This is a genomic window from Paenibacillus sp. FSL P2-0136 (assembly GCF_037975325.1).
GTDB lineage: Bacteria > Bacillota > Bacilli > Paenibacillales > Paenibacillaceae > Paenibacillus_AQ > Paenibacillus_AQ silagei.
Window position 1 is genome coordinate 5014496 of sequence record NZ_CP150244.1, and the last position, 230686, is coordinate 5245181.

Consider the following 230686-nt stretch of genomic DNA (forward strand, 5'->3'; position numbering starts at 1 on the left):
CAGGGCAATTAAACTCTACATGCTTGCCTCCGAGCAGGTTCGTATAATAATCGCGGTTGTATATCGCACTGGGATTTGACGGATAGTGTGCGAAAGAAACCTCATTGCGATAGTCAGCGTATTGGTGGTCTCCCAGTTTATCGTAGCAGACACAGAGCTGCAGATTCGGGAGCCATGTACCGGCGGAATAAGCCTCCGTTCCCGGTTCACTGACCTTAGGGAGGGACGCTGCCATCTTGAACCAGTACACCGCCTGTTCATATTGTTGTAATTCCATGAAATAAAAGCCTATCTTACAGCAGGTTTCCGGACGCGGGAGATCATAGTCGAAAGTACGGCACATGGATAGCAGTTGCTCCTGTTTTTGCCCCAGCGCCGCATGGCTGTCTGCCAACCTCAAGCATGCCTGAATATTATCCTCGACCCAGCCTTCACCTTCTGACAAGAAGCGCTCATAGTTCTCCAGCGCCTCATGGTAGTAGCCATGATCGTATAGCTCATTAGAGTAATAGATCCGGTCTCTGGCGGTAAACGGCTTGCCCTTGGCTATCATTTTGCGGAAGATATCAAGGTTACGCTGCGTATATTCCTTGTCTTTCTTATGCGTAACGCATACGTCGCTCTCAAGCACAGGCGGGGTGACTTCAATATATTCATGAACAGCCCCGGTCCACCTGAACCCGCAATCGCGTCTGATCAGACGGTTGCGTCTGAAGCTGTAGAGCGATTTCCCATGTTCATCCGTTATGAGAATATAAGACATGGATACCGCATGATATTCGGAAGTCATTGTAGCCTTCAGAGTCTTGAACCGCTCCCGGTCGATCTCCTCAATGACATCATCTGCATCCAGCCACATGATATACTCACAGGCCGCTTGGGCGAATGCATAATTGCGGGCGGCTGCGAAATCATCGATCCACTCAAAATCATAGATTGTGGCGCCATATACGGCCGCAATCTCTTTGGTACGGTCTGTTGAGCCGGTGTCCACGATGACGATCTCATCCATAATATCCGCGACCGATGACAGGCATCGTCCCAAGCTCTTCTCTTCATTGCGTACAATCATACACAAGCTGATCGTCGGCAAGTCTTCTCCTCCTTCTTGCAGATTCTGAATATCCGGACTTACCGGATTTCTCATATATGTATATGCCGGCCCTGACGGATCATTCGGCCGGATTTGCCTGCATGAATTCCATTCCGGTTCATAAGCTAGTACAGACACCCCTGCAATGATCTTGTCACCCCGATTGAAGGAGGAGCATATGCATACGATTCCCCCCTCGCTCTACTATCGTTTATATCGTTACGGCACAGGCTGCAGGATTGCCTCGGACGGTGTGTTATCGTTACCGGAACAGACGGCAATCGGTACTAATGTGCTGGTGCGTGAGGGTTACCGTTGGGATATCCCCTCTCCCGCCAAGAATGGCTCACCCCGTATCGTGATCGGGGACCGTTGTGAATGCAGCCGGTTCCTGACGATCACGGCAACAGGTAGAGTAGAATTGAAGGCCGATGTGATCACAGGTCCGCATGTGTATATTAATGACGCCAGGCGAGATTGGGAGAAGGGAGGTAACCCTTCTGACACGTTAATAATCGGTGAAGGCTCATGGATCGGAGCGCACTCCTCTATTCTGGGCCCTGTGAAGATTGGCAAAGGCTGTGTAGTCGGTGCAGGCAGCGTAGTTCTTCGGGATGTGCCGGATTACTGTGTTGTTGCCGGCAACCCTGCTGAATTCCGCCGCATCTATGAGCCGTCTAGCGGAGAGTGGATCAGGGTAGATAGCGAGGCGGAGGCTCGTAGGGTATTGGACCACAGAAGCAGGGAACCTCTGCTATCCATTTGCATACCCGTACGTAATCAGGCTATAGAGCTAAGACGCTGTCTGGAGTCAATTTATGCACAGGTGGATGATGATGGATTAATCGAGGTCTGCGTTCTGGACGACGCTTCGTCCGAGGAGACCGCAGAGGTGGGGCACCACTATGGGCAACTGTACCGCAGCTTCCGGTATCACAGCGACCCAGATCTTGCAGCAGGAGGTTCTCTTGCAAGTCAGGCTGCGGATAGGGGGCGCGGGAAATTCATTATGCTGCATGAGCCGGGAGACTCCTTCATGCCTAACTCTCTTCTTCCTTTTCTGAACGTGCTGCATACTCATCCTGACTATGCGATCATCCTGATTCAGCCCGTGTTCATCCGCAGCACTCCACAGCCTGAACATCTGAAGGGACTATCTGAATTTGTCAGGCTTACAGCGTCCTCCTCGTCCCCTACTCTCCCTGTTGTTCTGAACCGAAAGGATTGGGAGCGCACTGCCGATTCGGTACAAGCCACAAATTTTCTGGACCCATGGGTATCCCGGCAACATGCATTATTGCAATTGAATCCGCAGTTCTGCCTGTGCCGGTATACCATGACCGAAGCCGGGCGGCACATCGGATCAGCTCCGTAATTACGGCTATTGCCAAAAAAAATGATCTTTGACCATTAACCGAATATATATAGACTATGAACAGGCAGAGATCTTAAGGCGTAAACTTCGGGTCCATGAAGTCCGGTAAATGACAGGGATGCCAGGTACTGAGGACAAAGGAGAGGATGTCAGCGACATGGATGAACGTAAAATTTGTTTTATCATGTGTGTGAATAATGAGGAATTAGCGGAACGCAGCCAGAAAAATCTTAAGCAATTACTCAAACCGGATGGATTCACCATAGATCTGCAAATCGTCAGGAATGCCTCCGGCCTGGCAGCGGGGTACGATCAGGCCATGCGCCAGTCAGATGCCAAGTATAAGGTGTATATTCATCAGGATGTCCATATTCTGAATCCCCAATTTCTTGAAGACATCGTCCGGCTGTTCTCCCGTTATCCGTCACTCGGCATGTTAGGAACCGTCGGCGCTAAGACGCTACCGTCTTCCGGTATATGGCAGGACGCATCACAGAAGTTCGGTAAAGTGATTGATAGCCATACAGGCGCACTTCAGCCTCTTGAATTGATGCAGCCAGCGGATGAATATGAAGCGGTGGAGACGCTCAGCGGACTGCTGATAGCAACACAGTACGACCTTCCATGGCGCAAGGATTTATTCACCGGCTCACACTTCTATGACGCTTCACACAGTCAGGAATTCATCAGCAGCGGCTATGAAGTAGGTGTTCCCAAGCAGCTTCTGCCCTGGTGTCTGCATAACTGCGGTATCCCGGACCGAACCACTGCTATGGAGAAGGCCCGGCACATTTTCCTTGAATATTACGGCTATGGCAAACATCACGGCCAGCACCGGTTCCACCGGCTCGGCAGCGGCTGCAGCATTCATCCATCCTGCGAATTGTCAGGTACGGCCGGAATTGCTCTGGGCAATGAAGTCAAGCTGCAGGCAGATTGCTCTCTTTCGCTCCCCTATAATAATATTGTCAGCGAACCGCGCATCCAGATTGGTGCCGGAAGCGAGATCGGACGCCGGTGCAGCCTGTCGGCAGTCCACCGGTTAATTATTGGCGCCCAGGTCGCCATATCACCTAATGTGCATATATCCGATCACAATCCTGCTTATGAGAATATTCATCTCCCCGTCATGAAGCAAGGGGTAAGCTCCTGGAGTCATACTGTGACCATTGGCTCCGGAAGCTGGATTGGAGCGAACACTATCATTGCCGGTCAGGTATCCATCGGTAAGGGCTGTGTCATAGGCGCGGGGTCAGTCGTTGTATCCGGCACGGTAATTCCTGACTACTGCGTAGCTGCGGGTACACCTGCCAGAGTAATCAAGCAATTTGATCCCGACTCCAGGAAGTGGCTGAAGACTAACGGATCGCCCAGGGAGGAAGCTGAGCGTCATGCAATAGAGACTGTTCCGCAACCGCTTATAAGTATTTGTATCCCTGCCTATAACTGCGAACAAGAGCTCGATCTTTGCCTGAAGAGTATTTACAGTCAGAATGCCAGACAGAAAGATTTCGAAGTCATCGTATCAGATGATGGCTCTACAGATCACACGGAAGAGCTGGTGCGGAAGTATCAGGCCAGCTATCCTAACCTTCACTACTACCGCAATGAACTTAATGAAGGAACTGACCGCAATACCCTGAAATGTGCAGGCTATGCCAAGGGCGAATTCATCAAGCTTCACAGCGGCGATGATTACTGGCTCCCCGGCTCGGTCGCAGCCTTGTATAACCTGATCGAACAGAACCGGAACTGTGGCCTGCTCTTCCTAGATATCCTTAGTAACACCGGAGTGATGAACCGGAGCTCGGGGATCAGCAAGTATGTTGAACAGGTCTCGATCTATAGTACATTTCTGTCAGGAATCATTATGCGCAGGAAGGAATTCGAACAGATTGCCACGCCTGAGCTTTTCATCGATTCGAATCTTATCCAGGTCTATCTGGAGCTCTCTATTCTAGAGATTACTCCAGATTATTGTGTGTATCACCGCAAGCTGCTGACCAGCAGCGACAAGATTGCAGGAGGTTACAGCTTCGCACAGACCTTCATTCAATCGTACCTGGGAATTCTTCATTACTTCCTGGACAACGGATTAGATGCAGCCGTATTGGCAGCCGAGAAGAAGCAAATCGCCCATACCTTCTTGCTCTGGTGGTACAACTACATGCTGGAGAAGAATCTTCAGCAGCTGCAGCCCGAAGATTTCCCGCAAATTTTTGTCGCAGCTTACCAGGATGAATCCTATTATCCGGAGCTGCATGAACGGCTGCACAAGATTCAGGTCAAGCATCTAAATATATGAGGCAATATAGCCGCCGGGCAGGCCGAAGCAGCAGGCTTGTCCGGTCCATTATAAGGAGGCGTCAGAGTATGGAAGGTATCAGCCCGGAATTTCAACAACGCTTCAGCACCTTCGGACCCGGCAGTCTGATCGTGCTTAAGACCGATATCAACTGTCCGGAGAAAGTCGCTATCGGCCGCAATGTGCTTATTCAGGAGAATAGCTGGTTCACGGTAGTTCATCCCGGTAAGGAAGAACCGCCGGCCATCTCGATTGGAGACGGCTGCAGCTGCAGCCGCAATCTGATCATTACCGCTGCGAACAGCGTGACTCTGGAAGATAATGTAATTGTCGGGCCGGATGTCTATATTGCCGACACTAACCATCAGTACCGCCAGATCGGCATTCCCATCCGCGACCAGTGGATCACCACTGCCAGCCATCAGGTGAGGATCGGTGCAGGCAGCGAGCTTGGTGCCCACTGCGTCGTTGTGGGTAACATAACGATTGGCAAGGGCTGCCGGGTTACACCTAACAGTGTGGTAACCCGGGATTTGCCGGATTACTGCATCGCGGCGGGCAATCCCGCCAGAGTGGTGAATGCCTATGATCCCGAAGCGGGAGTATGGCAGCTGCCCGGCGAGGGCTGATGTTGATCGTAGAATAAAAAGCACCTTATAGGGAGTACTTCAGGTTGGACGAGATTCTGATCCCCTGATAGTCAACGGACGGCTGGCTATTCATAGATTGCGTACTCTTCGGCTGCTGCCGTTCCACCGGCTTCTTCGGCTGCTGCCGTTCCGCCGTCTTCTTCGGCTGCTGCCGCTCCGACGCTTTCTTCGGCTGCTGCCACTCCGCTGCCTTCTTCGGCTGCTGCCACTCCGCTGCCTTCTTCGGCTGCTGCGGCTCCACTACCCTCTTTGGCTGCTGCGGCTGAATAGCAGGCTTCAGCTGTTGCCGCTGCTGCCGCTTGCGTTCGCTGGCTGCGCGCACTCCTACTGTCCGTCCTCGCTTCTTGTGGGACGTCCGCTTGCGCGTGGCCTGCGCGGAGCGCCGCTGGATGAACCGGACGGACTTACCCGTATTATAGAGATACTTGCCCCCGGATACATAGGCATCCGCAGGACGGATTGTCTGCTTGATAACGGTGGATACCTGCTCCCTATGCTCCGGTTCTTGCCTCTCAGCCTCCCGGCCTGTGGACTGAGCTCGTTCAAGCAGCCGTTCTGTCTCGCGCATGAACAGCGCCAGCTCGTCATCCGCATTGACCGAGAGCCGCAGACAGGCCTGCTTCAGCTGCTCCATCTGTCCCATTGTTTTATGAATCGCCTCTACCAATAGCTCATCCTCCGATTTCCGGGCTTCAGCCTTCATACCCATTTACCTCTCGCACCAGCCGTCTGCTGGTTTCCAGCGTCCGGCAGATCATGGCCTGATGCTGGGCCAGGGCCGTGATGATTCTGGCCACCGCCTCCTGCAGGGCGTCAAGCCCCCCCATCTCTAATTCTTCTTCCCAGCCGTATTCATCATCATACATATATTCCAGCTTGCGGATTTCAACTGCAATCAGAGCCGAGACCGCTTCTTCCTCCAGCGCCGCAGCCAGAATAATCGCTTTGATCAACCGTTCCCGCTGTAGCATCGCTTCATCCCCCCCGCTGCCTGCTTTGATTAGTTACTGTTATATATATGTGCTTTTGACTTGTCCCTATCACCATTTGTCCCAGGTATATCGGATTTGGCGGATTTCAGAGAATAACAGGAATAGGACAATCTGTGCCTGAAGTATACATAGCTATGACTAGATAATTAAGCGCAAAGCAACCTTTCACGTTTTGGAGGAGATCTGCATGTCAATGCCCCACATCCCCAATATAACTCCCGATATCTCGCTTACGCGGGAGGAAAGCATCTCTCTCCTGCTCACCTCTATCGCAATCAACGAGATGTCTTTGTCTCACATTATCAACGCAGAAGCAGAAGCGATGCAGGCCTTCGTGCTGTCTAATCCCGGAAATATGAACTTTGTCAACATGATCCAGTTGAATAATACAACCGCCAGATTGCTCGAAGAGATTACCAAGGGCCAGTGGCTTAGTCTCAGCAAGATGGACCGGATTCTGCGTTTGCTGAGTGACTCTGGTGCCTTGTCGGAGCGATTGCTGGAAGAAGAACTAACTACTGAAATTGAGGAAGATGAAGAATAGCGGGCAACCGTCATTCTTTCTCGCGGCTAGAAATGGACAAGCCCTGATCATGAAAGGAGCCGCTCGCAGAATTCTCCCAAGTTTGTGCAGCCTATTGCACCTTCCAGTGATTGAGATGATCCGCAATCCGGATCAGCTCATTGGCCAGGGAGGAGAGCGAGGCCACAAGCTGCTGCTGTCTGTCCGGCTCCGGGGCCTCGGTCATACGGTTTTCCGTTCGCTCTGGTACGGGAAGCTCTTGTTCACTTTTGCTGTACATCGGGAATCCCTCCTCGATCAGCAGGCGCACAATGGTGCTTAGATGGTAGCGTTCCATGCGCAGCTCACTGATCCTTTTTAGCAGTTTCAAAGTTTCATAGGGATAGAGTGTCTGATCTCCTTGCCGGGTCCCCGGTACGAAGTAAGAGAAATATTCCAGCCATCTCTTCACTGTGGTCGGAGGCAATTTCGATAAATTAATGATTTCCAGTTGGGTGTAATGGCGTACCATAACCTCACTCCTTTATTTTAGGTGGACTTATTTACTTTAATGGTATTCATGTGCCTCGCAATAAATGTGTAAAAATACCTATTTATCTAATTATCGTCCCGCAAAATAAATAGACAGGCCCGCTCCGGAGAACGTTGCCTGTCTATTATGCTGCCTTGGAAGCAGCAGATTACCTGCTTAAGAGACTTTAAATAATTCGCTGAAGGAATCACCCAGGAGTTCTTTATAATATTTCCGGTTATGCAGCATACTTGGGTGTGTAGGATAATAGAATAGTGCTGTCTCATTATGATAATTAGCCTTCATGTATTGACCCAGGCGGTCATAGCATACGCACAATTGCAGATGTGGCACCCAGGTGGTAGAGGTCATATCCTGAAGTCCCAGGGTAGATCTTCGCGGCAGCGTAATCGCCTGTTCGAACCAGTAGATCGCCCGCCCGAACTCTCCAGCTTCTACGAATTCACTTCCCAGGCGGCAGCAGAATTCGGAACGGGGGATATCATAGTTCAGGGTACGATACAACGCGCTCATTTTCCCGGACTTGTTGTTCAGATGCCCGTGGCATTCCGCCATCTTCAGGCAGGCCTGATAGTTATCCTCAACCCAGCCCTGGCCGGTCTGCAGGAACTTCTCGTAATATTCCAGCGCTTCTTCATGGATCGCATGATCTCGGAGCTCGTTCGCGAAGTAGTAGAGATCACGCGGCGAGAACTCCTCGCCCTTGGCCAGACGCCCGCGGTAGATTCGCAGGTTGCGGTCCGTATGAACCTTATCCTTCTTATGAGTAATACAGACATCGCTATCTATGGTATTGCCGGCAACCGCCAAATACTCATGCACCGGTCCGATCCACTGGAAGCCGCAGTCCCGGCGGACCAGCCGGTTGCGTCTCAGGCTTGAGGTTACTTTGCCCTCGCTGTCGAAGGCCAGATTGTAGGGCATAGTCACAGACTGGTACTGAGGAGATAATGTCTCCTTCAGCTTTTTGAAGCGCACCCGGTCAATTTCCTCAATGGTATCATCTGCATCCAGCCACAGAATATATTCCTTAGTCGCCTTGCTGAAGGCTTCGTTGCGTGCTGCCGCGAAATCGTCAATCCATTCAAAATCATAAATCACTGCACCATATTCCGCAGCAATCTCCTTAGTCCGGTCCGTGGAGCCTGTGTCGACAATGACGATTTCGTCCGCAATATCCTTCACACCATCCAGGCACCGGCCCAGGCCGTTCTCTTCATCGCGCACAATCATACATAGACTGATAGTAATCATTAGTGCCCTCCTATAGGTTCTGTGTCATATATTCGCGAATCTGCTGCTCGCTGATGTTCCGCATATCCTGCCCTGCATCCAGCGCTCTCTGCCATTCCACCGTCTTCTGCAGAGCCTGCTCAACACTCCAGCGGGAGCGCCAGCCCAGCAGGCGGCGGGCCTTGGTGCTGTCAAGCTGCAGTTCACCAGCCTCATGCAGCCCGGAGATACCGGCGATATCAATACCCGCTCCCTCTCCCCAGAGCGCTGCGAGCCGGACGGCCACCTTCTCGACACTGTGAACGCTCTGCTCCTCAGGGCCGAAATTCCAGGCGGCAGCATACTCCGCCCCCTCCTGCACCAGCTTCTCAGCCAGCAGCAAATAGCCGCTAAGCGGCTCAAGCACATGCTGCCAGGGTCGCGTCGCCGCCGGGCTGCGCAACAGCGGCCTCAAGCCAGCGGCGAATGACCGCAGGCAGTCCGGCACCAGCCGGTCCTGGGAATCATCGCCGCCCCCGATGACATTCCCCGCCCTGGCGGTAGCGACAGCCACGCCATGCTCGGCATAACGCGCCGGTTGGAAGTAGCTGTTGCGATAAGCCTGCGTCACCAGCTCGGAACACGCCTTGCTGGAAGAGTAAGGGTCATAGCCGCCCAGCGGATCGGTCTCGCGGTAACCCCAGATCCATTCACGGTTGTCATAGCACTTATCCGTCGTAACGTTAACGACTGCTTTGACAGGGATCCCGGAATCAACCGAGCTTGCGACCGCCTCCAGCAGATTCACTGTTCCCATCACATTCACCTCGAAGGTATCGGCCGGGAACTGGTAAGAGGTGCGGACCAGCGGCTGGGCAGCCAGATGGAATACCACCTCCGGGGCCGCTTCCCGCAGCGCTGCATCCAGGCGCTGCCGGTTCCGAACATCCCCCCAGACCGTATGGACCTCAGGCGCAGCTCCGATCAGCGGGAAGAGCTTATACTCATCCCGGTCCCAGGCATAACCGCTGACGCTTGCGCCCAGCATCGTCAGCCACCGGGTGAGCCAGCTTCCCTTGAAGCCGGTGTGTCCGGTTACGAAGACACGCCGCCCCTTCCAGAATCTCGCCGCTGTCAGTTCGTTCTCATCCACGGGAGTCCTCCCTCCCGCCACAGCTCCTCCAGATAACGCTTGTCGCGGAGTGTATCCATCGGCTGCCAGAACCCATTATGCTTGTAAGCCCTTAGCTCATCCCGCGCTGCCAGCTCCCGGAGCGGCTCCTGCTCCCAGACGGTGCTGTCACTTTCGATTAGAGAGAATACCTCGGGCTCTAGTACGAAGAAGCCGCCGTTCACCCAGCCTTCGTCCCCTTTGGGCTTCTCTACGAATCCGGTTACCTTGGTATCCTCTGCTAGGTCCAGCGCACCGAAACGCCCCGACGGCTGAACAGCAGTCACAGTCGCCAACTTCCCGTGAGAGCGATGGAAATCCAGTAACTGCTGTATATTAATATCCGCAACACCATCCCCATAGGTCAGCATGAACGGTTCATTTCCGATGTATTTCTGGACTTGCCGGATTCTTCCGCCAGTCATCGCTTCTTTGCCTGTGTCCGCGAGCGTTACCTTCCAGTTTCGCAGCTGACGGTTATGGCGGGTGATCTGGTTGCCATTACCGAAATCGAAAGAAATATCCGAGCTCTGGAGATAGAAGTCGGAGAAATATTGTTTAATGACATGCCCCAAATATCCCAGGCAAATGACAAAATCATCGAAGCCGTAAGCAGCATAATTCTCCATAATATGCACCAGCAGCGGCTTGTCGCCGATCTCAATCATCGGCTTGGGCTTCACATCGGTCTCTTCACTGATCCGGGTCCCGTAGCCCCCGGCCAGAATGACTACCTTCATCTTGTTACCTCCTTACCTTTCAGCAAGCCCAGCAATACCTCGGCAGTATAATCCAGCATCTCTGTCGAAAGTCCCGGATAGATTCCCACCCAGAACGTATCGTTCATGATCCTGTCCGTCTGAATGAGCGGCGCGGCGACACGGTGCGCCACACCGGAGTAGGCAGGCTGCTTGAGCAGATTCCCGGCGAACAAGAGCCGGGTGCCAACCCGCGCCTTCTCCAGCCTGCGCACGATTTCATTGCGCGTGAGGGGCGCATCCTCCCTCACGGTCAGCGGGAAGCCGAACCAGCTCGGATCACTGCGCGGCGTCGCCTGTGGAAGAATAAGCCATTCCTCCGCAGGCTTCAGCGCTGCCTTCAAATAGTCAAAGTTACGTCTGCGTGCAGCATGGAACCCTTCCAGCTTCTCCAGTTGGGAGACTCCGATGGCAGCCTGCATATCGGTAGCCTTCAGATTGTAGCCAATGTGGCTATACGTATATTTGTGGTCGTATCCGGCAGGCAGGTCTCCCTTAGTCCAGTCAAACCGCTTGCCGCAGGTATTGTCGGTTCCCGGCTGGCACCAGCAGTCCCTGCCCCAGTCACGGAGCGATTCGACAATTTTTTTGAGCCTGGCACCGGAGGTGAGTACCGCACCGCCCTCGCCCATGGTCAAATGATGGGCAGGGAAGAAGCTGACCGTGGCCAGATCGCCGAAGGAACCTGCCGGCCGGCCTTCATACAGTGATCCGACAGCATCGCAGGTATCCTCAATCAGCCACAGTCCATGCCGGTCCGTGAATGCCTTAACACTGGCCAGATCGAAGGGATTGCCCAGTGTGTGCGCCAGCATGACCGCTTTGGTACGGGGGCTGAGCGCGGCGTCCAGCTGAGCTGTATTTATATTGTAGGTGGGCAGCTCCACATCGACGAATACTGGAATAAGTCCATGCTGTATCAGCGGATTGACCGTGGTCGGAAATCCGGCGGCAACGGTGATCACCTCATCGCCCGGACGCAGCCGGCGTTCGCCGAGCAGCGGCGAGGTAAGTGCTGCGACAGCAAGCAGATTCGCACTCGAACCCGAGTTAACCAGCAGGGTATGCTTTCTCTCCATAATCTGGGAGAACCTGCGCTCGAACTCGCCAGTATATCTGCCCGCTGTCAGGTGGAAATCAAGTGAAGCATCCACCAGACTCATCAATTCTTCGCCATCGAACACCTTGCCGCTTACCGGCACGTAATCGCGTCCAGGTACGAAGGACCGGCCGGGCCAACGAATGTCGTAATATTCTCCTGTCAGCTTCAGAATTTGCTCACGTAAGGTTGCAGCTTCTGTGGGCAAAAGCTCCCCTCCTTTAACTAATGGTTTTCATTTAGTGGTTTTGTCGGACTTGGTACATCATTTATATGCAGACCGGAGGTTAAATACGATTAAGAATTCAATGGAATTTAAATTCCATTTTTGTTCAGTTCTTGTCTATGGGGGTTCACTATAATGGGGCTTGACTTGAAACGAACCGTTATGGAGGGATGCATACATGGGAAGACTCAGAGCCATCAATGAAAGAAAATGCACTATGGACAACTGCAACAGAAGACACTATGCGAAAGGGCTGTGCAAACAGCACTATTGGCCCGCCTGGAAAGCAGGACAAAAGAACGAGTCTGATTCTGACACTAGCCGCCAGGATCATTCACAGAAGTCCCTTCGAATCGTCACAGAATTTATTTAATTTTTTTAGAGGTTCTGACTCTGGTTTGTCGAATTCTTACTGAATGATGAATAAAAATTCCAAATATTACATGAAGCATCTGACATTAATCGTGATATATATGACTCTGCTATTGGGTATGCAACGGGCATGGCAGCAGATCTTTGCGTTGCCGGAGCAGCCCGGCGCGGCGGCGGGCGTACTTGATTTACGGGGCTGGACCTTCAAGCATGCCCATTCGCTTGCCCTTGACGGGACATGGGACTTCTATCCTAACCGTCTGGTAAGCGAAAGTGATATCCGCTCCGGCACTGCCGGAGATGCTGTCCCTGTTCAGGTACCCGGCAACTGGAAGGGGGCCATGTCCGGTTCCTCCCTGGGCTATGGTACCTATGCCCTGCATATTCTGGTCGATCAGCCGCTGGATGAGCCCTACAGCTTCTGGGTCCAGCAGATCCAGGCTTCTTCCCGGATCGAGATTAACGGCCGCCCCCTTCAGGCTATGGGTCAACCCGCAGCGCGCAAGGAGCTGTACTATCCCATGGCCGTTCCCTATGCCGTTCACTACCTCCCCCCGGAAGGGACGAAGGACATGCTTGTCCTGATCCAGACTGCCAATTATGAGCATGGGGAGAAGGCAGGCATTTCCTATTCCATCCGTTTCGGCGCCCAGTCTATGGTTCAGAAGGAGCGCTGGTACTCTACCTCTTTTCAGTTAGCTACGATCATCATCCTTCTTCTGCACGCGCTGTATGTCTGTATTCTGTACCTGCTTGACAAAGAACACCCGTCTCTGCTCTTATTTGCGCTTATGCTGATCATCATAGCCGTCTCCATCGCAGCGGATAATGACGTCCTGCTGTTCCTTGTGCTGCCGCTGAACTATACTTGGGGAATCAAGGTCAAGCTGCTGTCTTATGTATGGATGGTCTTTTTCATGCTGCTGCTTACCTACAAATTCTACAGTGCCCAGGCAGTCAGCCGGGCCTTCAAGGTGTACAGCTTGCTTCTTCTGCTCTATACACTTTGCCTTTGCTTCCTTCCGATTCATATCGTTCTGTCCAATGCCACTATTTATTTCAGCCTCCTGTATATGATCCCCCCCTGCTGGATGTTTGTGCTATTCGGAATTATGGTCTATAAGCAAAAAAAAGACGTCGGGTTCCTTACCTTCATCGGCTCTTCGATTGTATCCGGGGTGATCTGGGGAACCACGGTGAATAGTTACCGGAAGAATCTGCCGTTCTACTCCATAGATATTCTGGCTGCTATCGCTGGATTCTCTGCCTATGCCCTGAAACAGTATATCCGGCGGTCCAATGAGAACAGGCAGCTCTATGAACAGCTGCTGCAAGCGGACAAGCAGAAGGACCGGTTCCTGATGAATACCTCGCATGAGCTGAGGACACCGCTGCACGGCATGATGAGCATTGCCCAGTCGGAATACGACAAGAAGCGGGCAGCCTCCCCGGATGAAGAAGCCGGAGACCTGGAGCTACTGGTACGCATCGGGCGGCAAATGTCCCAGCTGTTGGATGATCTGCTCGATCTCACCCTGTTGCGGGAGAACCGGATGGTCCTTCATCCTGCCCCGCTGTCCGTCCATACCATCGCAGCCGGGGCTGCGGATATGCTCCGTTACTTAACGGACGGCAAGAACCTGACGCTTCATGTAAGCGTATCCGCATCGCTGCCGCGTGTATGGGCCGATGAGAAGCGGCTGATCCAGATTCTCTTCAACCTGATACATAATGCCGTGAAATGGACCGAGCAGGGAAGTATCCTTGTGACTGCCGAAGAAGCGGACGGGAAGCTGCTGATCAGCGTGGCTGACACAGGTGCGGGGATGGAGGAAGAAGCGCTCGCGCGTATCTTCCTTCCTTATGAACAGGCAGGCGGACAGGACCGTGGTGGCCTGGGTCTGGGCCTCGGCATTACCCGGCAGCTGGTGGAGCTGCACGGGGGAAGGCTGACCGTGGAGTCCAGGCTTGGGGAAGGCTCGGTCTTCCGCTTCACCCTGCAGCTGGCTGACGAAGCCTTTTTCACGGATGAGCAGTTCGGCAGGATGGAAGCAGTGGAAGCGCCGGGCGCTGCATACACCGGCCGGAGTGTCCATGTGCGCAATAAGGACGAAGAGCCATTCCTTGCGGGAGTGCCTCCGTCCCCCTCCGGCTTGGATACGGAGGGAGCCGAACTGAAGATACTGGCTGTTGACGATGACCCGGTTAATCTCCGGGTGCTCGCGACCATTTTGCATGAGGATATCTATCAGTTGACCTCTGTGTTAAGCGGGGAGGAAGCCCTGATTCGGCTGGAGGAGGAATCATGGGATCTGCTGATTACCGATGTGATGATGCCCGGCATGTCCGGCTATGAGCTTACCCGCCGGGTAAGGGAGCGTTATCCGGTGTCAGAGTTACCGGTGCTGCTGCTGACGGCACGTGCTATGCGTGAGGAGATCTACTACGGATTTCAGCAGGGGGCTAATGATTATGTGACTAAGCCGGTAGACAGCCTGGAATTGAAATACCGGGTTACCGGGCTGGCGCGGCTGAAGCAGACCGTCGCTCACAGCCTGCGGCTGGAGATGGCTTACCTCCAGGCGCAGATCCGCCCTCATTTCCTTTTCAATGCCCTGAACTCCATCGCCACGCTCAGTACCATTGATCTCTGCCAGATGCAGCAGCTGATTGAAGCCTTCTCCTCCTACCTGCGCTCAAGCTTCGACCTGATGAATACCGGTACACTGATTCATTTGAAGCAGGAGCTATCGTTAGTGGAGGCCTATTTATATATCGAGAAGGTGCGGTTCGGCGAACGGCTGGAGGTCAAGTGGGAACGGAATTATACCGGACTGCTGCGGGTTCCCCCGCTGATCTTGCAACCGCTGGTAGAGAATGCTGTCCGTCACGGGCTGCTCAGTCTTATAGAGGGAGGCCTACTTACTATCCGCATTGAAGAGGAGGAGGAGCATGTCCGGCTTGCGGTGCAAGACAATGGCAGAGGCATGGAGCAGGCGCACATTAACCGCCTGCTGATGAAGCATAAAGACAAGAGCTCCGGTATCGGGATATGGAATACGAACCGGAGGCTGATTGAACGCTATGGGCAAGGCTTGTCCATTCAGAGCCGTCCCGGCTTTGGAACCACCGTCTCCTTTATGATTCCGCTCCGGCGTATCGAGTGAACCATTCTCCATCCGCTATATCCTGTACAAGGAGGTGCTACAATGCTTAGGGTAGTGCTGATCGATGATGAACGACTCGCCCTGATTCAGCTGGAATCGACGCTCAGGGCGCTGGGATCGACCATTGTAACGGCAACCTATACCAACCCCCAGCTGGCTATGAGCGAAGCGGCCGGCTGGGAGGCAGATATTATCTTTCTTGATATTGATATGCCGGGGCTGAACGGCATGGAGGCTGCGAAGCAGCTGGAGGAGAGCTGTCCCGGCTCAGCCATTGTATTCGTCTCCGCCCATAACAGCTTCGCGCTGGAAGCCTTCGAGGTCAGCGCGCAGGATTATCTGCTCAAGCCGGTCTCCAGGGAACGGCTGAGCCGGACCCTCCAGCGAATCAGGAGCCGGAAGATCAACCAGCTTCACACGGACAAGCCGGACTCGCTGCTGATCCGCTGCTTCAATGCCATCCAGTTCGAACGGGGAGGTGTTCCTATCCGGGATTTCCGCTGGCGGACCTCCAAAGCCCAGGAACTGTTCGCCTTCCTGCTGTATCATCATGACCGGATTGTCGTCAAGGACAAGCTGGTCGAGCTGCTCTGGCCCGAGGCATCATTCAAACGTGCCTCCACTCATCTGTATACGGCCATCTACCAGATCAGGCAATCGCTGAAACGGGCCGACATCGGCCTTGTGATCAGCAATGCGAGCGTAGGCGAGGGGTATATGCTGGAGAGCGGCGACGCGCAGATTGATGCGGTGCTGTGGGAGGAAGGTGTCGTCTCCCTGGACCCGGTGGATGATTATAACGCCGCTGAGCATGAGGAGCTACTGAAACTCTATACCGGCGATTACCTGGGGGATTATGATTATCTGTGGGCCGAGAGCGAGCGCCAGCGGCTGCGCAACCTCTCCCTGCAGCACGCCACCGAGCTGGGCGACTATTATACCGCTAAGGATAATATCACCAAGGCCGTCAGCACCTATCAGCGGATTGTCGAGATGCATCCCTACCATGAACCAGGCTATCTGGCGCTCATGGACTTCTACAACCGGCTGGGCGAGCTAAGCTTCGTACAGGAACAGTATGAGAAGCTCCGCAGCTTTCTCTGGCGGGACCTGAAGCTCACTCCGTCCGCCAAGGTCGAGCGCTGGTATGCGAACTGGAAGCGGCTATATACCTGATCCTGAGCCCGGCAATGAATTACAGATTCCATATAAAAACGGTATGCCGCCCCCCGGTCAGGGGTTAGGCATACCGTTTCTTGTTGCACCCGCAGCTTCCATTATAGCGGCAGGACCTGCGCATGCGCGCTGTCCTATCCTTTCAGTGAAAAGAGGCGGGACATGTGAATCCGCTGACATAACCGGTGTACACAGGTTCTCGTGCAGTAGCTACCCATGTCAGGCGGACCCTCACTCTTTCATTGTACCCGTTAGGGAGATCTTAAAACGCCCCTGCGCGAGGTTTAGAAATTCATGTATACCACCTCGTAATCAGAAAAAGGCTCCATCCATTTCACAATCGTCTTCGGCAGCTTGCTGGTGCCGGGAACATTCGTATAGAACCGGACATAGGGGTCAGCGATGTCTTCCAGTTCGTCGCCTTCATCCGAGTCGAGTACGGCTGCCCAGTAATGGCCCTGCTTGTCATACATGATGATGGCTTCCGTAAGGGTGAACAGCCCTCTCACGCCGCCCTGCACCACTCTTGACCCCTTACCATCCAGATCCTTCGGCTCATCCAGCAGTTGCATACTGTACAGGAACAGATCATAATCTTCCCCTACCAGCTTACGGAAGGCTTTGTCCTCCGCTGCCGTCTTGAAGACGCCGGTGTCCTTCAGCGTGTAGACCTTCTCGTTCGGATCTCTTGTATATTCGCCGGTGTAGGTCACATTAGCCCCGGCAGAATACACCGGCGAAGGACTGGTTACGTACAGCTTGCCGTTCAGCAGATAGAAGAAGACCACCGAACCGTCCTCTTCCTTATAGACGGCCATCCGTTTGCGGACCACTGCCGTTTCGTTCTCCAGTTGACCGGAATGGGCACCTTCGTAGGCATCCATAGAGAAAACCAGCTTATCGCTCTTCACATTGCTGAATTCCACATAAGAGCCGTAGAAGGGCGAATTACTTGCCATATACCATTCTCCGCTCCAATCAGCAGCTGCAGGAGCCTTGAGACTGGTTGTGGCTGTGGCCGAGAGCGCCTCTACCGGCAGCTGGCGGGTTCCGTCGGGGCTACTCCATACCCCGGCGAAGCCGGTGCCGGGAATCCACCAGCCCTGGAAATGGCCGGTCTCCTTGCCTTTGGCGTCATACTCATACATATGGGCGATTTTGCCGTTGACATTGCCGGTGAGCCTGATCGTCTGTTTATATTTGTCATAATAATAACTGCCGGTCAGCTTGCCGCCGCTCTCCACCTTAATGGACATATGAATCGGCAGATTTCCGTTGATCGCGCCGGTCAGCGGCACCAGCCCGTTCGTAGCCGGACTCTGGGCGACTGAAGCGGCAGCGGCAACCGTCCCGGCGGGCGCAGCCTTCGCCTGTGCCGGAGCAGCCTCTGCCCCCGGCAGCAACAGGATGGCAGGCAGCAGCAACGCGGCAACCAGCAGGGTACTTATTTTACGGGTAATTCTCACTATAACCCCTCCCTTTCGCAACCATCTATAACAGCTATGTTACACTGTATGCCATCAATTACCCTTTTACAAGCAGGTAGAAAATAGCCCCGCTATATTAATTGCAATTATAATTTCACCAATCGCAGGCTGAGGATATGCCATACCCAAATTATGGTACAAGCAGTATAGGTACGCTTAATTGTAATTCATACAACTAAATCGTCTGATATGCCGCCAAATCTCCGTTTAGCTGTATTTCGTACAACTAAAAGGCCTCTATACCTGGATTTTCGCCCTTTCGGGCAAATTTAGTTGTATAGACTACAATTAGAAGAGGGAGGCCTTCCGTTTCACCGTTTTTAGTTGCACAGAATACATTTATCCCTGTTTTTTCGCTACAAATGCAGGTCTACTAGTGCCGCCAAATGTTCAACTAGCTGTATTACGTTACAATTAAACTGCCAGCAATACCTGGGGTTCTCACCTTTTAACGAAATGTATTTTCACGAGATACACTACCAACCTTAGGGTAATTCTATATACATATACCAAAATTCACGTAGGAGATGATCCGCTATGCCAGAACATAACTCTACAGGCCGGGAGCAGGACGAATCTATAATTAAGCTCAGCTTCGAGCCGGATGGACTGCTGCCTAATAATCCTCAGCTTCCTGCTGTGCTGTATAAAGGGGTTCTCCGGGACCACCCGGAAGACACCGAACAGGTCTTCAATAACAACGGCTGGCTGAATAGCTGGGTGAATGGCGTCTTCCCCTACCACCACTATCACAGCAACGCGCATGAGGTGCTGGGGGCGATCTCCGGCAGTGCCAAGCTCCAGCTTGGCGGAGATGCCGGATACACAGCCAACGTGGAAGCCGGTGACGTTGTGGTGCTGCCTGCCGGGACGGCACACAAGAAGCTCACGGCCACGCCGGACTTCCGTATTGCAGGCGCATATCCCGGGGGCATGGACTATAACACCCGCCAGGCGGGCCCGGATGACTTCGCTGCAGCGCTCCCCGAGATCCGCGAAGTCCCGCTGCCGGAGCGTGATCCTGTCTATGGCGAGGCGGGGCCGCTGCTGCGGCTGTGGAAGTAGCAGTAGTTCCTAGTGGGCTAGTGGGCCTTTCTCTTAAACAGCGGAGCGGGCGGAATGACCCGCGTAAAAGCGTAACGTTCACAGTGATTGGAACAACGTTCCATTTGCGTAGCGTCCATCCAAGCAAACACGTTCATCCTTCTCCAAACCAAGGATTCGATTTTGCAGTCCAGGGATTAACTAATGCGTTTGGCCCCCTGATCTGCTCATTCCCCTGGACAATACTATATAATGTTGTGTACAAATATCTGCTTAGGCATTGAGCCGGAAGTGAAAGGGGGCCTTTGGATGTATCGGGTAGCGATATGTGAGGATGAAGAACAGCAGCGGGAGCGGGTGAAGAGGATTCTGGTCGGGTTATCCGTCAAGACGGATACCGAATTTGAAATCGAGCTGTTTTCTTCGGGAGAAGACCTAATCTCCCACTATGAACGGGGCGGAGCCCCCTTCCATATCCTGATTCTGGATGTGGAGATGGGCGGCATGAACGGGATTCAGGCGGCGCGCCGCTTGAGAAGCCAGAAGCATTTTGACGAACAGATCATATTCCTGACCAGCTATCCAGAATATATGGTGGAGAGCTTCGACGTGATTACCTTCCAGTATCTGATCAAGCCGGTCGCCCCGCAGCTCCTGGAGGAGAAGATCCTTAAGCTGTGTGATTACTTCCAGGTCCAGGATAAGAAATTCATGGTCATCAAGTCCGGTTATGAGGAAGTCGTCTTGCGGCATGATGATATTATCGGGATTGAGGCGGCCAAGAGTCTAACGGTCAAGAGCAAACTGCATGTGATTACCACCACGGGAATCTATGAGACTAGAGGAATTATTGCTGAATACGCTTCAGCCTTACGGGACAGCCATTTTCTGCATATCCACCGTTCGATTATTATCAACCTGCTGCATGTCCACAAGTTCGCGGGCGGCTCCGTGCTGATGTCGGGCGGGCAGGAGTTCCCCATCGGCCGGTCCAAAATCAAAGAGGTTAAGGACTTCTACACCAAATTCATGATCATGAAGGGTAGCTCGTATGACTCACTATAATCTGACCCTTATCGTCTGTGTGCTGCTGGTGATGTGTTTTCAGACCCAGTTCTTCTTCGCCTCGGTATTTGACAAAGCTGCCAGGAAGCCCAACCGGATCATATACTTCCTGATCTACGGGGTACTCTGCTTCCTCTACCTGGTCACCCCGCTGTCCCCTCTATTCTCCTCCGGCGTAGCTTTGCTGATGATCTTCAGTATGGCGCAAGCCTATAAGGTGGAGGTGAAGACCCAGGCGATCTTTTCCCTGCTCTACGCTGTGCTGATGACAGTGGTCAGCTTTATCTCGCTGTATATTTTCTCAATGATAGATTCGGTGGACTATACCAGCATGAACTCGGGTGCGGGGATTGACCGGCCGGCCTTCATCAAGGGGCTGATCCTTAGCTGCATTATTATGTTCCCGGTGATTCAGATCATCCGGCTGATCTCCAAGCGGCGAAGCGTCTCCCTGCCCTACCGGTATTATGTGATGTTCCTGCTCGTCCCGCTCATCAGCACCTATCAGATCAATGTCCTCACCGAAGACTCGAAGAAGGATATCTATTATTTCATTGCGATTCTCGGCTTCCTGTTCCTGAATGTGATGATCGTCTATATCTTCGATACCATTACCGACAAGTTCCAGTTCATGCATGAGAACGCCCAGCTCCAGCACCAGATGAACTATCAGGACGCCAACTATGAGAAGACGGTCCACAGCTTCAAGTCGATCAAAAGAATTATCCACGACACCCATCAGCAGTTCCTCTACATTGAAGAGTGTATCCGGCGGGATGATCCGGCTGCGGCTCTCGAACATATCAAGCTTACGCTGAATAAAGTGGAGGATGCCTACCAGCGGGTCAACACCGGCCATCTGGCGGTGGATGCGCTGGTCACGAACACGCTGAATATCGGACAAGCGAACGGCATCCGCATTGATACCCGGCTTAAGCTGCTGCCCGGTGAGCTTCACATCGACCGTTATGACCTGTGCGTCGTGCTGGGCAACATGCTGGACAATGCCATTGAAGCCTCCAAAAAAGTACGGCTCGCCGAGGACCGCTACATTCTGATCCAGATGCACTCCAGTGAATCCGCGCTGTTCATCCGCATTATGAATCATACCGTCCCGGAGACTGCCCCCTTGCAGAGCCGGAAGCCGGACCCTGAATACCACGGCATCGGCCTGACCAATATCTCCAGAATCTGCGAGAAGTACGGCGGGAATATGACAATTGAAGCCGGGCATCGGGAATTCAACAATATGGTGGTCCTCCCCTTCTCACGCGAAGCTTCTATATAAAATGCACTTTAGGGATCGTTATTAACGTTTCAGGGTTATTCGGGCCACACTCCTCTCTTCTGCCTGTATGATAACTTCAGGAAGATTATCTAAGAGACACAAGAGGAGGAGTTCAAGATGAACAAGTTAACTTCAGTCGTACTGACGGCCATGCTGGTGATCCCCGCAGCCCAGGCGTCTGCGCAGGAGAAGGAGAGCCCAGTGCAGGAAACGGCCCGCCTGCTGGGCTCGAAGATCGTATCCGACTACGGGGTAAGCGGCATGCAGTATGCTATCAGGGATCAAGGTAAAATTACGGTGTCCGGCGGCTTCGGTCTGTCCGATAAGGCAGCCGGGACTCCCGTCACGAAGGATACCATGTTCGGCATCGGCTCCATCAGCAAAATGCATGTCTCCGCAGCCACAATGATGCTTGCCGAAGATAAGGTGATTGACATCGATCAGCCGCTGACTACGTATCTGCCGCAGTTCAAGATGGCCGATGAGCGCTACAAGAAGATCACGCCGCGCATGTTAATGAACCATTCCTCGGGCCTGTACGGCAGCCACTACGGGAACAGCATTCTGATGGACGATAGCGATACACAGAATCATGATGACCTGCTGACAAGGCTTCAGTCTGAGCGGCTCAAATCCGATCCCGGCGCATATTCCGTATATTGCAATGACGGCTTTCAGCTGCTGGAGCTGATGATTGAGCAGGTGACCGGCAGCAGCTATACAAAGTTCCTGGAACAGCACATGAGCAGCCCGCTGAAGCTAAGCTCTACCAAGACGCCGCTGGATACCTTCAACCGACAGCAGCTTGCCAAAACTTACTTCCCGGGCCTTAAGCCAGCATTGCCTGCCGAGAACGCTAATATCCTCGGAGCGGGTGGTCTCTATTCCACAGCCGAAGATCTGACCACATTCGCCGAGATGCTGAACGGAAAGCATCCGGACATTCTGTCAAAAGCCTCTGCTACAGCGATGCAGCAGCCTGAATACAAGAACGGGCTCTGGGTGCCTGAGGAGAGAAACAGCTTCAATTACGGTCTGGGCTGGGATGCCGTAGATCTGGCACCCTTCGGTGATTACGGAATCAAGGCCTTATCCAAAGGCGGAGATACCATCATGTATCACGCTGACCTGATTACCCTGCCGGAATCGGATATATCCATCGCAGTGCTCTCGTCAGGCGGAAGCTCAATCTATAACACTATTTTCGCCACCAATGTGCTGCTGGCTTACCTGAAGGATACCGGGAAGATTAATAAGATTCTGCCGGACGCCACCTTCACTCCTCCAGTCAAAGCGGCTATGCCTGCCGAGTTGGAAGCCTATTCGGGATTATACGGGACTGTCGGCGCAACCACTGCCATAGCCATTAAGGACGGAGCGCTCAACCTGCCTGAGCTGGAGGGCGGACTCATTCCAGCGCAGAAGTATATTTATACCGGCAAGGGACAGTTCACAAGCCCGGACGGCAGTGCAGCCGTGAGCTTCGATCAGCAGAAGAACGGCAAGACTTATCTGAAGCTGAACACCCACTTGACTATCCCCGGTGTCGGTCAAATGCTGATGGTTACTTACGAGTATCAGAAGCTGGACGCAAATCCGCTGAATGCTTCTACGAAGCAGGCCTGGGCGCAGAGGGACGGGAAGCATTACTACGCTGTAGATGAGAAAATCAATTCCTTCTTCTACCTCTCCCCTTCCATCTTGACGAAGACTATTGAAGTTGAACAAGGCTACGCCACCGGGACGCGGATTGTGGACGGGAACACCGCCGTCAATGCGGCTGAAATCCCGGTCATGAACGGCAGAGACGCCTTCGATCTGACCTTCTCCAAGCAGAACGGTGCAGAATATCTAACCATCGACGGCAATGCGTATATCAGCGGCGATGCGGTGAAGCCGATCTACGGAGGCCCGGCCTCAACCAGCACCGTTCCTGCGGGCGGCCAGAGCGTATGGTTCAAGATTGACAAGAAAGCTGCCGGCAAAACCATGACCGTGACAGCTCCTCCAAGCGGCGGATTCGTTGTCTATGATGCCGACGGGATGATCGTAAGCCACTCCAGAGTGAGCAAAGATCCTTCAGTCCGGTTGCCGCAGGGCGGAATGGCCGTCTTCGGCGGGCAGGCGGGCGATGTGTTTAAGATTGAGCTGAAATAACGCTTTCATATTTTCATCCAAAATTTCTCCCTTCTCCCAAACTTGCTTAATGGTATATAGGTGTGTTTTAATGTTATCAAATTGAATAATACTCTTATCCAGAGTTCGGTGGAGGGCTTCGCCCGATGATACCGCTGTGACCGGCATGCTATAAGCAGAACGGGCACAGCACTAGAGGCATCCCGGATGCCTTGCAAAGATGAGAGGGTGCTGACAGTTGATGAGACTGCCCCCTTTAATTAGGGGGCTTTTTGTTTGAGAAGGGAGAGAAATGCATGACAGAATGGATCACGGAATTTATACTCTTTTTCAAAGATTTGTCGTATGCAGGCATCGTTATCGCCTTGTCGTTTGAATTCGTACCTGCCGAAATCGTGCTGCCGCTTGCCGGCTATTGGGTGTATCTGGGGGACATGAAGCTCATTCTTACGATTCTGGCCGGAACTGTTGGAGGCACCTTCGGTCCGCTGACATTGTACGCGCTGGGCCGGTTCGGGGGCAGACCTGCGATTGCTAAGTACGGGAAGTATTTTTTCATCCGTCCGCATCATCTGGAGGCCTCCGACCGTTTCTTTGATAAATACGGCAGCGGTGTAGCCTTCTACGGGCGCTTCATCCCCGGTGTGAGAACACTGATCTCCATCCCTTGCGGGATTGCCAAGATGAATGTGTTCAAATTCAGTCTGTACACTTTCCTTGCAATGCTTCCGATCACTTCGATCTATGTCTATCTGGGCTACAAGCTGGGCTCACAATGGGAGCATGTGGATGAGATCGTCAAGCCTTACATTCTTCCGGCGGCAACCCTGTTCCTGCTCGGCTTCGGGCTGTACGTCTTTTCCAAGCGGTACCGGAGACGGCAGGCTTAATTGGATAATTAAGATGTACTTATGACATTAACGGCAAGCGAAGAAGCGGAGGGGAAATTTGGAACTGTAGGAGCGGTAGCGTCCGCCTTTGTCAGCGGATTTCAACCGCCGAAGAGCGGATTAAATCAAGAAATCTGCTGACAACAGCGGCCGGAAGTCCAAATGTTCACCGCAGTGACGATTACGCTTCCAGTCTAAAACTTAAGTACATTTTAATATAGCGCTTCAACTTTAGGAGGAAATTATGGAATCTGTGTTCGATTGGCTGAAATACCTGCTGCTAGGCCTTGTACAGGGAGTGACGGAGCCAATCCCTGTCTCTTCCAGCGGGCACTTGATCATCGTACAACGTCTGCTCGGTATGAAGCAGAATGGACTCTCTTTTGAAATTTTGACGAATACGGCCTCATTGATCGCTATCTGCTTTATTTTCCGTAAAGATATCAAAGACTTGATCATAGGGTTCTTCCGTTACCTGCAAACGCGTGAACCCAAGTACCGGTCAGAGTTCATGTTCTGCATCTACATTGTGATCGGGACGATTCCCGCAGCCGTTGCTGCCGTGTTCTTCAAGGATACGATCGAACGCGTCTTCACCTCTGTACATACCGTATCCATCAGCCTACTTATTACCGGGGTAGCCCTCTGGCTGATCCGCAACCTGCGCGGCCAGAAAAGAGACGGCAACCTCACCGTAAGAGACGCGATCATCGTTGGGCTGGCTCAGGCGGTAGCACTGATTCCCGGCATCAGCCGTTCCGGTTCTACTGTGATTGCCTCCATTGCCGTCGGCATGAAGCAGGAGACCGCCTTGAAGTTCTCGTTCATGCTCTACATCCCGATCAGCATCGGGGGGCTAATCATGGGCGCATCCGATATCGTGCATGACCCTAACCGCGCCGCGCTGGCGATGCCTTACCTGATCGCCTTCCTCACCACGCTGGTCGCCACCTACTATGCCATGCGCTGGTTCATCGGCATTATGGCTAAGGGGAATCTGATTTACTTCTCGTACTACTGCTTCGTAGTGGGCACGCTGCTGCTGATCTTCCTGTAACAGAAACAGGTCGGGGAGAGGAAGGAGCTGGAAAGGTACCTCCTTTCTGCTCCTTCCTCTCCCCGTTCTCACTTAACTGCTATCCTTACTATTCACTCCAAGGCAACAGACGGGGATGCTCGTCAAGGATGGATTGATATTGCTCCTTCCAGCCGTACTTGCCATCCGGGTCCAGTTGCATATAACGTATATACTTCTCCAGCCGAAATTCCTGCTTCGACCAACCGAGATGCTTAATCCGCAGGTTGCTCAATTGATGAGGCAATTCCCAAATATTCTCTGGCAACCGCCCGGAGTGTTGCGGGAGATCATTCCAGAGATAGGTAAAGTCTTGGCGGTAGCGGACCAGGAACGGCCGGTATCTCAGGTGGGCCCGCCAGTACTTATCCTCGCGGTAATGGTTGTCATCCCAGAAATCGTAGAGGCGGAAGCAGAATAAGTCGCAGTCTTCCGTTCTCAGCAGGGAGTCCACTTCTTCGGCAAAACCGGATTCAAACATCTCATCCCCATCCAGATTAAGAATCCATTCCGGTCCGGTCTCAACCACCGCTTCCCACTGCTGCTTGCGCAGCTCGGATTCATTGTTGAAGCGGGAGACCGGATTATGAATCAACTTAAGCGGAATTCCCCCCAGAACCTCCTTAACTAATTCAGCTGTCTCATCTGTGCTGCCATCATCGATAATAACGGCCTCGTCGATATATTTGCGTTGCTCTTCCAGAATCTGCCGCAGGAACCTTGAGGCTTCATTCTTGACGATCATCGTGAGAGTCAGCTTGGGTCGGCGTTGTGCCGCTGCCAGGGTGGTGGCATGCGCCGCATCAGCAGCTTGCAGCTTAATCAGATTAGCTTCTTCGCTCCGCTCTAACTCTTCATCATTCCGTTTCCCGCCATGCTTCCTTGACTCTGTCTCAGACGTTGCTAATGACTCCCGTACGAACTCCTCTACTTTATCAAGATCACTGTCTCTGTATATATGCAACGCTGGATAATGGGTATCTACAAAGAGAGGAATATCAAGTGCCGCTGCACGGATACAGAAATGACGATCCTCTCCCCAATAGGAGAGATTTCGGACCTTCTTGTAACTGACACCGGACTTGATGGCCTTGATGCTGATCAGAGTGCAGGCGCCAAGTCCTCCGACTTCATAGATCCCCGGTTCCCGCATTTTAAGCAGAAATGCATGCAGGCGGCGCTTGATCTCTTCAGGTGAGAGTTTTTCTCCCGGTAGTGCTTCCCATTGGTTATACTCGTCATGCATCCACACCTGCGGCTGTTCCAGCTTGCCCGGCTGCCACTGGGTCCAGAACACTTCAGCGATAATGTCCTTGGCTGAACTGATCAGCTGTTCCAGCGTACTTGGATGAAGAATAAGATCAGAATCAACCAGAAACAGATAATCATAGCCGAAAGCTTCCGCACGCCGGATCATCTGATTTTTGAACTCGGCCACCTTCCAGACAAGGCTGATACGCCAGGCATGAGCATTGTCATCGCGTATATAGTCATCATGGTAGCCAGAGGATTCCAGGAAGACTGTTCTCCCGCTTTGGGCGAACTGCTGCAGAAGTTCACTGGAAGCTGTATCCCCATTATCATCAATCAGATAGTAATGCAGCTCAATATTGTTAAGGTTGAGCCGCTGCAGCGACTTCAGAAAATGCTCCAGAATCTCAGGTTTCTGATGGATCGGGCTGCCAAGCAGCACTCGTTTTATCTTCTGATTCATATGAGCCCACTCCAGAGTAAAGTCATCATTAATACAACACTCCTTAGATTTGAACAAAAGTGATATAGCATAGTATATTAAGAGTAGTATCCAGATAAGCCTATTTTCCTGAAATAACAATCTTAGGACCAGCCGGGTAAATCGACAAACACCCCTTAGAACGAATTTGTTCTAAGGGGTGTTTGCTAGTGGGGATCTATTGTTGTCCCATCAGTATCTTCGCATAAGGCGAATCGATCGGGATCATGATGACCGGCTCATTCTTCAGCGTGGTCACATAACTCTGCAGCGTGCGGTAAAAGCTATAGAACTGGGGAGATTTTCCATAGGCCAAGTTATAGATCTTGGCGGCTTCTCCTTCACCTTCGGCGATGATCTTCTTGGAGTCGGCTTCGGCCTGGGCCATCAGCTCTCTGGAGGCGCGGTCCGCCTTGGAGGTGATCTTCCTGGACTCCTCATCCCCTTCGGACAGATAACGCGCAGCAATGGACTGGCGGTCCGAGATCATCCGGTTGTACACACTCTGCTTGTTCTCTTCCGGCAGGTCGGTACGCTTGATCCGTACGTCAATGACTTCTATGCCGTAGTTATCACGGGTCAACGCAGCTACTACGTCCTTAGTAATCTCATCATTAATATTGCCCCGTCCGGTGTCCTCACTAATAATATTCTCATAATTGACCTCCGACAGCTTGCGGCGTACCGAGTTATATACCGCTTCATCAATACGCTGCACCCCGCCGCTTACCGATTGAACGGTTCTCAGAAACTGTGAGGCGTTGGTAATTCTCCAGACGGTATAGTTATCGACCACAATCGGCTTCTGGTCCTTGGTCAGAATGCTGGTCGGCGAGCTCTCGTACGTCATCTGATACTTGGGAAGCTCCGAGACATTCTCGACAAAAGGAAGCTTGAACTTCAGCCCCGGCTCCTCCACCGCACGCATCGCTTCACCGAAACGGAGAACGACCTTATATTCCCCTTCCTTCACAATATACATAGAGCCGGCCAGCAAAATAATCAGGACGATAGATGATATCAATAGGATGATCGGGTTTCTTTTCACTTGGCATCTCCTCCTTGCGGTGCAGCTGAAGGTGCCGGATTCACAGCGGCAGGAGCAGAGGGGCTATCCTTGGTGCTGCGCATCAGCTCATTCAGCGGCAGATAGTTCACAGTGTCACTGTTAGAGTTCGTAATGAATATTTTGGCGTTAGGCAGGATCGTCTCCAGTGTCTCCAGGACCAGCCGGCTCTCGGTGACGCTCTGATTATTGGCATATTCGGCAAAAATCGCATTGAACCGCGCCACATCCCCCTGCGCATTCAGGATACGTGACTTCTTCTCACCTTCGGCCCGCTCTAAGAGCGCCTGAGCTTCACCGCGCGCCTTAGGAATGATATCGTTCTCATACTTCTTGGCGTTGTTGATCTTCGTATTCTTCTCTTCACGGGCGTTCGTCACCTCGCGGAAGGCTTCCTCCACCTGACCGCTTGGCGGCTCAATATCCTGGAACTTGATATCGATGATCTGAATGCCGGTGTTGTATTTCTTCTGCAGATCCACCAACAGCACGCGGACCTTATCCTGAATGACCGTCTTCCCGTCGGTAATCGCATAATCCAGCTTCTCGGAACCAATGACCGCACGGATCGAGGAGCTGGCCGAGTTACGCAGGAATTTGTCCGGGTCATCAATGTTATACAGGTAATCACGGATATTGCTGATTTTCCACTGGACTACAGCATCGGCAGAGACAATGTTCTCGTCGCCCGTAATCATCATCGCTTCATCATCTACCGGGACAGCTCCGTCAGCCTCCTGGCGGTATCCGATATGAATCCGCTGGGTCAGCTCGGCAGGCACAGTAATGACATCCTGGATGGGATAAGGCCATTTGAAATGGAGTCCGGCCGAGCTCTCATTCGTATACTTGCCGAAGGTCAGAATTGCTGCACGTTCCTGCTCCTGCACCGTATAAAATGAGGTGGAGCCGATATACAGCAATACAGCCGCAGCGGCTACCCCCACCCCTATCCTTTTGTACATGCCCGGCTTCAACTTCGGCAGCTTGAACCCTGGGATATTATCGCCATTCTGGTTCATGAAATTCAAGATGCATCGCTCCTTTTGGCGTATTTTAGTCGTATTAAAGGTTTATATACGTGAATAAATCAAAAAAGTCGCAACTAATTCAGCTTTGTTCAAGCTTTCTGCATTTTGCTGCGATTCTCGCGGATTCGGCTGGATAGTTACTAATTCATCCTGATAAGTGAGTCACGCTGGTGCGTCCTTTATGCGGCACCCGGGTAATCAGAGATGTGATCGGTTTTTCGACTACATTCCACTCACACAAAAACCCCCGGAAAAGCGCAAACCTGCGCCCTCTCCGGGGGTTCTACTATAGTGCTCTTAAATACTCGATTTATTACGGAAATAATTCTGCAGGAATTCCTTGGCGCGCTCGGACTTCGGATGATTGAACACCTCGTCCGGCGTCCCCTCCTCGACGATTTTACCTTTGTCCAAGAACAGCACCTTGTTGGCCACCTCATACACAAAGCTCATCTCATGGGACACGAGAATCATCGTCTGACCGGTAGACGCGGTCTTCTTGATCGTCTGCAGCACCTCGCCCACCAGCTCAGGGTCAAGCGCTGAGGTAGGCTCGTCCAGCAGCAGCAGCTTCGGATTCATCGCCAGCGCGCGGGCAATGCCTACCCGCTGCTGCTGGCCGCCAGACAGATGCTTCGGATAATAATGAGCACGCTCAGCAAGACCTACCTGCTCTAGCTGTTTCTGTGCAATCTGCGCGGCCTCGCGGTCGTTCATCCGCTTCACAATCTTCAGGCCTTCCTTGACATTATCCAGTGCCGTCCGATGCTGGAACAGATTGAACTGCTGGAAGACCATCGCTGTCTGCTTCCGCAGCTCCAGCCGCTGCTTGTTCGTGATCGTGCTGAAATCGACCTTGAAGCCTTCGAGATCCAGCATTCCCTGATCTGCCTGCTCCAGGCAGTTGAGCGAACGCAGGAAGGTGGACTTACCCGCACCGGACGAACCGATGATGGCTACAACATCTCCCTTGTTAATCTCGACGGAGAGATCGTCCAGAATCAGATTACCGTGAAATGACTTGGATAAATTGCTTACCTTTATCATCAGATCTCTCTCCTTCCCCAAGAGAACCAGCCGCGGTTCATGGCCCCGGCAGCGGAGTCCGGAATGGAGAATCTTTTCTCCAGGAATCTCAGAATCTGCTCAATCAGAATTGTCATGATCCAGTAGATGATCGCCAATGCGAGATACACCTCGAAGAACCGGAAGTTGCTGCCGGAGATAATTTTCCCCTTAGCCGTCATTTCGATTACACCTGCTACGAAGGCTAGGGAGGTTCCCTTGAGCAATCCGATCAATGCATTGCCCAGCGGCGGAATCGCCACCACCAGCGCCTGCGGAACGATGACTCTTCTGAGCACCTGAAGATACGTCATCCCCAGGGATTCAGCAGCCTCGATCTGGCCCTTGTTCACCGATTGCAGCGCCGCACGGATCGTCTCCGAGTTGTACGCCGCTTCATTGAACGCGAAGGTGACCAGCACGAAGATCATCGCCGGAATGGCATTGATATTATAATCCGTCCCATACTGCTGATTAATGAATTTGAGTAACAACGGAATTCCGTTATAAGTCAGGTATAGCTGCACAATGATCGGCGTTCCACGGATGAACGAGATGAAGACTGTGACCAGCTGGCTTAACACGGGAATTCGGCGCATACGGATAATGGCAAATAACAGAGCAAACACAAGGCCGACGATCATCGAGATGACCGTAATCTGCAGACTCACAGGAAGGACCTCTAACAGGCGAGGAATCGCTGAGAACACCGCGTTGATATCAAAAATCTCTCCCATACCGATTGACTTCCTTCCACGTTCAATTTACAGGGCGACAGCCTAACACGGTCTCACGATTAACCGTCTGCCCTCATAGATAATTTCAGTATGATACCGTTCGTTGCTTACCGCGTTCAGCCGCTCCACCAGGGAGGCCGCCGCTTCATCGGATGCCAGTACAGGCAAGCCACGCTTGGTCACTGTCTCATGGGTAAGCCTGAGATCAATCGGAATCAGCTCATAGCTGAACCGCTTGTCCTCCACACTCAGATCAAACATGACCAGGAAGTTCTCCGAGAACTTGCGGTCGCTGTAGAAGCCCTGCCAGTTCCCTTCGCTGTCCTTGGTTCTGTTCTTGTGCAGAGTAGAAGGAGCTTCATTCTCTGCATATCCGTAGGCGGTGAACATCTCTGGAGATACAATTGACTCCCCTGCCTCGAACTCCATGAACAGACTGCCTATGTTATAAAAAATAGGTTGACCCTTGTACACCTCTACCCCTCTGGTGAAGTGGGCGCCATGTCCGAAGACACAGCTCGCCCCGGCATCCACCGCCCCCCGCGCGAAGGTCTCGATGAACTCTGCGGGATAATCGGAGTACCAGTTCTCATTCTCCCCTTCATGCGTGTGCAGACTGACAAAAACATAGTCACTGCGCTCTGCGGCATCCTGGATGCTGCGGTAGATTTCCTGCTGATCCTGTTCATGCGCTGCTGTCTTGACGCGGGACTGTTCACCCTTCTCGAAGGTTAAATAGCCTTCAAAAAATGAACCGAATTCATAGTAATTCTCCGATTTACTCTTGAAGGTCTCAATCCGCTTGCCTTCCTCCATGCTGGAAGCGATGCCGATGCGTTCACTGATCTCCTTCAAGGTGCTGAAGTCCTGATCATTCACGACATACGTACGCGACCAGCGCAGCGGGTTGACCCCCGGACGGGCCGGAACGCCGTTCCCCGGATTCGAGGCAGCGAACACCTCGCTTCTCGTCACATCGATAGTGATGATGGCAATCCGGCCGTCTGCCGTATCGACGAACACCGGCTTGCGCGCTTCATGCAGGCTCATGCCCACTCCAAGCGGGGTCAGACCACGGGCTTCTGCCTCTTCGATCGTATCCACAAGACCCTGGGTTCCGTAGTCCCCCGTATGATTATTCGCAAAGCTCACATAACGGATATTGAGCTTCCCGAATTCGTCCAGCGCCTTGGGGCGCACACTGGTCTGGTAGCCGCGGCCTGCCGCCGGAGCGGTATTCAAGCGCGGGGTCACGAACTCTGCATTGGTAAAAGCTTCATCGGCCCCTTGCAGCAATGCCAGCAGCTCCGGGTCCATCGTCTTATCTAAATTACTGCTGGAGAATAAGGCATCTCCCGAGACTAGAAATTTCATGCGATCACCTTCCTCCGGTTACTCCATTAGTTCTTTTTTAGGCAAATAGTCGCCGCCAAGCTGCTCTTGGCTAATCTTCAGCAGGGTGCCGTCCGCATACATTTCCTTGATTCTCTTGTTGACGGTATCCAGCAGGGTGCTGTCCGCAGACTTGGAGAGCAGGATATAGGATCCTGGATCGCTATTCTCTGTAGAGAAAGCAACCACCTTCAGGTTGGTCAACCCATGCTCCTTGATTGCCTTCTCAGCAGAGACACGGGAAATGATGCGCACATCGTATTTGCCGGCTTCAATACCTTCGAACTGCTTCACGAAATTCTCGTCGGTGTAGATAATCTCTGCTTTTGCATCCGGGTTCGCTTCATTATAATTCTCCAGCAGTGTGGCACCGGAGTTGCCTACTTCTGTTACGGCTTTATAGCCCTTCAGGTCTTCTACCGCCTTAAGGGTATTATCGTCCTTGCGGACTACGAATACATTCGCATTCTCAATAATCGGGAGTGAGAAATTGTACTTGCCGCGTCTCTCGGGGTTGGAGCTGAAATTGTTCGCCCCCAGCTGGAAACGTCCATTGTCCAGACCGGTCAGAATCCCTTCGAATTCAATCGCTTGAACCTCTAGCTTATATTCCGGAAGGTCTTTGAAGATCGCCTTCATTACTTCCACATCGTAACCTGTCAACTGCCCGTCCTTCTCGTAGCTAAAAGGGTTACTGACCCCGCTCGTAGCAGCAATAATGGTCTTCGTACCTGCTCCAGCACCATTTGTCTCAGCTGAGCCTGCGTTATTCTTATTTCCATTACCGCAGCCTGCAAGGACCAACCCGAGCAACACAATCAAAACGCCTGGCACAAATTTCTTCTTCATTATAACTTCCCCCTCATCTAGTAAAAGCTCTCTCTCGTTGTCCTATGATGTCCAACTTATCATAGTCATTTAGTCTGGAATTATTATGTCACGGGGTATACACTGTGTCAAGGTGAACGGCCAAAGGATTGACGAATGCTGACGAACGAAGTCGATTGATGGCTGGGGTGTGCTTGGTTGGTTACCTAATATAGGTATCCCCCCAGCTGCTGGGGAGTATTCCCCTGGCTGCTAAGAAGACCGCACCACTCTCTTCCGGCGCGCCGGAACCTTGACGCCCTCCTTCTGAAGCTTGCTCCAGTTGCCGGGATTGGTCAGGTCCGGGATACGCTGCTCCAGAATAGCCTGATATTGAAGGGCCTTCTCTTCCAGATGGGCAACACGCTGCTTGGCCTCTTCCAGCTGAAGGAGCGCCGCTTCCCTGTATTCCATCATCATAGCAAAGCGCTGTTCAATCGTCGAATCCCCTTCGAGGCAGAGATCGACGTAGGTTTTGATGCTTTCAATGGGGAGGCCGGTCTGCTTGAGGCACCTAATCCCGTACAGCCAGTTGATCGATTCATCGTCGAACAGCCGGATGTTGTTCTTATCACGCTGAATGCTCGGCACCAGCCCTTTATCCGTATAATAACGCACAGCATGTTCAGTTAGTCCCGTCATGGAAGCCGCTTCTTTGACTGTATACATGTTAATCCTCCTTAAAAAAAGATAATTAAGCTCCGATATCTTCACGGAAACAACTGACTATCTGGAAAATCCACAATGTCCAGCAAATCCGGTATTTTTCAGTATACTCATCATACTTTAGGAACCGGCCCCATATGAATTAGAAGACAGAGCAGCGGGTACGAATCCAGATTTGAAGTATGGAAGGAGAATCAGCCTTGGCCTTATACATTCCGCTTGAATTCTCTGAGCGATTTGCGCATTTCGGAAGCAACACCTTTGTTCAGCAGGGAGGCATATTTGAGTCTCCAGAGCTAATTTCTATAGGAAACAACGTCTCTATTCAAGCTCCATATGCTATCCAGCCGAAAGATGTGAATCACGGAATTTCTGGCGATAGTCCAGTTATCTCTATAGGAGACGGTTGTCAAATCAACAGAAGTGTCCAGATCACAGCTCACCCCAGGATTATCTTAGAGCCAAATGTTCTGATCCATTCCAACGTTCTAATGGAAGGGGATATTACCATTGGAGAAGGCTCCTGGATCGGAGCAAACTGCCGCCTATCCGGGAATATACGTATTGGAGCTGGGAGCGTAGTTAAGGCAAACAGCATGGTTTTGGACAATGTTCCCGACTATTGCGTGGTTTCAGGTAATCCCGCATCAATTGTGCAGATTTATGAGACTTCCTCCGGGAGCTGGGTGGATGTGTCTGCTCATGATCAGGCCCAGGCTATTCTTACTGCCCGAAGCCGCCTTCCCCTGTTATCAATCTGTATCCCAACTTACAACCGCGCGCCTTATCTTGACGCTTGCCTCCAGTCGATTTATGCTCAGATCGGAAATAATGAGCTGATCGAAGTGGTAGTATCCGATAACGCCTCCACAGATGCCACGCCAGCGATCATAGACAAGTATATGGCCCTGTACTCCAATATGAAGTCAGTACGCAATGACACGAACATTGGCGGAGATCCTAATATTCTTCATGTATTACAGCTGGGGAGAGGGAAATTTGTAAAAATGCAAGGCGATGATGATTATTTTCTGCCCGGCAAGCTTATGCCCCTGCTTCATGTACTGCACAGCCATCCGGAATGTGGAGTCTTCCATATTAGTCTAATTAACGGAAATAGGCCTCCCCGCCTGGAATCCGGCATGAGTAATTTCCTGGCCGCAACCACCCTTTATGCGGCTTTTATCAGTTCTGTTGTTCTAAGACGTGAGGATTTGGAGAAGATCGAGAACCCGGCGCTATTCATGACCTCTAAATTCAATCAGTTATATCTTCAATATTCTATATTAAAGGATAACCCGAACTTCTGCATCATGTACGATAGTATCTTCGGTTATGGTGGTGCTTACAATCCTAAATACAGTTTTGCTGAAGTTTTTTTTAACGGGTATCCGTCTATCCTTAGCCATTTCTTGGGCACTGGTTTGACTGCTGAAGAAATTTCCAGAGAGAAAAAACAAACATTTTATCACTATACCATTCCATGGTTTCGGAATAATAAGGCAACTGTGACTACTGATGAGTTTGAAGAGATCTACAAAAAATACTATCAAGATGAACCCTATTATGAGGATGGCCTTGCCATCATGAAAGCAATACGCCAATCCTAATTTAGGAAGGAAGTTAATGGGTTATGTCGCACTCTTTAGAGCCTAAACCAGTTTCTAGTTTCTTTTACTGTGGCAAAAGCACAGATATCTCTCCCATCGGACAATTTCATCATCCCGAGTTCGTTCTCATTGGCGACAGGGTAACAATCAAAGATGATTACTGCATACAGTCCACATTACAAGATTCTTTGCCTGTACCCAAAATTATTATAGGAGATGATTGCAGATGTGAGCAAGGACTCACTCTTCAAGCCCTAAACCGTATTGAAATCAAGCCTCGTGTCACTATTGGCAGTAATGTTAGTATATCAGACGCAAGGCATGAGTATCGTCAGGTAGGATTGCCGGTCTTAGCACAAGGATGGATGGACAGCACTGGAGAAGTTATCATCGGAGAAGGCACACAAATAGGTGATGGAACTGTTATTGCAGGTAATATCCGAATAGGCAAGCACTGTGTAATCCAGCCTGGAAGTGTTGTTGAGCAAGATCTTCCGGATTACTGTGTGGCAGGCGGATCTCCGGCACAAATTCTGCAGCAGGAGACGGCTAAGCTCCAACCGCGAACTGCGGGCTTGAGTTCCGGCACACCGGAATCTACTCCGCTTCTCTCCATTTGCATTCCGACTTATAACCGCGCAATCTACCTTGATCTCTGTCTTTCTTGCATATTCAGTCAATTACAGAACGATAGCCGGGTAGAAGTAATTGTCTGTGACAATGCCTCCACCGACGCTACTCCACAAGTGATTGCACGTTATGCCAGCCGTTATCCTAGCCTCAAATCCTTCAGAAACAGCACGAACATAGGGGGCGACCGCAATATATATCTTGTAGCCCAACTGGCAAGGGGCAAGTTTATAAAATGGCAGGGTGATGATGATTATTTTGTGGAGGATTCAATCCCTTCTCTACTTGATGTCATCCATGATCATATGCAGTGCGGAATTATATATTTGAATGTGCATAACCATGATGGCCAGGTTTATACTGCAGAAGGTGCACCCGCCTATCTTCGAACCTCAGGTATTATGTGTACCTTTATTTCCGGCATCATTCTACGAAGGGAAGATTTTGAACAAATTGAAAAGCCCTTCCGTTATATCGATTTATCGCTAAATCAAGCTTATATGCAGTACGAAATATTAACCAGAAACCCTAGCTTTTGCGTGGTGAACCGGAGAATGTTTAATTTTTCCGGAAATCCTCCTTCAGGATACAATCTCGGGGAAGTCGTCTTCCGTAGTTATCAGACTATTTTGCATCATTTCATTGGTAAAGGATTAAGCGAGGTAGATGTGCAGCAAGAGAAACTAGCTGCTCTCTACAATTACATTCTCCCTTGGTACACAGGAATCATGCGTGATCACGCCCCTGTTTTTACCGATGACTTTGAGGACCTCTTTAGAGAATTTTATGGAGAAGAGTCCTATTTCGAAGATGTCCTGCTGCGAATTGCAAGTATAAAAGCTCTGGCACAAAGCTAAGGAGGGATTTAGTATGCATAAACCGGACACACTTCAGGCAAACCATCAGCCAGATTCACAGGAATCTCAGATGTCCAATTTAATGAATTATGCCAACTTTCTATATAACCAGAAAAATTATGAGAACGCCGCTGTGTTCTATGAAAAGTTTCTTTTGGAAGCAAAGACGTTGAATGAAGAAACCTATGAGGCCTATGGGAGACTCTCGGATTGTTACATTGCTGCTGGGGATATAAATAAAGCCTTGTTAGCAGCATTCCAATCCTTTGCTTATGGAATTCCCCATCCCGTGATCTGTTACAAAATCGGCACTGCATTCATGCAGAAAAGCCAATTGAATATGGCTATTTTCTGGTTTGATATGGCTACCCAAGAAACCATTGCACATGAACACATAAACTATGATGCCTCTTTTGCCAACTGGCTCCCCCATTTACAATTATGTGTCTGTTATGAATCGTCAGGCGAACACGAGAAAGCCTTTCACCATCATAAAATAGCCCAAAAATATAATCCCGATCATCCAAGTATAGTATACAATCAAAAGTATTTTGAATCTTTGTTCCGCAGAATCGAAGCTCCCTCTTCGAAGGCTCACCCCGAGGCTGAAGTATTGGGGGGACACGACACAAATTCCATAGATATCAACTCCGAAATACTGAATACTGAACAAAACGATGTAATTTTCACAGGAGAACGGGTTGTCATTAACGATGCCGTCAAAAAGAATCACGGAGATGTGCTGGAAGAACATTTGAACAGATACAAATTAGCCCAAAAGTTCGTCAAGGATAAAAGGGTGCTGGATGCTGCCTGTGGGGCAGGGTATGGGAGTAAAATGCTGCAGGTGGCCGGTGCAAGTCATGTCCTTGGCGTAGATATCGATGAAGCCAGCTTATCTAATGCGCGCAAAACATATGGTCATGATCAGATTGATTATGCTTACGGAAATGTCAACAAGCTTGAACTTGAAGACAATAGCTTTGATGTCGTTGTTTCCTTTGAGACCATTGAGCACATCGATGATGGCAGTGTATGGATTAAAGAATCCGCCAGACTTCTCAAGGATGACGGAATCTTTATTGTCTCTACACCTAACCGCAGCATAGCGAACCCTGCTGGCTACTTCGTGGAACAGCCAAGAAATCATTATCACAAATATGAATATACGATTACTGAGCTTGTGGGGGAGTTACTGAAAGAATATGATATCCTGGAGTTGTACGGTCAAACCTTCGTCTCCGATTATTCAGCCTTCCAAGCCCAAGTTGTCAGAAATGCGAGAGCAATGCCTCCTACAACCACGCCTTATGACAATCCCGTCATTAACGGATACGAGCTAATGGATCTCGGAAGAGTTAAGGATATGAATCCTTTGTATGTGGTGGTCGTGTGCAGAAAAAAACGCCCCGTTTCCTTAGAATAGACAGATTAAAGATGGGCACAAATACAGGACCGGCCACTGGGGCTGGTCCTGTATTTGTTTTTGTATTTATTTGATGATGTTACTGCTCCCTGAAAAATATAATAACCCCTGCTTGACTTCGTGTTACACGAAGGCGTTAGGCTCATCATATCACTAAATCATCCTTAGGAGGACAAGACCATGCAGACTGTAACCTTGAATAATGGAGTAAAAATGCCGATCCTCGGCTTTGGTGTCTATCAGATTCCAGATGCTGAAGAATGTGAGAATGCGGTGTATGAAGCACTGAGCGCAGGCTATCGCCTGATCGATACCGCCTCCGGTTACTTGAATGAAGAGGCGGTAGGCCGCGCCATCAAGCGCAGCGGCATACCGCGCGAAGAGCTGTTCATCACCACCAAGCTCTGGATTCAGGATGCCGGATACGAGAGCGCCAAGCTCTCCTTCGCCAAGTCCCTGAAGAAGCTGGGGCTGGACTACTTAGATCTGTACCTCATTCACCAGCCGTTCGGCGACTACTATGGAGCCTGGCGTGCAATGGAAGAGCTGTACCACGAAGGCAAAATCAGAGCGATCGGGGTCAGCAACTTCCTCCCGGACCGCCTGATGGACCTCATCGTCCATAACAAGGTCGTTCCTGCTGTCAATCAGGTGGAGACACATCCGTTCTTTCAGCAGACGGATAACGCTGCTTTTATGAAGGAACAAGGTGTACAGATTGAATCATGGGGACCGTTTGCCGAAGGGCGCTACAACCTGTTCAGCAATGAAGTGTTAACAGGGATTGCCGCTAAGCATAACAAATCCGTCGCCCAGGTTGTGCTGCGCTGGCTGATCCAGCGTGATATCGTGGCGATTCCGAAGTCCGTGCGCAAAGAGCGGATTGTGGAGAACTTTGATATTTTCAACTTTGAGCTGAGTGCAGACGATATGACTCAGATTGCCCTACTCGATACGGGCGAGAGCCTGTTCTTCTCCCACCGGGACCCGGAAATCGCCAAACGGCTGGGGAATTGGCGGGTTGAGCTGTAAGCCGGAGGCGAACTTGCAAGTGAATGTCGAAGAAAGGCCCATGCACAGTTGCATGGGCCTCTTTGTCTGCTAAGGATTCCGCACCCACCTCACCGCATCGGCCGCGACATATCCGGTCGTTCCATTATTACGGATGGTCACACTCCCGGAGGTGCCTGCCGTGAAGGAATAGGTGCCAATCAGATTCCAGGCTCCCCCGTTCGCAGTCTGGTCTATATTCAGCGTTGCCGTCCCTCCGGAATGAACGACTTCCAGCGGAATTGCAGTCGACCGGTTGAAATGCTGCGGCCACATCATATAGACGCTATAGGTAGCCGTAGCGGGCAGGTCGGGGGTAAAGGTTATACTTTTGCTGCCTTTGCCGCTGTTGTCATCATGCAGATAGTTGACACCGTACCGGTCAGTCTGCACCGCAGCGGTCTTCCAGCTTCCTGTCTTCAGCACTCCGGTGGTGTCATTATTGTCCACAATCACCTCTTCACCAGGCAGGGTCGGCGGCGTGCCGCTGCCCAGGTCAAAGGAAACCTTGAACGTCTTGCCCTTGGCCGCGCTGACATTCACCGTTAATCGGATGGTCGGGCTGAGCTGCGTTACAGTAACCCCGGAATCTGCTGTGTACCCGCTTGCTGAACGGTCCAGCTCCACCTCAATCACGCCCGTGCCCGCTTGGGTCGGATCACTGACAGACAGCTCCAAGGTATCTCCGGCTTCCCGGGTCATAACCGCCGCTTTCTTGTTAACGGTAATCAGATCGGCAGAGCTTGCCCCATCCTCCCAGAAATTCGCTCCGATGATGCCGAGCTTCGTTTCTTTTACCGCCTGGACACTGGATGAATTCGCAAGCACTTCAATGTCTGGAGCAACAGCATAAGCGGCTACTTGAGCGGCTGTCTTGCCCGGCAGCAGGACATATTGATATTCGCCGTTACTCGGATTGACACCATGATCCAGCCATAAGGTCATATAATTGCGGGTGATCGGCGTGGAAGGTGTGACCGGACGGGGGTTGATCTGCTTCCAGTTGCCTGTTCTGGCTTCTCTCTTAGCAGCAAGCGATACCGTCTGCGGAAAATAATATCCGGTATCCGCACCCGCCGTGCTGCCGGACAGATGTGCCCACTCCACCTGCTTCAGGGTCGATGCCCCGCCCAAAGTGGCAGGCTGCACTTCACCGTTCACAGTAAGCGTATTGCTGCCCGCCGTGTTCAGCTTCCGGTTCTCTACAATCGTCTCCACAGCAATATTATCCGTGCTGCTGATGCCTGCACCAAGAGCCACGATTTCATCGTCGAACATGAACCATGATTTTCTCGCGCTCAGGTCATGATCCCCGTACTTCAGCTCCATGCCAGAGACGCCGTACAGATTCTGCATATCGGTGCCGCCGGTCCACTGCCTCGTACTGGTGTGGCTGCCGGAAGAGGTCTGCGACAGCACCGTTGTTCCCGGCAGGCGGTAATTATCCACAGTGGGCCAGTAGCCATCGCTGTATTGTCCGAGATCACTGTTATATAAGCTGGTCATACCGGCTGAGGTATACCAGGCTTTGGCGTTCTCACTGTTGATCGCTTCATAGCTGCTGATCCGGCTGGAATACATCGCAAGGCCGAAGCTGTAGCCCGGCCGGTGCTGGACGGCCCGGTCCATCGCTGCGAACTGCTTGTAGACAAGAAGCTCTGCCGAAGGCACTACCGCCGGGTCACTATTAATACTTTTAGCCAGAGCAATAGCTGGAACGGGTGCATCTTCATAAAAAGACTTGAAGGTGTCTGAAAGCATCCAGCCTTTCAGCATCTGCTTAAAATCGCCTGCTTGCGCGGGTGGCGCAATTCGGGATAAGTTCAAAATGCCCTGCATCACCCGATGACCTGCATCGTGATCCTGGCTGTAGTTTCTAGAGATCTCCCTGCCGCGGACCATGTCCATGATAGCGCCCTTGTACATCACCGGCTGGTAAGCGTTATACACCCACTCCCATACATTGGACTGCTTGGGATCACTCACCTGCCAGGAAGAGCCGTGAAGCATCCCCATCAGATCACTGACGGCCAACAGCAAGTCAATGCCATAACCTCCGGTGTAGGGAATGTTGTTATGCTGAATGAATGAACCGTCCCGGTAGAAGCCGTCTCCGCTGAGCGTATAATTGAAGACGGAGGACAGTCCGTCGCGGGCGGCGGCGACCTTGGTGCCATCTTTGACCAGGATGCCCCGCTCGCCTACCACCATCGCCTTCCAGGTGCGGTTAGCTCCTGTCAGGGTAACAGCGGGCGAGAAGCGTTCCACGGCTGTCATATAATTCGTAACCTCTGCCGGGGTTAAGGAGTCATACAGCAGCACCGTTATATCGTTAAGCTGCAAGGGAATGCCGATTTGCCAATCCCACCAGTTGCTCGTTCCGCTGGCTGTCGGCGTTACCGCCTCGTGATATCGGGTGGTGTACATATAATCGAGTGCAGCCGCGATATCGCTCCCGAGCTGACTATTCTCATGCAGCGCCGTGCCGGTAGTGGCATACGCGAGCGCCATCGTCTTCAGCCGTTCATAGGTCACCCGGATATGAATCGAGTTCCCGATGCCCGGGTTATCGCTCCACAGATAGGTGCGGGCGGGCGAGGTATTCATTGTCTGCCAATAGCCGCTGGCTTCATTCCCTAGCTTGGTAAGGGCTGCGGCAATATCGGCGTCCGCCGTATTCAGGGAGGGCCCTCCTGTAAGCATTACCTTCCGGTTCTCCCGCATCCCGTCGAATTCATCCGCAGCACGGGCACGTTCGGCTACTCCTCCCAAGCCGCTGACCAGCAGCAGTAGCACTAACGCCATCAAACCGCTTTTCATGAGTAACCTTCTCATTAACGTTCCTCTCATTAGCAACCTTCTCATCCATAATCCCCCTTGTCGCCGTATTCAACCTTTGCACAAAACAGATAGTCTGGCTTTCCAGCACACGCAAGCTTGCTGTTGCTGCGCTCATCTTGCGGCTCCCCTTCATACAAGCTTGCTTCTCTGCACCAATGTTCCAGCATTCCCCACTCATAAATCCGTTCGTTGTAAAGCGCTTTCATTTAATATTATAGATAGAGCCCGGTAGTGAAAGAAACTACATGCATTCGAGAAAAGGTATGATATTTCGAGCGTTCCGGCAAAGATGCTCCTCATTCACGCCTGCCGCCCACTTTCGGTCTACTCAAAGGGATTTATCCCTCTGAATCTCCCAAAAAAGCCGCAAAACCTTGCGGCCTGCGGCGTACAGCTTGCGACATACCGCCTACAGCTTGCGGCGTGCGGCCAGCAGCTTGCGGTTACGGGTTACGGTTTATAGCCTACAGTTTACTGCCTACTCCTTGCGCTTTGCAGCCCGCGGGTTACAGCCTGCGGCTTACCAGCTTAGTACATTTCATAACTAAGCTGGTCGGCCAGCTCACCTTCATGGTCAAATGCTGCATAGATGCAGAGCTGACCGGCCGGTGTATCCCCGGCATCGTAGCCGATACGGAAGGAGTGGTCTTCGGCAAACGTCAAGTCGGCCAGCACCAGCTCATTCACATCTTCATCAGGATGAGCGTCCGCAATTAGCTGCAATACCCGGTCAAGCAGCCCCTCCAGCTCGGCCCACACCTTTTGAATCTGTGAAGTCAAGCCTCTCATTGCGACCTTGGTGGGAACTTCCGCTGTAACGGCAAGCTCACTCCCCCTGATTTGAAGCTGCGCCTTATAACAGGTAAAGGTAGTATCATATTGAAAAATCCCTACTCCCTCTACCCTATGATCCGGCTGCGTAATGAGGTTATTGGCAACATCCAGTTGTACAAGCTGCGAATGAAGATTCGTATCCAGTACCGTAAGTTTGTTCTCAGAGCAATACAGTTCGGTCAACTGCAGATTGTGACTGAGGTCCAGACTCGTGAGATGATTATTGAAGCATCGCAGACTCGTAAGTGAAGGATTGCCACTGGTGTCCAGACGGGTTAAATGATTATGGTTACAGCGAATTTCCGTCAGCTCTGTACAGCTTGCCATATCCAGCTCAATGATATAGTTGCTGCCGCAATCGACCCGCTCCAGCGCCGTATTGTCACTAAGCTTCAATTCATGCAGCGAGTTATAACTGCAATTCAGTACCTTGAGCCGGGGATTGCTGCTTAACTCCAAGTTGGACAACATATTCTCATGACACTCCACCGTCTCCAGCGCAGGATTCTGGCTAAGGTCCAGAGTACGGATATGATTCCTGCTACAGTCCAGTTCCTTCAAAAGCCGATTAGGCTGAGTATTCAGCTCAATCAGCCGGTTGCTCCGGCAGTTCACAGTAACGAGTTCCGCATTCTGGCTAAGGTCAAGCACGGTTAACTCATTATACGAACAATCCAGCTCCTGAAGCGCCGTAAATTGTTCGATTCCCTGTAGACTTGAGAGCTTGCAGCCCTCAAGCTTCAGCGTAGTCACCGTGTCAAGATCGCTCCTGAAGACGGATTCACGGCCACCGCAGAAGTGATCCCTTACGAACTGCAGGAAACGTTCATCTGCGAAATCATCGGTAATTGAAATCTGCATGGTACTCCCCCTCTAAAATCATTGGGATTATTCTACCATACTCCGCAGAGTCATTCACTTGAAGCGCATATTCATAGATTCGCCTCAGGTCCCCAGTTCCACCTGGAACGAGGCGCCCCCGGCACCGTCAGGGTCGAACACCAGTCTAACCTTTCTGGGGTTTCCAGGGGCCCCGGTGTCTCCAGAATCACTAGGTTCACCTGAATCACCTGCGTCACTTGGGTCACCCGGGCCACTAAGTTCACCAGATCCCCCCAGGTCAACCGTGATCCGCTCAGACTTGTGGATCACCCTAGTAACAGGCCGATCGAGTTCAAGCTCCACTTTGATTGGACGGCGCTGCAGTTGTGTCGGATCAGCTATAGCTAGACTCCAGCCTGCCGGATTCCTACGCAGCACAATAGAGGCTTGACCGCTGCAAGTAATCCCCCCGCTTCTATACCAGCCTGGCTGCCAGAAATGCACAGCTAGCAGCCCCGATTCCGAATCCTCCACCGCGTGCACCCGGTGATTCAATTCCACAATCCGTATACTTGAAGCCCCGGCGAACCCGGCCGTTGCTTCTTCACTCCAGCCGGGCAGCAGCACATAGGCATAGGTATCCCCCTGCGGCGCTGCTCCATGATCGAACCAGAGTGTCTGATAGAATCGCTCGATTACCGCAGAGGAACCGGCGTCGTTGATTGCCCTCCAGCTCCCTTGCCGGGCCTCGCGCAAGGCATGGACGCAGCAGCGTTCAGGCAAATAAATCCCCACATCCGCGCCCCCGGTACTTCCCGCCATATGAATCCACTTAGGCTGAAGGGTATCTGTGAGTCCCAGCGTCCGGCAAATCTCTGTTCCGTCTGCTGTAATCGTATGGTCTCCTGCCGGGTTCCATTGCCGGTTTTCTATAATCGTTTCCACTCTGGCGGAAGTACAGCTCTTAATATCCGAACCTAAGGCAACAATACGGTTACCGAACAAAAACCAGCTTTTGAGCGCGGTCAGTCCATCGGCTTCGTTAACAACATCCTGAAGCTCCATCGCAATGGCGCCGTATTGGTTATGAAGCACAGCCCCGCCAACATAAGCCCTGTTGCTTAATTGGCCCTGCCCGGCTCCATCCTCTTGCAATGTCTTCGTTACCGTGGTTCCAGGCAGGCGGTATGGATCAACGGTCGGCCAGTAGGCATCCGCATATTGCCCCAAGTCACTATTGTACAGGTGGCTCATGCCATACGCTGTATACCAGCCCTTCAGATGCTCTCTGTTGATAGATTCATAGGTGAAGGTCCGGCTGGAGAACATACTGATCGAGTAGGCAAAACCCGGACCTTGCAGCACCACCCTGTCCATATGGGCAAACAGCTTGCAGCAACTCGCTTCCGGAGCGGGCTGCACAAGTTCATCGTCCAGCAGCGCTCCAGTCTCAGCTGCGGTATCCGGCGGCGCTTCGGCGATGTACGATTTATACGTATCTGCCAACACCCACCCCTTCACCCTGGAGAGCAGCCGTGCCTGATCCGCCTCACCCAGTATGCGCGAGAAACGCAGGCAGGCCGTGATCACGGAATGTCCACTCTCATGATTCTGCGAATCCTCCCGTGAGACTTCTCTGCCGCTCACCATATCCAGCATAGATCCCCTGAACATAAGAGGCACGAATGAATCCTTAATCCACCCGGCCGTCAAACCCCGAGCTTCATCAGGCAATTCCCAGGGGGTACCGTGAAGCCATACCATCAGGCGGACCACATCATGCAGCAGTGAAACCCCATATCCCCCGGTGTAGGCATACTTGTCATGCTGAATAAAGGAGCCGTCTTCATAGAAGCCGTCCCCTTCACTGGCATTCCTGAACAGCGGAAGCAGCGCATTCCGGGCTGCAAGGAGCTTCTGCCAGTCGCCCCGGATAACGGCCGTCAGGGCAGCCGCCGTAGATTTCCAGACCAGATTCGCTCCCGTTGAAGGCGGAGCCTGAGCCACGAACCACTGCGCATGAAACGCCGGATCGCCCACATATTTGTCTACGGGAAGAAGCAGAGACTCTATGAACTCCTTATCCAGCAGTTCCTCCATGAGCAGAAGGGTCTCCACCAGCGCGATTGGCACGCCAATCTCCCAATACCACCAGTTGCCATAGGGCTGACAGGTTTCGTTGTATCTATGCTCAGACAGCCATTCTAATCCATAAATGATCCTTAGCCTTAATGAATAGTCCATATAATAGGTACATTTGGGAGACTTCAGCGCGATGGCCATCTCCTTCAAACGGAGAATGATCTGAAATACATCCGCCGCATTCTCCTGAAACGGGATATCCGCCCAAAGCAGCTCCTGATGATAAAGCATCTTATCCCGGGCATCGCGGACCCGTTTCAGCGATTCCGGACGAAGCGTATCTCCCACGAGATATTGCAGCCATTTGTTTTTTAAACTCTGCATGGACATTCTCTCCTTGAGCCTACTGCCCTACCTTGACAGTTGTTTGCCTTGCTCCCGCTCCGCGAGCGGAGAAGGTGGAATAAGGCTTCCCCACTCCCCGGGTTTAGCGCCCAGCTCCAGAACAAGCGTGCCTCCTCCGGCGATTTCTTCATGGCGGACCCATGCACGGTCCAGCTCCTGACCGTTGAGCGAAGCGGACAAAATATAACTTTTGCCGGACCCGCTGCCTGCTCCTTGTGTCTCAATCGTCAGAGGAACCGGATTCGCCTGTGCGCCCAGCAGCAGCGTCACCTTATTGAAAACCGGAGGAACGAGGAAATAGAGGTCCTGACCCATCAACGGATACAAGCCCATCGCTGAACAGATGTAAAAGGCACTCTGGCAGCCCATATCCTCGTTATCCCCCAACCCGTCACGCTCAGCCCGGAAGTATTGCTCCAGGCATTCCCGTACCCGGTCAGCCGCCCGGTCCGGCCTGCCCGCATAGATATATAGATAAGGAATATGCAGCATCGTTTCCTTGGAGTTATAGAAGCCCCCGTCAAAAAAATAATCTAAATGACGGACAAAGGCCTCCGCTCCCCCATGCCGTTCAACAAGTCCATGAAAATCATGCTGGGTGCTGAACGACCATTGCAGACTGGTGCCCTCGTAGAAATACGGATCATTCCATGAATCCGGCAGACAGGATTCCGGGTCAAATGACGTTACCCATTCCCCGCCGGACAGCCGGGGCGCAAAACACTTCAGATCCTCGCGCCACAGATTCCATAGCTTCTCCGAGCTTGTATAATAGTCCTCTGCCGTCTCCTCCTGCCCAAGCTCCTCGGCCAGACGGCCGATGCACCAGTCCTGATAAGCATATTCCATATGGCGTGACACACAGTTCTTCTTCACATCCGTGGACAAGTAGCCTAAGGAATGGTAATCCTGCAGATGACGGCCATAGAGCCAGGTATCCGGGGACTGCACCTCATTATTCTTACGCATCTGCTTGAGGGCCTTCGCGTAGTCGATGCCCTCAAGCTTCTTCAGCGCCGCTTCACAGAACAGAATATCGGCAGAGCTTCCGCCTTGAATCATGGCGCTATGCCCCATGATCCAGGCGTCCGGCAGCCAGCCGGTATGGTCCGCGATGTCCAGCAGACAATTCAGGATATCCGCTTCAAGCTGCGGGTCGAGCAGTGTAATCAACGAATTGGCATTCCGCACACTGTCCCAGAGCGCGTACAGGTCGGTATAATGCCGGACCCCTGATTCCCAGGCGAAGTTCTCATCATCTACTCCGAGGTCACTCGGCATACAGAACAGACGGGTCATCAGGGTATAGAACAGCCGGGTATGCTCCACGCTGCCCCCTTTCACTGTGACCCGGCTGAGCTTATCCTCCCAGATGTCGCTGGCCGCCTGGCGGATGTCATCGAATCCGGCGGACGCTTCCCGGTCTACACTGGCCCTGGCCTTGCCGACACTAACATATGAGATGCCAGTCTTCGCCACCAGGACTCTGCAATCGCCGAAGCTAAGGGAAGCCTTGCAGTTCGCGCCATCTACAGACGGCCCTTGGCGTACTCCGCCTGCATCCATCAGCATATGGCTCTGTATTGGCTGATCGAAGCGGATATAGAAGTACACGGAATAAGGGAATTCGTGTCCCCAGCCCCCGCGCAGGTCGCAGCGGCCTGCCAGCTCATATTCGGACAGAACTTCAATATATCCCCCGGTCGATACTCCGGTGGTCTTCCCCGGTTCATCCCCGCCCACCTGAATGACCGCTCCGGCATCAATCAGCAGACCCGCCAATTCATTCCCCGGATAGGTGTAACGGTGGACTCCGGTCCGCATCGTGCTGGTCAATTCAGCCTGGATGGCGGCAGGCAGCAGCTTCACGCTGTAATATCCGGCTTCGGCATGTTCATCCCCCTTCTCATAAGGGTCCAACTGAAACCTCGGCATTCCGGTATAGGGGGTGAAGCCGACATTGCCATAACGCCCGCCGCCCCCGGTTCCGCTGACATGCGTATGACTGAACCGGATAATCGGCCGCGAGCTGTCGTAACCGTGGGATAGCTGCGGCGGCAGGGTATCCGGTCCAAGCCTTACGATACTGTTCGGCAGATAAGGCCCGCACAGGCAGTTATTCTCCCCGTCCACGCCGATGAACGGATCGACATGGTCCACTCTTCTTTTACTCAAATCAGGTCCTCCTTCCTTGCCATGAATCTGTTCCCTCTACCAAAAGATTTCATTCTCGCCCTTGAGCTTCAGCAAGGCTTCCAGGAAGAAATAGTCGCCGTAAATGATCGGCACCTCGACTTCGGCACCAGCCGGGAAGCTGCCGGTTCCCTTGGTAATGAGCGCCTCTTCCGCCGGATCTTCCGGCGCGTAGTGGCGGAACAGCGATTCTGTAATGGCACTTCCGAGCTTCCGGTACCGGTCGGCTTCTTCGCCCTCCAGCAGGTAAGCTATCTCCAGCATTCCGCTGGCCGCGCAGGCAGCAGCCGTTGAATCTTTGGCCCATAGCTGATCGGTAGGCGCGCGGAAATCCCAGGGAGGCACCAGATCCTCCGGCAGCGCAGCAACGAAGTAATCCGCTGCCGCTCTAGCGGCATTCATGAACCGGATATCACCTGTATACCGGTACCCGATCGCGAATCCGTAGATCGCCCAGGCTGATCCGCGCGACCAGGCGGAATCCGGACTATACCCTTGTCCGCCCAGCGCCTCAATCCGCTCTCCCGTCTCGGGATCGAAGCGGACGATATGATGCACCGAGCCGTCCTCCCGGATGAATTCCCGCAGCGCCATCTCCGAATGGGCGACAGCGATGTGACGATACCGCGGGTCCTGTAGTTCCCCGCTGGCCCAGTACAGCAGTCCAAGGTTCATCATGCAGTCGATGATCGCCAGACCTTCACTGCCTTCATGCAGCCAGGCACGGATGAAATTCCCCTTGAGATTGAACCGGCTGGCCAGATGACTGGCAGCGATCAGCCCTCTTCTCCGGGACAGCATGTTACCGGTGAGCTTATAATCGGCAACCGCTGACAGACTCCAGAGGAAGCCGTTATCGTGATGGAGCTGTTCATATTCCTGAAGCGGCGTGTCCAGTTGCTCCTCGCAGCTCTCGGCAATGCGCCGGTATTCCTCATCGCCTGTGTTCCGGTAAGCCAGCCACAGAATGCCTGGCCAGAATCCGTTGGTCCAGCAATCGGGGTCACGCGCATCATATTGTCCTCCGTAGGTGGCATTCGGGAAGGTGGCTCCGATCCGGCTCCGTGTACGGCTTAATTTGTGCTGGGCATAGTCCCAGGCTTCGTTGATCCAAGTCTCCATAATCTCCAGGTCTTCCTTTCTCGTCTACAAATTAGAGGGCAGGACGCCCGGAAATAACGGACCTCCTGCCATCTTTTCCACTTGTCAGTTATTGCGCGGCTTTCCAGGCATCAATCTGGGTCTGCAGTTCAGTCTTGACCTTCTCAATGCCAGCTTTCTTCAATTTTTCATTGCGTTCCGCAAGCATTTTGGCAGGGTCAGGAATAGCACCCGTGCTTGCGGCCCGGTATTCACCGATGACCGAGGTAAGCTGGGTAATCTCGTTCTTCACCGGCGATTCGTCGAAGACGAAGCCCAACAATGGCGAACGTTTAGCCTCATCATTGAATTGCTTCCAGCTTGTATACAGATCATCCGGCTGGCCCGGCTTCAGATAATTGATCAGCTGATTGCCGACCACCCAGAACAGGGCAGAGCTGCCATACCCGGAATCGGCAATCGGCTCGATCCGGTTCTCGCTGATCTTCTTGTAATGGGTGCCTTCGATGCCGTTAACGAACAGGTTCACAGCATACGGATCAGTATGCAGCGCATTCAAGACCATCATAGCCCGCTCGGGGTCCTTGGAGGTGCGGGAGATGGAGAACATGGATCCGGCCGCAAGATCCGTAGTGACGATAGGCTCCTCAATTACCTTGGATACGAAATCATATTTATTGTCCGAGGCGATTTTCAACTCAATATCCGCGCCCGGCTTCCAGACCGCCTGCTGCATCCAGATCTTGCCCTGCTTGCGCAAGTCGCCGATCTCCGTCGTTGTAGTCGCCGCATCGCTGTTGATGTAGCCCTTCTCGTAATAACTGCGGTTCAGCTCATACTCCGCTTGGGCAATGGATGAAATCTCCGGATCAACGACTGACTTAATCTGGATGTTATCTGTATTTGTGTAGTCATAGAGGAATAAAGGAATCTTGTTCGGCGTCGGCCCGATGGCGCGGAAGTTCGAACGGGTCTCATACATCATCCCTTCGCCCGACTCCTTAATGAAGTCCAGGATCAGCCCCGGCTCCTTCTCCTTCAGCAGCTTGAACCAGGGTTCAAAGTCTGACATTGTCTTAATATCCTCAATCGGAATATTATATTTGTCGATGATATCCTTGCGGTACGTGTAGGCCTTGCCTTGGGTAATCTCTTTGTTGGTTGGAATGCCGTACAGCTTGCCTTTGTAGCGCGGAGCCTCCAGATAGATCGGATTCAGGTTCTCCGTAATCCCCTGCCCGTATTTGGCCAGCAGGTCATCGAGATCCAGGAACGCACCCTTGGCCACGTTGCCGAAGAAATTAAGCCAGGACGCGGTGAATACCAGGTCCATCGGTTCTCCGGCATTGAGCATCAGCTCGGTCTTCTGCTTGTATTCGCTGGAGGCAATCGGCTGCAGATCCACGGTGGCATTGAATTTCTCTTTGAAATATTCACTCAGCTTAGCTTCGACCAGTGCGTCATCCCGCTGCGGCGCACCGAAGTAGATGATCGAGACCTCGTAAGGCTTCAGTGCTTCCGCACCACCCGCAGGCTCCGCACTGCTCGTGCTGTTCGTAGCGGCCGCGCCGCTTGAAGCTGAAGGTTCGGCAGAACCCCCGTTGTTACCGCCTGAGCACGCTTGCAAGGATAACGCCAGAACCAGAAGAATCGCCGTGAATAGCGGTCTGCGCCCTTTTAACTTTGTCATATTAACCCTCCCCTAGATGATTATGCTTCTATATAGAACGGCAGGCAGCCTGTGCTGATGCCGGTTCCACCACGCTTTAGCCTTTTACTGCCCCGACCGTCAGGCCTTTGACAAAATACTTCTGAAAGAACGGATACGCAATCAGAATGGGTCCCATCCCGATCACCGCCATCGCCATCTGCAGGGATTCGTTCGGAAGATTCTTCATCATATTGGGATTCTGGGCAGCCAGCTCCACATTATTGCGCAGGTACTGCACATCGTTGAGGACACGCATCATCAGATACTGCAGCGGATACTTATCCTCGCTGGTTATATACAGCAGTGCATTGAACCAGTCGTTCCAATAGCCGATGGTGCTGAACAAGGCCATGGTCGCCAGGACCGGCAACGAGAGCGGCAGCACGATCCGCAGGAAGATTCTCAGCTCCCCCGCACCGTCAATTCTGGCCGATTCGATCACCGCCGGATGAATGGTCGTCTGGAAGAAGGTCCGCATAATAATGACGTTGAACGGCACAATCAGCATGGGCAGAATCAGCGCCATATACGAATCCTTGATATGCAGCGCTTGTGTATAGATCAGATATCTGCTGACCATTCCTCCATTGAACAGCATCGTGAAGAACAGGAAGAAGGTAAACACATTACGGAACGGATAATCCGCACGCGAGATGGGATAAGCATACATTGCCATGAGCAGCACGCTAAGCGCTGTACCTGTAATAGTGATGGTGAAACTCACGCGATATCCCGACACAATCGTCATCCAGTCCTTGAAGATCGACTCATAGGCAATGAAAGACCACTTATTCGGAATGAAGCTGTACCCCTGAGTCAGAATGGACTGCCCGTCTGTGAAGGAGACAATGATCACAAGCAGAACAGGCAAAAAGCAAAGGAGTGAGAGGATCACAAAGGCCAGATTTAAAAGTACATTTGACAATGCGGAGTTTCCGCCGATCGGGCTGCTGGTGTCATTCGCCATGATGATTCTCCTTTGATTAGAATAGTGCCTGTTCCCGGTCAATCCGTCTGACCATACTGTTGGTGGCAATGACCATAATGAAGCCCACCACCGATTGGACCAGCGCCGTTGCCGAGGACATCCCGATATCATTCAATTGCATCAGGGCGCGGTAGACATACGTATCCACGGTATCCGTTACAGGATACAAAGCCCCTGAATTCATGGGCACCTGGAAGAACAGTCCGAAGTCGGAGCTGAAGATGCTGCCCATGGACAGAATCGTCATAATAATGATGACCGGCCGGATAAAAGGGAGCGTGATATGCGTAATCTGCTTCCACTTGGAAGCCCCGTCAATCAGCGCCGCCTCGTAATATTCCGGATCGATTCCGGCAATCGCCGCGATATAGATCACTGCGCCGAAGCCCGCATGCTTCCAGGCGTTGACAAACACCAGAATGTAAGGCCAATATTCCTTCTCCGAGTACCAGAAGACAGGGTCTTGCCCGAAGGCCTTAAGCACTGTGGCATTGATGAAGCCGTGATCCGGCTGCAGGAAAGCGTATACGAGATAACTCACCACCACCATGGACAGGAAGTGCGGCAGGATGATGAAGCTCTGATACACCTTCGCCAGCAGCCGCCGCCGGATCTCATTGATGGCTACCGCAATCGATACCGACAGCACCAGGTTCATAATCATGAAGGTCAAGCTGTACAGAAGTGTGTTTCTTACAATTCTCCACATATCCCCCGAGGAGAACAGGAACTGGAAATTATCGAAGCCTACCCAGGGACTGCCCCAAATCCCGTCCAGATAATTCACATTCTTGAAGGCAATAAAGATGCCGAACATCGGCAGATAGCTGTGCGCCAGCAGGACAAGCACCGCTGGCAGCAGCATCAGCGTCAGCGCCTTGTACTTCCACATGGCATGGATAAAGCTTGAGAATCCGGTGGTTCTACTCATGTCCATTACTCCTTTCATGGACTCATTATAGAACCATCCTGCCACCGCTTCGATGATGGATTCCTGTAAAAACGTGATCTTTTATCACTCAGTTGCCGGCAGGTTCGGTCTTCGTCCGGCGCAGCGGCAAGGTAATGATCGCCCGTGTCCACCCCACCCCGGTTCGCTCATAGGTTAATCCGTAGGCCTCGCCGTAATGGAGCTGGATCCGCTGGTGCACGTTGCGGATGCCGTAGCCTCTTGCACTATGCTCTTCCCTCAGGATGGCGGCAAGCTCCTCCAGATCTACCGGCAGATGCCCGTTGTCCTCGACGACGAAGCGGAGTGTTCCTTCCGCTTGAACAGCAGATACCCGGATTCCTCCTTCTCCGTCCATCCCGCGTACGCCGTGAAGAATGGCATTCTCGATCAGCGGCTGGATAATGACCTTGGGCGTCTCATAGTCCCTCAAGGTATCATCAATCTGCCAACAGACCTCAAAGGTACCCGGATAACGTTTGGTTTGCAGCCGGGTGTACGCCTGGGCATGCTCCAGTTCTTCCCCGGCCGTAATCATGGTCCGGCCCCGGCTAAGTCCGATGCGCAGCAGCATGGACAAGTCCCTGACCATCTCTCCCACCTCGCCGTTTCCGCTATCCAGCGCATACCAGTAAATCGAGTCCAGGGTATTGTACAGATAATGGGGGGTAATCTGGGATTGGAGCATCAGCAGCTCATATTCCTTCTGCTTCAGCTTCATCCCGTAATTTTCTTCAATCGAATGATCCAGCCTGCGGGTCATTTTCACGAATGATCCCTGCAGAATGCCGAATTCATCATGCCGGAGCGGCTCCTCGGATAACGGCAGCTTGATGCCGGGCTCATAAATTTTCATCACAGAGACGAGCTTCACGACCGGCTTGACGACAAGTCTTACCAGATAGAGAACAAACATCAGGACAAAAGCCAGAAAAACAAAGGAGATGAGCACCAGCAGCTTTTGAAACCAGACTTGCTTGCCGGTAATGGATGCCAGCGGGATTTTGTACAGTAACCGGGTGTGGAATCTGGAGCTGTCCGAATACGCATAGAGCCACTCCTCCCCGCCTTCCTGGGCGAAGGTATAGCCGTAAGCGGCGTCCGGTTCGGTGCTCTTGCCGATCTCGGCCGCAGAAATGCTGCCTGACCCGGTGGACATCAGCAGCTCCCCGTTATCATTGAATAAGAAGGCGCCGGCCGCAGCAGGCAGCTCCACCGAGACCATATCCCGGGTCAGCATCACCTCAACCTTATGGACGACCAGCAGCCCGATCACCTCGTTATAATTCCGGGGGTTCAGAATACTGCGCATGAAGGAGACCGTCCGCTCGCCCGTCGCTGAAGGAATGACGCGCAGCGCCCCTGCCCCGCTGACATCCATCTGCTTGACCATCACGTCCGGCAATCCGCTGTTCACCTGGTCCAGATATTTGAACCCTTTGGTCTTGTGAGACAGATCGAACGGCGTATCCCTGCGCTCAATGTTCTTCATATATATCGCATATTCCGTGCCGCCGGTAGACCAGCTCTCCAGAATGTTGTCGGCCTGCTGGATTTCATTCAGGGTATCAATTCCCGTCCAGAAGCTGTACCCTGCCGGATTGCTGAAAAAATGATTATCCAGCAGCGTGATCGTCCGGTCATTGATCGCCGATATCGTTTTGTCCAGCGTGACATGATTCTGCTTCACCAGTTGCAGGGTTGTACTGCCGACCTCTTCCTTGATCGTGTGAAGCGCCACATACGCTGAAATCCAGCCCACCACCAGGAACGGGAGCACAATGCAGAGCAGGAAGGCAAGGATGACTTTATGTTTGAGCTTGAGTTTAAGTTTCAGCTTCAGCCCGGTCCCCTCCTCTGGCCTGTTTGCGGAATTCTGCCGGAGTGAGGCCCAGCACCCGCTTGAACATCCGGCTGAAGTGCTCCGGTGATTCGTACCCTACCGCATAGGCAACCTCATACCGTTTCTTGTCGGTAGCAATCATAAGGCGCTTGGCCTCCTCCATTCGCAGTGCGGTCACATAGTCCCAGAGGTTGGTTTTCATATCACGCTTGAAAATATAACCCAGATGGGCGGCGCTGAAATGCACCTCCTCGGAAATATCCTGGATCTTCAGCGCCGGATTCCGGTAATGGTTCTGGATGTAGCTTGTAATCCGTGAGATTACACTCGGGTCTCCGGCCGGGTCCTGCTGCGGCGGCTGTTGCGCGGAATCCGGTGGCTGCTGCCCTCTGCTGAGATGCTCCTGCATGGCGATATCGCCATAATAGAACACCTTTTGCCCGGGATGAATGCTGCTCCGCCCGGCAGCCGTATCCGCTTCTTCCAGCAGTCCCGGAAGCGTAGAGACACCCCCGCCAAGTGTGCTGAGTCCGATGATCGCCTCCGCATTCAAATGCTGCTTCAGGTTCATGGCGATCATCTGCCCGATCATCTGGATCTGGGAGTGCACTCTAACCTGGGGGTCACCCATATCTTCAGCGGACAACTGGATGATGCTGATGATCGAATGGCCGAAGCCGTTGAAGGTGATGCCATCCCATTCGGCTAACGTTTCGTTCATAATATTGAGAGCCGCATATTTCAGCAGCTTGCGGTCATGCAGCGTAACCTGCTGGCGGCTGAATCCGGCCTGGCTGTAATCTATACGGATGGAGATCACTCCGAAATAGGGCCCTTGCAGCAGGCCGCCCAATTCGCCGGTGATCTCTTCAATATCCTGCGGCGACAGATTCCGCTCGGTGACCAGCTCCATCAGCCACTCCTCGCGCCGGGAATGCTCCTGGATGTGCTTGTGCTCCCCCTGCGCGCTTTTCCCCGGAAGCTCCTTCTGGGTTAATGCTTTGCGGACTACCCGCAGCAGTTCCGTCCGCTCCACCGGCTTCACCAGATAATCCTTGGCTCCCAGCCGGAGCGATTTTTTGGCGAAATCAAACTTCTCATGGGCCGAAATGACAATCACCGGAACATTCCACTGCTCCATATAGATATTCTCCATTAATTCAATGCCACTCATCCGGCCCATCTGGATATCGGTCAGCACCAGATCGAAATGGTCCATCCGCAAGTAGTCAATCGCTTCAAAGCCATTGATGGCCGTCTCCACCTCCGTGATGTTCAACTCCGAAGTGAGCAGGAAGTTTCGGATCCCTGCACTCACTCTCGGCTCATCATCCACAACGAGAATTTTATACATGATGTCCCCCTCTTTCGATTGCCAATTCATCGCCAGGCAGCTTCAGGTTCTTCTGTGTACCACAGTACACTTGCAATAAATAAGCGTAGATGATCTATTTCCGCTTTTCTGTGATCTATTTCCGCATGTTGTGCTGCCAGCTTCTATTCGTCCCCCGTTTCATAGATATAGCCCCTCTACACCCCTAGTATAGATCACATATTTCCTGTAATTCATCATGGATAAGTGATAGTAACTCTTTTATGCTACCTTTGCAAGCGTTTTCATATAAAAGAAAGGAGAGCCGGGTTAACGATATTTCATTATGAGGAGGTTCTACGATGTTCATCCGAAGTCCATTCCCCCAGAGGTTTAACAAGTTCGTATCTGTAAGCCTCAGTCTGTTGTTAATTCTATGCAGTGTTGCTCTGTCCCCCCGGCCTGCCGCCGCTGCTGTCGCTCCCTTGCCGGGTCCCGCTCACCCTCTCTTGTACGATAATTTCGCCGGCGGAGGCGTGTTCAAGCAGAACTGGACCAACTGGTTCAATCAGAGCGGCGGCAGCGGAACCTTCACCAAGACCACCCAAGGCACCCGCACCATTGGAAAATTCACACAAACCCCAAGCTCCTCCTCCTCCTGGGCCAAGTTTCAGCCAATGAACGAGACCTTCGACCTCTCAGGCTACCGTTATATGAATCTGTCGCTGAACAATGCAGGGTATGCCCAGTCCCTCATTCGTGTCGTGATCAGCGACGGGATTACCAATTACAATCTGACCGGGGGTTATGTTCCCGCCACGGCTGCCTGGACCGATCTGCAGTTCGATCTCGATGCCTTGTCGCCCAAGATTCAGAAGAAGAAGGTGAAGCTGGAAATCTGGCTGCGACAAGGCGGCGGGACTTACGGCGAGATGCTGGTCGATGATATTGTGTTCACTACAGCATCCAGCGGGTCCGCTCCCCAGCTAAGCCCGGCAGGGATGACAGCCAATACGGACGGCAGCTACAACCAGAATACGGATTTTACCTTTGAAGCCGTCTATACCGATGCAGATAATGAAGCCCCCTTCGCTGTTCAGGTCATTATCGATGATACCGCCTATGTAATGCGTGAATCCGACCCAGCAGATGTAACCTATACGGACGGCAAAAAATATAGCTTCCTAACGAAGCTGCCGGCAGGCGCTCATACCTACTATTTTCGCACCACCGATACAACCTCCGATGAAGTCGCTACCAGTGTCCAGGCGCTGAGTGTTGTCCAGGTCTCCTCCGTAATTGATATTGCTGTGAGTCAGGCCGGATATAGCGCAGGTGATATCAAGAACGCGAAATTCATCTCGGACACCACGGTCACAGATGCCACTTATGAAATACTGGATGGAACTAACGTAGTCTACTCCGGCACGATGACCTATGAGGGTCTGCACTGGAACAAGCATGTCTACGCTATCGGCTTCACCCCGCTCACAGCTTCCGGGAACAATTATAGAGTACGGAGCAATCAGGTGTATTCTTATCCTTTTGAGATCGCTCCGAACCTGTGGGATCAATATAAGGATGAGATGACCGCCTTCTACCGGCTGCTGCGCGCCTCGGTCGCGACCAGCGATGCTTATCCTGCGGGGTACAGCAGTGTAGCGCCTTCAGCCAAGCTCTACCACGGGGCAGGCCATCTGGATGATGCGCAGTCTGCGGACGGCCTGACTCATTATGATCTGACCGGCAGCTGGTATGACGCTGGAGATTACGGCAAATACGGCGGCAACCAGTGGGTCGGCGCGGAGATCGCCCTGGCCTATATCCGTTATGCTGACCATAACAGTGTAAAGTATGATAACGACAGCAACGGGATTCCTGACCTGGTGGACGAAGCCGTCTTCGGCAGTGAATATCTGATCAAGTTCGCGGATCAGCTCGGCGGAGAGATGTACAATCTCAGGAATAACGCCTCATTCGTCCATCCTGAGAAATCCACCGACAATGTCTCCGGCACCGCCGATGACCGCAAGCTGACGGACCTGAGTGTCGGCGGCTCGGCCAAGTCAGCAGGTACGCTTGCCGCCACCGCACGCGCGATCCGTACAGCGATTGACGAAGGAGATATCGCATCCGCTCAACTTGCAGAGCTAACGGAATTCGCTGAACAATGTGAGAGCGCGGCGGTAATCTTTTATGAATATGTGGTTGCCCATCCTGACGGACCTATCGGCTCTTATTCCACGAGAGGCGGGATTCCCAATTCCAAGCTGCTGGCGGATGTTGAGCTCTACCTGCTGACCGGCGAAGCCAAATACAAGAATGCTGCCACCGCTACAATTAGCGCACTGACCCTGGGCGACATCTCCTCCACTAACTACTGGGATATGAGTCCGATGTCCATGGCTGAGTTCTATCCGGTTGCCGATGCCGCCACACAATCTCATATTCATAGCCTGCTGAAGGGGCAAGCGGATTACTTCCTCTCCATGACCGATGATACCCCGTACGGGGTGCTGAACCAGTTCAAAAACTTCGGGGTGAACGAGCCTCATGCCTCTTACCTGGGCGATCTGCTGCGGTACTATGAATTATTCGGTGATCCGGCAGCGCTGCAAGGGGTGCTGAAGGGGATGTACTGGGTGTTCGGAGAGAATCCGTGGAATATCAGCTGGGTCTCCGGCATCGGCACCCATCATGTGATGTTCCCGCATACCCGCTACAATGAGGAATCCAATACGCCGGGAGACACCGGGATTATTCTTCCGGGAGCGATGGTCAGCGGGCCTAATATGAAGGACCCCAAGAACAAGAGCAGCATAAGCCCGTGGTATCAGGACCGCTCCCTCTACCTGGATGATACGAACCAGTGGCGGTATAACGAGTTCAGCATCAGCATTCAGGCCGGATTACTCTACACTGTTATGGGCTTGAGCGCTACTCCGGGAACAGGTGCGGATGTTGCCTCTGTGCCGCCGGCCCTGCCGGTCCTCTCGCCTGTGATTGGAGAATGGGTGCGCGGCAATGTAACGGTATTCGCGCGTGCGGGCGAGGAGCTGAGTCAGGTCGAATATGCGGCTACCGGCTTGCCCTATCAGCCGATGACGGTCTCCGGTAACGTGTATTCCACAGTGAGTGGCGCGGTCTACGCTGCGGTCATTGATGAGAGCCAATCCTTGCCTTACACGAATAAAAGAGTCGATGTCCGCGCCAAAGACCCATCCGGCGGGTACACCTACAGCTCCACACATTACACTGTAGCTCCGGCGCTGCCGGACCCTTCCACTCCGCTGCTCTATGATGATTTCGGAGGCGGCGGCTTCTGGGGCGGTTCAGCGGCCAACACCACCTGGGTCAACTGGTATAATCAAAATGGCGGCACGGGAACGTTCACCAAGCTTACTGCCGACGGACGCTCTGCGGGCCAATTCGCCCAGACGCCGGCCAGTGTGAATTCTGCGGCCAAGTTCCAGCCTTGGAACGATGTGGTCGATCTGAGCGGCTATCAATATCTGAATATTACGCTGAAGAATCCTGCCTCTCCTGATCTCAGGACCCGGATTGAGCTCAGTGACGGCAAACGAACCTACAATCTGACCGGCGGCTGGTTCGAGGTTCCATCCACTTGGAGTGATCTGCAATTCGATCTCAATGCCCTGACACCTGCCATCGATAAACGGACGCTCAAGATGTCCATCTGGCTGAAACAAAACACCGTCACTCCAGGCCAAATGCTGGTTGACGAGATTAAAGCGACCAACAAAATCAGCGGAAGCGCACCCACCCTGACCGCAGGCGGCGTAAATCACACTACCGGCACCACACAGACGGACTATACCTTCACTGTCACTTATACGGATGCCGACAATCAGGCCCCGTTCGCTATGGAGTTGATTCTGGACGGCGTCGTCCGCACCATGCAGCCTGCCAATCCAAGTGACAATAATTATGTGGACGGCCGAATCTATCAATATACTACCAAGCTGTCCCCGGGCCAGCATTCCTATTATTTCCACACCACCGACACCTTCACCGATGCAGTAAGCACCGGGGTGCAGAGTGGTCCTGAGGTTAGTGAAGGACAGTAGGAGTTGCGGGGTTCCGCGGAATTAGCGGAGAGCTGTAGGATTAGCGATGAGTACAGATTTAGCGAAGAGCCGTAAGGATATCCCACGCTTCAGCGGGAGAAAATATGCGAGTTTGAAGGCAGAATAGAGAAAGGATATACTATATTCATGTACAGCGGTGCAGTCTGACAGCGAAGTTACCAGGGTGCATCGCTGTAACATCGGGGCTATCACAGCTATAACCCGCAGACTGTTGGCAGGATGTCGGAGATTGGGACGATAGCGGATGAACGGAGGGAGTTCTACTATGGGCGATAAAGATATCATGTGGCTGACTGTTGATGATCCGCTGGCGAAGTCTGTTGTGCAGGCAATTCGTACAGGCGATGTGCCGGGGTTGACTCAATTACTTGCCGGAAAACCGGGGCTGGCTACAGCCCGAATTGCCGGGACTGAAGAGGGACGTGCAAGTAATGAAGGGACCGGCAGCGGGGAGACTAGTGATACTGGGAATAGTAACAGGGGCTTGGGTAACGCTGAGACAGGCGGTGAGGACGTTAGTAACACTGGGGCTGGCGGCGGGAAAACTAGCGAGGCTGGAACTAGTAGCGTGAGCCTTGGTGTTGCTGATAGTGGAGACGCTGGGACAAACGGCGAGAATACTGGCGGAGGCAACGATTGCGGGGACGCTGGGACAAACGGCGATAACACTGACGGCGGTACTAATCGCGGAGACTCTGAGGCAAACGGCCACAACTCTGGCGACGGTACTACTCGCGGAGACGCTGGGGCAAACGGTAAGAACACTGGCGGCGGCACTGATCGCGGGATGTCCCGCACGCTCCTGCATATTGCTACCGACTGGCCGGGGCATTATCCCAACAATGCAGCGGTTGTTACCGCGCTGATTGAGGCAGGCGCGGAGGTAAATGCGCAGTTCAGCGGTCCGCACAGCGAGACGCCGCTGCACTGGGCAGCGAGCTGCGATGACGTCGAGGTACTGGACCTGCTGCTCGATGCCGGGGCCGACATCGAGGCATCGGGTGCGGTTATCGCTGGCGGGACCCCGCTGGACGATGCCGTGGCGTTCGCACAATGGCGGGCGGCGCAGCGGCTGGTGGAACGCGGTGCGCAGCCTGCACTCTGGCACGCGGCGGCACTCGGTCTGCTAGATGCGATGGAGGCACACTTCGCCGGACATCCGCTTCCGCGCCGCTACCCCTGGGGTGCAAGCTCCGCTTCAGCAGCACCGGACGAGATAAACGTAGCGTTCTGGTGCGCCTGCCACGGCGGACAACGCGCCGCCGCCGAATGCCTGTTCGCCCGGGGCGCCGAGTTGAACTGGCCTTCCCCATGGGACGGCCTCACTCCCCTGGACGCCGCGATGCGCAGCCATGCCACGGAACTGGCCGCATGGCTGGAGGGCCTGGGCGCTAAGTCTGCACAACAGTAAGTTGCACTGGGCGGAATCAGGTGCACTTATGCTCCTCATTTGCTCACCTACGTTTGAGCACAATGTATGCTGTTTTTCACATACATTCAGGCCATATGCCTGCGTACCAGCACAATGTATGCTGTTTTCCACATACATTCGGGCCATCACCTACGTTTGAGCACAATGTATGCTGTTTTTCACATACATTCGGGCCATATACCTGCGTACCAGCACAATGTATGCTGTTTTCCACATACATTCAGGCCATATACCTGCGTACCAGCACAATGAATGTATGCTGTTTTTCACATACATTCGGGCCATCACCTACGTTTGAGCACAATGTATGCTGTTTTCCACATACATTCGGGCCATATACCTGCTTACCAGCACAATGTATGCTGTTTTCCACATACATTCGGGCCATATGCCTGGTGCTCAATCCGCCAACTATTTTTGAAATCAGGTGTACTTATGCACCTCATGCCCGCCAACAGCCCGCTTCCCGCAACATCTGGAGCGCCAGAACCAAACAGGACCGGCCCAAGGCCGGTCCTGTCACTCATTATCAAGGTAGCTGCCCGTTGGGACAGTCCCCCCCAAATATCCCTTACTTTCCCCCATCCCCAGCCTGCGCCGACAGCTGGCTCACGATCTGATTGATCGGGTTCGTGAACAACGCATACAAGATCGCTGCATTCTCCTTCTTGCTCAGCGCGGCTTTGGACTTGTAATCCATAGCGCCCTTAGCATCCGGCTTGAAGTCTGGTCCATACAGGCCCAGAGCGACCGCCATCTTCACGGCCGGAACGGCCCATTTGTCTGTATTGCCGGATAGCTTCACGTTCTGGAACGCTTTATCCGGATATTGCTTATTATACATTCTCCAGATCATGACTGCCGCCTCCTGGCGGGAGATGACCCGGTCCGGCTGGAACTCTCCGCTGGCCGTTCCTTCAATCATTCCAATCTCAACAGCCTGCTGAATGTAAGCGGCATCGGGATGGCCCTGCAGATCCGGGAAGGCCAGCTTCTCAGTAGTGCTTCCCTTAAGTCCGCTGCTCTCCATCATCAGGCGAACATACTGGGCGCGCGTAATACCCGAGTCAGGCTGGAAGCTCAGCGTGGCATCGTTCGGCAGATACCCTAGCGACTGGAGCATCTGTACCGGAGTGGCATAAGGATGGCTCGCGGGAACATCGGCATAACCAACGCCATCCGGTCCCTTTTGCCCGTAGCTGAACGGATTGAGGTAAGGCTCCTTCAGATAAGCGCTTCCTCCGTCATCCTTCATGGTGAAGCCTGTAAATTTGCCGGTCAGCTCATCCGTGAACAGATTATCATCTACCTGAATCAGCTTGCGGGAACCCAGCAAAGCGTCATTAATCATTAGCGCACCATTCTGCACGGAGACTGTAGACACCAGACTCTTCATACGAAGATCCGCATAGTAGCCGGTGAATGCCTTCAGCGCTTCAGCGCTCATCGGCTTGTAGGCATCCAGCTTCACTGGTGCGGCATATTGCGGGAAGAATGTCTGGATAAAGGCCGGATAGAACAGCTCCCGCAGTGCACTTTGCTGATTATAGCCAATGAACACCCCAGTGTTCTGCTCGGGAATAAGGAACATATACGAACTGAAGCCGATCAAATCACCGGCCTTGGTGATAATCTTGGAGCTGCTGCCAGCTCCGGGAAGCTGGAACGGCGCTTCAAAGCCGTAGGTAGTGTTCGGCAGCAAAGGATGAATTGTGGAGCGGTATTCCTCCATAGACTTTACAGTGTCTTCCTTAAGAATACGGTTATTGTCAACGGCTCCCCCGTTCAGAAAAGCCGTCATGAACTTGGCAACATCATCGCCAGTAGACAACATGCCGCCATGCGGCATCACGGTTGGCGTCACGTTGTAGAGATCAACCTCTTTGCCCGTGGCGTCATAGGCTGTAGCAAGATTGTCCTTCAGCTTGCCTTCCAGCAGGAAACCGCTTGAATCCATCTTCAGCGGGGCGAAGACATGCTGCTGCATATAATCCTCATAAGGCATGCCGCTGGCCTTCTCCACCACCAGACCGAGCAGCAGTGAAGCGAAATTGTCATACATGTAGGAAGTGCCCGGCTCACGCACCACCGGAGGCATATGCTTCACCACATAATCCTCAATGGACACCTTGGTGGTGAAGTCCTGATTGATGTCTTCCGGCAGCGGGTCTTGAATGCGGAAGCCGGTGGTGTGGGTCAGCAGATCCCCCACAGTTACCGGAAACCCGAAGGGGTTGTCGAAGGCCATCGGACCGGTATAGACTTGAAAATCCGCTTTCAAATCTAGTTTGCCTTGCTCAAAGAGCTGCATGGCGGCAGTCGCAGTGAAGGTTTTGGATACCGAGGCCAGACGGAAGACTGTTTTGTCAGGGTCTACCTTACTTTTGGCATCCTTATCCGCGAATCCGAAGCCTTCTTCAATAACCGTCTTGCCATCCTTCACCACCACAACAACCGCACCGGATAGCTGCGCTTTCACCGCATCCGAACTGAAGAATTGCTTGAGGAAGGCCGCAGCATTCTCTGTTGTCAGCGGCTTGGCCGCTGCATTGGCAGCTGCCGGAGCGGTAGAAGCAGGGGGAACGGCGGCGGCCTGAACAGCCGGAGCCGTAAGTGTCAGAACCAGTGCAGCCGAAAGCACGGTCCTCGTCCAAAAGGCAGAGCGGCGGCGCAATATTGACAATTTCATTCACTTCACTCCATTTCCATAGTTTAATAGGCATAGTAGTTAATACGCCTTAACCTGGAGAATGGTTCATTTAATTCTGCAGCACCTCGTCCATCTTCTTCAGCTTTCTGTAAATCACCGACCTGTCCACACTTAATTTCTTGGCCGCCTCCGTCCCGTTTCCGGCACAATCCTGCAGCACTTTTTTGATATAATGGCCCTCCGCTACAGCAGTGAAATCCTTCAGACTTGCGAGCTGATGCTTATTCTTCTCAATGAAGTGGTCGAGAGAGAACCAGTCGCCAATCTGCTCCTCTTCCTGTATGCTCTGGCCCACATGCTCGGTTACCACCAGCCGCTCGATGTAATTCCTTAATTCTCTAACATTCCCATGCCAGGGCTGGTTCAGCATCTTATCGAATTCTTCGGCACTCAGCACATATTTCTTGCCGTACATCTCATTGAAGCTGGTGATGAAGTTGGAGATTAACCCTACCAGGTCCAGCTTCCGGTTACGCAGCGGCGGAATATGAATCGGAATCACATTAATCCGGTAATACAGATCTTCGCGGAACAGCCCCTTCTTGACCAGACTCCACAGATCCCGGTTGGTAGCTGCAATCACGCGGCAATGGACCGGAATATTGGTAATGCCGCCCACGCGCCTTACTTCATTATTTTCAAGCACCCGCAGTAATTTGGCCTGCATCTCCATCGGCAGATCGGCAATCTCATCGAGGAACAGCACGCCGCCATTCGCAATTTCGATCATACCGGCCTTGACCTCCGTCTGCCCCTCAAGCACACCCTTCTCGTACCCGAATAATTCGTATTCAAAAAGAGCCGGAGCAATCGCAGCACAGTTAATCGGAATGAACGGTCCCTTCCACTTCTCGCTCTTCAGATGGATATACTTGGCGATCACCTCTTTGCCCGTCCCGGATTCGCCGTAGATCAGCACCTTGCTGTCGTAAGAAGCAATCTGGTTGCAGACCTTGATAATCTGCTTCATCGCCAGACTCTCAGCCACGATGCCCTTCTTCTTCTCTGCCGCCATACCGCCTAACTGCTTATGGATCTGCTGGGCGACAGGCACATTTGCTTCATAATAGTTCTGCTCCTGGCTGAATTCGTTGGAGGTGGTAACGACCAGTTGTACCTCCCCGTCCTTATCCAGAATGGGAATCGCCGACGAGAAGACATGGAAGCCTCTGGAGGTATTGACGGTTTTGGATACCTTCTGCTTGGTCGCAATAGCCTCCATAGTAATAGAGTGAGCGTAATAGCCCGCCTTGACCAGATCCTGAACGTTCGCCTTAAGCAGCTCCTCCAGATGGATACCAATGGTTAGCGCGGTAAATTCATTGGAGATTAAGATATTCCCGTTCTGATCGGTAACAAATAATGTTGACGGATATTCTTCCACGAGTTCTTCGAAAGCGGGTTTACCTGTATTTTTATTTTTTTTGGTCACCTTCATCAGTCCTAACCCATGAGATTAACGCTTACATTCCACCTAGACAAAAAGCCAAACCGCATCATTATATAAATGATACCATTTGGCTAATGGTTAGCAAAACCTTAATTAGGCATGTGCTACAGCTTCAAAGCTTACTTTGCCCATCTTGTCCATGACTTCCTGCGCCTCAGCGAACATGGTGGTAATCATCTCTTCCACGGTGGTAATTTTGTTAACCATCCCGCAGATCTGTCCGGCCATCACGGACCCGGTATCGGTATCCCCTTCAAACACAGCTCTGCGCAGCGAGCCCAGGCTTAAGCTCTCCAGCTCCTCACGCGATGCCTTCTCATTCTCCATTCTGAGGAATTCGGCAATCATGCTGTTCTTGATGCTTCTTACCGGACCGCCAAGGCTGCGGCCAGTTACGGTTGTGCTAGTATCATCGGCGTTGATAACCGCCAGCTTGAAGTTCTCGTGTGTCGGGCATTCCACAGTCGCGAGGAACCGGGTTCCCACCTGAACACCCTGTGCTCCGAGGGCAAAAGCAGCGGCAATCCCGCGTCCATCGGCAATTCCGCCGGCCCCGATTACCGGAATCGATACCGCGCTGGCGACTTGCGGCAGCAAGGCCATAGTCGTTGTTTCACCTACATGTCCGCCCGCTTCAGTACCTTCAGCAACAATGGCGTCAACTCCGAGTGCTTCCATCTTCTTGGCGATTTTGACCGAAGGGACTACCGGAATCACGATAATGCCATGTTCCTTCAGAATCGGCATATAGGGAGCTGGTGTGCCTGCGCCTGTGGTTACAATCTTCACGCCTTCTTCAATAATAACCTGGATCAGCTCAGGGATATTGTTCATCATCAGCATCAGGTTGACGGCAAAAGGCTTGTCAGTGCTTGCTTTGGCCTTGCGGATCTCGTCACGGAGCCGGTCGGCGGTGAAGCCGCCGGAGCCGATAATGCCCAGCCCGCCCGCGTTGGACACAGCGCCTACCAGTGGAGACACAGCAATCTGAGCCATACCGCCCTGGAAAATCGGATATTTAATTCCTAACAGTTGTGTAATCGACATTATAATGACCTCCATATATTAATTAATGTTGTGAACATTTGAACGTCCGGCCTTTCCTTAAGCCGCCTTAGCCACTTCCGGCCCGGGCTTCTGCTTGTTCTCCATCGCTTTGTAGACGAAGGTTAAGGCGAAGCCGACCAGGGAGATGACCAGCGCGATGTAAAAAGCATTCGTGAAGTTGCCGTCATTGGCTGCTGCTACACTACCGGCAATTCTCGGTCCGAAGAAGGCGGCTCCCGAGTAGCCGATGAAGGTGACCCCGTAGTTCACGCCGTAATATTTCATGCCGAATTTCTCACCGACAATGGACGGGAAGATGCCCATCGTTCCGCCGAAGCATAGGCCGATGCCAGCAATGGCGACAGCAAATCCGGCTACAGAAGAGGATAGAGCAATCGTAAGCATCATCGCCGAAATGACGAGATAAATCATGAGCAGGCATTTCACGCGGCCGATTCTATCGGACACTGCGCCCCAGAACACACGGCCTAGACAGTTGCTCAGTGAGTACAAGCTGACATACAGCGCTGCGGCGGCGGCGGTTAAGCCGAACATTTTTTGACCGATTACCGATGCGTTCGCGGTTACCATCATACCAGACAGGGCACCGATCAGGAACAGGCAGGCAATCACATAGAATAATGGCTTCTTAATCATTTCATTCCAAGGTACATTCACAGAAGCCTTGGCTGCTCCGGTTACCGGAGGGGTCCAGCCTTCAGGAGCATAACCGGCCGGGGCGGGTTTGACGAGCAGGCCAAGCCCTAGAATAATCACCAGGAAAACCACACCGAGTGTAATTAAGGCAGACTGTACACCATTGCTGGTGATCAGCGCATTAGCGATAGGAGCGATAGCGATGGTGCCGCCGCCATATCCGGCTGTAACGATCCCCGCTGCCAGACCTCTTTTATCCGGAAAGAGCTTCACGCTGTTGCCAATGGTCGAGGAATACACAATTCCCTGGCCAATCCCGGTAATGACACCATAGGTGATATACAGCATCCAAGGTGCAGTAGCCAGGCCCGAGAGAATGAAGCCAATCCCGAACATCGCACCGCCGATGAAGACCGCCTTCCTCGCTCCCCCTTTATCCACCAGCTTACCGCCCAGGATCATCGGAATCGGGGAAATCGCTGCATTGATGGTAAAAGCAATCATAATATCCGGCATGCTCACGCTGAAAACCTTCGTTAATGGCAATGCGAAAATACTGAAAGCATAAATGGCGCCTACACAGATATTAATGATCGTTGAGGCAATCAAGATCCTCCAGCGGTTCAACTGTACGTTCATGGTATCATCCCTCTTTTAGTTGGTTTATAAGTTCAGCTTACGGTATTTACATTAACTACACTTCCTGCAGCACCCGGTTCTTATCGGCGATAATCGACTTCAGCATGCCCCAGTTCTCTTGGAACATAGCCGCGTCCATTTCCTTCAGGTCCGGTGAAATGACGGGCTTGAAGTCCATCTGATCCAGAATCTCTGTCTGCAGGTCGATGCCTGGCGCGATTTCGGTTAAGGTCATTTTACCGTTCAGCAGTTCAAAGACGGCGCGTTCCGTAACATACACAACCGGCTGCTTTACCTTGGCGGCATAGGATCCGCTGAAGGTGATCTGCTGTACCTTTGAGATGAATTTCTTGGCTTTGCCCTCTTGAATGATGTGCAGCTTGCCGTTCTCTACCTTAATCTGCAGCCCGCCCGCTGTAAAAGTACCCGCGAACACCAGCTTTTTCGCCGCCTGAGAGATATTGATGAATCCGCCGCAGCCCGCTACGCGTGTGCCGAATTTGCTGACATTCACATTCCCCGACTCATCTGTCTGGGCCAGGCCAAGTACGGACAGGTCAATACCGCCGCCGTCATAGAAGTCAAACTGTGCATCATGATCTACAATCGCCTCGGAGTTGTACGCATGGCCAAAGTCCTTCAGTCCTGCGGGAACTCCGCCGATCGAGCCTGCCTCTGTCGTCAGAATCAGCTGGTCGTCCACGCCCTCTTCAGCGGCAATGTTCGCTACATTCACCGGGATGCCGACTCCAAGATTTAGAATGGTATTCGGCTGAAGCTCTACGGCTGTGCGGCGGGAGATGATTTTGCGCTCATCCAGCGGCAGGATTTCAATCGACTCGACCGGCACTTTGACATGACCCGAGAACGCCGGATTATACTGCGTATTCTCGGTCTGGTAATGATTCTCCGGGGTGGACACGACGAGGTAATCTACCAGAATGCCCGGAACCTTCACATCCTTCGGATTCAAGGTGCCGTTCTTAGCCACCGTCTCTACCTGGGCGATCACGATACCGCCGGAATTGCGGACGGCCTGGGCGATCGGCAGAACCTCCATGTGCAGGCCTTCTTTTTCCAGCGTCAGATTGCCGTTCTCGTCCGCTACGGTGCCACGGATCAGGGCGATCTGAATCGGGAAGGTCTTGTAGAACAGCCACTCTTCACCTTCAAGTTCAATCACCTTCACAATGTCCTCCTTGGTAGACGGGGACATCTTGCCGCCCTCCACGCGGGGATCGACGAAGGTCTCCATACCCACCTTGGTAATCACACCCGGGCGCTTGGCGGCAATCTCGCGGTAGAGCTGGGTAATCACACCCTGAGGCAGGTTGTAGGCTTCGCATTTATCCTCTTCAATCAGCTTGGCCAATCCCGGGGAAGCGATCGCGATACCGCCAATCCAGCGTTTGATGAGGCCTTCATGGCCCAGGTGGCTCATGCCCTTGTCGCGGCGGTTGCCGACGGCACTGGCGTGCATCACGGTCAGATTCTTCGGGTGTCCGGTCTGTACGAAGCGCTCTTCAATGGCGATCCCCATCTCTTCTGCCCAGCAGGATAATCCAAATCCGCTTGCCGCTACCGTGTCTCCGTCCTTGATGAGTTCCGCTGCTTTGGCGGCTGAAATTACTTTTGTCATTTCATCTGCTCCTCTTTATGTGAATTATTTCACTACAGTTGTTAAAAAAAATAATGGCCCTTCTGTGTGTGTCTCTCTTCCTGCTGCGTGTCTCTATCATCCTGCTGTGTCTCTCATTATTGCTGCTCTGTGCTGCCTCGTTTTGTTTGTGAAATATTTCTCAAGGTCATCGTAATACAGAAAAAAGCACCGGTCAATAGGGCGGAAATGGCTTAAAATCAAGGTTTTTTTGTGTTGTAAATTTGCGACTGGCTCCGCTGGACCGTCTGAAATACCTGCCGTAATGTTCGTCAAAAATTCACAAGCTTGCCCGCATCGCCCCCTGCTCTACACCGAATTCCCCCTGAATCGGAAGACGGTCAAGCGTTGCAAAATATCCACACTATTTGCTTGCGCCCGGCTTGGGCGTTATCCAGACAACCCGCAGGCACCCTTCACCAAGCTGCAAATAGTGCAAACCCGTGAAGAACATAGTGCAGACCCGGGAATCTGGCAGAAAAAAATTTTATTTTATTTCTCAGCAGGCAGAATTCGCAGATTTGCAACAGTATATTAGGGCCAAATCAGCCTATATAGGGACAACGTTCGCTGGGTGGGATTGGAAGAGTTGTATAAATTCAACCTCCTATGCTATATTCGGTTCAACTACATATGGGAGAGAGAGGTAGCTCTATCATGGGGAATTCTTCTAAGAAAGAAACGATTGAGCGGGGAGACACTTCGCTGGGCATTGAACTGGGGTCCACCCGGATCAAGGCGGTGCTGATTGACCGGCATTACGAGGTTATAGCATCCGGTACCTATGAATGGGAGAATCAATTGATCGGAGGATACTGGACTTACGATCTGAAGGAAATGCTTCAGGGCGTGCAGGCAGCCTATGAGCAGTTGAAGCTGGAGGTTCAGGAGCGTTATAGCGTAACTCTGCAAAAAATCGGCTCCATCGGCTGCTCGGCCATGATGCAGGGGTATATTGTGCTGGACCAGTACGGCGAACTGCTGGTTCCCTTCCGTACCTGGCGCAATGCCACCACAAGCGCTGCTGCTGCGGAGCTAAGCGGGACATTCCAGTTCAAAATTCCAGAGCGCTGGAGTATCGCCCACTTGTATCAGGCTATTTTGAACGGTGAAGAGCATGTGGCCAGAATAGATTATCTTACGACGCTATCGGGTTACGTTCACTTGCTGCTGACGGGCCGCAGGGCTATCGGGATCGGGGATGCCTCCGGGATGTTCCCCATCGACGAAGTAACGAAGCAGTACAATGAAGAGATGGTGAAGCAGTTCACCACTCTAACTGCCGGCAGGGGTTATCCTTGGAAGCTGCAAGATATCCTGCCTACAGTGTATACGGCCGGTAAGCATGCAGGAAATCTCAGTGAAGCAGGTGCCCGGCTGATCGACCCGTCAGGCCGTTTGCAGGCCGGTATTCCGCTATGCCCGCCGGAGGGCGATGCCGGAACAGGTATGGTGGCTACAGGTAGTGTTAGGAAACGAACTGGCAATATTTCCGTAGGGACGTCGGTCTTTGCTATGTTTGTGCTGGAGCAGAATCTAAGTGCGGTCCACCCTGAGATTGATATCGTGAATACACCGGAAGGCAGCCCGGTTGCTATGGTTCTTGCCAACAACTGCTCCAGCGATCTGAATGCCTGGATCGGCTTGTTCCGTGAATTTCATGAAGCCATGGGGCTGAAGCCCGACATGAACCAGTTATTCAGCGTCCTGCTGAGCCAGGTGCTGGAAGCGGATGCGGATGGCGGCGGCTTGTTGAGCTACGGCTACTATTCAGGCGAGAATATCACCGGCTTTGCCCAAGGGCGTCCGCTGTTCGTCCGTTCGCCGCAGAGCCGCTTCACGCTGGCTAACTTCATGAGAGTTCATCTGTATGGCGCTTTCGCTGCGTTAAGACTCGGAATGGAGATTCTGACCGGGCAGGAACGGGTAACGATTGACCGTATTTCAGCGCACGGCGGATTGTTCCGCACCCCGCAGGTCGGCCAGCGGATCTGTGCCGCTGCACTGAATGTTCCGGTCTCAGTCTTGTCTACGGCTGGTGAAGGCGGAGCATGGGGAATAGCCATTCTGGCCTCTTATATGATACATAAGGAGCCGAACGAGAGCCTGGCGGATTACTTGACCTCTAAGGTGTTCTGTGACATGGAAGGACAGGAGGTAACGCCTGACCCTACTGATGTGGACGGCTTTGCTCTCTATATGGAGCGTTACACCAAGGGGCTGACCATCGAGCAGGCGGCGATAGATCATTTACTGGAGAACCGGAAGAGAGGAGAACTCGGATGAAAATAGATATGGGCAGGCTTACGGTATTGCTTACCTCCCTGCTGCTGATAGCCTCCGCCCCTTCGGCTTATGCTAAAGCGCCGGATGCCAAGGCACTGCTCAAGCAGAAGTTCCCGGGAGAAACGGTACGGTTGCTGAAGACCGCAGACCTGAATAACGATCAGAAGCCGGAGAGCTTCCTGCTCACGGAGTCGGGCAATTTGTATCTAGTCAACTCCAAGGGTGTAGCAGTACTAATTGATAAGCAGATTATGGAGTTCGAAGAGGATGAAGCGGATATGCAAATCTTCGCTGTCTCCCCTACGGAGAAGCATCTGGCAGTTACCGTGGATTATCTGCCCTCGAACACCCAGGTCTCGGTCTACCGCCTGAACTATGGCACTCTGACCAAGAAGCTTCAGTTCATGGGGGATCAAGGAGCCGAGATCGATAAGAAGGGACGCCTGCATCAATACTGGAAGGACTTCAAAGACGAGGGCGGCGGCTGGGACCTGGCCGAGGGGATCTTCACCTGGGATGCCAAGGCAGGGAAGTACAGAGCTACGGGCAATTACGTCTTGCAGTAGTATAAAAGGCAGCCATACTCCCGGTAGCGGAGATGGCTGCCTTTGATTTATGCCAGGCTTGCGGCATAACTGGTCTGGGCTAGGCCGAGCATCATTTGCATTTGACTCTGCGGGATCTGCCCAGCGGACTGAGAGGCGCTTATTCTGCCCAAAAGCCGCTTTTTACGCAGGTTACGGACTCCATGGCCCTTATTGGTGGTAATACCACCGATTAACATCACTTAGTGGACGAATAAGCGCATCTCAGTCCGATAAGCGGTGTAAAAGTAGGTTTTTCCTCAAAATAAGGGCTCTCCAGTCCGTTAGAAGCAGGCCGGAGGGGTCCGGGGGCCACCCGAGGTCAGAATCATTTCACGGAACGATTGTAACTCGCTCCATCCTCACCTCACAAATACACAAACGGCTCCCTCGCATCCACGAATGTAACCGGAACCCCGTCCACCAGCGGCGCCAGCCACTCGGCCATATACTTCATGCCCCATTCCTCGGAGCGCTCGTGACCGATCACGATCATCGCCTTGTTCATGCCCAGCATGGCGGCATCATTGATGTAAGCACATAAGGTCCACTCGGTAATGTCGCCGCAGACCATCACATCCAGACCCTTCTCCTGCATCAGCTCCATCGGCATCTGCTCCCGGCCGAGGCCCAGACTGCCGCCGCCGACAAGGATGCCGATACGGGAGCAGGGCGCTTCCGGGTTGCCGACGATCTGAATCACCTTCATCCCCAGACGCTGCTTCAGGAAGCCGGCCAGCTCACCCACGGTAGTCTCCTCGATCAGATATCCCCAGGCGTCCTTGTCGTCCAGCTTTTTATCTGCCCAATCCAGCTCCTTCAGCAGTCCGTCATAGATCCGGTCCGTATCCGCCAGATGCATATGGTCATGGAAGCGCCAGATCGTAATGCCGTGCTCCTCGATCAGCTTTTTTTTCGCCAGATATACCGGGTCCTGCTGCAGCCAATCCAGCGAATCTCTTCCGGTAAAATAAGTCGGCTCATGGGTAATGATCAGGTTGGCCCCAGCCGCAACGGCTTCCTTGATGACCTCCACCGTCGCCATAAACGTTGTGACAATCCCTGTGACCTCCATCTCTTCACTGCCGCTCGCCAGCACATCACAGGTCTGCTCCAGCCTCCGTCCCCCGCAGCAATCGAGCAGAATCCGGTCAATCACCTCTTGCACTTTCATACGCTCATCTCCTATCATATTTAGCCTTTGACAGCTCCGATAACCACGCCGCGGGTCAGGTACTTCTGCATGAACGGCAGGACGAACAGCACCGGCACAATGCCCAGCACCGCCATCGCCATCCGCACCGCTGTACTTGGCAGCGATACCGTGTCGGCTCCGAGTACATTCCCGGCTTGGCCGGAATTAAGGAACTGGATGTTGCTCATAAGCTGCATCAGCAGATTCTGAATACCGTACAATTGCGGCTTAGATACAAAATATAACGCATTGATCCAGTCATTCCAATAGGCCAGGCCCATAAACATCCCGACCGTTGCCATGACCGGCATGGACAGCGGAAGCATGATGCGGAAGAAGGTCCGCAGCTCCGAGGCACCGTCGATCTGAGCGGCTTCTATAATCTCCAGCGGCACATTATTCTTGAAGTAGTTACGGACCAGCAGGACGTTGAACCCGTTCGCCAGCAGGTTGGGCAGGATTAGCGCCCACAGCGTGTTTTTGATATGGAAGTACTGGGTCCACATGATGTATGAAGGCACAATCCCCCCGCTGAACAGCATGGTGAAGAAGACGACAAACGCCAGCGTATTATGATACTTGAAATCAGACCGGGACATCGGATAAGCAAGCATGCTTGTTATCAGCAGTCCAATCGCGGTTCCCAGGATCGTCACCAGAAAGGACACGCCATAGGCTCTAATGAAAATGTACGCCGAGGACTTAATATACCGGTACGCGTCTAGACTTAGATGCTCCGGGAAAAAGCTGTACCCGTTGCGGATCAGGGTCGTCTCATTGGTGAACGAAGCGATCACAATCAGCAGGAAGGGCAAAAAAGCAAAAACCGTCAGCAGGATCATCACGACCGCAGAAAACACCGTAAACGTTCGTTCTCCTCTTGTTTGGATCATCCGAATTTCCTCCTAGAACAAAGCGTTTTCTGGATTGACCTTCTTGACGATGGCATTGACCGTAAGCACAAGGGCAAAGCCGACCAGCGACTGATACAGACCGGCGGCTGCCGACATTCCAATATCATTGAGCTGCATCAAGGCGCGGTAGACATACGTATCAATCGTCTGGGTAGTGCTGTATAGTGCACCAGAGTTCATTGGAACCTGATAGAACAGGCCGAAGTCAGAGTTGAAAATCCGGCCCATCGACATCAGCACCAGCACAATAATGGTCGGCTTCAGCAGCGGCAGAGTAATCATGCGGATCTGCTTGAGCTTCCCGGCACCGTCGATTTTGGCCGACTCATAGATGCTCTTGTCAATGCCGGCAATCGAGGCAAAATAGACAATTGAGCCGTAGCCTGCCGTCTTCCAGATCTGAATGAGGACCAGCAGGTACGGCCAATATTTCGCCTCCGAATACCAGTTGATCTCCGGTATCCCCAGCGGCCGCAAAATCGAATGATTGACGAACCCGCTGTCGGCGTTCAGAAAGGCGAAGACGAGCAGCGAAAGCACGATCATCGAGATCAGGTTCGGCAGAATCAGTCCGGTCATGAACAGCTTCGAGTACAGCTTGTTCAGCAGCTCCGACATCAGAATGGCAATGATGATCGAAACTACGGTTCCCAGCGCGATAAACGTCAGATTGTACAGCAGGGTGTTGCGGGTCATAATCCAGGCATCACTGGTCTGGAACAGAAAGGTGAAGTTCTTGAAGCCGATCCAGTCGCTGCCGAAGATGCCTTTGGCATAATTGACATCCTTGAACGCGATGAACACCCCGAACATGGGGAAGTAGCTGTTAATGAGAAAATACAGCAGTCCCGGACCCGCGAGAATTAATAAAGGAAGTGTTTTTTTGAGTGGCTTGGATTTAGGTTTGGCAGTCATGCCGGATTCACCTCCATTGCCGGGGGGCAGAGCCTCCATTAGCGGCTCTACCCTCAGCAGGCTTATTCAAATTATTGTTTTTGCGCGGCAAGCCATTGATCCAGTTGTTGCTGCTTGCTGTCTATAATGTCCTGTGCACCCGCATCCTTCAGCGCACTGTTGAATTTCGCAATAATGCTCTCAGGATCTACCGATCCGCTGACCAGTGCCGGCAGGAATTGATTCACTACGTTGTTCACAGCACTCATCTGCGTCTTCACTTGACCCTGGTCGAAGATAAAGCCGAAATACGGCGATCTTTCGGTATCCTTATTCTCCTTCAGCTTCAGTTCCACATCCGACCAGTTGATTCCCTCCATCTGATACTGAAGCGATTCGGAGCCGACGATCCCGGAGCTGAGCATGGAGGTATAAGGTACCGTATTTGCGTCCATGCCCTCAGGGAATTTCACATGATGCTCATCTACCTTGATGTAATCCTCCCCTTCAATTCCGAACAGAATGGTGTTGATCAGCTCTTTGTCGGTGTAGAGCAGGTTCAGGAACTTCACAGCGGCTTCCGTCTCCTTCGAAGTACTAGAGACCATCCAGGTCACCGAGTTCACGGCACTTGTATCGAAATAGAACGGGGCGATGCGCTTGGTCTCAATGTTTTTGCCGACCTGTGCACTCAGCTGCTTGCCAACCTCCATGCCGCTGTAGCCGCCCAGGAAGGAGAAGCCACGCCCCGAGGATACCATCTCCATCGCTGTAATCGTAGTGGTTGCAGTATCCTTCTGCAGATACCCGGCCTCGAACCAGTCTCTCATCATCTGAATTCCGTTCTTGAAGACATCCGATTCATAGAAGTTAACGACCTTGCCGTTGTCACCGATCACGACACCGACTCCGGTGGTATCGGTCAGGTAATCCACCTTGCTCGCACCCTTCATCCAGTTCACAAGTCCGGTATCTGTCGGATTCACATTAATCGGGCCAAACGGAACTACATCCGGCAGCTTCTGCTTCACTGCGCCGAACACCGCAGGCAGATCCTCTACCGATTGGATGGAGTCTGCTGCTACGCCCGCCTCTGCGAGCATATCCGCGTTGTAGATGATATTGGTCGGCAGCGCCATCCCTTTATTCACAGGAATGCCGTAGATATGCCCGTCCATCGTGGTGGTTTTGAGAATATCCGGCCCGAAATCCTTGTCCAGAATGGCTGTCAGCTCTTTGCCGTGTTCGGTAAGCAGCTCTTCGAGCGGAGCCACCTGGCTCTTGGATACATAGTTGGAGAATTGTCCGAGGGTGGTGAAGATATCCATCTTCTCCCCGCTCTGGAGCGCAAGATTGACCTTCTGGGCATAATCTGCCGGGCCGAAGAGTCGGAAGTCCACCTTCACCCCGATTTTCTCCGTTGTGATGGCGTTGATCGCATTCGTCACCTTGCTCAGATCATCGGGAATCCGGTTGAAGGAGGGCAGTGCGAATACAATCTCAGCCACCTTGGCCTTCGCTTCCGTATCCCCGGAATTCTTGGACGATGTATTGGAATTGCCGCCGCAGGCGGAGAGCAGCGAACCGCAGATTACCATGGACAACAGCAGTGAACCTAACCCCTTTTTATTCTTCATGATCATGCCTCCTGTTCTATATTTACATTCTCATTGTACTTGCCCTGGAGGGGGGCGGGCTTTCAATAATACGGGCTGTTTTTATAAAAAAACGTACTCAGTAAGAAGCTCCGCTTCTCTCTTCGAAAAGCGGAGCTTCCTGCTATAGAGCGGATTTGTGCTTGGAACGGTAGGCTGCCGGGGTTTCGCCTGTCCATTTTTTGAAGACGGTGGAGAAATAGGAAAGGGTATCAAAGCCGGTATCCATGGCAATCTCCCCGATGCTCGCCGTGCTCTCCACCAGCCTCTGCTTCGCCGCTCTGATCCGGCAGTCGTTCAGGTACTCCTTCACGCTCTGGCCGGTCCCGTGCTTGAACACCTTGGCCAGATAATCCGCGGTCAGATATACGCTTGCGGCAACATCCTCCCGGCTGAGGTCCTGGGTATAGTGCTCCTGAATGAACCGTTTGGCCCGCTCGACCACCCCTTCGGACTGCAGCACCTCCTTAATGGAATCCAGCGTCTTATCCGTCAGCGTCTGCGCCCATTTCATGAAGTCGAACACGCTGCTCTCGGCATCCTGGGCCAATTGCTGGCTGAGCTCGCCCTCGAAGAGGCGGTGGGCTTGAATGTGGTGCCGCGCGAGCAGCGAATAGACCACCTGAAGCAGGTCCTCTCGTATCGAATGGAGCGTTGCCGCATCAAGCTTGTTCAGACTCGTCAGCAGCTCCAGTTCTTTCTTGAGCCGGTTCACAATCTGCGCCTTCTCCTTCTGGACGAACAGCAGGGTGAACAGCTCCGTATCCAGGGTGAAGCGCTCGGTCAGATCTACCTGGAAGGGCTTATTCGGCAAATGCAGCTTCCCCCGGAAAATAATATTCGCTTCGTCCGCCTGCTCCAGCTCCGTCTTAAGCTGCGCCAGGCGGGAGATCGCCGCAGGCTCACTGAAGTAACAGGTAGCCGTACATTTCAGATACTGTCTGGACAGCCGGATGATCTCTCCGGCGCTCACCTCCAGCTCCTGCATATCCGCCGGACTCTCCACAATGATCGCATTGTAGAATACTTTATCGACCTGATAGGCAATCATCCGGCCGATTCCCACCCGGCTGCTGAGAATTTCAGAGACCAGGTTCGAGAGGGCATAATGGAAGATGCTCTCATCCCATTCCCGTTCAATCTGGGAGCGGGGAACACTTACCAGCAGCAGCCTGTATTCTGCATGCACCGGGATGGACAGCTCCCGCTTCTGCACCTCACTCTGGATCAGCTGTGGCCGGGGAGAGATTGTCGCCGTCAGCACATCGCTCCAGAAGCTGCGTTCTATCAGATCCTGGTTCTTCAGCCACGCATGGCCCAGCTTGCTGTATTCGCCTAACATGATTTTGTTCTTCAGCGTATCCATCGACTTGCGCAGCGCCGCTTCCAGCTCCTGCTTGTCCAGCGGCTTGACCAGATACGAGTCTGCGTCATATGAGATCGCCTGGGAGGCGAAGGTGAAGCTCTCATGACAGGTCAGGAAGATGAATCCGCCTTCATATTGACGCTCTCTGGCCCATTTGATCAACTCAATGCCCGAGCCGCGCGGCATTTCAATATCGCAAATCATCAGATCCGGCTCGCCGTGCTCGAAGAGTTGCTTCGCATCCTGTATATTATGAGCGGTTAGCACTTCCGTAATTCCGAATTCCTCCCAGTTCACAATACCGCGCAACGCTTCAATTGTAGGAATATCATCGTCAATCAGCATACAACGCATATTATCCTCCCTCTAAGCCAGGCTGGCTCCATTCGAGTGGCTTCACAGGAATCCACAGCTCAACCCTCGCACCTGTAGTCTCGATATTCGACAGCTTAAGCAGATCTTCCCGTTTGTAGAGCAGTCTGAGGGTCTTGCGGATATTGGCAATGCCCACTCTGCCTCCGTCCTCCCCTGCCTCTTCGCGCTCCGGCTGATCCAGCCATTCAGAAGCGAAGCCCGCCCCGTTATCTTCAATGACAATGCTGACAAATGGACTATCGTCCCGCCGCTCCATCCGCACCCTGATGAAAATAGACAGCAGCTCCTGAACGAACATAGCATGCTTGAACGTATTCTCCACAAAGGTCTGAATCATGAATTGGGGAACCGGCACCTGCCGCGCTTCCTCCTGCATCTCGATCATGAAAAAAATCTGCTCAGGATAACGGATCTCCTGCATCCGGATATAATTCTCAGTGTGCCGGATCTCCTCCTCCATCGTCACTTCCATCAGCCCTCCTCTGAACATATACCGGAGATGCTCGGAGAGGCAGTGGATCAGGCGGCGGATCTCCTCGTTTTTATTCTGATAGGTTAGGCTGGTGATCGTTGAGATCGCATTCAGGAAAAAATGGGGCCGGATCTGCATCTGCAGATACTTGATCTCGGCGCGGCTGATTTCGATCTGTTCTTCATAGGACTGAATCTTCAGATCCTTGATCTCACTGACCATGGACTCCAGCGCATGGAACAGCTTCAGGAATTCCAGGGAATACGGGGTATTCTGCGGAATCTGGTATTCCAGCTGCCCCTGCTCGACCGCCTTCGCCGCCTTCACCAGCTCCAGAATCGGCCTCAGCACATCTCTCGTCAGGAATCTCAGCACCAGCGGTACCACGATGACCGAGAGAACCGCCAGCAGGGCGATCCCCCACTGAATCAGCTTCAGGCCTGAGAACAGACTGCCCTTGGCAACCATTTGAGTCATCTGCCCGAACTCGCCGATCGGTTCAGATACAATCAGGTAATCCCGCTGATACTGCCTGCTTAAGCTCTCAAGCGTCGTATCCCCTTCATTAAGAGAGATATTATTCGCTGCCAGGATCATTCCCTCCGAGTCACTCAGCACATAACGGTTCTTATCATTGCCTCCCCTATCAACCATAGCCAGCAGCGTGTCCGCTTTCACCAGCGTTCCGAAGCTGACCTCTGAATAAGTAATGTATTTGAACAAGTAGGACTCGCCGTGGATCTGGAAGACTTTCCATTCCCCGCTTGGTGCTGCCGGAGCCGTACTGAATTTATGCATATTGATAAAATCCACCAGAGCCAGCTTATCCTCCGATTGAATCCGGCGGTTGAACTGCTCCAGCACCAGCTCATCCGAGAGCCTGATGAACATGCCGTCGCTCGAATTATCGCCTGCTATTTTTGCCTGCAGGCTATTCTTGAGCTGCTGGACCTTGAAATACCGGCTGTTCTCATCCATCCCCGCCGAATTCACCGCAGTATCCACGTTATGGTCGAACACCTCAATGAGGTCCTTGGAGAAATTGTTGAAGTTATTATGAATATTGGCCTGATAGAGGGCCAGTGTATTACGCGAGCTGGTCAGTGCATTGCTCCGCACCACCTCCAGGGAGTAGATGTTACTCAGAACAAGGATGGACAGCAGGATCGCAAGAATCACTGTCATCTGCAACGCAAATTTGAACACGATACTGTTGGTTCGGATCATCCCCGCCTCTTCCTTTCCCCGGAATTCAGCACGCCCCTGAGCCGATACCTTCTTAGGCCGGACCCAGGGGCGTATAAGTATGCAATTTGCGATTGAGTACGTGAAAATTATTAGTATTGGGATAGCCGTGACTCCAGAGAAGTTTTGGACTTCCGGCCGCTGTTGTGTTTGAATTTCCTGAATTAAACCGCACTATGCGGTAGAAATTCAAACACAAAGGCGGACGCTACCGCTCCTACAGTTCCAAAATTCCCTTCCGCCACTTTTCCCAATTATTAATCAGCTCACAGGAGCAGCCGCCCAATCCAGCGCAGCTTCAATATGCTTATCCCAGTACACCCAGTTATGATCGCCAGGGCCTTCTTCATAGTAATGGGCGGCCTGCTCGCCTTCCAGGAACTGATGGAACCGGCGGTTCACATCCAGCAGCATATCCTCGGTTCCGCATGCCATATACAGCTCTGGCAGGGCAAGTCCCTGCGCCTTCACATCACGCACCAGCTGCTCAGGGTCTTTGTCGCTGCCAAGCAGCCTACTCAGATCGCCGAAGACGCTGGCATAGTAGGAATAACTGGCAATTCCGTCTTTATAGTCTGGGGAAATATTGGCAACTCTATACGGAATTAAGGCCGAGGATAAGGCGATGATCCGGCCGAAGCGCTCCGCGTATTTCAGGCCGTTGCGGATTGCCCCGTAGCCGCCCATGGATAAGCCGCCGATCCAGGTATCCTCTCTGGCTGCTGATAGCGGGAACAGCTTGCGGGTGAAGTCTACCAGCTCCCTGCCGATATACTCACCGTAATATTCTTCCCGGAGTTCATCGTTTACATAGAAGCGGTTCTCCCCGGCCGGCATGAATACTGCCACCTGATGCCTGTCTGCCAGCTCCCTGATCCTGGAGAAGTTCAGCCAGTCGTTCTGGCTGCCGGAGAAGCCGTGCAGCAGATAGAGCGATCTCAAGGGCTGGCCCGACCAAGCCGGCAATCCCCAGCCCTCCGGCAGATCCACCGGCAATATGGCCTGGATCGTGACCTCCCGCTTCAGACTTGCCGAGAACAGGCTGATTTGCATTGTAGCCATCATCATTCCCCCTTAATGAATTAGAATCAGACCCAGTATACCGCTTCTTGTCCCTGCTGATCTATATATTCGATAACAGTCTTATAATTCTGCAGGTTAATATGCAGCCGGCAATATGCTGTTCCCTGCTCCCACATCAGCCTGATTTCATCCGCCTCTGCCTCAAGCACCCGGAAGGTTCCATGGAAGGCGCTATATTCATTCCGGAAGCGGATCAGCTTCATCAGACGCTGCACGACCTCCCGCTCACTCTCCGTTTCAATTTCCTCTAGCGTATAGTTATGGCGGTTAATCTCCCGGCCTTCCCCCGTCAGGGCGACCTGCTCCAGATCATTTCGGCCAGCCAGCAAGCCTACATAATAGACCTGCGGAATACCCGGTGCGAAGAATTGAATCGCCCTTGCTGCCAGGTACGCATCGTCATCCTCATTCAGTGCGCTGTAATAGGTGCAGCGGATCTGATGGACATCGAAGCCATCCGGGGCCTTATGCTCCTCGGACAGAATCAGGCTCAGGTTCGCTCCGCGCTCCACGCAGAGATCCACCAGCTCCCGGGCTTCCTTGGTATCGATCAGATCATCCAGGTCGGGCTTCACCGGAACACCGTCATGACAGTCCAGCATCGTGAACTGCTTAGGCGAACGGGTCCGCAGATAGTCGTACAGCGCCGTATTGGATCTGCCGGTAAGCGCCTCAAGCACGCGGTAAGGCAGAATGAAATCATAGATCCAGCAGCCGTATTCCGATAGCTTGGTCTGGATACTGTGATGCGCATGTACCTCCGGCAGCAGCTCTATATCCAGCGAGTCGGCCATCTCTTTGATCCAGTCCAGGAATTCATAGATCTCCGGCTCCACATAGAAACAACTGGTGCCCAGCTTCTTGATCACGTACCCGACCGCATCCAGCCTGACAATCTTGACATTCTGCTCTTTGAAGTTCAGGAAGAACTGCCGCAGCAGGTCGCGGGTGAGCGGAGAATGGATATCCAGATCAATCTGCTCGGAAGGATCCGTTTTGCCAAAAGTGGTCCAGACCTTCTCTTCCACCCCTCCGGAGGTAGTGAACGTAGAATAAGGCAGCGGCCGCCGCAGGAACATCTTCTCGATATCCGTACGCACAGGCTCGCCATTCTCCCAGATCTTGTCCAGGGTGATGAACAGATCCGCATATTCCGAAGCCCGGCCATGCTCCAGGAAGTCCTGGAAATACGGCGATTGCCTGGAGATATGATTGACCATCAGATCCACCAGCACATCGAATTCTTCCCCGATGCTGCGGATGTCCTCCCAGCTGCCGAATTCCGGCTCGATCTCCAGATAAGTCAGCGGCGCAAAGCCGCGGTCCCCCGAAGAAGGAAAGGGCGGAAGGATGTGAATCCCCCCGGCAAACAGCCCGGCGAAGGGACCGCGCAGCACCTGATGGAGCTGCTTCAGGTCTCCGCCCAGGGAATCGGGATAGGTAATTAACTGTACTTGATTCTTCAGTGTCATCTTAAGAAGCCTCCTACAGGTTGAATTGTTGCTTAATGACCGCAAGCGCAGGCAGATCGACTACCGCACCGGTGAATTTCAGTTTGTACGCGCTGACAGCAGATCCAAGCTCCAGCGCTTCTGTGAGCGTATACCCTTTGATAATAGCTGTATAGAATCCGGACCAGAAGGCGTCTCCTGCTCCCGTCGTATCTTCAATCTGCGTCGCCTTGGTCGCAAAGGACATCGTTTCGCTGCCGGTGGAGACGAGTGCCCCGTCCTTGCCCAGCGTCAGAATGACCAGCTTCGCGCCAAGCGCAAGGAATCTGGCGATCTGCTCCTCCGGCGTGCCGGGACCGAACAGACGCTCAGCGTCATCCTCGGAAGGCTTGATGATATCCACCTTCGGGATGATGCTTTTGACATAGGCTACCCCGTCCTCCCCCTTCTGCCAGATCGAGGGATGATAGTTGGGATCGAAGCCGATCAGCACCTTATGCTTCCGCGCCGTCTGGATCACCCGCTCCACCGCCCTACGGGACGGGGTCCTGGAGATCGGCCAGCAGGAGAAGTGGACAATTCTGGAATGAATCAAGGCTTGCTCCAGCGCCTCATTGTACTCCAGCCGGTAATCCGCTGCACGGTAAAAGATCGGAACCGGCGTAGCCTGACTCTTGGTAATCACCACCATACTGGTAGAATCATCGACCTGCTGGATGCCGCTTGTTGCCATTCCGGCGCTCTGCAGCCGGTTGATCAGATAGTTGCCCAGGCTATCCCTGCCCACCGCCGAAGCCACATGCGACCGGATGCCCAGCTTCCCCGCATTAATGGCAATATTTGAAGGCGATCCGCCAAAATAACGGGTATATCCATCACCTACCGTATCCTCGCCGTACTCATTGGAGATCATATCCACGAGCAGCTCGCCCACTGTTAACACATCGTTCGCCTTATCTTCAAATGGTATTGTCTCTCCGAGTTTAAACACCCGCACTCCCCCTTGGTACTCCAGTATCCTTGTGTCATATCCATTCTATGGTCTCTGTGTACACAATACTTTCAAAAACCCGTCCTCTTTTTACAATTTAAGAGTTCAAGGCTCTTGCCAGGGCATGGATGTATCCCTCTCTGGCTCTGCGGCTGACTTCGGCTGCAGGGACAACATGCTCGAAGCCATGATAGCCCCCCGGGTAGAGATGAAATTCCACTTCTACACCGGCCTGTGCCAGCCGGGCCACATAGTCAATCGTCTCATCACGGAACGGGTCGAGCTGTCCGACGCAGATATAGGCGGGCGGAAGTCCCGCCAGTTGATCCGCACGGCCGGGTGCCGCATACGGGGAGGTGTCTGCGCCTCCGGCAGGGCCGCCCAGGTACATCTCCCACGCCACCAGGTTGTTCGCCCGGTTCCACACCGCCGGGTGTGTGACCTCATAACTCGAAGGTGTAATGTTGCGGTCATCCAGCATCGGATACAGCGGAAGCTGGAAGCAGAGGGCAGGACCGCCCTTGTCTCTCGCCATCAGGGCCAGAGCCGCTGCCAGACCGCCGCCTGCACTCGCTCCGCCCACGGCAATCCGGGCCAAATCGATGCTCAGCCCATTGTTGATATCGGCCAGCCACACAAGCGCTGCATAAGAGTCCTCAATGGCTGCCGGGTACGGATGCTCCGGCGCAAGGCGGTAATCGGGCGACACGACCACACAGTTGGCCGCGAGGACGAAGCTCTCGCATAACGCATCGTCACCGCTCGGCTGGCCCAGAATATAGCCGCCGCCATGGGTCCAGAGCAGGGCAGGCAGCTTATGTTCACTTCGCTGAGCCGGTTCATAAATTCTGACCCGAACTGGCCCGGAACCGGCAATCAGAACCCGTTCCGTAATGCGGACGCAGTCCGACTGTTCTGTAGGCAACGGGATATTATTCCGGGCTGCGGCCAGATCCTCCGGCAAATGCAGCGGCGGCAGGCCAGCGATCCCTTCCCGTAATTCCGGGGCTACGCGGTAAATGAAATCCATATATATTTCCTCCATATCGTTCGAATGTGAATGAATCCTGCGTGCTTCAAGTGGTCCCCTTCTCCGATAACCGGACGGGAAGAATCGTCTCCAGCGGAACCGGCTCGCCGGCAATCTGCTGAAGCAGATATTGAACAGCCAGCTCGCCCATCTTCTTGATCGGCTGGACGATAGTAGTCAGATCCTCCGCCTCCAAGGCAGCAATTCCGTCATAGCCTACGACCTTGACTTGACCGGGCACGGCTCTGCCCAGCCTTCTGCACTGCTTCAGCACCTGTAGCGCCAGCATATCGCTGCTCGCGAATACGCCGTCCAGCTCAGGGCGTTCCTCAAAAAGACTGCTGACCAGCTTCTCGTAATCCTTATACTTAAATCCGTTCAGATCGGTTTGCCGGACTGTATACTCCACATCTTGCCTCTTGACCTGCTCCAGGAAGGCGTCATGCCTTTGCTTGGCCAGCAGATTGAGGCGCAGATTCCCGCTGAGATAGGCGATGCTCCGGCATTTTTTGCGCAGCAGCAGCCGGGTGGCCAGCACTCCCCCCTGATAGTTATCCGAGGCAATGAACGGAATCGACTTAGAAATCTGCCGGTCCAGCGACACCAGCGGCAGGCTGATTGACTTATAATCGTTCACGCTCATCGTATGACTGCCCATGATAATGCCGTCAACCCGGCTGGCCCGCAGCAGATCGATGTATTCCTTTTCTTTTTTCTTGTGATGCAGGGAATTGCACAGCATAAGCTTATAGCCTTGTTCATAGGCATAGGCCTCAATATGCTTGGTTACCTCTCCGAAGAACGGATGGGAGATATCCGGCAGAATCAGGCCGATCATATTGGACTTCTTGCGCAGCAAGGAGCGTGCCACCTCACTCGGATGGTAATTCAGCTCCTCCATGGCATCGTTCACCTTTTGCTTCAGACTCTCACTGAGGTATCCCCGGTTATTCAGCACACGGGAGACGGTAGTGACGGAGACGCCGACCTTCTCGGCAACATCTTTGATGGTTACAGCCATCCGTACCTCCTGACCCGGGTCAGCCTTCTTCCTCTGTTCAGCAGAACAAGGCAAGGTTCTATGTTAACCGGTTGATATAATAGGGCAGCAGCAGCTTCAAAACTGTAAGAATGGCTTAATTGCAATCTGTACAGCTAAATCGCCGGATATACTGGCGAATCTCAGTTTAGCTGTATTCCGTGCAATTAAAATACCTCTATACCTGGATTTTCGCCCATTCCAGCAAATTTAGTTGTATGAAATACAGTTAGGAGAGGAATACCTTCCTTTTCACTGTTTTTAGTTGCACCGAATACACTTATCTCTGATTATGCGAAAAACCGAACCTAATAGGTTAGGTGATTTCCTCTTAATGATCCAATCCATAAATTTAAACCTGACGCTCTATTAAGGCAGACACTGGCAGAGAAACTGCCAGTCCTGAGTATCAGGTCGTGCCACGCTCCACAGCCGTTACCGGGAACGTGTTCACCATCGCCACCGCCTGGCCCTCGATCTGCCGGACCGCCAGCTCCATAATGGCTTCGCTCATCTCTTGAATCGGCTGCCGTACAGTGCTTAGACGCGGTGAGATCATAGAAGCCAGCTGCACATCATCATAGCCCACAATGCGCATCGCTGAAGGAATCTCCTTGCCGAGCAGGTTGCAGGCATGAATGACCTCGGCGGCAATCACATCACTGCTGGCAAATACGCCGTCGATCTCAGGATGCTCCTGGAGGTAGGCGGCAATGGCGGTGTCCCCTCCGGTATAGCTCCCCTCATTGACCTCCAGCTGCAAGTACAGCGGCGCAAGCCCGGCGCTCTTCAGCTCTTCTTCGTACCCCTGCCTTCTCAGGCCGGCCAGCATGAAGTGATGCTGGGGACCGTCGATCCCCCGCTGGATATAGACCGTGTGCCGGCAGCCCTGGCCGGTTAATAACCGGGCAGCCAGCCGGCCGCCCTCCAGATTATCCGAGGTGACCACGGGGATATCCTCCGAGATTACACGGTCGAAGGAGACGATCGGCAGGTCCAGGTGAAGATAATGCTGCACATCCAGCACGGCACTGCCCATGATGATGGCGTCAACCTGATTTTTTTTGAGCATCTCGATATAATCCACTTCCTTGGAGACGTTGCGGTTGGAATTGCAGAGCAGCAGCTTGTAGCCCTTAAGGTCTGCGTAATATTCGAGATAGGCGGTCAGCTCGGCAAAAAAAGGATGGGAAATCGCCGGGATGATCAGCCCGATCATATTGGATTTTTTGCGGAACAGGGCCCGGGCCATTTCATTCGGCTGATAGTTCATTTCCTTCATCACCCGGTAGACCTTCTCCTTCGTCTTGTCACTGATATACCCTCTATTGTTAAGGACTCTGGACACTGTATTCACAGAAAGTCCTGCCTGCTTCGCAACATCCTTCAGATTCGCCATAGAAACCACCTTGCTTTTTAGTTCCAATTATAGATGAATTTCGCATGGATTTCAGCTATTGAAGCGTAATCGTCACTGCGGTGTACATTGGGACTTCCCCGCTCCCCCTTACTTCAGCGCCCCTTCTGTGATCCCTTTGATGATCTGTTTTTGCAGGAACAGGTAGATGATCAGCACGGGAATGATCGTCATAATCAGCCCGGCCATCAGCGGCGCATAGTCCACAGAATAGGAGGAGAAGAAGGTATACGTGGACAGCGGCAGTGTCTTCTGATCCGGTGACAGCAGCACCAGGCTGGGCAGAAGATAGTCATTCCAGATCCAGAGCACATCGAGTACCAGCAGGGTGACGAACACCGGCTTCAGCAAGGGCAGCACAATACTGAAAAACGTCCGCAGCGTACTGCTCCCTTCGATAAACGCCGATTCTTCCAGCTCATAAGGAATCCCTTTGATAAAGCCGTGGAACGTGAAGACGCCAAACGGCACTCCGAAGCCGAGATACATGAACAAAAGCGTTAGCTTGGTATTCAGCAGCCCCATATTTCCGTACAGCATGACCATTGGAATCATCAGCACCTGGAAGGGCAGAGCCATGGAGGCCAGCATGAGGAAGAAGAGGATGGAATTCACCTTCCATTTGTAACGGACGAATAAGTACCCGGTCATCGCCGAGAAAATAATAATGATAGTAACGGAAATCCCCGTAATGATCAGCGAGTTCATGAACCCCTGCATAAAGTCCATATTGTCAAAAGCGCTGGCATAGTTCTTGAAATTAATCGTTGTCGGCAGCGACAGCGGGCTCTCGAAGAATTGCTGGGTGGTCTTGAAGGAGTTCATAATAATCAGCAGGAACGGTGTTAAAAAGGCCAACAGCAGCAGGTACAGGAATCCTGTCCGCAGGCCCGGGAGGATACGCCGGTTAGCATTCATTAAGATTCCACCTCCAGCTTCTTCAGCAGATAGGATTGCGTCAGGGCGATAATCGCGACGACAGCGAACAGAACGACTGCCTCTGCCTGGCCGACACCGTATTGATTGGACAGGAAGGCTTTTTGCACGATATGGTAGGTGGCCAGCTCCGTTGAATTGAACGGTCCGCCCTTGGTTAACGCCAGGTTGATGTCATACGTTAAGAAGGATCGGGACAGGGAGATGAAAATACAGATGACGATCGCAGGAACCGTCAGCGGCAGGATGATTCTACGGATCACTGAAGTCCGCCCCGCTCCGTCAATGCTCGCCGCCTCCAGTACATCATTCGGAACGCCTGTGAAGCCCGCGATATAAATGATCATCAGATACCCGACCAGCTGCCAGGCGGTCGCAATGATCAGCGCCCAGAATGCCGTCCCCGTATTCGTCAGCCATGAGGTCTGAAACAGCTCCCAGCCGTATTTAGCGCCAAGGTAAGGCAGCACCTGTGAGAAAAGCGTCTGCCACAGGTAGCCGAGTACGATCCCGCCGACCAGATTGGGTGTGAAGAACCCTGTCCGCAGCCATTGTTCCCCTCTCCCGCCTCTCGTCAGGGCGAGTGCGATGAAGAAAGCGAACACATTGGCAATCACCACGGTGAAGAAGACATACTTCAGTGTGAACCACAGCTGCTGAAGGAACACCTTATCCCGGAACACCTCCAGATAATTCGTGAAGCCGATCAGGCTGCTGTCGCCTGTCCGGACATCCCAGTTCGTGAAGGTCAAATATAAGCCGACGATGAACGGTATAATCACAACGGCGGCAAAAGCGAAGATAGAGGGACCTCCGAAGACCAGAAACGTCCCCGCATTCTTCAGTGATAGCTTTTTGTTCATAGTGCTGCCCCCTTTCCTCTTAACAGGCTGAACTGGAGAATTTTTTATGTTTTGGGATTAGCCGCGACTCCAGAGAAGTTTTGGACTTCCGGCCGCTGCCCTTCTGCAGATTTCTTGATTTTAAACCGTTGTTAATGGTTGAAATCCGCACCAAGCATATGCTTCCGATGCGAGCTTTCCTACGGAAAGCTTTCAGGCGGTCGCTATCGCTCCTTCAGTTCCAAAATTCCCCTCCGCCACTTTTCCCTTAACTTAAGTCTTCAAGTTCAATAAATAGAGATTCTCTATTTCCCTGCATACGATTTCCAGTAATCCTGAACCTCCTGCGCCAGCCCCTGGCGGTCGATATTGCCTACCAGATACTTCTGCATCGCAGCGCCGGTCTTGGCCCAATAATCCTGCGGCAGGTAATTGATGACACCGATGTTGATAATCTTCCCTTGCTTCACGTATTCGCTGACAGCGTTAGACATGACGTTCGTGCTCTTCGCCTTAAGATCCTTGTACGGCATGGACAGCCCCATATCGGTAATAATGGCCTTTTGCCCGTCCTCGCTGCTGACCATCCATTCGATGAACGCTTTAGCGGCTTCCTGCTGCTCAGGCGTTGACTTCGAATCATCGATGGCGAACAGCTTAGGCTCGCTGTAGGCGACTTGCGCGTTGCCGAAATCCTCTGGATTATTGCTAATAGGCAGCGGCAGGATACCGAAGTCGGCATCGCGGCCTTCCAGTGTTCCGATGACCGCCCAGCTCCAGTCTCCCATGAAGTAGAAGGCGGCAGCTCCCTTGGCGAAATCCGCGCTGTCGCGGTTATAATCGGCAACGAGCGGGTCACTCTTACGCGCGTTGTATTTTTTCAGCAGATCGAAGGTATCCATCAGTCCGGTGAACTGCGGATTCTCCGTCAGTTGAACCTGCCCGTTCTTCAGCTCCTCCACGAACTTCCGGTTGTCCTCCACCTTCTGCGACCGCAGGGAATACGTCAGTCCCAGATAGTGGGCGCCAAGCGACCAGTCTGCTCCGTGAAGCATGACCGGTGCTTTGCCGGAGGCTTCGATCTTCTTGAAAATCGCTTCGAGATCATCACGGGTCTTCACCGATGCAGGATCAAAAGCACCGCCGATACCCTCTTCTACCGCACGCTTGTTGTACAGCAGACCGTAGCCTTGGGCAGTCCAAGGAATACCCAGGAATTGTCCGTCCAGCAATGCGCCATCGATGGCTCCCGGATTGGTCAGCGCTTCATACTTCGCCTTCTCCGGCTCTAAATCCAGAAAATCATCCTTATATTGAAGTATGGTGCCTGCATCCAAGTTCACGATTGTCGCCGGATTGCCGGAGGCCAGCAGGGATTGGAACTTCTCAAGCTGCGCGCCGCCGATCGGTGTAGGAATCAGTTCAATCGTCACCTGCGGATTCTGCTCATGATACTTCTTGAACAGCTCCTCGAACACTGTGTTCACTTCTGCGGAGGTATTGAAGAACGTGAGCTTAACGTCCTTGGAGGCTTGCTCTGTTTGTTTTCCCTCATTCCCCTTGTCTTCCTTGCCAGCATTGGTTGCTGAATTCCCTTTGGAGCAGCCTGCCAGTAACCCGGTGACCACCGTCAGAGCGATAGCGAAGCTTGCAGCTTTTCTCAATTTCAACTGAATTCCCCCCATACTTATAATTGTTTTGAATGCGCATACATTTCGGATGCAATTTTATGATAACCGGTTAACATATTTATGTCAATCGGTTATCATATTTAAATTTTAGCTAATCAAGAGGAGTCAATATGGCTCTTGCAGCGGGAAAAAAGCATCGGGCCTATACGCCCACATGGCTGCTGATTGTATTCGGTTTTTCGCATACATTTCGCCCTCAGCCCCCGCAGCCGCCGATTGTATTCGGTTTTTGGTATACATCCGGCCCGCGCACCGCTTCCGGTCCAATTGTGGTCGGTTTTTCGATTACATTTAGTCCCCACGCCGCTTCCAGTCCAATTGTAATCGGTTTTTCGACCACATTCCGCCCACGCGTCTCCGCCGCGCCCAATGTAATCGGTTTTTCGACCACATCCGGCCCACGCACCTCCGCCGCGCCCAATGTGGTCGGTTTTTCGATTACATCCGGCCCACGCACCTCCCCCGCTCCAATTGTAATCGGTTTTTCGATTACATTCCGCCCCCCCCAGCGCTCGCCGCTGCCTATTGTGTTTGGTTCTAGCAGGCCAGCAGCAAAAAAGGCCCCAGCCCAAATTGAGCCGAAGCCTTTCCCCCTACAATTTCCCCCGGTAATCCTGCGGCGTCATGCCGAACTGCTCCTTGAACACTTTGATGAAATATTGGCTGTTGGCGTAGCCTAGCTGCTCGGAGATCTCATAGATCTTCAGCTCGGAGTTGCGGAGGCTGGCCACGGCCTGCTCCATCTTCCTATTCAGGATATACTCGCTGATGCTGATCCCGCTGACCTGCTTGAACAGTCTGGAGACATATGCCGGATGAAGCGAGACCGCGTCCGCAACGAATTGCTGGCTGGCCTCTGCCAGATTAGACGCGATACAGCTCTGCATCTCCTTGACGATGCCCATCCGGTTATTCTGTGTATCCCGTTCGAGCTTGCCCTGCAGGGTATCCACCAGCGCCTCACCCCAGCTGACCAGTTGGGACACGGAACGGAAGAGGGTCTTATCCAGCAGCTCCCGCCCGACCAGATCGGACAGCAGGCTATGATTCTTATGGGCAATATAGTGAAAGGAGCCGAGAATCATAGTACGGATCTCCTCAATATATTCTTCGTTATACGACGGCAGGTTGTTGCTGAATTCTCTCAACTGCTGCAGCCGTTCCTTATACCCCTGCCACTGGCCGGTCTCCAGCAGATGCATCAGTGTCGGGGAAGCATATAAGTCCTTGAGCGGCTGGACCGGCGAGCTCTTCTGCTTGTCCGTCAAGGAGATGAAATAGCCCTGGTCATTGCCCACTTGCTGTCTTAACGCCGACTGGGAATCCTCATACATGGCGCGGATATCCAGCGGGAATTCCCCCGGGTAGGACAGAATAACCGAGATTCCGCCATTCAGATATTCATTCACACTGCTGTGCAGCTGATGGGTATTATGGGTTAGCTGCTTGAGAATCTTGTCCGGGTCAACCGCCCCCGCTTCACTGCTCTTCACAATAAACACCAGGTTCTCGTAAGCATCCCGGCCATGCCACAGCTCGAAGCCCGGGCCCAGCAGCTCGCAGGCAATGTTCGTCACCGCGTATTCAAAGAGCAATTGGCTGTCCGGCCCGAAGTTCGTGAAATGCTCCTCCAGACGGATCAGAATCAGGAAGACCCGGTCGTTCAGCTGAAAATCAATCTGATATCCGCTAAGCTTGTCCTTCAGCCATTCCTGCGGATAGGATTTGCCCTGAATCAGCTCGGCCAGCAGCTTATCCTTCAGCGCCGGGAGATGCTCCCGGAAGGCCAGCATCGCCTGCTCATAAGATGCCGTCCGGTCGATTTCCTTCTTAATCGTCTTAATCGTGCTCTCCAGAGCAGCACGCAGCTTCTGGTGATCCAGCGGCTTAACAAGATACTCTGCCACCCCATACTGAAGGGCTTCCCTGGCATATTCGAACTCGGCGTAGCCGGTTAGCAGAATACACTTGATTCTCCGGTGGGTCTTCCGCACCTGCTTCACCAGCTCCAGCCCGCTCATCCCGGGCATGGCGATATCCGTAATGACTATATCAACCGGGTATTGCCCGATCATCTGCAACGCCTGGGCGCCGGAGTAGGCTTTATATACTTTTTCAATCCCGAAGTCCTGCCATGGAAAAGCAAGCTCCAGATCATCTACGACATATTGTTCATCATCTACCAGCAGAATTTGCAGAATGAGCTTCTCCCTCCTTTTCAATCCGAATCCGGTAACAGGTGCCTTCGGACAGCACGGAGTCTACGGATAACCCGGAGTCCTTGCCAAAATACAATCGCAGCCGCTGATTCACATTCCTTAGCCCCGTTCCGAGCTGTTCATTGCTGATAATATTATCCTCGATATGGCGGCGGACCGCGCCGAGCCGTTCTTCCGTCATGCCGATTCCGTTATCCTTCACGGTAATCAGAAGATACGAATCATCTTCCTCGGCGGCAACCGAGATGATGCCGGGCCTCAGGCCCGGTTCAATGCCATGCTTAATGCAGTTCTCCACGAGCGGCTGCAGAATCATCCTTGGCAACCGGTATCTGCCCGCCTCCGCTGTGACACCGAATTCGAAGGTGATCTCTCTTTTGCGCAGGTGGACCATGTGCAGATAATGCTCGACGAAATCCAGTTCATCCTGGAGCGTAGAATCCAGCTGTTCAATCTTATGAATGTACCGGCAGTAGGAAGCCAGATGCAGCGTCATCGCGGTGACCGCATGATAATCTTCGATGCTTGCTTTGCTCTGAATGAAATTCAGGCAGTTATAGAGAAAATGCGGATTAATCTGCGCCTGATACTGCTTCAGCTTCGCTTCCTTCACTTCAAGCTCGCCCAGCAGAACCTGCTCGATCAGTGTCTGGGTATTCTCCGCCATCCGGTTAAAGGAATTGCCCAGCACCTTGAACTCATTGACCTGCAGATCGACGGCACGGCTGGAAAAGTCGCCCCGGTCGAACCGGTCGATCGCCTTGCGCAGCATAATCACCGGCTTCTGCACCTGACGGCGAAGAAGCAGCGTGTAGAACATAATACCCACCAGCACCACCAGTACCGCATAGAGGAACAGCCGGTTATTGCGGTTAATCGGTTCGATATACTGGCGCTTGGGATAGGCGTCTATGAAATACAAATCCAGCATGTCCGACTTCATATAGTTAATCAGATACTCTGCACGATTCTCTGTAGCGGAGATGGTTCCCCTGTTCCCGTTAATCCCAGGACTGATCGACTGTAACAGCTCCTGCGGAAATGCTGCCCCCGGCTGAATAAAGGCCCGCTCAGAGGCATCGTACAGCAGCGGCATACCGGAGACATACTGATCCATCATTTTCACCAGATTATCCAGCGAAATCCTGACTTCAATTAACAGCGAGCTGATATGACTGCGCATGATATTGGAGTAATATCCCTTGCCTTCCTTATCCATGTGCAGCACCCAGCGGTTCCGCGCCTGCTCCGGGGGGCTGAAGGTGCTGAAGGAGAAGGAGGAATCAGAGGATACCGTCTCTTTCTCATCCTCATAGTACAGAATAACCGTATTCTTCCAGGAGGTAGAGGCGGTGTTCAGGGCGAGCTTATCGATGATGGTCAGCTTCATCTCATATTTGGAATATTGATCCCCGAACTTCAGAATATAAGGATATCCACGCACAGACTGGTCCTGTGACAAAGTAATGGTATTTGTCAGCACCTGTTCAAATTGCGTGGATAGCTGGGAGGTCATGAATTCAACCTCGTACATTTTATTTTTTCTCAGCTCATTCTGAATGTCCTTCACGTTCAGCCGGTAGATGAGCCAAAACGCACCTACGATAATCAGCAGCATCAGCATCAGAACAAACGACAGCCACTGAAAGATAGACAGACGATATTTCACATTGCCCTCCTCCAAATGAAAGGACGGCCTGGGGGCCGCCCTGATTCTCCGTATCTTTACTTCGATAGAGATTGATACCATTCATTGACCTCTGTGGTCACTTTATCACCGCCTGTAGTTTTCCATTTCTCTACAAAGGTATCGAATTCGTCTACCGGCGCTTTGTCATAAATAATTTTGTTCAGAATTTCCTTCTCCAGCTTCTCCAGCATATCTCCACGGGAGAGCTGAGTTTCAGTAGGCGTACCTGTGAACATCTCAGGCATTACACTGTCCTTCTGATCGACGATGATTTTGGCTGCTAAGATCTGCTCAGGAATACGCTCGGACAGATTCTTCTCATACTGGTTAGCAGGCTCAGCGCCGCCGGCCAGCTTGGCCAGTGTATTCATCATCAGGTTAGGAATAATGGCTCCATCGTAAGTCAGGGTATAACGGATCGCATCCACCCAGCCGCCTGGAATCTTATCCGTATCCTGCTCTTTCAGGACGGTTCCGTCTTCAGCGATATCATAATCGTAGCCTTTGGCGAAGCCGTTCACGAAGGTTGTACTGTCCGGGTTAGCCCAGTTATCAAACAGATAGTTCTGGTAGACGAAGAATGCGTCTTTATGCTCCATATCCTTGTTGATCAATACAGCACCTGAGGCGATCTTCGTGCCGTGTCTGCCTACCTTGCCATCCGGGCCTGCCGGAAGCGGATAAGCCTTATGCACTGCACCTGGAACGTTCTTCTGCAGATCCGGCAGCGGCCAGCCTGTCATCCAGTAAGGGCCGACAATGATACCGGCTTTGCCTGCTGTAAAAGCTTCTGTTGCTTTGTTCTCATCATACAGACCGGATTCGGAGGAGATATAGCCTTCTTTCATCCATTTCTGCATCGTTGCCAGGCCTTCCTTCATCTCCGGCTGGACAGAGCCGTAAGCGAGCTGGTTGTCCGCCGTCTTGTTCCACTGGTTAGGCATGGCGCCGAACATCCCGAAGACCCATCCGGCTTCCGACATCCATGTGTTCAGGTTGTTTTTGAAGCCCACAGCCAGTCCCGTTGTATCCTTCTTGCCGTTGCCGTCAGGGTCCTGGTTCGTGAACGCATCGAGCACGGTTTCCAGCTCAGCCAGATTCGTCGGAGCCTTAAGGTTCAGCTTCTTCAGCCAATCCTCACGGATATACATAACCGGGTCATTATTATAAGCGTTTTCCAGAATCGGGATCCCCATCCGCTTGCCGTCTCTCATGTAGGGATTCCATACGGTTGGCTCTTCGGCCATCGCTTTTTTGTAGATATCGGAAGCATATTTGTCGAACAATTCGCCTGCATCGGTGAACTGGCCGCTGTCAATCAGATCAGAGATCAGGGAAGGGCTTCCACGGAAAGAGATGATGTCCGGCATTTTTTCACCTGAGGTCAGCATCAGGCGCAGCTTGGTTTCATAGGCGTTGTTCTGGTCACTTACGGTCCAGAGATACTTGATATCAATGCCCAGCGTATCCTTGGCCCATTTGGTGTGCACGTTATTTTCAATATTTTCGCCATTCTTGAATTTCAGGCTGCTTGCGATGGGAAATACGGTTGAGATGGTTACCGGTTCTGTATATTTGCCATTCTCAAAGGGAGCCGAATACATAGCGTCTTCGCTTGCCGCCGGCTTGTTGTCCCCTTCCGCCTTCTTGTTGTCAGCATTTCCGCCGCATCCGGCCAGCAAGCTGCCCAGCATGACTGTGGATAACACTGCCGCCGCAGAGAATTTCATTTTCTTTATCATTTAATCTTGCACCCCTTTAATTAAAATTTAATCATATTAATTATATGAGTCAATCTTTTTCAGCTTTCAGCGCGTGCATCACCCCCTTTAATAGGAAGGACGGCTATTCCTTAACCGCCCCGAGGACAATTCCCTTCACGAAGAAACGCTGCAGGAATGGGTACACGATGAGGATCGGTGCCATCCCGATAAAGATCTGAGCGGCTTTGACCGTTCTTTGCGAGATATTCTCCAGATCCTCCGGCCGTACAGTCACCTTACTGAAGTCCTGCTGGACAATGACTGACTGCAGGAAGGTCGCCAGCGGATAGTTGCGGTGATCCGTCATATACAGCAGGCCGTCGAACCAGGAGTTCCAGTGACCGACAATCGTGAACAGCGACAGTGTAGCAATAGCCGGCATAGATACCGGGAGATACACGCTGAACAGTGTTCTGAAATGACCTGCGCCGTCGATGAAGGCGGCTTCTTCCATTTCTTTGGGCACGGCCCGGAAGAAGTTAAGCAGCAGAATGATATTCCATACCGAGACGGCTCCCGGCAGAATCAGCACCCATAAGGAGTTCATCAGGTGCAGCTTCTGAATCAGAATGTACATCGGTACCAGACCGCCGCTGAACAGCATGGTGAAGACCAGCAGCCAGATATACATGTTCCGGCGTCTGAACCGGGCGTTCTCTTTGGACAGCGCATAGGCAGCCAGAATGACTACCCCCATGCTGAACAGCGTTCCCAGCACCGTGCGCTGCAGCGTCACCCAGATGGACCGGGTGAAATTCTCATTGGCTACAGTCTTGGTGTAGGCGTCCACTGTGAAATCTACCGGCCACAGACCCACCAGATTGGCATTGGCTGCCGATTTCCCGCTGAATGATACAGCAAGAACGTGAATCAGAGGGACAACACACATAATTGAAACTGCGATCATCAGGATATAGTTGAACACGGTGAAAATGCGGTAAGGTTTTGTTTTATGATACATGCCCTATTAGCCTCCATTCTAGAAAATACGGTAGTTAGCAAATTTATACGAAAGGCGGTAAGCTGTTACGATCAAGACAAAGCTGACAACGGATTTGAACAATCCGACCGCTGTGGAGAAGCTGAACTTACCGTCAACAATTCCTAGTCTGTAGACAAATGTATCGATGATGTCCCCTTTATCGAAGACAAGCGCGTTATACAGGTTAAAGATCTGGTCAAAGCCTCCGTTAAGCACGTTACCCAGCGCCAGTGTTCCTACCACGATGGTAATCGGCAGCATGGCCGGCATCGTAATCGACCAGGTCTGCTGCCAGCGTCCTGCTCCGTCTACCTCAGCCGCTTCATAGAGTGCCGGGTTAATTCCCGCCAGGGAGGCCAGGAAGACGATGGTGTTGAAGCCGAACTCTTTCCAGACATCACTCACTACAACGACAAACCGGAACCAGTTCCCGTCACCCAGGAAGAAAATCGGCTGGATGCCGAATACACTGACCAGCACCTGGTTGATCAAGCCGCCGTCTCTGGCCAGCAGGTCGGAGAGAATACCGCCTAGGATCACCCATGAAAGGAAGTGGGGCATATAGACAATGGTTTGTACCATTTTTTTGAATGCCATCTTGCGGATCTCATTCAGCAGCAGTGCGAATAAGAAAGGAACGATCAGGTTGGCGATCATTTTCAGACCGGCAATAATCAGTGTGTTCCAGATGATCTGAACGTTCTCGGGAATACTGAACAGATATTCAAAATGCTCCAGCCCCACCCACTTGGAGGCGCTAAAGCCTAAGCCCGGCTTGTAATTCTTGAAGGCAATCGCAAGGCCCGTCATTGGAATATAGGCGAAGATCACGGTTAGGATCAAAGCCGGCAGAACCATCAGATCGAGACTAAGGTTCTTGGTCCATTTCGATTTTTTTCGGGGACTCCCCGCATTGACATCCAGTTTCTCGCCTTTTACGCTGGCTGGCGTAACCATGTTTTTCATGCTTCTGCTCCCCTTTGCTGGTCAACGTGTATCCGTTTACTTTGTTTATAAATTAATCATACCTAGCCGGACATGACAGATACATGATAAATACAAAGCATTGATAACAAAATGATAACCATGTTAAATTACTCCCATCACAAAAAGCAGCGGCCCCCTTACCTGGGAGAACCGCTGCTCGAATCAATGCTATAGACTTGCGGACACTACTCTACTAATTGAGACTGATTATCCGGTATACTACCAAGGCAGCCTGCTCCTTGGTCATCTGGGCCTTCGGCAGGAAGTTGCCGTTCTGTGCGCCTTGGATGACTCCGGCAGCCCGCAGCTTCTCTATTGCGCCTGAAGCTTCCGCGCTCAACTGGTTCAGATCCTTGAAGCTGTGAACAGCAGCGGAATCGTCCTTCAGTATGATTTGCTCTAGCTGGACGAGCCGGTTCAGCATGACCGCCATTTCCTGACGGCTGAGTGTAGCGTTAGGACTGTAGAGCCCATCTGCTCTACCTTTTACAATACCTAAGGCTCCTGTAATGTTAATAGCCTCGGCATATGGGGAATCCGTACTGACATCCTTGAAGCCTGGAGCGGCTGTTGCAGCCTGAAGGTCAAAAGCATCGACCAGCAGCTGGGCAAATTCCGCCCGGCTCATCAATACCCCCGTCTCATAGGAAGCCTCTGCTCCCAGAGGAAGTATTCCTTTTGCAGCCAGAGCTTCAACACTCTCGGCTGCCCATTTGCTGCTCTTGTGATCTGGCAGCTTCACCGTGGCAACCACATATTGTCCAAGCTCCTTGGTCTTGAAGGAGACATAGCCTGTAGCCGGATCATACTGACGATCCTTCACAACCACAAGCCGCCCATTCTCCAGCACCTGATATACCACAAGCTGGTGCGCCCGCTCGCCTGACTTAAGTTCATAAGGCAGCAGCAGGGTAAGCGCCGTTGCGTCAACTGCTGTAATCTTGGCTCCATGGATAGTGAGCGAGAAGTCCAGTACAGCCGCTCCATTCAAGCGGGCCTTCACCGCTGCCGGCCATCCGTCCTGGGCCACACGCTTCACTTGAAGCTGTAGAACATCTCCTGCCTGTGTATCCTGCAATTTCAGCAGCTGGGTGTTCAGGCTCAGAACCGCCCCGAAGCCGCTCTCAATCTGAATCTCCTTAATCTTCGGCTGTGCGGCCAGACTCTGAAGCGGAAGCCCGAGCTGTAGCATTTCGGCTCCTGCCGCAGGTTTAACGGCGATCTTCAGAATGCCGCTGTCCAGCGACTGAAGCACCGCCTGGCGGACGGCCTCAGGCATGAGATTCACATGCAGAATTCCTGCCTTATCCGGGGAAGCCTGAACAGTCAGCTTACCGTCTGCGAAGACCGCTGCCGGAGCAGGTGCCTGGGACGATGGAGCAGAGCCAGACGATGGGGACGGGGATGTACCTTCAGTTCCCGCTTGCGGTCCCTCTGCTGGTGCCACAAAGGTCAAGATCCCGAAATTCGAGGTATCCCGCCAGGTATCCTCTCCCCTGTCATTCCACTTACTCGTACTGCGGGTGCCGTCGCCCCGATCATCATTGATCTGCAGATCAAGCCCGATGGAGCTTCCCGCCTTTGCCTTGATCATTCCGAAATTAATCTTGGCTTCTACGCGGTACCCGGTGTCCGTATGGACTACCGCGCTGGTCAATCTGCTATCCGAGGCGCCTCCGCCAAAGGACGCCACATTATTAATATTAATCCGGTATTGACCATCATCCCCCTCGTAATAAGGGGTTCTGTTGAAATTCTCATCGATGAAGATTTCCACGGAGTCCTGGTCCCATGGATTCACGGCATCCGCCTTCAGTAAGGCGTCCTTCACATCAACGATCAGGTAGAGGCTGTCCTCCGACCACATTGATCTGGCTTCTGCGGTGGTGCTGTAAGGAGAGGAAGCCAATTTAACTTCAAAAGGCTTCGCCTGCTCCCATACCGCATCCATCTGCCCGTCAATCTGCACCTGACCCTTCACTGACTCCGCTGAATTAGGCATTGCAGAGAGCTGGAGGACTCCGTAACGGCTGGTATCCGTATCCTGGGAGCTGCTTCTGTCATTCCAGTAGGCAGGAACAGAACCCGGAACACTCGCGTCACTGACACGGATATCAAGACCCAACTCCGCGCCTGCGGAACCTTTAACGGTTATAAGCGGAATTCTCGCTTCAATGATATAACCGCCCTCACGTTCTGTGCTGGTGAAGCTGACTCCTTCGGTCCCGGAGCCCGAACGCGGTAAGCTGATCTTGCGGTCATCCGGCTGATAAGCCGTAGTCTTCCCATTGTTCTCATCCAGGAAAAGCTCAACCTTGTCTTCCGCGTTCCGACTAGCATCGGTAACGTCTGCCTTCACATACAGATTGTTCGTATCCCACAGCGTATGAACCTTGGCAGTTACTGTACTGCCCTGTTCCAGCGGAATCCCTGCTGTTTTGCTCCACAGGGCTTGCCCGGCTTCGCCTGCCTGAGGTGTACCCTCAAGAGCCACGGCTACATTGTGAATGGCCGGCAACTTGGATGGGTCAACTGCCCCCCAGTAAGCAGGCTTTGCCTTCAGCTGCTCATCGAACAACATGGCATGGTTATTGTAGCTTTTCTCATCCTGCACGCCCCAGATGGAGACTGAGGAGATTGTGTCCTTGTATTTCTTGTATAGCTCAAACAGATCATTATAGCGTTTGCCCTGCCGCGCAGCGATATCTGGAGGCAGCGGGGAGGACGGGCTAATGCCCGAATCGACATCCAGCTCGGTGATCTGAATGTCCAGCCCAAGCTGCGAGAATTGCTGAATCGTCTTTTCAATCTCCGAAATGGATGGGGAGAACAGTCCGTGATGAGACTGGAGGCCCACGCCGTCTATCAGATTCTTCGCCTTGAGCGTCTTCAGCAGCTTATAGATATGCTCACGCTTTTCCGGTACCTCTGTGTAATAATCATTGTAATAGAGCTTCGCTTCCGGGTCCGCCGCACGCGCGAATTCAAACGCCTTCTCAATGTAATCCGGCCCGATCAGGGTATACCAAGGCGTGATTCTCATGCCGTCCGGACCGCCGCCATTGTCGGCAATCGCTTCGTTCACTACATCCCAGGCATAGATTTTGCCATTATAACGGTGCATAACGGTCTCAATATAACTCTGTAGACGCGTAAGCAGCAGCTCTCTGCTGGCCGGCTGGCCGTCAGGACCCGTGAACATCCACTCCGCAGCATCGACGTGCCAGAGCAGTGCGTGTCCGCGAAGTCCCATCCCGTTTGCCTGGGCAAACTCCACATATTTATCCGCACCGTCGAAGACATAGGTGCCTTCGGAAGGCGCAAGGAACTTGGGCTTCATTTCATAGGTGGCTGTGATGCTGTTGAAATGCTTTTTCAGCAGCTCTCCGTAGACCCCTTCCATTTGCCAGGAATACGCTGCGGCTCCGATGGCGAAGTCACCAGCGTAGATGTCTTTTAACGACGGAATATCCTGTTCAATGCTCAGCTCTGTAGCAGGCTGGGCGGTTACATCATCCACATAGAAGGATAAGGTATCGACGGTATCCTCTGTAATATAAGGCGTCTCCACGAACAGGTTCAGCTCGGACGGCTGGTCGCTGTACTGGAAATTCCCCTTCAGCAGATGCCATTGATCCCACTCATCAGCCTTAATGCTAACCTTATCGATCGCATTCCAGCTCTCGGAGCCGGCCTTCTTATACACTGTCATTTGCAGGCTTTTGTCGGCCTCCGGCTTCTCCTTCAGGCGGACATACAGCGAGAACTGGTAGCTCTTGCCCGGCCGCAGATGCTCCTTCACACTCAGGCTTGGCCCGTAGAAACTGCGCTCTCTTCCCTCGACCAGCATACTGTGAGTTCCCGTATTAGCCGTATCCTGACTCACCGACAACGACTCCGGACCAATCCGGTTCTTCCAGCCCTGAAGCGTTCCGTCTTCAAAATCCGTGCGCAGCCCTTCCTCCCCGTCCGGGACTTCAACCGCAGCGGCGGTAATCTTGATATCATCCAAGTAGAATGCAGTTCCTGCTGCGGCTTCCGCATAAATCTCCGTGAAGCCTACCTTATCGCCTGTAATATAAGTACCTTCCAGATAAGTCCATTCCTCAGACCATTGCCCGCCGTTCAATTCCGCTACAGCCTTCCAATCCTCGGCTTCGCCGATTTTGGTATGTACCGTGAATTTGACCGGCGCCGGAGATTTCACCCATGCTCCCACGGTGTAGGCTGTATTCGGAGTCATCTGGTCCGATAGCAACTGATTGGGCCCTTCCCAATCCTTGGTCCGTCCATCCACATACAGACTGTAGGAGCCTCCATGATAGACTTCCTTCGTTACCGTAAGCTGTTCGTCGCCTTTCTTGGTCCAGCCCTGCGCGGTGCCGTCTTCATAGTCCGAAGCGAGAACAACGGCCGGGCCTCCCTCGGCCGCCGCATGAGCCGGTGTGCGCATAGGCAGCACCGAGGCTGCGAGGACGACCAGCGCCAGCGTGAGGCTCATTATTCGTTTAGGCTTGAGCATCTGTACCCTCCTAAGAATCATCTTTATAAAGCGCTTACACAAAGAATTATAGCCGATTGGAAATCGTTTACAAATAACAATTTGATAGGATTGATAACAAAATGATAAGCGGGGCTGGGGAAATTAGCGGTTTTCCGCATACACCCGGCTCCCCCTCGCGCCAGCACATGTTTCGGACCACGCGCCTCCCCTCTGCACAATGTAATCGGTTTTTCGATTACACTTAGTCCGTATGGCACCCTCCGGCGCAATGTGGTCGGTTTTTCGATTACATTTAGTCCGTATGGCACCGTCCGGCGCAATGTAATCGGTTTTTCGATTACATTTAGTCCGTATGGCACCGTCCGGCGCAATGTAATCGGTTTTTTGATTACATTTAGTCCGTATGGCACCATCCGGCGCAATGTGATCGGTTTTTCGATTACATTCGCCCCGCGCACTACCCAAACAACGCAAAAACAGCACACTCCACAATCTGAAGCGTGCTGCAATTTGCATAACTATTATTCACTTGCCTTATCTGCTAAGCATACCGTACAACGACACGTTCCCCCGCCTGCAGTTCAATACTCACCAGACCGTCCGAATCCGGCTCCACCAATAGGCGGTCTTCTCCGCGCATAATCTCCAGAGGCCTTTCTGCCAGAACCCGGCAGACTCCACCAAGATGAGCGGTAACCTCCGCTTGTCCGAGAACGCCAGCGCTCCAGGTCAGGTTCACCTCATAGCCGCCGCGTGCCCGCAGCCCCTTTACTCTTCCTTCGCTCCAGCTTGAAGGCAGGGCGGGCAGAAGCTCCAGATAACCCTGGTGGGATTGCAGCAGCATCTCGGCAATTCCGGCTGTAGCCGCGAAGTTTCCGTCAATCTGGAACGGCGGATGCGCGTCGAACAGATTCGGATAGACACCGCCGCGTTCATTGTTAACGGCCTCCGGCTGAACCAGCGTCAGCAGGTTCGTGATCAGTTGCTTGGCGCGGTCACCCTGTCTGAATCTGGCCCATAGTCCGATTTTCCAGCCCAAGCTCCAGCCGGTTCCGCCGTCTCCGCGAATCTCAAGCGAGGTTCTGGCTGCTTCATACAGCTCAGGAACTAACTTCTCCGTGATCGATCTGCCCGGGTAGACCCCGACCAGATGGGAGACATGGCGGTGATGCACATCCTCATCCTCCACATCTGCCGACCACTCCTGAAGCCGGCCTCCGGCACCAATCTGCAGTGGCAGCAGCCGCACGCGGGCGGCCTCCAGCTCGGCCGCGAACTCCCCGTCCAGCCCAAGCAATCCGGCAGCAAGGCTGCAGTTCGTGAACAGCTCCGCGATCAGCGACAGATCCATGGTTGCCGCTTCGCTGACGGCATACTTCTTGCCGCCGTCTACGATTTTGTGCTCAGGAGAAGTGGATGGTGAGGTAATCAGGTACCCGTCCGGGTTCTCGATCAGCCAATCCTGGCAGAACAAGGCCGCTTCCTTCATCACAGGATACGCGGTCTCCCGCAGATAGGACAGATCGCCGCTGAAGGCATAATGCTCCCACAGATGCTGGGTAAGCCATACCCCCCCCATCGCCCAGGATGCCCAGACCGGATCTCCGTCGCCGTAGCCGCCAACGGGAGCCGACTGCGCCCAGAGATCGGCGTTATGATGGGCTACCCAGCCGCGTGCGCCATAGTTAATCCGGGCCGTCTCGCTGCCGTTGAGCGCCAGCCTCCGGGTATAGTCAATCAGCGGCTGATGCAGCTCGGACAGATTGCAGATCTCTGCCGGCCAATAATTCATCTCCGCATTGATATTCAGCGTGTAATTGCTGCTCCACGGTGCCCGGGTATCCTGATTCCAGATGCCCTGGAGGTTTGCCGGCTGTGTGCCGGGGCGGGAGCTGGCAATCAGCAGATAACGGCCGTAATGGAACAGAAGCTCTACCAGCCCCGGATCATTGCTGCCGTAGGCGGCAATTCTCTGATCTGTCGGCATGCCCTCCGGAGCCAGGCTCTCTCCCAGATGCAGCTCTACCCGGTCAAACAGCTCCCGGTGGTCGTCAACATGACGGCCAAGCAGCCCGGCATAAGGCTCAATAATGATACGCTGTACCGTTTGCGCAGTCTGCTGCCGCACATCGTAATTCGCCTTCACTGTGCCCGATTCCGCATCGAACGAGGTCGCCGCACTGAAGTATAGAACCGCTTCCGTTGCGCCGGTAACTTGGATACCGTCAGCAGTAGCTTCCAGGCGGCCTCCAGTCTGGACCGCAGCCAGACGGCCGTGGAACTCCAGACTCCGGGGGGACTCTCCACCGTAACGGACCGGCTGATCGACTTCGTAATAATTCGGTGCCACATATTCAGGAGCATGTCCGGTAATCGTGTAGTGCTCCCCGTCTGCTTCCGAACGGTGGCGGAGCGGACTGTCCAGCTTCGCCCGGAAGCTGAGCCGGTGCTCCTCACTGGCCGTTAAACGGACAATGATCGCCTGGTCCGGGTGAGAGGCGAAGACCTCCCGGGTATAGCGGACACCGCCGATTACATAGGAGACGGTACCAACACCCGTGGACAAGTCCAGCTTCCGGCTATATTCCCCGTCTATGGTCTGCCCGTGCTCCATCGTAAGCAGCAGATCCCCGAAGGGCAGGTAGGACTGGGCGTAGGGGCCCATCATTTTTTTGCATAGCTGATCCGCTTCTTCATTCCTGCCTTCTGCAATCAGCGCCCTGACCTCAGGGAGAACCTCGCGGGCCTCCGGATTATTCCAGTCTGTCTTGTACCCGGACCACAGTGTGTCCTCATTCAGCGCCAGACGTTCCTTCTCGATGCCGCCAAAAATCATAGCCCCCAGCCGTCCGTTGCCGACTGGAAGCGCCTCCACCCAATAAGTGGCGGGGGTATTAAATGAAATATTCATTGCGCAGCTTACCTCCATACACCGTAATTTCTAATCTGGCTGAACCCTTAAGTCCTGATAAATCCTGATAACCCTTTCATTATATAGGCATCTGTCAGGAAAGACGAATCCGCAGGCTATATTCCAGAGGAGTGATGAGTGTTACGATGACTTTCTGGCAGCCTTCGGGATAGCTCATCCCGCGGATATCGGCCAGGTGATGCTCATGACAGCCCTGCTCAAGCTCCATCCAGTCCTCCCCTGCACTATAGCGGAGTGTTCCGGCGGTCCAGAAGGAAGCCTTGCTCATCCCCGGCACCGGCGTCAGCGCGGAGCCCTCAAGTCTGCCCTCGCTGCCGAAGAGCAGGACGATCTGGGTCAGCACATCTGCCGGAGACAGCGCTGAGAAATGCAGATCCCAGCCAGCTTCCCACTCGCTTACCTTCACGCAGACACTGCTCGTCTGGTTATGGGTAAGCGGCCGCTCTCCATGAGGCAGCAGATACCACGGGCTGCAAGGCAAGCCGGTCCGGGATGGCAGCTTGTCCGCCGGAATGGTGCCGTAATAGCCCTTTCCGGCTACAGACTCCAGACGATAGCCGCCCGAAATCTCCGTCAGCGTATCCATCGTAATCAGTCCAGGCTCGAAGCTTGAAGCCAGCTGAACCCCAAGCAGCCTTGCCCGGCCATGCCGCAGCGAGAACAGCGAGGAAGCCTCGGTCATCACGCTTACACTGGTCTCTCCGCTGCGCACACGGGCAACAGGAGCGCCGAATTCCGTATGCTGCTTGCTGTGGCGGACAGGCCCGCCGTAGCCGTCCTGACCGATTCGGCCCATCAGCTCCTGACGATTAAACGTGCCATTGATCACCTTGCGGTAGCTGTCCGGCAATTCTCCCGGCGAGACTGAAGCCGCCTGCATCTGCGGATAGAGCAGGAACCCCAGCATAATCTGATTGGGCAGCGAACCCGGATGGATAACCGAGCGGCCTGCCAGCTCCGCAAGAGCAGCGAATTCCGGGTCTCGGTCATGCTCAGCCATCAGCTGGTAGCACAGATAATAGTCAGCCAGCGAGTAGACACTGCCGAAATCCTGCCGCCCAGAGTAATCGGTGACCACCTCACCATCCGGGTGAACCAGGTATTTCATCATCCGCAGATTCTGGCGGACCGGCTCCAGCAGCTCTGGACAGTTCAGATCCTGCGCGGCGTAATAGAGCATAATGTCACTGACCGTATTGTAGATTCCGTTACTCCGCTCCGTCCATTCGCCGTCCGGCGTAATGTCCATCCCCTCCTGAAGCCATTCCCCGGCTCTCGCCTGTAATTCCTCCAGGGCAAATATCCGGTATAAAGACCCCAGCGCGGCAGTCAGCACCCAGCGGTGATTGGGGGTATGCACACCCCCGGTCAGCATCGCCGGAATCGTCCGCACAAGGAAGGCTCGAATCTGATCCGTCACCGGCTGCAGCGGCGGCCAGCTCTGCCGCTCCAGCAGCGTGAGGATATTGGCTAATCCGACCACGACGAACGCCGTATCCGGCGGGGAATGATAATTCGTCCAGCCCGGCGAGATCGTGCCGTCCTCATGCTGGAAGCGCAGCATGAATGCCATCCCCTCATGCAGCTGCTCCAGGAGGACCAGATCCCGGTAGTACCGGGACTGCGGATTCACCAGGGCTGCCGCCCATGCCGCCAGATACTGGGCCGTGCCGGTATGATTCGGCCAGGCTACACCGCTCAGCGGATCACGCACGCCCCCGAAGTACCGGCTCTCCCGGTCACGGATCTGCAGCTCCATAGATTCCTCTGTCCATTTGTCATTAATGTCCGTTATCTTCTTGAACATCTGTCTGCTCACCCTTTCACCGCCCCGGTCATTACACCCGAGACGAAGTATCTTTGCAGCCATGGATAGACGAGCAGAATAGGAACTGTGGCGAACATTACAGTAGCCGCCTTCAGACTCTCCGGCACAACCGTGCTGACCGCGTTCCCCTCCATTCTCATCAGATCGGATACCTGGCTGTTCTGGATCATATGATAGAGCTTAAGCTGGAGCGGATACAGCTCCGGCTTCGTGATATACATCAGCGTATCCTGAAATCCGTTCCATCTGCCGACGGCATAGAACAGGCTTAGGGTAGCAAGCACCGGCATGGATAACGGCAGAATGATACGGATCAGCGTCCCGAACTGGCTGCTGCCGTCAATCTCAGCAGATTCCTTGAGCGCGTCAGGAATACCTGCCAGAAAAGAAATCAGGATAATCATATAGAAGGGGCTAATAAGTCCAGGGAGAACCAGCGCCCAGATCGTATTGAGCAAATGCAGCTCCCGTGTCAGAATATACTCTGGAATAATACCGCCGCTGAAGAACATGGTGACGACAATGAGGAACATGAAGATTTTACGGCCTTTCAGATCCTTCTTCGACAGGGCATAGCCCGCCGCAACCGTCATCATCATGCACAGCGCTGTGAACAGCACCGTCAGGAATATCGTGAAGCCCAGCGAGCGGATCATCGCGGCATCACTGAACACTTTTTTATACGCCTCAATATTGAAGTCCATAGGGAACAGAGTGACTCTGCCCGAAGCAATCGGGACCGTTCCGCTGAAGGAGACCGCGAGAATATGCACGAACGGAATCAGACATGCCAGCACCGATAAGGTTAAGCAGATCACAATCCATGTATCAAACGCCTTGTTAGCTGCTCTTTCATTCATAATGTACACTCCCGATCCAAAGGTTGATTATAGGATACTCTCGTCTGTAAGCTTCTTGGAGATATAGTTCGCCACCAGCAGGAACAGAAGTCCGACCACCGCCTGGAACAATCCAACCACCGTAGCCAGCGTATACTGCCCCGATTCCAGACCGATCCGGTAGACAAAGGTACTCAGCACATCCGAGTATTCCATAACCGCAAGGTTACCGATCACGAACGGCCGCTCGAAGCCAATCGAGATCATGTTGCCCAGATTAATGATCAGCAGCGTAACAATCGTCGGCTTGATCCCCGGAATCGTAATATGCAGAATGCGCTTGATTCTTCCGGCCCCATCGACCTCCGCCGCTTCGAACAGCTCTTTATTAATGCCCGCGAGTGCCGCCAGATAGAGAATCGTCCCCCAGCCTGCGCTCTGCCAGACACCAGTCAGCAGGTACGTGATCAGCCAATAATTTTTGTCAGAGAGAAAAGGAATGGCATCCAGCCCCAGGCTCGTTAACAGGTTGTTAATCATCCCGGACTGCTGGCCAAAGAGCTGGTACACAATCCCGCCGATGATTACCCAGGAAATAAAATGCGGAATATACAGAATCGTCTGAGACAGCTTCTTGAACCAGACCACCTTCAGCTCAAATAGCATAATGGCAATAATCAAGGGGGCGGGAAAAGAAACAATCAAATCCAGAAAGTTCAGCATCAACGTGTTGCGTAAGGTTATATAAAAGTCCTGATTCGCAAATACCTCGCGGAATCCGTCAAGACCAATCCATTCACTGCCACCAATGCCTTTGAAAAAGTTGAAGTCCTTGAACGCAATCTGCACACCATACATTGGACCGTATTTGAAAATAATAAAGAACAGCATGGGTAAGACCAGCAATGCGTACATCTGCCAATTTCTGCGGAAATAACGGGTGTATCCCACAACAATTCCTCCTCCACTGTGCCCTTGAGGCTGTAAGGGGAAGCAGCCAAGACCGGCAGCCCTGCCGCTCCCCTCCCTCACGGACCTCGAATTCAATTATTTCTGCTCGCTGTAGGCAGCCTTCCGTTCATCCAGAATGGCCTGTCCGCCGCTCGACATGTAGTCCTTCAGCATACTCTCATAGGTGACTTCGAATTCACCAGGGGGGACCATTGTAGCTTTCACCATTAGCTGCTTGATTTTATCGCTAAGTGTCGTGCCGTATTTGCTCTCGGCCTCAATCGGACGGCTGGTGAACACCGGCTCAATCGGGTTAGTGGTGGAAATCGTCAGTGATTTCGCGATGATGTCCTGATACTGGGTGCGGAAGCTCTTCACGAAGGCCTCATTATTCTTCTCCTGGCTCTCAAAAATCCGTCCGTTCGCAATAATCCCGATATCCCCGCCGCCAGACAGCTTGTTCGAGGATTCGACAGACAGATCCGGAATGGAGACCGGCACGCCGTCTTCCAGCTTGTAATGCTCGCCTTCAATCCCGTTCTGGATATATTGCAGATGACCATCTGCAGACATCCAGTCCAGATACTTCATAGCTTCCACCGCATGCTTGCTGGACTTCGGAATCATGATATACATCCCGTTCGGAGCAGATACCGGCTTGGCCGTCTTCCCCTCGCTGTTCGTGAACGGATCAATGGCGCTCAGCACAGCCTTCGGGTTATTCTTCGTCAGAACATCATAAGTACCGTCAGGGTAGAAGATCGCATCGTTATCATCGCTGAATGCGCCCACAAGCCCGTTCCCGATATTCTGTGTAAGGGTCTCTTTATTCTCATCCAGGGCAAAGTCCTTGCTGATCAGCCCTTCGTTATACAGCTTGTTCATATATTGAATGGCATCCTTGAATCCGGGCAGCAGAATCGGGTAGTCCCGGGAGCTGAGATTCTGCGTAAGCTCAAAGCGCTCCTGCTCAGTAACCGGCTTGATGAAGGACCAGACCAGCGAATCATACTGCGCCGCTGCAATCGTCATGCCCAGAGGAATCACCTTGCCGCCGGTTTCACCCGGATCTTTGGTCTTGAAGGCGGTCAGTGTATTATATAGCTCCTCTGAGGTAGCCGGAACGGGAAGCCCCAGCTTATCCAGCCAATCCTGACGGATGAAGGAAGCATATTTACCTATCGTAGAGCGTTTGGCGGGAATGCTATACTGGACGCCATCGTATTGACCGTAGCGCAAAGTATCCTCGCCAAGGAACTTGGTCAGGTTCTGTCCGTGTTCTTGCAGCAGCGGAGTCAGATCCGTCAGCCCGCCTTGCTCGGCATATTTGTTGAAGGTCCCGGAATCATAGGTGAAGACGATATCAGGAACATCGGTTCCGCTGGCCATCAGGACATTAAGCTTAGTCACTTCTTCCGAGCGGGGGATAGGAACGAATTCCACATTAATATTGTTAGCCTTTCCGAAATTCTCTTTAACATAATTGGTGAGGAAATTATCGGATGCCGTAACACCGGCCGGCGCATTACCACGGTCAAAAATTTCGATCTTCAAGCTGCCGGCTGGCGCTGCACCGTTGCCGCTTGCTTCACTGGAATCTTTAGACGAGCATGCAGACAATACCATGGATGACATAAGAACCGCTGAGAGACCGAGAGCCAACCTTCTTTTACCGTTATCATTTGTCATATTCCCTATCACCTATCCCTTTCGATTTCTGATTTCAATCAGCCTGTTGTCTCTGTATGATGCTTACGGCTTGACCATGTGATGAATTATTACATCGTTTGCGGAATTCGACAATATACATGTTTCTTATTGATTTTTCATGAAAAACCCAATGAAATTGCAGCATTTTTCATTCTGAATATACAATTATCGCAGGAATGCTTCACGAAAATCGTATTCATTAACCTAAATATCTAACTCATATATAACTAATCATGTTATGTATTTACCACCCATTGCACCAGACCTCCCACAATAATCAAAAAAAGCGCAAACCCGGAATCTGTTGAAGCCGGATTTACGCAGTGCTTATTCATCTTTATGGAGCTTCGATTTGCGGTAATCCCCCGGGGTCATGCCCGTAATACGCTTGAAGACCCGTCCGAAGGTAATGGAATTAGCATATCCAATCTGCAGGGCAATATCCTGTATGCTCTCTGAAGTCGTCTCCAGCAGTTCCTTGGCCTTCATCAGCCGCAGCTCTGCGAGAAAGTCCACAAACTTCATATTGAATTCTTCCTTGAACAGGTAGCTGGCGTATTTCGCAGAGATCTGGAACCGCTCGCTCAGATGATTCAAGGACAGATCAGGATTCGCATAATGCTCTTCTATATAATGCTTAACCTCGGTAATCATCACCCGGTGGCTCTTCAGCTCATTGACCGACACATAGACATGGTAGGTTTCATTCAGCCAGCCGGTCAGCAGCTCCCGGATCTCTTCAAGATTGGTGCTGCCCCGGATGCGTTCCCGCAGACCGCCGCTCCATGCTGCCGCGAGCTGACGGTCCAGCGTCTCCGCTATCCCCTTAAGCTCCTGCTCCAGCGCCTGGAGCAGTACTTCCAGCAGCATATAGATCTCTTCGTCCTTCAGGCGGTCCTTGCGGAAGGAATCGAAGATTTCGTCCAGCCGGATTCGCCAGTTCTCGCCCGACAGGCGGAATTCACGGACCAGCTGGGTGAAGCTTCCGAAGTATTTATAGCTCTGCAATCCGGAATCGTCCTGCTGATCCATTTGGACTGCAGCAATATCTGTTCCCAAGGCCAGCCTGTGACTGAGCACCTCAGCCGCTGCCGCGTAAGAATCACGGATCTCCCGCCAGTCCCGGACGACCGTACCCACTCCGAAGGTCAAGGATACCCGCAGATTATCCATAATCCAGCGGTGGCAGTCTCTTGCCAGCTCCAGCATCGTATCACTGTCATCCTTCACCGGCTGGAACCGGAAGCCAATAATCATCCCCAGCCGCTCCCCGCTGATCCATTCGGCCCAGGCCTGAAGCTGCTTATCTGCCATCAGATCCCCCAGTACATTGGTTAAAGCGAATTTCAGCAGGTTCTGATCCTGAGCAGGCAGCGCATGCCAGTCCTTCTCCCGGTTCAGCTCGGCTGTGAATACAACGAACGCTTCGAACTCCCTGGTGCCCTCGAAAGGGTCCAGCGTCTCCAGCCGCTCTGCCGCATCCTCCAGCCTCTGCCCGCTGAGGAAATCCAGGAATAGCTCCCGGCGCTGAATAACCAGATTCTCATAACGTTCCCGCTCATAGTCGGTAGTGATCTGCACCAGCCGGTCCAGCGCGTTATGCATCAGGGCCAGCTCATCGGAAGCTACGCCAGGAGCGGCGTCCTGGGCCGCAGGCTGAAGTCCTTGAATCCGCACCATCAGTTGATGGATGGGCCGGTAATTCCGCCGGGTGATGTAGATGATATACACTACGCCCAGCGCAATCGTCAGCAGCCCGAGAATGAACCAGACGTAGGAGATCACCGAGATCCAATCGAATAAGCGCCCGGCCCGGAGTCCGCTCTCGAAGGTCCACCCCAGATTCTTCGCCTCGACCTTCGAGAGCGTTCTGTTATTCTCGCCGTCTGCGGCCGGAGCAGAATCATAGATCGGTGTCCCCGAGACATCCTTGATCCGCAGGAAGGACAGTTCTCCACTCGTCAAGCTGTCCACTAGACGCTCTACGCGGTACACACTGACATTAATAACAATATAACCGTCGGAGCCCCATGGAATCGGCAGCCTGCTGGCCAGGCTGATCACCGGGCGCAAGTCCTTAGAGTTCCTGGGCTGAACCATCCGTACAGCGCTCCACCCCTGTTGCTGCTTATTCTTATTCGCAGAGAGCTGCTGCAAATATTCTGCCTCCAGCCCTTGGCCCTGCCCCGGATTCACGTATCCGCTCTGGCCCAGCATCAGCTTGTCCTTGTTACGGTAGACATAGATTGAATCAATCAGGCTGAAGCGTTCGGATAGACGGTTCATACTTTGCACAATTTCATACGAGCTGCCTGCCGGTGAGTCCGTGCCGGAGGGCGCATCCAGGAAGTCATTATAGGAATAGTTATTTCCGATCTCCTGCAGCACCCCCAGCTCTATCTCATTCAAGGTCCGCTCCACCGTATCCGCCACATAGCTGGTGGATACGTAGTTAGCCTTCTCCGTCTCGCTGCGGGACAGCTCCGTAATGACCATGAAGGCCAGGAAGATTAGAACAGTGACTACAAGCAGGAAGACAGGGAAGTATGAGAATAGCATCCGACTATACCAACTGCGCTTCATAGAGCTTCCCCCTTCTTCTTATTCAGACTGCTGCTTACTTGAAATTGAGCTTACCTTGTACAGCAGCAATGCGCCGAGCGCGGCGCTGACCGTACAGGAGAAATACATCAGTCCCGGTCCGCCGGTCTCCAGCAGATACCCGTTCAGCAGATTCCCGGCAATGCCACCAAGACCGACAAACACCATATTGAACAGACTTTGTCCTGTGGCTTGCAGCTCTTTACCCGTAATGGAGGCCACATATTCTACGGCTGCAATGTAGAAGAAACCAAAAGACATGCCGTGCAGCGTCTGGACACCTATCATAACACCGGGAACAGGAATGAGCCATTGGATCGCCCAGCGGAGCATGTAGACAACGGAGGCCAGCATCAATGTTTTCTCATAGCCGTGCTTCTTCAGGACTCTTGCGGCCACGAGCATTGCCGGAACACTGGTAATGGAAGCAATCATCAGGGCGATGCCTGACCACGCGAAGCTCCCGCCCGCCATCTGGAAGGTCAGCACAAAGAAGGAGTTGAAGGCCGTAAGCGTCTGGTTCACCAGAAAACAACCGGCGAGAAATAGCAGAAAGACCCGGTTACCCAGCAGTTGCCTGATTCCGCTGGTGAACGTTACATGCTGCGCCCGCCGCTCCACATTCACGGGAATGGTCATCACGAGGATAAGAGCAAGCAGATTGAAGAGCAGGAAGGGAATCCACAGCTCGGTGACCCCCATCCAGTTCAGATACAGTCCGCCGAAGTACCCTCCCAGCGCCGTGCCGATACTGCCGAACAGCCGGATGGTCCCGAACGAGGTGCCTGCGGCTGAAGCTGCATTCACTGCATAAGCGTCGGCAATCGGCGTCTGGGTGCTCTGAAAAATCGTATACAAGCTGTATACCAGCACAATGACGACAAGCCATTTTACATTGTAGAGATAGACTATGGTGCCGGGAACAATCAGGGTAAGCATCAGTACCAGTCTTGTTCGTTGATAGCGGTCCACCAGAATTCCCCATAACGGCTGAAACAGAATCGCCAGCAAGGTGCCGAATGCCATCATCACTCCAATCCTCTGGCTCGTCATGCCCTGATGAACCAGAAGAGAGGTGACATACGGGTTGAAGCTGCCCCCGGCCAGACCTGTGAACAGATACAGACCGCGCATCTTCAGCAGGACCTCGCTCTCCTTGCTGCCTACAGAGAATCTCATTATACTTGTTCCGCGTCTCATATTCATAGCCTCAATTCTGCCCGGTTCCTGCGCTCAGCCTGCTTCGGGCCGCCGCCGCAGCACCTATCGCTCCCGCCTGATTGCCGAGCACCGCCTGCCGGATAGTTAAGGATTGCTCAGGAGTATACCGGCTGACCCGCGCTGCAACCTCCTGCACATAGCCCGGGTTCTTCTCCACAACACCACCGCCGAGAATGACCAGCTCCAGATCCAGCGTAATCGCTATATTCTTGACCGCCGCCGCCATCTGTTCATACGCATGATCCAGCAGCGCCAGTGCCGTCTCATCCTGCTGCTGCGCGGCTGCAAATACATGCTCCGCCCGGACCGCATCGCCCTGCGCCAGCTCCCGGATCAATGAACTGCTGTTATTCCCGTGCAGCCTGGCCGCCGCCTTCGCCCCGATTCCCGTGCCGGATACCTCCATCTCAAACGGGCCGAACTCACTGTACTCCGGATCGGCAGCAGCATGAACCGCTCCCGGCTCAACGATGAGATAGCCAATCTCACCCGCAGCGAAGCTGGCTCCCCGGTAGAGCTGGCCGTTCAGGAACAAGGCGCTGCCCACACCAGTACCGACCGTGATCATAATGAAATGCTCAGATCCGGCAGCCGAGCCTGCTGCATACTCGCCCATAGCTGCCATATTCACATCATTGTCCAGCACCACCAGTCCGGGATAATAAGCGGCAATTACCGGACGAATATCCATGGTTGCAGGCCAATTGAGCGCCGGTGCGCTGGTCAGTGTGCCGGTACGTTCATTCATGACTCCAGGGAACCCGATGCCCACTCCCTTCAGAGAAGCGAGCGTAGTGCCGTTACGCTTGCAGAGCTGCTCCAGTTCGGCGAATAACCAGCGGAAGAACACCTCCGGCTCCCGGCTCAGCTGCGTTTCCACCTTGTACTGTTCAAGCACCGTTCCTACTTCATCTGTGAGGCATAGCAGTGTCTTGGTGCCGCCAACATCAATTCCGGCAGTTAACATATTCATCTAGGATTCCCCCGTCATTCTATAAAATATAAGCTTATGCTCCTTATGCCCGCATCTCACGAAAAGCCAATTGGACCGCGGTCTGGACCGCTCCAAGTACCACATCCTTGTCCCCGTGGCTGGAAGCAGCCAGCCGGGGCTTCCGGTGAAGCCCCCCGAGCCGGGATTCCAGCCTCTCCAGCAGGATATCCCCATGGCTGCCCAGTTCGCCTCCAAGGACCACAGTCGTTGGAGCCATCACGGTACAAATGCTGCCCACCGCCTCTGCAAGCAGATTGCAGTAGGCCTCGATAATAGCCAGTGCAAGAGGCTCGCCTCTGCGCACTGCATCCCATATCTGTGCTGCCGTTCCTCCAGGTGTAGACAGCAGATGCGCTGTATCACCTGCGCCTGTATATTCTTTTGCCATCTGGTTGGCCAGTTGCCTTAATCCGTCTGTAGACAACACATCCTCCAGCCTGCCTGCGCTCAGCATCAGATTGGCTAGTTCGCCTGCACCGCCGCCAAGCCCCCGGTAGATCTCCCCATGAATAATGAGGCCGCCCCCGGTTCCTGCGCCGATGGAGAAGTACAGCAGAGAGCCGCTTGCCGCCATCCCCGAAGAGGTATACTCTGCCAGAGCGGCGAGGTTGACATCATTCTCCGTCACGACAGGCACGGGGATCAGCCGGGCCAGATTAGCCCTCGCGAGCACCGCTTCACACCCGTGCAGCGGGGCAACCAGGTCAGACACGCTACCATCTGCCGGGTCCACCACGCCTGGAATGCCGAAGGCCGCCGCCCGCAGCTTCTCCCGGGAGATCCCGGAATCCGCAAGCAGTCCCTCTATACTCTGAACCAGGAAGTCTTGACACACCGCCACTGTCAGCCCGCTATCCGGCATAGACAGCTGCTTGTAATAGCAGATCTCTCCACTCATATCCGCAAGTGCTATCCGCAGGCTGCTCCCCCCCACCTCTGCCCCTAGGGTATAGAAGCATTTCGGGTTGAATTCCACCAGAGTCGCTTTGCGGCCCTGGGTGTTCTCCGCTCTGCCGGTCTCTCTGACCAGTCCCCGTTCTATAAGATGAGCAATGGCCGAGGATACCGTAGGCTTGCTTAAGCCGGTATACCGGCTAAGATCCGCTCTGGATTGCGGTCCGCCACCGATGATCCGGTCCAGAATCAGAAATTCATTCAGATTGCGCATGACCTTGGGGGTCCCGGCCGTTTGAATTCTCACGATTCATACTCCGTTCTATATATAGTTAATTAAGTTTACTAACTTAATGTATAGTCTAATATACAGTCTTTCGGGCGATTTATCCAGCCCCTCTTTCCTCATCTCCCCCTCTCCCAAAACACGAAAATTCCCGATCCTCCTGCGGATCGGGAATGAGTGCCGGGCTAATTCAGCATTTTCTCCATATGCAGCACTTTGTGGAAGCCGGCCTGAGCGGAGAACAAGCGGGTATTCTGTACCTTGAAGGTCCGGAAGCCCACCCGCTCATACAGCTTCTTCGCCAGCGGATTCGTATCGACAACCTCCAGCATCACCTTACTGCGGTCCGCCTCCCGGGACCACGCGAAGACGGCCTCCAGCAGCCGGGTTCCGACGCCCAGCCCTCTGGCCTGCTCGGACACTACAAGCGGATCGATATGCACTGCATTAGAGGGGGTATTGCCATTGAGCAGGCGGTAGAAGCCATAAGCTGCGTAACGCCAAGCGCCGCCGAGCACACCGAAGGTCTGTCTGAGCGAACGGTAGCTCAGCATCATGAAGAAGCCATCGCCTGTCTCCAGACCGGCAAAGCCTACGACCCTTCCCTCATACACCGCGTACAGGGCGTTGTCATAACGCAGGCAGCGGCTCAGCACCTCCACAATATCCTGCTCTTCACGGGAGAAGATCCATATTCCACTGAATTTCAAGGTGAAAGCCTGATAGTATAGCCTGGCGACCTCACGTTTCTGTTCTTCATCCAAGCGGTCTACGATCTCTACTTGCAGTGTTGACATACAGGTTCCTCCTTATTGTTCCACTCCAGATTCTATCCACCTTAGGGAACCAGCCCGCTTCACGGTTACCTGCTGTCCCCTTGCCCTGTTCTGCCAAAGCCTTGGAGGACTGTATTTACCAGAAGCTTCGGAGCGTCATTCTTCGCCAGATTCCCCTTCTGGATCTCCTGCCAGGCAACGAACAACAGATTATACATGACCGTGATGATCCAGTGGGCGGGCATTCCGGTATTCAGCAGACCGCGTGCCTGCCAGCCCTCCACCGCTTCACGCAGCGGCTGCTTGATCCGTGCTTCCTCGGCTACAATATGCGGATTCTCGTCCACTGAGGCTGCAGAGCTGAGAAAAGACACCTTGCCGCCCAAAGGAATCAGCACCTCGAACACTTCCGTCAGGAACGGGAGCATATCATGCTCCTCTGCGGTAACTCCCCCGAGCGCTTCTTCCACCAGCCCGATCGCATTCAGCGCCAGCGCATCCAGCAGCAGCTCCCTGGTAGAGAAATACCGGTGCAGCGTCGCAATACCGATCCCTGCGTGATCCGCGATCTCCTGCAGCGTAGCCGTCGGCTTCATCGCCAGCAGCTCCGTCGATGCATCCAGAATGGCCTTCCGTTTGGTATCTTTAACACTGGTTTTCATGAATATAGGCCTGCCTCTGCTGTAGGATGAGTGATATTTCAGTTAACATAATGATACTTTAATTATTATAATGAGATGTTTATCTATCATTTAAGTTTATTTTATACCGGGAGGTGGGTGGTGTCAAATTGTTCAAGGCCAAAGTAAAAACCCCCTCAAGAAAAGCTGAACGCTTCGTAAGGAGGTGACTTTTTCCTCCACAGGGGAGGTTTGTTATCTATGGATTATCTTCTTTCATTCACACCGAGCTGTTCCTTCAATGCATCCTGCAGAATCCGTGAGTAATTCACGTTATTTGTTGCTGCGAGGTCATCCAGCCATTTGGGAATAGTTAGTGTCTTTTTCACGGAACGTTCTGATATGGAACTCCGGTAAGGTGGCATGAACACCTCGATTAGAGCAGCCATTTTCCCCGTTCCTGCTGTGAGTTTATTGAGCGCATCAATACCAGAGGGAGCAGGAATCAAGTCGCCGTCTTCCTCCATCCCAAATAGGTGCAGCGCGAGACAATCTTTGGCCATTTGGAACGCTTCGTCTATATTTTGACCGCAAGTAATTGCACCAGGAAGATCAGGGAATTCTACAGTAATTCCATCTTCGTCTTGTTCAAAGGTCGCAAAATAACGGTAAAATTTTACTTTATCCTTCATTTGAATGATCTCCTTTCGCTGGAACTATTGAAGTCCTGCCTGCTTGAGGATACTTATGATGGTTTTCTTCGGCAGATCTTTGTTGGGATGTGGAATGGTAACCTTGCCCGACTTGACTGGATGTTTGTATTGATAGTGGTCGCCAGTCGCCCGGATATAATACCACCCGTCTGCTTCGATCATTTTTATCATTTCTCTTGAAGAATAACCCTTCATAGTATAACCATCCTCCTTCATCAAGGATAATACGTATGAAAGCACGTGTCAATGGATGAATATAAGCCTTAATCATATTTAAAAACCCCTTAAAAAGCTCATTAATCTTCTTAAGAGGTTTGATTGTACCACACAGGTTACTTCTCTTGGCACTCCATCCGCAGCACATGGAACGACTTGGGCTCAAGCTCATACACCATCGAGTTCGCGGTCTCAAGCGGCACACTAGAAGGAGCGATGTTGCGCGGAGCCTCAATAGAGTTCACTTCCGCTTCCTGTCCCTGCATGACATAAGCCACTCCGCTTCCGGTCAAGGACAATGCTGTCTCCAGCTCCACCTGAACGGTACGGTCCTGCGTGTTCACCAGCTTCACGTACAGGACTTGCTGCCCCTCATCATAAGAAACAGTGTAAGGAATCTCCTCCTGGTCATGTACGGTCTGCAGCACCTTTGTTCCCATCAGCGTACTGTACATCTGCTGGACATAGTAGCTTGGTGTACCGTAGCTGTTCTCGCCATCGAACCAGATCATATCCGGCGACCACTGGGCGTAGCCAAGTCTGGCGAACAACGGAGCATAAGAGGCCAGCACGACGATGTCGGCATTGCGCTCAAGTCCTGTCAGGAATGCGGCTTCTGCCAGCGCAGCGCCCCAGCTGTTGAAGTGCGGCGAATTCATCCCGTTGCCATAGTGACCCGCATATTCTCCAGCGAACACCTTGATCTCCCTCGGATACTCATCATAGAAATGCACATTCTCGCACAGCCATTCCGGCTTCACATAATAATGCTCATCGATAGCGTAGACGAAGTTCGGATTACCCGCAGCCCGCTTACGGTAATACTCCCACGCCCGGGTATAGTTGTCCGAGCTGACATCCGGCCCCGCAGACCCGATTAGCTGCACAGATGGATACTTGGCATGAATCGCCTGCTCGAACAGATCGTACCGGGTGAAAAAGTCTGCATGCTCCGTCTCCCACTGCTCATTGCCGATTCCAATCATCTCCAGACCGAACGGCTCTGGGTGACCCATCTCACTCCGCAAGTGGCCCCACGGTGAATCCACCGGTCCGTTGGCGAATTCCAGCAGGTCCAGCGCATCCTGGATATACTCCTGGAAATCTTCATCGTGTACGCCCACATGCTCAGTAGACTGGAACTGGCAAGCCAGCCCGACATTCAGCACCGGAATCGGCCGCGCTCCCAGATATTCACACAGCAGAAAATACTCATAAAACCCGATCCCCAGACTCTGATTATAGTGGCTGTACTCGCTCGTGTACTGATTCTCTTCATGATTGCCGTGCAGCGCCCAGCGGCTGCTGTTATTCTTGCGCTGCTCGGCAGCGCCCACACTCCGCTTCCATTGGTAGCGGTTCTCCAGGGTATAGCCCTCAACAATACACCCTCCGGGGAACCGCAGGAAGCCTGGCTTCATCTCCTCCAGCAGCCCGACCAGATCCCGGCGGAACAGACCCAGCACCGCGTCGGAGGGAATCATGGAGACGAAGTCGAAGCAGACCGTACCCGGAGCATCCAGCCGGATGACGAAATCCCCATACGACACAGGCTCATTGCAGCTAAGCTGCGCTGTATAGCGTGTCCACTCTTCCCCTACCGCTGTCGCGATGACAGCCTGCGCCATAACCGTACTATTTTGCTCAACCGAAACTTCAATGCCGCCTGCATAACCCTCCGCTCTGGCATAGAAGGATACCTCATACGATAGTCCCTGCTTCAGAGAGACTCCATCATAGGCCTTATTGGTAAAAGCGTTCTGCATCTCCCCGGCGGTAAACGCCAGGTAATGAGGATTCACCTCATTCTGCGGATGCTCCATCTCAATCTTCAGCGTGGCCCCGCTGGCCTCTGCAGGATATGCCGTCCAGCCGTAGAGGCCGTTATAGCTCTCGCTGTAGCTCCCCCTGTCGCCCTGCGCCTTCATGAACTCAAAGGAACGGTTCTCAATCATCTCGGCATGCAGCCCGCCGTCCAGACCATAGTTGATATCCTCGAAGAACAGCCCAATCATCCCCTTGGATATCGATACAGCGGGCTTATCTGTAATTTGTAGTTTCATTTATTTCCCCTCCGCCACTTTCCCTTGTCTGTATTTCTTCCAGTTCTCTCTATCCACGCCTACAAATAAGAAATAATCTCAGACGTAATGCTGCTGTCGTAGCGGTCGGAGATGCCGAAGTCCATCTTTTTATATGTCCATGCGGCCCGGCCGATCTTGTATTGCTCGAACACTCCATGTACATCCTTATACCAGTTCACCACGCTCTGCGAAGGAGCTTGCTCAATGACGCCGTATTCCCCGCAGTATAGATAGACGTTCCGCTCAGCGGCGACATCGATAGCGTTCTGAATCAGGCTGGTCATGTATCCTGGACCCATCTCGCTGATACCCTCTGCATGAAGCCCCGAGCCAAAAGCGCCAATGGCCGCCGAAGTGCTGCGGTAGTTCTCCAGGTCACCCGGATAGTCCTTGCTGCTCTTTGGCATCTGCTCCACCCAAGCCGCACGCTGGTGTGTGAACAGGAACGGCTCATAGAAGTGGAAGGTGTAGACGATATTCTCATCAAAAGGCTGATCCAGCAGCTCCAGCGTATGCACGCTGTTCCACTGGATGCCGCCGATGACGATTTTGGTCTCCGGTGCATGCTTGCGGATCTCCGTAATCGTCCGGTGGGCCAGCGCATTCCAACGGCTGCTGTCCTTCTCCACAATCTCATTCAACAATTCAAAAGCCACAGTATCCTTATAACCGGCATACCGGCTGGCAATCGATGTCCACAGATTCAGGAACCGCTGCTGGAGCGCCGGATCATCGAACAGGGAATTCTCGGCCACGCTGTTGAAGGAGAAGCCCGGCGTCTTATGCAGATCAATAATAAGATTCAGCCCATTAGCAGCACACCAGCGGATACAGTTGTCGATATGCTTGAACCCGGCGTAAGCCTCTGCATTCCCTGTATCCTCTATCACTTCATAATCCACCGGCAGCCGGACATGGTCCAGGCCCCAGGAAGCAATGGTCTCGATATCCTTCTCCGTAATGAAGCTCTCATAATGGGCATGCTGATACGGACACTGGGACAGCCAGCCTCCTAGATTCACACCTCTGGTATAACCCGTCCATTCTTTCATCACGATCATCCTCTCCGGCCTCAGCCTTCATTGTAAGCTCTTACTTCTACCTGTCTTAAGCATAGATAAACCCTGGCCGCAGAACAATTACACATCGTGCGTAAGTACTAACATATTGTGCAATCTCCCTTTGCAAGGCAGCCTGTTTGCTTTTACAATAGATCTATCTGCTATGCGGGAGGCTCCTATGAACATACACAATATCGGCTACAACCACAGCCATGACGCGGACTTCATCATTAACCGGCCCCAGGGCTCGGGAGACTATATGCTATTGCTGCTGAAGACCCCGGCCATCTTCACTTTGAAGGGAGAGAGCCGGGTGACAGGGCCGGACTCCTTCATCCTGTACAGCGAGCATACTCCTCAGCTCTACCGGGCATACGGGCCGCAGTTTACCAATGACTGGTTCCATTTCCGGCTGGACAATTCTAGCGATGAAGCCCTGCTGGAGCGGCTGGCGATCCCCAGGGATGAAGTCATCCCGATTGGCGACCTGAATGAATTGTCGATCATCATTAACCATTTGTGCTATGAGGTGTATTCCGAGAACCCGCATAAGAACGAGACCATCGAATTATATCTGCGCTTATTCTTCATTAAGCTGAGCAACCGGATTCATTCTACCCAGAAGGAAGTCGGCAACACGCACTTCAACAAGATGTCCGTCATCCGCACCAAAATCTTCAACCAGCCCTTCCTGAACTGGACCATCGATGGGCTGTCCCACGAGTTGACCATGAGCCGCTCCTGCTTCCAGCACCTGTATAAAGATTACTTCGGCGTAAGCCCGATGGCCGACGTTATTGCCAGCCGGATCGAACATGCCAAATACCTGCTCACCACCACAGACATGTCCGTCAAAAAAATCGCAGAAATGAGCGGCTACGCCAGCGAGATCCACTTCATGCGCCAGTTCAAGCAGCAGTTGGGCCAGACGCCCACCCAGTACAGGGAGCACAAAATAAAGCCAGACCGCTGATAAGCAGTCTGGCTTTATTTTTAGTGATATTCCAAGAACTCAAGACGATTCCCAAAAGGGTCGTTTACATAGAAGCGCTTAACGCCTTCATCCGCCCTCGCTTCATCATTCGTGACTTGAATGTTATTCTGCAGCAGGTACTCACACAACTCATTCAAGTGCTGTACATGAAATGCCGGATGCGCTTTGGTTGCGGGAACAAAATCCCGTTGCACCCCGATATGTACTTGATGCGTCCCACATTGGAACCAAACCCCGCCACGCTTTTGCAGCAATTCCGGTTTGGGAATCTCCGTCCAGCCTAACAACCCATTGAAGAATCTCCGGGCCTCCGCTTCACAGCCTTCCGGGGCTGCCAGTTGTACATGGTCTAGACCATAAAAATTGTAAGCCATACCTCTTCCTCCTCAAAAGTTTCATCTAATGAAACTTAATTTCATAATATAATTCTATATTATAGTAATTCGCAATATAAATCTATAAAAAACAGCCCCCTCTAAGGCGGACTGCTTCATAACTTAAAGCTTATAGATAGCAGAAGTATAGCGCACAGATAATTTAAATCTTATATAAAGTAACTTCATAGTCTGCAAAAACCTTCCCGATCATCTCCTCCACCACACTCCACTCCCCGTTCGCCAGCCCGCAGCCAATGTTGTAAGGGAGAGCTACAGACAGCCCCTTGGCCTGCGCTTCGGTCTTCAGTGTGGTTAGCGCTTGCTCCAGCGCAGCATAATCGGTATACCGGATTTTGCTTCTTCCATAGTTAAGCTGGCCGAACAGATTCGCCGTGTACTTCGCGCCCGTCTGCACCAGCTGGCAGTGTCCAAGCAGCTCGTCAGGCGTGTACTGGTCACAGTATTTTTTATACTCAGGATATAAGTTCGGATAGCGGTCCCGCAGAATCTTCGCAATCCCCGACCCCATCACCCCCTGACAATTCACCTGGTGCCCTAGAATATCTTCACTGGCCTCTAATAGATCGCCGTTTACGATTTGGATGGTCATGGTTCTCTCCTTGTTGTTGTGACTTTGGTGTTTGGCAGATAGATTGAACTTAAGGATGTCCGTTCCGGGATAGTCGTGACTCCAGAGAATGTTTGGCCTTCCGGCCGCTGTTGTCCCCGGATTTCTTAATTTGAACTATATTAGCAGTAGAAATCCGGTGACAAAGGCGGACGCTACCGCTCCTCCAGCTCCAAAATTCTCCTCCGTCACTCTTCCCTATCCGAATAGTTTCAAGTTCAATCTATCTCATTCTTGTATTTAGAATTATATCAGTTCCTTCTATATGAATCCTCCGCCCCCTACTACACATACCACTTCCGTTGCGCCTCATACATCGTCCGGTACTCGCCCTCTATGCTCATTAGCTGCTCATGCGTGCCGTCCTGCACGATCCTTCCAGCCTTCATCACGAGGATTCGATCCGCGAGCTTCACGGAGCCTAACCGGTGGGACACGAGGACTGCGGTTTTATCCCGGCACAGGGCGGCGAAGTCGTTATACAGACGGGTCTCCTCCAGGGGATCTATGGCCGCCGTAGGTTCATCCAAGATCATATAATCGCTGTCGCGGAACAATCCGCGCGCAATCGCTACACGCTGCCACTGGCCGCCGGATAGATCCGTGCCCCCGAACTCGCGTCCCAGCATCGTATCTAGCCCTCTCTTAACCCCTTCACCGGATAAAAGCACCCCGGCCTCCTCGCACACGGATACTATTGCGGAATCATCTGCTAGTTTAGAATATTGGCTGATCCGCACATTCTCCCGGAAGGTCTCATTATACTTGCGATAATGTTGAAAAACAGCCGACGTTCGCTCATAGCTAACCCGCGAAGCCTCCACGTTCCCGTACCACACTTCCCCTTCCGTAGGCGGGTATAATCCCAGAATGATGCGGCACAGCGTGGTCTTCCCGCTTCCATTCTCGCCTACAATCGCCAGCGTCTGCTTGTTCGGAATGATCAGGTCGATCTCCTCAACCGCATTTCGGGTTGCCAGCGGATAGCGGAACCGGACAGCTTTTAGCTCAATATCACTGTCTGCAGGCCTTGGTATGTTGTTGGTCCTCTGAACAGGTTCGTCGATGAAATCCAGAAAATTCTCAGTAGACCCGATATTCTCCGTAGCCCAGGCGATTCTCTCGGTGATCAGCTTGTTCATGAACCGGTATAGACTGCCAATCGAAGCCAGCACCGCCGCAAAAGCTCCAATCGAAATCTCCTGCCTCATCACAGACACAAACAGCATATACACAATCAGGCCGTAGCCCATAACCGTCACTATATTCAGAATGAGCTGCACGAGATGCTTGCGTACCTGCGTCCGAAGTACAATAGCGTTCAACCGTTGCAGGGCAGAGGTATACAGATTCTCGAAAAATGCAGTAGCCCCCAGCAACCGGGTCTCTGAGAGATACGCTTTGTCCGTCAAGCACCGTTCATAGTAGTCACTTTCCCGCCGGATCGGGGCAGATGCCGCCTCCAGATTCTTGAATGCTGACATCAGCACCCATTGAGAGAGCATCACCGGAACGAATACGACGACAATACTTAGCGCAAGCACTGGCTTGAGCGTGAACAGATACCACCCGATGAACACGAAATAAGTCGTATAGTAGAACAGAATGTCCAGTAAGGTCGTCCCGATCCAGATCAGCTTGCCGCTCCCGTTCACAGCCTTGTGGATATAATCCAGCCGCTTCGTGTCCTCGAATTCAGAGACCTGTAACGAATCTACTCTCTTAAAAATCATCAGATTCAGGTGCTTGCCCACGCTTAGCCCGTAAATCTCCTCATAACAGTTCCCTAGTCCATCCATGACATGATAGAACAGATACACAAGCGCCAGAATGCCCAAGGAAAAGAGAATCATTTTGAAGTCTATTCGATCTGTAGCATAAGCAGCAGCCGCATCCAGAAACCTCTGCATAAATAACACCTGAAGCACCCAGGAGACCGCCTGGAGCAAGGCAATGCCGATATACGTATAAGACATCCCGGGATTCACCTGGAATAAAAGCCGCAGGCATCTGACCCCGTTCCTCAGGAACCCCTGCCCCTGTATTCTATCCATGCTGCACCTTACTCTCTGCCTCATACCACGACTTCTGGCTGGCGAACATCTTCCGGTATATCCCGTCCGGCTGTTCCAGCAATTGCTCATGGGAGCCCTGCTCCGCAATCCGCCCGCTACGCACCACCAGGATCTCATCCGAGATTCTCGCAGCGCCCAGCCTGTGGGTGATGTATATGGTGAACCGGTCTGCGCGGATGCTGCTGAACATTTCATATAGTCTGCTCTCTTCTATCGGGTCCAGGGCAGCCGTAGGCTCGTCCATGATATGGATGGCAGAATTAGAATACAACAGTCTGGCTATCGCCAACCGTTGCCACTGTCCGCCGGAGAGGTCCAGGCTGTTCTTTTGGATTTTGCCAACATAAGTATTGAGACCGGATTCCAGCCCCTGGACCATCTCACCCAGATTCATCTTGCTTATACTGTGACTGATTCGCTCTTCATCCTTCTTCAAGATATTCCCCAACCGGACATTATCCTGGATCGTCAGCGCGTACCTGGCGTAATTCTGGAAGACCACTACGATGATGCTTTTCAGCTCCGGATAGCTGTACTCCCGCAGATTCTTATGATTAATGAATATTTCGCCCTCGTAGTTATCGTACATCCCCGTGAGCAGTTTGATCAGGGTGGACTTACCGGCCCCGTTCTCCCCGACAATGGCATAGCTCTTCCCGCTAAACATGGTGAACGAGCATTGATTCAATATGTATCTCTCCGTATCCGGGTAGCGGAAGCTCACCTGCCTGAATTCCAGCGATTGAAAAACGAAGCCGCCCAACTCCACAGGTAGAGCAGCAGCATCCTTCTTCTCACTGAGTCCGGCAAAAACAGAGAAGTCCTGCAGATACTCCTTCATCCGCGCATGCTCCTGCATCGTCTCGGCTAACTGCCAGGACATCCTCTGCACGAGACTGAAGATCGCGGTCACCAGCGAGATGTACAGGCCAATCGTTAGCTCACCCAAGTGCAGTGCAGGTAACAGCAAGGCCACTATAATGATGCCGATCAGCAGGGCGATGATCGAGCCGCTTTTCAGATGAATGAAGCTTCGGATCTGTATCTTCTTCTCCACCGCGTACGTCTGATCATACAGCTTGTCGTACCGGTCCCTGAGCGCCGGACTATACCCGAATAAACTGCGCTCCTCCGCATCCTCCCGGCTGGTCAAAATATTGGCTATATCCGCACTCCTCCTCCGTATCCGCTGCGCATCCATCCCCAGCACATAATTCGCCTTGCCCGTCTTCATGGCGATATAGAACAAAGGCACCGCAACCAGCACAATCACAATCCCCGTAATGAACGTGGACGACATAACAATCACAAGCAGCGAAGCGGTTCCGATCAGCAGATTCAGTCCACTCATCATATTGTTGAACCCGCCCATGAAATGACCCACCGGATCTCCGCACACCCTATGGATTAACTCCGAGGTCTCCTTATTCTCAATATGCTGGTACGCAAGCCGCGCCTGCTTCAGCACCATCTCCCGCTTTAGCCGCACATTCAGCCGATTGCGCCCCGTCAGCTCAACCAGCTGCATCAGGCTGGGAAGCAGATGAGTGACGATCACATAACCCATAATCAGCGCAAGCGGCCTATAGATGAACGAATACTCCGCCCGGCCATTCACAATATCGGTCGCCGTATTAATGAAATAAGCCATCACCAGCGTCTGATAAGCAGGCATCAGAGCATCCACCAGCATATACCCCACCGCCGCCACCGTCTGCACCGGAATCACCCGAAGCGGAATCCCGATCAGATCGAATACTGTATATTTTCTTGAAGTAAGCATGTGATCTCCTTGTTGGAATGAATGATATTAGGGACGAATCACAATAGGAAAACTCGCAAAGCGTGCCCTAATTCATAGTATCATTTCCATACGGGAGGAATAACCTGTCAGATTATAGGGGTTAGTCTTTCAAACTAATGCAAAGAGCTGCCGGGAATCTCCCGACAGCCTAAGTACTCACTCCCTCCTCCATCTACAACGTAGAATAATAGAGAAGATTAAGGCCATTATACACAATATGCACCACGACTCCCGGCCAGATGGAGCCTGTCTTGCGGAACAGGTATGCCACCAGAACGCCGACCATGAATGCGTCTAACAGGATCACGGTGAATCCATGAACCACGCCGAAGATTGCAGCGCTGCCTACGATTCCGGCCCATGGGCCATAACGGTTCAGGGCATTGGCAATGACGCCGCGGAAGACAAATTCCTCGCTGAGCGGCGTGAGGATGGCCCCGGTGATAATCAGAATGAAGAGCGAGAGCGGACCGCCTTGCGCTGCTGTCTGGAAGTCTGCCTGGGTGTTGATCTCGGTAATAAAGTGATAATAGATCCCTTCGATCACAAAACATCCCCCGAACGCGGCAATCCCGATGACGACCGCCACCAGCAGCCATTTCCGCTCCGTCCTCCGAAACCCGAAAGCACGTAAATTGCGAATCCGCAGGGCGTAGGCTGCAAACAGAGCCAGGAAGCCAATCAGACCATTGCCCGCCCCACCGATATTAATACGCAAGATGGCTTGCTCATCAGGAATTTGAAGCATCCAGACACCAAGGAATACGACGCCGATCATATAGAGGGACAGTGCAGTTAGAATCTCCGGCCAGCCGGGCCGGGTGTGAGTCATTTCAGACATGGAAGGGCTGCTCATTGCCATTCCCCCAGATCGTGACCATTTATACACATACTATTTTCCTCCTACTCTTCTCATCGAAGCTCTATTGTGCTGCTCAGACCTATCCTACCAACCCCGCCGGAACGGAACTTAAACGAAACGCTGAATTTTGGCTTAATTTTGTCCCCGCTGTTTAGGTTCTGTTAAGATAACTATGCTATTTTGAACTAGGGTGACAAAATGCCAAATCTATCCGCGATTAAAATCGCGATCATTGACGACGAACCTTCGATCATCACCATGCTGCAAATGGTGCTTCGCCGCGAAGGTTTTCAACAACTATATGGGGCTTCCACTTGTGCTGAAGCTATCAGCCTGGTGCAACGCGTGGTCCCCGATATCGTCCTGCTCGACATCATGCTTCCCGACGGCAGTGGGCTGGAGCTCTGCTCCAAGATCCGCGAATACGGGAATCCTTATATCCTGTTCCTGACAGCCAAGGCCACTGATCTCGATATTCTACGAGGCTTCGCCATGGGCGGGGATGATTATATCACCAAGCCCTTCAACCCCCTGGAGGTGGCCGCAAGAATTCAAGCGCGCATACGCCGGTTGGAGCCGGAAGTCCTGGCGTCCGCTGCTGCGAAGGTTCCCGATGCAGGAATTTACCGGTTCGGCCGTTTCACCGTTAACGAGGCGGAGGGTGAGTTGACTGTAGAGGGACAGCCTATTCCTTGCCCTGCACAGGTCTTCCAGCTATTACTGCACTTCTGCCGGCATCCCGGAATCGTCTTCTCCAAAACCCAGCTCTACGACAAGGTATGGGGCATCAACGGCCAGGGCGATGATTCGACCGTGATGGTGCATATCCGCCGCATCCGGGAGCGGATCGAAATCGATCCCGGCGACCCGAAGCTGCTGCTTACGGTACGCGGACTCGGCTACAAGCTGGTGAAGGAGCCGGGGGATCGATGAAAATCCAGCAGCGCATGGCCTTCCATTTCACGTATCAGTTGATTTTCTATGCTCTAGCGATTGTGACCCTTGCCTTGGCTGCCTGCATCATGTTATTCCAGAACATGACCAGCAATGAGATCCGCCGGAACTTTCCGGTTGGCGTCCTGGAGCAGATTGCCCAAGAAGCCCAGTACAAAGACGGGAAGCTTCACATCTTCTCCCAGTGGAACAAGCTTATTGAGGAGAAAGAGATGTGGCTGCAGGTAGTTAGTGCCGAAGGAGAGGTCGTCTACAGTATCAATACAACTCCCTACCCTGCACTCCCTGCCTCCTACTCCACTGCTCAATTGCTCAATATCCAGGAGACACGGCGACTGGGAGCTTATGCTGTGCAGACACAACTGAACTTCTCGTTTCAGGACCCGCTTCTATATGTACTCGGCTATCCAACCCCTGACCTGGACCAGCTCACGGCGTGGTTCAACGCTTACGGACAGCAAGGAAGGATAAGAAGTGAAGCCGTTCCCCTCTTGGAACAGCAGCTTCGGGAGACTGGCAGTTATCTGCAAGTGATTGATTCTGAGAGTAACACCGTACAAGGCATTGGTGATCAGACGTATGCACCAAAAGCATATCGGCCCCTGGACATTCTCGCCATCCAGCAATCTCCAGACAACTATGACGCGGGGATTGCGGCCCACCGGGACGAGCTGAGCGGAATGACCTGGATCGTCTACACGCCCCATGCAGCAGGACTCCCCCTGAAGCATCCTGTATTGGAAAATGTAACGCCGAGACTCATCTGGACTGCCGTGCTGATCCTGATCCTCGCGCTGTCGGTCTCCATCTGGCATGGCTACCGCTTCGGGCGGCCCCTGATTCTGTTCGCAGGCTGGTTCGAACGGATGGGCCAGGGCCAGTACGATGAGGTGCTGACCGCCAAGGACAAGCGCAAGGTCTTCCGCCGTAATGGCACTATGCGAACCCGCAACAGGCTCTATCAGGAAGTGATTCAAGCCTTTTATCAGATGACTCATCAATTGGCGCAAATCGAGAGGGACCGCAAGAGGCTGGAGAAGGAGCAAGCGGAGTGGATGTCAGGGATCTCCCATGATCTGCGCACACCCCTGGCCACGATTCAAGGCTACGGGTATATGCTGGAGAAGCTGCCTGAGCAATGGAGCCAAGAGGAAATGCGGATCATGGGCGCGACCATCCGGGAAAAAGGGGATTACATGCTGGAGCTGATCTCCGACTTCTCCCTGATCCATCAGCTTAAGCAGAGCGATTCCATCATGGTGCGCCGGGAGACAGATCTGACAGAATTGGTGCGCCGCTCCGTATTAAAGTACGTCAATGACGCCACTATGTCTGAGTATCTATTTCAGTACACCGGGGAAGAGAATTCCCTGCTCATACAGGCAGACGTAACCTGGTTACAGCGGCTGATGGACAATCTGCTGTCCAATGCCGTCAAGCATAATCCGCCCGGCACAACTATTACCGTCACTCTTGCCCGCGTCAACGATAAAGCTTGCATTCGGGTACTCGATAATGGAAAAGGGATGGACGAGGAAACACTGCATCATCTATTCAACCGCTACTACCGCGGAACCAACACCGAGGAATCCACCGACGGCTCCGGCCTCGGCATGAGCATCGCCAAGACCATCGTGGAGGCACACGGCGGGGAAATTAAGGTACATTCGACAATCGGGCAGGGCACGGAGTTTGAGATTGTTTTGCCATGCTAAAATAAGGGCACCAGTTCTAATGAACTGGTGCCCTTATTCCCGTTAAGGCTGAATACTAACCTTGGTCGCGTACCACTTCCCGGATTTTAATTTCAGCGTTAACTGAACAGGTTCTTTGAATGCAAAATTATTATCTTCATATTTCTGAGTTACATATACCTTTGAACCTGCGAAGAAGTGCAGCGGCAATACAAAGCCGATATGATGAGAGCTTGAATGATACTCAAAAGCATCAGATGTCATCCCGCGTTCAACAGGATTTATTTTGCTGTATACTGAAGGACTCATGTAGATCATATCAGCGTCCTTCTTCATCGCTTCTTCTAATATGATTTTGGTATCATGCGATATCCATGCCCCAAACGCGATGTAGGCAATAACAAATAGAAGAATGAATGAAAGGAGTAGGTTTCTCTTATTCATGGGTACCTCCGTTTAAAAATACTGATGTTGAAAGATTCAGAAAACAATTCCATCCTTCTGTAGAGTATACTCTGTAGATATACCAGTTTATATCTTTTATTGTTGAACACAAAGTACTTTAACAATGAAGGAGATGAGCAAGTGGATAGTATTCTAGAGAGCCTGTATCACGGCAACTTGCATCCCGATGAAAATATCATACCCGATGCCCCACAGTACTCCATTTTAAGAAAAAGAACATATGACATCATAGAGGTTTGGAAGAAGCGGCTTTCAGCGGAAGAATTCGACGAATTAGAAGCGCTGTTAGACTTGTATGGCCAAACTCATGGCATGGAGTTGGCGGCTAGTTTCAAGCATGGATTTCGCTTGGGAGCGGGGATTATGGTGGAGGTATTATCGGGGGAGGGGGCCTGCTGGCAGGTTGAGTGCATTTCCAGACAAAGCTAAGAGTAGTTAACAGGATATTGGTCCCAGAATCCGATGCATTTATAGTCACATTTCCATTTTAAAGCCATCCCTGTTTCCTCACACTTTTATATTCATTTAAATCCTGCTTCTCCTTATCAGATCTATGATCTAGCTAAAAATCCAGCCATAGAACATGACTGGATTTTTATTTTATTGTAATTGATTAATTTATGTGGGCCTTTGGTTGCCACAGGCCACCAATCCGCATCACTTACAACTGTCATTGTAATTTCCCCTTTATAGGATGCTCCTGGACCTCCAATAGAACCAGGCGTCAGTCTGTGACCTACATGAACACCTCTAGGAATTCTATACATACCGTTATCTTCAATGTAAGCGTGTATATCTGCCCCTCCTTTGGTGTTATGGTCGGCATCAATATGTGTGTTGAAATCCACTACTACTGTACCATTTGGAGCCTTCAGATCTTCCCCATAGTTTTTTCCGCCAGTGCCTGGATCACGATGGAAATCCCAACTTGCAGTTGCTTCGTGAAGCTTACTTTGATCAAAATCAGATTTATCCGGGAAGCCTGGAACTTTATCACTCACTTCAATCAACCTCCTTAGTTAAATGCAAATGTAGTATTAATTCTAAAATGTGAATTTATTCACAACTTATCGAGGAGTTATTTCAAAAAAAGAAAATCACAGGAAAGATAGCCCGCTTTTCTTGCAAGAAAGCTAACCTAACCTGACCTTCTGTCATAATTCTCATCTGAATTACAACATTGTTCGACTACTGCTTTTGTTAACCTTGGGGTCCATGACCGAATCCCGAGTACCTCAATTTCCGCTGTGTTCGTTGCCTGACTTTATCCGGATATATAATTTCTATTGTTTGACCGGTTCTCATCCTCATGACCGATATTCTTCAAATCCAAAAAAGAACATTTGTTTGCATTTAAATCAAACAAATGCTCTCTAAATAATCCTGATTATATGCGTTAACTCCCATAATTATGTACTTTTAATGTCTTCAATCTATATATCCCAAATATAAGAATTAATGTTTAGACGAATTACATTTTTCGTCTTAGGATAGTCAAGCAACATTACAACATTAATACATATTTTTCAATGAAAGGAGAAAAGAAACTATCAAGTTGTCGGATACATAAATGGTTATAGAAATAACTTATGAAAAACATTATGTGAGGAGATTAATATGAAAAAAATCATTATGTTCTTAACAATATTCATGTGCTTTGTAGCAACTACTGCATTTGCTTCTCCGTCAATTACTGGTTTACAATTTGATGGAACAGTATACAGTGGCACCACTACTGTTCGCAATTACGACACTAATGAGCTCATTGCATCTGAGCCTATTAATGCAAGTTCAATCAAGCTACAAGGTGCAGGAGGATCATACACTGGTAGTGACGGTTCTCCTAATGTAGTTAATGTAAGTATTATTACTGATTCTGGGACTTATCCTATAGGTACCGTGGGATACAATAATGTAATATCAGTGGGTTCGTATCAAAATATCAATAAAATAATATTAACTGGTACTAATAGAGCAAGTTCTGTTAATGTCTTCATAACTATAACGCCGGCGGAAACATCAACGCCAACGCCTACACCAACGGCCACACCGACACCAACACCAACGGTAGCACCAGAACCTACATCAAACCCTACTCCAACACCAGCATTGAAACCAACTCTTGATGTAAATATTGCTCCAGAAAAAATCGGTTTAGGCAAGGAGTTCACTGCAGATATATCACTAAAAAACGTGAAGGATATTTATGCTGAAGATTTTGAAGTGAAGTATGACAAGGAGCATTTAGAGTATCTCGGATTTGAAGAGATAAATGGTTATAAAGTATACAATAAACCCATAGATCAAAACGGCGCCGTCCGCTTTGTAGTAGCCAGTCAAGGCGAAGAATACGGCATAAACAAAGACACAGTTGTCGTAAAGCTCAAGTTTAAGGCCAAATCCAAAGGCACAGCCATTATCGATGCAACTAAAGCGAGGATTGCGGATACCGAAGAGGAATATGACTTGGAGAGAGATAACTGCCTGGAAGACAGTGTCATCATTGAGGCAACGGACGTCAACAAGTCAGGTACTTACACCCTTGTTGACCTTGCAATTGATGCCAGATACTTCAAGTATTTCGCCCCCGATGTTGATCCGGTAAAGTATAATGCTCAGCAAGCCGGTGATGAATATGTGAATGATGATGACCTGCTATTTATTGTTGATCAGCTTTTGAATAATCCGGATTACTTACCTAATACCTAAAGAACGCTAACAAAATGTATATGAGGGGTGTAATAATTGAGAAAGTTAAAACTATTGTTAGCTTTAGTGTTAATGTTTGCTGCTTTGCCTGTACAAGGTGTTTTTGCAAGTGTTGGTCCAGGTACGGTATATATTGATTTTGGTAGTAATGGACAAGATATAGCTAATTTTAAATTCACCGGTACAGGTACTGGAACAGATCTTAAATTTTTTGATATTAATGGGAAGCTATTTTTCGGTACTCCAGTTGGTTCGCCCGTGCCTTTAAGTGGTAGTTTTATAAATGCGCATTCGATATATGTTATGCGATACATGCAAGTAACACTTAATGCAGGAGCTACTCTTACAAATGTGTCGTGGACTAGCTCAACAGGAAGCACTGGAAACACTACGAACATTTCGACTACCAACCCCCTTCTAGACCCATCGCCGACACCAACGGCAACACCGACAGCTACGCCTGAACCAACAGTTTCTCCTACACCTAGTCCTTCACCGACAGCTACTCCGGAGCCTACTGCAACAGTAACACCAACGCCTTCAGCAACGCCGGTGCTGACTGCAACGCCAAAGCCAACTACGACACCAGAACAACCATCAAGTGACCGAGCGCTGCTTACAGTTACGTTTATCAACGGCACCGAAAAGGAATACGACCTTCCATTCGCTGAAGTTGAAGCATTCGTAAACTGGTATGATGCCCGTGATGCAGGCAGAGGCCCAGGCTCGTTTGCAATTGATAAGCACACGAATAACAAAGGCCCTTTCAAAAAACGTAAAGATTATGTAGTTTTCGACAAAATCCTAACCTTTGAAGTAAGTGAGTATACAACAACCTAATAAGTAGTCCCAACACTTACCTCCTCTATCCAAAGTAGCCAAGAGCTATAATTGGATAGAGGAGTTTTTTGTTTGAACACGCCATTTAATGATTATCATAAAGGCATCTATGTTTGGAGGTGGATAACATGTGTGGACGCTTTACAATCACAATAACCCTGGAAGAGATACTATCCCATTACCTAATAGATGATAGCAAAACAGCTACCCTTCAGCCAAACTATAATGTCGCACCTATGCATAACATCCCAGCAGTGATCGCGACTAACGATGGCAAACGTCTTGAGGAGCTTCGTTGGGGGCTTGTACCTTTCTGGGCCAAGGATGACGAGGTCGGCAGCAAGATGATTAATGCTCGAGCTGAGACCGTTGCGCAGAAGCCTGCTTTCAAACGTTTGTTGAAGTCCAAACGCTGCATCATACCAGCGGATGGATTTTACGAGTGGAAAAAGGACGGTTCCACCAAACAGCCCTACCGAATTTTAATGAGTGATGGCAACATATTCTCCTTTGCCGGATTGTATGACACATGGGAAGATCCGGAAGGCAAGAAAATCAGCACATGTACCATCATCACCACAACCCCAAACAGTTTGATGGCAGATATACATGACCGTATGCCAGTGATCCTCTGGTCGGAGGATGAAGCCGATTGGCTGGAGAGAGATAATGACGATATCGAATCCTTATTAAAGCTGCTGAGGCCATATGATGCCTCAAAAATACGGGTTTATAAAGTCCCTTCGGCTGAAGGTAATGTGCGAAATAACTCTGAAGAATTACTTGAGGATATCGGATAAAAACAAGCCCGCCGGGCATGTGCCTGACGGGTTATTTTAAGTAGGCTCTGAATTCAAATCAATCTCGTCTGAACCAGCTTCCGGCGATCTTAATCAGGGTATTATATAAGCAATAAAGTAATGTCTTTTAGGTTCTATTCAATTTTTTCAGCAAACTCAGTAATTGGCAAACTCCCGTAAATACCAATTCGTTTAATTTGGTAATTCCCTTCAGAATCATTAGTACTAATATATTTACCATTATCAGTTGTAACCGCATATAAGTAGCCAGTATTTTTTATGGTATCAATAACATTTGAATTGTACCCACCTACTGGATATGCCATTACGTTGACAGGCTTATTCGTTATCGAAAATATTTTTTGTGCTGATGTCGTATACTCCAGACCTTCATCTACATCTGTTCTTCGAAGATCGATATGGTTGTAAGTATGACTTTGAAAAGAAATAATCCCGCTATCACTCATATTTTTCATTTGACTAACAGATAAATAATTAACATTTGGATTATCAATATACGAGCCAATCATAAAAATTGTAGCTTTTGGATTGAAAGAACTCGTTTGCATTCCTTGTAATATTTGATATGCCTGCATATTATTTGCGTAACCATCATCAAGCGTTATAATGATGGGCTTCTCATAATTTTTATAGTTAGCAATTTGATCAAAAGTTAACATGGTATATCCATTATCTTTAAGGTACTGCATCTGTTTTTCGAAATCCGTTGCCGATACAGCCCCAGTACTGGGATCACCAATTTCATGGTACATCAAGACAGGAACCTGTTTTGCTAACATATTAATCTTAACTTGACCAAGTAAAATTGAAGTTCCATCCACTAACTCACCATAAACAATTACATGATAAATTCCATCTCGATTGCTGAAGTCTGAAATATTGACCGTTGAATTCCAACGATTATTTACATTATCATATGTCATATCGTACCACTTAGAATTATCTATTCCATCATCATCTTTCCAAACAGCAAAATAAGCGCTTGTTAAATTAGGGTTAATCTTATACGCATATACAGGAAATGAATTCCCATTAATAGTTTCGTTGCTAGAAGTTGCAGGGTTTACATTAACTTTCGTATTTGAAATGAGATTGTTTGATCCATCTTCATTAGTCTTAAATATATTAATTTGATATTCACCCATTTTATAATCAAAATTTTGTATATCAATATTATCTACATACTGACCACTGGAATCTTTTGTCATCCCAAACCATTTCGCTGTATTTATTCCATCTTCAGTTCTCCAGACAGCATAAAATACCCCTTGAACATTTGGGAAATTTCTCGCATATAGGTCGAAATTAGATTTATATGTATTTGTTTCACTAGTCCTGACATCTAAATAATTAACCTTAAGCTCGCCGAGAAAATACTCTGCTTTCACGCTCGTTTGTCCTGGATAATTCGCGATTCCATTTTGATAAACAGTTATTGTGTATTCACCTGTGGCGTTAGAAAAATCGTTAAAATATACTTTTGAAGACCAGCGATACACATTACTACTATCTTTTTGCATTGAGTACCACTTTGCCGAATTTGACCCTTCCGAGGTTTTATAAACAGCAAAATAAGGACCAGTATCAATAGAATTATCCGCTTTATGCCACCCCATATACCATATATCACTCGCCGATACTTCAAAATAATCTTTTGTTGTATTGGTACTATCAACAACTAATTTTCCATTGCTAGTAATAGTATTAACTTGAGCCTGTGCTGAAAATGAAAATATACTCATACAAAACGTTAGTAATAAAAATGACAAGCATATTCTTTTTGTCATATTAAGATTCCTCCCACAAGTTAAGAAAACAGATTCAGCAAATACAGATGTAACTATCATTATATTTGTAATGGAACATTATGTATATGTAGGTAAGGAAAATTTTCCTTAATGCAAAAAAACACCCTGCCATTACTGACAGGATTAAATATGAGAAAAGTTATTCTGCTGAATATTCATCCACGCTGAACGTGAGGATCTTATCAAAGATTACATAATCTTTACGGGCGCTAAAGGGTCCTTTATTATTGTTATGTTTGTTGATCGCGTACTTGGCTGGCCCTGTTCCAGTATCTCTTGCATCATACCAATTCAAGAAAGCACTGACCTCTTCAGCCGAAAGATCATATTCTTTATCAAGACCAGTTGTTAGTGTAATAGTAAGTATAGCTCGTTCTCCTGAAGGTTCTGGATCGGGATGATTAACCTTTTGCGGGGTAGCCGATGCTTCATTTGAATTCAGACTTTCACTATTTCCATCCGTTGCTGTTACTACGTAATAATAAGTCATACCATTGATAACAGTATTATCCGTGTATGAGTTACCTGTAACATTGGAAGCGATTGAAGTGTATGGTCCTCCTGTATCGGTAGCACGCTTTACATTGTAACCAGTTGCACCTGTAACAGGTGACCATGTGAGATCAACCATCTTATTTTTCCCTACTGCAACTAGATCTAATGGAGCCTCTTGTTTAGAGCCGATTAACTCCATCTCACCTACCATAATACAATAGCTGTTATTTCCAATATTATTGATCAATTGGACTCTCCAATATCTGAAACTACCAGTAGGTTTCCATACAAATTCTTGAATAGTATCAATTCCTATTGCGGTACCTGAGTATTGTGTTTCCCAGTTCGAATTATCATTTGAGGCTTGCACAACAAAATCCTTCAAATCATATGCGTATTCGTATGATATATCAGCCTTATACTTCAACTTTGAAATGGATTGTTCCTTACCGAAATCAACAGCTATCCATTCGTTTTTTATCGTATTAGTAGAGAATCCAGCATTATTTTCGATCCAAACATTATCAAATGCTTTCTCAGGGCCAAAGTTCCGGGTATCGCCCGGTCTATTCCAAACACTACTTGCTGAAAACGCAGAATTTGGTAACCCATCCGTTAAATCTACTTCTCCAGCAGCATCAGCAAACGCATGATTTTGAAATACAAACATTGATAGTACCAAAGTGAAAGATATTACCGTCTTGATCATTACACTTTTCCAACGTTTCAAAAAATCCATCTCCTTTAATATGTATGCATCAAGCCTACACCATATTAAGGCGAACAAACAGTCTGTTTCTCTACAGAAATTTACAATAAACTTAAGAGTTATTGAGGTAAATTGTGGAATTGAACAAGAGATCAACCAACAAAAATGCACGAATTTAGTACATTGGTAAATTTGAAAGGAGTTATGATGGCAATTATTCCAGAACTAAAGGATGTTCATGTTTTTGCTGAAGGAGATGTGACCGGAGATTTTTGCGTATCCTTAGTTTTAGACATTGGTCCTGCAGATTTAACTGGTGCTGATCAATTCTATGCTACAATTGGGACTGCTCAAGGGATCGCGGATTTTCTAAGTACCAGACCATTTATAATTTGTAGAGGATTTGTGGTAGTTCCTGAATTCAACTTAAAAGCCATTAAAGATTGTATTCAAGTTAGTATTTTGGAATGTGCTAAGGATGACTGGGAACAAACTGCATTGTCAATTAACAGGCTTTTTCCTTGGGAATATGATGAAATGAAGAACTACAAACATTTTTCGCAAAATTAATAAAACCAAAAGTACCCGTGAGCCTTTATATTTAATGCTCATTTTAAAATGCATAGTATTATCCCTCTTATTCTGATAGACTATTTTTGCTAATTATTATCAGAATAAGGGGCTGTTCATAATGATGTTATTTATTTGGGGATTTATTGTAGTTCTCATTATCGGTATTATTTTTGCAGCAAAAAAAGGAATTAAACAAGGGAATGAGCTAAAAGAACAAACCCAAAGCATCGGAGCGTTACAGGGGGTATTCGCAGAACATGTGGAGGGACTTGGCATTGGAAGTGTCGAGTGCAAAATTTTTAGATTTTCTGATCGTGTGCTTATTGATTCAGGCAGACAAAGATTTGAAATATATCTGGCGCAATTCAGAGCCGCTGAAGTTAAAAGTGAGCAAGAATTGATCGATAAAAGCAAAAGCGTTGTGGGTCGTGCAATGATTGGAACGCTTATTGTACCTGGGTTAGGAACAATTGTCGGTGGAATGTCCGGAATAGGAAATAAAAAGAAAACTAGTCACTATATGATATTTAACTTTATAGATGCTCATGGTGAGTTGTCAGCTGTAACTTTTCAAGACACTTTTGCATTTGGTATGAAGGACTTCTGCCAAGGCTTAAATCATTCTCTGCCGACCGGCGAGTCCAGTGTCGTAAGACTGTAACCCATAGCCCGCCGACCAGTTAAGGTTGACGGGCTTCGGCCTATACTTTCGGACTGAACGCCCGGCCCTACTTTCAATCCACCACTAACACCCGCGGCGAAGCACTCTGAATAGACTTGGATGCTGCCCAGCAGCCCAGGCCTGCGGCGATGACACTTAACGGAATCATCGAGGCTATACCTCCCCCGTTCATGATCAGCGGAACTTTAACAATCCCGTAATCCGACAGGATAACGTTCAGCAGTGGTGGCAGGCCTAATAAGCCTAAAGGTATCCCTACCAAAGCTCCGATCCCCGATACGACCAGGATTCCGGTGGTTTCCGACAGTCGGATCTGGCGGGAGGTCATGCCGATGGACTTGTAGATGCCGTAGGTGCGGCTCTCTTTCTTCATATTAATCCGGCAGATACTGTAGATGATTACGAACGTAATGATGATGAATAGCAGCGCCATAACGGATACTGGCAGCACGATGATTTTGACCGCTTGGGAGAATACCTCATCCACCAGCGAAGCCTGACTGGCGATTCCGATTACACTGCCGTACCGCTCTTGCAATTCATTCACGAATGAATCGGTTGAAGTCCCCTCATGCAGATTCATGAAAGTGGTGTTCGTCGCACTTCCATAGTCCGGATTACTCGTTCTGATGACGTCAGCCGTAATCCGCCCCGTATTGGACATGTTTGCAATCGCCTGGTAGATACCGGTGACGGTCAGCGTATGCTTTGTCCCTTCAATATAAATGTCCATTGTATCCCCTGCTTGAATACCCAGCGTTCTAGCGACATTCACTCCAACCGAGATTTCATTGGCAGACACAGGGTTACGGCCGTCCACATTCTCATAGCCTATCTCATCATAGTTCCCGTCCGCCACTGTCAACAAGATCCCCATCGTATCCTGTTTCACGGCAGCCCCGTCCTTCATAGGAATCGGCACCACCGCATTGGCATCCCCGTACCGCGAGTAATTCTTCACCCTTGGATCAGAGAGGACTTCTTCTTGCAGCTGTTCAAAAGTCATTTTAGCCGGGTTATCGATTCTGATGGACAGATCGGCCGAATCATACCCCCATTTGGCAATGGTTCCATGGATAGAAGCAATGCTGTATACGAACAGGAACCCGAAGACGAGTACAGCGGTGGACAACGCCGAGATCAGCACAATCAGCAGCGAACCCCGGATATTCTTGGTGACACTTCTTAGCCCGATAATCATTGAAGTCGGAAGAGCGCCCAGTTGCAGGAGCTTTCTTTTCCATGTTCCAGTTCCTCCTGATTGGTGGGAGTACTCCTTCTCGGACATGCCGTAACGAACGGCTTGGGCAGGCTCCACATGACGCGCCTTATTCGCGAACAGCAGGGCCGAGAGGAGAATAACCACAACGACAGCCGCGCCAGTCCACAGACCTGTACCTGAAAATACATCGTTCATCCCTAATGAACCTGTGTTGAGATAAGCCATAGAACCCGCAACAATGGTGCCGGAGAGGATATTGCTGACCAGCATCCCCGGGATGACCGAGACGAGTGCCAGGAAGGTATATTGCGCAACATAAGCCATAATGACTTTACGGGAGGATAATCCGACAGATTTGATAATCCCGATCGTTCTGTAGTTAGAGAGAATGGCATCGGCAATCGTGAATCCCAAGGTATACAAGGCTACACAGATCATGACAGCAGCCAGAAAAATCATCACGAAGCTGATCACCTGGTTCGCAATCATATAATAGGAAGACAAGCTCTCGAAGTCTTTGACCGACTCCAGATAGGGGGTCCCCAGATACTGTTCGAATCTCTCCCAGTAGGCTCTCTGTTGACTGTAATCCTCAAACCGTAGTCCGGTCATATACTTATCTTCGCCCGGCAAAAGGGTCATATGCTTAGTATAATCCTCATGATTCAGCCAGATTCTCCCGCTCGTCGCAAATGGCGAACAGTAGGAAATATCCACGACGACGGCCGCAACGTTCAACCGGATGGTCCCTTCATCTGTCTTGAATTCAACTGAATCGCCCACATGAATATCATTGGGATACGCCAGCGAGGTGGGAATCCAGGCAGTTCCTGCTTCCGGTGTGCTCTGTTCTTCCCCTTCCACGAACTGCAGCCGGTCCACGGGAAAAGGTCCTGTTGGCGCATCCATCATGAACAAGTCCACATTGGGGATCTCTTTCAAGGCGTGAGACATACTAGACAGATAGCGGTAGCGCATCAAATCCGAGACCGTTACGCCTTGCTCCTCCTCCCACCATTTATGTACCTCGACCGGATCATGGAGGCCATTCTCCATCTGTAATATTTGATGAGCGCCACGGGACTGTTCATGCATACTCTCATACATCCGGTTGGTGTTGTTCAGAACGGATATGGCGGTTGAGAGGAGCAGGGCTGCCAGCATGATGATGATCGCAATGAAGCTGTTTTGTACTTTTTTATGCTTCAGGTTCGTCCAGCATAGTTTCCATACCGCATACATCCGCTACCTCTCCTCCCCTGACATGAACATGAAAATTTGGTTTTCTCTCGCTTTCAACTGATCCGGTGCATATTTGCCTAGCTCCAGAATTCCGTCGATTGTGCCGTCTTTGACCAGGATTAACCGGTCCGCCCTGCACGCAGCCTGGATATCATGCGTCACCATAACGATCGATTGATCATTCTGGTTCATCTCCGTCAACAGATCCAGAATCACTGCGCCCTGCTCCTGGCTTAATGCCCCTGTAGGCTCATCCGCAAAAATCACCTCCGGCGAATTGATGAGCGCCCTGGCAATCGCCGCTCTCTGCTGTTGTCCTCCAGATACCTGGGACGGCAGGCGTCCGGCTTGTGCCCCGATCCCCATCTGGTGCAGCAGGCTTAATGCCTGCTCGTTCACCCCGCTTTTGCTGCGGCCAGCCACGTACCCCGGGAAAGCCACATTCTCCAGCAAAGTGAAATCAGGAACCAGATTGATCGATTGATATACATAGCCGATTTTGTTGGACCGGAAATCCGTAAGTTCCTTCTCTGTGTATGCATCAATTCGCTGTCCCTTGAACATCACTTCTCCGGAAGTGATCCCGTCCAGACCGCTGAGGAGGTAGAGCAACGTAGATTTCCCCGAGCCTGAGCTGCCCATAATCACCGTAAAGTCACTTTGGTATACTTTGAGATTAATGCTTTTGGCGGCGAGATATTGTTCATGGCCTGAGGAGTAAACTTTGCATAGATCAACAGTCTTGATTAAGACTTCTTTCCTGGGATTCTGTGTTATCACACAAGGCCGCCTCCTAAAATCAATCTTATTCTTCTTCCTGCTCTTCACCTAAATACTGTTACTGTTCGATCCTAAGATTGCCAGTGTCAGAGATAAGCTTGACAAGTGGCCCTCCTTCACCGATATAACCGTCCTTATAACCCGGAAGCGTCACCTGAACGGTTCCAGAATCCGCAGAGAATTGAGTACGGAGCGCTTGAGGCGCTTCTGTTGTCTGGATGGTAATATCTCCAGTATCTGAGGTAGCATGGATATCTTGAAGGATGCGCTCAAGCGAGGCGGTGATTTCACCAGTATCCGTTTCCGCATGAATGATCCCCTCCTCTATCTCCAGCTTGATAGAACCCGAGTCGCTTACCACCCGGTATTCCTTCGCCAGGACGGGGCCGACATCAATTCTTCCGGAGTCCGTTACCACCTGCAGCTGGTCTAGCCGGGTCGCAGGAACCCCAACCGTGAGCTTAAGCTCCGTATAGATGTCAAAAAAGCGGAAGCGGTTATCCTGAACAACCTTAATGCTGGTTTGTCCCCGATCCTGAGTGATGTGCAGCTTGTAATCCTTCATTAATGCCTTGGTCGTCTTCCCGCCTAAGGTTGCCTTGATTTCATCTCCCTGAATGGGAACCACATCAATCGTTCCAATCTCGTTTTGAAGAAGAACGCTGGTGGTCTGGTCCATCCGCACAGGTTGTTCAACCGATAGCTCATGCAAATTAAATGGTGAATTGCCTAACAGATACAGCACTACATTTCCAATGACTCCGGCAGCAATCAGGAGCAGAGCAAGTCTGGTTACGTTCCGGGATCTATTTTTCAAAAGAGGTCACATCCTTCTTAATAACTGTCAGATTATACTTCAGGTACCGGATCACAAGATGGTAATACAGCCGGGTGAGCTTTAGTGTTCCAAGGGCTACTAGCAGTCCCACACCAACCAGGCCCAGCATCAGAAAAATGCTATTGATAGACAACGTGACCGACTGATACTGAAGAATTAAAAGAATCGGAGAAATAAGCAGGCAAATGGCAAAGACGAACACCCCGGCAATCACAGTCAAAGAAGTGATAAAAGGCAGCAGAACGATAACTAAGTTGAACAATCCTAAGCTCACCGTTGCCATAACCGCTCTCGTAACGCTTAAGAGCGTTGGGGATTTGTCCGCTCTCTCAATTTGCGACTGGGTCAGTAGTTCACGGGCGATCAACCGGGGATGGCCCAGCTTGGAGATCACTTCTGCTTCAGACCGCCCGCTTAGTTGGGCAAACTCGAAATGCTCCCGGAATTCACCCATAAGATCGGCACATTCCTCAGGAGGAAGCAGCTTCAGATAACGTGCCAATTCATTCAGATAGGCCTCTTTATTCAATCCGATCCCCCCCAATGATCTCCTGCACTCCTATGGCAAAAGCATTCCATTCCTCTATCATGTCGTTCATGACTCTCCTTCCCTCATCGGTAATCTTATAGTACTTCCGGGGCGGCCCCTCGCCCGATTCAGATAAATAGGTGGAAAATAACCCTTCCGTAGCCAGTCTTCTTAATAACGGATAGATCGTGCCCTCCGCTATGGCGAATTTCTGCGAGATCTGCTCCACAAGCTCATATCCGTAACGGTCCTTCTGCGATGTTAAAACAAGAACACAAAGCTCCAGCACACCCTTCTTGAACTGAACATTCAATACTTATCACCACGCTTTATTTAGTACTGTGTAATACACAGTAGTTACTAATACAAAGATTACCATCCACTACTGTTTAATGCAAGGTAGTTGGAGGTAATAGTTGTATTTCACGTTTACTCATAATTTTCTCACTCCTTAACATTAATCCTTCATATGATTTTTTTAAGCTATGGGCATATGCCGTGATGGATATAGGTTATAGTCCATAGACTGTTGACGAGATAGTATTTGAGGAGGTTTACCCATGGAAACGAATTATCAACAAGTTGCCTGGAATTGTATGAATAAATATGTTGGTATTACTACAAGCGATGGTCAGTCTCACGACGGGTTTGTTGCTCATATCGATCAGAACTATATTACACTTGCCATTCCCACCAATGAAATGGTGGGCCAGATGAACGGAATGCCTGCTAACGCAACAACCTACAGACAATTCGGATACTATCCGGGTTTCTACCCGCGCCGCCGCTTTTATCCAAGACCGATCCCCTTTGGTGCCATTACAGCTTTGTACTTGCTTCCATTTTTTATTTAATAATGATTAGGGAATTCGTTATTGCATGGGCATCCGCCCAGTTCTTTATGTGGGCATTAGCATAGGATGATGTATAACCATTCGGGAGGTAACAAAGTGCTGAATAATCAAATGTATCCAATGCAGCAACAAATGCCGCAAGCAATCATGGTATATCCTATTGACCCCTACGTAGTCGAAACCTTAATGTCTGTAAAAGGTAAACAGGTAGTGCTCGAAACCACTCGCGGAGGGATTAGCGGCTGCTTAGTGGAAGTTAAGCCAGACCACGTTGTATTGGATACCAGGGGCCGGAAGTTTTTCGTACGAATCTGCGAGATTGTCTGGATCATGCCAGAATAGATTTCTGTGAAGGAGCTACGATAGTAGAGATCCCCTCAGTGTTACCCTAGCTGGGCGAGGATGGCAGCCGCCTTATGATCAGACATGCGCTTGAGGCAGGAATCAACTTATTCGATACCGCTAATTTGTATTCGCACGGAACCAGCGAGGAAAGTGTCAGCAGGGCGCCTCCACCATGAGAACTTGGCAGTTCGCCAAGGCCCTGCATCTCCAGAAACAGAACGGTTGGACCCGCTTCATCTCCATGCAACACAACTACAACTTAATCGCCCGCGAAGAAGAAAACGAGATGATCCCGCTCTGTGCCGACGAGGGGATTCAGACCATGGTCTTCAGTCCGCTGTCGCGTGGGGTCCTGGCCCGGCCTTGGGGTGCAAAAACTGCCCGCATGGCCGCAACCGTTGGACATGAGGTTGCGATTCCGGGTGGGGGGAAGTGAATTGAACGGAGCAAGAGGCCCATGCGGGGTTGCATGGGCCTCTTGCTCCGTTCTCTTTAATTAGGGGTCCTGACCCTTGAAGACCGATCCGATTACATTCAAGAAGCTTGCGTCGCATACAATCGTGCATAAATGCCGCCGCTACGCAGCAGTTCCTCATGCGTACCCGTCTCGGCAATCTCTGTGCCCTCCAGCACGACGATCTGGTCGGCATGACGGACCGTGGATAGCCGATGGGCAATCACCAGTGTTGTGCGATCCTTCGATATTTCGTCCAGCGCCTGCTGAATCTCTTGCTCGGTCTTGGTATCCAGCGCTGATGTCGCTTCATCCAGAATGAGAATCGGTGCATTGCGAAGAATTGCCCGTGCGATCGAAATCCGCTGCTTCTGCCCTCCTGACAATCGTACACCGCGTTCACCAATCACCGTATCGTAGCCTTGCTCCATCTGTGCTATGAAATCATGCGCTTTCGCCGCCTTCGCTGCGGCCATCACATCTTTCCCGGTCGCGTCTGCCCATCCATAAGCGATATTGTCATACACCGTGCCGTCAAACAGGAAGGTATCCTGCAGCACCATCGAGATATTGTCACGCAGGCTGGAGAGGGTCACATCCCGAATGTCGATGCCATCCACTTGAATCGAACCGGTCTGCGGGTCGTAGAACCGGTTAACGAGACTGGCTAATGTCGTCTTTCCTACTCCGGTTGTACCTACAATCGCCACCGTCTTTCCAGGCTCAATCGTCAGGTTCAGCCCTTCTAGTACAGGAGCACCATCCGGATATACGAATGTGACATTTTGAAAGGATATCTGTCCTTGGATACGAGGCAAATGGACTGCATTTCGCTTCTCCTGTATGTCTTCCTCTTCTTCCAGCACATCATATACCCGTTTAAGGCCAGCAGCGGCTCTCCCCGACATTTCCACCAAGCTGGAAAAGGACTTCACCGGTTGATAAAACATACCAAGGTAGGCGATGAATCCAATGATATCAGCAATACTTACCTCGCCTGTTGCCATCAATCTGCCGCCTAGTATCACGACAAGCACGGTACCCAGCGCGGTCACAAATGCCAGCAACGGCACAGAGGTCTCATAGAACAGACTGGCACGCAAATAGGTCTTCGTATGTTTCATAGCCAGACGGGAAACGTTGCCCCGCTCCTCCTCCTGCCGATTGAAAATTTGGATTTCCTTCATACCCGACAAGTTCTCCTGCACCTTGCCAGCAATCTCTCCCCGCGCCTTGGAATTCTCTCCCCATAGCGGTGACAAGCGTTTGCTTTGCCATACCGTGATTGCAAGCAGCAACGGAATTGTGATCAGACTGATCAGTGCCAGCTTCACATTGATCGTCAAGAGAAGAATGCCTACTCCGATAAAGGTCAGTGCGTTGATGATAAAGTCAGGAATAGCATGGGCAATGAAAATTTCTGCCTCCATCGCATCATTCACAACGCGCCCGGTCAAGTCACCCGTCCGGCTTCGGTGGAAATAGCGCAAGCTCATCTGCTGATATTTGCTATACAATCTTGTTCTTAAATCTGCTACATAATGAAGTGCCGCATAATGGTTCATATAGCCGGCCAGTGATGTTCCGATGGCTTGCAGACAAGTGGCTCCAAGCAGCAACAGACCAATCTTCAGCGCTTCCGCGGCAAACCGGCTGCTACCTTCGGTCGCCAATTGTGTCAACGAGCGGAGCGCCCAGGGCAAATAAAACCCGGCAATCGTGGCCATCACGATACCGGCAAATCCAATGCCTAACTGCAGCCAGTATTTCCGTGCGCCCAGCAGGACACGCCATGCGGTTCTCATGTGGCAATCGACTCCTTCTGTTCCTCAGCTTGCAGGAATCCTTGATCTGCTTCTTGGTCTCTACGCTTATCACGCAATAGCTCGTACGTCACATACACCGGCCGCCCTGTTCGCGGTTCCAGCATAATCTCGGCATCAATGGCAAACACCTCACGCAGCGTCTGTACCGTCATTACACGCTCTGGCGAGCCATGCTCCACCACCTGGCCCTCACGAATCGCCACCATATAGTCGGAGAAACGCGCTGCCAGATTCAGGTCATGCAGCACCATCACAATCGTCACCTGCTGACTGCGATTCAGTTCATAGAGCAGTTCCAGCACTTCGAGCTGATGCGCCAGGTCCAGATAGGTGGTGGGTTCATCCAGCAGGATCAGATCGGTCTGCTGGGTGAGCGCCATCGCAATCCATACGCGCTGACGCTGACCGCCAGAGAGCGTATCCACCTCACGATGCTCAAACGCTGTAAGCTGTGTAACCGATAGCGCCCAGGTGACTACTTGCTTATCCTCTTTGGAGAGCTTGCCGAAACCCCGTTGATGAGGAAAACGCCCATAGGCGACTAATTGGCCGACCGTCAAGCCGCTCGGTGCGGTTGGCGTCTGCGGCAGAATCGCCATCTGCTTGGCGACTTCCTTGGTGGACAGTGTGCGGATATCGGCACCATTCAGATAGACCGTACCATTATTCGTCTTGAGCAGCCGGCCGACTGCCTTGAGTACGGTTGATTTGCCGCATCCATTGGGACCAATAATCGAGGTGATCTGTCCACGCGGAATCTGCAAATCCAGTTCTTTGACGATAAGCGTGTCATTATAGGCAATATCAATTTGCTCTGCTGTAATACTTTCCATGACGTCCTCCTAATTGGCCTTCGCTAGTAAATAAAGAAAGTACGGAACACTGATGACCGTAATGACGATTCCCGTCGGCACATCTCCCCCCAGGTTAACCGTACGCGTAATCGTGTCCGCCAGCACCACGACTAATCCGCCGGTCAGGCTGGCAGCTGGAATGAGCAATTTGTGGTCGGGCCCGACCAGTTTTCTTGCCATATGCGGAGCGATCAAGCCAACGAAGAAGAAGCTTCCGCCAACAGCCACACTGCCAGAGGATAAAGCAACAGCAGCGATCGACAACCCCAAAAACTGCCGCTTCACAGAAAGTCCCAGCCCTTCTGCCGTCTGATAGCCCAGATGGAGGGTGTTCAGCATCCGGGACTTGTAGAAAATATAGCCGATTAAAATCAAGACCCATGGTGCCAGTACGGCAATATAGCGCCAATCAGCGCCCCACAAGCTCCCCGCCAGCCAATTCAGCATGAAGTCCATCTGCGAATCGTCCAGCTTGAGTGTCAGAAAGGTGGTCAGCGCCCCATACCCGCTTCCGAGTGCGACCCCGGTTAAGATCAGACCGATTGGCGAGAGGTTTCGCCCACGGTGATACGATAATAAGAAGATCAATCCCGCCGCCAGCAGGCCGCCAACAAAGGCCAGCAGCGGCAGGGCAATGAAGGAACTTTTTCCTGCCGATGCGATGAATACTACGAAGAACAGGACAAACAAACCCGATCCTGAACTAATCCCCAGTGTCCCCGGACTAGCCATGTCATTACGCAGCAAACTCTGCATCACGATCCCAGCCGCTCCCATTCCCAGACCTACCAAGATCGACAGTACGATTCGTGGCATTCGAAAATCGAACAGGATCAGATTTTGCTTACCGGTGCCGTTACCCAGGAGAACGTTCAGCACTTCCTGCGGTGAAAGATTCATCTTGCCGGAATTCATGCTAATGACAGCAAATATAAGGATGAGCACTAAAAGCACTACATTGACGAGGATCCCCCGTTGCACCGTATAACGCTGCTTGATCATTCGAATTCCCTCCTTTGCCTACGGGCCAGGAAGAGAAAGTACGGCACACCAATGATAGAAAAAATAATACCAATCGGTGTTTCGAACGGCCTATTGATTAAACGGCCAGCCAGATCGGCCGATACGGTCAGCAACGCACCATATAGCGCAGCAGCCGGAATAATGTACCTGTAGTCGACACCGACCATGTATCGTACAATATGCGGGGTAATCAGACCCACAAAACCGATTGGGCCAACCACGACAACAGCCAATCCAGTCAGCACGAGCACGATAATCGTCGATAGCCCCTTGACCAGTCCACTGCGAATACCGAGTCCACTTGCCACATCATCTCCCAGACTAAGCAGTGTAACAGAAGGAGCCAGCGCCAACGCCAGCAGTACACCACCAACAAATAGAGGGGAGATAATCAGTAATTCCTCCCACTTGGCCCCGGCTGTACTGCCTGCGGTCCAGAATGCCAAGGCCCGGCCCAGGTTGTAATTGATCGCCAAATACTGACTGAGTGCGCCAAACAGCATGGAGATGGACAGTCCTGCCAGCACCAGCCGCTGAGGTGTCATCCCGCGCTTGCCCAGTGACGCAATGAAGTATGTGATCCCGGTCGCAAGTGCTGCTCCCAGACAAGCAAACAGCATCATCTGCCCATACGAATACCCCGGTAGAAAGGCCAGGCACAGCGCAATCGCGAATGCTGCCCCGGAGCTGATCCCCATCAGCCCGGAGTCGGCCAGCGGATTACGCGTTGTCCCCTGCATGATCGCACCACAAACCGCAAGGCTACATCCGACGATCAGATCGGCTACGGTACGCGGAAGACGTAGGGTTTGAATAATTTGATGTTCAGTGAGCGTTGGATCAAATCGGAAAATAGCCTCCCATGCAGTCGCTAACCTCATGTCAGCGGCACCAAAGCTAATCGACGCCGCTGACATGAGAACCGTTAATCCAAGCCCTACCACCATGTACATGGTGAAGTTCACCGCCCCACGGCGATTTTGTTCAGGCTTGTTTTTCATCGTATTTCCAGATCCCCTTATTTAGCTAATGCCAGCAATTGATTAACAATATGATCAATCAACGCACTGGAAGTCATTATATCCGTGGACCAAGATAGCGATGAACCCACCGTTACGATCCGGTTATGTTGCACAGCGGGTAGTGATTTCCAAACCGCATGATCAGCAGGAACTTCCGTATCTCCTAAGGCGATCAAATAATCCCCCATGTAAGCGGGCAAGACCTCCATAGAGATCTGTCCCCAATATTTATCTGCGTCAATAATATCAGATTGGACTTTTGACGGTGCCTTCATTTGAAGCTGATTATACACAAGCTCGCCAACCGCATGCTTGGCTCCAGCGATGGAGTTCGTTTTATCACCGAATTCTCCCATCGTAATCGTCACTTCCGCAAGGCCGGCATTCTTAAGGGATAGCTTCGCTTCTTCGATTTTATTAGCATAAGCACTCAAAACAGCCTCAGCCTCTTTCGGCTTATTCAGAACATTGCCAATAAAATGGATACGCTCTTCTGTAGTCATATCACCATAAGGGACATAAATGGTCGGGGCAATTTTGGATAAATCCTCATAATTCTCTTCGCCCCATGCTAATATGATCAGATCAGGCTCAAGAGCCATGACATCTTCCGGCTCCATTTTTATGTTAATTGAATCTTTAATCTCGTTAGAATACACCGCCTCTGTCTCACCCTTTGTCGCTCTCGCCACACCAAGAGGAGTTACACCCAAAGCTACCACATCACCAACCAGATAATCGACTACAACACGCTGAGGGTTGCCAGGCACCTCAACATCACCCTTTACTGTAGATATCGTTCTGGTCTGCGAGACTGCTTCTGAAGCCTTCGTCTCCTGTACTTCCGGTTGTGTCGTCTGCCCGGTCTCCGCAGGCGGATTCACCGTTCCCCTATTATTCGCTGGCGTCCCCGACGTACATGCCGTCAGCAACAGCATCAGGCTCATCGCCGCCACAAAGATCATTTCTTTACTTCGTACTTGTCCAAACATGCATGATTCCCCATCTCTATAAGACTTGACTAGACTCGCCAGTTCCCTCTCATTGTAATGAAGATGAGAATCATTATCAATACCATCAACCTGCATGGATGGTGCGTTTATTTTCCGGTAATCACTCGGCGTCATCTTGTAATACTTCTTAAACATCCGAAACAGGTTCTTCTCATCAGCAAATCCAGATCCTGTTGCTATCTCTTTAATGGTTGCCTCTGTATACTTCAAGTCATGACAGGCAGCTTCAATCCTTCTCTGAATGAGGTACTCCTGTAAGCTCATCCCTTCCTTCTTTTTGAACAACCGCGTTAATTGTCCGCCACTGATCCCAAACATAGCGGCAATATCCTGGAACATAATCGGCTCCCGGTAATGTTTATCAAGATATATTTTGGCAGAACTGGCTGGAAAGGGCTGGAGATAGCGAATCTCGCCACCCTCAAAATCTCTGTACACCCTATGAATCAATTGATATAGAAAACTCTTGGCCTGAAGCTGATCCATCGCCTTGCCGCGGTTCCAGTCATTCAACATTTGTTGAAACCAGTCGAGCAGCAAGATAGGATTACTTGGTGTATAACCAAACTGTTGAACAAATGGATTGACTTGCTCCAGTAATTGCTGCAGGTGCTTTTTGTGGAAAAGAGGGGATTCCGCTTTATAAAAGACCATAAAGGTCTTCACACTCTCCCTTTTAGGCCAAATACTGAGCAGGCTCCCCTTCCCGCCATGAACTAGACCGAAACGTTCCATTCCGAATGTCGTTTCATTCAGTTGAATTTGCGCCTCACCCCCACAGGCATAGATAAACATGCTGCTAGGCATTTTATACTGCTCCAAAGGGTATGCGGACGCTATATTCTGAAAGCGTACATCTATTAATGTAATGACCGAACATGTCCAAATGCGGGCCATCGTATCGATCATCTCTGGTGTAAATACCTGGCTTGCTTCTGCTTCTTCTTGCATCTATCCGCGCTCCCTCATCTCACTTGTTCCAATTTATATACCGATCATAAAATGATTTTGATTATCATTATCATATTACTCAAGGTAAGTATATCATCATTAAGTGACATTGGGGGAGCAGACAACGGACGTTATGCTTTGGATTCCAAAGCATCTCAGATAGCTCTGGCGAATTGTTACAAAAGAAATATCCATTTTGTCTACAAATATCCAAATGTTTAAATTGATCGTAATTTGTATTACTGGTAATGTTTGGAGAGAAAGGAGGACATTCTGTTTGTTCTTTATAAGCGCTTAACTAAATAATGAATGAAATGAAGGAGGATTACTCGAATGCATGCGAATGAATGGAAAAGAGCTAAAACACCCTTTATTCTGTTTCTGTCCCTTCTGCTGATTGTTCTGTCCTATGGAGGATCTGCTTCCAAGAGCTATGCCGCTCCGCTCAGTCTCCTTAACGGGATTCAGTTCAAGGATACTTCAGGCAATCCGGTTAATGCGCATGGCGGTGGAATGATCAAGTCTGGCAGCTATTATTATTGGGTTGGGGAGAACCGGGATGGAACGAACTATGTATCACTTTACCGTTCAACAGACCTGAAGAACTGGGAATTCCGCGCGAATATACTATCCAAGAGCAGCGCCTCAGAGCTTGCAACCGCCAATATTGAACGCCCCAAGCTTCTTTATAATGCGGCAACCGGAAAATATGTGCTATGGGCGCATAAAGAAAACGGGGTAGATTACGGAGAAGCAAAAGTCGCTGTTGCCTCAGCCTCCAATATCGAAGGTCCGTATACGTATCAAGGCAGCTTCAGGCCTCTTGACTACGATTCCCGTGATATGACGGTATATAACGATAACGGCACCGCTTATCTGATATCAGCCACAAGGGTGAATGCCGATCTTAACATTTATCGTCTGACACCGGATTTTCTGGGCGTGGAATCACTGGTCCAGACCCTGTGGGCAGGCTCATACCGTGAAGCTCCTGCTATGTTCAAGAGGGGCTCTACCTACTTCCTGATCACTTCCGGCGCAACAGGCTGGACTCCTAACCAGCAGAAATACGCAACCGCTTCCAGCATAAACGGAACCTGGAGCGCCCTCTCCAATTTCGGAGATTCACGCGCTTCCGAGTCACAAGCCGCCTATATCATTCCTGTTGAGGGTAGCTCATCCACGTCCTATCTATATATGGGTGACCGCTGGGCCGGAGCCTGGGAGCGTCCCGCCAATGAATCCAAATACGTATGGCTGCCGTTGACATTCCCTTCATCGACCACCCTCTCCATGTCATGGTACCCGCAGCTTAACATCGATAGTGCAGCAGGAACGGTCACAGGAACTCCTTTCACGGTAGACAGCAGCCTCACTTATGAGCTGATTAACCGCAAAAGCGAAAAGGCTTTGAACATTAGAGCGAGTGCAACAGCAAATGGTGCAGATGCCGAACAATGGACCGATACTAACTTACCGAGTGAACGTTGGATGCTGATCGACGCTGGCGACGGGTACTATAAGCTTAAGAACACCAACAGCGGATTGATTCTTGGCCCTGAGAATGGCACTACGACCGATGGAACAGTCATCGAACAGTGGTCAGACGGGGGTTGGACCAGCCAGCATTGGCAGCTGATAGATGCGGGCGGCGGCTTCTTCAAGCTGAAGAACCGCGCTACCGGCAAATTGATAGACGTCTCCTCCGGCGCACTCACCGACGGTGCCAATGTGATTCAATGGAGTGACAACAACGGCTTGAATCAACAATGGCAAATCGTCGTGGCCAATTAATAAATGGTGCTGCTTCCTTCTCCAAGCGTTGTGGTCACTATGATTGATCGCGTGGTAGCGTTCACGGAGCGTCCATTCAAGTCCATTCGTTGATCTTTCTCAAAAAAAGGAGGCGTCACAGAAGCCATTACATGGCTTTTGGGACAGCCTCTTCTTTTATTAAATCCCTATTACTATAGCCCTATACGGTTCGTGGAAAAGCCTTCTGTGGACTCGCTGTTACTGCTTTATCTTTTTGCTCTGCTCCAAAAATTTCTGTTTGCGCCCAGAGATCAGGCTGGCGACTAACCCAAAGCCGTAGACTACCGCTCCGAATCCATAAGCCACTCCGTAGCCACCGAGATGATCAATCATCCACCCTGTCATTCCCGGACCCAGCATTTGACCTACCGCATAGAATATTGAGATAAATCCGATGGCAGTTGGAACATACCGGGGATTGACTTGTTTCGCAGCCTTCAGCTGAATTAATGTAACCAGACCACCAATACTGGAGCCCCAAAGTACTGATGATAAGACGAACCCCGGAATACTGTGATTCAGAAGCGGGATGATATCCCCTGCCGCCGCGCAAGCCCAAACCAGTATAAACATCCGGTTTACACCAAATCGGTCGGACAGACTGCCCCAGACAGGGCCGCCTGCAATGCTGAAGATGCCAGCTATGGCGTACACCAGACCGGCAGCGCGGTCCGAAATCCCTTCAGCCAGCATATAACCAGATTGATATAGATTGGGGACAAGATATGCTATACCCACTAGAAAATAGAGTACAGCCACCTGCATTAATGCTTTATTTTTTAACCACTTCGGTTTGTCTGTCTCCTTCACGCTCCCTACAATCTCGGGGTTTCTCAGGATCAATAAAGCCGCGATTAGCACAACAAGTGAGATGATACCGAACCCTAACCAGACCGCACGCCAGCCTAGAACGGGGAATTGAGCGGTTAGTAAGGGTACTAAAAATCCGCTTAACAGCATCCCGATACCTGCACCACTTAGCAACATCCCGAGGACGATTCCCTTCTTGTCCGGGAACTGGCCCAGCATAAGGGACATGAGCGGAGTGAACACCAGTGCACTGCCCCCTCCGGCCAGGAACATGAACAGAGCCACCCAAATGAACGAATATGATCCGGAAAGGCCAAACATGCTGATGACAACAGCACAACCTCCTGCCATAAGAACAGCTTTGCTACCCCAGCGGACAGCGAGTATACCCGATAACCCGACCGAAGCCAGGTAGCCTAGAAACATGATCGTGCCAAGCATCCCTCCCTGTGAAATTGACAATCCGAGTCCGGCCTGCATATAAGGCAAAACTAGCCCGTAGGCCATTCGCGCAAACCCTGTCGTGGTCACAATCATCAACATCCCGGTCAGTACAAACGGCCAGAAAGATGGAAGAGAAGCTGAATTGAAATTGGAATCAGAACTGTATTTCGAGCGCACCTAGGCACTCTCCCTTCTATGATAAAAGTAAAAACAACTATTCCTTTATTATGTTTTTTTCTGACGGCACCCTCTACCCCAAGGTGGATTAAAATCCCCGTTTCACGGAATCCTTAAGATTCTCTGCAATTTAACCATCCGATTTCATGAAAAAGCCCTTCAGTGGGTTCTGAAGGGCTTTTTCTATGCCTAGCAAGTTCAGTTGCTTGTGAAGAGAGAGTTAACCGGTAAGTTGACGGTCCGTTCTAAATAAAAGTCTGTCATTACCATGTTATATCCGGGAAGAATTTTCACGTAGTAATGCGCTGGGATTTACTCCGAATTTCTTGCGGAACGCCTCGGCAAAATGGCTTGGATTCGAGTAGCCCACTGCGCAAGCCACTTCAATGACGTTGGACTTGCCCGCTTGCAGTAGCTTTAAAGCCTGCTCCATCCTCTTCTCTCGCAGGTATCCAAAGATGGTGTTACCATACATTTCCTTGAAGCCCACCTTGAGCTTGTAATCATTCAAACCGACCCTACGCGACAGCTGCAACAATGATGGAGGATTATCCATCTGCTCCAGGATTATTCGGCGCGCTTCGCCAACGCGCAACTGGGTCTCTTGGCTAAGCCCTGTCCGTTCCTCTTTTCCTTCGAGAAAAGTGCGGAGTGCCCGTTCCAGGAGTTCTAACACTGTGTACTCCAGCTCAATATTATTCATCGTTCCATCTCTTAGGCTTGCTGCAATGTGGTGAAGCGAAGCACTGGCGGAAGCTGGCGGCTTCTCCTGAAGCAACCGATACGACTTTCCTCCAAGAAGGCTGTTAAAGTCAGCCTTTTGCACTCCCCCGATGGAGGTCATAAAATGATGAAACACGCCGACAGACATCCCGATGCCTAACATTCGAAAGGATTGTGCTTGGCCCAGCTCCAATCTCGCTTCCGGGGTATTAATCAGTTGCAAACTCCAATTGGCAGGCATGAACTCCTGACGAGCGCCAGGTACACTTATCTCCCTGCTACCCTCATAACAATACCCAAACTCTACCATTGGCGCGAGTGAATCTAGGCGTATATCATGGTTCTGGTACAGCTTATAGTCTGACATAACCATCTCCAACTCAGAGCGTGGGTACAACCGAAGTACCTGTCCTATTCCTGTCGTAGGATGAAGCATATAGCTTGAACTTCCGGCTTGATGACCTCCTTCAAACTTTTCAAAGAAATGATTGAAATTATATTGAATCGAATTGTTCATAATTAAGCACTCCATGTGTTCTGTATATGATAATCATTCTCATTGTAATGAATAATTATCATTTTGTCGAACTCCCATTCAGAATCTCGAAGTGATGTACGAATCAACCGCATCTTACTTCCTATCCAATATTTCGCTGGCAATCTGCTCTAATACTGCAGGCCTGCCCAACTGTACATTTTCCTGTTTTTTATCCTGTACGCTGTTTCTAACCTGTATGTATAAAAAAGACGCATTCAATTGAATGCGTCTTTCACTACTACTCGTATGCCGAGGACGGGGGTCGAACCCGTACGGTATTTCTACCGCAGGATTTTAAGTCTTGAAGTAGTGCTTTTAGAACCTCTTCTATGTTACTGGAAGATCGAGCATAAAGCCTTTAGCCATGCGGGTTTAAGGCTCTTTTTTATGTTCCATACTCTCTACGTTCAGAGATTTGGATATGCAGCCATGTTAGCAAAAGTGTTAGCAAAAAGGTTTGAGTAGGAGGCTTATGTCCTTTCTCTCTTTATGTCCACTCAATCCAACAAGTAATTGATAAATTTTATCCTAAGTGTTTTAGTTAGTGCTGACATAGTAGAAAATGAGCATTGAGGCATCAGCTCATCCAGAGCCAGCAAGTTATTTACTACTTATAATCACTTGTAAATTAAAACGCTTATAATGCAATGTTCTTTATTTCATTTAATAATAATTTTAGATCAGGATGAACTGTATCATCGGATAAAGAATTAATAATATCTAAGACGAAATTTTTAGCACTTGGTGTATTTTTAACAATCAATTTAGTTCTTAAGGCATTTAAAATTTCCTTGCCAGATAGTAATGCACTTTGATTCTGACTTTCAACATAGGAAGTTGCTTCGTCCCAAAATTCTAAGAAGTACTCTTTACTAGGAATTATATCTTTAAATTTTTCTCCTGTTGCTTTTTCAAGCTCTTCTTTTCTTAATTGACTTAATGTTTTAGCAAACTCAAAAATAATACTAATCTTAGAATCTTTATATATTTCATCAACGATATTAGTTATATCATCAATACTCACGTGATTATTCTGAGGATATTTAGTATTTATTAAATCCATAATAATTTCAGGGATGAAAAAATAGTTCTCTAATTCTTTTAACTTCCATTCAATCACAGAAAATCCTTTCTTCCTTAGCTTCTTTGCATCAGCATTTTGCTGATTCTCAAAGCGATAATCTTTATCAAAAATAGCTAATTTTTTAAAATCACTTAAATCTTCGATATTACCAAGAAATTTATCAAGGTGATTTGAGATAACATTATCTCGCCCTCCAAGAGGAATAAAATTAATTAGATTATAATTGCTATTTCCATGATCAAATGTAAACTTTTCATATAGTTTTTTTATGTAGAGTGAGTCATCTACACCTTCAACTAAAACAACTCTTTTACCTATATTTAAGCCTATTAGTTCCTCTGTAGTAGCTCCTAAATTTCTAATAGTACCTATGAACCCATCCATGTCATCAATTGATGTTAAAACGTTATCTTCGCTAAAAGTAAGAACTTGTCTTGGATTTACATTGTTTATTATATCCTTTGAGTGAGTAGCAACAATGAATTTAACATTATATTTCTCTGAAAACTCTTTGAGCAAGTCAATAATTCTGACTTGCAGTTTCGTATGGAGATGAGCATCTGGCTCATCCAGCATAATAATCCTTGGTGCACCTGATAAAACCTGAGTTACTACTTGGATAAATTGTAATGTCCCCATTCCCAGGGTTGAAATGTCTAATCTTTCTTGCTTATCATCGTTAGTAGTACCCACTTGATAAGTTGCTGTTATAAATTCGTCCTCATCAGGATTAAACCTAACATCTAAATCTTTTATCCCAAAAACATCATCAATAATCTGTTGAAGTTCAGAGAATTTATATAATTGCGGCGGGGTTTTAGAACTTTCCATTTCTATTTCATCTGGATTTTCAAAAGTATTTTTCTTATCTTCCTTTAAATCATATAATAGATTTCTGAATAACTGATTATAGTTTCCTGTTTTTAAAAGACTATTGTACCTTCCCGGAGATTTCCGTTCTTCGTTAGTTACCACATTAAAAAAACTAGGAATAAGCGTGATCGGTCTTTCAATAAAATCCGCTATTGCATTCTTAGAAATTTGATCAGAACAATCGGAGATATACACTGAGAAGACATCTCCAACTATACGCCCACTGATAGAAATAGATAGATCGTTTTGAAATATAAATTTAAACAATTGGACTCCCTTTGATACACTATTTTTTGAGTTCTTATTAAATAAATCAAAAGGGCTACCCAAAAGAAAGGGAAATTTGTCAATTCTAGCAGATGGAAAGAGATCGTGTTGAAGATTAATAGAGCCATTTTTCCTAAAACGGATTCGATTCTCCTTTAACAACGTAAACAATGCTTGGTAAGCAAGAAGAATCCCTTGTATAAATGAAGATTTTCCTGCATTATTCATCCCTACAATAATATTTAATTCATTTTTTAAATCAATAGTAGCAGTGGTGATTTTTTTGAAGTTCTTTATTTTTATACTTTTTAGTTCTAGCAGTATATCAGGAATTTTAGTCCTATTTTTAATATATGTATCAATAATTTGTTTCAACTCAATTATATCTTTTTTGAAAGATTCAATACTTTCACTATTCCCATAATATTTTTTTTTCAAAAAAACGTTTTCCCAATTAGAGTCTAATTCATCAGTTAAATCTTGGATTCTACGAGTATCAATCTCCGTTCTTCTGATTTTTTCTATAGTTATAATTGCATAATCCGCATGTTTATTGTCTACTTCAATGTAAATTTTAAACAATCCTATATTTTCATAATACACATTGGCTCTAGTATCGATACTATTATTACTGTAATAGTAATAGGTAGGTTCATCGCTTATATAAAATTCCATTTTTTCAAGAATATTTATAACTTCAATCAATTTTTCATTATTTTCCATTCCTAAAAAAGCGTTATCTGTGAAGAACTGCGATTTTATGTTTTGAATCCAGAACCTTGAGTGCATCATTAATAAACAAACTCCTTTTATTTAAAAGTATTAATCTTTTTCAGGCCACCCCAACGGAATTAACCCATCAATCCCTTTTTTCCACTTTTTCTTCACCGCGTTAACATATTCAGGATAATTTTTGAAATATGCATGTTCAATAACAATAATCTGTAATGATTCTCCACGCTCAACTTCTTTAAAAAGGAGGTCAAAATACTGTAAGAGCGCCTCTCTATCTCTGTCCATTTCTTCATCAGCTATTTCAACCATTGAAGGCTCTTTATCTGAAGGAAAATATGGTCGACTAAGTTGATCGATCAGTAATACTCCAGGAACAGGACGATCTCGTTCAAAAAAGTGTCTATGTAAAGCAAGAAGTATAGATACATGCAGACTTAAATAGTTTTCATCTGATCCTACATCTCTCATGTACTCTATGCGAGAGGGAAGTGATACGCCTGCTTTAAAATCTCTTAAGTTTAAATAAAGAGGGTTGCCTTTATATCTTTGCTCAAAGGGTAATTTCAATATTATAGTTTTTGCAATATCAGCTATCCTTCTTTCGGCATTTTCAAGGGCCTCTTTTCTTGCGTCAATATTAAGTTCTTCGCCTAGAGAGTCAATTCTTTCTTTCAATCCAGGAATGTTTGTTTTAAATCCTTGAGTTTTCTTAGATGCAACTTGACGCACAGAGTTTAGGTACAATTCTATTTTACCGATCAGACGATTTCTTCGATCATTTAAACCTAACCCCAATTCGTAGGAGTCATTATCTTTGATGAGAGCTGAAATTTCAGCTTGTATAACACTCATATTTTCTTCTGCAACGGTTAGAGATTCCTTTAACCAATTAATGTAATCATCGAGTTTAGGCCGTTCTTTTTCGATGGAACTTATATCTGAGCGAACCTTCTCAACAGATTCAATAATTCTTTTAATGGATTCGTTTTTTCTTTCCAAAGCTTGGTCACATAATGGGCAGGACTCTGGTTCAACAGGATTTTTAAAAATATTGATTATTTCAAGTCTTTGTTTTTGACTATGTGTTGTGTTTTTAAAATGTGAAGCTGCATCAATAGATTTTCTTGCATAATTAATGCGTCTTTTGATGGAAATAATCTCACTCTGAGATTGTGAAAGCTGATCATATAAAGATGAAAGGGTGTCTTCTGCTTCTGTGCTTGGAGACAATGGAGTCCATTTACTGACCTCTTCAAGCATCTCGTTAATCATTACCTCGGACATACCTAAATTAGGTAATGAACTTAAACCGAGTTCTGCAGCTTCATATAGAAATGTATTAGCTTTTAAACTACTTGATATTCGTTCATCTTCAGAGCTGTTTTTTTCTAGACGGCGAAGTTCTTTTTGTAGACTCTTTAACTCAACTTCTTTTGCCATTGTTTCTTCATTAATCAACCCGAGATAGTAAGGTAAGGCATCAATAATCGTCTGCCGTTTCTCGTAATCCTCGGTTCCACGAATCAATATAGTTTTATTAATGATAATATTGTCATCCTGTAACAAATATGGGACTGCACTTCTCAAGCTAATTGTTTTACTGTCTCTATCACTATCATAAATTTCACTTTTCACGTCTCCAATTCCTAAAAGACGTTCAAACTGCCTAAGTGCACCTTCTAAATTGGTTGATTCTGGTATACTATCTGCTGTATCTGGGATGGTCAAGTTCTTTCCCTTTAAGCAATGCATAGTAACGGAAGATTTCTGAGGTGCACGAGGAACCTTTCTAAACATTGCAAATTGGGTTTCATTTTTTCTCCAAAGCACTCCAACCCAAGAGACACTTCGTCTCACATAGGATGGAATGTGACATTCTTTTGAACCCAAAACGTAGTCAATAATCTCAGGCAGGGCGGATTTCCCCGTCTGCGAATCCCCGGTAATGATATTTACCTTTTCTAAATCAAAGGTTATTTCACTTCGTCTGTTATCATGACTATATAAAAATACTCCCTGAATGTTCCATCTTTTCATAAAATAACCCCAGACTAATTAAGATACTTGATGAAGATTCCATTTGAGACATCCAATTACCAAGTTTTTTTGAGGCTGATGCTATTTCTTTAAGTTCGTCAGAAAGACTATTCACTTTTTTCATGATGAGTCCTTTATTAACCGTAGTTAAAGTACCGTCAGCTTGGAACTGTAAGATTTTATTGCTTACTCCAAAAATAATAGCTTCTTTTGAGATCGAACTTGTCTTTTCCACTCTCTCGCTGAAACGCAGTAATGTTTTTTGATTTCTAGAAACCCATGTATGTAATCCCGTAGCTGAATTAGTCCCTCTGAAGTCTTTACGTATGCTTTCTGACAACATCAAAGGAAGGGGAAGAAAAAGCAAGAGATATGGACAACCTTGCTTATTATTGCTCTCATATCCCTGTAAAAAAGACCACAATACAAATGAACCTAATGCCGGATTAGTGATTGAATAAGTATCCGAGGAGATCATTGTTCATCACTCAACATTTCTTTGAATTTGGGGTGCCACCCCACCTTTAACTCCTCAGCCATCTGTTGATATGATCCATGAATTAAAAAGTGCTGTTTCCATTCACTTCGAATTGGATTGATATGTAGATGTGCATCAGAATGCACCCATTCTAACAGTTCTAATCCCTTCTTCTTACATAAGGATTCAGATTCTTCCAATAAGTCATCCTGCATAGGGCCATACCTATCAGACCAGGCTTCCTGTAAGACACTATCGTATTCATCAAGTTCGAAAACATTTAAAATGTCATCCGTAATCCATTTTTCTCTTTGATTCCTTGCCCTCCATCTTGCAAGTGCAGCACGCTTTTTTCGACTGAACCCTCCATTAACAAGGTCAATCTGTTTTTCCATAAAACCACCAAATTCGGGTTCAAGGCTGATAGGTGTTTGCTTAGAATAATCATCAGGTAGATTATTATCCTGAAATTGTCCTATCAAACTTTGCAACTGAAATAATAATTCAGCTTTACGAATAGGTTGTTTGGGATCTAAAGACCTCATGTCCCACCATTCTAGTAATCGATTAGCTATTTTCGATCTTAACTTATTTCCTACCATATCTTCTAATTTTTTAATAACTTCGCTGTAAACCTGAAAAATGTGAAAATTATTTGAGCGAATTGTTATTCTATCAATTAAAGAGAGACGATCTTCCGGAGATAAACCCATAAAGGATTGACACCCATGTATCTTTGTCTCAAACGATAGGGTCTCAGCCTTAGCTAAAACTGCGGCCTCTCTTATATCGATAACTCGTTGTGCTTCCTCAGCCATCAAATCAACAATATCCTGTCTTTGTCCTTTACCTTTTACTAATTTCTCTAATGGACTATCAACAGAAACTGTATCATTCGTTACAAAAAACAACTCATGTTTGTCTATAGAAGCAAATTGAGACCAAATTCTTATTGTTTTCCAGAAACCATCATTTTTGATTGTAAGAGAAGAAGGACGATTCGTTGAATGTTTTAACTGATATAGCTTTGTAGTATCTCTTCCTTTCAAAACAATATCATCATCAGCTTCTACATAGACCTCATCCAAATCATCTACTGATTCATTCCATAACACAATTAAGGCATAAAACGGCTCAAAACGATAACCTAAGTAAGGGGCTTGAGCAGAGTGAATACTTGTTGACAGGTTAGCCACCTCCTAAAGAACCATGTATAGACTTTAGAACTAAGTCAAAATACATAATTCGCCAATAAACCTACCATCTCCTTCCAAACGCGTGTTCTATTTAAGGGAATTATGTAAAAATACGCAATTTAAATTCTAAACTCTATTCATTTACACAATTGGCAGAATACAAATTTGTCTCAGAGCAAATTAATAATTCAAGGAATATAATTAGGAGATATTTAAAACGTATCAGTTTTAGTCACATAAGTGAATTTTTCTGTAAAAACAAAAAAGAGTACCCACAAAGGCACTCTTCCACTTACTTACTCCCTAATTACACCCTACTCCCCCGGCACATACTCAACCAACTCCGACAGCCTACACTGGAACGTATCGCATAACCTGACCAGCGTCTCCAGCTTAACGGTCTCCAAGTCGGTCTCCCGATACAGTTTGTTAATCGAATTCCGGCTTAGGCCTGATTTCTCCATTAGCTCGGTGATGTCGTCGATCCGGTGTTTGGCCATAAGGATTCTTAAGTTGCTTCTCAACATGAGGCGTAGCTCCCCTCTAGTTATTATGTATGTATAGTTATGCTCCACTTTCCATTATCCTTATAGAGTTAATTTTTAACTTTACAATATCAATCATAGGGTTATATAATAACCTTATAAGGTTAACGACAGGGAGGTGTATGCTGTGTATAAATCTTTAGAAGCTTTAACCGATCCCTTGATTCGTATCCGGCTGGAAGCGATGTACCGGGAACTGCTGGATACAGATCCTACATATAAAATGCTGCTGCAAGAAAGTGATCAGTACTTCCACCAGCTTAGGAACGCCCTACCCGAGGACCAGCAGGATTCTGCTTTCCAGTATGAAGACACGCAGTTCTCTCTTCAAGTCATTACCGAACGCGCCATCTACCTGCAAGGCTTCAAGGATGCGCTTTATCTCTCCAATGAGCTGCGAAGTTCCTCTACTGCATAATTCTATATTAGTTGCACAATTTCCTGTCTCTATCGTGAACTCTGTTTCTATCCTAAATTCCGTTTTTATCCTGTTTTCTTGTTTTCGATATCAGTATGTATAGAAAAGACGCATTCAGCAGAATGCGTCTTTCTCTACTACTATATGTGCCGAGGACGGGGGTCGAACCCGTACGGTATTTCTACCGCAGGATTTTAAGTCCTGTGCGTCTGCCTGTTCCGCCACCCCGGCATGTTGTGTGTGCGTTCTTACGCGACAAGAAATATAATATCATGTATCCGGGGGATACGCAATTCCTTTTTTTAATATTGCTGCAGACGCAGCAAACAGCCCGCTCAGCCGAGACTGACACGGGCCTTTTGCTCGTCTTACCGAATCGGATCTGGTCAGATCCGTTCTGCCCTGCGCTGCTCAGACTAGTGGCGATCACGCTCACCGGTTCTGCTGCGCATGCCGGCCAGACCTAGGAGGCCGACGAGACCGAGCCAGCCCCAGTTGGAGCCGTTTCGGGTGTTGCTTGTGGTGGTTGTGCTCTGTGCCCGGTAGCGGCCCGTTGTGTTATTGTTGGACAGCGGGGAGACGGAGCTGTTGTCGCCGGTACGGATTTTGTCCTTCATGATGGATTCGGTCTTGTGCATCGAATCTCTGGTCTCATTCATCATGGTATTGCCCCGGCTGTCCATCATACGGTCATCCAGATTGCCCATATTTCCCATGTTGCCCATTCGGCCGTCAGTCGTTGTGCTGTGCATGCCCGGAGCGGTTGTGCTCATAACGCCCGGAGTCGTAGTTGTCATACCGCCCGGCGCTGCTGCGGAGATGTCACCTGCTCCGAGCAGACTCATGGACAGGACCGTACCGCAGGCAAGACTTGTGATCAGCTTGTTCAAAATGTTGTGCCCCCTTCATGGATGTGGTTAATCGCTGATAATTTCCCCATCCGGGACAGCATCTATGCAGAGAAGTTATTCCTTCACAATGTTCACGGTCTTGCTGGACGCATTATACGTGACCTTGGCTCCAAGTGCTTCCGCAATCGCTCGTACAGGCGCATAGGTTACCGCATCGTCCATGACGCCGGTCGTCAGCTTCTTTCCATTGAGCGTAATATTTACCGGGATATCCTTGTTCACCTCTGGCTCACCTCCGGTTATACGGCTTAGTGCGGCTGCACTCTGCTGGGCAGTAGGCCGTCTGCCCGCTTTCAGGTCCTGGATGCTAAGGCCGAAGCTCATCTGCAGATGAGCGTAATCCTTGAAGGAGGTCCAGTCCCCGCCCCATTCGAATCCCAGCTTCTTCCCCTCCTGCACCACCTCTTGCCAGTCTGCCACCTTGTCGCCATCCCCGTCACGTTTCATATCCCAGGACACATTCCTGCCATCCGGCAGGAGCAGCGCAAAATCTATTGCCAGTCCGTAATTATGGTAGCTGTCGCCTCCCCGGGCATTCGTTACAATGTCGCCCTTCTTGGTTCGCCCTTGAGCATATAGCTCATTCTGCTGCGCTATCGTGCGCATGCCCTGCGTAATGAGGATTGGTACCCCCCGGTTATAGCTCCGTCTAATCAGCTCGTTCGCCCCAGCCAGTACGGCCGGATGCAGCTTCGCCAGCCTTGCGGCGGATTTCTGCTTGACCTGCTCCAAAGTAAGCATCTACTCACCCCCTGGTATAGTAAATGCCCGCTTAGGCCGGATTGCTTGCACAAATGACCGTTTTTTCACAAAATAAGCTGTGCAGCGTCCTATCTCCCCGGATGAACTATGCGCCTACAGGCCAGAATAAGAATGCAGACCGCAAGTCAGGTCATTCTAACGGAAAGGGGGATGAACATGGAGATACACAGCGACAGCTACAGAATAGCCCCGCTTAGCGACCAGGAGGATGTGGTGGAGGTAATCCGCCAGGCGGAATCGGAGATTGCCCGGATGACCGGGAACCCGGAAGTCACGCTGATTGCCTATGAGAAGACGGATGGACACCGCAGCAAGTAAATGAGGCGTGCCCGTGCTGATCCCAGGCAAAGAGCTTACCTTTTAGACAATATAAGCCTCCACAATGTCATCTACAAGCAGCCACTTCCATTCCTCCGCCCACTGCAGCTTGAATTCCCGCGAGTGGGTGTGAATGGAGGTCACGAACCCGCTCAGCTTCACCTGCTCCTGAGGATCATACAGCACCAGCGTTACCCGCACATGACTCCGCAGCGATAAGGCCAGCGTATGCTCAATCTCCTCCAGCTTCTGCTCATCCAGAACCGGCCTCAGGCTATGCCAGGTCTCCCGTTCGTCCCTCCTGATCCCGCCCTTATGCTCCGTCAACATGCTTCGGCTGCTCTCCCGCAGACCGCCCGCTTCAAGCTTCTTGCCCATTGCTATTCCCCCACTCTGATGTTTATAACCCGGACTACATCATCTTTCCGCTCATAAACCGAACGTATGTTTGTATTATATCCGCGATTCAGCTTGTTAAGCAAGCAGAAATTAATGTCAGGCCAAGGACGCAGAAGGAGGGCTTTAACTGATCATTACAAAGGGTTGAGCTAGCACCACACCTGCATTGAAACAGCCATACTGTGGTTCTAGTAATTTCGCTAATCTGATGCCATCATTAGGGGAAAGGGGTAGAAAGGACGGAGATGATATTTATGATTAGAGCAGCAAATGTGGAGGATCGAGAGGGTATTTCCAGACTATTGACGCAGTTAGGTTATCCGGATACCGAGCTTTATATGAAAGAGAATATAGAAAGACTTCTTGCTGACCCCAATAAGGAGTTAATGGTCTATGAAGCGGAAGGAGGTGTTATCGCCTGTCTTTCCCTGCATTATATCCCGCAACTGGGCATGAGAGGAGATATCGCCTCCATTAGTTATCTGGTTGTGGACTCCTCAGCTAGAAGTAAGGGAATTGGACAGGAATTAGTGGAATCCGCTTCAGCTTCCGCCACCCGAAGAGGATGTGCCAGTATCCAGGTTCATTGCCATGCCAGAAGAATAGCGGCTCATACATTTTATGAAAGACAAGGTTTCAGGGAAGCCCCTAAGTACTTCTCAAAAAGATTGGACCAATAATTCAATCGGCAGCAAAAAGACGCCTACAGTAATGCTGTACAGCGTCTTCATCTGAATCCTTTGGCTTATAACAAGTCTTGTCTCTGCTTATTTCACTGACGAAGTCCCTGCGCTTCCAGCACCCGGTTCCTGCTTGGCATCTGTGCCTGCATCTGATACGGTTCCTGGTACGGCTTGCTCCGGTTCAATCAGTCCGGCGGCTTCTCTGGCTTCATTCAGCTTGGAGATGCCGTAGAGCATCGCTATGTCCGCCTGCTCATTCATCGTGTTGAATTCCTCAGCGGTCACATCGGGCGATACTGCGCCCTTGGAAGCCTTCTCCTTGATCTGATAGGCACTCTGGAAAGCGATCACCGAATCTCTAAGCAGCTTCTCGATCGTATCCGGCAGGCCACCCGCAATCTTGATATCGTTCACATGATCTGCAAGCTGAGATGCGGTATCCTGGAAGCTGTCCACAGCCTTCTCGAATTCTTTGTCTGTCGCTTGTCCGGTGGAATAAGAGGTTAGCGTGGTGTTGAAGTTCTCTAGCGAGGATTTGCCCATTTCGTCGAATTTCGACATTTCATTGTAAAAGTTCTGTACCGTCTCCTGTACCTCTTCCGGGGACGCCGGTTCAGCACTGTTATTGCCGCAGGCACTGAGTATCATGACGGCCACTAGCAGTCCTGCAAGTAAAGCTTGTCTCATAGTTAATATCCCTCCACTTAACAGAATAATATCGATTTTTGTTAAGTGCAAATGAAATTAATGTAAAATTCGGCGTAATGAAACATATGTCAGCGGTTAAGCGTATTCATAGGGAGAAACGGCGGTCCATAACCCGTTGATGACTGGCAATTCCTGTTATACTATAATGAATTCATCTGTTCAAGGAGAGGAAGATTATCATGGCTTATTGCACAGCATGTGGTGCGGAATACAAGGAAGGTGCCAAATTCTGCGGGGAATGCGGGGCAGGTACAGAAGAGGCCGGTTCTCCGGCAGCAGCACGCCGTCCGGCGGCTGGCCATAGCTCCGGTCCCGAAAAAGAATTATGGCAGGGCAAGCCTGCCGGCATCTCCGACCGTCTCAAGGGGCTGATCGGACTGAATACCACCAAGTATACGATTACGTCCCAGCGGATTATGGTGAAGAGCGGACTGATCGGCAAGGATGTCGAAGAAATCGAGCTGCTGCGGGTCAATGATTTCTCTGTCACTCAGTCGGTTATGCAGCGTATGCTGGGCATCGGGACGCTGATCATTTTGTCGGATGATGCTTCATCTCCACAGCTCCCCTTCTATAGAATCCGTAAGGTTCAAGCTGTCAAGGATATCCTGCGCCAAGCCGTCCGTGACGAGAAAATCGCCAACAACATCAGCTACCGCGAGCATATCTGACACTTCGCTACACTTGGTTATGGAAGGTAGAGGGCTCCTGCCGGAATTACGCCTTTGGATTGGCTGGGGCTCTCCCACATCAGTACCGCACGCGCGTCCCCCTGGTTCTCATAGTACTCCACCTTCAGCTCATGCAGCTTCCCTGCAATCAGACTCACTGTGCCTTGCCGCTCCTGCCCGCTCTGCTTAATCCAGCTGTCAATAACCAGCTTCCCGTCGATCCATATCCGGATTCCGTCATCTGAATACGAATAGATCGTATAGGTCTCACTGTAGGCAGCGCTTATTTGGCCGCTCCAGCGTACCGAGAACAGATCTGCGTGAACAGCCGGATCAGGCGCCGCCTGCCTCCAGGCGAAGTTAATATTGGCATCTGTCCGGGTGAGGGCAGGCGTGCCGCTAAGTGTAATATTGTTATAATACTGCCCATAGAGGCCCGGCTTAGGGAGTACCCCTCCTGAAGAAGCATACGCCGCCGCCTTGGCCGAATAATCATCTCTGGAGAACACGGCACTATTCTTCATAAAAGCCTGAATTACTGCATCCTTATTGCGCTCGTACAGCATCTTGCCCCAGGTCATCTGGTAGCTCCATTTGTTCTGCGTGCCCGCCAGCACAGCTGGCGGAGGAAGCTCCCCGTTCTCGCCGATGGCGATCAGCTTGCCGCGCCCCAGGTCCCACAGCGTATCATGATGGCTTACCTTGTAATCCCCCTCGAAAATATCTGCTGCCAGCACATCCACTCTGCCGCTGCCCGGATAATACTTCGCCGGCTCCTCACTATTCTTGTTCTTGGCATTCGGACTCCATACCCACAACAGATTGTGCAGCTGATGATAGACTGTGTACCGCTGGAACATGATCTCCCAGAGGGTGACGAAGGAGGACTTCTGCCCCCACCAGAACCAGCCGCCGTTCATCTCGTGGTAAGGTCTCCAGAGTACGGGGACACCGGCGTCATTTAGCTTTTTCAGGAAAACAGCTACCTTATCGAGCTCCGCAATCATTGCCGTATACTCTGGCGTTCCCGGTGTGATGTACTTGCTGAAATTAGCTTCGCTGAGGCTCATGGAGACATTCGTCCAGGCTGGAGCGCTGCCCGGCAGGTTGGCATGATAGGTCATCGCTACGATGCCCCCGGCCTTATGCCAACGGATCGCACTGTCGGTTACGCCCTGCCGCTGGCTGCTGATGAGCTTCTCCGTCTGGTTGCTGATCGGTCCCATCTCATAGCCGTGCAGTCCGGCATAGCTGCCAGCCGTATTCTTCAGCTTGTTGTTGATATCATCCGGGCTCTCCAGGTAATCATGCTGACCGCTGATCATTCCCTGGCCCTGCAGCCAGTACAGCGTCTCCAGCAGCTTCCGTGCGGGCGCCCCCAGCTCCGCGTCAGCGGGAGACATCTGTATTTTGCGAAAAGCCGCTTGCCACTGCACATCACCTATCAGCCGCGAGGCTGAATCCAGCAGGTCCCTGAGGTTGCGCTGTTCCACATTTTCCACCATCCTTTTCCTTGTGTTTGTACATATTATGACGAATTGTGGAACTTCAGCACGGCAAATGCACAGAATTCGGACTGTCGCAATCCGGTATTCTTACGCTATACTATTCAGGGCACAGGCATTATACCCATACCCACTTACAAAGGAGCAGATATGAAAGCCAAAAAATCCATCATCAGTCTCATCATTATCGCCCTGCTCAGTCTTGCCGCCTACCTGCTGGAGGAGAACGGGCAATGGCTGCCGCAGACCCCTTCTGCGAATCCTTCGGAGGTCGTGAAGCTGAAGTTCCCGGCAGACCGCTACCCGGAGACCGCGAGGCACATCCAGAAGGCCATCCGTAAGGGAGAGTCGGCCATCTGCACGATCAACCGCAAGGAGGCGGAAGAGAACCGCAAGGCTTCTCTGAAGGGAGTCCCCACGAAGAAAGGCTATGACCGGGACGAATGGCCGATGGCCATGTGTGATGAAGGCGGAGCCGGGGCGCATATTGAGTACATAACACCCAGTGATAACCGCGGAGCGGGAAGCTGGGTAGGCAATCAGCTGGAGGCGTTCGCAGACGGTACGCGTGTGGAGTTTATTTTCAAATAAGCCGGCCTGTGGGGGATGTTGTTCAATTTCACTGCGATAAAGCGTAGAATGAAATGGGATAATATAACTTAGATGGAGAGCCGGAAGTGTTCTATATCTGTTATCGGGGCAAACGGCTGTACGGCCCTATGTCCGAAGCTGAAGCCTTACAGGAATGGTTCGCGCTTGCAGGAACAGTCAAGGAGCTCTATATCATTGAAACCGATGCAGCTACAGGCAGAATCAAACGCCAGATCGGGCCAACGGTCCGTGCTCATAAGAAGAAAAAGAAATAGCCCTATCCGGCACAGGCCGGACAGGGCTACACTGGCTATAGGCGGTTCTAGAACAAACAGGCTTTAGTGATGATAACCAGCAGAATGAACAGAACCAGAATGGCACCTGTCGAAGTCCAAGGGCTTACTACCGGAACGATTGGAGGTCCCTGATTCACTCCACCTACGTTATTTCCACAACCGCAACCATACTCTGCTCCCATAATTAATTCCTCCTCTTGAATATTGAATACAGCACAGAATATGTGGAATTCCGCCCCGTTGCATGGGCCAATTGGCAAAGAAATGCCTTTCACCTAACGGACAGGCGTCCAGTAGTCGATATAGAGTATGAAGCAATAGCTTCACAACAAATGAAGGGAGGAATGCCGGATGGATATTGCTGCATTATCCGTAGTGATGAGCCAGTCATCCTTACAGCAGGCCGCAGGGCTGCAGGTGATGAGCCTTGCCAAGGAGCAGGCGCAGAGCAGCGCCCAGGATATGGTTCAGATGCTGAGTCAGGCCACGCACCCCACCTTGGGAAAAACACTTGATATTCGGGCGTAATTCCTTTATGCTTACATACATAGGAACACCCGTTCCATATTTCAGCCGTTGAAGAGTACGTGCTGAACTGCTGCTTAGCCCTTAAGGGCTTTTCTTTTGGCCAATAACACGAACATACGATCTTATATATGGGGTGATTGATTATGCAAGGCTATTATCAGATGACCGCTTTGGAGAAATGGACAGAGGATCTATACCAGCGCATTGGCGTCCGCAAGCCGGCCGATATCTCCATTGATTACATAGCGAAGCAGCTCAATATCTGGGTACACTATCTGGATGTCAGAAGCAAGGCGATTGAGGCTGCGGCCGGAATGTACAGTATGTTCATCGACAACCGCCTCCCTCCCGAGCTGCAGCGGCTGGAATTCCTCCACGAGCTCTGTCATCTGCTGCGGCATGCCGGCAAGTCTACGCTTATGCCCGGAGTGTTCACGCAGGCGCAGAGAGATGAATCCGACCGGTTCATTCTGTATGCCTCCATGCCCTATAGTATGATTTCCGCGAATACGCTGCCCGAGCTTCGTGAGGATGCCGTTGCCGAGCTGGCTGTAGCGTTCCAGGTTCCCGTTCCCCTCGCGCTGCAGCGGATCGACCAGATCCAGAGACGGATTTTCCAGGGGCAATTAATGGCTGTTATGGAACGTAACGAAGACAGAAATATCATCCACAGACATATTCGCTAAGCGCTGCGGGGATAATACGCTATAGACCCGGAGGGCGGAGATTCCCCTCTATAACAGGGTTAGATTCTACTGTAAAGGGGATCAAGATCAACGTGGAAGCCTTGAAAGTCATTCAATTATTGCTGACTCACCCTGAATATAGCGTGGATGCCGTTCATCCTGAAATTCCGGATTTTGTGGGTATCGAGACGATTGAAGTGGACCACGTTACCCAGACCTTCTCCATCCTGCTGCAGGAGCCTAAGGAATACGGCTGAAAGCAGGATTTTACAGTATAACAATTACATAGAACAGCCCCGCTAACACGAACCGGTACAGCGCGAACCACTCCAGGCGGAGCCGCTTAATCAGCTTGATGAACGTGACTACAGCAATCATGGCTACCAGGAAGGACGTCACGAACCCGATTAGCATCAGGGTCAGCGTATCTGAACTGAGTAGATCCCTGCTGTCATACAGGTCCAGGAGGCTTGCTCCGAACATCACCGGCACGGAGATCAGGAAGGTGAAGTCCGCAGCGGCTTTCTGGCTGGTTCCCAGCAGCAGACCGCCTGAGATCGTTGAACCGGATCTTGAGAAGCCGGGCCACAGCGCCAGACACTGGAACAGCCCGATGCCGAAGGCTTGCTTGTAGTTTATCCCGTCTACCGTCTCTGACGTTACGGATCTCCTGCTGCGTGCAGCGAAGATCATCAATAGGCCACCGGCAATCAGACCAATTAAGACCGGCTTGGGGCCGAATAACTGGCTCTTGATCGTGTCTTTGAAGAGCAGATACACCACTAGTGCCGGAACCATAGCCAGGAGCATGTGGATGGCGTTCAGCCCCTTGCTCTTGGAGAAATCCAGCTTCAGCATATTCATCCCGATGTTCACATACTTCTTCCAATACAGCAACAGCACGGCCATTACCGCACCTAGCTGGATCACGATTTTGAAGGTAACGGCAGCCTCCCCCTCGAACTCCAGCAAATCCCCTGCCAGGATAAGGTGCCCGGTAGACGAGACCGGCAAGAATTCAGTCAACCCCTCAATAATCCCTAATATAATTGCTTTGATAGCTTCAGTCACTGGTGAATAGCCCCTCTCGGAAGTGAATAAATATATTTCCAGTATAAGAGGCTTAGATGGAATTCCCCATCGAATGAGCTAACAATATGGGAGTTAGTGTGACATAAATGTCATGTGGTTTATTGTGATCAGAACAAAAAAGCCACCAAGCTACTGGTGGCAAAATTTCATTATGCTCTATTCATAAAATAGCCGCTACGCTAATTGTGTAATAACAAGATGTGCTGAAACGGGTCTTGTTCCTCCGGCAAGAGGAGTAATCGTAAGTGCAGTGGAGTTTCCGGCAGGATTACGAACGGTCAGTATGCTGTTAATGACCGTTGTTTGGACAATAGCCATTTCTACGATTTGTGAGGTACCTGTTGCCCGCCCAACTACGGTATAAGCGAGATCTGCACCATTTAAAGTCAAGATTAGTTGTCCGGCTTCGGTCACGCTAACCTGAAACAGCACCTGATACGTCCCAATGGCCGCTAAATTAAAAGAACTCGGCCCGATCCGGGTAATCGTTGTCCCGCTGGTAGGGCCATCTTGAGGAAAGCTTACATCTGTGCCCGGCGCTACCGTTGCCGCATTATCAGGAGGCATCAGGGCAAAGAAATCGGCAAATCCTAATACCCCTCCCGCCGTTCCTGTTGCCCCGGTTGCTCCTGTTGCCCCGGTCGCTCCTGCGGCTCCTGCAGCTCCTGCGGCTCCGGCTGGCCCAGTGGCTCCTGTGGCTCCAGCCGGCCCTGCAGCTCCTGCAGCTCCTGCCGGACCAGTAGCTCCGGCAATGCCTTGCGGCCCAATCGCTCCCGCCGGACCAGGTTCACCCTGCGGGCCCTGGGGACCTATGAGGCCCTGTGCTCCCGGAACTCCCTGCGCCCCTTGAGGGCCAGCGGGCCCCGCTGCTCCCTGGGGGCCTATCGCTCCCGACGGCCCGGGCACACCTTGGGGGCCTTGGGGCCCTGGAGGGCCACCGGCAGGTCCCGGAGGACCTTCTGTTCCCTGGGGGCCTCTTGCCCCCGGGATTCCCGGTATGCCTGGGGAGCCCTGTGCTCCTTGGGGCCCTGTGGGACCAATGACGGTTGGAGTAGTGACATTGACTTCAGGCGGTGGACAGGTTACTTTAACCACCTTTTTAATCACTTTTTTAACAACTTTCCGATGTTCTTTTCTTTTTCTTTTTGAAGGAACGAGGGTGACGATTTTTTTAGGATGACATTTTTTATCGTCTGGACAACTCAATACGGACACCTCCCTAATAAGATAGTGTAGTGTACGCATCCCATCCGATTTAGAAATGGACGAACAACTAGTTTTTACTAGTCAGCAACCTAATTCCAAAAAAACGGGCGTTAGCCATAGTAGTTACGCCCTTGAATACATCACAATGTCCCACACCAAATTTTATTATTTTTCGTATTTTAGGATTGGACAACTGATACTTCCCTGTCAGATCCGAATTTCTAATTCGGGTCTGTTTTTTGGTTATTCTCCTTCAAACTCATGCTACATCAATGAAGCTGACGTTATAAAAGATGTGCAACTTCAGATGCACAATTCACGTAAAACTGATAAAGGAGTTGGTAAAAATGGTTGTCTTTGCTATTCTATTTGCACTGATTGCAATCCTGAATATCTTCTTCCCGGCCATGGGCTGGTATATGCGTTATGGTTGGATGGTAAAGGGCGATTCCGAACCAAGTGAGGCTTATCTCATGATGAGCAGAATAAGCAGCGTTATTGTACTTATAATCTTTTTCTTGTTCTTCTTACCTTCGATGTTTGGTTAGGGATAACAATAAAACAGGAGCTGCTGGCGCTTCCCTGCCAACCACTCCTGTTTTTATTTTTATTTTTATTTTTTAGCCCTGTTAAGGAATAGCAATGAGCGCATGGGGAAGGCCAGACGATTGTCGATACAATAATATTTTCAACGGTTCCGTGGATAACTATAAAATAATGTATGGGAAAGGTAAAATAATGAAAAATACTACTAAATCGTTTGTTTACATATGTTGGTTCGGGGCGCTTGCTATAAATATTCGGTTGTTAATAAGATCATTTTCAAACAATGAGCCTGTATTCTCTAATATAGTAGGTGTTGCTTTATTGGTAATTGCTATTATTAGCTTACATTTCAGTGAGAAAGCTAAAGAACAAAAGAATGGAAGTAACAAGTAATAAAATTAAACCCTAAGAAATCAGAACATATTTATTGAGTATTTGAAAAAGCTATAAAATAAAACTCGCCTGGCTTAATGCCAGACGGATTTATTATTTGTACAGACTCAATCATGGTAAAACTTCTATAATATATTTGTTAACATGGAATACAGCAGCGGGTTGCATATTAAAAACCCCCTTGCTAGGCAAGGGGGTTAAGTGAAGTGGGCCCTACAGGACTCGAACCTGTGACCAATCGGTTATGAGCCGACCGCTCTAACCAACTGAGCTAAGGGCCCGGACTAGGATATCCGTATTATACAAGTGCTGTCCGGTGTAATAAGGTAATTGCGGGGGCAGGATTTGAACCTGCGGCCTTCGGGTTATGAGCCCGACGAGCTACCGGGCTGCTCCACCCCGCGTCAGTTAATAATTATTTAAACAGCGACAATAGATAATATACAATATAGCCATGGATAAAGTCAAGGATGATTTTGGTTTTTCTGGCTAAGGCAGAAAACGAACTCCATAACGGCCCTTGCGCGAACGGTATATTTCGACAAAACGCGGATCATGATACCCATAGATCCAGCCGTCCTGCTCCAGTCTTTTGGCAAGGCAGCCCGCTTGAAATCTGGTCCTGAACAACTTGGCAAAATAGATCCAATTCATGATACCCTCTTCTCCTTCATCGCAATAATATATGTCCCGGTGCTATTTATCATGCCCAGTTTTGCAAGAAAATTAGAGGATTGCTCAGCGGAGCGGATGGCAATTTCTGCCCGTATGCAGCTAATTGTAATGAGCCGTTGAGGGGAAATAGTTGGATTTTATACATTTGCTTGGGCGGAAATCGCCTCTTCAAAGGAAATAAGTGGATTAAGGACATTTAGTTCTGGCAGTATCTGCGTTATTGTCCATTTCAGGTTTCAACAAGTGTATTTTTTCCAACTAAAGCCTCTATAAGTGTGCTGGGCCAGTGAATAGATGCTGTTTTTCCACTTCTTTTCCCTAAGAGCCCAAAAACTAATTAAAGCATTAAAAAAGAAGCCCCATCCCCCGGCAAAGGGGACAAAGCTTCTTCTATGCATTCTATACGCTATACGCTCTACGTTTACGCTTTATGTTTACGCTCTACGTACTCTTTACGTACCCTCTACTCATTTCCTGCGTCTTCTCCTAGCCCCTACACGCCGAAGGCGGCAGGGTCCTTGCGCCAGGATTGCAGCAGCGCTACATCGCTCTCAGCAATCTTGCCTTGAGCCAGCGCTACGTCAATGAGCGTGCTGTAGTTGGACAGACTCTGGAGCGGAAGCTCCGCCGCAGCGAAGGCTTCTACGGCACGGTCCAGCTCGTAGCTGAAGATGGCCAGCACGGCCAGCGGGAGGCCGCCTGCTTCCTGTACGGCCTGTGCGGCTTTGATGGAGCTGCCGCCAGTGGAGATCAGGTCCTCGATCACGACCACCTTCTGGCCGGGCTTGATGAGTCCTTCGATCTGGTTCTGTTTGCCGTGGCCCTTGGCCTTGTCCCGGATGTAAGCCATCGGCAGACCGAGCTTATCGGCCACCCAGGCCGCGTGCGGAATACCGGCGGTTGCTGTCCCGGCAATCACCTCAGCGTCCGGGTAGCTGGTTCTGATCAGCTCTGCGAAGGCCTCCGCAATGTAGTTGCGGACAGCCGGGAAGGCCATGGTCAGACGGTTGTCGCAGTAGATCGGCGATTTGATGCCGGAGGTCCAGGTGAACGGCTCCTGCGGGCGCAGGGCTACAGCTCCGATCTCCAGCAAATGACTGGCGACCTGTTCACTTCGATTCTCTAATATGCTCATGCTTGGCTCATCTCCTCAATAATAGTCAGTGCTGCTGCTCGCGGATCTGCCGCTGCTGTAATCGGCCGGCCTACTACCAGGTAGTGGCTGCCTTGGCGGATAGCCTGTCCGGGAGTCATGACCCGGGACTGGTCGTCCAGGGATGCCCCGGCGGGCCGTATACCCGGGGTAACCGTGCGGAACTCCGGTCCGCAGGCTTCGGCAATCACCACGGATTCCTGCGGGGAGGCTACGACTCCATGCAGGCCTGCTTCCGCGGCAAGCTTGGCGTAACGCACCACTGCATCGGCCACTGTTCCAGCTATGCCGATTTCGCGGTTCATCACTTCCTGACTGGTGCTGGTAAGCTGGGTTACCGCAATGATCAGCGGCATGTGCAACGAGGGCTTCAGGCTGACCGCCTGGGCCGCTCCTTCCACGGCAGCAGCCATCATGGCAGCTCCTCCGGCGGCATGTACGTTGAACATATCAACGCCAAGCAGAGTCAAGCTCTCTGCCCCGCCCTTTACGGTGTTGGGGATATCGTGCATTTTAACATCGAGGAATACCGAATATCCGCGCTCCTTCAGTTCCCGGATGAAATCAGGTCCGGCTGCATAGAACAGCTGCATTCCCACCTTCATATAACAGGGAATGCCTTCGAGCTGTTCGATCAGCGCCCGCGCCTGGTCTGCATTCGGATAATCCAAGGCGACCATCAGGCGTCCGGCCATTTCATTACGCTTCTCTACCTGTCCGATGTTCTCATGTTCATGCTGCTGTGCTGCTGAAGTCTGCTCCACAAAGTCAACCCTCTCTCATTGTTATCTGGCAACATTCCAGGTCCCGGGCATAGGTGAACGGTCTGCGCTAACGCAAACCGTTCCTGTAGCAGCCTCTAACAGCTGCCTCACCCTCTATCTTATTGTCCGACAAAAGCAGGCATCGACTGGGACGAGAAGTTAATCGTCTGCAGCATTCTCAGCAGCGCCGTTACCGTATCGAGCGAGGTCATACATACGACGCCGTTCTCTACCGCTTCACGGCGGATGCGGAATCCGTCACGCTCAGGCGTTTTGCCCTTGGTCAGTGTATTGAAGACGAAGTTCGCTTGACCGCCGCGGATCAGATCCAGGATGGTCGGCTCGCCTTCATCCAGCTTGTTAACGTTCATCACGTTCAGCCCGGCCTGCTCCAGCGCAGCTGCCGTACCGCCGGTGGCGATGATTTTGTAGCCCATGGCATGGAAGCCCTTCATCAGCTCAACCGCTTCAGCCTTGTCTTTGTCGGCTACAGTTACAATGATTGCCCCGGTAGCCGGGATCTTCATGCCTGCGCCGATCAGGCCCTTGTAGAGCGCCTTGGCATACAGCTTATCGCGGCCCATGACCTCACCGGTGGATTTCATCTCCGGTCCGAGCGTAGGCTCGACTCTGCGCAGCTTGGCAAAAGAGAACACCGGCACTTTGACCGACACATAATCGCTCTCCGGCCACAGGCCTTCAGTGTACCCGTCTTCCTTCAGCTTGCCGCCGAGAATGATCTTGGTCGCCAGGTTCGCCATCGGAATACCGGTCACCTTGCTCAGGAACGGAACCGTACGCGAGGAGCGCGGATTCACTTCAATGACATAGACCTCGTTCTGATAAATGACGAACTGGATGTTCACCAGCCCGATGGTCTTGAGCTCTTTGGCAATCTTGATCGTGATCTCGGCAATCTTCTGCTTCAGACCTTCATCCAGATATTGCGGCGGGTAGACAGCGATGGAGTCGCCGGAGTGAACCCCTGCGCGTTCCACATGCTCCATGATGCCCGGAATGACAACCGTCTCTCCGTCGCAGATAGCGTCCACTTCCACTTCCTTGCCAAGCATGTAACGGTCGATCAGCACCGGATGCTCCGGATTCACTTTTACCGCTTCAACCATGTAGCTCAGCAGCTCTGTGTCGTTGTAGACAATCTCCATGGCGCGTCCGCCCAGGACATACGATGGTCGAACCAGCACCGGATAGCCCAGCGCCTGCGCCGTTTCGACAGCCTCATCAATATTGATTACGGTCTTGCCTTTAGGTTGTGCGATATCCAGACGGGCCAGCAGCGCTTCGAACTTCTTGCGGTTCTCAGCTTCGTCGATGCTCGCAAGGCTGGTACCCAGAATGTTCACGCCCGCAGCAGCAAGCGGTGCAGCCAGGTTAATCGCGGTCTGTCCACCGAACTGTACGATGACTCCGATCGGATTCTCCTGGGCAATCACGTTCATGACATCCTCGAAGAACAGCGGCTCAAAGTACAGACGGTCCGAGGTATTGAAATCCGTCGATACGGTCTCTGGATTGTTATTGATAATTACAGCTTCGTAGCCAGCCTTCTGTATGGCCCATACCGCATGTACCGTAGAGTAGTCGAACTCAATTCCCTGGCCGATACGGATCGGACCCGAGCCGAGTACAATGACCTTCTGCTTATCGGAATGAATGACCTCATTCTCGGTCTCATAGGTGGAGTAATAGTATGGCGTTGAAGCCTCAAATTCTGCGGCGCAGGTATCGACCATTTTGAAGACCGGAACCAGCCCTTGCTGCAGACGCAGCACACGCACTTCCGCCTCCTTGGTGAATGCCCCGCCTGGACGGCCTTCGGCACGGATCTCGGCAATCGCCCGGTCTGTGAAGCCCTTACGCTTGGCCTGATACAGTATGTCAGCAGACAGTGTCTCTTCGGCACGGATCTCGTCCTCGAAGCTCACGAGCCCTTCGATCTTGGAGAGGAACCACCAGTCCACATTCGTAATATCCTGAATCTCCTGCAGCTCATAGCCGCGGCGGAAGGCTTCCGCGATCAGGAACAGGCGCTCATCATCCGGCTTGGCAAGTCTATAGCGCAGCACACTCTCTTCAAGCAGTTCCGCTCCCGGCAGACGGAAACGGTGGACACCGATCTCCAGTGAGCGGATGGCCTTGTGAATCGACTCTTCAAAGGTACGGCCGATCGCCATCACTTCACCGGTCGCCTTCATCTGCGTACCCAGCTTGCGGTTCGCCGAGATGAACTTGTCGAACGGCCAGCGCGGGATTTTGCTGACGATATAGTCCAGTGTAGGCTCGAAGCAGGCGTAGGTCTGTCCGGTCACCGGATTGACGATTTCGTCCAGCGTGTAGCCTAGTGCGATCTTCGCGGCCATCTTAGCAATCGGATAGCCGGTCGCCTTCGACGCCAGCGCCGAGGAGCGGCTGACACGCGGATTCACTTCGATCACATAATACTGGTAGCTCTGCGGGTCCAGGGCGAACTGAACGTTACAGCCGCCTTCAATATTCAGCGCGCGGATAATCTTCAAGGAAGCGCTGCGCAGCATCTGATATTCACGGTCAGACAGCGTCTGGCTCGGGGCCACTACGATACTGTCGCCCGTATGTACGCCCACCGGATCAAAGTTCTCCATGTTGCAGACCACGATACAGTTGTCGTTCGCATCACGCATAACCTCATATTCGACTTCCTTCATGCCGGCGATGCTCTTCTCGACCAGACACTGGCCGATCGGGCTGTAGCGGATACCGGCCTTGACGGTCTCACGCAGCTCTTCTTCGTTGTCGCAGATTCCGCCCCCTGTTCCGCCCAGCGTGTAGGCAGGACGGACGATCAGCGGATAGCCGATTCCTGCGGCGAAGCCCAGAGCTTCTTCCACACTGGTAATAATCGCACTTTCCGGCACCGGCTGATCCAGCTCGCGCATCAGCTCGCGGAACAAATCGCGGTCCTCCGCTTTCTCGATGGATTCAAGCTGTGTACCCAGCAGCTTCACTTTCTCTTGCTCTAGGACTCCGGCACGGGCCAGCTCTACAGCCATGTTCAGGCCGGTCTGTCCGCCGAGTGTCGGCAGCAGCCCGTCTGGACGCTCCTGACGGATAATGCCAGTCACGAATTCCAGCGTAATCGGCTCGATGTATACTTTGTCAGCCATATTGGTATCGGTCATAATCGTCGCCGGGTTGCTGTTGATCAGCACGACCTCGACGCCCTCTTCCTTAAGGGCCTGGCAGGCCTGAGTGCCTGCATAGTCGAATTCGGCAGCTTGACCAATAACGATCGGTCCGGAGCCGATAACCAGAATTTTTTTGAGTTTGTTGTTCTTAGGCATGTTAGAGAGCTCCTTTCACGGCTTCAAGCTGGGGTGCGGTTGATTTCGGTGCCGTGATTCTGGCATTCGCTGCAAGCTGCGCCTGACGCGATCCGGCCGGCCGCTGCGCCTTGTGGTCTGCAATCAGCTGCAGGAAGCGGTCGAACAGATAACTGCTGTCATGCGGTCCCGGCGCCGCTTCCGGATGGTACTGCACCGAAAAAGCGGGGTAGCGGGTATGTTTCAGTCCTTCAACGGTCTTGTCATTGTTATTGATATGGGTAACTTCCAGGTCTGTACTGGCAATGGATTCCTCATTCACAGTGTATCCATGGTTCTGGGAGGTGATGAAGCAGCGTCCGCTCTCCAGCTCTTTCACCGGATGGTTCCCGCCGCGATGGCCGAACTTGAGCTTCTCAGTGTCGGCGCCGCAGGCCAGGGCGAACAGTTGGTGTCCCAGGCAGATGCCGAAGATCGGGTATTCGCCGAGCAGCTCGGAGATCGTCTGTACCGCATAAGGCACATCCTTCGGGTCTCCAGGGCCATTCGAGAGCTGAATGCCGTCAGGGTTCAGGCGGCGGATCTCGTCTGCGGTGACATCATGAGGGACAACCACCACATCACAGCCACGGTTGTTCAGCTCGCGCAGAATACCGGTCTTAGCGCCGTAATCGACCAGCACGATGCGTTCTTTGGTGCCCGGGCTGCTGTAGGCTGCTGTAGTTGAGGTACGTGCAACCTGATTGCGCAGCTCTTCAATGGTCGTGTCACCCATCATCTCCATCAATTCTTCCACACGCTTGTTCGAAGTGGTGAGGATTGCCTTCATGGTGCCATAGTGGCGGATAATGCGGGTAAGCATACGGGTATCAATCTCGCTGATGCCGGGAATGTCATATTCCTTCAGCAGATCGTCTACACTGTATTCAGCACGCCAGTTGCTGGGTACGGATTCGTGACGCCGCACCACAAAGCCGTGTACAAAAGGGCGAACGGACTCGAAGTCATCACGGGTAATACCGTAATTCCCGATCAGCGGATACGTCATGGTAACGATCTGCCCACAGTACGAAGGGTCCGATAGTACCTCCTGATAGCCTGTAATTCCTGTGTTAAAAACAACCTCGCCCGTTTTCTCGCCTTCCGCGCCAAATGCGGTGCCTGTAAACAGTGTTCCGTCCTGAAGCAGCAATCTCGCCTGCATGCCTTCCACTCCTTCTTGTTTCTGTAGTCTGATTCTTATGTCACAGCCATGCAGCCGGGCTGCATGGGCTACTGCTTACTTCTGTTAAGCCTCACTCCATACGGCTCTGCCGTCTACCCAGGTCTTCACCGGCCAGCCCTTAAGCTTCCATCCGGTAAAAGGTGTATTGCGACCCTTGCTCGCAAACGTGGCCGGGTCTACTTCCTTCTCTTCATTCAAGTCAATCAGGGTCAGATCGGCAGGCGCCCCAACGGTAAGGCTGCCTGTATTCAGTCTGAACACCCGGGCCGGATCAGCGGTCATCCGCTGCACCAGCAGGGACAGATCCCATTTGCCTGTGGCCACAAAAGCGGTATACAGCAGCGGGAACGCCGTCTCAAAGCCGACGATGCCAAACGGTGCAAGCTGCATGCCTTTGGCTTTCTCTTCCTCGCTGTGCGGGGCATGGTCGGTCACGATGATATCCAGCGTGCCGTCCAGCAGCCCTTCAATGCAGGCCTCAACGTCACGGCGCGAGCGCAGCGGCGGGTTCATTTTCCAATTGGCGTCCATGCCCGGAATATCCTCCTCCGAGAGCAGCAGATGATGCGGGCACACCTCGGCGGTCACCTTAATGCCGATTTGCTTCGCCTGGCGGATCAGCCGGACCGATTGCTCGGTGCTGACATGGCACACATGATAGTGAACACCCGTTGTTTCAGACAGCAGAATGTCACGGCCTACATGAATGGCTTCCGACTCGTTCGGAATTCCCTTCAGGCCATGCTTGTCGGCAAAAGTGCCTTCGGCTACCGGCGCTCCTTCCACCAGCGAGTTATCCTCACAGTGGGCAATCACCGGCATATCCAGTCCCTTCGCCAGCTTCATTGCATCCTTCATCATCTGCGCGCTCTGTACGCCTACGCCGTCATCGGTGAAGCCGATCGCTCCCGCTTCCTTCAGTGCCGCAAAATCCGTCAGCTCGCGTCCCAGCTCATTCTTGGTAATGGCCGCATAAGGCAGCACCTTCACAAGCCCTGCTTCACGTGCCTTGTCCTTCACGAGCTGTACGATCTCTGCACTGTCAGTTACCGGGCGTGTATTCGGCATGCAGGCAATCGTTGTGAATCCGCCTTTGGCTGCCGAACGTGCACCGGTCTCAATCGTTTCCTTATGCTCGAACCCCGGTTCACGTAAGTGCACATGCATATCGATCAGTCCCGGAATCAGCAGCTTACCTTCCGCTTCAACGATCTCTCCGGCTTCTTCTACCGCCTCGGCAGCATCCTGAATCTTCGAGATAACTCCGTCCTGCACAACAATATGCTTGCGCTCCAGCACGCCTTCTTCGTTCAGTACACTGGCATTTTTGATGATCACGGTTAGGATTCTCCTTTGTGCCTTCCGGCCGCAGCCGTAAGCTCTGTAGTTATTATATAATAAAAATTCATCTTTGTGTATATTTATTAATACGCTTATGTGAGGTTTTTTTCTGCTACTGCAGCGCCCGCTCCATGACAGCCATCCGTACCGGCACTCCGTTCGCCATCTGCGGGAAAATCCGGGACTGGCTGCTCTCCACCACCGCATCGTCGATCTCCACATTGCGGTTGACCGGCGCCGGGTGCATGATAATCGTTGCCGGGTCCAGCCTCGATGCCCGTTCCTCGGTCAGCCCAAAGTGCTCCCGGTACTGCTCGGCCGATAAAATAATGCCCGAAGCATGCCGCTCCAGCTGCACCCTCAGCATCATGACCACATCCGCTTTCAGCGCTTCTTCCATAGACACATATGGAGCGTAGGCCGCAAGCTCAGGAGCCTGCATATTTGCCGGTGCGCAGAACTGCACGCTTGCCCCCATTTTGGTGAGTGCCCAGAGATTGGACCGCGCTACCCGGCTGTGCATAATATCCCCGATAATCGAGACCTTCAGGCCCTTCAATCCGCCAAAATGCTTGCGCATCGTGTACAGGTCCAGCAGCGCCTGCGTCGGATGCTCGTTGTTGCCGTCCCCGGCATTGATCAGCGGAACGCCTACCTTCTCGGCAAGCTGCTGCAGTACCCCGGCTGGCTTCAGCCGGACCACTCCGGCATCGATGCCCATCGACTCTAGTGTGCGCACTGTGTCGTAGATGGACTCGCCCTTCTCGACACTGGAGGCCGCAGCCGTGAAGTTCAGTACTTGCACACCCAGGCGTTTCTCGGCCATTTCGAAGGAAAAGCGGGTTCTCGTACTATTCTCGAAGAACATATTGGCAACAAAATGTGCTCTCAGCACCGGCGTGAGCTTCTCGCTCTGATTATCCCAGTAGGCTGTTCTGTCTAACAGCTGGGTAATCTCCGACTCCGCCAGCTCCTTCATCCCCAGCAGACTGCGTTCCTTCACCTTAGTTGCCGTCATCATTGTTATCGTTCCTCCCGGTTTGAAATAATGTACACCTCGTCCTTGCCGTCGTATTCGCTCAGGGACACTTCAATCTGCTCATGCCTGGAGGTGGGTACGTTCTTGCCGATATAGTCGGGGCGGATCGGCAGCTCCCGGTGGCCGCGGTCAGCCAGTACCGCCAGCTGGATCATCCGGGGCCGTCCGCAATCCATCAGCGCATCCATTGCCGCGCGGATGGTTCTTCCGGTGTACAGTACATCGTCGAACAGGATCACTTTCTTGTCCCGGGTGCCGCTGGTGCCCGGAGGCAGGATCAGGTTGCTGTTGACAACCGTCTTGTCCATCGCTTCCCGGTTGTTCCCGCCGCCTTCGCGGTCATCGCGGTAATGGGTAATGTCCAGCTCCCCGTAAGGGATGTCTACGCCCTCAATTTCCTTAATGCGCTCCGCGATCCGCTGAGCCAGGTAGATCCCCCGGGTCCGGATGCCGACCAGCAGGCAATTCTCGATACCCTTGTTTTTCTCCAAAATCTCATGTGCAATGCGTGACAGTGCCCGGCGAATCGCCGTTTCGTCCATAATGACATTTTTTTCAGTAACCATCCTCTTTGCCATCCCCCTGCTTGATCGCCTGTTCAGGTTCCCCGGATAAACTAAAAAACTCCTTGCCCAAAGCAGGCAAGGAGTGAAATCCGCAGATTCAAAAAGATGGCGTGTCCGCGCGCATAAAAAGACCCTCCGTACTCCTACGGATTTCTTCTTTCATGACGCGAACCTCGATTCACGTTACCTTGCCAGCCTCACGGGACTGAATTAAAGGCGCTATTCAACTATAGGGAATTATGACAGATGGATGGGGGGATGTCAAATTATATTCGTGGACGTGGTGAGGGGGAGCGGCGGGAGCAGGCTACATTTAGGTGAAGTGCGCAGCTGCGGTGATTTTGGACTTTCGGCCGCTGTTATGTTTGGATTTCCTGATTATTACCGCAGCAGCGGTAGAAATCCAAACATAAAGGCGGACGCTCCGCTCCTGCAGTTCCAAAATCCCCTCCGCCGCTTCCACCTAAACGGTGCAAGGGACAAGGACTTGCCATCCCCCTTGGGGGAGGGGCAGGCAGAAGGGGCACTATGGCGCTGCGCTGATAGTGCGGATTACACGACTGCGGAATACAGGAATTGCACTAATGGCACAAGCCACCGCATCAGCGGGAATATGCCGGCTCATTTAAAAAAAGTGACCGCCACAATCAAACTTAGTAACAACACGGGGATACCGTAGACAATCATGTATCCTATATATTTCACGGCTCCGGGAAGGCTGGATAGATCAACTCGCCGAAAAGGCCCCCCGCCTTCGATCAGCTGCTGAGGCAGCAATTGTTCATCAATATAACCGGTACTGCCTTCAGCAATATCAGCTTTCTTACGGGTTTCAGCTTGTGCGGGTGTTGTTTTCATCTTCTCTCTCCTAATGGAAATATAATCTCATACAAAATCCAATAGCCCAAGAGTCTGATCATTTAGTTCTGCTATTATACCATTTTTTTACACATACATTCTACCCTGATTTCGTTCCAGCCCCTGCTCTGTTATGATAAAACTGGAATGAAGCTGGAGGCGAATACAATCATGAACATGGAGTTTATTACTATAGAAGAATGGGATGAAGCGTGGTGGGGGCGGATGGAGCAGGTCTACCATGGGGCTTTTCCGAGCGGGGCTAAGACTAAGGGGATACTGCGCAGTATGCTGAACCGGGGGATTGGTTACTTACATGCGGGGATGCATAAAGGGGTGGTTGTCGCGATGTCTGTTACGGGTATTGTGGGACAAGCTGCGGACAAGATCCTGATTATCGATTACCTGGCGGTGGATAAGGCATTGCGCGGAGAGGGAACGGGGACCTGGATGCTGGAGCAGATCAAAGCTTGGGCTGTGCAGGAACACGGCATCCGGGGATTCATCATCGAAGCAGAATCGGGGGCTACAGCGTCGCATAAGGAACGTATTCATTTCTGGGAGCGGAACGGGTTCGTCCTGACCTCTTATGTGCATCAATATCGAATGGTACCGGAGCCTTATCAGGCCATGATGCTGCCACTGGGTGAACCGGGGAATGTGCCGGATGACGGCGAAGCGCTGTTTCGTTACATTAATGCTTTCCATCGGGTTGCTTACCGGAAGGGTTAGACAGGCGGCACTATTCCCCTAATGTTGCACATTATGCAGGAATTCTTCCGCTTAACTAAGCTGCTGGGCCAATTGTTGCAGTTTTTGCAGGATTCATGCCAAAGATTCATCATAACCGAATGGAATGTTGTAAAAAGTGCAGGATTTGCGTGTCCGGGCTTGGTTTGAGCGGTGCGAGGTTGCAATTTGTGCAACAAATTGGGGCGGGTGGCCGGGACAGGTCGGGCGATCACCATAGTATATAGACGGCGACCAAGTGGAAACGGCATTGCCGTCCTTTTAAAGGACGGTACCGTTTCAGCGAGAAATAGAAGGATAAGTTATCGTGTGCAACATATAAATCCTCGCTTATATTTAAATAAAAACCGCCGCAGATTTCTCCGCAGCGGCTCCCATTCAAACCAAAACTTAAAATTCAAATTCAACGTCGCTCAGACGTCTTTGGATTTCGGAGATGACACGCTTCTCCTCTTCCTCACCCTTGGCCACGAAGGTCACGGAGAAACGCACGAACGCGCCGGCATCATCCCAAGGCACGGTGGAGATGAGCTTCTCGCGGATCAGGAACTGTGAGAAATCCTCGCCGGATTCGAAGCGGCGTCCGCCCTTGACGCCCTTAGGTGCGGCTACATAGAGGAAGAAGGAGCCCTTCGGCTTCTCGGCCTTGAAGCCCAGGCTGTTCAGCGCATCCACCAGCATGTTGTGGCGGCGGGAGTATTTGGCGGCAATCGCTTCGGTAATCTCAGGACGAGAGAGGCCGTAAGCGGCAGCTTTTTGAATGGCGATGAACTGGCCGGAATCATTGTTGTCCTTCACATCACTGAACGCCTTCACGATCAGCGGGTTGCCGGCCACGAAGCCGATTCTCCAGCCGGTCATGTTGTAGGACTTGGACAGGGAATGCAGCTCAACGCCAACATCCTTGGCACCAGGCACGGACAGGAAGCTCAGCGGCTTCACGCCGTCATACGTTAGTGCAGCATAAGGTGCGTCATGGATGACGACTACATCATATTTTTTGGCCCAGGCCACTACTTCGCTGAAGAATTCAGGGGTGGCGCTTGCGCCGGTAGGGTTGTTCGGATAGTTGAGGTAGAGCAGCTTCGCCTTACGGGCAACCTCTTCAGGAATGGAGCTCAGATCAGGCAGGAAGTTGTTCTCCTTCTTCAGCTCCACAGAGTAGACTTGTCCTCCCAGATACTTGGTATGGGTGCCCAGTACCGGATAACCCGGAATGGTCATGATCGTGATATCGCCCGGATTAATGAATACGGATGGCAGCATAGCCAGCGCAGGCTTCGAACCGATGGAATGCACGATTTCCGTTACAGGGTCAATTCCGTCCACCTGAAAAACTTCCTTAAGATACACAGCCGCAGCCGCCTTAAATTCAGGAATACCGTTATCGGAGTAACCGCGGTTCTCTTCCTTAGCCGCTTCCAGCGCAAGTCTGGACACAATGCCTTCATCTGCCATTTCGTCCGGCTCACCGACGCCCATGTCGATCAGTTCAGTGTTCGGAAAATCCTGCTTCGCCGAAGCTTTGGCGCGTTTGATTTTCTCAAATTTGTAGATGGAGGTGTCCTTGCCGTATCCTTCGCCGCCGATGCGGTCTGCAAAATTCGTCTGAATGAATGTCGCCTGATATTGTTCAATGCTCATAATCTTCTATTCATCTCCTGGGCCTATATTGTGAAGCTATGCTCTTAATATGACGCAAATCCGGCCTGTGTACCATGGATTTATAATCTATTGATTTGTACTTATCTGCTGCGCAACGTAAATAGAAGCTCTTCCATATCCGCCGGAATCGGTGCGCTGAACTCCTTGTACTCGCCTGTAGAAGGATGTACAAAACCGAGTACCGCTGCATGAAGGGCTTGTCCGTTCATAGTAGTTCCCTTGCTGCGCCCGTAGACCGGATCACCCACCAGCGGATGGCCGATGAATTTCATGTGAACACGGATCTGGTGCGTGCGTCCTGTCTCAAGCTGAAGCTCCAGCAGTGTGCAGTCACCGAACCGCTCCAGCACGGTAAAATGCGTCACGGAGCGCTTGCTGTTCTTCTCGGTTACGGTATACAGCTTGCGGTCATGCGGATCACGGCCGATTGGAGCATCTACGGTTCCCTTGTCATGAGACAGATTGCCGTGCACCACTGCGATATAGCGGCGGGTCACGCTGTGCTCCTTAAGCTGGGCGGACAGCGAAGCATGACTGGCGTCATTTTTGGCCGCCATAATCAGACCAGAGGTATCCTTGTCGATCCGGTGGACAATGCCTGGACGAATCTCGCCGTTAATACCCGACAGATCCTTGCAGTGATACATCAGCGCATTGACCAGAGTGCCGGAGGGATGCCCTACTGCCGGATGCACGACCATGCCGCGCGCCTTGTTCACCACAATCACATCACTGTCTTCATAAGCCACTTCAATTGGAATATCCTGTGCGATCAGGTCCGTAACCTCGGGTTCCGGCACCGTAACGGTTACCTTATCGCCTTCATTCAGCTTGTAGTTCGCTTTGATCGGCGAGCCGTTTACCACAACATGGCCGCTGCCGATCCATAGCTGAACCTGAGAGCGCGAGATCTCGTCTTCCAAGGCCTCTGTAACGTATTTATCAATCCGCTCCCGCGCATTGCCCTCGGCAACGATCCATTCGGTGACGTCTCTTTCTTCCTCGAGGGCGCCTGAATCCGCCAGCTCTGTGACGTCTTTGTTCAAATCATTCATTCCCTTCTTTGACTTCCTGTGATTCCTTCACCTCGGTGACTTCCTGTTCGCCCTTCACTTCCAGCAGCGTGTCCAGAATAATCAGACCCACCCCGACCACGATACAGGAATCGGCCACGTTGAAGATCGGGAACGTATAGCTTCCGAAATTGAACATGAGGAAATCCACAACCTCACCGTTAAGAATCCGGTCCAGGAAGTTGCCGATCGCTCCGCCAAGGACAAGCGCCAGCGCGGTAGGCAGCAGCTTGCGGGTCTTGCGGGCCTTGTTCAGGTACCAGACGATTCCGCATACAACGATTACTGTAATCACAATGAAGAACCACTGCTGCCCCTCCAGAATTCCGAAGGCGGCTCCACGATTGCGGTGTGACGTAATAATGAAGAAATCCTTGATTACCGGAATTTGCTCTGCGAGCTCCAGCCGGGTGGCAATCAGATATTTGGTACCCTGGTCAATCAGAAATACAATTAGCGCAATCAGAAAGTACACCACAGAAGTTGTCACTCCGTTCTTATTTTTCCCGCGGCTACGCGGTACGAATACTGTATAAAGACTTGTATATTGTAGCACAGGCCTCAAGAACCCGTCTATTGCATGACCAGGTAAGCCGGTTAAGGCAGGGCACTATTTGCCATCGCTAAAAAAGGGCCCCGGAGGCCAAGCTATCCGTACAAGCGGAACCGGCTTTGCCATCCTTTTAAAGGACGGTACCGTTTCAGCGATTAGCTACCGAAAGGAGCTCACAGCAATGAGCCATCTGACACCACAGCAGCTCTCCGGGCTGCGTACTGCTCTCCTGCAGCAGCAGGAGGATATCAAGCACAGGCTAAGCAATAGCGGACAATACGGACTGCAGGAGGCTATGCGGGACAACACCGGCGAGCTGTCCGAAATCGATAACCATCCCGGCGATGCTGCCACAGAGCTGTATAACCGTTCCATGGATATCTCCCTGCTGGAGCGCGATGAGCATGAGCTGGACGATATTGAATCCGCCCTGCGGGCGATGGACGAAGGAACCTACGGCATCTGCATCGCCAGCGGCGAACCGATTCCTTATGAGCGCCTGGCCGCCCTTCCCTCCACCCGCTACACGAAAGAGCATGCTCCCCGCCAGAGTGCTCCATTCACCCGTCCGGCCGAGGAAGAGCTGCTGTCTCCGCCGTTTGGCCGCACCAGTCTGGATGAGCGGGACGACCAGAACGGCTTCGATGGCGAGGATGCCTGGCAGATCGTGGAGAGCTGGGGCAACTCGGATTCACCGGCCATGGGAGAAGGGAACAACATCGGCTCCTACAATGATATGGAGATCGAAGCGGACGAAACCGAGGGCTTCGTGGAGCCCTGGGAGAATTTCGTGGCCACCGACATTTCGGGCAATCATCTGATGATTATCAAGGGCAACAGCTACCGTCATTACATGGACGACGAGGAAGGCGACTACCTGCTTGACCCGACTCGAAAAGAACGGAAGTAGCAAAGCTGGGAATGATCCGATGAGAGAGTTGGAGAGGCTTAATTGCACTTTGTACAACTAAAACATCTGATTCATACGCGATATCCCGTTTAGTTGCATTCCGTACATTTAAAAAGCCTTGTACTCTAAGTTCGGGTCTCTTTAGGCAAATTTAGTTGTACAGATTACAGTTATCCGTTTAAAACAGGCTATTTTGCTGCATTTAGGTGTACATTTTACAACTATCCCTGTGCTTGTCTTGGAACCCTGCTTCACTTCCTACTAATCGCAAAACCCCACCATTGTGGGGTTATTTCAGGTTCAGCGCCGCTCAGAACGTCTTCAGCTCCAGCTGATGCTGGACAATCCGTACAATGTCTGCGATATAATCGCCGATGATCGGCAGATTCAGCGCACCCAGCACCTGAAGCACATAAATAATCGTCGCTGCAAAAAAAGTGAACCCGAGCGCAATCCCCAGCCCCCTGGCCGTTCCGGAGAGAATGTTCAGCCAGATCAGCCGGAACGGGGAATGCAGCAGCTCGGTATATTCCGAGATTCGTGACTTCTCCATCTGTTGAGCCAGACTCGTGGTTATCCGGTACAGGGCGTTCAGCTTCTCTTCCGGGGGAAGATCGGCCGGATCGACGGCTGCTGTGACAGTCACTGTAGGCTTAGGATCGGAAGAAGCAGCTGGCTGACTTTTCTCAGGATATTCTGCGCCCGGATCTGTCTTGCCCGATGGTTGGCCTGCTCCAGAATGCGTGGGCTGCTGCTCATGCTGTGCTTCCTCCCTGTTATTCCCTCTGTCCGTGGTTCTGATCGAAATTCTTCCCGGCCCTTCCGGCTGCTTCGGCTGCTCCGCAGGAATCTTCCCGTTGTTCGATCCGCCCATGCCCCTGCACCTCCTGTTGTCTATAAGCCGCAAAACAAACGAGCCCGGTCAAAGAGAATTCTCTCTTCAAGCACAGGGCTCGTCATTTGCATTCTAACCCGTGGAAACTTTTCCTTTGCGGCTAGTATATGCCATACATGGACAAGTAATGCAGGAAATGCGCGGCCGCTCCGGAGTTAAGCGCCGATATGAATACCGATGCTCTTGCCGCCGGCATCCACGGTCTCATAGGTATAATCTCCGTCAAAATCAACCGTAGTCACTAGTACATTCTCACGCAGCACATGCTCGAATGCGGTCACCGCCGCCTTCAGCTCGTCATCGACATGCAGGGTCAACGCAACCCGCTTGTCGATCGGCAGATCCAGACGTTTGCGGTAATCCTGCACCGCACGTACGACTTCGCGTACCCAGCCTTCCTGTACCAGCTCCGGCGTGATTTCCGTGTTCAAGGCCACTGTCAGTCCATAGCCGGAAGCGGAGGCAAAGCCTGGTTTGGCCTGCTTCTCAACCAGCAGCTCCTCGGACGTAATCTGCAGCTCTTCTCCGTCCGGTGACACAATGGCGATAACGCCTTCTTGCACTGCTTTGCGGGTAGCGTCACTATCCATCGCTTTGAGGAAGCCCTGCAGGAAGCCAACGCTCTTGCCGTATTTCTTACCTGCCACCTTCAGGTTCAGCTTCAGGGTGAAGTCTACGAAGCCGCTGTCGCTGTGCTCGATGACGATATTCTTGACGTTGATCTCTTCTTTGATCAGCTCTTCATAATCCGCCACGTTGAAGTCGTCCGGAGTGGAGGCAATCAGCTCGGACAACGGCTGGCGGGTCTTGATGCCGCTCTCGTTGCGGACGTTACGGGCCAGCTCGACGATGCCGCGGGCATACTCCATATCTTTTTCCAGAGCAAGGTCGATCAGGTTCTCATCCGCTGCCGGATAGTCTGCCAGATGCACACTCTCTCCGCCGCCCAGGTTCGTGAAGATATCCTCGGACAGCATCGGGGTGAATGGAGCCATCAGCTTGGCAGTGGTCAGCAGGACATGCGTAAGGGTGCGGTAAGCATCCAGCTTCTCTTCGCCCAGCCCGCTGCCCCAGAACCGGTCACGGGAACGGCGGATGTACCAGTTGCTCAGCTCATCCACGAAGTTCTCAATAGCCTTGGAGGTATTCACGAAGTCGTTCACGGCCAGCCCTTTATCCACCAGCACGATCAGGCTGTTCAGGCGGGACAGAATCCAGCGGTCTAGCTTATGCTCTGACACCTTGAACGGATGATCCGCAGGATCATAGCCGTCGATTCCGGCATACAGCGTAAGGAAGGCATGCGTGTTCACCAGAGTGTCCACTACCTTGGACTTCGTCTCCCCGACCAGACCGCGCGAGAACCGCTTGTTGTTCCACGGCGCACTGTCAGACAGAATGGCCCAGCGGAAGGCATCCGTTCCGTATTCGTTCATGATCTCCCAAGGGTCGATGACATTGCCTTTGGATTTGGACATCTTCTGGCCGTTCTCATCGAAAATATGGCCATGGGCGATAACCGCCTTGTACGGCGCCTTCCCTGTGAACAGGGTCGATACTGCCAGCAGGCTGTAGAACCAGCCGCGCGTCTGGTCGATCCCTTCGCAGATCATATCTGCCGGATACTGGTCCTCGAACCGGTCTTGATTCTCGAACGGGTAATGACTCTGGGCGAACGGCATCGAGCCGCTGTCGAACCAGACGTCGATCACTTCCGGGGTGCGGACCATGACGCCGCCTTCGCTGAACGGGCTGCGCAGCTGGATATTATCCACATACGGCTTATGCAGCTCGATATCCTCAGCGACCTCGCCGATGGCCATCGCTCTCAGCTCGGCGATGCTGTGCGGTGCGAATTCCTTGCCGGTATCCTGGCAGACCCATACGTTAAGCGGTGTACCCCAGTAGCGGTTACGGCTGATATTCCAGTCCACCAGCTCCTCCAGGAACTTGCCGAAGCGGCCTTCGCGCACATGGTCCGGGTACCAGTCCACACTGTTATTGTTGGCAATCAGCTGATCCTTGATTGCTGTCGTCTGGATGAACCAGCTGTCTGTTGCGTAATAGAGCAGCGGGGTGTCGCAGCGCCAGCAGAACGGATAGCTGTGCTCGTATTTCTCTTTGTGGTAGAGCAGGCCGCGTTCAGACAGCACCTTCACGATATCAAGGTCACAGTCCTTCACGAACCGTCCGGCAAAATCACTCACTACATCCGTGTATTTCCCGGAAGCATCCACTACATTCACGAAGCTGATCCCATTCTCGCGGCAGCTCTTATAGTCGTCTTCCCCGTGAGCCGGAGCCATATGTACGATCCCGGTACCGCTGGAGTCCGTTACAAAAGAGGCTCCGACAATCACATTATGCTTCTCTGCCTTGATATAACCGAACGGCGGTGTGTAGCTCTGGCCGATAAAGTCAGCGCCTGTGTGTGTAGACAGGATGGTGTACTCGCCCTTCAATACTTCGTCCACCAGATTCTTAGCCAGTACATACACGCCGTCTTCCTGCTGCGCACGCACATATTCCATAGCCGGATTCATCGCCAGCGCCATGTGCGCCGGAAGCGTCCAAGGCGTAGTCGTCCAGGCCAGCACATAGTCGCCGCTGCCGTCCAGCTTGAACTTGGCGGTGGCACTCAGATCCTTAACGGTCTTATACCCCTGGGCTACTTCATGGGAGCTGAGGGTCGTCTGGCAGCTCGGGCAGTACGGGCTAACGCGGTGACCCCGGTACATCAGGCCTTTTTCATGAACCGTAGCCAGGATGTTCCACACGCTCTCGATATACGTATTGTCCAGCGTTACATACGGATGATCCAGATCTGTCCAGTAGCCGATCGCTTCCGTGAACTCGCGCCACTGCTTCTCATAGCCGAATACACTTTCCTTACATTCCTTGATGAACTTCTCCACACCATATTCTTCGATATCCTGCTTGCCGGAGATGCCGAGCTTCTTCTGCACCCCGAGCTCTACCGGCAGGCCGTGCGTATCCCAGCCCGCTTTGCGGATGACGCGGAAGCCCTTCATGGTCTGATAGCGGCCGATAAAATCCTTGATGACCCGGCCCAGCACGTGCCCGATATGCGGCACCCCGTTCGCGGTCGGCGGCCCTTCATAGAACACATAGTTCGGGCGTCCCTCGCGGTTCTCCATCGAGCGGCGGAATGTGTCCTCCTCACTCCACTTTTTCAAGATCCGGACATCTCTTGCCCGGGCTTTTTCTTTGACGTCTACCTTATGCATGATGGTCAATCCCTTCGTTTAGTCTTAAACTGTATCGGATTACATCCGAGCCTTCTTCTTCTTAAAAGATTTTAAAGCTTGCAAGCGTAAACCGTTGCGAGATTTTAAAGATTTTCGATCCCTCCCAAACCCTCCCTTCGCCAAGGGAGGGCCCCAAGGGCGCTGCCCTCTGGACACCCGAAATAAGTGCATCGTGCGAGGAGCAGGCTCAGTGGACGGGAAGGATTACTTCGGCGGAGTCCTCGGCCCTTCTTAGGCTGCCCTACGGGTACGCCTGCGGGGCCTTAACTGCACCTGCACTAATGCAGCATGAATCTTTAATCCAGGCCCACTGAAGGTTGGATGAAAAGAAGCCACACCAACCGAGTAGGTCAGTCCTAGCGGACCGCAGAGCCGTTATATTCAAGAAAACAGCACTTTTGGCGAGCTAACGGACCCAGTCGACCTTATTGTCCTGCTAAGAACCATCTAGAAGCGAATTTTCCGGTAATAAGGGCTGTGGGGTCCTTTACTTGCCCTAATAGTAGCTTTCTTCCAGAATAAGGGCTCCTCAGTCGTTACTCCCGTCCGCGCTGTGCCTGGGGTTCTTGCCGGGGGCTCTTGGCCCCTTGCTCGGGGCGCAGTTGAGGCCCCGCAGGCGTACCCGATAGGGCAGCCTAAGAAGGGCCAGTCCTACGCCGAACAAATCCCCCCCCTTCCGCGGACGCCTCTCCAACCTCGATAAGCACTTGCCTGCGGGTGTCCAGAGGGCGGCCAGCCCTTGGGGTCCCCCTTGGAAGGGGGATTTAGGGGGATCTCTGACGATTTAGGGGGATGCCCACCACACAAAAAGGCGCCGCCCCGCCCCCAAAGGGGCGAGACAGCGCTCGCGATACCACCCTAATTTGTACTGCACGCACATCCTAAGGGTGTGGATTCAGTACAATCTCAGTCCGCAGGCAATAGACAACCTGGCGGGTCCGGGATAACGTCCGGCAGACGGCGGAGCCTACGCACGTATACACGCTTCAGCTTAGCTTCTAGGGGAGGATCTTCGGGTAAGGCGTGAACGATCGGCTCGCAGCAAGCACCGACTCTCTGGAGAACGTTACCTTATCGTACTTGTCCCGTCATCGAATTTAGATTCAATGGATACAGATATGTTCTAGTTATAGACGTTTTCTCCCCAATTGTCAAGGCGGATTACAACAGCAGGTCCCAGCTCAGCGGGGTGCCGACGGGCAGATCGGTTCTGAGGCGTTTGCCGAGGAGCAGATCATAGTATTTGGGCGCAAGGCCGTAGCCGGGGCGGATGACTTTGATGTTATCCGCAGTGAGCAGGTCTCCGGCCTTGATGTCCTTGGAGGTATAGACAGACCGTCTGAATTGCAGGGATTTCTCTTCTTCGGGGGTGGGACCGATGGAGATACCCCCGAGTGCCCTCCAGGCCGTATCCGTCTCCCGGACTAGGGAAGCGAATTCTGCCGGCTCCAGGGAGAATGCAGCATCCACCCCGCCTTCCGCACGGTTCAGGGTGAAATGCTTTTCGATCACCGTACTGCCCAGCGCCACGCTTGCCACAGCGGCCCCTACGCCCAGGGTATGGTCGGACAGGCCCACCTGAGCACGGAAGATGTCGCGGAGATACGGAATGGTATTGAGGTTGGTATTCCCGGGCGAAGCCGGATAGCTGCTGGTGCATTTGAGCAGTATATATTCCTGGCAGCCTGCCCCGGTAATGGTGTGGACAGCCTGTTCAATATCGCCAAGCGAGGCCATCCCGGTGGATATAATCATCGGCTTCCCTTTGGAGGCCACCTTCCGCAATAAGGGAATATCATTATTTTCGAAAGAAGCAATCTTGTAGCAGTCGACACCGAGGGTCTCCAGGAATTCGAGCGAGGACTCATCGAACGGGGTACTGAACGGAATCATCCCGAGCGCCCTGCACGAAGCAAAGATAGGCTCATGCCACTCCCATGGTGTATACGCCTCAGCATACAACTCATACAGCGATTTTCCCTTCCACAGTCCGTTCGAATCCCCAATCATGAAATCCTTATTCTGCAGATTAAGCGTCATGGTGTCCGGCGTATAGGTCTGGATTTTGAACGCATGTGCGCCAGCCCGGGCGGCGGCCTTAACGATGTCGAGCGCGCGGTCCAGGGACTTATTATGATTACCGGACATCTCCGCGATGACAAAAGGCGGATGCCCGCTGCCGATGGTGCGGTTACCGATCCTGATTTCCTTCATGGCCTGTCGTTGCCTCCTCTGTCAGCCGTAGACTGTGCTTCTCCCATTGCTCCCGGAACAGGGCCATCAAGACCACATCCACAGGCTGATGATTTCTGATCCGTTGCCTGCCTAGCCTGCCTTCCTCTATGAAGCCTAGCTTGCGGTGATAGGACAAGCTCCGCTGATTGAAATCCAGGATTTGCGCGCACACCTTATTTAGCTGCTCCACCTGGAAAATATGCTCCAGCGCCAAGATTCCCATCATGGTGCCGGAGCCGGGGGGACAGCTCTTGTCCCCTATATAAAAGCCCCATTCACAGGTCTTATGGACCCTGTCAATCTGTGAGAACTGCACGAAGCCTGCCGGTGTGTCCAGATAGTAACAGATTCGGACCACCCGGCTGGTATCCTCCCCTATAGCATGCATCCAGTTAAGATGCTCTTCCAGCGCAATGATCCCGTCATGATTCATATAAGGCCTGATGTGATCGGCATTGCGCCATTCCCATATGAGCCGGCTATGCTCTTGGCCCAGCTTCTCAAGCCTGTAGTCCCTTAGGTCTGCCATAGTCCCCTCCCATAATCCTGTCTATGACCTCATTCCATTTATCCTCGCCCATCAGGCGGAGCGCCTGCTTAGACATGGCCTGTACCTTGGACGGGTCGGCCAGCATAGCCTTAAGCCCCTGCTCAATGGCTTGAGCGGTCACCTCATTACTCTTCCCCAGGCAAAGTGCAGCCCCCTGCGCATGAACCAAGGCCGTGATCTCCCGCTGATTATCCGCCGTAATAATACACAGTGAAGGCAGGCCCAAGTAACAGCGCTCCCAGGTCGTACTTCCGCCTGCTCCGATGGAGAGGTCTGCCTTCTGCATCAAGTCTGCCATGTAATCAATCTGACAATGGAAGCTGGCCTGTGGCATCGAGTCACATAACGCTGCGATGTCATTCTTGCGGCAGTTCATTCCGCCTACTACGACATCCAGCTGCAGGTTAGCGAAGGCGGGACTTTGCAGGGCCTGTAAGGCTTTGAGGGTCTCACCCGTAGGATCTGTGCCGCCAAAAAACACCAGAACCCGGTTTATGCCTCCGTCCCGTTCAGCCAGCCCCAGCTTAGCCGCGCGGAATTCCGGCCGCAGCAGCGTATAGCAGGTGCCTGTCAATTTCATGCAGTAGGCGGGAAGCAGCGCCTGGTAGCGGTCCCGGGCAGCGGATGGATTGGGGTCCAGCAGCAGATCACACTCATGCGGGCGGTCCGCCAAATCGTCGATGGCCACGATCTTCTTCGCTTTTCCCTGTACCCATGCTTCCCACCGCTTATCAATCCCGTAATGGTCAACAATGAGGCAATCTATAGGAGCAGCTCCCTCCAGCCGCTGAACTGTCTGCAAGGCATCGGTCCGCCAATCCACCTGAAGCCAGAATGCGGCGTACGACGGATCATCCGGCGGCGGCAGCAGCTCCACCGCATAGCCCTGGCCCCTGATATAGTCGGCCAGATTCCCTGGCAGCTCGCGGCAAATGAACGAGACCTTCCCGCCCTTGGCGGCAAGCCCTCCCGCAAGTGTCAGGCAGCGCATGATATGGCCCGTGCCCATAGAATACGAGGAATCGGCCCGGATCCATATATTCATTGGATTAGCTGCTGTGCTTACCATGCGGTCCAGCCTCCGTCAACAGAGATATTCTCACCTGTAACATAGCTTGAAGCGGCAGAAGCCAGGAATACCATGACTCCCTTCAAATCTTCAGGAGTGCCGATCCTACCCAGCGGATTCTTCCTCTCCAGCTGCCGGATGAACTGCGGGTCGGCTTGAACCGCTGCATTTGGAAAAGGCCCAGGCGATACCGTATTCGCTCTGATTCCATGTTGCCCGAAGTGGCAGGCAATGTAACGGGTAAACTGGCCAATCGCCGCTTTACCGGCCCCGTAATTGGCGGGATTATCCATCCCGCTCTCTCCGTAGACCTCCGGGTTCGGCGAGACCAGCCCATACATCGAGGAGACGTTAATGATGGAGCCTCCTTTTTGTTCGACCATATAGGGCAGGACGGACTTGACACATCTGAAGGTTCCGTTGATCGTCCCGTCCAGCCCGGCCAGCCACTGTTCTTCACTCATGACGGCCAGCTTGGCCGCTGAGCTGAACGCGGCATTATTCACCAGGATATCGATGCTTCCGGCCGCTTCGGCGATGCTCTGAATACATGCTCTGACTGATGCTTCATCCCGGATATCCATTGCCTTGCCGAAGCAGGCTGCTCCGGTGGTGCGGGCGATCGCCTCAGCGGTCTCCTTGCAGCGCTGACCACTTGAGCTTACCAGATAGACTGACGCGCCAGCCTCAGCCAGCCCCTCTGCTATAGCTGTGCCCAGATAACCAGCCCCTCCGGTCACAACCGCTGTCCGGCCTTGAAGATTGAATAATTCTTGAAGAGTACGCATCCGGTTACTTCCACCTCCTGGGGTCAATGATCTCTACAGGAATATCCGTAAAGGATTCACCAAGCTTCTGCCTCACTGCCCGGCTTAGAGGGGGCAATGCCATCATCCGCAGGTTCTCCTGCACCTGTTCCACCGTCTCGCAACCAATCACGATCCCGGATATCCCCGGAAGATCCCTCACATAGAGGAAGCACAGCTCTTTAACCGGTATCCCGGTTTCCTCGCTGTATCTGATTAATCGTAACAACGGCTGCTCCGCTTGCTTCAGCCCCGCCGGAAGCTGCTCCGGTGCCATCAGCAGCAGGCCTTGCAGATAGACACTGCGGACGAAGATTTCTGTTCCCCTCCGGGCGAGCCGCTCCAGCATTCCATTCGCCAGCCACCTCTGGTCCAGTATATTCAGCGGAATTTGAATGCTGTCCAGCCCCTCCACGCGCATAAAATTCGCAATATCCTCCGCATCATACACCGATACGCCGATTCTGCGGATCAGCTGCTGCTGCTTCAGCTCCTGCAGCATTCGCAGAATTTCGCCGCCCTGGTAAGTCAGGTCCAGCGGATCATGCAAGAGACAGACATCCAGCGCAGAGCACTTCAGCTGGTTCAGGGAAGAACGGACGGAAGAGGTGACGAACCTCCTCCGCGCTTCCTCCGTGTGCACTCCTAACCGCTGGACGGAAGGGAGCTTCGTCACAATCTGCGGCCGGCTCTGCGGATCTGCACCTTCCAGGCAATCTCCGATGATAGACTCGCTGTCCCCGTATCCCGGTGCGGTATCCAAATAACCGATCCCCGAAGAGAGGGCATATTGGAGCAGCTCATTCCTCTGATGCACAGAGAAATTGACAGCTGCATTCGCAATCCCGTAATTTCCGCCTAACTGGGCTGTACCCAGCACAAACCTGGCTTTATTCATCATCTTCCGAAGCCTCGCTAACGTTAGGGTCTCTTCTTCAGGGTGGTTGCTTCATTCAGCTCCTTGACCAGCTCCGTATCATCCCGCCATTTCACCTGAATGCCCCTGTTGCGCTCAGCCATCTCAGGGTGGCCCTGCAGGAATGCCTTCAATTCTTCGAAGTACAGCGGTCTTGCCCCCACATCCAGTGCCTGGTAGATCGCCTCGAACAGCTCCAGATCCTGAAGCTCATCCATGGTTAACCGCCACTCGGGATGCACCCACTCCGCAGGAAGATCCACAGCATTGATCTTGAAGAGCGTCGGGTTGTTGAAAAAGTAAAAGGAAAGATACTCTGCATGCGTAAGCGGATTGGAATAGTGCAGCAGCCTGCTCAGCGCTTCAACGGTAAACACATCCCCCACCGTCCCCATGGTCGACTCCTTGGCGTAGGTAAAGTCCGCACCGCTTGCCAGATGCCGGTCTATCAGCAACTGAAGCATCTCCGGGGAGATCGCCGGATTGTCGCCGGTGACCCGGACTACAATATCTGCCTGGGCCGCTTCAGCCACGCTCAGCATTCTGGCAGCCACATTGTCCGGGTCGCCGGTTACCACCTTCACCTGATGGTTCAGGGTGAACGTTGTAAGGGGCTGGTCGTCCGGCAGATCCGAGGTGGCCAGCACCACCTCATAGCCGCCCGGCACAGCCAGACAATTCATCAGGCATCTCTCGATGGCTGGAATGCCGTGAATCTCGCGCAGCGCCTTGCGGCGGAGCCGGGTAGATTTCAATCTACAGATGACGGCGATGCAGATTTTGGGTGCTTTTACCTTCCCGGGCGTGATGGGTGTGTTCGCTGGTATTGCTGCCGTTGCAATCACAGGGAATTGCACCGAAGCATTGCGCGCCATGAGGGCATCCGGCATAGAGGAACGCTTATAGCATATATTTGCAGGCGTGATCATTTCACCCGGGCGCAGCTCCGTACGGGAGACGATCTTCAGAGAGGAATCCTCCAGATACCTTCTTTCCGATTCCTTAATTTCGAGGCTGCCCAGTACACACTCTGCCCGGCGCAGCTTATCCACCATCCGCCCAAATTCCTCCGGCTCCAGCGCGGAATAATAGTCAATGCCCTTCTCCGCACGGTTCAGGGTGATATGCTTCTCAATGACACTGGCCCCCAGCAGATAGGCATAGACCGGAAGATCGACCGCCATTTCATGATCAGCATCCTCATGGTCCGCGAAGCCCACCTCCAGCTGATAGGTTTGCTTAATATGGGCGATCCGGCTCAGATTGGAATCCTCCGTCCGGGTCGGATAGCCCTGGAAGCCGTGCATCAGCACGATGGGACCTTTGAAATGACCCCGGATGTAGGCTAATTGGGAATCCATCTCTTCCTCCAGCCAGCCGCTTACACCGATGAGTAACGGCTTATCGAACCTGTGCAGGGCTTCTATCAAGGGGAGCGACTGTAAGACGGTTGTGGGTAATTTCAAGCCGTCTACCTGCGATTCAAGCTCCGCGAGAAGCCCGACACCCCATTCATCATAGAGATCTACCCAGACCTCCAGCCCCGCAGCCTTGGCAAGCTGTACCGCCTCCGCCCATTGCTGCTTGCCGATGAACAAATCGATATACGTCTGATAATGGATGAAATCCGGCACCGCTAGGCTGTCGTAATGGAACCATTGAAATTTCACCCCATCAGCGCCGCTGCGTGCGGCTGCGAGGATCAGCTCCCGCAGCCGGCCGGGGTCGCCCATATGGGCATTGGCAATCTCGGCAATCACCTTCACTTTGGCCACATTAATCACTCCCTTCTCTATTTTCACTTGGAGTAGTGGCGGATCACCTTCTTGACCGCGGCGACCACATCCATCACATCTTCGGGGTCCATGCCCGCATATAACGGGAGTGTAATGAATTCCTCGTAGCAGCTTTCAGCAACCGGACAGATTCCCTTCCGGAACCCCAAGCTTTCGTAGTACGGATGGAGATAGGCGGGAATGTAATGGACGTTTACTCCGATGTTTTCCTTTTGCAGCGCCTGAAAGACCGTCTTGCGGGTGGCCTTCAGCTTCGATAGCTGAAGTCTGACAATGAACAGGTGCCAGCTCGACTCCGCCTCCGGAAGCTGATGCGGCAGAATAAGCTCTTCAGTCCCGCTCAGCTCTTGCAGATACAAGGCTGCAAGCTGCTTGCGCTTCTCGATGAAGCCCCCGATTCTGCGCAGCTGGGAGATGCCGAGTGAGGTCTGTATATCTGTAATCCGGTAATTGTACCCGAGGAATTGCATCTCATAATACCAGGGTCCGTGGTTCTCCCTTAACTTGCGCTCATCCCTGGTGATGCCGTGGGTGCGGAACTGCAGCAGCTTCTCATAATACACCGGGTTATTGGTCGTAATCATTCCGCCTTCTCCCGTTGTTATATGCTTTACAGGATGGAAGCTGAACATGGTCATGTCCCCGATAGCCCCAATGCTTGTATTCTTATATCTTGCACCAAGCGCATGGGCGGCATCTTCGATCACGATCAGATTATGCTCCCGGGCAATCTGCAGAATCTCATCAAGCTGCGCCGGCTGGCCAGTGAAGTGAACCGGGATAATCGCTTTCGTTCTTGCGGTAATTCTCTCCCTGATCCGCTGCGGATCAAGGTTATACGTCCGCGGATCGATATCGGCGAATACCGGTACGCCCCCCTGATACAGCACACAGTTCGCCGTGGCGGCAAACGTCATGGGAGTCGTAATCACCTCGTCCCCTTCGCCGATCCCGGCGGCATAACAGGCCCCGTGCAGTGCCGCAGTTCCGCTGGAGAAGGCCACTGCATATTTTGCCCCAGTAAACGCTGCGATCTCCGCTTCAAATTGCTCAATGGCCGGCCCGCTGGTCAAGTAATCACTTTGCAGCACCTTGACCACGGACTCAATATCCTCGTCATCGATCATCTGTCTCCCATACGGCAAGTAGTGGGCACGTACAGGCTTCCCGCCGTCAATGGCCAGTTTGCTTTTTCTCATGACTGGTTCGGCTCCTTTCGGTGAAAGGTCTCAAGAATCCATTGCTCTGTCCGCCGGATGCCCTCTTGAATGGTAACCTTAGGCGTCCAGGACAATTGCTTCTCCGCCTTATTGTAATTGCATAACAGCTTCTGGATCTCACTCTGCGGGTGAATATGCGGAACGTGATGGATGGGGGCCTGCCCGTCTGCAATAAGCTCGGCCAATTGATTGACGGTGATATCCTCACCCGTGCCTGCATTGACAATTTCTCCATGCAACTTATCGCTGTAGCCCGCCTCCACCACGAAATCTGCACAGTCCCCCACGTATAATAGATCCCGTGATTGGGTGCCGTCTCCGTAGATATTCAGCGGCTCGCCTTTTAATTTGCTGTGAATGAAGATCGCCACGACGCCGCCTTCGCCCCCGGTTTTCTGATAGGGACCATAGGTGTTGAACGGTCTTACAACGACCACCGGCAGATCATAAGCGTAGAAATAGGACAGGACCATATTCTCCGCTGCAATCTTGGCACCGGCGTAAGGCGAGGCTGGCTTGATGGGGGATTGCTCGTCAATTCCCTGCTCATCCGTAGCTCTGGCATAGACCATGCAGGTACTCATGAAGACCATCTTCACCTGCTGCTTGCGGCATTCCTCGAGCAGATAGAAGGTGGCCAGCGTATCATTATTGAACGTGGTTTCAGGATCATCAATGCTGTCTTGCACGTTTATGCTTGCCGCCAGGTGGTAGCACAACTCGAAGGAGGTCTCGCGGAAAAGCTCCTTCAAGGCTGCTCTGTCCTTGAGGTCCATGATCTGCACCTTCTGCAAATGCTCGTTATCCTCATACTCTTTCAGATTATCCAGGGATGAGTTCGCCAGATTATCGATCACCCAGACACTTTGTCCATCCTTTAACAAACGTCCAACCACCCATCTGCCGATGAACCCTGTACCTCCGGTTACGAGTATATTCATAGTAGCCTCCACTAGATTAGATTTTGTTCCAATGCCAGCTTCCTTACCTGCTCCTTGGTCAGCGGGATCTCTCCTTCGGAGCTGTAGGTACCCGGCTTCGGCCTGCTTGCTTCCCGGTAGGACTGCGGTGCAGCATAGGGGGAAGGGACAATGTATACATCCTTTAATTCATAAGCGGTTAAGGATTCCTCGTGGGTCATCAGCTCTTCGTACCTCTTCTCACCCGGCTTCAGGCCAATCTCCAGAATCTTCACCGCAGACGGGCGGGTCCCGTATTTCTTCGGCGCCTCTTCGGCTACAACTTCAGCCAGATCCTTCAGCCTGATCACCGGCATCTTCAGAATAAAAGTCTCACCACCCTTCGCCAGCTGCAGGGACTGAACGGTGAGCCGGGTCGCCTGCTCCAGGGTCATCATGAACCTTGTCATGGACAGATCTGTTACGGTGATCGCTCTGCCTTCTCTCGCCTGCTTCACAAACAAGGGAATGACAGACCCTCTGGAGCCCATCACATTCCCGAACCGCACAGTGCAGAACACCGTTTGGCCAGGGGCTCCCGAGGTGACGGCAGAGGAAATCAGCTTCTCAGCAGACAGTTTGGTGGCCCCGTAGTTGTTGGTCGGCGAAATGGCCTTATCTGTACTTGTAAAAACGACCTTGCGTACCTTCTGCTGCTTCGCTGCCTGAATCACGTTATGAGTGCCGATAATATTCGTAAGTACAGCCTCGAACGGGTTATATTCACAGAAGGATACATGCTTCATAGCTGCGGTATGGAAAACATAATCTATCCCCTCCATCGCAGCCAGCACACGGTCATAATTACGAACATCGCCAATCAGGTAGCGCAGCCTTGGATTTCCGTTCAGTTCATTCTGCAGCTCAAATTGTTTATATTCATCTCTGCTGAGAATCCGGATGACTTCAGGCTCCTGCTCTGCGATAAGCCTCACAATGCTTTTCCCGATGGTGCCGGTTCCGCCAATGACCAGAATTTTCTTGTTCCTAAAGAACATCTCCTCCTCCCCCCTGTTCATAGCTTGGGTCTTCCCTGGATCAGGCGGTCCATTAATTCGGCAAGTCTCCGGCCGGATTGCTCAATCTGATAGGATTGCTGCAAGAACTTATCCTTCACAGCCTTGTAGTTTACTTTCTCTTTATTGCTGGAGAAATAATGGGCCACCATTCGGGTCAGATCAGCCGGCTCTTTTTGAATATAGGGATCAAGGGCATCATAGTAATCATATTCACGGTTGGCCTGAATGAATTTGTAGACAAATACGGGCTTATCGAACAAAAGGCCTTCGAGGGCAACCGTGGAGAGGGTGGCGACCACAGCGTCCGATTTCATAATCAGCTCACGGGTATCAGCCTTTCTGTCGGTAACCACATGAACATTGCTATATTCTTCTTCATACTCGGTATACAGCGAGATCAGCTTCTTGGACAGCTCCCAGGGATGGGGCTTAATAATCAACTGGAATTGCGGATGTGAGGCCAACTGGGTAAGCAGGGTGCGGATCTTGTATTCATCGAGCGTTGGTCCGGTAGCGATTAGTAAGGTGACTTTATGAGGGTCAAGCTGGTAGGTCTCCCGGAACGAATCTTTGGGGGTATGCGGTGCCGTAAAGATATCATCATAACGCGGGTGGCCGGTGATCACAATTCGCTCCGATTCAAGCCCTCTTCTCGTATACCAGTCGTGTTCGTATTGCCCATAGATTCCGACATGGCTGGAGAATACAGGAATGAATGCTTCCTCTCCCATCAGAATTCCGTGCTGCAGACATACGCTGGGAATCCCCTTAATCCCTGCAACGACGGCAAGTGTCCGGCTGGCAACATCTTCTGTCGTACCTACCATTACAGCGGCTACCGGCAGGTCATTGTAGAGATTAAACACCATTTCAATAGTATCTACAATGGTAGGAATCCGGCTTAGGAAGGTCTGGGTGAAAAATCCATTGCTGAACGCAGGATGTCCTTCGGCCTTAGCGAAGAGGTCTGCCGCCCGCTGGACCAGCTCTTCCGCAGCAGCTTTGGTGTCCTGCTTGTAGCCCAGGCTGTATACATTGGGGATGCCAAATAGCTCATCCGCTCTGGAGCGGGATAGAATCATGGCCGAATCTCCGCTGAAATGCTCGCTGATCGTTTGCTCCGACATTCTGATATAGTCCAAATTAATCAGTATTTTGCCCTTCAGATTGGACTTCACAGACTGATAGAGCGGCGCAACCATCGTTTCAAAAAAAGGCTGAATCTGATCCTGTTCATGAATACCGGAATGCTCCAGCTTCAGCTTAAAATCACTGCTTCCCATCTCGCTTCTAAGCTCATCATTGATTTGCTGATAGAAGTTCGTCATCAGGGCCAGAGGGATATTCCTGTACTTCAGCTCCTGTGCAGCATGGATAAATTCACTGTAGAGCGACCAGTAATTGGACAGATAGATAGACAATCTGTTTCCTCCTTCTTCATGCACCGGTTTTGGCAGCTTTTTTATTTCTTCTGCTGCATTAATTTCAGCTCTTCTCTCAGCTCCTTGCAGGTTCGCTGCGGGGGAAGCATCTGGATGAACTGGCTCTTCTCCTGGTGCTGCAATTGAAAGTGAATGGACAGCTCGGTGATATAGTTATCATCCAGAACCTCATCCACCGGGTAGAAGTCCCAGAACTGGTTGAGCCGCCAGAAGAACCGGCCGTCGCCAATTCTATAGAACTCCGGATTCTCATCCCAGTAGGACCCGAACTTGTCATGAATGACAGGAAGAATGGAGCTTCTGTGCAGGATGGAGCAATGATCGATGACGCAAGGGGCCACCGAAACGATTTTTTTGGCCGGTCTTAACTGGCTGCGGGTCACTTCATTGTGTTCATTCAAGTAGTTGACCAGCGATGCAGAGTAGGCAATCATGACCTCGGGGTTCTCCTCCAGATAGTCCACCATCTGCTCAAGTCTAGTATTTCTGTAACAGTTGTCATCCGTAGCATAGGAAATATACTCTCCCTTTGCTTGATACAGGGCTTGATTAATCAGCGCGGAATATCTGACCTTCTCCACCCTCTGCTGCAGGGTTTCTGTATCGCTTCTGAAGAATTTGATTCTCTTATCCTTGAGATAGGGCTCAATTACTTTCAGAGTTTCTTCATTCGAGTTATCATCCATCAGGTAGAATTCAAAATCTGTAAGCGTCTGATCCAGAATGGATTCAATGGATTTTGCGACATATGCGGCCTTATTGTAGCTGGTCATAATGATCGTAACTTTTGGCAATCGAATACCTCCCTCGCTGTTTACTTGCTATCATATGTATCCTTCTTCGAAACGGTATAGGTTAGAAGACTAAATTTTCAAATGGAGGACAGAATGCTTCTCTGGATCTATGGGCAACCTGAATAAACGCCTAACAGAATAACTGTAAGGCGTCAATCAGGTCCGGTAAATCCGTCTATCAAGCTTGCACGTTCATTAACAAATCATGCACCCGGTGTTCAAAAGTATGGGCGGCCAGCACCTGCTGCCTCGCTGCTTCAGCTATCCGCTTGCGCTCATCGTCATGTGCCATATAGTAATGGATCTTCTGCAGTAAATCATGCTTATCCTGATACGAAACCACCTGTTTTCCTTCCTCAAATTGATGACTGAGCCCGCTTCTATAGTCTGTAAGCTGAAACGCTTCACAGCTGGCCGCGTCGAAAGTGCGGTTGTTGATGCTTGTTGCGATGATCCCCGCCCGGTTCCGGTTGTACTTCTCAGCGGAGGGCCGGTGGATATTCAGAACGATCTTAGCGCCATTATAATAATTCACGGCTGTTTCGGGCTTCACCCAGGCGTTCACCAGCTCTATAGTCTGGCCGGGCTGCTTCACCCATTCATTGTAATACCTGCCCCACCCTCTCCCCACAATTTGAATCCGGTAATCGGTTCTCTGGAGTAAGAATTCGATAAGCTCTATGCGGTTACTGTAGGGTACACCTACTAAACAAATATCACTTTCATACTCTTCAGAGACCTCTGAGGGATGAAACAGGCAGGGATCTGTGCCCAGTGGCAGATGATTGACATGGGGATGACCAAGCTGTCTGTACTGTTCCAATGCGGCTTGATCGATGGTGAAGATGTAATCAAAATAAGGGATGAGCGAAACCGTCCAATCCATATAATAAGGGTCCTCGGTCAGCCATATAGCTGACTTCCCTTTGGTTTGTTGTATGAATTCCAGCACAGGTGTCGTGATTTTGAGGCCGGCCAGGACCAGAATCAGATCCGGCTGCAGGGACTGCTGCTTAAGCTTTAGCGCATCCAAGCCACTCTTTAGCGTGAAAGATTCACAACGATGGCCGGCCTTCGAAAATGCTTCTATTATACTCTGCTCAAAAAAGTAATAGACGGCCCGGAAACCTGAGGTAATAAATAGAATATTCAAATATATTCCTCCCTTATAAACTCCCAATTTTCCAAAGAATAGGATGTCGCCCCAAGCATAATATCCATGAAAACCATATGATGTGATTATGATCAAATTGGAGGTGAAAATATGGCGCAAACATTAGTTGAATATGCAAGAAGTTTCCATACCAATCTAAGCACCGGAGTTATTATGATTCCAGTCCCTGCCACACCAACTCTGATATTAGAATTCGGTATGGCAATTCCTCCTGCTCCAAGCAATTATGTAGAACTCACTACTACCGTTGGCTGGGAGGTAACGAACGTATTTGCTACTCCGCCCGATCAACCCAAGCTCCTGCTTGAAGTCCTTGTAGATGGCATCCTGGTCGGCAGTGCCCAGCAGTCCTCCATCTCGAACGATGAAGACGAACCACTGCGGATGACCACCATGTTCCAGACCATTCTTACCGATCTTCCCGAAGGATATTATGCGATTCAGGTATTTGCTACTAACCTGGAGGATCTTCAAGGAGATATCACCTTAAGAGGCCCTATCCTCATCACCGGAAAGGTAATCGCCACTGTATAAAGGCTATACAAAAAAACTCCTTGGTAGAAGTCTTATTTGCACTAAGCAAACAAGATTAACTTCTACTAAGGAGTTTTTGTATGCATCTGAGCGGTTACCTGCTCAGAGCGCGTTCTCACTAACCTCACGACTCTCCAGCGCATTCCAGTCATCCTGGGACAGCAGCTCCAGCTGGGCTTCCAGCAGCGTCCGGAACCGGGTACGGTAGATCGAAGCCTGCTTGCGCAGCTCCTCGGTCTCGATCGCCACCTTGCGGGATTTGGACAACGCTTCGTTGATAATCCGGTCGGCGTTCTTCTCCGCTTCCTTGAGGATCAGCTGGGATTCCTTCTTGGAGTTGTTCTTCACATCATCCGCAGCCTCCTGGGCTACAAGAATGGTCTTGGACAGACTTTCTTCAATATTGACGAAATGATCCAGGCGTTCCTGAAGAGTTAACAGCTGGTTGTGCAGTTCCTTGTTCTCCCGGATCACACTCTCGTAATCCTTAATCACCTGATCCAGAAATTCATTGACCTCATCTTCGTCATAACCGCGGATTCTCCGGGAGAATTCCTTGTTATGTATATCGAGCGGTGTTAATGGCATGCTGTGCACCTCCTAGAAATTTCGGTGAAGATTATAGATGAAAGACAATTACCGGCGCACGGCCTGCTAAATGTCCATATTTCCCTGAGATTATCAATTTCGACAAGCACAGCTGTAATCCTGCAAAGACTTCAGACAAATTTGCCTACCAAAATCCGGTAACGGCCCTTCTTCGTCAAGCTGCCGATCTCCAGCACCTTGAACCGTCCGAAGCCCTGGATAGAGACCATGTCCCCGTCCTTCAGCGAACAGGACGGATCTTCCTCGACCTTCCAGTTCACCCGGACGCGCCCGGCCTTGATCGGGGCCAGAATCTTGCTCCGGCTGAGCCGCGTGACATCCGCTGCAATCCCGTCAAGCCGGAGGGAAGCCACTGTGAACTCCATCTTCTCCAGCTTGACTTCACTGCTGCGCAGACCCGATAACGGCAGGATCTCGGTACTGACATTAATCCGGTGTACACCGGTCAAATGGATGGACAGGTAATCCGCGATGTCAGCAGCCACCACTACGTGACAGCCGTCTTCCAGCACATGAATATCACCGATCTTGCCTCTTTTGATGCCAAGTCCCAGGATTGCCCCCATATAATCCCCATGCATAAGCGAGAGAAATTTCTGTTCGCCGGAGGTGACATTCAGCACGCTTAACTCCATATCCTCATCTGTGAGGTCACGATAATCCGGAGCCACCAGCCCCCGCTTCCGTTCGGCATCCGAAGAACCGCCCTCCCAACGCACAATCACATCGGGATGGCGGTTCACCAGACTCTGCAGAATATAGGCCTGACGGGGGTCCAGGAATTCGGTCAGCTTCGTCTCATGATACTCTCCGGCATTCGTAACCCACTCCCAGGCCTTGTCCACAAACGGCCGCTCATCCGGGTGGAAATGCCCGTAGATTTCATTCTTCATCGGATTAGCCGAAGACCGAGGCTACGATAGAGTGAAGCCCGACTGCGGCAAAGCGCAGCATGATAATCGCGACAATCGGGGAAATATCCAGCGTTCCAAATAGCGGAGGAATAATCCTCCGGAACGGTGCCAGATACGGCTCCACCAGCTTGCCCAGCAGCTCACCGATAAAGTTCTCACGCAGATTCGGCAGCCAGGACATCAGAATGTATACGAGGATCATGTAATAGTAAATCTGAAATAGGATGTCTATAATTGAAGATATTTCATTCAAACCCTGCTCACCTCATTCGATTGTAGTCTTGCTCGTCACCCAGGATCTCGGTAATGGAGCCTTGAATCTCCACGGTGTCCGGTGTGCACATAAATATATTGCCCCCAATTTTGGATATTCCTCCACCCAGAGCATAAACAGTTCCGCTGAGAAAATCGATAATCCGCATCGCCTGGTCATTGCGCACCCGCTGCAGGTTAATTACTACCGTGCGGTGTGAACGCAGATGGTCGGCAATCTCCTGCGCCTCATCATACGAACGCGGCTCGTAGAGCACAACCTTCACATTTTTTTGGGAATGAATGCTGACGACGTTGGCCCTCTGATTCTTGCGTGTTTCTACAGGGGCGGGTTCGTATTCATCCTCATCACGGGAGATTTGCTCCCGTTCCACAATCTCCTCTTCCTCCTGCAAGCCCAAGAAACTCATAAATCGGTTCATCACGCCCATCATTCTCCCTCCTCATGACCTACTAATACCGTTCCCAGGCGTACCCGGGTGGCTCCTTCCTGTATCGCCACTTCAAAGTCATTCGACATGCCCATCGACAGCTCTTCTATTGGCTCAGGTGTCAAGCCCAGGAGATTCAGGTGGTCACGCAGCTCGCGGAGTCCGCGGAATACCGGCCGGGTCGCCTCGGGGTCTTCCTCGTGAGGGGCCATCGTCATCAGGCCGATGACCTTCACCCGGTCAAGCGGGGCGATCTCCCTCAGGAAGTCCTCCACCGCTTCCGGCGCCAGGCCGAACTTGGTATCCTCGCCTGAAATATTCACCTGCAGGAACACCTTCACTTCAAGTCCCGCAGCTTCCGCCTTCTTATGCAGCTCCCTGGCCAGCGACAGCCGGTCCAGAGAGTGAATATATTGAAATTTACCGATAACGTCCTTCACCTTATTCGTCTGCAAATGCCCGATAAAGTGCCAGATTCCCTTATGTCCAAGCGCATTCCATTTCGGCTCCGCATCCTGCCAGCGGCTCTCGGCGATCTCCTCAAGACCTGCCTCCAGCACAGCGGCAACCGTATTCAGCGATACGTATTTCGTTACCGCAATCAGCTTGACTTCATTGGCATCCCGGCCGCTGGCCGCGCAGGCCCGTGCGACACGTTCCCGGGTAGTGGCTATTCTTTCTTGTAGCGAGGCCAAAATGTCAACTCTCCTTTATTCCGATCCAGCTCGTCATTCTCCCAGTGACCCCGTTTTCCTTCCGGTACGAAAAGAACAGATCACTGTTACAGCTTGTACACCAAGTTGTACATTCGATATGAGTCGGCAATATTCCTGCTTTTATCATAATGCGTTGATTCAATTCTTTCAAGTTCAGCATCATTTTGCTGCTGTCTGTCTCCGATGGTCTATATACAGCCCGTGCGCCTTCCGCCGCATCCGGCAGGTTCAGCCTGGCCTCCAGCCGGCGGACAGGGTCCATCACGTAATCATCCACCTCATAGCAGCAGTCTCCGATGGAAGGCCCTATAGCGGCCTGTATGTCCTCTGGACGGGTCCCGTACGTCTGTCCCATGCGCTCCACCATCGCCGCCGCGATTTCCGCCACGGTCCCCTTCCAGCCTGCATGCGCCAGCCCTACCACGTGGTTCAGCGGATCATGGAAGAACAGCGGCACACAATCAGCGTAAAAAGAAGTCAGCAGCACCCCGGGCACATTCGTCAGCAGCCCGTCAGTGGCCTGAAAGGCAGAGGCCCGGTCCAGGCTGCCCCGGCCGCGTTCCTGTTCTGTAATGACTGCGATCTCTTTGCCGTGGGTCTGTTCCCCGCAGGTCCAGTCGGCCAGCCGGAATCCCAGACTCGCAGCCAGCAGGCTGCGGTTGGCCAGCACATCCGCCGGATCATCGCCTACATGAAAAGCACAATTGAAGCTGTCATAGGGCTTCGTTCCGCTGCCGCCTGCTCTGCCGGTGAAGCCTGCAGTAATGCTCCTATACGGCTCACGCCACGGCTCCAGATGCAGCAGCATGGGCGCTGTACCATTTTGCATAAACGGTTCCATCTCTTCACCTCCGCTTAAGTGTAACACACTCAGCCCCACAAAGTGGCGCAGCGCTCCGAAGCCTACTCAGGTACTTTGCGGGGGCCCCGAAAACATTCTCCTATGACTTTACCCATATCCGCAGAAAAAAGACGCACCTCATTAATAAGTGCGCCGTTCACTGCGGTCCGGCCGATCCAGGTACATCATCTCGCGGTCTTCCTGTCCCTGCGGCATGCGGGGCTCCTCCAGCTTCACGAGCACGACATCCGCACCGATCTTCACGATATTCCGCCACGGAATCACCAGATCAGCACCGCCGCCGAACAGCCCCATGAATCTGGTGTACCCCGGGACAATCACAGCGTCAATGACACCTCTACGCAAATCAAGCTCCAGATCGCTGATCTGGCCCAGCCGTTTACCGTCAACAATATTGATTACATCTTTGGTTTGAAAATCGGAGATTTTCATCTTTTTACCTGAAGCTGACGTTTCCTCAATCATCCTGCCACCCCTGTACATTCAGACCTATAGCTTCAGTATATGTCCTTAGGGCTTGGCCGCATGACTGTATTCCAGAGCCTCAGCGCCACGGACATATAAAAGGATATTCCGGCTAGCCGCTAGTTGCCGCCATCCGGAATATCCTCCGCTCATTTATAGATTGTGGTCAGGACTTTACATGCTTTTGCATTTGCTGGATCGCTGATTTCTCAAGCCGTGAGACCTGGGCCTGTGAGATGCCAATCTCGTCGGCGACCTCCATCTGGGTCTTGCCTTCGAAGAAGCGCATCGACAGAATGCGTTTCTCCCGCTGCCCCAGCCGCTGCATGGCCTCCCGGAGTGCAATCTCCTCAATCCACGAGACATCCTTATTCTTGTCGTCACTGATCTGATCCATCACATAGATCGGGTCCCCGCCGTCATGATAGATCGGCTCGAACAGGGATACCGGGTCCTGAATCGCATCAAGGGCGAAGACAACATCCTCCTTCGGAACGCCGAGCGCTTCAGATATTTCGAAGATCGTCGGCTCCCGCGAATTCTGGTTCGTCAGGCTGTCACGCACCTGCAGCGCCTTATAGGCAATGTCGCGCAGGGAGCGGGATACCCGGATCGGGTTGTTATCCCGCAAGTAGCGGCGGATCTCTCCGATGATCATCGGCACCGCATAGGTGGAGAACTTGACATTCTGCGATAAATCGAAATTATCGATGGCTTTCATGAGTCCGATGCAGCCTACCTGAAACAAATCATCCACGAACTCTCCACGATTATTGAACCTTTGAATCACGCTTAGCACAAGCCTGAGGTTGCCATTTACCAATTTCTCTCTGGCGGATCGCTCGCCCTGCTGCTGCAGCGAAGTGAACAATGCCCGCATTTCCACGTTCGTGAGAACAGGCAGCTTGGCGGTGTCCACACCGCAAATCTCGACTTTATTTCGGGTCATGATGATTAACCTCCCAAGGAGAAACATTACTGTACATTATCTCCCCGGTCCGGCATTTTATTCCTCAGCTTTCATCACTTACACCATCTTGTTGAACTCCTTGCGCAGCCGCTTGATAATTCGTTTCTCCAGGCGCGAAATATAGGATTGGGAGATGCCCAGCAGATCGGCCACATCCTTTTGCGTTTTTTCCTCGCCGCCCCGCAGTCCGAACCGCAGCTCCATAATCAGCCGTTCCCGCTCGCTGAGCTTCTCCAGCGCCTTCTGCAGCAGCTTACGGTCCACCTGCTCTTCGATGTTCCGGTAGATGGTATCGTTCTCCGTGCCCAGCACATCCGAGAGCAGCAGCTCGTTGCCGTCCCAGTCAATATTCAGCGGTTCATCAAAAGAAACCTCGCTTCTGGTCTTACTGTTCCGCCGCAGATACATCAGAATCTCATTCTCGATGCAGCGCGAGGCGTAGGTGGCCAGCTTGATTTTTTTCTCCGGATCAAAGGTGTTGACCGCCTTAATGAGTCCAATCGCGCCAATAGATACCAGATCCTCGATGTTAATGCCGGTGTTCTCGAATTTCCGGGCGATGTAGACCACCAGCCGCAGGTTGCGCTCAATCAGCATGGCCCGGACGGCCGCATCCCCGCTGGAGAGCCGCTGGAGCAGAAATTCCTCCTCCTCGCGTGTCAGCGGCGGCGGCAGCGCTTCACTTCCCCCGATATAATAAATCTCCTGGCTCTTCAGACCGAGCAGAAACAGCATGCGGTAATACTGCAGTTGCAGCACAAGCTTGAATTTGACCATTATTGTTCCTCCTATAGGTTACTTAGCCCATCACCTTGTCAGCCGGTGCTTCTGGAGCACTCTCTTTATGGGTCAGGTCAGGATGTATGACCGCCCGGTACGCGCCGTCTCCCGACAGTGTCCCGCCATCCAGCCCGATGAGTACCCTTGTGCTGCAAAAGGTATCACCGCCAAGCTCTATCCTCACCTTATCCGGCTTCAGCGCGAGCATGAAGGATGCCCCGCGGTTGACGCCTCTGTACGGCACCAGCCGCACTCTGTCCTGCCAGGCGAACGACTGCCCGTCCGTTTCCAGTACAAGTGTATCTGCACCCGTCTGGGTCAGCCTCCCTTTCCAGGAAGCCGGCAAATGGCCCTCCCACAGCGAGGCTTCCATCACCATCACCGGAATCCTCGTCAGCGGATCGCTGAGCCGGTTCCCGGTATCCAGCAGTCCGGGGCAGGTAACCGACACTCCGTCGATCTCCACCGTCACTTCGCCGATATAGGAATCCAGCTGCTCTCTGTGCCGGCGGGAGGACTGGATCAGCTTGAAGAGCAGCAGCACCAGCGGAAGCAGGGCAAGCACGAACCAGAACCCGATCTTCAGCCGGTAAGCTTGGCCTCCCGATGAGGTGAAGATCATGCCCTTCCAGAGGTCACCAGAGCTTTGCAGCAGATAATGAACGCCTATGATCCCTCCCGCCGCCGCAAAATTAATGATATAAAACGCCCCAAATGCCCGAAGATAGCTTTGCAGACTTCTAAATCCAAAGGCTATCCAGATCATCAAAACCGATAAACCGAATTTGACGAGAAAGGTATACAGAAAGGACAGCTCCGGTACGAACATCATGACGACATAGAGTGCACCCGCCAGCGCTGAGAGAGTCAGGCGCCACCAGGATACCTTGTGCTTCACCAGCCAGCTTGTCAGCCACAGCAGGACTCCGTCGATCAGCAGATTGGCGGCAAAAATCAAGTCAATATACACAACCATCGCTCTCACCTGCCTGCAAGCGGATATCTATCCGGAGGCCGGGGTGCAGGCTCTCTTTTTAGACGATAAGATTAGTATAGAAACTCCCGCATCCAAAGTCTGTCTAAACATGGGGGGCGTTCTTGCAGTTTTTTTGTCGAGTTATGGGCCTTGAGAGGAACTTCAGCGCACAACAAAAGCCAGCCTTAAGCGGCTGGCTTCAGACGTGCCGGATTTAATTGTTGATAGATTTCAACTCTTCTTCGGAGAGTCCGGTTGCCTTCTGCACTGAAGGACAATCCATTCCCATAGACAGGAGATTCTTTGCTATTACCCGTTTGGCTTCTAGTTCACCTGCCGCTGTACCCTTGGCGAAGCCTTCCCTAAGCGCACCATCCCGCTGCGAGGCTTCGTCCATCAGAAACTTCTGGCGGTCCTCATATTTACGGCGGGCTTCTGAATCCTGGCTCAGAAATTCCAGCGTCTCCATCGCCTTCTTCAAGGCTGGCTCGTTCATTTGCAGCACCTCCCAATCAGAGTAGTCAATCCCTTTTAGAAATAACAGCCAGTTCACAAGGCCGCCCTCGCCGGGTATAAGCGGCTGGTTCAACTTGGGCAGCTCCAGGAAATGAATCTCGATATCGTCTGTCAGCGGCGCTCCGCTGCTGTCCTCCCGCAAATGAAATACACTATGGGTATGTTCATTGGGCAGCACCTTATAATTCAGAATGTTGATCGTCACGCACTTCTTGAGATCAATATATTTGCCGTTGACCTGAAGCTGGCCGGCATACCGTTTGCTCCAATAATACAACGTGCGTTTCTCAATATCATATTTGTTGAAAAGCTGCATCTCGATGTTGATTAGCTTGCCGTCAACCGTCTTCGCCCATATATCAAATATCGCCTGCTTATCCAGCGGATCATCCTTATCCGTATAAGGATTAAGCAGCACTACTTCCTCCAGCGGAAGATCGCCCGCATCCAAGAATATCCGGTTCAGAAAAGCGAGCAGTACATCCTTGTTGCCCTCGCTTGCAAATATCCGCTTAAATACAAAATCCACCCGGGGGTCCAGCATTTCCATGGTATCGTCTCCCGTTAACGTTATTATACAGCCTGAAAAGCAAAAAAACACCATACCCCGCAGTTCAAAGCTGCGTGATACGGTGCTTCCGTAACAGTCAAAGCTATAATCGCTATTAATGGCCCTTAATCATTATTGCCGCGTGTCCGGTTGCGCAGGAAGGTCGGAATATCCAGCTGATCAGAGCTTGTCTGATTCCCGAATGGACGAAGATTCTCACTCTTGCTCTTATTATCAGCAGATGGTTCGCTGTTTGCCGCAGGACGGCGTACAGGAGCTATGGGAGAAGGCTTGTGTTCAAAACCGGTCGCAATAACCGTAACCTTGATCTCGTCCTTCATGCTCTCTTCGATAATGGCACCGAAGATCATATTCACTTCAGGGTCCGAAGCAGAGGTAACAATCTCGGCGGCTTCATTCACTTCGTACAGGGAGAGGTTAGAGCCGCCTGTAATATTCATAATGACGCCGCGCGCACCTTCGATGGAGGTTTCAAGCAGCGGGCTCATAATCGCCTTGCGGGCCGCCTCAGATGCCCGGTTCTCGCCGGTGGCAATCCCGATGCCCATAAGCGCTGAACCGCGCTCCGTCATAATCGTCTTTACATCGGCAAAGTCAAGGTTGATCAGGCCGGGAACCTGAATAAGGTCGGAGATGCCTTGTACCGCCTGACGGAGTACATTGTCCGCTTCACGGAAGGCTTCGAGCATTGGAGTCTTCTTATCCACAATTTCCAGGAGGCGGTCATTCGGAATCACAATCAGCGTATCAACCTTTTCCTTGAGCGCTTCGATTCCAAGCTCTGCCTGGTTGGCACGTTTTCTGCCTTCAAAAGTGAACGGGCGGGTCACGACGCCTACCGTCAATGCTCCGCATTCTCTGGCGATTTCGGCAATGACAGGCGCTGCGCCTGTTCCGGTACCGCCGCCCATGCCTGCGGTAACGAAGACCATATCCGCGCCCTTCAGCGTATTCGAGATCAGATCGCGGGATTCCTCTGCCGCCTTCTTGCCGACCTCAGGATTCGCTCCTGCGCCAAGTCCGCGGGTCAATTTATCTCCGATTTGTAATTTATGCTCCGATTTGGCCATATGCAGCGCTTGGGCGTCTGTATTAACCGTGATGAACTCAACACCCTGAACGCCATTTTCAATCATCCGGTTCACAGCGTTGCTTCCGCCGCCGCCGACGCCGATGACTTTTATTTGCGCCAAACTCTCCATTTCAAAATCAAATTCCAACATATTGTTTCCATCTCCCCCTCGAGTAGTGCTTGGATGGCCAGTCCAAGTATATCTGGATTACACTTATATGAACTCGCTAAACATATTCTTTAGTCGTTCCACCAGACCCGGCTTCTTGGAAGAATCCTGAACCGGCGCTGCGCTCTGCTTGCTGCGGTTAACGGTCTTCTTGTTGGCACTTCCGCCGCTGCTCCGTCCGCGGTAGTTACGTACCACATTATGAAGAATGCCTACGCCGCCGGTGAAGCCGGGGTCGCGTACTCCAATATAATCCGGAACAGCGATCCGTACGGAGGCTGCCAGCTCGTTCTGGGCTACCTTAAGCACCCCAGGCATCGATACTGTGCCACCCGTAAGTATATAACCTCCCGGGAGCTCCGTATAACCAAGCCGCTTCACTTCCTGGCGGATCAGGTGGAAGATTTCCTGGACTCTCGGCTCGATAATCGCAGCCAGATCTTCCTGGTTGAATTCCTTCTCTACATTGCTGCCGATACGCAGGACCTTGAAGACGACCTCCGAAGCGGCATCGTCGATCCAGGCACAGCCGTATTTCAGCTTGACCTTCTCGGCCTGGTCGGTAAGTGTCCGAAGTCCATACGCAATATCATTGGTTATGAATTCTCCTCCGATCGGAATCGTGGAGGTTGCACTAAGGGAACCTTCTTCATATACGGCTATCGTGGCTTGTCCGGCACCTATATCCACCAGTACAGCACCCATCGATTTCTCATCTTTGGAGAGCGCTAATCCGCCAGCCCCGAGAGACATAAGGACAAGATCTTTAACCTTCAGACCTGATTTCTCCACGCAGCGGAGCAGATTATGTATGGGGGTTTTGGCACCGGTAATGATCGTGGCCTCCACTTCCAGGCGGACGCCAATCATTCCGCGCGGGTCCTGAATGCCTTCTAGGCCGTCGACGATATACTGCTTGGCGACAACATCAATGACCTCGCGTTCCGGCGGGAGTGCAATAACCTCCGCTGCCTTGATTACGCGGTCGATGTCATCTTCGCCGATCTCACGGTCCTCATTCTGAACGGCAACTACGCCGTGGCTGGATTGCAGGCCGATATGATTGCCGGATATGCCGACATACACCTCGGATATTTGAATACCGACCATTTGCTCCGCATGCTCTACGGCACTCCTGATCGATTGCACAGTCTGATCGATGTCTACAATCGCACCCTTGCGTATCCCTTCCGAATCAGCAGATCCAACGCCAATAATATTGAAGGTTCCACTAGTAACTTCCCCGATTATTGCCCGAACTTTGGATGTACCGATGTCCAAACTAACAATGATGTCATTGTTGCTCAAGCCCTATGGCACCTCCTGTTATAATCATAATAAACATGTCTTTGATCCCGGTCGCGGGAAACATCTCTGTACATATTCAACATCCCTAATCCTTTCCCTCTTTTTTCAACAAATTTTTTGAGAGGAATAATATGACAAGGTATTCACGTGCAGGCAGACGCTCTCCGCTTAGCGGGATCAGCACCTGACATTCAAACAAGTGGAAACGGCATTGTCGTCCGTTTAAGGACGATACCGTTTCAGCGAGAAATAGAAGGATAATGAATAGCGTGAAACCTATACATTCTTATATTTTAAGAAAAACAAGAGAACAGCGGCTATATCCTGGATTGCATCTCAAAAAATCCGCAGAAAAAAGAGGGATATTGCTTATTACCCGTAAAACAGATTGTAGCATTTATTCCGCTCTATTAGTAGGGACTATTTACTCTTGTGCATCTGCGTCTTCTCCGGTGTCCCCAGCTTCAGAATGGAAGGGAACATAGGAATCAGCCTCCAGCATTTTGATCAGTCCCGGCTCCTCCGTCTGAATCACCTGATTCAAATAGCCTACTTTATCCTTCAGCAGTGAAATGGCCGTTATGACCTCAAAGCGTGAACGTGTGTAGAGCTTGATCCGGTCAGGAAAAGATAACGTCGGAGAAGGTACAATCTCCGATATATCACTGGTCAGCTCATTCGGAATGCCGGCCAGCGCCTGGCACAGCTTGGTCTTATAAGGATCGTCAGCCTTCCAGTTAGTCAATATCGGCTTCTCTACAGCAATTCCGGTATCCGTCACAGAGACGGCGGCTCCGCTTGACAGAATAGCCTCCAGCACGCCTGCCTGGTCCAGTTCATAAGCAACCGCCGGGTACTCCTTCACAGTGATCGTAACCACACCGGGGAACTTCTTGCTGACCTGCGCCTCCTGAACCGTATTCAGCTTCTCCAGTGCCTCCCCCACGGAATCTCCGGAGACTGCGAAGAACTGTCCTCCGATCTTCAGGCCGCTTGCAGCCAGCAGCTGCTCACGGGACGTATATTTATCCCCCTGCATTTCAATGGCTGTAATCTTGCTGATCGACGAACGGAAGAAGATTACAGCCAGCAGCGCAGTAAACAGCAGTGCCAGGATGATGATGATTTTACGGTTTTTTCTCTTGCTAGGCTTGTCCTCTTTCAAAAGAGGTATTCGCGTTTTTGGCATTCTCATATCTCCGTAATAAGGCCCTGTCTCCTTCCTCACGGCTACGCCGAAGGAGACAGGGAGCTTTAATTGGCCAAATCCAGCGGGTCAGGCACCGGCACCTTGCGGCTAATGCGCGCCCCCAGCTTTTGAAACAATAATTCGATGCCGTCATATCCCCGGTCAATATGATGCGCCTGCTCTACAATAGTCGTTCCCTGAGCAGCCAGCCCGGCGATTACAAGGGCTGCTCCTGCCCGCAGGTCAGTAGCCTCAACCGTTGCCCCATACAACCTCTTAACGCCGCGTATGAATGCCCTGTTCAGATCAATGGAGATATCGGCTCCCATCCGGGCCATCTCCTCCACATGCTTGAAGCGCCCTTCGAAGACCGTTTCTTTAATCACACTGAATCCTTCCGCCAGGGACAATAGAACCATAACCTGAGACTGCAGGTCCGTAGGAAAGGACGGATACGGAGAGGTAACAATTCGCTCAACCGCACGGGGACGTCCCATACAGCTGATATTAATTATATCATTGCACACTGTAATTTGAACACCGGCGCGCCTCAGGATGTGGATCAGGGAGGTCAAATGTCCTGCATTGGTGTGTGTCAGCGTCACATTGCCCCGCGTGGCGGCGGCGGCGATCATCACGGTTCCGGCAACAATCCGGTCGGGGATCACCTCATAGCTGCAGGCATGGAGCTTGCGGACACCCTGAATGGTGATCGTATCCGTCCCTGCGCCGATAATCTGTGCCCCCATCGCATTGAGGAAGTTCTGCAGGTCCTGGATTTCCGGCTCTCTCGCTGCCCCGGAGACGGTGGTCGTGCCCTCGGCCATGGCGGCGGCCATCATGATATTCTCCGTGGCGCCCACGCTGGGATAATCCAGATGGATATCACAGCCTCTCAAGCTAGCAGCCCGGCAGCAGATCCGGCCGCCCGTCTCCTCAATCTCTGCCCCGAGCAGCTTCAGGCCCTGCAGGTGGAGGTCGATCTTGCGCTCCCCGATGGCACAGCCCCCCGGCTGATAGATCGTCACTTCCCCGAACTTGGCCAAAAGCGGGCCCATCAGGAATATGGAGGATCTCATCTGCCGCATCAGGTCCTCCGGAACATGAGAGGTCAGGAGAAAGGACGTATCGACGGTGACCGTCTCCTCTTCATGTACTGTCCTGCAGCCCAGCCGCTGCAGAATATGCAGCATCGTTTCGATGTCCAGCAGCTTCGGCACATTATGCAGTGAGTGAACTCCTTCGGCCAGCAGGCTGGCTGCCAGAATCGGCAGTGCCGCATTTTTTGCTCCATGGATACGTATGGTGCCTGACAGGGGGTTTCCGCCCTCAATCACCAATTTGTCCAATGTATCACCTCCGAGATTACCGCTCACCCACCGTAAGCACTTCCTGCACCACGGTCCTGCAGAATCGGCCGGAACGAACTCCGTTTCCGAATCTCAGACATCAAGAAGCGCTCTGGGTGATTGTCACGATTATAGGATCATCCTATGTTCGGAGCTCCGTGTGTGTGACAATGTCAGCCCGGATTCTAGCGTCCCCGTCCTGCAGCCAGCCTGCGGAGCTCGCTGACAACCAAGGAGGCGGAATCTCTTTTACCGAGGCGTCTAGAGGCCTCCGACATGCTGTGACGCAGCGTATCCGCTCCGATGATCTTCTGAACCGCTGTGAACAGTGCCTCGCCGCTTAAGTCCTTCTCCAGCAGTACCACTGCCGCACCTTCACCTTCCAGCGCTCTGGCGTTGGCTTCCTGATGATTGTTCGTTACATTGGGAGACGGAATGAGGACAGAGGGTATGCCAAGCGCGGTAATCTCTGCGAGAAAAGAGGCGCCTGCCCGGTTCACGATCAGGGAAGTGCAGGCCAGCACCTCAGGCATATTGTGAATGTAAGGGAGGACATGCAGCCAGTTCGGAATACCGCCCAGCTGCTCGCGTACTGCTTTGCGGGTATCCTCGAAGTAAGACTCTCCGGTGACATACACATAGTGAACACCATTACCCTTACCCACAAAGGGTGCCATTTCAATCATGGCACGGTTAATCGCCTTGGCTCCCCCGCTTCCTCCCACAACCAGTACCACCGTGCTTCCTTCGGGGATACCGAGTGAAGCGAAGCCGCGTTGCGGATTAGCCGTCATGACCGTAGTGGCCCGGGGATTGCCTGTATAGATTACATTCTTGGCCCCGGGAAAAGCCGGCTCTGTGCCTTCAAAGCTCACCGCGACCGTGCTGGCATACCGGCTGAGAAAGCGGTTGGTCAGTCCCGGAATCGCGTTCTGTTCATGGATCAGCGTCGGGATGCCTAGCCGGGAGGCTGCATACACCACAGGTCCGCAGACATAACCCCCGGTGCCGACAACCACATCAGGCTTGAACTCGCGCAACATAGCTTTGGAGGCTTTTACCCCCTTCAGGAACCGCATGACCGTCTTCACATTATCCATCGACAGCTTGCGGCGGAAGCCTGTAATATCAATGGACTGGAAAGGCAGATTCTCCTGGGGAACCAGCTTGCTCTCCAGACCTCGCTTGCCTCCTATATACAGGAAGACAGAATCCGCATCTTCGGATTCCAGTTGTCTGGCTACGGCTACGGCAGGATAGATATGTCCTCCTGTGCCGCCGCCGCTAAGTACAATACGCATGTCTTTCACCTCGCATAACGGGATAAATTAAGCAGAATGCCAAGAGCTGTGAGCATCAGGGTGAGCGAAGAGCCGCCATAGCTGATGAGCGGAAGCGTGATGCCGGTTACCGGAATCAGGCCGATTACCACACCGATGTTGATGACGACCTGAACCGCCACCATACAGACGATTCCTACGGCAAGATAGCTGCCGAAGCGGTCCGGCAGGCTCATGGCTACCTTCATTCCGCGCCAGATCAGCAGCAGGAACAGCAGCAGCACAGCCAGCCCCCCGATGAATCCCAGCTCCTCGGCCAATATGGAGAAAATAAAATCAGTCTGCGGCTCCGGGACATAGCTGTATTTTTGCCGGCTCATCCCGAAGCCCAGTCCGCCCAGCCCGCCGGGACCCACCGCGTAGAGCGACTGAATGATCTGATAACCCGCGCCCAGCGGATCGGACCACGGGTCCAGGAAGGCGGTGATCCGCTGCAGCCGGTAAGGCGCAGCGGCAATGAGTCCGGCGAACCCGGCCAGCCCCAGCGCACCGAGGGAAAGCAGATGCTTCATCCGCGCCCCCGCTGTGAAGACCATCATCATAGCCGCGCCGAACATGACAGTGCCTGTGCCGAGATCCGGCTGAAGCATAATCAATGCGAACGCGGAGCCGATCAGCGCCAGCGGCGGAAGCAGCCCGCGCATGAAGCTGGAGATGTCGTACTCCTCGGTTCCAAGCCACTTGGCCAGGAAGAGGATCATTCCCATTTTCATGAATTCCGAGGGCTGAATGCCGAAGGAGCTGATGCCGAGCCAGCTGCGCGCACCTCCGCGAACCACTCCGATGCCTGGAATCAGCACCAGCACCAGCAGGGCGAAGCACATGAGCAGGAGCGGCCGGGCGAATCTCTTCAGCACCAGGTAATCGGTGTTCGCCGTAATGAACATCGCGATGAGGCCCAGGCCTGCGAACAGCATTTGTCTTTTGACAAAATAAAACGAATCGCCATAATTGCGGAAGCCCAGAACGGACCCGGCACTGTATACCATTACCATACCGATAGCCAGTAAAGCCAGTATCGGAAGCAGCAGCCAGATATCGGGCGCATGACGGGATTTGTTCATCAGGAGCACACCTCTTGCATCCGTAGTAGGGGCTTATCCACCCCCCTACTTAAAGGTTATGCACCGCCTCTTTAAAAATACGCCCGCGCTCCTCATAGGAGGTAAACATATCCCAACTCGCGCAGGCAGGGGACAGGAGAACCACATCCCCCGCTTCCGCCAGGGTGGAAGCCTCCCGCACAGCCTGCTCCAGCACGGCAGCGGCACTCTCCCCATTATCGACGGAGATGACCGTCTTTACTCCTGCCTGCCGGGCTACAGACGCCAGCTTGTCCCGGGTCTGCCCAAGCGCTATCAGCGCTTTGACATTCCCCCCCAGGACAGGCAGCAGCTCCATATAATCCGAGCCGCGGTCCAGGCCTCCGGCGATAAGAATGACCGGCTTCCGGAAGGAGTCCAGTGCCATGGAGGTCGCTTTGGAATTGGTAGCCTTGGAATTGTTGTAATAGGCGGCCCCTGCCTTGTCTGCTACATACTCCAGCCTGTGCTCCACCCCGCGGAAGGAAGCCAGCACCGGACCCAGCACCGCCGGGTCCGCCCCTGCGGCAATGGCAATGCCGCAGGCAGCCAGCGCATTCCCTACATTGAAGCGGCCGGGAAGTCCGATAGAATCGACAGCGGCTATTTCGGTCTCGCTTCCGCTGGAATCGCGGTAGATAATAACGCGCTTCAGTTCATCAACCCTATCCGCCACATAGGACGGGCGGACGAAGATACCCTGCACCAGCTCCTCGTTCATGGAGAAGGGCATAATTTCCGCCTTCAGATAGGGCACCAGCTCGCGGCAGACCGGATCATCCCAGTTCAGCACAGCGGTGTCCTCCGGTCCCTGATTGGCGAACAGCTTGGATTTGGAGGCTACATAATCCTCCATGCCTCCATGGTAGTCCAGGTGGGTCTCAGCGACATTCAGCAAGGCAGCAATCTTGGGCCGGAACGCTTCCGTGCCCTTCAGCTGGAAGCTGCTTAGCTCGACCACCATCCAGTTGTCCGCGTCAGCCTCCTGTGCGGCCTGTGAGAGCGGCGTTCCTATGTTCCCGGCCACAATGGGGCGCATCCCTGCTGCCTCCAGCATATGACCCACCCAGGTCGTTGTAGTGGTCTTGCCGTTGGAACCGGTGATGCCGATCATCGGGGCAGCGCAGAGATGATAAGCTACCTCTACCTCGGTCACCACCTCAATTCCCAGCTCCAGCGCCTGCTGCACCGGAGCGACCGAATAAGGAATCCCCGGATTCTTCACAACCAGCTGCACACCCTCGTGGATCAGGTTCTCCGGATGCCCGCCGCATAGAACAGAAATTCCCAAAGATTCCAGTTCGGAAGCTTCGGGACTCTGATCTCTTTCCTTTTTATCATTGACCGTCACCACAGCGCCGTGTTCATGCAGCACCTTGGCCACCTGGACGCCGCTTTTGGCGAGCCCCAGGACGACCACCTCTTGACCACGGTACAGATCCGGATGTTTCATTCGTTACAACCCCTTGATGAGATATAGTCCAGCTGCCGCCAGCACGAGGCCCACCGCCCAGAAGGAGACGACTACACGCCACTCCGACCAGCCGCCCAGCTCAAAGTGATGATGGATCGGGCTCATTCTGAATACCCGTTTGCCGCGCGTCTTAAACGAAGCGACCTGAATAATTACGGACAGCATTTCAACCACGAAGACTCCGCCAATCACCACAAAGAGCAGCTCGGTCTTGGTGACAATAGCAATCGCGCCAATCGCCCCGCCGATCCCGAAGGAGCCAAAATCGCCCATGAACACCTTGGCAGG

198 protein-coding genes, 3 tRNA genes and 1 other annotated feature (2 of these 202 cut by a window edge) are annotated in these 230686 nt (G+C 51.5%); of the genes, 48 read left to right on the plus strand and 153 right to left on the minus strand.

Going from position 1 to position 230686, the window contains the following annotated elements; all coding sequences use genetic code 11:
- Window positions 1–1147 carry the 5' portion of a glycosyltransferase family 2 protein gene (locus NYE26_RS21275; protein WP_339249926.1) on the minus strand. It extends 32 nt beyond the left edge of the window, so the window shows 1147 of its 1179 coding nt (coding positions 1–1147); its start codon is at window positions 1145–1147; its stop codon lies beyond the left edge, outside the window.
- A gap of 124 nt (window positions 1148–1271) precedes the next feature.
- Between NYE26_RS21275 and NYE26_RS21280 the strand changes: the two genes are divergently transcribed.
- From NYE26_RS21280 to NYE26_RS21290, 3 genes are all read left to right on the plus strand, one after another.
- Window positions 1272–2468, plus strand: coding sequence for a glycosyltransferase (locus NYE26_RS21280; protein ID WP_339249928.1), 1197 nt, complete (start codon window positions 1272–1274; stop codon window positions 2466–2468).
- Window positions 2469–2586: 118 nt separating this feature from the next.
- Window positions 2587–4773 carry a glycosyltransferase gene (locus NYE26_RS21285; protein WP_339249930.1) on the plus strand — a complete coding sequence of 729 codons (2187 nt, stop codon included), beginning with the start codon at window positions 2587–2589 and terminating at the stop codon, window positions 4771–4773.
- Window positions 4774–4841: 68 nt separating this feature from the next.
- The gene (locus NYE26_RS21290; protein ID WP_339249932.1) at window positions 4842–5402 is read left to right on the plus strand and encodes an acyltransferase; all 561 of its coding nucleotides are present in this window, start codon (window positions 4842–4844) and stop codon (window positions 5400–5402) included.
- Window positions 5403–5427: 25 nt separating this feature from the next.
- Here NYE26_RS21290 and NYE26_RS21295 read toward each other — a convergent pair whose 3' ends face one another.
- Window positions 5428–6126 (minus strand): hypothetical protein, encoded by a 699-nt coding sequence (locus NYE26_RS21295; protein WP_339249934.1) that lies wholly within the window; start codon window positions 6124–6126, stop codon window positions 5428–5430.
- The gene (locus NYE26_RS21300; protein ID WP_339249935.1) at window positions 6116–6376 is read right to left on the minus strand and encodes a hypothetical protein; all 261 of its coding nucleotides are present in this window, start codon (window positions 6374–6376) and stop codon (window positions 6116–6118) included. The genes NYE26_RS21295 and NYE26_RS21300 overlap by 11 nt, the downstream gene beginning before the upstream one ends.
- A 226-nt stretch (window positions 6377–6602) precedes the next feature.
- On the opposite strand from NYE26_RS21300, the gene NYE26_RS21305 reads away from it, so the two are divergent.
- Window positions 6603–6959, plus strand: a complete 357-nt coding sequence (locus NYE26_RS21305; RefSeq protein ID WP_339249937.1) for a hypothetical protein — start codon at window positions 6603–6605, stop codon at window positions 6957–6959.
- 91 nt (window positions 6960–7050) lie between these two features.
- Here the strand turns inward: NYE26_RS21305 and NYE26_RS21310 are convergent, their stop codons facing one another.
- From NYE26_RS21310 to rfbH, 5 genes are all read right to left on the minus strand, one after another.
- A complete protein-coding gene (locus NYE26_RS21310) occupies window positions 7051–7449 on the minus strand; it encodes a MerR family transcriptional regulator (RefSeq protein ID WP_339249939.1) in 399 nt (132 codons plus the stop codon).
- Window positions 7450–7626: 177 nt separating this feature from the next.
- Window positions 7627–8724 carry a glycosyltransferase family 2 protein gene (locus NYE26_RS21315; protein ID WP_339249941.1) on the minus strand — a complete coding sequence of 366 codons (1098 nt, stop codon included), beginning with the start codon at window positions 8722–8724 and terminating at the stop codon, window positions 7627–7629.
- Window positions 8725–8734: 10 nt separating this feature from the next.
- Window positions 8735–9835, minus strand: a complete 1101-nt coding sequence (rfbG, locus tag NYE26_RS21320; RefSeq protein WP_339249943.1) for a CDP-glucose 4,6-dehydratase — start codon at window positions 9833–9835, stop codon at window positions 8735–8737.
- A complete protein-coding gene (gene rfbF, locus NYE26_RS21325) occupies window positions 9817–10593 on the minus strand; it encodes a glucose-1-phosphate cytidylyltransferase (RefSeq protein ID WP_339249945.1) in 777 nt (258 codons plus the stop codon). The genes rfbG and rfbF overlap by 19 nt, the downstream gene beginning before the upstream one ends.
- On the minus strand, window positions 10590–11918 hold the full coding sequence (gene rfbH, locus NYE26_RS21330; protein WP_339249947.1) for a lipopolysaccharide biosynthesis protein RfbH: 1329 nt from the start codon (window positions 11916–11918) through the stop codon (window positions 10590–10592). Before rfbH ends, rfbF begins: the two co-directional genes overlap by 4 nt.
- 509 nt (window positions 11919–12427) lie before the next feature.
- On the opposite strand from rfbH, the gene NYE26_RS21335 reads away from it, so the two are divergent.
- Entirely contained in the window at window positions 12428–15475 is a 3048-nt protein-coding gene (locus NYE26_RS21335) for an ATP-binding protein (RefSeq protein WP_339249949.1), read from the plus strand.
- Between the two features lie 42 nt (window positions 15476–15517).
- Complete coding sequence (locus tag NYE26_RS21340) at window positions 15518–16651, plus strand: response regulator (protein WP_339249951.1); 1134 nt, start codon at window positions 15518–15520, stop codon at window positions 16649–16651.
- Window positions 16652–16935: 284 nt separating this feature from the next.
- Here the strand turns inward: NYE26_RS21340 and NYE26_RS21345 are convergent, their stop codons facing one another.
- Entirely contained in the window at window positions 16936–18117 is a 1182-nt protein-coding gene (locus NYE26_RS21345; protein WP_339249953.1) for a hypothetical protein, read from the minus strand.
- 558 nt (window positions 18118–18675) lie between these two features.
- Between NYE26_RS21345 and NYE26_RS21350 the strand changes: the two genes are divergently transcribed.
- The 6 genes from NYE26_RS21350 to NYE26_RS21375 all read left to right on the plus strand — a co-directional run bounded on the left by NYE26_RS21350 (window position 18676) and on the right by NYE26_RS21375 (window position 25618).
- The gene (locus NYE26_RS21350) at window positions 18676–19203 is read left to right on the plus strand and encodes a cupin domain-containing protein (protein ID WP_339249955.1); all 528 of its coding nucleotides are present in this window, start codon (window positions 18676–18678) and stop codon (window positions 19201–19203) included.
- A gap of 288 nt (window positions 19204–19491) precedes the next feature.
- Window positions 19492–20247 carry a LytTR family DNA-binding domain-containing protein gene (locus NYE26_RS21355; protein ID WP_339249957.1) on the plus strand — a complete coding sequence of 252 codons (756 nt, stop codon included), beginning with the start codon at window positions 19492–19494 and terminating at the stop codon, window positions 20245–20247.
- Window positions 20234–21535, plus strand: coding sequence for an ATP-binding protein (locus NYE26_RS21360; protein ID WP_339249959.1), 1302 nt, complete (start codon window positions 20234–20236; stop codon window positions 21533–21535). Before NYE26_RS21355 ends, NYE26_RS21360 begins: the two co-directional genes overlap by 14 nt.
- 117 nt (window positions 21536–21652) lie before the next feature.
- Entirely contained in the window at window positions 21653–23692 is a 2040-nt protein-coding gene (locus NYE26_RS21365) for a serine hydrolase domain-containing protein (RefSeq protein ID WP_339249961.1), read from the plus strand.
- 275 nt (window positions 23693–23967) lie between these two features.
- The gene (locus NYE26_RS21370) at window positions 23968–24561 is read left to right on the plus strand and encodes a DedA family protein (RefSeq protein ID WP_339249963.1); all 594 of its coding nucleotides are present in this window, start codon (window positions 23968–23970) and stop codon (window positions 24559–24561) included.
- 244 nt (window positions 24562–24805) lie between these two features.
- On the plus strand, window positions 24806–25618 hold the full coding sequence (locus NYE26_RS21375) for an undecaprenyl-diphosphate phosphatase (protein ID WP_339249965.1): 813 nt from the start codon (window positions 24806–24808) through the stop codon (window positions 25616–25618).
- Window positions 25619–25706: 88 nt separating this feature from the next.
- Here the strand turns inward: NYE26_RS21375 and NYE26_RS21380 are convergent, their stop codons facing one another.
- From NYE26_RS21380 to NYE26_RS21415, 8 genes are all read right to left on the minus strand, one after another.
- Complete coding sequence (locus tag NYE26_RS21380; protein WP_339249967.1) at window positions 25707–27350, minus strand: glycosyltransferase family 2 protein; 1644 nt, start codon at window positions 27348–27350, stop codon at window positions 25707–25709.
- Between the two features lie 196 nt (window positions 27351–27546).
- Window positions 27547–28416, minus strand: coding sequence for a protease modulator HflC (locus NYE26_RS21385; protein ID WP_036699631.1), 870 nt, complete (start codon window positions 28414–28416; stop codon window positions 27547–27549).
- Entirely contained in the window at window positions 28413–29456 is a 1044-nt protein-coding gene (gene hflK / locus NYE26_RS21390) for an FtsH protease activity modulator HflK (protein ID WP_339257574.1), read from the minus strand. The genes NYE26_RS21385 and hflK overlap by 4 nt, the downstream gene beginning before the upstream one ends.
- Window positions 29457–29762: 306 nt before the next feature.
- Window positions 29763–30512, minus strand: a complete 750-nt coding sequence (locus NYE26_RS21395; protein WP_339249971.1) for an amino acid ABC transporter ATP-binding protein — start codon at window positions 30510–30512, stop codon at window positions 29763–29765.
- Entirely contained in the window at window positions 30512–31267 is a 756-nt protein-coding gene (locus NYE26_RS21400; protein WP_036724022.1) for an amino acid ABC transporter permease, read from the minus strand. Before NYE26_RS21400 ends, NYE26_RS21395 begins: the two co-directional genes overlap by 1 nt.
- A gap of 42 nt (window positions 31268–31309) precedes the next feature.
- A complete protein-coding gene (locus NYE26_RS21405; RefSeq protein ID WP_339249973.1) occupies window positions 31310–32641 on the minus strand; it encodes a CapA family protein in 1332 nt (443 codons plus the stop codon).
- Between the two features lie 18 nt (window positions 32642–32659).
- Window positions 32660–33508: a transporter substrate-binding domain-containing protein gene (locus NYE26_RS21410; protein ID WP_036724026.1), complete on the minus strand. Its 849-nt coding sequence runs from the start codon at window positions 33506–33508 to the stop codon at window positions 32660–32662.
- Window positions 33509–33739: 231 nt separating this feature from the next.
- On the minus strand, window positions 33740–34195 hold the full coding sequence (locus NYE26_RS21415) for a MerR family transcriptional regulator (RefSeq protein WP_051477919.1): 456 nt from the start codon (window positions 34193–34195) through the stop codon (window positions 33740–33742).
- A 197-nt stretch (window positions 34196–34392) separates the two neighbouring features.
- Here NYE26_RS21415 and NYE26_RS21420 point away from each other — a divergent pair, with 197 nt between their 5' ends.
- The 4 genes from NYE26_RS21420 (at window position 34393) to NYE26_RS21435 (ending at window position 39747) form a co-directional block, all read left to right on the plus strand.
- A complete protein-coding gene (locus NYE26_RS21420) occupies window positions 34393–35802 on the plus strand; it encodes a glycosyltransferase (RefSeq protein WP_339249975.1) in 1410 nt (469 codons plus the stop codon).
- Window positions 35803–35825: 23 nt separating this feature from the next.
- Window positions 35826–37289 (plus strand): glycosyltransferase, encoded by a 1464-nt coding sequence (locus tag NYE26_RS21425; RefSeq protein WP_339249977.1) that lies wholly within the window; start codon window positions 35826–35828, stop codon window positions 37287–37289.
- A gap of 13 nt (window positions 37290–37302) precedes the next feature.
- Window positions 37303–38715, plus strand: a complete 1413-nt coding sequence (locus NYE26_RS21430) for a class I SAM-dependent methyltransferase (RefSeq protein WP_339249979.1) — start codon at window positions 37303–37305, stop codon at window positions 38713–38715.
- Between the two features lie 180 nt (window positions 38716–38895).
- A complete protein-coding gene (locus NYE26_RS21435) occupies window positions 38896–39747 on the plus strand; it encodes an aldo/keto reductase (RefSeq protein ID WP_339249981.1) in 852 nt (283 codons plus the stop codon).
- 69 nt (window positions 39748–39816) lie between these two features.
- Here the strand turns inward: NYE26_RS21435 and NYE26_RS21440 are convergent, their stop codons facing one another.
- The 11 genes from NYE26_RS21440 to NYE26_RS21490 all read right to left on the minus strand — a co-directional run bounded on the left by NYE26_RS21440 (window position 39817) and on the right by NYE26_RS21490 (window position 56888).
- A complete protein-coding gene (locus NYE26_RS21440; protein WP_339249982.1) occupies window positions 39817–42585 on the minus strand; it encodes a polysaccharide lyase family 8 super-sandwich domain-containing protein in 2769 nt (922 codons plus the stop codon).
- A gap of 41 nt (window positions 42586–42626) precedes the next feature.
- Complete coding sequence (locus tag NYE26_RS21445) at window positions 42627–42812, minus strand: hypothetical protein (protein ID WP_339249984.1); 186 nt, start codon at window positions 42810–42812, stop codon at window positions 42627–42629.
- Window positions 42813–43134: 322 nt separating this feature from the next.
- The gene (locus tag NYE26_RS21450) at window positions 43135–44301 is read right to left on the minus strand and encodes a leucine-rich repeat domain-containing protein (protein WP_339249986.1); all 1167 of its coding nucleotides are present in this window, start codon (window positions 44299–44301) and stop codon (window positions 43135–43137) included.
- 84 nt (window positions 44302–44385) lie between these two features.
- Window positions 44386–46728, minus strand: a complete 2343-nt coding sequence (locus NYE26_RS21455) for a polysaccharide lyase 8 family protein (protein ID WP_339249988.1) — start codon at window positions 46726–46728, stop codon at window positions 44386–44388.
- A gap of 27 nt (window positions 46729–46755) precedes the next feature.
- On the minus strand, window positions 46756–48924 hold the full coding sequence (locus NYE26_RS21460) for a GH92 family glycosyl hydrolase (protein WP_036724033.1): 2169 nt from the start codon (window positions 48922–48924) through the stop codon (window positions 46756–46758).
- A gap of 36 nt (window positions 48925–48960) precedes the next feature.
- Window positions 48961–50064: a glycoside hydrolase family 88 protein gene (locus NYE26_RS21465; RefSeq protein WP_036724035.1), complete on the minus strand. Its 1104-nt coding sequence runs from the start codon at window positions 50062–50064 to the stop codon at window positions 48961–48963.
- 88 nt (window positions 50065–50152) lie between these two features.
- Entirely contained in the window at window positions 50153–51733 is a 1581-nt protein-coding gene (locus NYE26_RS21470) for an ABC transporter substrate-binding protein (RefSeq protein WP_036724036.1), read from the minus strand.
- Between the two features lie 76 nt (window positions 51734–51809).
- Complete coding sequence (locus tag NYE26_RS21475) at window positions 51810–52721, minus strand: carbohydrate ABC transporter permease (RefSeq protein ID WP_036724037.1); 912 nt, start codon at window positions 52719–52721, stop codon at window positions 51810–51812.
- A 16-nt stretch (window positions 52722–52737) separates the two neighbouring features.
- Window positions 52738–53673, minus strand: a complete 936-nt coding sequence (locus NYE26_RS21480) for an ABC transporter permease subunit (RefSeq protein WP_200869525.1) — start codon at window positions 53671–53673, stop codon at window positions 52738–52740.
- 88 nt (window positions 53674–53761) lie between these two features.
- Window positions 53762–55453, minus strand: a complete 1692-nt coding sequence (locus NYE26_RS21485) for a sensor histidine kinase (protein ID WP_339249991.1) — start codon at window positions 55451–55453, stop codon at window positions 53762–53764.
- 64 nt (window positions 55454–55517) lie between these two features.
- Window positions 55518–56888 carry a response regulator gene (locus NYE26_RS21490; protein ID WP_339249993.1) on the minus strand — a complete coding sequence of 457 codons (1371 nt, stop codon included), beginning with the start codon at window positions 56886–56888 and terminating at the stop codon, window positions 55518–55520.
- A 320-nt stretch (window positions 56889–57208) separates the two neighbouring features.
- On the opposite strand from NYE26_RS21490, the gene NYE26_RS21495 reads away from it, so the two are divergent.
- Together NYE26_RS21495 and NYE26_RS21500 are read left to right on the plus strand one after the other, a co-directional pair.
- Complete coding sequence (locus tag NYE26_RS21495) at window positions 57209–60934, plus strand: glycoside hydrolase family 9 protein (protein ID WP_339249995.1); 3726 nt, start codon at window positions 57209–57211, stop codon at window positions 60932–60934.
- Window positions 60935–61220: 286 nt separating this feature from the next.
- Window positions 61221–62366, plus strand: a complete 1146-nt coding sequence (locus NYE26_RS21500) for an ankyrin repeat domain-containing protein (RefSeq protein ID WP_339249997.1) — start codon at window positions 61221–61223, stop codon at window positions 62364–62366.
- A gap of 592 nt (window positions 62367–62958) precedes the next feature.
- On the opposite strand, the gene NYE26_RS21505 is transcribed toward NYE26_RS21500, so the two are convergent.
- From NYE26_RS21505 to NYE26_RS21525, 5 genes are all read right to left on the minus strand, one after another.
- A complete protein-coding gene (locus tag NYE26_RS21505) occupies window positions 62959–65076 on the minus strand; it encodes a serine hydrolase (protein WP_339249999.1) in 2118 nt (705 codons plus the stop codon).
- 70 nt (window positions 65077–65146) lie between these two features.
- Window positions 65147–66529 carry a sigma 54-interacting transcriptional regulator gene (locus tag NYE26_RS21510; RefSeq protein ID WP_339250001.1) on the minus strand — a complete coding sequence of 461 codons (1383 nt, stop codon included), beginning with the start codon at window positions 66527–66529 and terminating at the stop codon, window positions 65147–65149.
- 111 nt (window positions 66530–66640) lie between these two features.
- Window positions 66641–67594, minus strand: coding sequence for a DUF561 domain-containing protein (locus NYE26_RS21515; RefSeq protein WP_339250003.1), 954 nt, complete (start codon window positions 67592–67594; stop codon window positions 66641–66643).
- Window positions 67595–67651: 57 nt separating this feature from the next.
- Window positions 67652–68890 (minus strand): OFA family MFS transporter, encoded by a 1239-nt coding sequence (locus NYE26_RS21520; RefSeq protein WP_339250005.1) that lies wholly within the window; start codon window positions 68888–68890, stop codon window positions 67652–67654.
- 55 nt (window positions 68891–68945) lie between these two features.
- A complete protein-coding gene (locus NYE26_RS21525; protein ID WP_339250007.1) occupies window positions 68946–70529 on the minus strand; it encodes an acyl CoA:acetate/3-ketoacid CoA transferase in 1584 nt (527 codons plus the stop codon).
- 283 nt (window positions 70530–70812) lie between these two features.
- Here NYE26_RS21525 and NYE26_RS21530 point away from each other — a divergent pair, with 283 nt between their 5' ends.
- The 3 genes from NYE26_RS21530 to NYE26_RS21540 all read left to right on the plus strand — a co-directional run bounded on the left by NYE26_RS21530 (window position 70813) and on the right by NYE26_RS21540 (window position 73399).
- Window positions 70813–71085: a hypothetical protein gene (locus tag NYE26_RS21530; RefSeq protein ID WP_339250009.1), complete on the plus strand. Its 273-nt coding sequence runs from the start codon at window positions 70813–70815 to the stop codon at window positions 71083–71085.
- 119 nt (window positions 71086–71204) lie between these two features.
- Entirely contained in the window at window positions 71205–72833 is a 1629-nt protein-coding gene (locus NYE26_RS21535) for an FGGY-family carbohydrate kinase (RefSeq protein WP_339250011.1), read from the plus strand.
- Window positions 72830–73399: a hypothetical protein gene (locus tag NYE26_RS21540; RefSeq protein WP_339250013.1), complete on the plus strand. Its 570-nt coding sequence runs from the start codon at window positions 72830–72832 to the stop codon at window positions 73397–73399. The genes NYE26_RS21535 and NYE26_RS21540 overlap by 4 nt, the downstream gene beginning before the upstream one ends.
- A 385-nt stretch (window positions 73400–73784) precedes the next feature.
- Here NYE26_RS21540 and NYE26_RS21545 read toward each other — a convergent pair whose 3' ends face one another.
- The 37 genes from NYE26_RS21545 to NYE26_RS21725 form a co-directional block, all read right to left on the minus strand.
- Window positions 73785–74591, minus strand: a complete 807-nt coding sequence (locus NYE26_RS21545; protein ID WP_339250015.1) for a Nif3-like dinuclear metal center hexameric protein — start codon at window positions 74589–74591, stop codon at window positions 73785–73787.
- Between the two features lie 20 nt (window positions 74592–74611).
- Window positions 74612–75505: a carbohydrate ABC transporter permease gene (locus NYE26_RS21550; RefSeq protein WP_339250017.1), complete on the minus strand. Its 894-nt coding sequence runs from the start codon at window positions 75503–75505 to the stop codon at window positions 74612–74614.
- Window positions 75506–75517: 12 nt separating this feature from the next.
- Window positions 75518–76441 (minus strand): ABC transporter permease subunit, encoded by a 924-nt coding sequence (locus NYE26_RS21555; protein WP_036724053.1) that lies wholly within the window; start codon window positions 76439–76441, stop codon window positions 75518–75520.
- A gap of 71 nt (window positions 76442–76512) precedes the next feature.
- A complete protein-coding gene (locus NYE26_RS21560) occupies window positions 76513–78057 on the minus strand; it encodes an ABC transporter substrate-binding protein (protein WP_339250020.1) in 1545 nt (514 codons plus the stop codon).
- 142 nt (window positions 78058–78199) lie between these two features.
- Window positions 78200–79795, minus strand: coding sequence for a helix-turn-helix domain-containing protein (locus NYE26_RS21565; RefSeq protein WP_339250022.1), 1596 nt, complete (start codon window positions 79793–79795; stop codon window positions 78200–78202).
- A gap of 1 nt (window position 79796) precedes the next feature.
- Window positions 79797–81515 (minus strand): histidine kinase, encoded by a 1719-nt coding sequence (locus tag NYE26_RS21570; protein WP_339250024.1) that lies wholly within the window; start codon window positions 81513–81515, stop codon window positions 79797–79799.
- 279 nt (window positions 81516–81794) lie between these two features.
- The gene (locus tag NYE26_RS21575; RefSeq protein ID WP_339250026.1) at window positions 81795–82595 is read right to left on the minus strand and encodes an alpha/beta hydrolase-fold protein; all 801 of its coding nucleotides are present in this window, start codon (window positions 82593–82595) and stop codon (window positions 81795–81797) included.
- Between the two features lie 26 nt (window positions 82596–82621).
- Window positions 82622–84088 carry a sucrose phosphorylase gene (gene gtfA / locus NYE26_RS21580; RefSeq protein ID WP_339250028.1) on the minus strand — a complete coding sequence of 489 codons (1467 nt, stop codon included), beginning with the start codon at window positions 84086–84088 and terminating at the stop codon, window positions 82622–82624.
- 13 nt (window positions 84089–84101) lie between these two features.
- Entirely contained in the window at window positions 84102–85058 is a 957-nt protein-coding gene (locus NYE26_RS21585; RefSeq protein ID WP_339250030.1) for a sugar kinase, read from the minus strand.
- Between the two features lie 97 nt (window positions 85059–85155).
- A complete protein-coding gene (locus NYE26_RS21590) occupies window positions 85156–86088 on the minus strand; it encodes an alpha/beta hydrolase (protein ID WP_339250032.1) in 933 nt (310 codons plus the stop codon).
- A 46-nt stretch (window positions 86089–86134) separates the two neighbouring features.
- Entirely contained in the window at window positions 86135–87109 is a 975-nt protein-coding gene (locus NYE26_RS21595; protein WP_339250034.1) for a LacI family DNA-binding transcriptional regulator, read from the minus strand.
- 427 nt (window positions 87110–87536) lie between these two features.
- Window positions 87537–88526, minus strand: coding sequence for a LacI family DNA-binding transcriptional regulator (locus NYE26_RS21600; RefSeq protein ID WP_339250036.1), 990 nt, complete (start codon window positions 88524–88526; stop codon window positions 87537–87539).
- Window positions 88527–88634: 108 nt separating this feature from the next.
- Complete coding sequence (locus NYE26_RS21605; RefSeq protein WP_209877511.1) at window positions 88635–89462, minus strand: carbohydrate ABC transporter permease; 828 nt, start codon at window positions 89460–89462, stop codon at window positions 88635–88637.
- The gene (locus NYE26_RS21610; protein WP_036699404.1) at window positions 89462–90343 is read right to left on the minus strand and encodes a sugar ABC transporter permease; all 882 of its coding nucleotides are present in this window, start codon (window positions 90341–90343) and stop codon (window positions 89462–89464) included. Before NYE26_RS21610 ends, NYE26_RS21605 begins: the two co-directional genes overlap by 1 nt.
- 284 nt (window positions 90344–90627) lie before the next feature.
- A complete protein-coding gene (locus NYE26_RS21615) occupies window positions 90628–91992 on the minus strand; it encodes an ABC transporter substrate-binding protein (RefSeq protein ID WP_339250041.1) in 1365 nt (454 codons plus the stop codon).
- A 217-nt stretch (window positions 91993–92209) separates the two neighbouring features.
- A complete protein-coding gene (locus NYE26_RS21620) occupies window positions 92210–92470 on the minus strand; it encodes a hypothetical protein (protein ID WP_339250043.1) in 261 nt (86 codons plus the stop codon).
- Between the two features lie 136 nt (window positions 92471–92606).
- On the minus strand, window positions 92607–94235 hold the full coding sequence (locus NYE26_RS21625; RefSeq protein WP_339250045.1) for a response regulator: 1629 nt from the start codon (window positions 94233–94235) through the stop codon (window positions 92607–92609).
- Window positions 94189–95901, minus strand: a complete 1713-nt coding sequence (locus NYE26_RS21630; protein WP_036724072.1) for a histidine kinase — start codon at window positions 95899–95901, stop codon at window positions 94189–94191. The genes NYE26_RS21625 and NYE26_RS21630 overlap by 47 nt, the downstream gene beginning before the upstream one ends.
- A 56-nt stretch (window positions 95902–95957) precedes the next feature.
- On the minus strand, window positions 95958–97664 hold the full coding sequence (locus NYE26_RS21635; protein ID WP_036724073.1) for an extracellular solute-binding protein: 1707 nt from the start codon (window positions 97662–97664) through the stop codon (window positions 95958–95960).
- A 103-nt stretch (window positions 97665–97767) separates the two neighbouring features.
- The gene (locus tag NYE26_RS21640; protein ID WP_036724075.1) at window positions 97768–98646 is read right to left on the minus strand and encodes a carbohydrate ABC transporter permease; all 879 of its coding nucleotides are present in this window, start codon (window positions 98644–98646) and stop codon (window positions 97768–97770) included.
- 18 nt (window positions 98647–98664) lie between these two features.
- On the minus strand, window positions 98665–99525 hold the full coding sequence (locus tag NYE26_RS21645; RefSeq protein ID WP_235191831.1) for an ABC transporter permease subunit: 861 nt from the start codon (window positions 99523–99525) through the stop codon (window positions 98665–98667).
- 322 nt (window positions 99526–99847) lie between these two features.
- Complete coding sequence (locus NYE26_RS21650) at window positions 99848–104176, minus strand: endo-1,4-beta-xylanase (RefSeq protein ID WP_162174680.1); 4329 nt, start codon at window positions 104174–104176, stop codon at window positions 99848–99850.
- 523 nt (window positions 104177–104699) lie between these two features.
- On the minus strand, window positions 104700–107069 hold the full coding sequence (locus tag NYE26_RS21655) for a glycoside hydrolase family 95 protein (RefSeq protein ID WP_339250049.1): 2370 nt from the start codon (window positions 107067–107069) through the stop codon (window positions 104700–104702).
- Between the two features lie 94 nt (window positions 107070–107163).
- Entirely contained in the window at window positions 107164–108897 is a 1734-nt protein-coding gene (locus NYE26_RS21660) for a hypothetical protein (protein ID WP_339250051.1), read from the minus strand.
- Between the two features lie 8 nt (window positions 108898–108905).
- Window positions 108906–109778, minus strand: coding sequence for a carbohydrate ABC transporter permease (locus tag NYE26_RS21665; protein WP_209877530.1), 873 nt, complete (start codon window positions 109776–109778; stop codon window positions 108906–108908).
- Window positions 109779–109805: 27 nt separating this feature from the next.
- On the minus strand, window positions 109806–110672 hold the full coding sequence (locus NYE26_RS21670) for an ABC transporter permease subunit (RefSeq protein ID WP_051477937.1): 867 nt from the start codon (window positions 110670–110672) through the stop codon (window positions 109806–109808).
- A 132-nt stretch (window positions 110673–110804) separates the two neighbouring features.
- Complete coding sequence (locus NYE26_RS21675; protein ID WP_339250053.1) at window positions 110805–112397, minus strand: extracellular solute-binding protein; 1593 nt, start codon at window positions 112395–112397, stop codon at window positions 110805–110807.
- 348 nt (window positions 112398–112745) lie between these two features.
- The gene (locus tag NYE26_RS21680) at window positions 112746–115001 is read right to left on the minus strand and encodes a helix-turn-helix domain-containing protein (RefSeq protein ID WP_339250055.1); all 2256 of its coding nucleotides are present in this window, start codon (window positions 114999–115001) and stop codon (window positions 112746–112748) included.
- An 18-nt stretch (window positions 115002–115019) separates the two neighbouring features.
- Window positions 115020–116198 (minus strand): MFS transporter, encoded by a 1179-nt coding sequence (locus tag NYE26_RS21685; protein WP_339250057.1) that lies wholly within the window; start codon window positions 116196–116198, stop codon window positions 115020–115022.
- Window positions 116199–116229: 31 nt separating this feature from the next.
- Window positions 116230–117213, minus strand: coding sequence for an ROK family protein (locus tag NYE26_RS21690; RefSeq protein ID WP_339250059.1), 984 nt, complete (start codon window positions 117211–117213; stop codon window positions 116230–116232).
- Between the two features lie 43 nt (window positions 117214–117256).
- Window positions 117257–118435, minus strand: coding sequence for an ROK family transcriptional regulator (locus NYE26_RS21695; protein ID WP_339250061.1), 1179 nt, complete (start codon window positions 118433–118435; stop codon window positions 117257–117259).
- Between the two features lie 164 nt (window positions 118436–118599).
- A complete protein-coding gene (locus tag NYE26_RS21700; RefSeq protein WP_339250062.1) occupies window positions 118600–119211 on the minus strand; it encodes a GNAT family N-acetyltransferase in 612 nt (203 codons plus the stop codon).
- A gap of 65 nt (window positions 119212–119276) precedes the next feature.
- Window positions 119277–119852: a TetR/AcrR family transcriptional regulator gene (locus tag NYE26_RS21705; protein ID WP_339250064.1), complete on the minus strand. Its 576-nt coding sequence runs from the start codon at window positions 119850–119852 to the stop codon at window positions 119277–119279.
- 224 nt (window positions 119853–120076) lie between these two features.
- Entirely contained in the window at window positions 120077–120502 is a 426-nt protein-coding gene (locus NYE26_RS21710; RefSeq protein ID WP_209988406.1) for a type II toxin-antitoxin system HicB family antitoxin, read from the minus strand.
- Between the two features lie 24 nt (window positions 120503–120526).
- The gene (locus NYE26_RS21715) at window positions 120527–120718 is read right to left on the minus strand and encodes a type II toxin-antitoxin system HicA family toxin (protein ID WP_339250066.1); all 192 of its coding nucleotides are present in this window, start codon (window positions 120716–120718) and stop codon (window positions 120527–120529) included.
- Window positions 120719–120855: 137 nt separating this feature from the next.
- The gene (locus NYE26_RS21720; RefSeq protein ID WP_339250068.1) at window positions 120856–122802 is read right to left on the minus strand and encodes an alpha-L-arabinofuranosidase C-terminal domain-containing protein; all 1947 of its coding nucleotides are present in this window, start codon (window positions 122800–122802) and stop codon (window positions 120856–120858) included.
- Between the two features lie 59 nt (window positions 122803–122861).
- Window positions 122862–123875: a cellulase family glycosylhydrolase gene (locus tag NYE26_RS21725; protein ID WP_339257576.1), complete on the minus strand. Its 1014-nt coding sequence runs from the start codon at window positions 123873–123875 to the stop codon at window positions 122862–122864.
- Between the two features lie 187 nt (window positions 123876–124062).
- On the opposite strand from NYE26_RS21725, the gene NYE26_RS21730 reads away from it, so the two are divergent.
- Window positions 124063–124857 carry a helix-turn-helix transcriptional regulator gene (locus NYE26_RS21730; RefSeq protein WP_339250070.1) on the plus strand — a complete coding sequence of 265 codons (795 nt, stop codon included), beginning with the start codon at window positions 124063–124065 and terminating at the stop codon, window positions 124855–124857.
- A gap of 20 nt (window positions 124858–124877) precedes the next feature.
- On the opposite strand, the gene NYE26_RS21735 is transcribed toward NYE26_RS21730, so the two are convergent.
- The 5 genes from NYE26_RS21735 to NYE26_RS21755 form a co-directional block, all read right to left on the minus strand.
- Window positions 124878–125252 carry a VOC family protein gene (locus NYE26_RS21735; protein ID WP_339250072.1) on the minus strand — a complete coding sequence of 125 codons (375 nt, stop codon included), beginning with the start codon at window positions 125250–125252 and terminating at the stop codon, window positions 124878–124880.
- Window positions 125253–125415: 163 nt separating this feature from the next.
- The gene (locus NYE26_RS21740; protein WP_339250074.1) at window positions 125416–125865 is read right to left on the minus strand and encodes a macro domain-containing protein; all 450 of its coding nucleotides are present in this window, start codon (window positions 125863–125865) and stop codon (window positions 125416–125418) included.
- Window positions 125866–126167: 302 nt separating this feature from the next.
- On the minus strand, window positions 126168–127937 hold the full coding sequence (locus NYE26_RS21745) for an ABC transporter ATP-binding protein (RefSeq protein ID WP_339250076.1): 1770 nt from the start codon (window positions 127935–127937) through the stop codon (window positions 126168–126170).
- Window positions 127930–129741, minus strand: coding sequence for an ABC transporter ATP-binding protein (locus tag NYE26_RS21750; protein WP_339250078.1), 1812 nt, complete (start codon window positions 129739–129741; stop codon window positions 127930–127932). The genes NYE26_RS21745 and NYE26_RS21750 overlap by 8 nt, the downstream gene beginning before the upstream one ends.
- A gap of 193 nt (window positions 129742–129934) precedes the next feature.
- Complete coding sequence (locus tag NYE26_RS21755) at window positions 129935–130603, minus strand: type II CAAX endopeptidase family protein (protein ID WP_339250080.1); 669 nt, start codon at window positions 130601–130603, stop codon at window positions 129935–129937.
- A gap of 219 nt (window positions 130604–130822) precedes the next feature.
- Between NYE26_RS21755 and NYE26_RS21760 the strand changes: the two genes are divergently transcribed.
- Window positions 130823–131557, plus strand: coding sequence for a response regulator transcription factor (locus NYE26_RS21760; RefSeq protein WP_339250082.1), 735 nt, complete (start codon window positions 130823–130825; stop codon window positions 131555–131557).
- Window positions 131554–133293: a HAMP domain-containing sensor histidine kinase gene (locus NYE26_RS21765; protein ID WP_339250084.1), complete on the plus strand. Its 1740-nt coding sequence runs from the start codon at window positions 131554–131556 to the stop codon at window positions 133291–133293. Before NYE26_RS21760 ends, NYE26_RS21765 begins: the two co-directional genes overlap by 4 nt.
- Before the next feature lie 42 nt (window positions 133294–133335).
- On the opposite strand, the gene NYE26_RS21770 is transcribed toward NYE26_RS21765, so the two are convergent.
- Window positions 133336–133716, minus strand: a complete 381-nt coding sequence (locus NYE26_RS21770) for a hypothetical protein (protein WP_339250086.1) — start codon at window positions 133714–133716, stop codon at window positions 133336–133338.
- Window positions 133717–133857: 141 nt separating this feature from the next.
- Between NYE26_RS21770 and NYE26_RS21775 the strand changes: the two genes are divergently transcribed.
- Window positions 133858–134166: a DUF6809 family protein gene (locus NYE26_RS21775; RefSeq protein WP_339250088.1), complete on the plus strand. Its 309-nt coding sequence runs from the start codon at window positions 133858–133860 to the stop codon at window positions 134164–134166.
- Between the two features lie 122 nt (window positions 134167–134288).
- Here the strand turns inward: NYE26_RS21775 and NYE26_RS21780 are convergent, their stop codons facing one another.
- Window positions 134289–134738: a hypothetical protein gene (locus tag NYE26_RS21780; protein ID WP_339250090.1), complete on the minus strand. Its 450-nt coding sequence runs from the start codon at window positions 134736–134738 to the stop codon at window positions 134289–134291.
- A 616-nt stretch (window positions 134739–135354) separates the two neighbouring features.
- On the opposite strand from NYE26_RS21780, the gene NYE26_RS21785 reads away from it, so the two are divergent.
- The 3 genes from NYE26_RS21785 to NYE26_RS21795 all read left to right on the plus strand — a co-directional run bounded on the left by NYE26_RS21785 (window position 135355) and on the right by NYE26_RS21795 (window position 138086).
- Complete coding sequence (locus NYE26_RS21785; protein ID WP_339250092.1) at window positions 135355–136446, plus strand: cohesin domain-containing protein; 1092 nt, start codon at window positions 135355–135357, stop codon at window positions 136444–136446.
- Between the two features lie 36 nt (window positions 136447–136482).
- Window positions 136483–137286, plus strand: coding sequence for a hypothetical protein (locus NYE26_RS21790; RefSeq protein WP_339250094.1), 804 nt, complete (start codon window positions 136483–136485; stop codon window positions 137284–137286).
- Between the two features lie 128 nt (window positions 137287–137414).
- Window positions 137415–138086 (plus strand): SOS response-associated peptidase, encoded by a 672-nt coding sequence (locus tag NYE26_RS21795; protein ID WP_339250095.1) that lies wholly within the window; start codon window positions 137415–137417, stop codon window positions 138084–138086.
- A 134-nt stretch (window positions 138087–138220) separates the two neighbouring features.
- Here NYE26_RS21795 and NYE26_RS21800 read toward each other — a convergent pair whose 3' ends face one another.
- Window positions 138221–139894, minus strand: coding sequence for a GBS Bsp-like repeat-containing protein (locus tag NYE26_RS21800; RefSeq protein ID WP_339250096.1), 1674 nt, complete (start codon window positions 139892–139894; stop codon window positions 138221–138223).
- A 160-nt stretch (window positions 139895–140054) separates the two neighbouring features.
- The gene (locus tag NYE26_RS21805; RefSeq protein WP_339250097.1) at window positions 140055–141140 is read right to left on the minus strand and encodes a discoidin domain-containing protein; all 1086 of its coding nucleotides are present in this window, start codon (window positions 141138–141140) and stop codon (window positions 140055–140057) included.
- Between the two features lie 183 nt (window positions 141141–141323).
- On the opposite strand from NYE26_RS21805, the gene NYE26_RS21810 reads away from it, so the two are divergent.
- Both NYE26_RS21810 and NYE26_RS21815 read left to right on the plus strand, forming a co-directional pair.
- Entirely contained in the window at window positions 141324–141689 is a 366-nt protein-coding gene (locus NYE26_RS21810; protein WP_339250098.1) for an Imm8 family immunity protein, read from the plus strand.
- A 121-nt stretch (window positions 141690–141810) separates the two neighbouring features.
- A complete protein-coding gene (locus NYE26_RS21815; protein ID WP_339250100.1) occupies window positions 141811–142353 on the plus strand; it encodes a hypothetical protein in 543 nt (180 codons plus the stop codon).
- 73 nt (window positions 142354–142426) lie between these two features.
- On the opposite strand, the gene NYE26_RS21820 is transcribed toward NYE26_RS21815, so the two are convergent.
- Genes NYE26_RS21820 through NYE26_RS21840 form a run of 5 tightly spaced genes read right to left on the minus strand, consistent with a single transcriptional unit; the run spans window position 142427 to window position 147298 of the window.
- Entirely contained in the window at window positions 142427–144838 is a 2412-nt protein-coding gene (locus NYE26_RS21820) for an FtsX-like permease family protein (protein ID WP_339250102.1), read from the minus strand.
- 3 nt (window positions 144839–144841) lie between these two features.
- On the minus strand, window positions 144842–145618 hold the full coding sequence (locus tag NYE26_RS21825) for an ABC transporter ATP-binding protein (protein ID WP_339250104.1): 777 nt from the start codon (window positions 145616–145618) through the stop codon (window positions 144842–144844).
- Between the two features lie 58 nt (window positions 145619–145676).
- The gene (locus tag NYE26_RS21830) at window positions 145677–146435 is read right to left on the minus strand and encodes a DUF4097 family beta strand repeat-containing protein (RefSeq protein WP_339250106.1); all 759 of its coding nucleotides are present in this window, start codon (window positions 146433–146435) and stop codon (window positions 145677–145679) included.
- Entirely contained in the window at window positions 146425–146985 is a 561-nt protein-coding gene (locus NYE26_RS21835) for a DUF1700 domain-containing protein (RefSeq protein WP_339250108.1), read from the minus strand. The genes NYE26_RS21830 and NYE26_RS21835 overlap by 11 nt, the downstream gene beginning before the upstream one ends.
- A complete protein-coding gene (locus NYE26_RS21840; RefSeq protein WP_339250110.1) occupies window positions 146978–147298 on the minus strand; it encodes a PadR family transcriptional regulator in 321 nt (106 codons plus the stop codon). The genes NYE26_RS21835 and NYE26_RS21840 overlap by 8 nt, the downstream gene beginning before the upstream one ends.
- Window positions 147299–147545: 247 nt before the next feature.
- On the opposite strand from NYE26_RS21840, the gene NYE26_RS21845 reads away from it, so the two are divergent.
- The 4 genes from NYE26_RS21845 to NYE26_RS21860 all read left to right on the plus strand — a co-directional run bounded on the left by NYE26_RS21845 (window position 147546) and on the right by NYE26_RS21860 (window position 148620).
- On the plus strand, window positions 147546–147839 hold the full coding sequence (locus tag NYE26_RS21845) for a phosphatidylinositol kinase (RefSeq protein ID WP_339250112.1): 294 nt from the start codon (window positions 147546–147548) through the stop codon (window positions 147837–147839).
- A gap of 111 nt (window positions 147840–147950) precedes the next feature.
- Complete coding sequence (locus NYE26_RS21850; protein WP_076076371.1) at window positions 147951–148181, plus strand: YuzF family protein; 231 nt, start codon at window positions 147951–147953, stop codon at window positions 148179–148181.
- A 74-nt stretch (window positions 148182–148255) separates the two neighbouring features.
- Window positions 148256–148360, plus strand: coding sequence for an aldo/keto reductase (locus NYE26_RS21855; protein WP_339250114.1), 105 nt, complete (start codon window positions 148256–148258; stop codon window positions 148358–148360).
- Window positions 148357–148620 carry an aldo/keto reductase gene (locus NYE26_RS21860; RefSeq protein ID WP_339250116.1) on the plus strand — a complete coding sequence of 88 codons (264 nt, stop codon included), beginning with the start codon at window positions 148357–148359 and terminating at the stop codon, window positions 148618–148620. The genes NYE26_RS21855 and NYE26_RS21860 overlap by 4 nt, the downstream gene beginning before the upstream one ends.
- A 98-nt stretch (window positions 148621–148718) precedes the next feature.
- Here NYE26_RS21860 and NYE26_RS21865 read toward each other — a convergent pair whose 3' ends face one another.
- From NYE26_RS21865 to NYE26_RS21885, 5 genes are read right to left on the minus strand one after another with little or no spacing between them, the layout of a single operon-like run.
- Entirely contained in the window at window positions 148719–150443 is a 1725-nt protein-coding gene (locus NYE26_RS21865; protein ID WP_339250118.1) for an ABC transporter ATP-binding protein, read from the minus strand.
- Window positions 150440–151297: an ABC transporter ATP-binding protein gene (locus NYE26_RS21870; protein WP_339250120.1), complete on the minus strand. Its 858-nt coding sequence runs from the start codon at window positions 151295–151297 to the stop codon at window positions 150440–150442. The genes NYE26_RS21865 and NYE26_RS21870 overlap by 4 nt, the downstream gene beginning before the upstream one ends.
- Window positions 151298–151306: 9 nt before the next feature.
- A complete protein-coding gene (locus NYE26_RS21875; protein WP_076076098.1) occupies window positions 151307–152320 on the minus strand; it encodes an iron ABC transporter permease in 1014 nt (337 codons plus the stop codon).
- On the minus strand, window positions 152317–153342 hold the full coding sequence (locus tag NYE26_RS21880; protein ID WP_076076095.1) for an iron ABC transporter permease: 1026 nt from the start codon (window positions 153340–153342) through the stop codon (window positions 152317–152319). The genes NYE26_RS21875 and NYE26_RS21880 overlap by 4 nt, the downstream gene beginning before the upstream one ends.
- A gap of 17 nt (window positions 153343–153359) precedes the next feature.
- A complete protein-coding gene (locus tag NYE26_RS21885; protein WP_339250124.1) occupies window positions 153360–155327 on the minus strand; it encodes an AraC family transcriptional regulator in 1968 nt (655 codons plus the stop codon).
- 333 nt (window positions 155328–155660) lie between these two features.
- On the opposite strand from NYE26_RS21885, the gene NYE26_RS21890 reads away from it, so the two are divergent.
- Window positions 155661–157121, plus strand: coding sequence for an RICIN domain-containing protein (locus NYE26_RS21890; protein ID WP_339250126.1), 1461 nt, complete (start codon window positions 155661–155663; stop codon window positions 157119–157121).
- 219 nt (window positions 157122–157340) lie between these two features.
- On the opposite strand, the gene NYE26_RS21895 is transcribed toward NYE26_RS21890, so the two are convergent.
- From NYE26_RS21895 to NYE26_RS21925, 7 genes are all read right to left on the minus strand, one after another.
- On the minus strand, window positions 157341–158573 hold the full coding sequence (locus NYE26_RS21895) for a YbfB/YjiJ family MFS transporter (RefSeq protein WP_339250128.1): 1233 nt from the start codon (window positions 158571–158573) through the stop codon (window positions 157341–157343).
- Window positions 158574–158844: 271 nt separating this feature from the next.
- Window positions 158845–159813, minus strand: coding sequence for an AraC family transcriptional regulator (locus NYE26_RS21900; RefSeq protein ID WP_339250130.1), 969 nt, complete (start codon window positions 159811–159813; stop codon window positions 158845–158847).
- Between the two features lie 658 nt (window positions 159814–160471).
- Window positions 160472–162850 carry an ATP-binding protein gene (locus NYE26_RS21905; RefSeq protein ID WP_339250132.1) on the minus strand — a complete coding sequence of 793 codons (2379 nt, stop codon included), beginning with the start codon at window positions 162848–162850 and terminating at the stop codon, window positions 160472–160474.
- A 30-nt stretch (window positions 162851–162880) separates the two neighbouring features.
- Window positions 162881–164830, minus strand: a complete 1950-nt coding sequence (locus NYE26_RS21910; RefSeq protein WP_339250134.1) for a DUF3732 domain-containing protein — start codon at window positions 164828–164830, stop codon at window positions 162881–162883.
- Window positions 164793–165308, minus strand: coding sequence for a three component ABC system middle component (locus tag NYE26_RS21915; protein ID WP_339250136.1), 516 nt, complete (start codon window positions 165306–165308; stop codon window positions 164793–164795). The genes NYE26_RS21910 and NYE26_RS21915 overlap by 38 nt, the downstream gene beginning before the upstream one ends.
- Window positions 165305–166504, minus strand: a complete 1200-nt coding sequence (locus tag NYE26_RS21920) for an ABC-three component system protein (RefSeq protein WP_339250138.1) — start codon at window positions 166502–166504, stop codon at window positions 165305–165307. Before NYE26_RS21920 ends, NYE26_RS21915 begins: the two co-directional genes overlap by 4 nt.
- A gap of 314 nt (window positions 166505–166818) precedes the next feature.
- Window positions 166819–167031 (minus strand): helix-turn-helix transcriptional regulator, encoded by a 213-nt coding sequence (locus tag NYE26_RS21925; RefSeq protein WP_339250140.1) that lies wholly within the window; start codon window positions 167029–167031, stop codon window positions 166819–166821.
- Window positions 167032–167176: 145 nt separating this feature from the next.
- Between NYE26_RS21925 and NYE26_RS21930 the strand changes: the two genes are divergently transcribed.
- Window positions 167177–167467, plus strand: a complete 291-nt coding sequence (locus NYE26_RS21930) for a hypothetical protein (RefSeq protein WP_339250142.1) — start codon at window positions 167177–167179, stop codon at window positions 167465–167467.
- Window positions 167468–167614: 147 nt separating this feature from the next.
- Here the strand turns inward: NYE26_RS21930 and NYE26_RS21935 are convergent.
- The 3 genes from NYE26_RS21935 to NYE26_RS21945 all read right to left on the minus strand — a co-directional run bounded on the left by NYE26_RS21935 (window position 167615) and on the right by NYE26_RS21945 (window position 169119).
- Window positions 167615–167698, minus strand: a tRNA-Leu gene (locus NYE26_RS21935).
- A 185-nt stretch (window positions 167699–167883) separates the two neighbouring features.
- A complete protein-coding gene (locus NYE26_RS21940; protein WP_339250144.1) occupies window positions 167884–168357 on the minus strand; it encodes a WGxxGxxG family protein in 474 nt (157 codons plus the stop codon).
- 75 nt (window positions 168358–168432) lie between these two features.
- Complete coding sequence (locus NYE26_RS21945; protein WP_209871822.1) at window positions 168433–169119, minus strand: M15 family metallopeptidase; 687 nt, start codon at window positions 169117–169119, stop codon at window positions 168433–168435.
- Window positions 169120–169296: 177 nt separating this feature from the next.
- Between NYE26_RS21945 and NYE26_RS21950 the strand changes: the two genes are divergently transcribed.
- Window positions 169297–169458 carry a hypothetical protein gene (locus NYE26_RS21950; RefSeq protein WP_200869526.1) on the plus strand — a complete coding sequence of 54 codons (162 nt, stop codon included), beginning with the start codon at window positions 169297–169299 and terminating at the stop codon, window positions 169456–169458.
- Window positions 169459–169500: 42 nt separating this feature from the next.
- On the opposite strand, the gene NYE26_RS21955 is transcribed toward NYE26_RS21950, so the two are convergent.
- Window positions 169501–169836 (minus strand): YolD-like family protein, encoded by a 336-nt coding sequence (locus NYE26_RS21955; RefSeq protein WP_339250149.1) that lies wholly within the window; start codon window positions 169834–169836, stop codon window positions 169501–169503.
- 275 nt (window positions 169837–170111) lie between these two features.
- Here NYE26_RS21955 and NYE26_RS21960 point away from each other — a divergent pair, with 275 nt between their 5' ends.
- Window positions 170112–170537, plus strand: a complete 426-nt coding sequence (locus tag NYE26_RS21960; protein WP_339250151.1) for a GNAT family N-acetyltransferase — start codon at window positions 170112–170114, stop codon at window positions 170535–170537.
- 87 nt (window positions 170538–170624) lie between these two features.
- Here NYE26_RS21960 and NYE26_RS21965 read toward each other — a convergent pair whose 3' ends face one another.
- Window positions 170625–171227 carry a hypothetical protein gene (locus tag NYE26_RS21965; protein WP_036724189.1) on the minus strand — a complete coding sequence of 201 codons (603 nt, stop codon included), beginning with the start codon at window positions 171225–171227 and terminating at the stop codon, window positions 170625–170627.
- A 200-nt stretch (window positions 171228–171427) separates the two neighbouring features.
- Here NYE26_RS21965 and NYE26_RS21970 point away from each other — a divergent pair, with 200 nt between their 5' ends.
- Window positions 171428–171919 (plus strand): PH domain-containing protein, encoded by a 492-nt coding sequence (locus NYE26_RS21970; protein WP_036724191.1) that lies wholly within the window; start codon window positions 171428–171430, stop codon window positions 171917–171919.
- A 17-nt stretch (window positions 171920–171936) separates the two neighbouring features.
- Here the strand turns inward: NYE26_RS21970 and NYE26_RS21975 are convergent, their stop codons facing one another.
- Window positions 171937–173412 (minus strand): glycosyl hydrolase, encoded by a 1476-nt coding sequence (locus NYE26_RS21975; RefSeq protein ID WP_339250153.1) that lies wholly within the window; start codon window positions 173410–173412, stop codon window positions 171937–171939.
- A gap of 162 nt (window positions 173413–173574) precedes the next feature.
- On the opposite strand from NYE26_RS21975, the gene NYE26_RS21980 reads away from it, so the two are divergent.
- Both NYE26_RS21980 and NYE26_RS21985 read left to right on the plus strand, forming a co-directional pair.
- Window positions 173575–174015 carry a NucA/NucB deoxyribonuclease domain-containing protein gene (locus tag NYE26_RS21980; RefSeq protein ID WP_209871837.1) on the plus strand — a complete coding sequence of 147 codons (441 nt, stop codon included), beginning with the start codon at window positions 173575–173577 and terminating at the stop codon, window positions 174013–174015.
- An 86-nt stretch (window positions 174016–174101) separates the two neighbouring features.
- Window positions 174102–174290: a hypothetical protein gene (locus tag NYE26_RS21985; RefSeq protein WP_036724199.1), complete on the plus strand. Its 189-nt coding sequence runs from the start codon at window positions 174102–174104 to the stop codon at window positions 174288–174290.
- A gap of 47 nt (window positions 174291–174337) precedes the next feature.
- Here NYE26_RS21985 and NYE26_RS21990 read toward each other — a convergent pair whose 3' ends face one another.
- On the minus strand, window positions 174338–174493 hold the full coding sequence (locus NYE26_RS21990; RefSeq protein WP_155991357.1) for a hypothetical protein: 156 nt from the start codon (window positions 174491–174493) through the stop codon (window positions 174338–174340).
- Between the two features lie 169 nt (window positions 174494–174662).
- On the opposite strand from NYE26_RS21990, the gene NYE26_RS21995 reads away from it, so the two are divergent.
- From NYE26_RS21995 to NYE26_RS22005, 3 genes are all read left to right on the plus strand, one after another.
- Window positions 174663–174839, plus strand: coding sequence for a YjfB family protein (locus NYE26_RS21995; RefSeq protein ID WP_076076056.1), 177 nt, complete (start codon window positions 174663–174665; stop codon window positions 174837–174839).
- Between the two features lie 161 nt (window positions 174840–175000).
- Window positions 175001–175525, plus strand: coding sequence for an ImmA/IrrE family metallo-endopeptidase (locus tag NYE26_RS22000; protein ID WP_339257578.1), 525 nt, complete (start codon window positions 175001–175003; stop codon window positions 175523–175525).
- 92 nt (window positions 175526–175617) lie between these two features.
- The gene (locus NYE26_RS22005; protein WP_155991360.1) at window positions 175618–175782 is read left to right on the plus strand and encodes a hypothetical protein; all 165 of its coding nucleotides are present in this window, start codon (window positions 175618–175620) and stop codon (window positions 175780–175782) included.
- A 10-nt stretch (window positions 175783–175792) separates the two neighbouring features.
- Here the strand turns inward: NYE26_RS22005 and NYE26_RS22010 are convergent, their stop codons facing one another.
- The 3 genes from NYE26_RS22010 to NYE26_RS22020 form a co-directional block, all read right to left on the minus strand.
- On the minus strand, window positions 175793–176596 hold the full coding sequence (locus NYE26_RS22010; RefSeq protein WP_339250156.1) for an undecaprenyl-diphosphate phosphatase: 804 nt from the start codon (window positions 176594–176596) through the stop codon (window positions 175793–175795).
- Between the two features lie 195 nt (window positions 176597–176791).
- The gene (locus tag NYE26_RS22015) at window positions 176792–177184 is read right to left on the minus strand and encodes a hypothetical protein (RefSeq protein ID WP_339250158.1); all 393 of its coding nucleotides are present in this window, start codon (window positions 177182–177184) and stop codon (window positions 176792–176794) included.
- Between the two features lie 23 nt (window positions 177185–177207).
- Window positions 177208–177408, minus strand: coding sequence for a hypothetical protein (locus NYE26_RS22020; protein ID WP_339250160.1), 201 nt, complete (start codon window positions 177406–177408; stop codon window positions 177208–177210).
- A 762-nt stretch (window positions 177409–178170) separates the two neighbouring features.
- On the opposite strand from NYE26_RS22020, the gene NYE26_RS22025 reads away from it, so the two are divergent.
- Entirely contained in the window at window positions 178171–178371 is a 201-nt protein-coding gene (locus NYE26_RS22025) for a DUF6199 family natural product biosynthesis protein (protein ID WP_339250162.1), read from the plus strand.
- 598 nt (window positions 178372–178969) lie between these two features.
- On the opposite strand, the gene NYE26_RS22030 is transcribed toward NYE26_RS22025, so the two are convergent.
- The 11 genes from NYE26_RS22030 to NYE26_RS22080 all read right to left on the minus strand — a co-directional run bounded on the left by NYE26_RS22030 (window position 178970) and on the right by NYE26_RS22080 (window position 189703).
- A tRNA-Ile gene (locus NYE26_RS22030) sits at window positions 178970–179043 on the minus strand.
- A 49-nt stretch (window positions 179044–179092) separates the two neighbouring features.
- Window positions 179093–179166 (minus strand) — tRNA-Met (locus NYE26_RS22035).
- A gap of 85 nt (window positions 179167–179251) precedes the next feature.
- Window positions 179252–179416, minus strand: coding sequence for a hypothetical protein (locus NYE26_RS22040; protein WP_019909365.1), 165 nt, complete (start codon window positions 179414–179416; stop codon window positions 179252–179254).
- Window positions 179417–179930: 514 nt separating this feature from the next.
- On the minus strand, window positions 179931–180572 hold the full coding sequence (gene pyrE, locus NYE26_RS22045; RefSeq protein ID WP_036724234.1) for an orotate phosphoribosyltransferase: 642 nt from the start codon (window positions 180570–180572) through the stop codon (window positions 179931–179933).
- On the minus strand, window positions 180569–181285 hold the full coding sequence (gene pyrF, locus NYE26_RS22050) for an orotidine-5'-phosphate decarboxylase (protein WP_339257580.1): 717 nt from the start codon (window positions 181283–181285) through the stop codon (window positions 180569–180571). The genes pyrE and pyrF overlap by 4 nt, the downstream gene beginning before the upstream one ends.
- Before the next feature lie 188 nt (window positions 181286–181473).
- Window positions 181474–184695, minus strand: coding sequence for a carbamoyl-phosphate synthase large subunit (carB, locus tag NYE26_RS22055; RefSeq protein ID WP_339250164.1), 3222 nt, complete (start codon window positions 184693–184695; stop codon window positions 181474–181476).
- A 1-nt stretch (window position 184696) separates the two neighbouring features.
- Window positions 184697–185878 carry a glutamine-hydrolyzing carbamoyl-phosphate synthase small subunit gene (gene carA / locus NYE26_RS22060; protein WP_339250166.1) on the minus strand — a complete coding sequence of 394 codons (1182 nt, stop codon included), beginning with the start codon at window positions 185876–185878 and terminating at the stop codon, window positions 184697–184699.
- A gap of 84 nt (window positions 185879–185962) precedes the next feature.
- Window positions 185963–187246, minus strand: a complete 1284-nt coding sequence (locus NYE26_RS22065; RefSeq protein ID WP_339257582.1) for a dihydroorotase — start codon at window positions 187244–187246, stop codon at window positions 185963–185965.
- A gap of 106 nt (window positions 187247–187352) precedes the next feature.
- On the minus strand, window positions 187353–188261 hold the full coding sequence (locus tag NYE26_RS22070) for an aspartate carbamoyltransferase catalytic subunit (protein WP_036724237.1): 909 nt from the start codon (window positions 188259–188261) through the stop codon (window positions 187353–187355).
- Window positions 188262–188263: 2 nt separating this feature from the next.
- A complete protein-coding gene (gene pyrR / locus NYE26_RS22075; RefSeq protein WP_036724239.1) occupies window positions 188264–188845 on the minus strand; it encodes a bifunctional pyr operon transcriptional regulator/uracil phosphoribosyltransferase PyrR in 582 nt (193 codons plus the stop codon).
- A 621-nt stretch (window positions 188846–189466) separates the two neighbouring features.
- The gene (locus NYE26_RS22080) at window positions 189467–189703 is read right to left on the minus strand and encodes a hypothetical protein (RefSeq protein WP_339250168.1); all 237 of its coding nucleotides are present in this window, start codon (window positions 189701–189703) and stop codon (window positions 189467–189469) included.
- Window positions 189704–189874: 171 nt separating this feature from the next.
- Between NYE26_RS22080 and NYE26_RS22085 the strand changes: the two genes are divergently transcribed.
- Window positions 189875–190435 (plus strand): GNAT family N-acetyltransferase, encoded by a 561-nt coding sequence (locus tag NYE26_RS22085; RefSeq protein ID WP_339250170.1) that lies wholly within the window; start codon window positions 189875–189877, stop codon window positions 190433–190435.
- Window positions 190436–190843: 408 nt separating this feature from the next.
- Here NYE26_RS22085 and NYE26_RS22090 read toward each other — a convergent pair whose 3' ends face one another.
- The 3 genes from NYE26_RS22090 to lspA form a co-directional block, all read right to left on the minus strand.
- Window positions 190844–192097: an LL-diaminopimelate aminotransferase gene (locus tag NYE26_RS22090; protein ID WP_339250172.1), complete on the minus strand. Its 1254-nt coding sequence runs from the start codon at window positions 192095–192097 to the stop codon at window positions 190844–190846.
- A 101-nt stretch (window positions 192098–192198) separates the two neighbouring features.
- Window positions 192199–193173, minus strand: a complete 975-nt coding sequence (locus tag NYE26_RS22095) for an RluA family pseudouridine synthase (RefSeq protein ID WP_339250174.1) — start codon at window positions 193171–193173, stop codon at window positions 192199–192201.
- Window positions 193166–193669 (minus strand): signal peptidase II, encoded by a 504-nt coding sequence (gene lspA / locus NYE26_RS22100; RefSeq protein ID WP_076075971.1) that lies wholly within the window; start codon window positions 193667–193669, stop codon window positions 193166–193168. Before lspA ends, NYE26_RS22095 begins: the two co-directional genes overlap by 8 nt.
- A gap of 256 nt (window positions 193670–193925) precedes the next feature.
- Here lspA and NYE26_RS22105 point away from each other — a divergent pair, with 256 nt between their 5' ends.
- Window positions 193926–194654, plus strand: coding sequence for a TraR/DksA C4-type zinc finger protein (locus tag NYE26_RS22105; RefSeq protein WP_036724245.1), 729 nt, complete (start codon window positions 193926–193928; stop codon window positions 194652–194654).
- 310 nt (window positions 194655–194964) lie between these two features.
- Here the strand turns inward: NYE26_RS22105 and NYE26_RS22110 are convergent, their stop codons facing one another.
- The 14 genes from NYE26_RS22110 to NYE26_RS22175 all read right to left on the minus strand — a co-directional run bounded on the left by NYE26_RS22110 (window position 194965) and on the right by NYE26_RS22175 (window position 212657).
- On the minus strand, window positions 194965–195300 hold the full coding sequence (locus NYE26_RS22110) for a DUF5665 domain-containing protein (protein WP_036724379.1): 336 nt from the start codon (window positions 195298–195300) through the stop codon (window positions 194965–194967).
- Between the two features lie 404 nt (window positions 195301–195704).
- Window positions 195705–198797 (minus strand): isoleucine--tRNA ligase, encoded by a 3093-nt coding sequence (gene ileS, locus NYE26_RS22115; protein ID WP_339250176.1) that lies wholly within the window; start codon window positions 198795–198797, stop codon window positions 195705–195707.
- 847 nt (window positions 198798–199644) lie between these two features.
- Window positions 199645–199919, minus strand: a binding site (T-box leader).
- Window positions 199920–199979: 60 nt separating this feature from the next.
- Window positions 199980–201032, minus strand: a complete 1053-nt coding sequence (gene pseI / locus NYE26_RS22120; protein ID WP_036724247.1) for a pseudaminic acid synthase — start codon at window positions 201030–201032, stop codon at window positions 199980–199982.
- Window positions 201010–201582 (minus strand): UDP-4-amino-4,6-dideoxy-N-acetyl-beta-L-altrosamine N-acetyltransferase, encoded by a 573-nt coding sequence (gene pseH, locus NYE26_RS22125; RefSeq protein WP_339250179.1) that lies wholly within the window; start codon window positions 201580–201582, stop codon window positions 201010–201012. The genes pseI and pseH overlap by 23 nt, the downstream gene beginning before the upstream one ends.
- Window positions 201554–202648, minus strand: a complete 1095-nt coding sequence (gene pseG, locus NYE26_RS22130) for a UDP-2,4-diacetamido-2,4,6-trideoxy-beta-L-altropyranose hydrolase (RefSeq protein WP_339250181.1) — start codon at window positions 202646–202648, stop codon at window positions 201554–201556. The genes pseH and pseG overlap by 29 nt, the downstream gene beginning before the upstream one ends.
- Window positions 202649–202665: 17 nt before the next feature.
- Window positions 202666–203460: an SDR family oxidoreductase gene (locus NYE26_RS22135; RefSeq protein WP_339250182.1), complete on the minus strand. Its 795-nt coding sequence runs from the start codon at window positions 203458–203460 to the stop codon at window positions 202666–202668.
- A 4-nt stretch (window positions 203461–203464) separates the two neighbouring features.
- Window positions 203465–204379, minus strand: a complete 915-nt coding sequence (locus NYE26_RS22140; RefSeq protein WP_339250184.1) for an aldo/keto reductase — start codon at window positions 204377–204379, stop codon at window positions 203465–203467.
- A 20-nt stretch (window positions 204380–204399) separates the two neighbouring features.
- On the minus strand, window positions 204400–206196 hold the full coding sequence (locus NYE26_RS22145; RefSeq protein WP_339250186.1) for an N-acetylneuraminate synthase family protein: 1797 nt from the start codon (window positions 206194–206196) through the stop codon (window positions 204400–204402).
- The gene (gene pseC / locus NYE26_RS22150; protein WP_339250188.1) at window positions 206193–207389 is read right to left on the minus strand and encodes a UDP-4-amino-4,6-dideoxy-N-acetyl-beta-L-altrosamine transaminase; all 1197 of its coding nucleotides are present in this window, start codon (window positions 207387–207389) and stop codon (window positions 206193–206195) included. Before pseC ends, NYE26_RS22145 begins: the two co-directional genes overlap by 4 nt.
- A complete protein-coding gene (locus NYE26_RS22155) occupies window positions 207386–208351 on the minus strand; it encodes a GDP-mannose 4,6-dehydratase (protein WP_339250190.1) in 966 nt (321 codons plus the stop codon). The genes pseC and NYE26_RS22155 overlap by 4 nt, the downstream gene beginning before the upstream one ends.
- An 11-nt stretch (window positions 208352–208362) precedes the next feature.
- Window positions 208363–209367, minus strand: coding sequence for an SDR family NAD(P)-dependent oxidoreductase (locus NYE26_RS22160; RefSeq protein ID WP_339250192.1), 1005 nt, complete (start codon window positions 209365–209367; stop codon window positions 208363–208365).
- Between the two features lie 17 nt (window positions 209368–209384).
- Window positions 209385–210809, minus strand: coding sequence for a CDP-glycerol glycerophosphotransferase family protein (locus NYE26_RS22165; protein WP_036724253.1), 1425 nt, complete (start codon window positions 210807–210809; stop codon window positions 209385–209387).
- A 41-nt stretch (window positions 210810–210850) separates the two neighbouring features.
- Window positions 210851–211624 carry a glycosyltransferase family 2 protein gene (locus NYE26_RS22170; RefSeq protein ID WP_036724254.1) on the minus strand — a complete coding sequence of 258 codons (774 nt, stop codon included), beginning with the start codon at window positions 211622–211624 and terminating at the stop codon, window positions 210851–210853.
- Window positions 211625–211802: 178 nt separating this feature from the next.
- Window positions 211803–212657 carry a glycosyltransferase gene (locus NYE26_RS22175; RefSeq protein WP_339250195.1) on the minus strand — a complete coding sequence of 285 codons (855 nt, stop codon included), beginning with the start codon at window positions 212655–212657 and terminating at the stop codon, window positions 211803–211805.
- A gap of 231 nt (window positions 212658–212888) precedes the next feature.
- Here NYE26_RS22175 and NYE26_RS22180 point away from each other — a divergent pair, with 231 nt between their 5' ends.
- Window positions 212889–213332, plus strand: a complete 444-nt coding sequence (locus NYE26_RS22180; protein WP_036724258.1) for a hypothetical protein — start codon at window positions 212889–212891, stop codon at window positions 213330–213332.
- Window positions 213333–213434: 102 nt separating this feature from the next.
- On the opposite strand, the gene NYE26_RS22185 is transcribed toward NYE26_RS22180, so the two are convergent.
- From NYE26_RS22185 to mraY, 19 genes are all read right to left on the minus strand, one after another.
- A complete protein-coding gene (locus NYE26_RS22185) occupies window positions 213435–213920 on the minus strand; it encodes a DivIVA domain-containing protein (protein ID WP_036690176.1) in 486 nt (161 codons plus the stop codon).
- A 131-nt stretch (window positions 213921–214051) separates the two neighbouring features.
- Window positions 214052–214834, minus strand: coding sequence for a YlmH/Sll1252 family protein (locus tag NYE26_RS22190; protein ID WP_339250197.1), 783 nt, complete (start codon window positions 214832–214834; stop codon window positions 214052–214054).
- Window positions 214835–214838: 4 nt separating this feature from the next.
- Window positions 214839–215108: a YggT family protein gene (locus NYE26_RS22195; RefSeq protein WP_036724260.1), complete on the minus strand. Its 270-nt coding sequence runs from the start codon at window positions 215106–215108 to the stop codon at window positions 214839–214841.
- A 7-nt stretch (window positions 215109–215115) separates the two neighbouring features.
- Complete coding sequence (gene sepF / locus NYE26_RS22200) at window positions 215116–215559, minus strand: cell division protein SepF (protein ID WP_036690181.1); 444 nt, start codon at window positions 215557–215559, stop codon at window positions 215116–215118.
- Complete coding sequence (locus tag NYE26_RS22205) at window positions 215559–216254, minus strand: YggS family pyridoxal phosphate-dependent enzyme (protein ID WP_036724261.1); 696 nt, start codon at window positions 216252–216254, stop codon at window positions 215559–215561. The genes sepF and NYE26_RS22205 overlap by 1 nt, the downstream gene beginning before the upstream one ends.
- 4 nt (window positions 216255–216258) lie before the next feature.
- Window positions 216259–217116: a peptidoglycan editing factor PgeF gene (gene pgeF, locus NYE26_RS22210; protein WP_036724264.1), complete on the minus strand. Its 858-nt coding sequence runs from the start codon at window positions 217114–217116 to the stop codon at window positions 216259–216261.
- A gap of 141 nt (window positions 217117–217257) precedes the next feature.
- The gene (locus tag NYE26_RS22215) at window positions 217258–217569 is read right to left on the minus strand and encodes a YlmC/YmxH family sporulation protein (RefSeq protein WP_235191841.1); all 312 of its coding nucleotides are present in this window, start codon (window positions 217567–217569) and stop codon (window positions 217258–217260) included.
- A gap of 199 nt (window positions 217570–217768) precedes the next feature.
- Window positions 217769–218551, minus strand: a complete 783-nt coding sequence (gene sigG / locus NYE26_RS22220; protein WP_036690188.1) for an RNA polymerase sporulation sigma factor SigG — start codon at window positions 218549–218551, stop codon at window positions 217769–217771.
- Window positions 218552–218629: 78 nt separating this feature from the next.
- A complete protein-coding gene (gene sigE, locus NYE26_RS22225; RefSeq protein WP_036690190.1) occupies window positions 218630–219352 on the minus strand; it encodes an RNA polymerase sporulation sigma factor SigE in 723 nt (240 codons plus the stop codon).
- Window positions 219353–219371: 19 nt separating this feature from the next.
- Window positions 219372–220328, minus strand: coding sequence for a sigma-E processing peptidase SpoIIGA (gene spoIIGA, locus NYE26_RS22230; RefSeq protein ID WP_036724267.1), 957 nt, complete (start codon window positions 220326–220328; stop codon window positions 219372–219374).
- 214 nt (window positions 220329–220542) lie between these two features.
- The gene (locus tag NYE26_RS22235; protein WP_339250202.1) at window positions 220543–221394 is read right to left on the minus strand and encodes an Rpn family recombination-promoting nuclease/putative transposase; all 852 of its coding nucleotides are present in this window, start codon (window positions 221392–221394) and stop codon (window positions 220543–220545) included.
- Window positions 221395–221519: 125 nt separating this feature from the next.
- The gene (gene ftsZ / locus NYE26_RS22240; RefSeq protein ID WP_036724269.1) at window positions 221520–222638 is read right to left on the minus strand and encodes a cell division protein FtsZ; all 1119 of its coding nucleotides are present in this window, start codon (window positions 222636–222638) and stop codon (window positions 221520–221522) included.
- Between the two features lie 63 nt (window positions 222639–222701).
- Complete coding sequence (ftsA, locus tag NYE26_RS22245; protein WP_036690197.1) at window positions 222702–223964, minus strand: cell division protein FtsA; 1263 nt, start codon at window positions 223962–223964, stop codon at window positions 222702–222704.
- Window positions 223965–224388: 424 nt separating this feature from the next.
- On the minus strand, window positions 224389–225153 hold the full coding sequence (locus NYE26_RS22250) for an FtsQ-type POTRA domain-containing protein (RefSeq protein WP_036724271.1): 765 nt from the start codon (window positions 225151–225153) through the stop codon (window positions 224389–224391).
- A 65-nt stretch (window positions 225154–225218) separates the two neighbouring features.
- Window positions 225219–226502 (minus strand): UDP-N-acetylglucosamine 1-carboxyvinyltransferase, encoded by a 1284-nt coding sequence (murA, locus tag NYE26_RS22255; RefSeq protein ID WP_036724272.1) that lies wholly within the window; start codon window positions 226500–226502, stop codon window positions 225219–225221.
- 185 nt (window positions 226503–226687) lie between these two features.
- Window positions 226688–227803 (minus strand): undecaprenyldiphospho-muramoylpentapeptide beta-N-acetylglucosaminyltransferase, encoded by a 1116-nt coding sequence (gene murG / locus NYE26_RS22260; RefSeq protein ID WP_036724274.1) that lies wholly within the window; start codon window positions 227801–227803, stop codon window positions 226688–226690.
- Window positions 227804–227808: 5 nt separating this feature from the next.
- Window positions 227809–228906, minus strand: a complete 1098-nt coding sequence (gene spoVE / locus NYE26_RS22265; protein ID WP_339250205.1) for a stage V sporulation protein E — start codon at window positions 228904–228906, stop codon at window positions 227809–227811.
- Between the two features lie 49 nt (window positions 228907–228955).
- A complete protein-coding gene (murD, locus tag NYE26_RS22270; RefSeq protein ID WP_339250207.1) occupies window positions 228956–230377 on the minus strand; it encodes a UDP-N-acetylmuramoyl-L-alanine--D-glutamate ligase in 1422 nt (473 codons plus the stop codon).
- Window positions 230378–230380: 3 nt separating this feature from the next.
- Window positions 230381–230686, minus strand: partial view of a phospho-N-acetylmuramoyl-pentapeptide-transferase gene (gene mraY / locus NYE26_RS22275; RefSeq protein WP_036724278.1) — the 3' end only. Its footprint extends 660 nt past the window's final position; 306 of the gene's 966 nt are visible here — the last part of the coding sequence; its start codon lies off the right edge, out of view — the gene reads right to left on this strand; it ends in the stop codon at window positions 230381–230383.

What these genes read in the sequence shown, in the direction of transcription:
- NYE26_RS21280 (WP_339249928.1), top strand. Translation starts at nt 1,272, where the DNA reads ATGCATACGATTCCCCCCTCGCTCTACTATCGTTTATATCGTTACGGC.
- NYE26_RS21285 (WP_339249930.1), top strand. Translation starts at nt 2,587, where the DNA reads ATGCCAGGTACTGAGGACAAAGGAGAGGATGTCAGCGACATGGATGAA.
- NYE26_RS21290 (WP_339249932.1), top strand. Translation starts at nt 4,842, where the DNA reads ATGGAAGGTATCAGCCCGGAATTTCAACAACGCTTCAGCACCTTCGGA.
- NYE26_RS21295 (WP_339249934.1), bottom strand. Translation starts at nt 6,126, where the DNA reads ATGAAGGCTGAAGCCCGGAAATCGGAGGATGAGCTATTGGTAGAGGCG.
- NYE26_RS21305 (WP_339249937.1), top strand. Translation starts at nt 6,603, where the DNA reads ATGTCAATGCCCCACATCCCCAATATAACTCCCGATATCTCGCTTACG.
- NYE26_RS21310 (WP_339249939.1), bottom strand. Translation starts at nt 7,449, where the DNA reads ATGGTACGCCATTACACCCAACTGGAAATCATTAATTTATCGAAATTG.
- NYE26_RS21315 (WP_339249941.1), bottom strand. Translation starts at nt 8,724, where the DNA reads ATGATTACTATCAGTCTATGTATGATTGTGCGCGATGAAGAGAACGGC.
- rfbF (WP_339249945.1), bottom strand. Translation starts at nt 10,593, where the DNA reads ATGAAGGTAGTCATTCTGGCCGGGGGCTACGGGACCCGGATCAGTGAA.
- NYE26_RS21335 (WP_339249949.1), top strand. Translation starts at nt 12,428, where the DNA reads ATGCAACGGGCATGGCAGCAGATCTTTGCGTTGCCGGAGCAGCCCGGC.
- NYE26_RS21340 (WP_339249951.1), top strand. Translation starts at nt 15,518, where the DNA reads ATGCTTAGGGTAGTGCTGATCGATGATGAACGACTCGCCCTGATTCAG.
- NYE26_RS21350 (WP_339249955.1), top strand. Translation starts at nt 18,676, where the DNA reads ATGCCAGAACATAACTCTACAGGCCGGGAGCAGGACGAATCTATAATT.
- NYE26_RS21355 (WP_339249957.1), top strand. Translation starts at nt 19,492, where the DNA reads ATGTATCGGGTAGCGATATGTGAGGATGAAGAACAGCAGCGGGAGCGG.
- NYE26_RS21360 (WP_339249959.1), top strand. Translation starts at nt 20,234, where the DNA reads ATGACTCACTATAATCTGACCCTTATCGTCTGTGTGCTGCTGGTGATG.
- NYE26_RS21365 (WP_339249961.1), top strand. Translation starts at nt 21,653, where the DNA reads ATGAACAAGTTAACTTCAGTCGTACTGACGGCCATGCTGGTGATCCCC.
- NYE26_RS21370 (WP_339249963.1), top strand. Translation starts at nt 23,968, where the DNA reads ATGACAGAATGGATCACGGAATTTATACTCTTTTTCAAAGATTTGTCG.
- NYE26_RS21375 (WP_339249965.1), top strand. Translation starts at nt 24,806, where the DNA reads ATGGAATCTGTGTTCGATTGGCTGAAATACCTGCTGCTAGGCCTTGTA.
- NYE26_RS21380 (WP_339249967.1), bottom strand. Translation starts at nt 27,350, where the DNA reads ATGAATCAGAAGATAAAACGAGTGCTGCTTGGCAGCCCGATCCATCAG.
- hflK (WP_339257574.1), bottom strand. Translation starts at nt 29,456, where the DNA reads ATGAACCAGAATGGCGATAATATCCCAGGGTTCAAGCTGCCGAAGTTG.
- NYE26_RS21395 (WP_339249971.1), bottom strand. Translation starts at nt 30,512, where the DNA reads ATGATAAAGGTAAGCAATTTATCCAAGTCATTTCACGGTAATCTGATT.
- NYE26_RS21400 (WP_036724022.1), bottom strand. Translation starts at nt 31,267, where the DNA reads ATGGGAGAGATTTTTGATATCAACGCGGTGTTCTCAGCGATTCCTCGC.
- NYE26_RS21405 (WP_339249973.1), bottom strand. Translation starts at nt 32,641, where the DNA reads ATGAAATTTCTAGTCTCGGGAGATGCCTTATTCTCCAGCAGTAATTTA.
- NYE26_RS21410 (WP_036724026.1), bottom strand. Translation starts at nt 33,508, where the DNA reads ATGAAGAAGAAATTTGTGCCAGGCGTTTTGATTGTGTTGCTCGGGTTG.
- NYE26_RS21415 (WP_051477919.1), bottom strand. Translation starts at nt 34,195, where the DNA reads ATGTATACAGTCAAAGAAGCGGCTTCCATGACGGGACTAACTGAACAT.
- NYE26_RS21425 (WP_339249977.1), top strand. Translation starts at nt 35,826, where the DNA reads ATGTCGCACTCTTTAGAGCCTAAACCAGTTTCTAGTTTCTTTTACTGT.
- NYE26_RS21430 (WP_339249979.1), top strand. Translation starts at nt 37,303, where the DNA reads ATGCATAAACCGGACACACTTCAGGCAAACCATCAGCCAGATTCACAG.
- NYE26_RS21435 (WP_339249981.1), top strand. Translation starts at nt 38,896, where the DNA reads ATGCAGACTGTAACCTTGAATAATGGAGTAAAAATGCCGATCCTCGGC.
- NYE26_RS21440 (WP_339249982.1), bottom strand. Translation starts at nt 42,585, where the DNA reads ATGAAAAGCGGTTTGATGGCGTTAGTGCTACTGCTGCTGGTCAGCGGC.
- NYE26_RS21445 (WP_339249984.1), bottom strand. Translation starts at nt 42,812, where the DNA reads ATGAAAGCGCTTTACAACGAACGGATTTATGAGTGGGGAATGCTGGAA.
- NYE26_RS21450 (WP_339249986.1), bottom strand. Translation starts at nt 44,301, where the DNA reads ATGCAGATTTCAATTACCGATGATTTCGCAGATGAACGTTTCCTGCAG.
- NYE26_RS21455 (WP_339249988.1), bottom strand. Translation starts at nt 46,728, where the DNA reads ATGCAGAGTTTAAAAAACAAATGGCTGCAATATCTCGTGGGAGATACG.
- NYE26_RS21465 (WP_036724035.1), bottom strand. Translation starts at nt 50,064, where the DNA reads ATGGAGACTTGGATCAACGAAGCCTGGGACTATGCCCAGCACAAATTA.
- NYE26_RS21470 (WP_036724036.1), bottom strand. Translation starts at nt 51,733, where the DNA reads ATGACAAAGTTAAAAGGGCGCAGACCGCTATTCACGGCGATTCTTCTG.
- NYE26_RS21475 (WP_036724037.1), bottom strand. Translation starts at nt 52,721, where the DNA reads ATGGCGAATGACACCAGCAGCCCGATCGGCGGAAACTCCGCATTGTCA.
- NYE26_RS21480 (WP_200869525.1), bottom strand. Translation starts at nt 53,673, where the DNA reads ATGAGTAGAACCACCGGATTCTCAAGCTTTATCCATGCCATGTGGAAG.
- NYE26_RS21490 (WP_339249993.1), bottom strand. Translation starts at nt 56,888, where the DNA reads ATGTATAAAATTCTCGTTGTGGATGATGAGCCGAGAGTGAGTGCAGGG.
- NYE26_RS21495 (WP_339249995.1), top strand. Translation starts at nt 57,209, where the DNA reads ATGTTCATCCGAAGTCCATTCCCCCAGAGGTTTAACAAGTTCGTATCT.
- NYE26_RS21500 (WP_339249997.1), top strand. Translation starts at nt 61,221, where the DNA reads ATGGGCGATAAAGATATCATGTGGCTGACTGTTGATGATCCGCTGGCG.
- NYE26_RS21505 (WP_339249999.1), bottom strand. Translation starts at nt 65,076, where the DNA reads ATGAAATTGTCAATATTGCGCCGCCGCTCTGCCTTTTGGACGAGGACC.
- NYE26_RS21515 (WP_339250003.1), bottom strand. Translation starts at nt 67,594, where the DNA reads ATGTCGATTACACAACTGTTAGGAATTAAATATCCGATTTTCCAGGGC.
- NYE26_RS21520 (WP_339250005.1), bottom strand. Translation starts at nt 68,890, where the DNA reads ATGAACGTACAGTTGAACCGCTGGAGGATCTTGATTGCCTCAACGATC.
- NYE26_RS21525 (WP_339250007.1), bottom strand. Translation starts at nt 70,529, where the DNA reads ATGACAAAAGTAATTTCAGCCGCCAAAGCAGCGGAACTCATCAAGGAC.
- NYE26_RS21530 (WP_339250009.1), top strand. Translation starts at nt 70,813, where the DNA reads ATGTTCGTCAAAAATTCACAAGCTTGCCCGCATCGCCCCCTGCTCTAC.
- NYE26_RS21535 (WP_339250011.1), top strand. Translation starts at nt 71,205, where the DNA reads ATGGGGAATTCTTCTAAGAAAGAAACGATTGAGCGGGGAGACACTTCG.
- NYE26_RS21540 (WP_339250013.1), top strand. Translation starts at nt 72,830, where the DNA reads ATGAAAATAGATATGGGCAGGCTTACGGTATTGCTTACCTCCCTGCTG.
- NYE26_RS21545 (WP_339250015.1), bottom strand. Translation starts at nt 74,591, where the DNA reads ATGAAAGTGCAAGAGGTGATTGACCGGATTCTGCTCGATTGCTGCGGG.
- NYE26_RS21550 (WP_339250017.1), bottom strand. Translation starts at nt 75,505, where the DNA reads ATGATCCAAACAAGAGGAGAACGAACGTTTACGGTGTTTTCTGCGGTC.
- NYE26_RS21555 (WP_036724053.1), bottom strand. Translation starts at nt 76,441, where the DNA reads ATGACTGCCAAACCTAAATCCAAGCCACTCAAAAAAACACTTCCTTTA.
- NYE26_RS21560 (WP_339250020.1), bottom strand. Translation starts at nt 78,057, where the DNA reads ATGAAGAATAAAAAGGGGTTAGGTTCACTGCTGTTGTCCATGGTAATC.
- NYE26_RS21565 (WP_339250022.1), bottom strand. Translation starts at nt 79,795, where the DNA reads ATGCGTTGTATGCTGATTGACGATGATATTCCTACAATTGAAGCGTTG.
- NYE26_RS21570 (WP_339250024.1), bottom strand. Translation starts at nt 81,515, where the DNA reads ATGATCCGAACCAACAGTATCGTGTTCAAATTTGCGTTGCAGATGACA.
- NYE26_RS21575 (WP_339250026.1), bottom strand. Translation starts at nt 82,595, where the DNA reads ATGGCTACAATGCAAATCAGCCTGTTCTCGGCAAGTCTGAAGCGGGAG.
- gtfA (WP_339250028.1), bottom strand. Translation starts at nt 84,088, where the DNA reads ATGACACTGAAGAATCAAGTACAGTTAATTACCTATCCCGATTCCCTG.
- NYE26_RS21590 (WP_339250032.1), bottom strand. Translation starts at nt 86,088, where the DNA reads ATGGATTTCATTTACCGCGTAGCCCCGGAATTACGGGAAGGGATCGCT.
- NYE26_RS21595 (WP_339250034.1), bottom strand. Translation starts at nt 87,109, where the DNA reads ATGGCTGTAACCATCAAAGATGTTGCCGAGAAGGTCGGCGTCTCCGTC.
- NYE26_RS21600 (WP_339250036.1), bottom strand. Translation starts at nt 88,526, where the DNA reads ATGGCGAATCTGAAGGATGTTGCGAAGCAGGCAGGACTTTCTGTGAAT.
- NYE26_RS21605 (WP_209877511.1), bottom strand. Translation starts at nt 89,462, where the DNA reads ATGAATGCTAACCGGCGTATCCTCCCGGGCCTGCGGACAGGATTCCTG.
- NYE26_RS21610 (WP_036699404.1), bottom strand. Translation starts at nt 90,343, where the DNA reads ATGAACAAAAAGCTATCACTGAAGAATGCGGGGACGTTTCTGGTCTTC.
- NYE26_RS21635 (WP_036724073.1), bottom strand. Translation starts at nt 97,664, where the DNA reads ATGATAAAGAAAATGAAATTCTCTGCGGCGGCAGTGTTATCCACAGTC.
- NYE26_RS21640 (WP_036724075.1), bottom strand. Translation starts at nt 98,646, where the DNA reads ATGTATCATAAAACAAAACCTTACCGCATTTTCACCGTGTTCAACTAT.
- NYE26_RS21645 (WP_235191831.1), bottom strand. Translation starts at nt 99,525, where the DNA reads ATGGTTCTGCCGGCTTTGATCCTAACCGTGATCTTCGCCTATATTCCA.
- NYE26_RS21650 (WP_162174680.1), bottom strand. Translation starts at nt 104,176, where the DNA reads ATGCTCAAGCCTAAACGAATAATGAGCCTCACGCTGGCGCTGGTCGTC.
- NYE26_RS21655 (WP_339250049.1), bottom strand. Translation starts at nt 107,069, where the DNA reads ATGAATATTTCATTTAATACCCCCGCCACTTATTGGGTGGAGGCGCTT.
- NYE26_RS21660 (WP_339250051.1), bottom strand. Translation starts at nt 108,897, where the DNA reads ATGTTCAAGAAGATAACGGACATTAATGACAAATGGACAGAGGAATCT.
- NYE26_RS21665 (WP_209877530.1), bottom strand. Translation starts at nt 109,778, where the DNA reads ATGAATGAAAGAGCAGCTAACAAGGCGTTTGATACATGGATTGTGATC.
- NYE26_RS21670 (WP_051477937.1), bottom strand. Translation starts at nt 110,672, where the DNA reads ATGTACGCATTGCTGGTCTTACCCATGCTGTTCTTTATTATTTTCAAA.
- NYE26_RS21675 (WP_339250053.1), bottom strand. Translation starts at nt 112,397, where the DNA reads ATGACAAATGATAACGGTAAAAGAAGGTTGGCTCTCGGTCTCTCAGCG.
- NYE26_RS21680 (WP_339250055.1), bottom strand. Translation starts at nt 115,001, where the DNA reads ATGAAGCGCAGTTGGTATAGTCGGATGCTATTCTCATACTTCCCTGTC.
- NYE26_RS21685 (WP_339250057.1), bottom strand. Translation starts at nt 116,198, where the DNA reads ATGAGATTCTCTGTAGGCAGCAAGGAGAGCGAGGTCCTGCTGAAGATG.
- NYE26_RS21690 (WP_339250059.1), bottom strand. Translation starts at nt 117,213, where the DNA reads ATGAATATGTTAACTGCCGGAATTGATGTTGGCGGCACCAAGACACTG.
- NYE26_RS21700 (WP_339250062.1), bottom strand. Translation starts at nt 119,211, where the DNA reads ATGTCAACACTGCAAGTAGAGATCGTAGACCGCTTGGATGAAGAACAG.
- NYE26_RS21705 (WP_339250064.1), bottom strand. Translation starts at nt 119,852, where the DNA reads ATGAAAACCAGTGTTAAAGATACCAAACGGAAGGCCATTCTGGATGCA.
- NYE26_RS21710 (WP_209988406.1), bottom strand. Translation starts at nt 120,502, where the DNA reads ATGAAGGATAAAGTAAAATTTTACCGTTATTTTGCGACCTTTGAACAA.
- NYE26_RS21715 (WP_339250066.1), bottom strand. Translation starts at nt 120,718, where the DNA reads ATGAAGGGTTATTCTTCAAGAGAAATGATAAAAATGATCGAAGCAGAC.
- NYE26_RS21720 (WP_339250068.1), bottom strand. Translation starts at nt 122,802, where the DNA reads ATGAAACTACAAATTACAGATAAGCCCGCTGTATCGATATCCAAGGGG.
- NYE26_RS21725 (WP_339257576.1), bottom strand. Translation starts at nt 123,875, where the DNA reads ATGAAAGAATGGACGGGTTATACCAGAGGTGTGAATCTAGGAGGCTGG.
- NYE26_RS21730 (WP_339250070.1), top strand. Translation starts at nt 124,063, where the DNA reads ATGAACATACACAATATCGGCTACAACCACAGCCATGACGCGGACTTC.
- NYE26_RS21735 (WP_339250072.1), bottom strand. Translation starts at nt 125,252, where the DNA reads ATGGCTTACAATTTTTATGGTCTAGACCATGTACAACTGGCAGCCCCG.
- NYE26_RS21740 (WP_339250074.1), bottom strand. Translation starts at nt 125,865, where the DNA reads ATGACCATCCAAATCGTAAACGGCGATCTATTAGAGGCCAGTGAAGAT.
- NYE26_RS21745 (WP_339250076.1), bottom strand. Translation starts at nt 127,937, where the DNA reads ATGGATAGAATACAGGGGCAGGGGTTCCTGAGGAACGGGGTCAGATGC.
- NYE26_RS21750 (WP_339250078.1), bottom strand. Translation starts at nt 129,741, where the DNA reads ATGCTTACTTCAAGAAAATATACAGTATTCGATCTGATCGGGATTCCG.
- NYE26_RS21755 (WP_339250080.1), bottom strand. Translation starts at nt 130,603, where the DNA reads ATGTCTGAAATGACTCACACCCGGCCCGGCTGGCCGGAGATTCTAACT.
- NYE26_RS21760 (WP_339250082.1), top strand. Translation starts at nt 130,823, where the DNA reads ATGCCAAATCTATCCGCGATTAAAATCGCGATCATTGACGACGAACCT.
- NYE26_RS21765 (WP_339250084.1), top strand. Translation starts at nt 131,554, where the DNA reads ATGAAAATCCAGCAGCGCATGGCCTTCCATTTCACGTATCAGTTGATT.
- NYE26_RS21770 (WP_339250086.1), bottom strand. Translation starts at nt 133,716, where the DNA reads ATGAATAAGAGAAACCTACTCCTTTCATTCATTCTTCTATTTGTTATT.
- NYE26_RS21785 (WP_339250092.1), top strand. Translation starts at nt 135,355, where the DNA reads ATGAAAAAAATCATTATGTTCTTAACAATATTCATGTGCTTTGTAGCA.
- NYE26_RS21795 (WP_339250095.1), top strand. Translation starts at nt 137,415, where the DNA reads ATGTGTGGACGCTTTACAATCACAATAACCCTGGAAGAGATACTATCC.
- NYE26_RS21800 (WP_339250096.1), bottom strand. Translation starts at nt 139,894, where the DNA reads ATGACAAAAAGAATATGCTTGTCATTTTTATTACTAACGTTTTGTATG.
- NYE26_RS21810 (WP_339250098.1), top strand. Translation starts at nt 141,324, where the DNA reads ATGATGGCAATTATTCCAGAACTAAAGGATGTTCATGTTTTTGCTGAA.
- NYE26_RS21815 (WP_339250100.1), top strand. Translation starts at nt 141,811, where the DNA reads ATGATGTTATTTATTTGGGGATTTATTGTAGTTCTCATTATCGGTATT.
- NYE26_RS21820 (WP_339250102.1), bottom strand. Translation starts at nt 144,838, where the DNA reads ATGTATGCGGTATGGAAACTATGCTGGACGAACCTGAAGCATAAAAAA.
- NYE26_RS21845 (WP_339250112.1), top strand. Translation starts at nt 147,546, where the DNA reads ATGGAAACGAATTATCAACAAGTTGCCTGGAATTGTATGAATAAATAT.
- NYE26_RS21850 (WP_076076371.1), top strand. Translation starts at nt 147,951, where the DNA reads ATGTATCCAATGCAGCAACAAATGCCGCAAGCAATCATGGTATATCCT.
- NYE26_RS21855 (WP_339250114.1), top strand. Translation starts at nt 148,256, where the DNA reads ATGATCAGACATGCGCTTGAGGCAGGAATCAACTTATTCGATACCGCT.
- NYE26_RS21860 (WP_339250116.1), top strand. Translation starts at nt 148,357, where the DNA reads ATGAGAACTTGGCAGTTCGCCAAGGCCCTGCATCTCCAGAAACAGAAC.
- NYE26_RS21865 (WP_339250118.1), bottom strand. Translation starts at nt 150,443, where the DNA reads ATGAGAACCGCATGGCGTGTCCTGCTGGGCGCACGGAAATACTGGCTG.
- NYE26_RS21870 (WP_339250120.1), bottom strand. Translation starts at nt 151,297, where the DNA reads ATGGAAAGTATTACAGCAGAGCAAATTGATATTGCCTATAATGACACG.
- NYE26_RS21875 (WP_076076098.1), bottom strand. Translation starts at nt 152,320, where the DNA reads ATGATCAAGCAGCGTTATACGGTGCAACGGGGGATCCTCGTCAATGTA.
- NYE26_RS21880 (WP_076076095.1), bottom strand. Translation starts at nt 153,342, where the DNA reads ATGAAAAACAAGCCTGAACAAAATCGCCGTGGGGCGGTGAACTTCACC.
- NYE26_RS21885 (WP_339250124.1), bottom strand. Translation starts at nt 155,327, where the DNA reads ATGCAAGAAGAAGCAGAAGCAAGCCAGGTATTTACACCAGAGATGATC.
- NYE26_RS21890 (WP_339250126.1), top strand. Translation starts at nt 155,661, where the DNA reads ATGCATGCGAATGAATGGAAAAGAGCTAAAACACCCTTTATTCTGTTT.
- NYE26_RS21900 (WP_339250130.1), bottom strand. Translation starts at nt 159,813, where the DNA reads ATGAACAATTCGATTCAATATAATTTCAATCATTTCTTTGAAAAGTTT.
- NYE26_RS21905 (WP_339250132.1), bottom strand. Translation starts at nt 162,850, where the DNA reads ATGATGCACTCAAGGTTCTGGATTCAAAACATAAAATCGCAGTTCTTC.
- NYE26_RS21910 (WP_339250134.1), bottom strand. Translation starts at nt 164,830, where the DNA reads ATGAAAAGATGGAACATTCAGGGAGTATTTTTATATAGTCATGATAAC.
- NYE26_RS21915 (WP_339250136.1), bottom strand. Translation starts at nt 165,308, where the DNA reads ATGATCTCCTCGGATACTTATTCAATCACTAATCCGGCATTAGGTTCA.
- NYE26_RS21925 (WP_339250140.1), bottom strand. Translation starts at nt 167,031, where the DNA reads ATGTTGAGAAGCAACTTAAGAATCCTTATGGCCAAACACCGGATCGAC.
- NYE26_RS21945 (WP_209871822.1), bottom strand. Translation starts at nt 169,119, where the DNA reads ATGCTTACTTTGGAGCAGGTCAAGCAGAAATCCGCCGCAAGGCTGGCG.
- NYE26_RS21950 (WP_200869526.1), top strand. Translation starts at nt 169,297, where the DNA reads ATGGAGATACACAGCGACAGCTACAGAATAGCCCCGCTTAGCGACCAG.
- NYE26_RS21955 (WP_339250149.1), bottom strand. Translation starts at nt 169,836, where the DNA reads ATGGGCAAGAAGCTTGAAGCGGGCGGTCTGCGGGAGAGCAGCCGAAGC.
- NYE26_RS21960 (WP_339250151.1), top strand. Translation starts at nt 170,112, where the DNA reads ATGATTAGAGCAGCAAATGTGGAGGATCGAGAGGGTATTTCCAGACTA.
- NYE26_RS21965 (WP_036724189.1), bottom strand. Translation starts at nt 171,227, where the DNA reads ATGAGACAAGCTTTACTTGCAGGACTGCTAGTGGCCGTCATGATACTC.
- NYE26_RS21970 (WP_036724191.1), top strand. Translation starts at nt 171,428, where the DNA reads ATGGCTTATTGCACAGCATGTGGTGCGGAATACAAGGAAGGTGCCAAA.
- NYE26_RS21980 (WP_209871837.1), top strand. Translation starts at nt 173,575, where the DNA reads ATGAAAGCCAAAAAATCCATCATCAGTCTCATCATTATCGCCCTGCTC.
- NYE26_RS21990 (WP_155991357.1), bottom strand. Translation starts at nt 174,493, where the DNA reads ATGGGAGCAGAGTATGGTTGCGGTTGTGGAAATAACGTAGGTGGAGTG.
- NYE26_RS21995 (WP_076076056.1), top strand. Translation starts at nt 174,663, where the DNA reads ATGGATATTGCTGCATTATCCGTAGTGATGAGCCAGTCATCCTTACAG.
- NYE26_RS22000 (WP_339257578.1), top strand. Translation starts at nt 175,001, where the DNA reads ATGACCGCTTTGGAGAAATGGACAGAGGATCTATACCAGCGCATTGGC.
- NYE26_RS22015 (WP_339250158.1), bottom strand. Translation starts at nt 177,184, where the DNA reads ATGCCTCCTGATAATGCGGCAACGGTAGCGCCGGGCACAGATGTAAGC.
- NYE26_RS22025 (WP_339250162.1), top strand. Translation starts at nt 178,171, where the DNA reads ATGGTTGTCTTTGCTATTCTATTTGCACTGATTGCAATCCTGAATATC.
- NYE26_RS22040 (WP_019909365.1), bottom strand. Translation starts at nt 179,416, where the DNA reads ATGAATTGGATCTATTTTGCCAAGTTGTTCAGGACCAGATTTCAAGCG.
- pyrE (WP_036724234.1), bottom strand. Translation starts at nt 180,572, where the DNA reads ATGAGCATATTAGAGAATCGAAGTGAACAGGTCGCCAGTCATTTGCTG.
- pyrF (WP_339257580.1), bottom strand. Translation starts at nt 181,285, where the DNA reads ATGGCCGGACGCCTGATGGTCGCCTTGGATTATCCGAATGCAGACCAG.
- carB (WP_339250164.1), bottom strand. Translation starts at nt 184,695, where the DNA reads ATGCCTAAGAACAACAAACTCAAAAAAATTCTGGTTATCGGCTCCGGA.
- carA (WP_339250166.1), bottom strand. Translation starts at nt 185,878, where the DNA reads ATGCAGGCGAGATTGCTGCTTCAGGACGGAACACTGTTTACAGGCACC.
- NYE26_RS22070 (WP_036724237.1), bottom strand. Translation starts at nt 188,261, where the DNA reads ATGATGACGGCAACTAAGGTGAAGGAACGCAGTCTGCTGGGGATGAAG.
- pyrR (WP_036724239.1), bottom strand. Translation starts at nt 188,845, where the DNA reads ATGGTTACTGAAAAAAATGTCATTATGGACGAAACGGCGATTCGCCGG.
- NYE26_RS22080 (WP_339250168.1), bottom strand. Translation starts at nt 189,703, where the DNA reads ATGAAAACAACACCCGCACAAGCTGAAACCCGTAAGAAAGCTGATATT.
- NYE26_RS22085 (WP_339250170.1), top strand. Translation starts at nt 189,875, where the DNA reads ATGAACATGGAGTTTATTACTATAGAAGAATGGGATGAAGCGTGGTGG.
- NYE26_RS22090 (WP_339250172.1), bottom strand. Translation starts at nt 192,097, where the DNA reads ATGAGCATTGAACAATATCAGGCGACATTCATTCAGACGAATTTTGCA.
- NYE26_RS22095 (WP_339250174.1), bottom strand. Translation starts at nt 193,173, where the DNA reads ATGAATGATTTGAACAAAGACGTCACAGAGCTGGCGGATTCAGGCGCC.
- NYE26_RS22105 (WP_036724245.1), top strand. Translation starts at nt 193,926, where the DNA reads ATGAGCCATCTGACACCACAGCAGCTCTCCGGGCTGCGTACTGCTCTC.
- ileS (WP_339250176.1), bottom strand. Translation starts at nt 198,797, where the DNA reads ATGCATAAGGTAGACGTCAAAGAAAAAGCCCGGGCAAGAGATGTCCGG.
- pseI (WP_036724247.1), bottom strand. Translation starts at nt 201,032, where the DNA reads ATGAAGGAAATCAGGATCGGTAACCGCACCATCGGCAGCGGGCATCCG.
- pseH (WP_339250179.1), bottom strand. Translation starts at nt 201,582, where the DNA reads ATGGCAGACCTAAGGGACTACAGGCTTGAGAAGCTGGGCCAAGAGCAT.
- pseG (WP_339250181.1), bottom strand. Translation starts at nt 202,648, where the DNA reads ATGAATATATGGATCCGGGCCGATTCCTCGTATTCTATGGGCACGGGC.
- NYE26_RS22135 (WP_339250182.1), bottom strand. Translation starts at nt 203,460, where the DNA reads ATGCGTACTCTTCAAGAATTATTCAATCTTCAAGGCCGGACAGCGGTT.
- NYE26_RS22140 (WP_339250184.1), bottom strand. Translation starts at nt 204,379, where the DNA reads ATGATGAATAAAGCCAGGTTTGTGCTGGGTACAGCCCAGTTAGGCGGA.
- pseC (WP_339250188.1), bottom strand. Translation starts at nt 207,389, where the DNA reads ATGAGAAAAAGCAAACTGGCCATTGACGGCGGGAAGCCTGTACGTGCC.
- NYE26_RS22155 (WP_339250190.1), bottom strand. Translation starts at nt 208,351, where the DNA reads ATGAATATACTCGTAACCGGAGGTACAGGGTTCATCGGCAGATGGGTG.
- NYE26_RS22160 (WP_339250192.1), bottom strand. Translation starts at nt 209,367, where the DNA reads ATGTTCTTTAGGAACAAGAAAATTCTGGTCATTGGCGGAACCGGCACC.
- NYE26_RS22180 (WP_036724258.1), top strand. Translation starts at nt 212,889, where the DNA reads ATGGCGCAAACATTAGTTGAATATGCAAGAAGTTTCCATACCAATCTA.
- NYE26_RS22185 (WP_036690176.1), bottom strand. Translation starts at nt 213,920, where the DNA reads ATGCCATTAACACCGCTCGATATACATAACAAGGAATTCTCCCGGAGA.
- NYE26_RS22190 (WP_339250197.1), bottom strand. Translation starts at nt 214,834, where the DNA reads ATGAAGAATGAAATCTACGGGCATTTCCACCCGGATGAGCGGCCGTTT.
- sepF (WP_036690181.1), bottom strand. Translation starts at nt 215,559, where the DNA reads ATGGGCGTGATGAACCGATTTATGAGTTTCTTGGGCTTGCAGGAGGAA.
- pgeF (WP_036724264.1), bottom strand. Translation starts at nt 217,116, where the DNA reads ATGGAACCGTTTATGCAAAATGGTACAGCGCCCATGCTGCTGCATCTG.
- NYE26_RS22215 (WP_235191841.1), bottom strand. Translation starts at nt 217,569, where the DNA reads ATGAAAATCTCCGATTTTCAAACCAAAGATGTAATCAATATTGTTGAC.
- sigG (WP_036690188.1), bottom strand. Translation starts at nt 218,551, where the DNA reads ATGACCCGAAATAAAGTCGAGATTTGCGGTGTGGACACCGCCAAGCTG.
- spoIIGA (WP_036724267.1), bottom strand. Translation starts at nt 220,328, where the DNA reads ATGGTTGTGTATATTGACTTGATTTTTGCCGCCAATCTGCTGATCGAC.
- NYE26_RS22235 (WP_339250202.1), bottom strand. Translation starts at nt 221,394, where the DNA reads ATGGAAATGCTGGACCCCCGGGTGGATTTTGTATTTAAGCGGATATTT.
- ftsZ (WP_036724269.1), bottom strand. Translation starts at nt 222,638, where the DNA reads ATGTTGGAATTTGATTTTGAAATGGAGAGTTTGGCGCAAATAAAAGTC.
- NYE26_RS22250 (WP_036724271.1), bottom strand. Translation starts at nt 225,153, where the DNA reads ATGCCAAAAACGCGAATACCTCTTTTGAAAGAGGACAAGCCTAGCAAG.
- murG (WP_036724274.1), bottom strand. Translation starts at nt 227,803, where the DNA reads ATGCGTATTGTACTTAGCGGCGGCGGCACAGGAGGACATATCTATCCT.
- spoVE (WP_339250205.1), bottom strand. Translation starts at nt 228,906, where the DNA reads ATGAACAAATCCCGTCATGCGCCCGATATCTGGCTGCTGCTTCCGATA.
- murD (WP_339250207.1), bottom strand. Translation starts at nt 230,377, where the DNA reads ATGAAACATCCGGATCTGTACCGTGGTCAAGAGGTGGTCGTCCTGGGG.